Source organism: Paenarthrobacter aurescens (assembly GCF_025421775.1).
GTDB lineage: Bacteria > Actinomycetota > Actinomycetes > Actinomycetales > Micrococcaceae > Arthrobacter > Arthrobacter aurescens_B.
Window position 1 is genome coordinate 1 of the sequence record NZ_JAOEFX010000011.1, and the last position, 224,780, is coordinate 224,780.

198 protein-coding genes, 9 tRNA genes and 1 riboswitch are annotated in these 224,780 nt (G+C 62.6%); of the genes, 134 read left to right on the forward strand and 73 right to left on the reverse strand.

Features of this window, described 5'->3' with window-relative positions; all coding sequences use genetic code 11:
• Window positions 1-410: 410 nt before the first annotated feature.
• The 9 genes from N7568_RS20050 to xerD all read left to right on the forward strand — a co-directional run bounded on the left by N7568_RS20050 (window position 411) and on the right by xerD (window position 10,778).
• On the forward strand, window positions 411-2,330 hold the full coding sequence (locus N7568_RS20050) for a hypothetical protein (protein ID WP_261611533.1): 1,920 nt from the start codon (window positions 411-413) through the stop codon (window positions 2,328-2,330).
• Entirely contained in the window at window positions 2,323-3,309 is a 987-nt protein-coding gene (locus N7568_RS20055; protein WP_261611534.1) for an HAD-IIA family hydrolase, read from the forward strand. The genes N7568_RS20050 and N7568_RS20055 overlap by 8 nt, the downstream gene beginning before the upstream one ends.
• Before the next feature lie 9 nt (window positions 3,310-3,318).
• Window positions 3,319-3,630 (forward strand): hypothetical protein, encoded by a 312-nt coding sequence (locus tag N7568_RS20060; RefSeq protein WP_261611535.1) that lies wholly within the window; start codon window positions 3,319-3,321, stop codon window positions 3,628-3,630.
• Between the two features lie 3 nt (window positions 3,631-3,633).
• The gene (locus N7568_RS20065; protein WP_261611536.1) at window positions 3,634-4,446 is read left to right on the forward strand and encodes a TlyA family RNA methyltransferase; all 813 of its coding nucleotides are present in this window, start codon (window positions 3,634-3,636) and stop codon (window positions 4,444-4,446) included.
• A gap of 13 nt (window positions 4,447-4,459) precedes the next feature.
• Window positions 4,460-5,491, forward strand: coding sequence for an NAD kinase (locus N7568_RS20070; protein WP_261611537.1), 1,032 nt, complete (start codon window positions 4,460-4,462; stop codon window positions 5,489-5,491).
• A gap of 3 nt (window positions 5,492-5,494) precedes the next feature.
• Window positions 5,495-7,234 carry a DNA repair protein RecN gene (gene recN / locus N7568_RS20075; RefSeq protein WP_261611538.1) on the forward strand — a complete coding sequence of 580 codons (1,740 nt, stop codon included), beginning with the start codon at window positions 5,495-5,497 and terminating at the stop codon, window positions 7,232-7,234.
• A gap of 146 nt (window positions 7,235-7,380) precedes the next feature.
• Window positions 7,381-9,126 (forward strand): CTP synthase, encoded by a 1,746-nt coding sequence (locus N7568_RS20080; RefSeq protein ID WP_261611539.1) that lies wholly within the window; start codon window positions 7,381-7,383, stop codon window positions 9,124-9,126.
• 27 nt (window positions 9,127-9,153) lie between these two features.
• A complete protein-coding gene (locus N7568_RS20085) occupies window positions 9,154-9,816 on the forward strand; it encodes an NUDIX domain-containing protein (RefSeq protein WP_261611540.1) in 663 nt (220 codons plus the stop codon).
• Between the two features lie 2 nt (window positions 9,817-9,818).
• On the forward strand, window positions 9,819-10,778 hold the full coding sequence (gene xerD / locus N7568_RS20090; RefSeq protein WP_261611707.1) for a site-specific tyrosine recombinase XerD: 960 nt from the start codon (window positions 9,819-9,821) through the stop codon (window positions 10,776-10,778).
• 23 nt (window positions 10,779-10,801) lie between these two features.
• On the opposite strand, the gene N7568_RS20095 is transcribed toward xerD, so the two are convergent.
• Entirely contained in the window at window positions 10,802-11,572 is a 771-nt protein-coding gene (locus N7568_RS20095) for a hypothetical protein (protein ID WP_261611541.1), read from the reverse strand.
• 56 nt (window positions 11,573-11,628) lie between these two features.
• On the opposite strand from N7568_RS20095, the gene N7568_RS20100 reads away from it, so the two are divergent.
• Window positions 11,629-12,135 (forward strand): 8-oxo-dGTP diphosphatase, encoded by a 507-nt coding sequence (locus tag N7568_RS20100; protein ID WP_261611542.1) that lies wholly within the window; start codon window positions 11,629-11,631, stop codon window positions 12,133-12,135.
• A gap of 88 nt (window positions 12,136-12,223) precedes the next feature.
• Here N7568_RS20100 and N7568_RS20105 read toward each other — a convergent pair whose 3' ends face one another.
• The 6 genes from N7568_RS20105 to N7568_RS20130 form a co-directional block, all read right to left on the reverse strand.
• The gene (locus N7568_RS20105) at window positions 12,224-13,363 is read right to left on the reverse strand and encodes a bifunctional 2-methylcitrate synthase/citrate synthase (protein ID WP_261611543.1); all 1,140 of its coding nucleotides are present in this window, start codon (window positions 13,361-13,363) and stop codon (window positions 12,224-12,226) included.
• A gap of 77 nt (window positions 13,364-13,440) precedes the next feature.
• Entirely contained in the window at window positions 13,441-14,346 is a 906-nt protein-coding gene (prpB, locus tag N7568_RS20110) for a methylisocitrate lyase (RefSeq protein WP_261611544.1), read from the reverse strand.
• Complete coding sequence (locus N7568_RS20115; protein WP_261611545.1) at window positions 14,347-15,867, reverse strand: MmgE/PrpD family protein; 1,521 nt, start codon at window positions 15,865-15,867, stop codon at window positions 14,347-14,349. It lies immediately after the preceding gene.
• Between the two features lie 21 nt (window positions 15,868-15,888).
• Window positions 15,889-16,530 (reverse strand): GntR family transcriptional regulator, encoded by a 642-nt coding sequence (locus tag N7568_RS20120; protein WP_261611546.1) that lies wholly within the window; start codon window positions 16,528-16,530, stop codon window positions 15,889-15,891.
• Between the two features lie 73 nt (window positions 16,531-16,603).
• A complete protein-coding gene (locus tag N7568_RS20125) occupies window positions 16,604-17,317 on the reverse strand; it encodes a response regulator (protein WP_261611547.1) in 714 nt (237 codons plus the stop codon).
• Window positions 17,314-18,960 carry a sensor histidine kinase gene (locus N7568_RS20130; RefSeq protein ID WP_261611708.1) on the reverse strand — a complete coding sequence of 549 codons (1,647 nt, stop codon included), beginning with the start codon at window positions 18,958-18,960 and terminating at the stop codon, window positions 17,314-17,316. Before N7568_RS20130 ends, N7568_RS20125 begins: the two co-directional genes overlap by 4 nt.
• A gap of 137 nt (window positions 18,961-19,097) precedes the next feature.
• On the opposite strand from N7568_RS20130, the gene N7568_RS20135 reads away from it, so the two are divergent.
• The 10 genes from N7568_RS20135 (at window position 19,098) to N7568_RS20180 (ending at window position 28,866) form a co-directional block, all read left to right on the forward strand.
• Window positions 19,098-20,444: a cation:dicarboxylate symporter family transporter gene (locus tag N7568_RS20135; protein WP_261611548.1), complete on the forward strand. Its 1,347-nt coding sequence runs from the start codon at window positions 19,098-19,100 to the stop codon at window positions 20,442-20,444.
• A 252-nt stretch (window positions 20,445-20,696) separates the two neighbouring features.
• Window positions 20,697-21,596, forward strand: coding sequence for a ParA family protein (locus N7568_RS20140; protein ID WP_261611549.1), 900 nt, complete (start codon window positions 20,697-20,699; stop codon window positions 21,594-21,596).
• Window positions 21,597-21,602: 6 nt separating this feature from the next.
• On the forward strand, window positions 21,603-22,526 hold the full coding sequence (locus tag N7568_RS20145) for a segregation and condensation protein A (RefSeq protein WP_261611550.1): 924 nt from the start codon (window positions 21,603-21,605) through the stop codon (window positions 22,524-22,526).
• Window positions 22,519-23,175, forward strand: coding sequence for an SMC-Scp complex subunit ScpB (gene scpB, locus N7568_RS20150; RefSeq protein ID WP_261611551.1), 657 nt, complete (start codon window positions 22,519-22,521; stop codon window positions 23,173-23,175). The genes N7568_RS20145 and scpB overlap by 8 nt, the downstream gene beginning before the upstream one ends.
• A 153-nt stretch (window positions 23,176-23,328) precedes the next feature.
• Window positions 23,329-24,540, forward strand: coding sequence for a pseudouridine synthase (locus N7568_RS20155; protein ID WP_261611552.1), 1,212 nt, complete (start codon window positions 23,329-23,331; stop codon window positions 24,538-24,540).
• Window positions 24,541-24,543: 3 nt separating this feature from the next.
• A complete protein-coding gene (locus tag N7568_RS20160) occupies window positions 24,544-25,650 on the forward strand; it encodes a prephenate dehydrogenase (RefSeq protein WP_261611553.1) in 1,107 nt (368 codons plus the stop codon).
• Window positions 25,650-26,363, forward strand: a complete 714-nt coding sequence (gene cmk / locus N7568_RS20165) for a (d)CMP kinase (protein WP_261611554.1) — start codon at window positions 25,650-25,652, stop codon at window positions 26,361-26,363. The genes N7568_RS20160 and cmk overlap by 1 nt, the downstream gene beginning before the upstream one ends.
• Window positions 26,353-27,087 carry a lysophospholipid acyltransferase family protein gene (locus tag N7568_RS20170; RefSeq protein WP_261611555.1) on the forward strand — a complete coding sequence of 245 codons (735 nt, stop codon included), beginning with the start codon at window positions 26,353-26,355 and terminating at the stop codon, window positions 27,085-27,087. Before cmk ends, N7568_RS20170 begins: the two co-directional genes overlap by 11 nt.
• 10 nt (window positions 27,088-27,097) lie before the next feature.
• A complete protein-coding gene (gene der / locus N7568_RS20175; RefSeq protein WP_062067824.1) occupies window positions 27,098-28,648 on the forward strand; it encodes a ribosome biogenesis GTPase Der in 1,551 nt (516 codons plus the stop codon).
• A gap of 141 nt (window positions 28,649-28,789) precedes the next feature.
• Window positions 28,790-28,866: transfer RNA gene (locus N7568_RS20180), tRNA-Pro, on the forward strand.
• Between the two features lie 126 nt (window positions 28,867-28,992).
• On the opposite strand, the gene N7568_RS20185 is transcribed toward N7568_RS20180, so the two are convergent.
• Window positions 28,993-29,439 (reverse strand): MarR family winged helix-turn-helix transcriptional regulator, encoded by a 447-nt coding sequence (locus N7568_RS20185; RefSeq protein WP_261611709.1) that lies wholly within the window; start codon window positions 29,437-29,439, stop codon window positions 28,993-28,995.
• A 172-nt stretch (window positions 29,440-29,611) separates the two neighbouring features.
• On the opposite strand from N7568_RS20185, the gene N7568_RS20190 reads away from it, so the two are divergent.
• Window positions 29,612-30,820 (forward strand): MFS transporter, encoded by a 1,209-nt coding sequence (locus N7568_RS20190; protein WP_261611556.1) that lies wholly within the window; start codon window positions 29,612-29,614, stop codon window positions 30,818-30,820.
• A 61-nt stretch (window positions 30,821-30,881) separates the two neighbouring features.
• On the opposite strand, the gene N7568_RS20195 is transcribed toward N7568_RS20190, so the two are convergent.
• On the reverse strand, window positions 30,882-31,463 hold the full coding sequence (locus tag N7568_RS20195; protein WP_261611557.1) for a hypothetical protein: 582 nt from the start codon (window positions 31,461-31,463) through the stop codon (window positions 30,882-30,884).
• A gap of 117 nt (window positions 31,464-31,580) precedes the next feature.
• On the opposite strand from N7568_RS20195, the gene gcvH reads away from it, so the two are divergent.
• The 5 genes from gcvH (at window position 31,581) to N7568_RS20220 (ending at window position 34,648) form a co-directional block, all read left to right on the forward strand.
• On the forward strand, window positions 31,581-31,967 hold the full coding sequence (gene gcvH, locus N7568_RS20200; RefSeq protein ID WP_172322041.1) for a glycine cleavage system protein GcvH: 387 nt from the start codon (window positions 31,581-31,583) through the stop codon (window positions 31,965-31,967).
• Window positions 31,968-32,102: 135 nt separating this feature from the next.
• Window positions 32,103-32,579 carry an FHA domain-containing protein gene (locus N7568_RS20205; RefSeq protein ID WP_261611558.1) on the forward strand — a complete coding sequence of 159 codons (477 nt, stop codon included), beginning with the start codon at window positions 32,103-32,105 and terminating at the stop codon, window positions 32,577-32,579.
• Window positions 32,580-32,599: 20 nt separating this feature from the next.
• Entirely contained in the window at window positions 32,600-33,316 is a 717-nt protein-coding gene (gene ftsR, locus N7568_RS20210) for a transcriptional regulator FtsR (RefSeq protein ID WP_261611710.1), read from the forward strand.
• Window positions 33,316-33,819, forward strand: coding sequence for a bifunctional nuclease family protein (locus N7568_RS20215; RefSeq protein WP_026548570.1), 504 nt, complete (start codon window positions 33,316-33,318; stop codon window positions 33,817-33,819). Before ftsR ends, N7568_RS20215 begins: the two co-directional genes overlap by 1 nt.
• Before the next feature lie 235 nt (window positions 33,820-34,054).
• The gene (locus N7568_RS20220) at window positions 34,055-34,648 is read left to right on the forward strand and encodes a MerR family transcriptional regulator (protein ID WP_275965381.1); all 594 of its coding nucleotides are present in this window, start codon (window positions 34,055-34,057) and stop codon (window positions 34,646-34,648) included.
• A 107-nt stretch (window positions 34,649-34,755) separates the two neighbouring features.
• On the opposite strand, the gene N7568_RS20225 is transcribed toward N7568_RS20220, so the two are convergent.
• Window positions 34,756-35,565, reverse strand: a complete 810-nt coding sequence (locus N7568_RS20225) for a ParA family protein (RefSeq protein WP_261611559.1) — start codon at window positions 35,563-35,565, stop codon at window positions 34,756-34,758.
• Window positions 35,566-35,867: 302 nt separating this feature from the next.
• Between N7568_RS20225 and N7568_RS20230 the strand changes: the two genes are divergently transcribed.
• On the forward strand, window positions 35,868-39,263 hold the full coding sequence (locus tag N7568_RS20230; protein ID WP_261611560.1) for a pyruvate carboxylase: 3,396 nt from the start codon (window positions 35,868-35,870) through the stop codon (window positions 39,261-39,263).
• Window positions 39,264-39,367: 104 nt separating this feature from the next.
• Here the strand turns inward: N7568_RS20230 and N7568_RS20235 are convergent, their stop codons facing one another.
• A complete protein-coding gene (locus N7568_RS20235) occupies window positions 39,368-41,179 on the reverse strand; it encodes an AMP-dependent synthetase/ligase (RefSeq protein WP_261611561.1) in 1,812 nt (603 codons plus the stop codon).
• Between the two features lie 186 nt (window positions 41,180-41,365).
• Here N7568_RS20235 and N7568_RS20240 point away from each other — a divergent pair, with 186 nt between their 5' ends.
• Entirely contained in the window at window positions 41,366-42,424 is a 1,059-nt protein-coding gene (locus N7568_RS20240; protein ID WP_261611562.1) for an ROK family protein, read from the forward strand.
• 30 nt (window positions 42,425-42,454) lie between these two features.
• On the opposite strand, the gene N7568_RS20245 is transcribed toward N7568_RS20240, so the two are convergent.
• From N7568_RS20245 to N7568_RS20255, 3 genes are read right to left on the reverse strand one after another with little or no spacing between them, the layout of a single operon-like run.
• Complete coding sequence (locus N7568_RS20245) at window positions 42,455-43,012, reverse strand: hypothetical protein (protein ID WP_261611563.1); 558 nt, start codon at window positions 43,010-43,012, stop codon at window positions 42,455-42,457.
• Complete coding sequence (locus N7568_RS20250; protein ID WP_261611564.1) at window positions 42,999-43,802, reverse strand: alpha/beta hydrolase; 804 nt, start codon at window positions 43,800-43,802, stop codon at window positions 42,999-43,001. Before N7568_RS20250 ends, N7568_RS20245 begins: the two co-directional genes overlap by 14 nt.
• Complete coding sequence (locus tag N7568_RS20255; RefSeq protein WP_261611565.1) at window positions 43,799-44,587, reverse strand: alpha/beta hydrolase; 789 nt, start codon at window positions 44,585-44,587, stop codon at window positions 43,799-43,801. Before N7568_RS20255 ends, N7568_RS20250 begins: the two co-directional genes overlap by 4 nt.
• A gap of 109 nt (window positions 44,588-44,696) precedes the next feature.
• On the opposite strand from N7568_RS20255, the gene N7568_RS20260 reads away from it, so the two are divergent.
• Both N7568_RS20260 and N7568_RS20265 read left to right on the forward strand, forming a co-directional pair.
• Window positions 44,697-45,500, forward strand: coding sequence for a lysophospholipid acyltransferase family protein (locus tag N7568_RS20260; RefSeq protein WP_261611711.1), 804 nt, complete (start codon window positions 44,697-44,699; stop codon window positions 45,498-45,500).
• 66 nt (window positions 45,501-45,566) lie between these two features.
• A complete protein-coding gene (locus tag N7568_RS20265; RefSeq protein ID WP_261611566.1) occupies window positions 45,567-46,970 on the forward strand; it encodes a class II 3-deoxy-7-phosphoheptulonate synthase in 1,404 nt (467 codons plus the stop codon).
• 62 nt (window positions 46,971-47,032) lie between these two features.
• Here the strand turns inward: N7568_RS20265 and pknB are convergent, their stop codons facing one another.
• Together pknB and N7568_RS20275 are read right to left on the reverse strand one after the other, a co-directional pair.
• The gene (pknB, locus tag N7568_RS20270) at window positions 47,033-49,105 is read right to left on the reverse strand and encodes a Stk1 family PASTA domain-containing Ser/Thr kinase (protein ID WP_261611567.1); all 2,073 of its coding nucleotides are present in this window, start codon (window positions 49,103-49,105) and stop codon (window positions 47,033-47,035) included.
• Between the two features lie 74 nt (window positions 49,106-49,179).
• Window positions 49,180-50,520 carry a LysM peptidoglycan-binding domain-containing protein gene (locus tag N7568_RS20275; RefSeq protein ID WP_261611568.1) on the reverse strand — a complete coding sequence of 447 codons (1,341 nt, stop codon included), beginning with the start codon at window positions 50,518-50,520 and terminating at the stop codon, window positions 49,180-49,182.
• A 259-nt stretch (window positions 50,521-50,779) separates the two neighbouring features.
• Between N7568_RS20275 and N7568_RS20280 the strand changes: the two genes are divergently transcribed.
• Complete coding sequence (locus N7568_RS20280; RefSeq protein WP_261611569.1) at window positions 50,780-51,133, forward strand: Rv2175c family DNA-binding protein; 354 nt, start codon at window positions 50,780-50,782, stop codon at window positions 51,131-51,133.
• 111 nt (window positions 51,134-51,244) lie between these two features.
• Here N7568_RS20280 and N7568_RS20285 read toward each other — a convergent pair whose 3' ends face one another.
• Window positions 51,245-52,339, reverse strand: coding sequence for a polyprenyl synthetase family protein (locus N7568_RS20285; RefSeq protein ID WP_261611570.1), 1,095 nt, complete (start codon window positions 52,337-52,339; stop codon window positions 51,245-51,247).
• Window positions 52,336-52,899 (reverse strand): hypothetical protein, encoded by a 564-nt coding sequence (locus N7568_RS20290; RefSeq protein WP_261611571.1) that lies wholly within the window; start codon window positions 52,897-52,899, stop codon window positions 52,336-52,338. Before N7568_RS20290 ends, N7568_RS20285 begins: the two co-directional genes overlap by 4 nt.
• A 72-nt stretch (window positions 52,900-52,971) precedes the next feature.
• Between N7568_RS20290 and dinB the strand changes: the two genes are divergently transcribed.
• From dinB to dnaE, 23 genes are all read left to right on the forward strand, one after another.
• Entirely contained in the window at window positions 52,972-54,234 is a 1,263-nt protein-coding gene (gene dinB / locus N7568_RS20295; RefSeq protein WP_261611572.1) for a DNA polymerase IV, read from the forward strand.
• Between the two features lie 239 nt (window positions 54,235-54,473).
• On the forward strand, window positions 54,474-54,842 hold the full coding sequence (locus N7568_RS20300) for a DUF3040 domain-containing protein (RefSeq protein ID WP_261611573.1): 369 nt from the start codon (window positions 54,474-54,476) through the stop codon (window positions 54,840-54,842).
• 435 nt (window positions 54,843-55,277) lie between these two features.
• Window positions 55,278-55,709, forward strand: coding sequence for a division/cell wall cluster transcriptional repressor MraZ (mraZ, locus tag N7568_RS20305; protein WP_261611574.1), 432 nt, complete (start codon window positions 55,278-55,280; stop codon window positions 55,707-55,709).
• Between the two features lie 165 nt (window positions 55,710-55,874).
• A complete protein-coding gene (gene rsmH / locus N7568_RS20310; RefSeq protein ID WP_261611575.1) occupies window positions 55,875-56,873 on the forward strand; it encodes a 16S rRNA (cytosine(1402)-N(4))-methyltransferase RsmH in 999 nt (332 codons plus the stop codon).
• Window positions 56,870-57,517, forward strand: coding sequence for a hypothetical protein (locus N7568_RS20315; RefSeq protein WP_261611576.1), 648 nt, complete (start codon window positions 56,870-56,872; stop codon window positions 57,515-57,517). Before rsmH ends, N7568_RS20315 begins: the two co-directional genes overlap by 4 nt.
• A gap of 42 nt (window positions 57,518-57,559) precedes the next feature.
• Entirely contained in the window at window positions 57,560-59,356 is a 1,797-nt protein-coding gene (locus N7568_RS20320) for a peptidoglycan D,D-transpeptidase FtsI family protein (protein ID WP_261611577.1), read from the forward strand.
• Window positions 59,357-59,457: 101 nt separating this feature from the next.
• Window positions 59,458-61,089 carry a UDP-N-acetylmuramoyl-L-alanyl-D-glutamate--2,6-diaminopimelate ligase gene (locus tag N7568_RS20325; protein ID WP_261611578.1) on the forward strand — a complete coding sequence of 544 codons (1,632 nt, stop codon included), beginning with the start codon at window positions 59,458-59,460 and terminating at the stop codon, window positions 61,087-61,089.
• A gap of 6 nt (window positions 61,090-61,095) precedes the next feature.
• Window positions 61,096-62,586: a UDP-N-acetylmuramoyl-tripeptide--D-alanyl-D-alanine ligase gene (locus tag N7568_RS20330; RefSeq protein ID WP_261611579.1), complete on the forward strand. Its 1,491-nt coding sequence runs from the start codon at window positions 61,096-61,098 to the stop codon at window positions 62,584-62,586.
• Complete coding sequence (gene mraY / locus N7568_RS20335) at window positions 62,583-63,692, forward strand: phospho-N-acetylmuramoyl-pentapeptide-transferase (RefSeq protein ID WP_261611580.1); 1,110 nt, start codon at window positions 62,583-62,585, stop codon at window positions 63,690-63,692. Before N7568_RS20330 ends, mraY begins: the two co-directional genes overlap by 4 nt.
• The gene (gene murD, locus N7568_RS20340) at window positions 63,674-65,263 is read left to right on the forward strand and encodes a UDP-N-acetylmuramoyl-L-alanine--D-glutamate ligase (protein WP_261611581.1); all 1,590 of its coding nucleotides are present in this window, start codon (window positions 63,674-63,676) and stop codon (window positions 65,261-65,263) included. Before mraY ends, murD begins: the two co-directional genes overlap by 19 nt.
• 2 nt (window positions 65,264-65,265) lie before the next feature.
• Window positions 65,266-66,567: a putative lipid II flippase FtsW gene (ftsW, locus tag N7568_RS20345; protein ID WP_261611582.1), complete on the forward strand. Its 1,302-nt coding sequence runs from the start codon at window positions 65,266-65,268 to the stop codon at window positions 66,565-66,567.
• A 6-nt stretch (window positions 66,568-66,573) separates the two neighbouring features.
• The gene (gene murG / locus N7568_RS20350; RefSeq protein ID WP_261611583.1) at window positions 66,574-67,692 is read left to right on the forward strand and encodes an undecaprenyldiphospho-muramoylpentapeptide beta-N-acetylglucosaminyltransferase; all 1,119 of its coding nucleotides are present in this window, start codon (window positions 66,574-66,576) and stop codon (window positions 67,690-67,692) included.
• On the forward strand, window positions 67,689-69,059 hold the full coding sequence (murC, locus tag N7568_RS20355; protein ID WP_261611584.1) for a UDP-N-acetylmuramate--L-alanine ligase: 1,371 nt from the start codon (window positions 67,689-67,691) through the stop codon (window positions 69,057-69,059). Before murG ends, murC begins: the two co-directional genes overlap by 4 nt.
• On the forward strand, window positions 69,052-69,990 hold the full coding sequence (locus N7568_RS20360) for an FtsQ-type POTRA domain-containing protein (RefSeq protein WP_261611585.1): 939 nt from the start codon (window positions 69,052-69,054) through the stop codon (window positions 69,988-69,990). Before murC ends, N7568_RS20360 begins: the two co-directional genes overlap by 8 nt.
• A gap of 215 nt (window positions 69,991-70,205) precedes the next feature.
• Entirely contained in the window at window positions 70,206-71,426 is a 1,221-nt protein-coding gene (gene ftsZ, locus N7568_RS20365) for a cell division protein FtsZ (protein ID WP_011774419.1), read from the forward strand.
• 25 nt (window positions 71,427-71,451) lie between these two features.
• A complete protein-coding gene (locus N7568_RS20370; protein ID WP_261611586.1) occupies window positions 71,452-72,186 on the forward strand; it encodes a polyphenol oxidase family protein in 735 nt (244 codons plus the stop codon).
• Entirely contained in the window at window positions 72,179-72,928 is a 750-nt protein-coding gene (locus tag N7568_RS20375) for a YggS family pyridoxal phosphate-dependent enzyme (protein ID WP_261611587.1), read from the forward strand. Before N7568_RS20370 ends, N7568_RS20375 begins: the two co-directional genes overlap by 8 nt.
• A gap of 86 nt (window positions 72,929-73,014) precedes the next feature.
• Window positions 73,015-73,551, forward strand: coding sequence for a cell division protein SepF (locus tag N7568_RS20380; protein ID WP_261611588.1), 537 nt, complete (start codon window positions 73,015-73,017; stop codon window positions 73,549-73,551).
• Window positions 73,552-73,658: 107 nt separating this feature from the next.
• Window positions 73,659-73,946, forward strand: coding sequence for a YggT family protein (locus N7568_RS20385; protein WP_017200850.1), 288 nt, complete (start codon window positions 73,659-73,661; stop codon window positions 73,944-73,946).
• Window positions 73,947-74,102: 156 nt separating this feature from the next.
• Window positions 74,103-74,801: a DivIVA domain-containing protein gene (locus N7568_RS20390; RefSeq protein ID WP_261611589.1), complete on the forward strand. Its 699-nt coding sequence runs from the start codon at window positions 74,103-74,105 to the stop codon at window positions 74,799-74,801.
• Window positions 74,802-74,899: 98 nt separating this feature from the next.
• Window positions 74,900-75,508 (forward strand): signal peptidase II, encoded by a 609-nt coding sequence (lspA, locus tag N7568_RS20395; RefSeq protein ID WP_261611590.1) that lies wholly within the window; start codon window positions 74,900-74,902, stop codon window positions 75,506-75,508.
• Window positions 75,501-76,427: an RluA family pseudouridine synthase gene (locus tag N7568_RS20400; RefSeq protein WP_261611591.1), complete on the forward strand. Its 927-nt coding sequence runs from the start codon at window positions 75,501-75,503 to the stop codon at window positions 76,425-76,427. The genes lspA and N7568_RS20400 overlap by 8 nt, the downstream gene beginning before the upstream one ends.
• A gap of 61 nt (window positions 76,428-76,488) precedes the next feature.
• The gene (dnaE, locus tag N7568_RS20405; protein ID WP_261611592.1) at window positions 76,489-80,046 is read left to right on the forward strand and encodes a DNA polymerase III subunit alpha; all 3,558 of its coding nucleotides are present in this window, start codon (window positions 76,489-76,491) and stop codon (window positions 80,044-80,046) included.
• Between the two features lie 7 nt (window positions 80,047-80,053).
• Here the strand turns inward: dnaE and N7568_RS20410 are convergent, their stop codons facing one another.
• On the reverse strand, window positions 80,054-80,554 hold the full coding sequence (locus N7568_RS20410) for a flavin reductase family protein (RefSeq protein WP_368736527.1): 501 nt from the start codon (window positions 80,552-80,554) through the stop codon (window positions 80,054-80,056).
• A gap of 111 nt (window positions 80,555-80,665) precedes the next feature.
• Between N7568_RS20410 and N7568_RS20415 the strand changes: the two genes are divergently transcribed.
• The 3 genes from N7568_RS20415 to nrdR all read left to right on the forward strand — a co-directional run bounded on the left by N7568_RS20415 (window position 80,666) and on the right by nrdR (window position 83,243).
• On the forward strand, window positions 80,666-81,199 hold the full coding sequence (locus tag N7568_RS20415) for a hypothetical protein (RefSeq protein WP_261611593.1): 534 nt from the start codon (window positions 80,666-80,668) through the stop codon (window positions 81,197-81,199).
• Between the two features lie 4 nt (window positions 81,200-81,203).
• Window positions 81,204-82,565 (forward strand): histidinol dehydrogenase, encoded by a 1,362-nt coding sequence (gene hisD / locus N7568_RS20420; protein ID WP_261611594.1) that lies wholly within the window; start codon window positions 81,204-81,206, stop codon window positions 82,563-82,565.
• Between the two features lie 174 nt (window positions 82,566-82,739).
• Window positions 82,740-83,243 (forward strand): transcriptional regulator NrdR, encoded by a 504-nt coding sequence (gene nrdR / locus N7568_RS20425; RefSeq protein WP_261611595.1) that lies wholly within the window; start codon window positions 82,740-82,742, stop codon window positions 83,241-83,243.
• A gap of 55 nt (window positions 83,244-83,298) precedes the next feature.
• Here nrdR and N7568_RS20430 read toward each other — a convergent pair whose 3' ends face one another.
• From N7568_RS20430 to map, 3 genes are all read right to left on the reverse strand, one after another.
• Window positions 83,299-84,066, reverse strand: coding sequence for an SDR family oxidoreductase (locus tag N7568_RS20430; RefSeq protein WP_261611596.1), 768 nt, complete (start codon window positions 84,064-84,066; stop codon window positions 83,299-83,301).
• A 7-nt stretch (window positions 84,067-84,073) separates the two neighbouring features.
• On the reverse strand, window positions 84,074-84,877 hold the full coding sequence (ppgK, locus tag N7568_RS20435; RefSeq protein ID WP_306423119.1) for a polyphosphate--glucose phosphotransferase: 804 nt from the start codon (window positions 84,875-84,877) through the stop codon (window positions 84,074-84,076).
• Between the two features lie 72 nt (window positions 84,878-84,949).
• Window positions 84,950-85,828 (reverse strand): type I methionyl aminopeptidase, encoded by an 879-nt coding sequence (gene map / locus N7568_RS20440; RefSeq protein WP_261611598.1) that lies wholly within the window; start codon window positions 85,826-85,828, stop codon window positions 84,950-84,952.
• A gap of 108 nt (window positions 85,829-85,936) precedes the next feature.
• Here map and N7568_RS20445 point away from each other — a divergent pair, with 108 nt between their 5' ends.
• A complete protein-coding gene (locus tag N7568_RS20445) occupies window positions 85,937-86,101 on the forward strand; it encodes an SPOR domain-containing protein (protein ID WP_011774435.1) in 165 nt (54 codons plus the stop codon).
• On the opposite strand, the gene panB is transcribed toward N7568_RS20445, so the two are convergent.
• Window positions 86,098-87,003 carry a 3-methyl-2-oxobutanoate hydroxymethyltransferase gene (gene panB / locus N7568_RS20450; RefSeq protein WP_261611599.1) on the reverse strand — a complete coding sequence of 302 codons (906 nt, stop codon included), beginning with the start codon at window positions 87,001-87,003 and terminating at the stop codon, window positions 86,098-86,100. The genes N7568_RS20445 and panB overlap by 4 nt on opposite strands.
• A 190-nt stretch (window positions 87,004-87,193) precedes the next feature.
• On the opposite strand from panB, the gene N7568_RS20455 reads away from it, so the two are divergent.
• A complete protein-coding gene (locus tag N7568_RS20455) occupies window positions 87,194-88,534 on the forward strand; it encodes a glutamine synthetase family protein (protein ID WP_261611600.1) in 1,341 nt (446 codons plus the stop codon).
• A gap of 8 nt (window positions 88,535-88,542) precedes the next feature.
• Window positions 88,543-91,554, forward strand: a complete 3,012-nt coding sequence (locus N7568_RS20460; RefSeq protein WP_261611601.1) for a bifunctional [glutamine synthetase] adenylyltransferase/[glutamine synthetase]-adenylyl-L-tyrosine phosphorylase — start codon at window positions 88,543-88,545, stop codon at window positions 91,552-91,554.
• On the opposite strand, the gene N7568_RS20465 is transcribed toward N7568_RS20460, so the two are convergent.
• Window positions 91,551-93,038, reverse strand: coding sequence for an arylsulfatase (locus N7568_RS20465; RefSeq protein ID WP_261611602.1), 1,488 nt, complete (start codon window positions 93,036-93,038; stop codon window positions 91,551-91,553). The two genes, N7568_RS20460 and N7568_RS20465, sit on opposite strands and share 4 nt — an antisense overlap.
• Window positions 93,039-93,099: 61 nt before the next feature.
• Here N7568_RS20465 and N7568_RS20470 point away from each other — a divergent pair, with 61 nt between their 5' ends.
• Both N7568_RS20470 and N7568_RS20475 read left to right on the forward strand, forming a co-directional pair.
• Window positions 93,100-93,669: a GNAT family N-acetyltransferase gene (locus N7568_RS20470; RefSeq protein ID WP_261611603.1), complete on the forward strand. Its 570-nt coding sequence runs from the start codon at window positions 93,100-93,102 to the stop codon at window positions 93,667-93,669.
• A 645-nt stretch (window positions 93,670-94,314) separates the two neighbouring features.
• Entirely contained in the window at window positions 94,315-94,665 is a 351-nt protein-coding gene (locus N7568_RS20475; protein ID WP_261611604.1) for a hypothetical protein, read from the forward strand.
• Between the two features lie 582 nt (window positions 94,666-95,247).
• On the opposite strand, the gene N7568_RS25990 is transcribed toward N7568_RS20475, so the two are convergent.
• On the reverse strand, window positions 95,248-95,676 hold the full coding sequence (locus N7568_RS25990; protein WP_368736528.1) for a helix-turn-helix domain-containing protein: 429 nt from the start codon (window positions 95,674-95,676) through the stop codon (window positions 95,248-95,250).
• A gap of 192 nt (window positions 95,677-95,868) precedes the next feature.
• Between N7568_RS25990 and N7568_RS20480 the strand changes: the two genes are divergently transcribed.
• Both N7568_RS20480 and N7568_RS20485 read left to right on the forward strand, forming a co-directional pair.
• Complete coding sequence (locus tag N7568_RS20480) at window positions 95,869-96,423, forward strand: hypothetical protein (protein WP_261611605.1); 555 nt, start codon at window positions 95,869-95,871, stop codon at window positions 96,421-96,423.
• A 155-nt stretch (window positions 96,424-96,578) separates the two neighbouring features.
• Entirely contained in the window at window positions 96,579-97,103 is a 525-nt protein-coding gene (locus tag N7568_RS20485; protein ID WP_261611606.1) for a hypothetical protein, read from the forward strand.
• Between the two features lie 310 nt (window positions 97,104-97,413).
• On the opposite strand, the gene N7568_RS20490 is transcribed toward N7568_RS20485, so the two are convergent.
• The 3 genes from N7568_RS20490 to N7568_RS20500 form a co-directional block, all read right to left on the reverse strand.
• Entirely contained in the window at window positions 97,414-97,911 is a 498-nt protein-coding gene (locus tag N7568_RS20490; protein WP_261611607.1) for a hypothetical protein, read from the reverse strand.
• Window positions 97,912-98,042: 131 nt separating this feature from the next.
• On the reverse strand, window positions 98,043-100,103 hold the full coding sequence (locus tag N7568_RS20495) for an alpha/beta hydrolase family protein (protein ID WP_261611608.1): 2,061 nt from the start codon (window positions 100,101-100,103) through the stop codon (window positions 98,043-98,045).
• A gap of 25 nt (window positions 100,104-100,128) precedes the next feature.
• Window positions 100,129-100,293, reverse strand: coding sequence for a hypothetical protein (locus N7568_RS20500; protein ID WP_261611609.1), 165 nt, complete (start codon window positions 100,291-100,293; stop codon window positions 100,129-100,131).
• A gap of 176 nt (window positions 100,294-100,469) precedes the next feature.
• On the opposite strand from N7568_RS20500, the gene N7568_RS20505 reads away from it, so the two are divergent.
• Window positions 100,470-100,991 carry a tyrosine-type recombinase/integrase gene (locus N7568_RS20505; RefSeq protein WP_261611713.1) on the forward strand — a complete coding sequence of 174 codons (522 nt, stop codon included), beginning with the start codon at window positions 100,470-100,472 and terminating at the stop codon, window positions 100,989-100,991.
• 49 nt (window positions 100,992-101,040) lie between these two features.
• Here N7568_RS20505 and glnA read toward each other — a convergent pair whose 3' ends face one another.
• Complete coding sequence (glnA, locus tag N7568_RS20510) at window positions 101,041-102,465, reverse strand: type I glutamate--ammonia ligase (RefSeq protein WP_261611610.1); 1,425 nt, start codon at window positions 102,463-102,465, stop codon at window positions 101,041-101,043.
• Window positions 102,466-102,778: 313 nt separating this feature from the next.
• Between glnA and N7568_RS20515 the strand changes: the two genes are divergently transcribed.
• Entirely contained in the window at window positions 102,779-103,216 is a 438-nt protein-coding gene (locus tag N7568_RS20515) for an RDD family protein (RefSeq protein WP_261611611.1), read from the forward strand.
• A 92-nt stretch (window positions 103,217-103,308) separates the two neighbouring features.
• Here N7568_RS20515 and N7568_RS20520 read toward each other — a convergent pair whose 3' ends face one another.
• Window positions 103,309-104,070, reverse strand: coding sequence for a DUF4191 domain-containing protein (locus tag N7568_RS20520; protein ID WP_261611612.1), 762 nt, complete (start codon window positions 104,068-104,070; stop codon window positions 103,309-103,311).
• 302 nt (window positions 104,071-104,372) lie between these two features.
• Between N7568_RS20520 and N7568_RS20525 the strand changes: the two genes are divergently transcribed.
• From N7568_RS20525 to N7568_RS20535, 3 genes are read left to right on the forward strand one after another with little or no spacing between them, the layout of a single operon-like run.
• Complete coding sequence (locus tag N7568_RS20525; RefSeq protein WP_261611613.1) at window positions 104,373-106,397, forward strand: CDP-glycerol glycerophosphotransferase family protein; 2,025 nt, start codon at window positions 104,373-104,375, stop codon at window positions 106,395-106,397.
• On the forward strand, window positions 106,397-108,277 hold the full coding sequence (locus tag N7568_RS20530; RefSeq protein ID WP_261611614.1) for a hypothetical protein: 1,881 nt from the start codon (window positions 106,397-106,399) through the stop codon (window positions 108,275-108,277). The genes N7568_RS20525 and N7568_RS20530 overlap by 1 nt, the downstream gene beginning before the upstream one ends.
• Before the next feature lie 16 nt (window positions 108,278-108,293).
• Window positions 108,294-109,118, forward strand: a complete 825-nt coding sequence (locus N7568_RS20535; protein WP_261611615.1) for an acyltransferase — start codon at window positions 108,294-108,296, stop codon at window positions 109,116-109,118.
• A gap of 52 nt (window positions 109,119-109,170) precedes the next feature.
• On the opposite strand, the gene lipA is transcribed toward N7568_RS20535, so the two are convergent.
• Together lipA and lipB are read right to left on the reverse strand one after the other, a co-directional pair.
• On the reverse strand, window positions 109,171-110,178 hold the full coding sequence (gene lipA, locus N7568_RS20540) for a lipoyl synthase (RefSeq protein WP_261611616.1): 1,008 nt from the start codon (window positions 110,176-110,178) through the stop codon (window positions 109,171-109,173).
• Window positions 110,175-110,843 carry a lipoyl(octanoyl) transferase LipB gene (lipB, locus tag N7568_RS20545; RefSeq protein ID WP_089594526.1) on the reverse strand — a complete coding sequence of 223 codons (669 nt, stop codon included), beginning with the start codon at window positions 110,841-110,843 and terminating at the stop codon, window positions 110,175-110,177. The genes lipA and lipB overlap by 4 nt, the downstream gene beginning before the upstream one ends.
• A gap of 149 nt (window positions 110,844-110,992) precedes the next feature.
• Between lipB and N7568_RS20550 the strand changes: the two genes are divergently transcribed.
• Window positions 110,993-112,609 (forward strand): serine/threonine-protein kinase, encoded by a 1,617-nt coding sequence (locus tag N7568_RS20550; RefSeq protein WP_261611617.1) that lies wholly within the window; start codon window positions 110,993-110,995, stop codon window positions 112,607-112,609.
• A gap of 8 nt (window positions 112,610-112,617) precedes the next feature.
• Here the strand turns inward: N7568_RS20550 and N7568_RS20555 are convergent, their stop codons facing one another.
• The gene (locus tag N7568_RS20555) at window positions 112,618-113,517 is read right to left on the reverse strand and encodes a TIGR01777 family oxidoreductase (protein ID WP_261611618.1); all 900 of its coding nucleotides are present in this window, start codon (window positions 113,515-113,517) and stop codon (window positions 112,618-112,620) included.
• A gap of 85 nt (window positions 113,518-113,602) precedes the next feature.
• Here N7568_RS20555 and N7568_RS20560 point away from each other — a divergent pair, with 85 nt between their 5' ends.
• Window positions 113,603-117,091 (forward strand): S41 family peptidase, encoded by a 3,489-nt coding sequence (locus tag N7568_RS20560; protein ID WP_261611619.1) that lies wholly within the window; start codon window positions 113,603-113,605, stop codon window positions 117,089-117,091.
• Window positions 117,092-117,185: 94 nt separating this feature from the next.
• Here the strand turns inward: N7568_RS20560 and N7568_RS20565 are convergent, their stop codons facing one another.
• Window positions 117,186-117,614 (reverse strand): OsmC family protein, encoded by a 429-nt coding sequence (locus N7568_RS20565; RefSeq protein WP_024820504.1) that lies wholly within the window; start codon window positions 117,612-117,614, stop codon window positions 117,186-117,188.
• 133 nt (window positions 117,615-117,747) lie between these two features.
• Between N7568_RS20565 and N7568_RS20570 the strand changes: the two genes are divergently transcribed.
• The gene (locus tag N7568_RS20570) at window positions 117,748-118,131 is read left to right on the forward strand and encodes a VOC family protein (protein ID WP_261611620.1); all 384 of its coding nucleotides are present in this window, start codon (window positions 117,748-117,750) and stop codon (window positions 118,129-118,131) included.
• A gap of 93 nt (window positions 118,132-118,224) precedes the next feature.
• On the opposite strand, the gene N7568_RS20575 is transcribed toward N7568_RS20570, so the two are convergent.
• From N7568_RS20575 to N7568_RS20590, 4 genes are all read right to left on the reverse strand, one after another.
• On the reverse strand, window positions 118,225-118,578 hold the full coding sequence (locus N7568_RS20575; protein WP_261611621.1) for a hypothetical protein: 354 nt from the start codon (window positions 118,576-118,578) through the stop codon (window positions 118,225-118,227).
• Window positions 118,579-118,740: 162 nt separating this feature from the next.
• Window positions 118,741-120,498 (reverse strand): 2-oxoglutarate dehydrogenase, E2 component, dihydrolipoamide succinyltransferase, encoded by a 1,758-nt coding sequence (gene sucB / locus N7568_RS20580; protein WP_261611622.1) that lies wholly within the window; start codon window positions 120,496-120,498, stop codon window positions 118,741-118,743.
• Between the two features lie 111 nt (window positions 120,499-120,609).
• A complete protein-coding gene (gene lpdA / locus N7568_RS20585; protein ID WP_261611623.1) occupies window positions 120,610-121,992 on the reverse strand; it encodes a dihydrolipoyl dehydrogenase in 1,383 nt (460 codons plus the stop codon).
• 296 nt (window positions 121,993-122,288) lie between these two features.
• Window positions 122,289-123,812, reverse strand: coding sequence for a leucyl aminopeptidase (locus tag N7568_RS20590; RefSeq protein WP_261611624.1), 1,524 nt, complete (start codon window positions 123,810-123,812; stop codon window positions 122,289-122,291).
• Between the two features lie 334 nt (window positions 123,813-124,146).
• On the opposite strand from N7568_RS20590, the gene N7568_RS20595 reads away from it, so the two are divergent.
• The 4 genes from N7568_RS20595 to N7568_RS20610 all read left to right on the forward strand — a co-directional run bounded on the left by N7568_RS20595 (window position 124,147) and on the right by N7568_RS20610 (window position 129,378).
• On the forward strand, window positions 124,147-125,085 hold the full coding sequence (locus tag N7568_RS20595; protein WP_261611625.1) for a proteasome assembly chaperone family protein: 939 nt from the start codon (window positions 124,147-124,149) through the stop codon (window positions 125,083-125,085).
• 35 nt (window positions 125,086-125,120) lie between these two features.
• Window positions 125,121-126,485, forward strand: coding sequence for an MFS transporter (locus N7568_RS20600; RefSeq protein ID WP_261611626.1), 1,365 nt, complete (start codon window positions 125,121-125,123; stop codon window positions 126,483-126,485).
• Between the two features lie 80 nt (window positions 126,486-126,565).
• Window positions 126,566-127,825, forward strand: a complete 1,260-nt coding sequence (locus N7568_RS20605) for a DUF4192 domain-containing protein (RefSeq protein ID WP_261611627.1) — start codon at window positions 126,566-126,568, stop codon at window positions 127,823-127,825.
• Between the two features lie 245 nt (window positions 127,826-128,070).
• A complete protein-coding gene (locus N7568_RS20610; RefSeq protein ID WP_261611628.1) occupies window positions 128,071-129,378 on the forward strand; it encodes an RNA polymerase sigma factor in 1,308 nt (435 codons plus the stop codon).
• A 177-nt stretch (window positions 129,379-129,555) separates the two neighbouring features.
• Here N7568_RS20610 and N7568_RS20615 read toward each other — a convergent pair whose 3' ends face one another.
• The gene (locus N7568_RS20615) at window positions 129,556-129,777 is read right to left on the reverse strand and encodes a DUF7455 domain-containing protein (protein WP_261611629.1); all 222 of its coding nucleotides are present in this window, start codon (window positions 129,775-129,777) and stop codon (window positions 129,556-129,558) included.
• Window positions 129,778-130,033: 256 nt separating this feature from the next.
• On the opposite strand from N7568_RS20615, the gene N7568_RS20620 reads away from it, so the two are divergent.
• Complete coding sequence (locus N7568_RS20620) at window positions 130,034-132,142, forward strand: DNA gyrase/topoisomerase IV subunit B (RefSeq protein ID WP_261611630.1); 2,109 nt, start codon at window positions 130,034-130,036, stop codon at window positions 132,140-132,142.
• Here N7568_RS20620 and N7568_RS20625 read toward each other — a convergent pair.
• On the reverse strand, window positions 132,139-133,344 hold the full coding sequence (locus tag N7568_RS20625; protein WP_261611631.1) for an MFS transporter: 1,206 nt from the start codon (window positions 133,342-133,344) through the stop codon (window positions 132,139-132,141). The genes N7568_RS20620 and N7568_RS20625 overlap by 4 nt on opposite strands.
• Before the next feature lie 33 nt (window positions 133,345-133,377).
• On the opposite strand from N7568_RS20625, the gene N7568_RS20630 reads away from it, so the two are divergent.
• Window positions 133,378-133,905, forward strand: coding sequence for a Chromate resistance protein ChrB (locus N7568_RS20630; RefSeq protein ID WP_261611632.1), 528 nt, complete (start codon window positions 133,378-133,380; stop codon window positions 133,903-133,905).
• A gap of 29 nt (window positions 133,906-133,934) precedes the next feature.
• Here the strand turns inward: N7568_RS20630 and N7568_RS20635 are convergent, their stop codons facing one another.
• Window positions 133,935-134,921, reverse strand: a complete 987-nt coding sequence (locus N7568_RS20635; RefSeq protein WP_261611633.1) for a M56 family metallopeptidase — start codon at window positions 134,919-134,921, stop codon at window positions 133,935-133,937.
• A gap of 5 nt (window positions 134,922-134,926) precedes the next feature.
• Window positions 134,927-135,313, reverse strand: coding sequence for a BlaI/MecI/CopY family transcriptional regulator (locus tag N7568_RS20640; protein WP_011774471.1), 387 nt, complete (start codon window positions 135,311-135,313; stop codon window positions 134,927-134,929).
• 280 nt (window positions 135,314-135,593) lie between these two features.
• On the opposite strand from N7568_RS20640, the gene N7568_RS20645 reads away from it, so the two are divergent.
• Genes N7568_RS20645 through N7568_RS20660 form a run of 4 tightly spaced genes read left to right on the forward strand, consistent with a single transcriptional unit; the run spans window position 135,594 to window position 142,837 of the window.
• Complete coding sequence (locus N7568_RS20645) at window positions 135,594-137,192, forward strand: cytochrome ubiquinol oxidase subunit I (protein ID WP_261611634.1); 1,599 nt, start codon at window positions 135,594-135,596, stop codon at window positions 137,190-137,192.
• 19 nt (window positions 137,193-137,211) lie between these two features.
• Window positions 137,212-138,333, forward strand: a complete 1,122-nt coding sequence (cydB, locus tag N7568_RS20650; RefSeq protein ID WP_261611635.1) for a cytochrome d ubiquinol oxidase subunit II — start codon at window positions 137,212-137,214, stop codon at window positions 138,331-138,333.
• Window positions 138,334-138,340: 7 nt separating this feature from the next.
• Entirely contained in the window at window positions 138,341-141,736 is a 3,396-nt protein-coding gene (gene cydD, locus N7568_RS20655; RefSeq protein ID WP_261611636.1) for a thiol reductant ABC exporter subunit CydD, read from the forward strand.
• A gap of 9 nt (window positions 141,737-141,745) precedes the next feature.
• Entirely contained in the window at window positions 141,746-142,837 is a 1,092-nt protein-coding gene (locus tag N7568_RS20660; protein WP_261611637.1) for a GNAT family N-acetyltransferase, read from the forward strand.
• On the opposite strand, the gene N7568_RS20665 is transcribed toward N7568_RS20660, so the two are convergent.
• Window positions 142,767-143,285: a DinB family protein gene (locus tag N7568_RS20665; RefSeq protein ID WP_261611638.1), complete on the reverse strand. Its 519-nt coding sequence runs from the start codon at window positions 143,283-143,285 to the stop codon at window positions 142,767-142,769. The two genes, N7568_RS20660 and N7568_RS20665, sit on opposite strands and share 71 nt — an antisense overlap.
• A 129-nt stretch (window positions 143,286-143,414) precedes the next feature.
• Here N7568_RS20665 and N7568_RS20670 point away from each other — a divergent pair, with 129 nt between their 5' ends.
• Window positions 143,415-143,798, forward strand: a complete 384-nt coding sequence (locus N7568_RS20670; RefSeq protein WP_261611639.1) for a VOC family protein — start codon at window positions 143,415-143,417, stop codon at window positions 143,796-143,798.
• Between the two features lie 75 nt (window positions 143,799-143,873).
• Here N7568_RS20670 and N7568_RS20675 read toward each other — a convergent pair whose 3' ends face one another.
• Window positions 143,874-146,393 (reverse strand): DNA gyrase/topoisomerase IV subunit A, encoded by a 2,520-nt coding sequence (locus N7568_RS20675; RefSeq protein ID WP_261611640.1) that lies wholly within the window; start codon window positions 146,391-146,393, stop codon window positions 143,874-143,876.
• A 55-nt stretch (window positions 146,394-146,448) separates the two neighbouring features.
• On the opposite strand from N7568_RS20675, the gene N7568_RS20680 reads away from it, so the two are divergent.
• From N7568_RS20680 to N7568_RS20695, 4 genes are read left to right on the forward strand one after another with little or no spacing between them, the layout of a single operon-like run.
• A complete protein-coding gene (locus N7568_RS20680) occupies window positions 146,449-149,136 on the forward strand; it encodes a bifunctional acetate--CoA ligase family protein/GNAT family N-acetyltransferase (RefSeq protein ID WP_261611641.1) in 2,688 nt (895 codons plus the stop codon).
• Between the two features lie 57 nt (window positions 149,137-149,193).
• Window positions 149,194-149,919, forward strand: coding sequence for a DUF5998 family protein (locus N7568_RS20685; protein ID WP_261611642.1), 726 nt, complete (start codon window positions 149,194-149,196; stop codon window positions 149,917-149,919).
• Window positions 149,916-151,145, forward strand: a complete 1,230-nt coding sequence (locus tag N7568_RS20690) for an alkaline phosphatase family protein (protein WP_261611643.1) — start codon at window positions 149,916-149,918, stop codon at window positions 151,143-151,145. The genes N7568_RS20685 and N7568_RS20690 overlap by 4 nt, the downstream gene beginning before the upstream one ends.
• Window positions 151,138-151,860 (forward strand): thymidine kinase, encoded by a 723-nt coding sequence (locus N7568_RS20695; RefSeq protein WP_261611644.1) that lies wholly within the window; start codon window positions 151,138-151,140, stop codon window positions 151,858-151,860. The genes N7568_RS20690 and N7568_RS20695 overlap by 8 nt, the downstream gene beginning before the upstream one ends.
• A 9-nt stretch (window positions 151,861-151,869) precedes the next feature.
• On the opposite strand, the gene sepH is transcribed toward N7568_RS20695, so the two are convergent.
• Window positions 151,870-153,204: a septation protein SepH gene (gene sepH, locus N7568_RS20700; RefSeq protein WP_261611645.1), complete on the reverse strand. Its 1,335-nt coding sequence runs from the start codon at window positions 153,202-153,204 to the stop codon at window positions 151,870-151,872.
• Window positions 153,205-153,489: 285 nt separating this feature from the next.
• On the opposite strand from sepH, the gene N7568_RS20705 reads away from it, so the two are divergent.
• On the forward strand, window positions 153,490-153,789 hold the full coding sequence (locus N7568_RS20705; RefSeq protein ID WP_261611646.1) for a DUF4193 domain-containing protein: 300 nt from the start codon (window positions 153,490-153,492) through the stop codon (window positions 153,787-153,789).
• Window positions 153,790-153,829: 40 nt separating this feature from the next.
• On the opposite strand, the gene N7568_RS20710 is transcribed toward N7568_RS20705, so the two are convergent.
• The gene (locus N7568_RS20710) at window positions 153,830-154,327 is read right to left on the reverse strand and encodes a DUF3093 domain-containing protein (protein WP_261611647.1); all 498 of its coding nucleotides are present in this window, start codon (window positions 154,325-154,327) and stop codon (window positions 153,830-153,832) included.
• Between the two features lie 103 nt (window positions 154,328-154,430).
• Between N7568_RS20710 and dut the strand changes: the two genes are divergently transcribed.
• From dut to N7568_RS20730, 4 genes are all read left to right on the forward strand, one after another.
• Window positions 154,431-154,961 carry a dUTP diphosphatase gene (gene dut / locus N7568_RS20715; protein WP_261611648.1) on the forward strand — a complete coding sequence of 177 codons (531 nt, stop codon included), beginning with the start codon at window positions 154,431-154,433 and terminating at the stop codon, window positions 154,959-154,961.
• A gap of 126 nt (window positions 154,962-155,087) precedes the next feature.
• Window positions 155,088-155,831, forward strand: coding sequence for a DUF3710 domain-containing protein (locus tag N7568_RS20720; RefSeq protein ID WP_261611649.1), 744 nt, complete (start codon window positions 155,088-155,090; stop codon window positions 155,829-155,831).
• Entirely contained in the window at window positions 155,824-156,201 is a 378-nt protein-coding gene (locus N7568_RS20725) for a hypothetical protein (RefSeq protein WP_261611650.1), read from the forward strand. Before N7568_RS20720 ends, N7568_RS20725 begins: the two co-directional genes overlap by 8 nt.
• Window positions 156,198-156,977 carry a DUF3159 domain-containing protein gene (locus N7568_RS20730; RefSeq protein ID WP_261611651.1) on the forward strand — a complete coding sequence of 260 codons (780 nt, stop codon included), beginning with the start codon at window positions 156,198-156,200 and terminating at the stop codon, window positions 156,975-156,977. Before N7568_RS20725 ends, N7568_RS20730 begins: the two co-directional genes overlap by 4 nt.
• Here N7568_RS20730 and N7568_RS20735 read toward each other — a convergent pair.
• A complete protein-coding gene (locus tag N7568_RS20735; RefSeq protein ID WP_261611652.1) occupies window positions 156,944-157,681 on the reverse strand; it encodes a potassium channel family protein in 738 nt (245 codons plus the stop codon). The genes N7568_RS20730 and N7568_RS20735 overlap by 34 nt on opposite strands.
• Window positions 157,681-158,352 (reverse strand): potassium channel family protein, encoded by a 672-nt coding sequence (locus N7568_RS20740; protein ID WP_261611653.1) that lies wholly within the window; start codon window positions 158,350-158,352, stop codon window positions 157,681-157,683. Before N7568_RS20740 ends, N7568_RS20735 begins: the two co-directional genes overlap by 1 nt.
• Window positions 158,353-158,466: 114 nt before the next feature.
• Here N7568_RS20740 and N7568_RS20745 point away from each other — a divergent pair, with 114 nt between their 5' ends.
• The 8 genes from N7568_RS20745 to N7568_RS20780 all read left to right on the forward strand — a co-directional run bounded on the left by N7568_RS20745 (window position 158,467) and on the right by N7568_RS20780 (window position 169,420).
• Entirely contained in the window at window positions 158,467-160,440 is a 1,974-nt protein-coding gene (locus tag N7568_RS20745) for an APC family permease (protein WP_261611654.1), read from the forward strand.
• A complete protein-coding gene (locus tag N7568_RS20750) occupies window positions 160,441-161,814 on the forward strand; it encodes a class I SAM-dependent RNA methyltransferase (protein ID WP_261611655.1) in 1,374 nt (457 codons plus the stop codon).
• A gap of 233 nt (window positions 161,815-162,047) precedes the next feature.
• Window positions 162,048-164,855, forward strand: a complete 2,808-nt coding sequence (acnA, locus tag N7568_RS20755; protein WP_261611656.1) for an aconitate hydratase AcnA — start codon at window positions 162,048-162,050, stop codon at window positions 164,853-164,855.
• Between the two features lie 177 nt (window positions 164,856-165,032).
• Window positions 165,033-167,006 (forward strand): 1-deoxy-D-xylulose-5-phosphate synthase, encoded by a 1,974-nt coding sequence (gene dxs / locus N7568_RS20760; protein ID WP_261611657.1) that lies wholly within the window; start codon window positions 165,033-165,035, stop codon window positions 167,004-167,006.
• The gene (locus N7568_RS20765; protein ID WP_261611658.1) at window positions 167,003-167,572 is read left to right on the forward strand and encodes a DUF402 domain-containing protein; all 570 of its coding nucleotides are present in this window, start codon (window positions 167,003-167,005) and stop codon (window positions 167,570-167,572) included. The genes dxs and N7568_RS20765 overlap by 4 nt, the downstream gene beginning before the upstream one ends.
• Window positions 167,569-168,129 carry a hypothetical protein gene (locus N7568_RS20770; RefSeq protein ID WP_261611659.1) on the forward strand — a complete coding sequence of 187 codons (561 nt, stop codon included), beginning with the start codon at window positions 167,569-167,571 and terminating at the stop codon, window positions 168,127-168,129. The genes N7568_RS20765 and N7568_RS20770 overlap by 4 nt, the downstream gene beginning before the upstream one ends.
• Before the next feature lie 29 nt (window positions 168,130-168,158).
• The gene (locus N7568_RS20775; protein ID WP_261611660.1) at window positions 168,159-168,377 is read left to right on the forward strand and encodes a hypothetical protein; all 219 of its coding nucleotides are present in this window, start codon (window positions 168,159-168,161) and stop codon (window positions 168,375-168,377) included.
• 65 nt (window positions 168,378-168,442) lie between these two features.
• Complete coding sequence (locus N7568_RS20780) at window positions 168,443-169,420, forward strand: aldo/keto reductase (RefSeq protein WP_261611661.1); 978 nt, start codon at window positions 168,443-168,445, stop codon at window positions 169,418-169,420.
• A 76-nt stretch (window positions 169,421-169,496) separates the two neighbouring features.
• On the opposite strand, the gene N7568_RS20785 is transcribed toward N7568_RS20780, so the two are convergent.
• From N7568_RS20785 to N7568_RS20825, 9 genes are all read right to left on the reverse strand, one after another.
• Window positions 169,497-171,641 carry a 3-hydroxyacyl-CoA dehydrogenase NAD-binding domain-containing protein gene (locus tag N7568_RS20785; protein ID WP_261611662.1) on the reverse strand — a complete coding sequence of 715 codons (2,145 nt, stop codon included), beginning with the start codon at window positions 171,639-171,641 and terminating at the stop codon, window positions 169,497-169,499.
• Entirely contained in the window at window positions 171,638-172,909 is a 1,272-nt protein-coding gene (locus tag N7568_RS20790) for a thiolase family protein (protein ID WP_261611663.1), read from the reverse strand. Before N7568_RS20790 ends, N7568_RS20785 begins: the two co-directional genes overlap by 4 nt.
• A 192-nt stretch (window positions 172,910-173,101) precedes the next feature.
• Window positions 173,102-174,463 (reverse strand): HRDC domain-containing protein, encoded by a 1,362-nt coding sequence (locus N7568_RS20795; protein ID WP_261611664.1) that lies wholly within the window; start codon window positions 174,461-174,463, stop codon window positions 173,102-173,104.
• A gap of 80 nt (window positions 174,464-174,543) precedes the next feature.
• Window positions 174,544-175,200 (reverse strand): DUF3000 domain-containing protein, encoded by a 657-nt coding sequence (locus N7568_RS20800; RefSeq protein ID WP_261611665.1) that lies wholly within the window; start codon window positions 175,198-175,200, stop codon window positions 174,544-174,546.
• 62 nt (window positions 175,201-175,262) lie between these two features.
• Entirely contained in the window at window positions 175,263-176,369 is a 1,107-nt protein-coding gene (locus N7568_RS20805; protein ID WP_261611666.1) for a threonine aldolase family protein, read from the reverse strand.
• Between the two features lie 10 nt (window positions 176,370-176,379).
• Complete coding sequence (locus tag N7568_RS20810) at window positions 176,380-177,117, reverse strand: SDR family NAD(P)-dependent oxidoreductase (RefSeq protein ID WP_261611667.1); 738 nt, start codon at window positions 177,115-177,117, stop codon at window positions 176,380-176,382.
• The gene (locus tag N7568_RS20815) at window positions 177,117-178,484 is read right to left on the reverse strand and encodes a DUF6421 family protein (protein WP_261611668.1); all 1,368 of its coding nucleotides are present in this window, start codon (window positions 178,482-178,484) and stop codon (window positions 177,117-177,119) included. Before N7568_RS20815 ends, N7568_RS20810 begins: the two co-directional genes overlap by 1 nt.
• Window positions 178,485-178,696: 212 nt before the next feature.
• Entirely contained in the window at window positions 178,697-179,137 is a 441-nt protein-coding gene (msrB, locus tag N7568_RS20820) for a peptide-methionine (R)-S-oxide reductase MsrB (protein WP_261611669.1), read from the reverse strand.
• A 14-nt stretch (window positions 179,138-179,151) separates the two neighbouring features.
• The gene (locus N7568_RS20825; protein ID WP_261611670.1) at window positions 179,152-179,643 is read right to left on the reverse strand and encodes a hypothetical protein; all 492 of its coding nucleotides are present in this window, start codon (window positions 179,641-179,643) and stop codon (window positions 179,152-179,154) included.
• 122 nt (window positions 179,644-179,765) lie between these two features.
• On the opposite strand from N7568_RS20825, the gene N7568_RS20830 reads away from it, so the two are divergent.
• Complete coding sequence (locus tag N7568_RS20830) at window positions 179,766-181,037, forward strand: alpha/beta hydrolase family protein (RefSeq protein WP_261611671.1); 1,272 nt, start codon at window positions 179,766-179,768, stop codon at window positions 181,035-181,037.
• A 27-nt stretch (window positions 181,038-181,064) separates the two neighbouring features.
• On the opposite strand, the gene ybaK is transcribed toward N7568_RS20830, so the two are convergent.
• The 3 genes from ybaK to N7568_RS20845 form a co-directional block, all read right to left on the reverse strand.
• On the reverse strand, window positions 181,065-181,577 hold the full coding sequence (gene ybaK, locus N7568_RS20835) for a Cys-tRNA(Pro) deacylase (RefSeq protein ID WP_261611672.1): 513 nt from the start codon (window positions 181,575-181,577) through the stop codon (window positions 181,065-181,067).
• A 35-nt stretch (window positions 181,578-181,612) separates the two neighbouring features.
• Window positions 181,613-182,071 carry a SufE family protein gene (locus N7568_RS20840; protein ID WP_261611673.1) on the reverse strand — a complete coding sequence of 153 codons (459 nt, stop codon included), beginning with the start codon at window positions 182,069-182,071 and terminating at the stop codon, window positions 181,613-181,615.
• A gap of 75 nt (window positions 182,072-182,146) precedes the next feature.
• Window positions 182,147-183,073 carry a sulfurtransferase gene (locus N7568_RS20845; RefSeq protein ID WP_261611674.1) on the reverse strand — a complete coding sequence of 309 codons (927 nt, stop codon included), beginning with the start codon at window positions 183,071-183,073 and terminating at the stop codon, window positions 182,147-182,149.
• A 209-nt stretch (window positions 183,074-183,282) separates the two neighbouring features.
• On the opposite strand from N7568_RS20845, the gene zapE reads away from it, so the two are divergent.
• On the forward strand, window positions 183,283-184,323 hold the full coding sequence (gene zapE / locus N7568_RS20850) for a cell division protein ZapE (RefSeq protein WP_261611675.1): 1,041 nt from the start codon (window positions 183,283-183,285) through the stop codon (window positions 184,321-184,323).
• A gap of 1 nt (window position 184,324) precedes the next feature.
• Here the strand turns inward: zapE and N7568_RS20855 are convergent, their stop codons facing one another.
• The 9 genes from N7568_RS20855 to N7568_RS20895 all read right to left on the reverse strand — a co-directional run bounded on the left by N7568_RS20855 (window position 184,325) and on the right by N7568_RS20895 (window position 188,312).
• Window positions 184,325-185,542: a benzoate/H(+) symporter BenE family transporter gene (locus tag N7568_RS20855; protein ID WP_261611676.1), complete on the reverse strand. Its 1,218-nt coding sequence runs from the start codon at window positions 185,540-185,542 to the stop codon at window positions 184,325-184,327.
• A gap of 132 nt (window positions 185,543-185,674) precedes the next feature.
• Window positions 185,675-185,908, reverse strand: a complete 234-nt coding sequence (locus N7568_RS20860) for an antitoxin (RefSeq protein WP_089594572.1) — start codon at window positions 185,906-185,908, stop codon at window positions 185,675-185,677.
• A 95-nt stretch (window positions 185,909-186,003) separates the two neighbouring features.
• Window positions 186,004-187,458 (reverse strand): amino acid permease, encoded by a 1,455-nt coding sequence (locus N7568_RS20865; protein WP_261611677.1) that lies wholly within the window; start codon window positions 187,456-187,458, stop codon window positions 186,004-186,006.
• Between the two features lie 179 nt (window positions 187,459-187,637).
• Window positions 187,638-187,713: transfer RNA gene (locus N7568_RS20870), tRNA-Gly, on the reverse strand.
• A gap of 57 nt (window positions 187,714-187,770) precedes the next feature.
• Window positions 187,771-187,845 (reverse strand) — tRNA-Val (locus N7568_RS20875).
• Between the two features lie 33 nt (window positions 187,846-187,878).
• A tRNA-Gly gene (locus N7568_RS20880) sits at window positions 187,879-187,951 on the reverse strand.
• Between the two features lie 57 nt (window positions 187,952-188,008).
• Window positions 188,009-188,083 (reverse strand) — tRNA-Val (locus tag N7568_RS20885).
• A gap of 39 nt (window positions 188,084-188,122) precedes the next feature.
• Window positions 188,123-188,193, reverse strand: a tRNA-Cys gene (locus N7568_RS20890).
• 46 nt (window positions 188,194-188,239) lie between these two features.
• Window positions 188,240-188,312: transfer RNA gene (locus tag N7568_RS20895), tRNA-Gly, on the reverse strand.
• A gap of 249 nt (window positions 188,313-188,561) precedes the next feature.
• Between N7568_RS20895 and N7568_RS20900 the strand changes: the two genes are divergently transcribed.
• The 3 genes from N7568_RS20900 to N7568_RS20910 all read left to right on the forward strand — a co-directional run bounded on the left by N7568_RS20900 (window position 188,562) and on the right by N7568_RS20910 (window position 189,925).
• A tRNA-Val gene (locus N7568_RS20900) sits at window positions 188,562-188,636 on the forward strand.
• A 340-nt stretch (window positions 188,637-188,976) separates the two neighbouring features.
• Window positions 188,977-189,195, forward strand: coding sequence for a helix-turn-helix domain-containing protein (locus tag N7568_RS20905; protein WP_261611678.1), 219 nt, complete (start codon window positions 188,977-188,979; stop codon window positions 189,193-189,195).
• A 565-nt stretch (window positions 189,196-189,760) separates the two neighbouring features.
• Entirely contained in the window at window positions 189,761-189,925 is a 165-nt protein-coding gene (locus N7568_RS20910) for a hypothetical protein (RefSeq protein WP_261611679.1), read from the forward strand.
• 240 nt (window positions 189,926-190,165) lie between these two features.
• Here the strand turns inward: N7568_RS20910 and N7568_RS20915 are convergent, their stop codons facing one another.
• Both N7568_RS20915 and N7568_RS20920 read right to left on the reverse strand, forming a co-directional pair.
• Window positions 190,166-190,684 (reverse strand): hypothetical protein, encoded by a 519-nt coding sequence (locus N7568_RS20915; protein WP_261611680.1) that lies wholly within the window; start codon window positions 190,682-190,684, stop codon window positions 190,166-190,168.
• Entirely contained in the window at window positions 190,681-192,702 is a 2,022-nt protein-coding gene (locus N7568_RS20920) for an alpha/beta hydrolase family protein (protein WP_261611681.1), read from the reverse strand. The genes N7568_RS20915 and N7568_RS20920 overlap by 4 nt, the downstream gene beginning before the upstream one ends.
• Window positions 192,703-192,799: 97 nt before the next feature.
• Between N7568_RS20920 and N7568_RS20925 the strand changes: the two genes are divergently transcribed.
• From N7568_RS20925 to hisF, 15 genes are all read left to right on the forward strand, one after another.
• On the forward strand, window positions 192,800-193,057 hold the full coding sequence (locus N7568_RS20925) for a hypothetical protein (RefSeq protein ID WP_261611682.1): 258 nt from the start codon (window positions 192,800-192,802) through the stop codon (window positions 193,055-193,057).
• 312 nt (window positions 193,058-193,369) lie between these two features.
• The gene (locus N7568_RS20930; RefSeq protein ID WP_261611683.1) at window positions 193,370-194,272 is read left to right on the forward strand and encodes a cytochrome; all 903 of its coding nucleotides are present in this window, start codon (window positions 193,370-193,372) and stop codon (window positions 194,270-194,272) included.
• Window positions 194,273-194,322: 50 nt separating this feature from the next.
• Complete coding sequence (gene def, locus N7568_RS20935; protein WP_261611684.1) at window positions 194,323-194,895, forward strand: peptide deformylase; 573 nt, start codon at window positions 194,323-194,325, stop codon at window positions 194,893-194,895.
• Window positions 194,892-195,812 (forward strand): methionyl-tRNA formyltransferase, encoded by a 921-nt coding sequence (gene fmt, locus N7568_RS20940; RefSeq protein ID WP_261611685.1) that lies wholly within the window; start codon window positions 194,892-194,894, stop codon window positions 195,810-195,812. Before def ends, fmt begins: the two co-directional genes overlap by 4 nt.
• The gene (locus N7568_RS20945) at window positions 195,809-197,359 is read left to right on the forward strand and encodes an RsmB/NOP family class I SAM-dependent RNA methyltransferase (protein WP_261611686.1); all 1,551 of its coding nucleotides are present in this window, start codon (window positions 195,809-195,811) and stop codon (window positions 197,357-197,359) included. Before fmt ends, N7568_RS20945 begins: the two co-directional genes overlap by 4 nt.
• An 82-nt stretch (window positions 197,360-197,441) precedes the next feature.
• Window positions 197,442-198,116: a ribulose-phosphate 3-epimerase gene (gene rpe / locus N7568_RS20950; RefSeq protein ID WP_261611687.1), complete on the forward strand. Its 675-nt coding sequence runs from the start codon at window positions 197,442-197,444 to the stop codon at window positions 198,114-198,116.
• Window positions 198,117-198,194: 78 nt separating this feature from the next.
• Window positions 198,195-198,350, forward strand: a riboswitch (FMN riboswitch).
• Between the two features lie 89 nt (window positions 198,351-198,439).
• Window positions 198,440-199,147, forward strand: a complete 708-nt coding sequence (gene pnuC / locus N7568_RS20955) for a nicotinamide riboside transporter PnuC (RefSeq protein ID WP_261611688.1) — start codon at window positions 198,440-198,442, stop codon at window positions 199,145-199,147.
• Window positions 199,148-199,188: 41 nt separating this feature from the next.
• A complete protein-coding gene (gene ribD, locus N7568_RS20960; RefSeq protein ID WP_261611714.1) occupies window positions 199,189-200,280 on the forward strand; it encodes a bifunctional diaminohydroxyphosphoribosylaminopyrimidine deaminase/5-amino-6-(5-phosphoribosylamino)uracil reductase RibD in 1,092 nt (363 codons plus the stop codon).
• Window positions 200,280-200,909 carry a riboflavin synthase gene (locus N7568_RS20965; protein ID WP_261611689.1) on the forward strand — a complete coding sequence of 210 codons (630 nt, stop codon included), beginning with the start codon at window positions 200,280-200,282 and terminating at the stop codon, window positions 200,907-200,909. Before ribD ends, N7568_RS20965 begins: the two co-directional genes overlap by 1 nt.
• The gene (ribB, locus tag N7568_RS20970) at window positions 200,906-201,601 is read left to right on the forward strand and encodes a 3,4-dihydroxy-2-butanone-4-phosphate synthase (protein WP_261611690.1); all 696 of its coding nucleotides are present in this window, start codon (window positions 200,906-200,908) and stop codon (window positions 201,599-201,601) included. The genes N7568_RS20965 and ribB overlap by 4 nt, the downstream gene beginning before the upstream one ends.
• Complete coding sequence (gene ribA / locus N7568_RS20975) at window positions 201,598-202,302, forward strand: GTP cyclohydrolase II (protein WP_261611691.1); 705 nt, start codon at window positions 201,598-201,600, stop codon at window positions 202,300-202,302. Before ribB ends, ribA begins: the two co-directional genes overlap by 4 nt.
• Window positions 202,303-202,320: 18 nt before the next feature.
• Window positions 202,321-202,806, forward strand: coding sequence for a 6,7-dimethyl-8-ribityllumazine synthase (gene ribH, locus N7568_RS20980; protein WP_261611692.1), 486 nt, complete (start codon window positions 202,321-202,323; stop codon window positions 202,804-202,806).
• A gap of 106 nt (window positions 202,807-202,912) precedes the next feature.
• Window positions 202,913-203,176 (forward strand): phosphoribosyl-ATP diphosphatase, encoded by a 264-nt coding sequence (locus N7568_RS20985; RefSeq protein ID WP_018778638.1) that lies wholly within the window; start codon window positions 202,913-202,915, stop codon window positions 203,174-203,176.
• 84 nt (window positions 203,177-203,260) lie between these two features.
• Window positions 203,261-204,121: an ATP phosphoribosyltransferase gene (hisG, locus tag N7568_RS20990; protein ID WP_231338928.1), complete on the forward strand. Its 861-nt coding sequence runs from the start codon at window positions 203,261-203,263 to the stop codon at window positions 204,119-204,121.
• 61 nt (window positions 204,122-204,182) lie between these two features.
• Window positions 204,183-204,959 (forward strand): imidazole glycerol phosphate synthase subunit HisF, encoded by a 777-nt coding sequence (hisF, locus tag N7568_RS20995; protein ID WP_261611693.1) that lies wholly within the window; start codon window positions 204,183-204,185, stop codon window positions 204,957-204,959.
• A gap of 73 nt (window positions 204,960-205,032) precedes the next feature.
• On the opposite strand, the gene N7568_RS21000 is transcribed toward hisF, so the two are convergent.
• A complete protein-coding gene (locus N7568_RS21000) occupies window positions 205,033-205,677 on the reverse strand; it encodes a TIGR03085 family metal-binding protein (RefSeq protein WP_261611715.1) in 645 nt (214 codons plus the stop codon).
• 89 nt (window positions 205,678-205,766) lie between these two features.
• On the opposite strand from N7568_RS21000, the gene hisI reads away from it, so the two are divergent.
• The 11 genes from hisI (at window position 205,767) to pyk (ending at window position 221,003) form a co-directional block, all read left to right on the forward strand.
• On the forward strand, window positions 205,767-206,183 hold the full coding sequence (gene hisI, locus N7568_RS21005) for a phosphoribosyl-AMP cyclohydrolase (protein ID WP_261611694.1): 417 nt from the start codon (window positions 205,767-205,769) through the stop codon (window positions 206,181-206,183).
• Between the two features lie 58 nt (window positions 206,184-206,241).
• The gene (locus N7568_RS21010) at window positions 206,242-207,822 is read left to right on the forward strand and encodes an anthranilate synthase component I (RefSeq protein WP_261611695.1); all 1,581 of its coding nucleotides are present in this window, start codon (window positions 206,242-206,244) and stop codon (window positions 207,820-207,822) included.
• On the forward strand, window positions 207,822-208,427 hold the full coding sequence (locus N7568_RS21015) for a Trp biosynthesis-associated membrane protein (RefSeq protein ID WP_439899000.1): 606 nt from the start codon (window positions 207,822-207,824) through the stop codon (window positions 208,425-208,427). Before N7568_RS21010 ends, N7568_RS21015 begins: the two co-directional genes overlap by 1 nt.
• A gap of 132 nt (window positions 208,428-208,559) precedes the next feature.
• Window positions 208,560-208,832: an HGxxPAAW family protein gene (locus tag N7568_RS21020; protein WP_261611697.1), complete on the forward strand. Its 273-nt coding sequence runs from the start codon at window positions 208,560-208,562 to the stop codon at window positions 208,830-208,832.
• Between the two features lie 2 nt (window positions 208,833-208,834).
• On the forward strand, window positions 208,835-209,653 hold the full coding sequence (gene trpC, locus N7568_RS21025) for an indole-3-glycerol phosphate synthase TrpC (protein WP_261611698.1): 819 nt from the start codon (window positions 208,835-208,837) through the stop codon (window positions 209,651-209,653).
• Window positions 209,654-209,767: 114 nt separating this feature from the next.
• On the forward strand, window positions 209,768-211,144 hold the full coding sequence (trpB, locus tag N7568_RS21030) for a tryptophan synthase subunit beta (protein ID WP_261611699.1): 1,377 nt from the start codon (window positions 209,768-209,770) through the stop codon (window positions 211,142-211,144).
• Complete coding sequence (trpA, locus tag N7568_RS21035) at window positions 211,144-211,956, forward strand: tryptophan synthase subunit alpha (RefSeq protein ID WP_261611700.1); 813 nt, start codon at window positions 211,144-211,146, stop codon at window positions 211,954-211,956. The genes trpB and trpA overlap by 1 nt, the downstream gene beginning before the upstream one ends.
• A gap of 21 nt (window positions 211,957-211,977) precedes the next feature.
• A complete protein-coding gene (gene lgt, locus N7568_RS21040; protein ID WP_261611701.1) occupies window positions 211,978-213,132 on the forward strand; it encodes a prolipoprotein diacylglyceryl transferase in 1,155 nt (384 codons plus the stop codon).
• A 259-nt stretch (window positions 213,133-213,391) separates the two neighbouring features.
• Window positions 213,392-218,005: a glutamate synthase large subunit gene (gene gltB / locus N7568_RS21045; protein ID WP_261611702.1), complete on the forward strand. Its 4,614-nt coding sequence runs from the start codon at window positions 213,392-213,394 to the stop codon at window positions 218,003-218,005.
• Window positions 217,998-219,455 carry a glutamate synthase subunit beta gene (locus N7568_RS21050; protein WP_261611703.1) on the forward strand — a complete coding sequence of 486 codons (1,458 nt, stop codon included), beginning with the start codon at window positions 217,998-218,000 and terminating at the stop codon, window positions 219,453-219,455. The genes gltB and N7568_RS21050 overlap by 8 nt, the downstream gene beginning before the upstream one ends.
• A 54-nt stretch (window positions 219,456-219,509) precedes the next feature.
• Window positions 219,510-221,003 carry a pyruvate kinase gene (gene pyk / locus N7568_RS21055; protein ID WP_261611704.1) on the forward strand — a complete coding sequence of 498 codons (1,494 nt, stop codon included), beginning with the start codon at window positions 219,510-219,512 and terminating at the stop codon, window positions 221,001-221,003.
• Window positions 221,004-221,137: 134 nt separating this feature from the next.
• Here the strand turns inward: pyk and N7568_RS21060 are convergent, their stop codons facing one another.
• Entirely contained in the window at window positions 221,138-221,743 is a 606-nt protein-coding gene (locus tag N7568_RS21060; RefSeq protein ID WP_011774540.1) for an ANTAR domain-containing response regulator, read from the reverse strand.
• A gap of 188 nt (window positions 221,744-221,931) precedes the next feature.
• Here N7568_RS21060 and N7568_RS21065 point away from each other — a divergent pair.
• The 3 genes from N7568_RS21065 (at window position 221,932) to N7568_RS21075 (ending at window position 224,652) form a co-directional block, all read left to right on the forward strand.
• A tRNA-Leu gene (locus N7568_RS21065) sits at window positions 221,932-222,013 on the forward strand.
• Between the two features lie 773 nt (window positions 222,014-222,786).
• Window positions 222,787-224,289 carry an APC family permease gene (locus N7568_RS21070; protein WP_261611705.1) on the forward strand — a complete coding sequence of 501 codons (1,503 nt, stop codon included), beginning with the start codon at window positions 222,787-222,789 and terminating at the stop codon, window positions 224,287-224,289.
• A gap of 189 nt (window positions 224,290-224,478) precedes the next feature.
• A complete protein-coding gene (locus N7568_RS21075) occupies window positions 224,479-224,652 on the forward strand; it encodes a hypothetical protein (protein ID WP_261611706.1) in 174 nt (57 codons plus the stop codon).
• Window positions 224,653-224,780: the final 128 nt, after the last annotated feature.

Consider the following 224,780-nt stretch of genomic DNA (forward strand, 5'->3'; position numbering starts at 1 on the left):
GAAGCTAAGACCCACAGCGCCGATGGTACTGCACCCGGGAGGGTGTGGGAGAGTAGGACACCGCCGGACAACCATTAGGTCGAGACCCCCCAACCAGCACACGGTTGGGGGGTCTCCCACACCCACCGGAAGCCTCCGCCCAAGCGGAGGCTTCCGCCATTTAACCGCCTTGGAACAGCCTGGATTGGCGTCAAAGTGGTTTCGGACCTGGTAATTCACCGCGGCTGTGAGTCTTGCCACGGGACTGCCCCAATGGGCTCCAGACGTTCGGCGGCCGCGGCCGCGTCGAATAGAATTGCATAAGACATACGAGTCGGCAGCTGAGCGCTGCCGGCGGCGTGACAACGAAATAAGGGTTATGAGCGACTACGCACGCGCCAGTGGTCGGCTCGCAACAGGAGGAATCCACCATGGCTGAGCACAACGGCGGCAATCGCGGCGGCAATCGCGGAAACTTCGGCGGGAACCGTGACGACCGCGGCTCGTACCGCCCCAACAACAATTCGGGCGGCGACCCCCGCGGATTCCGTTCCAGGGAGAACCGGGACGGCAATGATCGTCCGGCTCGTGATGGTGAGCGTCGTCCGTTCAACAACGACCGCGGTGACCGTAAGCCTTTCGGCGACCGCAATGACCGTCCGGCACGTGACGGCGAGCGTCGTTCCTTCGGTGGCGACCGCGATCGCAAGCCTTTCGGCGACCGCAATGACCGTCCGGCTCGTGATGGTGAGCGTCGTCCGTTCAACAACGACCGCGGAGATCGCAAGCCTTTCGGCGACCGCAATGACCGTCCGGCACGTGACGGCGAGCGTCGTTCCTTCGGTGACGACCGCGATCGCAAGCCTTTCGGCGACCGCAATGACCGTCCGGCTCGTGACGGCGAGCGTCGTTCCTTCGGTGGCGACCGCGATCGCAAGCCTTTCGGCGACCGTCCCGAGCGTGGCCCACGGAACTTCGATGGTCCCCGTCGTGACAGCGATGACCGCCGCCCGTTCAACAACGACCGCGGAGATCGTAAGCCTTTCGGCGACCGTCCCGAGCGTGGCCCACGGAACTTTGACGGTCCCCGTCGTGACAGCGATGACCGCCGCCCGTTCAACAACGACCGCGGAGATCGTAAGCCTTTCGGCGACCGTCCCGAGCGTGGCCCACGGAACTTTGACGGTCCCCGTCGTGACAGCGATGACCGCCGCCCGTTCAACAACGACCGCGGTGACCGCAAGCCCTTTGGCGACCGCCCTGACCGCGGCGGCGAACGTCGCTCCTTCAGCAGCGACCGCGGAGACCGTGGCAACTCGTGGGAAGAACGTCCTGCCCGCGTTCCCAACGCCAAGGACATCCGCAGCGCCAACCGTCCTGACCGCGAGCGTTCTCCAGAAATCGATGAGGATGTCACTGGCAAGGAACTCGACCGCGCCACGGGTCACCAGATCAAGACCCTCGAAGAGCAGAGTGCCGGCTGGGTTGCCAAGCACCTGGTCATGGCCGGCCGCTTGATCGACATCGAACCCGAGCTGGCCTTCCAGCACGCACTCGCTGCCAGCCGCCGCGGTGGCCGCCTCTCGGCTGTCCGTGAAGCGGTGGGCCTGACTGCCTACGCTGCCGGTCACTACGGCGAAGCCCTGCGCGAATTCCGCACGTACCGTCGCATCAGTGGATCCAACGTACACCTGCCGGTGATGGCCGACTGCGAGCGTGGCCTTGGCCGCCCCGACCGTGCGCTGGACATGGTCCGCTCTCCCGAGGCCCAGGACCTGGATGCTCCGGGCAAGGTGGAGCTGGCGATTGTGGCGTCGGGTGCCCGTGCGGACCTGAAGCAACTGGACGCTGCCGTCAGCGAGCTGGAGATCCCCCAGTTGGACATCAACCGGGCGTTTTCCTACAGCCCTCGCCTGTTCCGTGCTTACGCTGAGGCATTGGGTGCCGTCGGCCGCACTGAGGAAGCTGACAAGTGGGCACGTCAGGCCTTGGTGGCTGAGAACGCCCTCGGCGTCGGTGACTTCGCTGAGCCGGAAATTCTTGACCTCGGCTGGGACGAGCAGGAAGAAGAAGCCGCCCGCAAGCCGCGCTTCCAGAAGACCGCCCCGGACGCGGACACCGCCCGGGACGCCGACGTCGTAAAGTCCGAAACTGAAACGGTCATCGCAGAAGCCGCAGCGGCCGATGTTGAACACGATGATGTTGAACTTGATGATGCCGAGTCCGACTACTTCGAATCCGATGATGCTGAATCCGACATCGATTCGGCGGAGGAGGACACGGAATCCAAGGACGAGGAAGCCAAGCACGAGGAAACCGACAACGAGGGCACCAACTCCCAGCATGGCTGATTCACTGATCTCATCATTTGATGCTGTCCTGTCCGATCTGGATGGAGTGGTCTACGCAGGACCGCATGCCATTCCTGGTGCCGTGGAGTCGTTGCAGCGTCTCGAAACCGTGGGCGTCGGCCTGGGGTATGTGACCAACAATGCCTCCAGGACGCCGGCCCAGGTCGCGGCGCACCTGCGTGAGCTGGGTGCGCCCGCGGAGGACCATCAAGTGGTCAGTTCCTCCCAGGCAGCAGGGGAGCTCCTTGCTTCCATGCTGCCTGCGGGGGCGCACGTCCTCATCACCGGCAGTGCAGCTTTGGCTCATGAGATCGAATTGGTGGGACTCAAGCCGGTGCACAGCGCCGCAGAGTCTCCCGTAGCCGTAGTCCAGGGATTCAACCCGGAGATCGGCTGGAAGGACCTCGCGGAGGCGTCGTATGTGGTGGCAGGCGGGGCCATGTGGTTTGCCACCAATACGGACATGTCCATCCCGCAGGCCCGAGGCATGGCACCGGGCAATGGAACGCTGGTGGCCGCTGTGGCGGCTGCCACGGGAAAGACTCCTTTGGTGGCCGGCAAGCCCGAAGCGCCACTGTTCCATGCGGCGGCGAAGCGGCTCAAGGCCGACCGCCCGCTGGTAGTTGGCGACCGCTTGGATACGGACATCCTGGGTGGCAACCGCGCAGGATTCGCGACGGCGGCCGTCCTCACCGGGGTTGACACCACGCACACCATCCTGGCCGCGCGGACTGACGAACGTCCCGACTACCTGCTGGCGGACCTGGAGGGCCTGTATGCTCCGTATCCCGAGGTTGTCAGCGACGCCGGCTCGTACCGTTGCGGCAAGGCCTCAGCTATCGCTGAGGACGGTAAGGTCATTGTGACCGGACATGAGGATGACCTCGACGCTTGGCGGGCGGCATGCGCAGCCTGGTGGGCGGCAGTTCCCAACACTGTGGTCGCGCAAGCGCCCAAGCTGGAATGGCGAACTCACTAGACTGGTGCGATGACCCAGCCCAACACCCACCCGGAGCCCGAGGCAGCGGACTACGAGGCAGCGAGCCGCGAGGCGAATGGCCCTGAGCCCGAAAGCCCGGAACCAGAAAGCCCCGAGGTTCAGTGGCCCGAGCTGACAAATCCTACGGGGGACCAGCTTGTGGACAGAGCCTTGGGCCTGCTGGGCAGCGTGCCGGGTTCACCGGTGTCAGAGCATGGCGAACTGTACGCCGGGATCCATGACTCCCTCTTGGAGGCTTTGGATGCGGAGCCGGGCCTCCCGGCCATACCCAAGCCCAATGGTTCGGAAGGCGATAGCTAACGCATGGCACGACTCGATCAGGAACTTGTCACCCGTGGGCTGGCGAGGTCGCGTACCCATGCCGCAAAGCTCATCAGCGACGGCAAGGTCAGCTCGGGCGGTACGGTCCTGGCCAAAGCCTCCCATCAGGTGGATCCGGAAACGGCGCTGCACGTCGAATCCCATCTGGAAGACATCTACGCCAGCCGGGCCGGGCATAAGTTGGCTGGTGCGCTGCAGGCGTTTCCCGCCGTCGTGGTTGCCGGGAAACGATGCCTCGACGCCGGTGCCTCCACTGGTGGTTTTACTGACGTTCTGCTTCGGCAGGGGGCGGCACGAGTGGTGGCGGTCGACGTCGGACACGGCCAGTTGGTGCCGCACCTCCGGGAGGACCCGCGGGTGGATGTCCACGAGGGCCTTAACGTTCGGTACATGACCCCCGACCAGCTTGGCGGACCTGCCGGGCTGACAGTTGCCGACCTGTCCTTTATCTCGCTTACCCTGGTGCTCCAACCCTTGGCAGAGTGCACTGAACCCGGCGGGGACCTGGTCCTTATGGTTAAGCCGCAGTTCGAAGTGGGCAAGGAGCGGCTGAGCCGGACGGGCGTGGTTTCGTCAGAGAATGAACGACGCCGGGCGGTGGCCCAGGTTGCCCGGGCAGCAGTTGATGCGGGGCTGGAACTTCATGATCTCGCGGCCAGTCCACTGCCTGGCCAGGACGGAAATGTTGAATACTTCCTGTGGATGAAGCGCAGGATGTCCGCGGCGTTGCCTAAGATCGAAGAGCGGGACGAGGACGTTGCTGCGTTGATTGAGAAACTCTGGCCAAACCACTAGAAAGCAGAACCCGATGAGCAGGCGTGTACTTGTCCTGGCCCACACAGGGCGGGAGGAATCGCTCCGCGCAGCGTGGGATGCCTGTACCCAGCTGCATGCCTCCGGCCTGGTTCCGGTCCTCCAGAAATCTGAACTTGCCGATATCGAACGTTTCTTCGGCGCCTTTGATACGCCCATCGAGATCCTTGACGATCACGTCAACCTGGAGGACGTGGAGTTGGTCATGGTCCTGGGCGGGGACGGCACCATCCTGCGGGCAGCGGAACTCGTTCGCGAGGTAGACGTCCCGCTGCTGGGCGTCAACTTGGGGCACGTGGGATTCCTCGCCGAAAGTGAACGCGCCGATCTCGCACAAACCGTGGAATGGATTGCGAGCCGCCAGTACACGGTGGAGGAACGCATGACCATTGATGTCCAGGTGTGGGTCAAAGGCCAGAAGATTTGGCACACGTGGGCGTTGAACGAGGCGGCCATTGAGAAAGCCAACCGGGAACGCATGCTGGAAGTGGTCACTGAGGTGGATGAGCGTCCTTTGACATCCTTCGGTTGTGATGGCGTTGTCCTGGCTACTCCTACCGGTTCAACGGCCTACGCCTTCTCTTCAGGCGGGCCGGTGGTGTGGCCGGAGGTTGAGGCGTTGGTGATCGTTCCGATCAGTGCCCACGCGCTTTTTGCCAAGCCCTTGGTGGTGTCTCCGCGCTCCAAGCTGGCCGTAGAAATCATGAACCGGACCGATGCCTTGGGCGTTCTCTGGTGCGATGGACGGCGCTCGGTGGACCTTCCCCCTGGAGCACGTGTTGAAGTGACGCGCTCGGCAACCCCGGTGCGGCTCGCCCGGACCCACAAAACTCCATTTTCCGCCCGGCTCGTCCGCAAGTTCGAGCTGCCCATCCACGGCTGGCGCGGCCCTGCTCCCCGGAGCGGCGAAGTCCACACCGGTCCTATCCCCGTCATCCGGACTCTTTCGCCGGCGCCCTTGCCCAGTCCGCGGGATGGTGAAAGTCCCCGGGCCGGTGAACCTTCCGACCCCACGAATGCGAAGTGAACCATGCTTGAAGAACTCCGAATCCGTGACCTCGGCGTCATCACTGACGCCGCCCTGCCGCTCGGCCCTGGCCTGAGCGTTGTCACCGGCGAAACCGGTGCCGGAAAGACCATGGTGGTGACCGCCGTCGGGCTTCTTCTGGGGGCCCGTTCCGATGCTGGGGCCGTTCGGAGCGGCGCCAAATCGGCGTCCGCTGAAGCGGTGTTGAAGCTCGATCCGGCGCACAGCGCTGTTGAGCGAGCCAAGGAGGCAGGGGGTGAGGCGGAAGAGTTCGACGGCGTGGCCGAGCTCCTTCTGGCCCGCACTGTTGGAGCCGATGGGCGCAGCCGGGCTTATGTTGGCGGGCGCGCAGCACCAGTGGGGGTGCTTGCCGAGCTGGGTGAGAGCCTGGTGGTGGTGCACGGCCAGTCCGACCAGATCAGGTTGAAGAGCGCCACCGCGCAGCGGCACGCCCTGGACAGGTTTGCCGGGGCACCCTTGGCCAAAACGCTGGGGGAGTACCAGGAGCTGTACAACCACTGGAAGGCCATCCAGTCCGAACTCGAAACGCTGCGCAGCGAGGCCCGTGAGCGTTTGCGTGAGGCCGAGTCCCTGGACGCTGCCCTCAAGGAAATTGACGAGGTGGATCCCCAGCCGGGTGAGGACGAGACGCTCAAGGCCGAGGCCGTGAAGCTGGCAAATGTCGAAGAACTAAGGCTGGCAGCGGCCGCGGCCCACGAATCCCTCATAGCGGAGGAGTTCGGTGACGCTGGGGATGCCACGTCCATGGTGGATGCTGCCAAGCGGACGCTGGAGCACGTGGCTGATCACGATGAGGAGTTGCGTTCGGCTGCGGCCCGGCTCGCTGAGGTGGGGTTCCTGCTCAACGACATCGCTGCGGAGCTTTCCAGCTACCAGGCTGCGTTGGACACTGAAGGGCCGGAACGGCTGTCGGAAATCGAGGAACGCCGGGCCGCCCTTGCCAAGCTGATCCGCAAGTACGCCCCAAGTATTGACGAAGTGCTGGAGTGGGCCGCTGCGGCCAGGACGCGCTTGGACGAGTTGCAGGACGACTCCAGCCGCATCGAGTCCTTGGACGCCGAGGTTGCTTCAGCGGAGGCTACCCTGCGCAAGCAGGCAGCGGCCATCAGCAAAGCCCGTCAGAAGGCTGCCAAGGACCTGTCAGCAAGGGTCAGCGCCGAGCTGAAGGCCCTGGCCATGGCTGACGCCACGCTGGTCATTGAGGTGGATGGCAGCGGATTGCTGGGCCCCTGGGGAACCGACGAGATTGCGTTCCTCCTCCAGCCGCACTCCGGGGCTCCCGCGAGGCCGTTGGGCAAGGGCGCATCGGGTGGTGAACTGTCAAGGGTCATGTTGGCCATCGAGGTAGTTCTCGCAGCGGTGGATCCTGTTCCGACGTTCGTCTTCGACGAAGTGGATGCCGGGGTGGGTGGCCGTGCCGCTGTCGAGATCGGGCGCCGCCTGGCGATGTTGGCCCGCCACGTACAAGTGCTGGTCGTGACGCACTTGCCGCAGGTAGCTGCATTCGCCGATCAACACATCCGCGTGACCAAAACATCCGTGCGCGGCGCTGACGGGAAGACAACCACCGGTTTCACCTCCAGCGATGTGCAGCTGCTCAGTGACGACGAACGTGTCAAGGAACTTGCCCGCATGCTGGCAGGACAGGAAGATTCCGAGTCGGCACAGGCCCACGCCCAGGAGCTGCTGGACGACGCGAAGCTATTGCCCCAACGGGCCTGATGCCAAAGGGCTGAAACGAAGCGGGGAGGAGTGCGAGCACAATCACATGAAGGCACTTCATCCCGCGTGGCCCTTGCTTGGATTGCAGTGGTGAGCAACCATTGACCATTTGGGGAATCCGAACAGACGCTTGGAAGGCGTAATTGATGATAAGCTCGAATTCCGTGGTGCAGCGATCAAATTCCCGTGTAAATTCCCGGTTCCCGGGCTCGTCCAAGACGACCAAACACATCTTCGTCACCGGTGGTGTGGCGTCCTCGCTCGGTAAGGGTCTGACGGCTTCCAGCCTCGGCCACCTGCTGCGGGCACGCGGTTTGTCTGTAACTATGCAGAAGCTCGATCCCTACCTGAACGTGGATCCGGGCACGATGAATCCCTTCCAGCACGGCGAAGTATTCGTGACGGATGACGGTGCCGAAACCGATCTCGACATCGGACACTATGAGCGCTTCCTCGATGAAAACCTTGAAGGTTCGGCCAACGTCACAACGGGCCAGATCTACTCAACCGTTATCGCCAAAGAGCGCCGCGGCGAATACCTCGGAGACACCGTTCAGGTCATTCCGCACATCACGGATGAAATCAAACGGCGTATGCGCCTGCCTGCCGAAGGCAAGCACGCTCCGGATGTCATCATCACCGAAATCGGTGGCACCGTGGGTGACATCGAGTCGCAGCCGTTCCTGGAATCGGCCCGCCAGGTCCGCCAGGATATTGGCCGCAACAACGTCTTCTTCCTGCACGTTTCGCTGGTCCCGTACATCGGTCCTTCCCAGGAACTGAAGACCAAGCCGACGCAGCACTCTGTGGCAGCCCTTCGCTCCATCGGCATCCAGCCTGAAGCAATCGTGATCCGTTCGGACCGTGAAGTGCCGGACGCCATGCGCGAGAAGATTGGCCGCATGTGCGACGTCGACATCGACGCCGTAGTCAACGCAGCTGATGCACCCAGCATCTACGACATCCCCAAGACGCTGCACTCCCAGGGCCTGGACTCCTACATCGTCCGCGCCCTGGACCTGCCGTTCAAGGACGTCGACTGGAGCAAGTGGGACAAGCTGCTCGAGGCTGTCCACAACCCCAAGCATGAGGTCGAAATCGCCCTGGTGGGCAAGTACATCGACCTCCCGGACGCGTACCTCTCGGTCACCGAGGCACTGCGCGCCGGTGGCTTCGCCAACGAGGCCAAGGTCAAGATCCGTTGGGTCCCCTCGGACGAGTGCGAAACCCTTGCCGGTGCCACCAAGTCCCTGGCCGGCGTGGACGCCATCTGCGTTCCGGGTGGGTTTGGTATCCGCGGCCTCGAAGGCAAGCTTGGCGCGTTGAAGTTCGCCCGTGAATCCAAGCTTCCGGTCCTGGGCCTCTGCCTCGGCCTGCAGTGCATGGTGATTGAGTACGCCCGCAACGTGGTTGGCCTTGAAGGTGCTTCCTCCAGCGAGTTCGAACCCGATTCCAAGTACCCGGTCATTGCCACCATGGAAGAGCAGTTGGACATCGTGGACGGCAAGGGAGACCTCGGCGGCACCATGCGCCTGGGCCTTTACGAAGCCAAGCTGGACGAGGGCTCGGTCATCGCCGAGACCTACGGGACCACCACGGTCAGCGAACGCCACCGCCACCGCTACGAGGTCAACAACAAGTACCGCGACCAGATCGCGGCCGAGGGCCTGGTGTTCTCGGGTACTTCTCCCGACGGCAAGCTGGTGGAGTACGTAGAGCTTCCCCGCGAAGTCCACCCGTACTACGTGGCAACGCAGGCGCACCCGGAGCTCAGCTCCCGCCCCACGCGCCCTCACCCGCTGTTCGCAGGTTTGGTCAAGGCCGCGCTGGAGCGTCGTGAAGGCGCACCGGTTGCCACCAAGACCGGCGCCCGCACGGTAGCTGCCAAGTAAACGCAAGTACTAACGAAGGACGGCGCGATGCCCGGTATTTCTGAAACCCCCCGCACATCAAGGCAGGTTTCGGATATGCCGAGCCCGCGCCGTCTTTTGTCTACCAGCAAGGTTTACGAAGGCCGCATTTGGGATGTGGTCAGCGACTCATTCCAGCTGGGCGAGGACACTGACACGTTGGTCCGCGATTACATCGACCATCCTGGCGCAGTAGCTGTACTTCCCATGAACGTGGACGGTGAGATCCTGCTGCTGAAGCAGTACCGCCACCCCGTAGGCATGGATCTCTGGGAGATTCCTGCCGGCCTGTTGGACGTGGAAGGCGAGGACTTCGTAGTTGGCGCGGCGCGGGAACTCGCGGAGGAAGCCGACCTCGTTGCGGCTACCTGGAACGTCCTTGTGGACTTCTTCAACTCGCCCGGCTCCTCCAGCGAGGCCGTACGAATCTATTTGGCCCGGGGCCTGAGTGACGTACCTGAGGCAGACCGTCATGTCCGTACCGATGAAGAAGCGGAGATCGAGCTCCATTGGGTGCCGCTGGACGACGCCGTGAAGGCCGTGATGGAGGGCCGGCTGCATAATCCGTCGGCGGTGTTGGGAATTCTGGCTGCCGCTGCCGCGAAGGCCGACGGATTCACCAGCCTGCGTCCTGCCAACGCTCCGTGGCCGGCTCACCCGAGCCAGCGCTGAGCATGGCCGAAGCCGCTACTCGAACCGCCAACGGAATTGACCGGGCGATAACCGACTACCTGCAACACGTCGGTGTGGAGCGCGGCTTGGCGGCGAACACCTTGGCCGCCTACCGCCGGGACCTGGCGCGGTATTCGAATTTCCTGGCGGCCCAGGGGGTAGAACGTCCCGGCAACATCACGCGGCATCACGTGACGGCCTTTGTGCAGGCATTGTCCGACGGTTCCGATGGCGCCGCTGTCCTGGGCGTTCGCTCTGCAGCGCGCACGGTGGTTGCCGTCCGTGGACTTCACAAGTTTTGGGCGTTGGAAGGAACCACGACGGCGGATCCCGCCAGCGATGTCCACCCGCCCATGCCGGGCAAGCGGCTTCCGAAAGCCATTAGCGTCGGTGAGGTCACGCGCATTCTGGAAGCTGCGGGTTCGGATACTGCCACCGGTCTCAGGGACCGCGCCCTGCTGGAATTCCTCTACTCCACGGGGGCCCGCATCAGCGAGGCCGTGGGACTCGACGTGGATGACGTATCCCTTGAGGACACCGGCGGCGATCCTGCCATCGTGAGGTTGTTCGGCAAAGGGTCCAAGGAGCGGCTGGTGCCGCTGGGCTCCTACGGTGCACGCGCCGTCGGAGCCTATGTTGTCCGCGGCAGGCCCTTGCTGGCTTCCAAAGGCAAAGGCACCCCGGCGCTGTTCCTGAACGCCCGTGGCGGCCGGATCAGCAGGCAGAGCGCATGGACCATCCTCAAGATGGCTGCTGAAAAGGCGAACATCACCAAGGACGTCTCGCCGCACACGCTGCGCCACTCTTTCGCTACGCACCTCCTTGAGGGTGGGGCGGATGTCAGGGTGGTGCAGGAGTTGCTGGGGCATGCGTCCGTGACCACCACGCAGGTATATACGTTGGTCACCGCAGATACGTTGCGTGAGGTGTACGCTGCAGCGCATCCCCGGGCGCTCGGCTAGGTCCCCGCGGGCTGGTTGTACAGCTAGTCCAGCACGTTCAGGGTCAGTTCCACAGCGTCCACGAACAGGGCCAATAAAGATGTCCCCAGTCCGGCTACCAGCAACAGGCCGGGGTGCGCGAGGCCTACCACCACACGCTTGAGTCTTGGGCGTCCCTTGAGGAACTTTTTGGGCACACGCGTCCGGACCGGTATCTGCCGCCAGCCACGCAGCCTCCGCAGGAACCACGCGCAGCGCACAATGAACGCCATCCAGAGGATCGATAGCACCAAGGGAACGGCGGCCAGCATGAGGTTGAAGCCCAGGGCAGTGACTTCCTTTTCGGAATCGCCGATGACCGATTGGACGGTGGTGGAGATGGAGGCGCTCATGACCACGGAGGCGGCCCACACCATGAAAGCTGCCACGAGCGCCAGGAACCGCACAAAGAAGTGGCCCAGGACGGTCGCGTCCACTGCCCTGAGGTGGCTCCGCGGCGTGGCATGCAGCACTACCAGCGTGGAGATCAAGGTGGGCAAGGCGGCCACAAGGACCAGCAGGTACCAGGTCCATCCGGCCAGGTCCACCACTTCGTCCAAAACGATGAGTCCTGCCCACACTACGGTCCATGCCCAACCCACGTAGAGAGGGTGTGCCACCAACCAGCGGGGGAGCCAGGAGTCCCGTTCAGGCTTGGCTTCGGAGACTGGGACCGCGGTGGTCCCATCCTGGGTGTTCCCCGCGTTGGACGGCGCCTCGGCAACCTCGTCGACGGCGGCCGCTTTGGCACGCGCGTCACCCCCACCTTCAGTCATGGGCTCACTGTAGCAATGGCAGCAGCGGCACGGGAGATCAGGTTAAGGTAGGCAGCATGACTGCTGCGCATGTGACCTTGTGCTTCCTTCTCCGCGACGGCGCGGAGGGCGAACACGTCCTGCTGGGGACCAAGAAGACCGGCTTCGGCCGGGGCAAGGTGGTGGGCGTTGGCGGGCACGTGGAATTGGGGGAGACCGCAGCTGAGGCGGCGTGCCGTGAGGTCATGGAGGAAATCAACGTGGTGGTCCGGTCTGAGGACCTCATCCCGGCGGGCACCGTTGACTTTGTGTTCCCTGCCAGGCCGGACTGGAACATGGCAACCACTGTGTTCCTGACCCGCGCTTGGGAGGGGGAGCCATCCGAAAGCGACGAGATCGCGCCGGCGTGGTTCCCGGTGGCGCATCTTCCCGTGGAACGTATGTGGGCAGACGCAGAGCACTGGCTCCCGGCCATGATTTCCGGGCAGCGCATCGCCGTGCGGGTGGACTTGGCGGCAGACAACGAAAACGTGGCCGACGTCCACACGGTGGACTGGGTGGACCTGGGGCAGCCGGGTGCGTAAGTGCGGACTGCCACCACCTACGACGACGGGCCGGTCGCCTCGTCGGTGACCGGCCCGTCGTCGTACGCCTGCATGACGACCGGAAGCGTTATGGGACCTGGCGCTCTTCGGGGCCGTTGTATTCGCTCAGTGGACGGATGAGGGAGTTCGAAGCTACCTGCTCCATGATGTGCGCGGTCCAGCCGGTGATGCGGCTGGCGACGAACAGCGGGGTGAACGTCTGGGTGTCGAAGCCCATGAGGTGGTAGGTCGGGCCGGCAGGGTAGTCGAGGTTGGGTTTGATCGCCTTTGCCTCATCCATGGCCTGCTCCAGGCCGTTGTAGAGACCCAGGAGTTCCGGCCGTCCGTAATGGGCGATCATCTTATCCAGGGCGGCTTTCATGGTGGGCACGCGGGAGTCACCGTGCTTGTAGACGCGGTGTCCGAAGCCCATGACCTTCTTCTTCCGGGCCAGGGCGTCTTCCATCCAGGCGCGGGCACGGGTGGCGGCTTCTTCCAGTGATTCCTCGCTGCGGATGCCGATCTCGTCGAACGTGTGCATCACTGCCTCGTTGGCGCCACCGTGCAACGGGCCCTTGAGGGCGCCGATGGCGGCAGTCACGGCTGAGTGCAGGTCCGAAAGCGTGGACGTGACCACACGGGCGGTGAACGTGGAGGCATTGAAGGAGTGCTCCGCGTACAGGATCATCGAGACGTTGAACGCCTCCACCACCTCCGGGACCTGCTCTTCGCCGAACGTCATCCAGAGGAAGTTGGCTGAGTAGTCCAGGTCCTCACGTGGTTCCACTGCTTCCTGGCCGTGGCGGCGGCGCTGGTCGTACGCCACGATGGCGGGCATGGCAGCCCAGAGGTCGATTGCCTTCTTCATGTTGGCTTCCGGAGAGGAATCCTCAGCCAACTCGTGCCGGGCACCCATAACCGAAGCCGCTGTGCGGCACACGTCCATTGGATGCGCCGTGGTGGGCAAGGAATCCACCACGGACTTGACTACGGGATCCAGCGCACGGCCCGCACGCTCACGGGCGGTGAATTCGGCGAGCTGTGTTTCGTTGGGCAGTTCGCCGTTCCACAGCAGGTACGCCACCTCTTCGAAGCTGCATTTGGCGGCGAGTTCCTGGACCGGGTACCCGCGGTATAGCAATGAGTTGGTGTCCGGGTTGACCTTCGAGACGGCGGTGTAGTCCACCACGACGCCGGCAAGGCCTTTTTTGATGTCTTCAGCAGCCATGCTGAACTCCTTCGTTCCTAGTGCAGGCGTGCCGGGGTTTTCCGGCATGCCTGCGTTCCCCTTGATGAATCCGGAACCTAGCGGACGCCAGGAACCTGGAAGTTGAAAACGCCGGTATCGAATTGGTTGTATGCCTCGTAGTCGACGAGTTCGTAGAGGCGCGCACGCGTGAGCATGTTTTCCACTTGCGCTTCTTGGGTCCCCGCAGCCTTAATCGATTCCAGAGTACGCTCTGCAGCGCCCATGGCAATGCGGAGCAAGGTCACCGGGTAGATGACCATGTTCACGCCCACTCCTTGGAGCTGGTCCACGGTGAAGAGCTCGCTTTTGCCGAACTCGGTCATGTTGGCCAGGATGGGCACATCCACCGCGTCGCGGATGGCCTGGAACTCGCCCAAATCACGCATTGCTTCGGGGAAGATGGCGTCTGCACCGGCGTCAACCAATGCCTTGGCCCGGTCCTGGGCCGCCTGGATTCCTTCGACGGCGCGGATGTCGGTGCGGGCCATGATGAGGAAGTTCGGGTCCCGGCGTGCGTCTGCCGCGGCGCGGATGCGTTTGGTGGCGGTGTTGATATCCACCACGTTCTTGCCGTCCAGGTGTCCGCAGCGTTTCGGGTTGAACTGGTCCTCGATGTGGCATCCGGCCAGACCCGCGTTTTCGAGTTCCTGGATGGTGCGGGCTACGTTCATGGGCTCACCGAAGCCGGTGTCTGCGTCCACCAGGGAAGGCAGGTCCGTCATCCGGGCGATCTGTCCGGCGCGGGTGGCTACCTCGGTGAGCGTGGTGAGGCCGATGTCCGGGAGGCCAAGATCGTTGGCCAGGACCGCGCCGGAGATGTAGACCCCGGCGAAGCCCTTTTCCTCGATCAGCCGTGCCGAGAGCGGGTTGAACGCTCCCGGGAATTGCTGCACAGTCCCTGAAGACAGCAATTCCCGCAGCTTCACCCGCTTCTGTTCGGGGGTGACTTTGGAGTACAGCATTTAGAACAGTCCCTTGGGCGCGTTGCTGAGGTCGATCACGCCGGGGGCGGCGGTGATGTTCAGCTGGTCCAGTTCGCCTTCGCCCAGTTCGGTGACGCGTTCGACGGCGGCCAGGAACCTTTCGATTTCGGCTTCTTCGACCAGTCCCGCAGCGAGGGTGCGGAACTTGTTGACGTACTGCTCACGGGCAAACGGCCGGGCGCCGAGCGGGTGGGCATCGGCTACGGCGATCTGATCTGTAATGACCGTGCCGTCGTTGAGGGTGATCTCCACGGAACCGCCGAAAGCTTTCTCGGCGATGTCCAACGAGTGGTACCGGCGGGTCCATTCCGGGTCTTCCACGGTGGTCACCTTGTGCCAGAGTTCCACGGTGTCCGGCCGTGCGGCGCGTTCGGGGGCGTAGGAATCCACGTGGTGCCAGGCACCGTCCTGCAGGGCAACCGTGAAGATGTACGGGATGGAGTGGTCCAGGGTTTCGCGGGACGCGGTGGGGGAGTACTTCTGGGGATCGTTCGCGCCGGAACCGATCACGTAGTGCGTGTGGTGGCTGGTCTTGATCAGCACGGACTTCACATTGGCCGGATCGGTGGTTTCCGGGTGCTCGCGGTTCAGTTTGCGGGCGAGGTCAATCCACGCCTGGGCCTGGTACTCGGCGGAGTGTTCCTTGGTGTAGGTGTCCAGGATGGCGCGCTTGGCTTCGCCGGACAGCGGCAGCGGAACCTCGTAGGAGGCGTCCGGGCCGTCCAGCATCCAGGCGATCACGCCGTCTTCGCCTTCGTAGATCGGGACCGGGGACGTCTGTCCGCGCATGGAGCGATCCACGGCTTCGACTGCCATCTTGCCCGCGAAAGCCGGGGCGTGGGCTTTCCAGGTGGAGATCTCGCCCTTGCGGGACTGCCGGGTGGCCGTAGTGGTGTGCAGGGCCTGGCCCACGGACTGGAAGATCGTCTCAACGTCCAAACCCAATAACGTGCCGATGCCTGCCGCGGCGGAGGGGCCGAGGTGGGCGACGTGGTCGATCTTGTGTTTGTGCAGGCAGATGGCCTTGACCAGGTTCACCTGGATCTCGTAGCCGGTGGCGATGGCACGGACCAAGTCAGCGCCATTGGAGCCGACGTGCTGGGCGACGGCCAGGATCGGCGGGATGTTATCTCCGGGGTGGGAGTAGTCCGCGGCCAGGAACGTGTCGTGGTAGTCGAGTTCGCGCACGGCCACGCCGTTGGCCCACGCGGCCCACTCGGGGGAGACCTGCTCGCTGATGCCAAACACGTGAGCGCCCTTGCCATTCGCGGACGGGGCGTGGGTGAGTGCCTGGGCGCGGGCGGCGACGATCGGTGCCCGGTTCAGCGAGGCGATGGCCACCGAGGCGTTGTCGATGATGCGGTTGATCACCATGTCGGTGACCTCCGGCGTGACTTCGACGGTGTCGGCGGCGACCACGGCGATCTTGTGCGCCAACTGCTCCTCCCGGGGGAGGTTCTCTTCGCTCTTGTAGACGCGGACGTGGTTGTTCTTGACCATGGTTCTCCTTCTAGTGAGACGCTAACGGGCCGAATGAGCGGCCTTGACGTGGGTGAGGCTGCGGTGCAGGTGAAGTGTGGTGGCGGCCTCGGCAAGCCGTGGGTTGCCGGCGGCGATGGCCTCGGCGATGGCCGCATGCTCTGCGGCTGCCGCATGAAGTCGGGCAGCATCGTCAGCTGCCAGGCGGCGGACCCGGACCAGGTGGACGCGCAGGCTGCGCATGGCATTGGCCAGGTACGAGTTGGAGATCGCGGCGTCGATGGCCTCGTCCAGGCGGCTCACCAAGGCGTAGTAGTCGTGCCTGGTGGGGTCGTTGTCACTGAGCAGCTCCGGCGCCAGCAGCAGCTGCCCATGCAGCTCGGCGAAGACGCCCGGTTCGCCACGCTCAGCGGCCAGGGCCGCGGCCCGCACCTCGAGGGTTTCACGTAATTCGAAGAGCTCGTCGATGCTGTCCAGCGAGATATCGGTGACGACGACGCCGCGGCCCCCTGCCGCCGTCGTCAATCCTTCTGCGGTGAGGCGGCTCAGCGCCTCCCGGACCGGCGTGCGGGAAACTCCGAGGCGTTCGGACTGCTCCACTTCCGCCAGGACCGTGCCTGGCCGAAGGCGCCATTCAATGATGTCTTCACGGAGGGCCGAGTAGGCCCGATCACTGGCGCGCATGCCTTCAGTGTATACATAAAGGCCGATATCGGCCAGCAATTCCGCGAATACTGCCGCCTATGTATACAGAGATCTAACTGCGGTTCCAGCCGTACTCATTCTCGGGACGGCCGGGCGTGCCGTACCGCGGCGCCCTGGTGACGGTCCCGGCGTCGGCCAAGTACTCCAGATACCTGCGGGCGGTGACGCGGGACATGCCCAGCGCGTCCATGACTTCGCTCGCCGAAACCGCATCCTGCCGCGCCCTCACCAGGTCCTTCACGGACTCCAGTGTGGACCCGGAGAGGCCCTTGGGAAGCGGCAGTTCCGTCGGGGCGCGGAGGCTCGCGAACGCCTGGTCCACGTCGCTCTGCGAGGCGCCTGCCTTGGAAATTCCGGACATCGAACCCGCCAACTGTTCGCGGAAGGCCCTGTAGCTGCCGAGCTTGTCGGCAAACGTCGCATAAGTGAACGGCTTGATGAGGTACTGCACCACACCAATGGACACAGCACTGCGGACGATGTTCAGCTCGCGGACGGCGGTGATGGCGATGATGTCCGCAAAGACTCCTGCAGAACGCATCCGGCGGGCGACATCCAGGCCGTGAAGGTCCGGCAGGTTCATGTCCAGCAGGACCAGGTCCACAGGGGAGCCCGACGCCGCGAACTCACCGAGGATGCGCAATGCCGACTGGCCGTCGGGTGCCGTTCCCACCAAAGTGAACCCGTCCAGCCTGCCGATGTAGACGGAGTGGGCATCCGAAGCTATCGGCTCGTCCTCCACCACCAGGACGCGGATGTCTGTCATGCCTTCTCTTCCTCGGGAACCGGCGCAGGCAGCACAACATGGAACTGTGCACCGCCCGGATTGCTGATGGTCATCGTACCGTTCAACCGCTGGACGGCCTGACGCACCAGCGCAAGCCCAACTCCGCGGCCATGGGCACCCCGCGGATTGCCTTCCGCGGACTTGGTGCTGAATCCGTACTGCAGCACGTCATCGATCGAGTCCGGATTGATGCCGCGTCCCGAATCCTTCACCAAAAATTCGACGGCGGCCGGACCCGCCTCCACGGAAAGCTCCACCTGCCGCGGGAACCCGCCAGCGGCCGCAGCATCGATCGCGTTGTCCAAAAGGTTGCCCAAAATGGTGACCAGGTCCTGGATTTCCAAGCCGCGGACGCCCGAACTGCCGGCGGTCCGCACCACCAGTTCCACCCCGCGCTCGTGGGCCTCCGCTGCTTTGCCCATCACCAGGGCACTCATCACAGGCTCATCCACGGACGCCACCATGTCATCGGTAAGTTGCTGGCTGAGTTCGAGGTCCTTGGTGGCAAAGTCCAAGGCCTGCGGAGTGCGGCCCAGTTCCAGCAAGGAGACGATCATATGCAGCCGGTTGGCATGTTCATGGGTCTGGGCACGCAACGCGTCCGAGAGGGTCTTCATGGTCTGCAGTTCCGTGCCCAGGGACTCGATCTCCGTGCGGTCACGGATGGTAGCTACGGTGCCGTAGACGGCGGGCTTCTGTCGGCTGCGCTCAGGCACCGGCCCCACGGCCGGAGCCTGGTTGACCACCAAAATCCGTGAACCCGTCAGATGAATCTCGTCGTGCGCTGGCCTGCCGGATTCGAACAGCGCCCGGAGGCTGCCGTCGAAGGGCAGCTCCGACAGTTTCGGGGCAGCGTCCGGTGACCGGTCTGCGTCGGATGGCTCCAGTCCCAGCAACTCCGCTGCCTGGTCGTTGTACATCACAGCTTTGCCGTGTGTATCGATCAGAATCACGCCTTCGCGGACCGAGTGCAGCACCGATTCGTAGTAGGCGAAGAGTTGCGCCAGCTGTTCCGGGCCCCAACCACGGGTAACCGAGCGGAGATATCGGCCCAGGAGCCAGGAAGCGAAGGAACCGAACGTCAACACCACCAGCGCGATGCCGCCGATCACGCCCAGGCGTTCGGCCGCATCGGTGTCCACCGTGCGGACCGTGACCCCCGCGGACACCAGCGCCTTAACAGTTCCGCCGGCATCTTTGACCGGGGCAATGGTGCGGACCGAAGGACCCAACGTTCCCGCGGTGACCTCAGTGAACGTCTCACCCCGCAGGGCTGGATCGATGGTGCCGATGTAGGGCTTGCCCAGTTCCTCGGGCCGGGGATGTGTCCAGCGGGTGCGGTCCGGGGCCATGATCGTGATGAAGTCGGCGTCGGCGTCGTCCATGACTTCGACGGCGTAGGGCTGCAGAACTGCTGAAGGGTCTGCCGTGCCTGCCGCTTCCAGGACAAGGGGGTTGTTGGCAATGGACGTGGCGAGGGCAAGCATCCGCCCGCCGGCGTTGTCATAGGCCCGGTCCCTGGCCTCCACCACGGAGAACGCCCCGAAGACCCCAGTCAACGCCACGACGAACAGCAGGTTCGCCACGAACAAGCGGCGGGCAATGCTCCAGCTGTGAAACACGTGGACCTCCATGACCAATATGACCGCAACGGTGATGTGTGTCACCAACGGCTCAATGATGGATATCACACAAGGGCAGCGGATTGGACATCAGTGCAGGACCGCAGCGCCTTACACAGTATCCAAAGGAGAATCCCATGACCTCTCAACGAGGAGAGTCGGCAGTAACTGCCAAAGCTGGACGCAAGGGGCTCGACAAGTCGCATTACTTGTACATCGCGGTCATCCTGGCCGTAGTGCTCGGCGCCGTGGTCGGCTTGGTGTTCCCCGAAGTTGGCAAGTCCCTCAAGCCACTCGGCGATGGCTTCATCAAGCTCATCAAGATGATGATCGCCCCGGTCATTTTCTGCACCATCGTTCTGGGCATCGGCTCCATCGCCAAGGCTGCCACCGTTGGCAAGGTGGGCGGCCTCGCCCTCGGTTACTTCGTGGCCATGTCAACCTTCGCCCTGGCCATCGGCCTCGTGGTGGGCAACCTCATCCACCCGGGTGAGGGCCTCAAGCTGACACCGTACGATCCCACCAAGAAGGCCGACACCAACAGCACTGTTGACTTCCTTCTGGGCATCATCCCGGGTGACATCCCGGTCCTGCCTACCCTGCTTGCCGCGATCCTGGTCGGGTTCGCCTTGCAGAAGATGGGCAAGCAAGGGACCCCGATCCTTACCGCCATCGGTCACGGTCAGCGCCTCGTCTTCCGCATCCTTATCATGATCATGTGGCTGGCTCCTGTTGGCGCGTTCGGTGCCATCGCCGCCGTCGTCGGTGCCACTGGCGCCCAGGCGATCCTCAGCATGTTCACCCTGATGCTGGCCTTCTACATCACCTGCGCATTGTTCATCGTGGTCATCCTGGGTACGCTGCTCCGCGCAGTGGCAGGCGTCAACATCTTCAAGCTCATGAAATACCTGGCCCGCGAGTACCTCCTGATTTTCTCCACTTCCTCCTCCGAAGCAGCGCTGCCCCGCCTGATCGCCAAGATGGAGCACCTGGGTGTTTCCAAGCCGGTGGTTGGCGTTACCGTTCCCACGGGATACTCCTTCAACCTTGACGGCACGGCGATCTACCTGACCATGGCTTCGCTCTTCGTCGCCAACGCCATGGGCACCCCGTTGGATCTTGGCGCCCAGGTCTCCTTGCTGGTCTTCATGATCATCGCCTCCAAGGGCGCTGCAGGCGTCACCGGTGCCGGACTGGCCACCCTGGCCGCAGGTCTCCAGGCACACAAGCCGGAACTGCTGGGTGGCGTGGGCATGATCGTCGGCATCGACCGCTTCATGTCCGAGGCCCGTGCCTTGACCAACTTCACCGGCAACGCGGTGGCAACTGTCCTGATCGGCACGTGGGTCAAGGAAATCGACAACGGCCAGGTAGAGCGCGTCCTCTCCGGCAGCGAGCCGTTCGACGAGCAGACCATGATCGCGCACGGTGGCGAAGAAGAGGCGGCACCTGAGGCTGAAACCCGCGAAAAGGCAACTGTCTAACGGAACGGGAACCAAACCATCGCATCATCCCGAAGGCCGGCACCTCCCAAGGTGCCGGCCTTCGGGATATTGCGGCCAAACAGCGCCAGGGAGCACAACCTTCTACCTCAGCTAGAGGGTCAAGGCTCACGAGGGGGACAAAGTCAAGTTCCCCGAATAACCGTGTCGGGCGCTGTAGCCTAGGTGGGTAGCAGCGCTGCAGCCGGGGGCGCAGCGGCAGGGAAGATCGTCGTCGAAAGAGTGGTTAGATACGTGAGCATCGAACGGGGTTCAGCAACGCTGGAAGGCACCGAGCTCGATCTGGAAGACGCCATCATGGGGCCAACAGGCCGCCCTTACCGCGAATTTCCGGAACCCGCTCCACTTGCCTCCCACGGCCCGGCGAGAGTCATCGCCATGGTCAACCAAAAAGGTGGCGTCGGCAAAACCACATCCACCATTAATCTTGCGGCTGCGCTCGCAGAGTACGGCCGGCGTGTCCTGCTGGTGGACTTCGATCCCCAGGGCGCGCTCTCTGCGGGTCTCGGCGCCAATCCGCACGAGCTTGACCTCACCGTTTACAACGTCTTGATGGATCGCAAAGTGAACATCCGTGATGCCATCCAGCAGACCGGCGTCGACGGCGTGGACCTCCTGCCCGCAAACATCGACCTCTCGGCCGCCGAAGTCCAACTCGTGAACGAGGTGGCCCGGGAGCAAGTCCTGGACCGCGCCCTCAAGAGTGTCGAAGACGACTACGACGTCGTTCTCATTGACTGCCAACCGTCCCTGGGCTTGCTGACCGTCAACGCCCTGACCGCCGCCCACGGCGTCATCATCCCGTTGATCTGCGAATTCTTTGCCTTGCGCGCCGTTGCGCTGTTGGTGGAGACCATCGAGAAAGTCCAGGACCGCCTCAACCCGCGCCTGCAGGTGGACGGCGTGCTCGCCACGATGTACGACGCACGGACCCTGCACAGCCGCGAAGTGATCTCGCGCCTGGTGGAGGCCTTCGGTGACAAAGTCTTCGAGACTGTTATTAAGCGTTCCATCAAATTCGCAGACGCCACCGTCGCCGCCGAGCCGATCACCAGCTACGCCGGCAACCACATTGGTGCGGATGCTTACCGCCGCCTTGCCAAGGAACTGATTTCGCGCGGCGGCGCGCCCTAGCGGACGGTGGGACCGTCACTCGCCCCGAGTACCGAGGCGGATTCCGCCGCCACTGCGGACACGCCCGACGCCGGCAACCCCGGGAGCCGCAAGGCCGGCTTCGAGGTACGGCTGGCCAACTTCACCGGCCCCTTCGATCTCCTGCTCGGCCTCATTTCCAAGCACAAGCTGGACATCACCGAGGTAGCACTCGCTACGGTCACCGATGAGTTCATCAAGTACATCCGCCGCCTCCAGGAGCTGGGGGAAGACTGGGCACTGGATGAAGCAAGCGAGTTCCTGGTGATCGCTGCGACGCTGCTTGACCTGAAAGCAGCGCGGCTGCTGCCTTCGGGTGAGGTGGAGGATGCCGAGGACATTGCGCTCCTGGAAGCCCGGGATCTCCTGTTCGCACGTCTTCTGCAGTACAAGGCCTTTAAGCAAATAGCCGGGATCATGGGCGAGACCTTGGAGCAGGAAGCCCGCCGGTACCCGCGTCAGGTGGCCCTGGAAGGCCATTTCGCCGCGTTGCTTCCGGAACTCGTGTGGCGGCACACTCCGGAGCAGTTCGCGGAGCTGGCGGCCAAGGCACTGAAGCCCAAAGACGCCGCACCGGCCGAGGTGGGACTGGACCACCTCCATGCACCGCCGGTCAGTGTTAAGGAACAGGCCGAAATCATGGGATACCGCCTCAAGTTGGGCGCACCCCTGTCCTTCCAGACTCTGATAGCAGATGCCGACACAACTTTGGTGGTGGTGGCACGTTTCCTTGCATTGCTGGAAATGTTCCGCGACCGCGTGATTGCCTTCGAGCAGCCCGGTCCTTTGGCGGAGCTGACGGTCCGGTGGACGGGCGCCGACGCCGACTGGGATAGTTCCAGTTTGAGTGAGGAATACGAGGCAGGGGCCGAATCCTACGGAACCGTAAGTGAGGAAAACGGCAGTGAGTGAACAGGAAACCGTTCAAGACGGCTTGGCCGAACTGGAAGCTTTGCCCGGCGGGGCAAGGGCAGCATTGGAAGCGGTCCTTATGGTGATCGACCAGCCGGCCACCTCCGAAGAGTTGGCCGCCGGGCTCAACGTAACGGTCGCCGTCGTCGAAGATTTGCTGCAGGACCTGCAGCGGGAGTATAGCGGCTATACTGTTAAAGCCCCGGACGTGGATGCTGTCGGCTTTGCCGATGCCAGCACTGCACCCCGGGGTTTTGAATTGCGGAACGTCGCCGGAGGGTGGCGGATCTACTCACGATCGGATTTTGCCGACATTGTGGGCAGGTTCGTCCTCGAGGGGCAGACCACCAGGTTGACTCAGGCAGCGCTTGAAACACTTGCGGTCATTGCTTACAGGCAACCGGTCTCCAGGGCCCGGGTTTCCGCCATTCGCGGCGTCAACGTCGATTCTGTAGTCCGGACCCTGACTCAAAGGGGTCTGATAGAGGACTCCGGAAACGACCCCGAATCGGGGGCTGTCCTATACCGGACAACCTCGTATTTCCTGGAACGGATGGGCATCGGCTCGGTGGCGGAACTGCCCCAGCTCTCGCCGCACCTTCCGGGTTTGGAAGGGATTGAAGAGTACTACGACGCCAGCCGGATGTAGCCACTGCTGCACCGGCACAGCACGAGAACTTAATACGGACAAAAAGGCACCATACGAACGGTGCCACAGCAACAAGGGGCAGACGATGTCTGCCCGGCTGGCTAGTGTTGATTTCAACACCTAATGCCGGCCATTACTACACTAGGACGGGTCATGACACAGGCGGGACGCCAGAGTTCACCACGTAACGGTTCGGGACGCAACAGTTCTGGACGCAATGAGGCCAAGGGCGGCACGGGCCGCTCCAACGCCGGCGGCTTCTCCGGCCGCGGCGGCAGCGCCGGCGCTGGAAAGCGCAACTTCTCCCAGGGCGAGGGCCGCCCCTTCAAGGCTTCCAAGCCTCGCGAAGCGGCACCCTTCGATCCCGACAACCCCACATCGGCCGGCGACTACGATCGCGGCCAGGCCGCCAGGCCAGCCAAGCCTTTCCGGAAGCCCGGCTCCAACAAGCCCGGCTTCGGCAAGGCCCCCGGCACTCCCGGCGCATTGAAGCCCAAGGCAAAGCCGGCCAAGCAGTACGGTTCCAAGGCTTTCGGCAGCGAACGCTTCGGCCAGAACCTTGGTCCCATCCGGAAGCCGGGCCGCAACCGGGGTCCGCGCCAGGAAGTTCCGCAGTCCGATCTTCACGATGTTGACGGCGTGCGCCTGCAGAAGGTCATGGCCCAGGCCGGCGTGGCTTCCCGTCGCGTGTGCGAGGAAATGATCCTCGAAGGCCGCGTCGAGGTCGATGGCGTCGTCACTACCGAGCTTGGAATGCGCGTGGACCCCACCTCCGCTGTCATCCACGTTGACGGCATCCGGATCCAGCTGGACGAAACCCTCGTGTACATGGTCTTCAACAAGCCCAAGGGCGTCGTCTCCACCATGGAGGACCCCGAGGGCCGTCCCTGCATCAGCGACTTCCTGAAGAACAACAAGAACAAGGGCGAACGCCTGTTCCACGTTGGCCGTCTCGACGTCGCCACTGAGGGGCTGCTGCTGCTGACCAACGACGGCGAACTCGCCAACCGCTTGACGCACCCTTCCTATGAGGTGCCCAAGACGTACCTGGTCCAGGTGCGTGGCCCGTTCCCGCAGGGCGTCGGTGCGAAGCTGAAGAACGGCGTCGAGCTTGAAGACGGCGTGGCTGCCGTGGACTCCTTCCGTTTGGTGGACTCCACTCCGGGCCACGTCCTGATCGAGGTTGTCCTGCACTCAGGGAAGAACCGTATTGTGCGCCGGATGTTCGACGCCGTTGGGTTCCCGGTGGAACGGCTTGTCCGCGTCAAGGTCGGTCCCATTGGCTTGGGTGACCAGCGCCAGGGAAGCATCCGCAACCTCGGCAGGCAGGAAGTCGGACACCTCCTGGCATCTGTAGGGCTCTAGGGCATGTCGGCATTCGGTACGCACGGCCGGGGCCATCTTGATGGCCCGGTCGTCGTTCTCGGTACAGGTTTGCTCGGCGCAAGCATTGGCCTCGGCCTGCGCGGACGCGGGGTTCCGGTCTTTCTTTCCGATCCATCGCCCACCAATCAAGCGGTAGCGGTTGATATCGGGGCGGGCCGGCCTTTGGCGGAGCTGGACGAACAGCCCCAGCTGATAGTTGTCGCAGCCCCGCCGGACGTTACTTCGGACGTCGTGGAGAAGGCCCTGGCGGACTACCCGTCCGCCGTCGTTGTCGACATCGCCAGCGTCAAGGCCTCCATCCAAACGCAGCTGCGGGAACGCGGCGTGGATCTTTCCCGCTACGTTGGGACGCACCCCATGGCCGGGCGTGAGAAGTCGGGTCCGGTTGCGGCCAGGGGAGAGCTCTTCACCTCCATGCCGTGGGTTGTCTGCCCGTCGGAGGAAACCGCAAGTGATGCCCTCCAAACGGCGCGGTCACTTGCCGGGGACCTGGGCGCGATCGTCTCCCAGTTCACCGCCGATGAGCACGATGAAGCTGTGGCGTTGGTATCGCATTTGCCGCAAATCATGTCTTCGTTGCTGGCAAGCCGGCTTCAGGGCACGCCTCTGCATGCCCTTTCCCTGGCGGGCAACGGACTTCGCGACACCACCCGCATCGCGGCCAGCGATCCCACCCTTTGGGTGCAGATCCTGGGCGGCAACGCTGAGAAGGTGGTTTCCATCCTTCACGGTGTTCGGGAAGACCTTAATCGCCTGATCGGCACCCTTGAAGAACCCCTGGCGCCCGGCGCCCGGTTGGATCTGGCACAGCTGATCAGCGAGGGCAACGCAGGGCAGGCCAGGATTCCGGGCAAGCACGGCGGACCACCCCAGGCGTACTCGTGGCTCACCATCCTGGTGGACGACAAGCCCGGGCAGATCGCGCACCTCCTCACGGAGATCGGCGAGATCGGCGTGAACCTCGAAGACCTTCGGCTCGACCATTCGTCGGGACAGAACGTGGGCATGGTGGAGCTTTCCGTGCTTCCCAGCAAGCACGACCTCCTTGTTGAAGCTTTGACTGACCGTGGATGGCGGGTACTCCAGTAATGACGCGTGAATTTTTTGGCCCGGAGACCGTCGCCCGCCCGGGCAAGCCGCTGGTGATTGCCATCGACGGCCCTTCGGGATCGGGCAAGTCCAGTGTCAGCAAGGAAGTTGCCCGGCGCTTGAAGCTGGCGTACCTCGATACCGGGGCGATGTACCGAGCCCTGACGTGGTACTGCCTCAAGACCGGCGTGGACCTTCAGGATGGCGCGGCAGTGGAACAGGCTTCCAAGGCCATGCCCTTGGAGATCAGCACCACCACGGCTACCGAATACGTGGCTGTGGACGGCACTGACATTACGGATGAGATCCGGGACCCTATGATCTCTTCGTCCGTGAGCGCGGTCGCCACCACTCTTGGCGCCCGAACCGAGTTGATCCGTCGCCAGCGCGAGCTGATCGACCAGCACCACCACCGCATGGTGGTGGAAGGACGCGACATCACCACCGTCGTCGTTCCCAATGCTGAGGTCCGCATGCTCCTGACGGCGAGTGAGGAAGCAAGGCTTCGGCGTCGTGGAATCCAATTGGGCGGCACGCAGAGTAAAGAGCAGCTCGCCGCCCAAGTCATCCAGCGCGACGCCAAAGACTCAACGGTGGTGAACTTCACCCAGGCAGCCGATGGTGTGGTGACACTCGATTCTTCGGACCTGAACTTTGAGGAAACCGTGGAGACCGCCTTGGCGATCGTGAGCAAGGTTATCTATGGCGACTAAGAATCAGCTTCCCGCTGAGTGGTCCCGTCTGTGGAGCCGCCCGGTCGGGTGGTTCCTGGACCACATGATCTACCGGACCGTGGTGACGGGCAAAAGCAATGTGCCCGCCGCAGGGCCCGTGGTTTTCGCTGCCAACCACATCAGCTTCCTGGACGGGCCGGTGATGTTCGGCGCTTCGCCGCGTCCCATGCACATCCTGGTCAAGAAAGAGATGTTCAAAGGATTCCTGGGCAAGGTCCTCCGCGGCTCGGGACAAATACCAGTGGACCGGACCGGTGACCGCCTCGCCCTCCATATCGGCAAGGAACTGCTCGACGCCGGCCGTTGCGTCGGGATTCTGCCGGAAGGTACGCGGGGGAGCGGCGCGGCCGATAGCATCAGCAACGGAGTTGCCTGGCTCGCCATCAACTCAGGTGCAACTGTCATACCGGTCGCGATCCTCGGAACCCGCCAGGGCCTCGAGCACCGCGACCATATCCCCAAACCACGCCGGAAGCTCCATGTCAGCTTCGGCGAACCCATCACGGTGAAGCGCCGGAAGGGCGAACCGGGGCGTGTTTCAATGGACAGGGCGGCTGCGGAAATCCGTGAAGCCCTGGCAGAACACGTCCAGGACGCCATCCGGACCACAGGCCAGGGCCTGCCCCTGGAACTTGCGTCCGGAGAACCCACTCCGCAGCACCGCCACACAGCAGTAGCCGGGACGCCGGCAGACCACCACTAAGGAAAGTGCAATGAGCGATACGACTCAAAAATCCGGCCTCCACGGAGCCGGCGACGACGAATACACGCCCACCGGCACCGACCAGGTGGCTGAAAACCTGGCTGCCCTGGACGATGACGAGGCCGAGCTCCGTGCGGCCACCCTCCGGGCGGGCCTGGACGATTACGATCTCGACGAAGAAGATGCGGCGCTCCTCAGCGGCGAGTACGGCGATGAAGGCGACGAAGGTCCCCTCAAGCTTGACCCTGTCCTGGCGATCATCGGCCGTCCGAACGTGGGCAAGTCAACCCTGGTGAACCGAATCCTGGGCCGCCGTGAGGCAGTAGTCGAGGACACGCCGGGCGTAACCCGCGACCGCGTCATGTACTCGGCCCGCTGGAATGGCCGCAACTTCACCCTGGTGGATACCGGGGGATGGGAGCACGATGCCAAGGGCATCCACGCCCGTGTGGCAGAGCAGGCTGAGATGGCCGTGGAACTTGCGGACGCTGTTCTCTTCGTAGTGGACTCCGCCGTTGGCGCGACCGCCACTGACGAAGGCGTCATGAAGATGCTCCGCAAGAGCAAGAAGCCGGTCATCATGGTGGCCAACAAGGTGGACGACTTCGCCCAAGAGGCCGACTCCGCAGCGCTGTGGGGCCTTGGCTTCGGCCAGCCTTACCCGGTTTCCGCCCTCCACGGACGTGGAGTTGCCGACCTCCTGGACCACGTCATGGACACCCTGCCGGAGTTCTCCTTGGTGGACGGTGTGGAGCGTTCAGGCGGTCCCCGCCGTATCGCCCTGATCGGTCGCCCGAACGTTGGCAAGTCGTCGTTGCTGAATAAGCTTGCAGGCTCCGAACGCGTTGTGGTGGATCCGCTGGCTGGGACTACCCGTGACCCGGTGGACGAGTTCATTGAACTCGGTGACCGCACGTGGCGCTTCGTGGACACCGCGGGTATCCGCCGCCGCCAGCACATGGCCCAGGGAGCCGACTTCTACGCATCCCTGCGTACGCAGGCCGCGCTCGAAAAGGCGGAGGTCGCCGTCGTGCTCCTTGCCGTCGATGAAGTCCTTAGTGAGCAGGATGTACGCATTCTGCAGCTCGCCATTGAATCCGGCCGCGCGCTGGTTCTCGCCTTCAACAAGTGGGACCTGTTGGATGACGAGCGCCGCCGTTACCTCGAGCGCGAAATCGAGCAAGACCTGGCGCACGTCGAATGGGCTCCCCGGGTGAATATTTCGGCTAAGACCGGCTGGCACAAGGACCGCCTTGTCCCGGCACTGGATATTGCGCTGGAGAGCTGGGACCGTCGCATCCCCACGGGTCGCCTCAACGCATTCCTTGGTGAACTGGTAGCAGCGCACCCCCACCCGGTCCGTGGCGGAAAGCAGCCGCGCATCCTCTTCGGCACCCAGGCATCCAGCCGGCCGCCGAAGTTCGTGCTGTTCACCACCGGCTTCCTGGACCCCGGATACCGTCGCTTCATCACGCGTCGCCTCCGCGAAACGTTCGGCTTCGAGGGCACGCCCATCGAGGTCAACATGCGCGTTCGCGAGAAGCGTGGCAAGAAGCGCTAAGTGAGACGGGCATCACAGTCGAGTTTGGCTGTGATGGCGTCTCCGACCTCCAACTTCGTGTAAGCTTTTGGAGGTGGTTCGGCCGGACTGCTTAGGTGGGACTCTTCGGAGGAAAACTTAGGCGGAGAACGGTAGGACCAGCGGGCTGTAGCGCAGCTTGGTAGCGCACTTGACTGGGGGTCAAGGGGTCGCAGGTTCAAATCCTGTCAGCCCGACCATAAAGGCCGGAATCGCGTGGAAACACGGGATTCCGGCCTTTGGTCGTTAACGGGCCAAGCGCGCCCGGGCTTGTTCGTTGTACGCGCCGTTAAGGGCCGGATACAACGAACGAGCCCGGGACCCGGCTAGACCTTCTGCAGGGCGCCCAGGGCCCGCACCAGCGGTTCAAGCTCCGGAACCTGTTCCGCCGACGCCAGCGCCGCCGCCAGCGTCTCGTCGTGGACGGGTTTGACCGCCTCGAGCAGCTTCTGGCCGGGCAGCGTCAGCTCGGTGTAAATGCCGCGTCGGTCATCCGCGCACAGGATGCGGGTGAGCAGCCCGCGGTCTTCGAGTCGGTTAACCAGTCGGGTGGTCGCGCTGCTGGAGAGGGCCGTAGCGCGGGCCAACTGCTGCATTCGCATGTGCCAGCCATCCTGGCGGCTTAACGCATCCAGCACCGTGTACTCCACCACCGACAGCTCGCTCGATGTCTGGAGTGCCTTCTCCAACTCGGCTTCGATGCTTCCGTGGAGGGCCGCAAGGGTGCGCCAGCCCTGTGCCCGTACTTCTACGGCGTCATCCTTGATGCCCATGTCTGCTGTGCTCCTGCCTTGATGTCGGGTGGTTCGCGACGCATCCGAAAGTAGTTGCTTGCGCAAGTATCTAGCGTGTGCAACTATATATAGAGCGTCTGCAACTATTATTCTACGGCTCCCGGCGGCGCAGTTCCACTTGCCGGGGAGCCACCCAATTAAGGAGTTCCACATGCCTGCAGGGTTGATTGCCCTTGCCCTCGGCGGATTTGGCATCGGGCTGACCGAGTTCGTGATCATGGGCCTGTTGCCGGAGGTTGCTGCCGACTTCGCAGTCAGCGAGGCGTCGGCTGGCTGGTTCATCTCCGGCTACGCCCTCAGCGTCACGGTCGGCGCCCTCTTGGTGACGGCTGCAGTCACCAGGCTGCCGCGCAAGCCCGTCCTCATCGGATTGCTGGTGTTGTTCATTGCCGGCAACTTCCTGTCTGCGATCGCCGACAGTTATACGGCCATGCTGATCGGCCGCATCGTGGCCGCACTGTGCCACGGCGCGTTCTTCGGCATTGGCTCCGTTGTGGCCGCGAGCCTCGTGCCCGCGCACAAGAAGGCCGGGGCCATCGCCATCATGTTCACGGGCCTCACCGCGGCCAATGTCCTGGGTGTTCCCTTCGGAACATTGCTGGGCCAGAACTTCGGCTGGCGATCAACGTTCTGGGCCATTACCGCGATTGGCGTTGTCGCGTTGCTTGGCATTGCACTGATGGTTCCCAAGGCCAGCACTGGGCCAACCAAAGGACTTCGCAGCGAACTGGGTGCCTTCAAGTCCGGTCAGGTGTGGCTGTCCCTCATCGTGACCATCCTCGGCTTTGGCGGCATGTTCGGCGCCTTTACCTACATTGCCTTCACCCTCACTGAAGTCTCAGGGTTTGAGTCCAGTGCCGTCCCGTGGCTCCTGGTGCTCTTCGGCGGCGGTCTGTTCGTTGGCAACTTCCTGGGAGGCAAAGCCGCCGACAAGGCCTTGGACAAGACCCTCATCGTCATCCTCGCCGGTCTTGTAGTGGTCCTCGTCTTCTTTGCGCTCACTGCAAGCAGCAGCATCGCCACGCTGATCTCATTGGCACTCATGGGTGGATTTGGCTTCGGTACTGTTCCCGGCCTCCAGATGCGCGTGATGCAGTTTGCCTCCTCAGCACCAACGCTGGCGTCCGGTGCAAACATCGGTGCTTTCAACCTTGGCAACGCCCTCGGTGCCTGGCTCGGCGGGGTGACCATTACCGCCGGCCTCGGGTACACCTCGCCCATCTGGGCGGGTGCCGGCATTACCGTCGCCGCACTGCTCGTCATGCTTGCCGCAGCCGCAGCAGCCAAGCGCGGGGGAGACACGGCACCCGCTGCAACTCCCGACGTCGAACGCGAACCGCACGAGGCGAGCGTCGCCTGACCCTGGACAACGGTCAAGAAGGAGCCCGCCGCGAATCATTGCGCGGCGGGCTTTTCGCGTCCTAGATGGTGGATGCGGGGTTCTGCTTTTCCGCTTCAGAGTTCTTCGCAGCCCTGGCGCGTTCGTTTTCTGCCTGCTTAAGCGCCTTCATTTGCTTGCCCCGCCGCCGCCACAACGCCCACAGGACGGTGACTCCAATGAAGACCACCACGGCGGCAATGGCAGAAACAGCGGTCCATGTTGTAAAGAACCCTGCATCCACGCTCAGCGTACGCTGGCCGGCGTGAGCTGACTCCGTCGTGCCGAAAGCAATGCCGGCGGTGAGCAGGTTGGGAGTAGCGATGGCGACGGCCACCAGGAGAATGACGATTTTCCAAGGCCACGTCACGGCTCTGCGAGTGGCCTGCCATGCCACCAGAAGTGGAATGAAAGTAAAGACAAAACCGTAGAACATGCCCACCAGGACGCTAGCGCCAAGATCGCGCCTGATCTGCCCGGCAATGACATCAGACCACCAGCGGGGAAGGATGGCACCCAAAATAAAGTAGGCGGCCACAGCGACAAGCAATACCACCAGGATCAGGATTATTTTCACGCCCCAGTTGCGCTTTTTCTGAGCTGGTACTTGTGCTTGTTCAGTCATGGGTCAATCATGGCAGAGACCCCCTCAGGTGCAGGGGAAATGTGCCTATACTTTCAGCGGTGGCCACCAGCACAGGCCGCCGTCGAGGTTCGTAAATGTCCCGATGAAAGGCCACCCGTGAGCAACATTCCTGAAGAACTTTCCTACACCGCAGAACACGAGTGGGTCACCGCTCCGGATGCTGACGGCGTCGTGCGGATTGGTATTACCGACTTTGCGCAGGACGCCCTGGGGGATGTCGTCTATGCCCAGATGCCTGAACCGGGGACAAAAGTCACTGGCAACGAAGTTGTTGGCGAAGTTGAGTCCACCAAAAGCGTCAGTGATATCTACGCCCCGGTGAGCGGCGAAGTCATCAATCGCAATGACGCACTGGATACCGATCCTGCCCTGATTAACTCTGACCCGTACGGCGAAGGTTGGCTCATTGAGGTAAAGCTCGCAGAAGCAGATGCAGTGGATTCCCTGCTCAGTGCATCGGAGTACGAACAACAGGTAGGCTAAAGTTATCTGGCCCGCCAGGCTGTTATTCCTTAGCGGGAAAGCGCCGGCGGGCCAGCAACCGATTTGCCCGGCGGTACCGGGATGCGGAAGTGGCTGGCAGGGTTTGGAACTGCCGGCGGATGAGGAGGAAATTCCATGGTTGGCGGCGAACAGAATCAAGCCAATGTCGGGAACGGCGCGGAGGAACAGCCTACGTCGGAGACCACCTCGATCAGCATCACGCCAACGTGGGACGAGCCGAGCATTGCCCCCAAGTTGGCTCCCGAAGAGCGTGCGTCCGTAGATGCACTGCCGCCGAACTCGGCTTTGCTCATTGCCCATAGTGGACCTAATGCCGGCGCCCGGTTCCTCCTGGACGCGGACACCACCACCGCTGGCCGGCACCCGGATGCCGATATCTTCCTGGACGACGTCACGGTGTCCCGGAAGCACGTCCAATTCCTCCGCTCAGCGTCGGGCTTTGAGCTCGTGGACATGGGCAGCCTCAACGGAACGTATGTCAACCACGATCGCGTGGACCGCGTGCAGCTGAAGAGCGGCAATGAGGTTCAGATCGGCAAGTTCCGGTTGACCTACTACCTGAGCCCTGTCCGCGCAGCAGGCCAAGTCTGACGGGGTATCTGCCTGTGGCTATTGCCCAGCCGGACCGCCGCGGACCGCAGGTCCTGAACATTGGGGAAGTCCTCGCCCAACTGGGCGACGACTTCCCTGGGATGACTGCATCCAAGATCCGCTTCCTTGAGGAAAAGGGGCTCATCAACCCGAAGAGAACCCCCGCCGGCTACAGGCAGTATGCGGACAGTGACGTCGAGCGTCTCCGATTCGTCCTTGCGCTGCAACGCGATCAATACCTGCCCTTGAAGGTCATCAAGGATTACCTCGATGCCATAGACCGCGGTGAGCGTCCGGAGAACCTTCCGCCCGGAGTCACTGTCTCACCCAGGGTGGTTTCGGCCGGTATGGCTGCTGAAGTGCAGGGGCGGGCGCGCGCGCTGACAGAAGAGCAGTTGCGTGCTGAGTCGGGCGCCAGTGTGCCCTTGCTGGAGTCCCTCCTGAGCTTTGGTTTGATCAGCCACGTGGGTGGCCGGTTTGATGAACACGCGCTCCAGGTAGCGCGCGCTTGTGTTCAATTGGAGGGTCACGGACTTGAGCCCCGGCACCTTCGTCCCTTTCAGGCTGCCGCCGAACGGGAATTCGGCCTCGTTGAACGTGCCGTTGCGCCGTTGACCTCCCGACGTGACGCCGCTTCACAGGCCCGCGCAGCGGAGGCCGCACGCGAGATCAGCGATCTCTGCCTCACTCTGCACAGGGCTCTCGTCCACGATCGCATCTCCCGGATGGACAGCTGATGATCGAAGTCGAAATCGTCGGCGTCCGGATCGAACTGCCGTCGAACCAGCCGTTGGTTCTCCTTCGGGAACTCAACGGTGAGAGGCACGTTCCCATCTGGATCGGCACTCCCGAAGCCAGTGCCATCGCGCTGGCCCAACAGGGGGTCGTCCCGCCGCGTCCGATGACCCACGACCTCTTGGTCGACGTCGTCGAATCTCTGGGGCACTCCATCATCAGCGTCAACATCGTTGCTGTTGAGGACAACATTTTCTACGGACAACTGCAGTTCGACGACGGCACCGTGGTCAGCTCGCGTGCTTCAGATGCGCTGGCGCTGGCTCTCCGGGCAAAGTGCCGCATTTGGTGTGCTGACGCCGTCATGGAAGAGGCGGGCGTCCGCATCACCGAGCACGATGAAGGCGAAGACTCGGAGCCGGATCCAAGCGTGGATGAGGAGCGCGAAATGCGGCGCTTCCGCGAGTTCCTGGACGACGTCGAACCCGAGGATTTCGAAGGCTGAATCACCCTAAGCCTAAAGTTGAGGGTGAAAGTTTCGACACGACTGGAATTTCGGGCCAAGGTCTTTGACCTCGGCCCCGGACGGGCCTAACGTCGAAGATATCAAGTTCCCGTTGCATACACTGCCTGCGCAAGTCACACTGGAAGGTGCGGACCTGCGGGAATTACACTGCTGCATTTCGGTGTTGTGTCAGGGTATGCACCGTCCCCAAGGGAACTGAGAACAAGGAGGTCACGTGAGTCCGAAAGGCGAAGCAGGCGAGCTGAAGCAGGCCTCGACCGGCATTGCTGCGCCCGCATCCGGCGCCCAAGGTTTGCTCTTCACAGAGGACCTTCCGGTGCTGGACGAGGACGCGGGCTACCGCGGTCCCACTGCATGCAAGGCCGCAGGCATCACGTACCGCCAACTCGACTACTGGGCACGTACAGGCCTGGTTGAACCCGCAGTGCGTGGCGCTGCCGGATCCGGGTCCCAGCGGCTCTATGGGTTCCGGGACATTCTGGTTCTCAAGGTGGTCAAACGCCTCCTGGATACGGGTGTTTCGTTGCAGCAGATCCGTACCGCCGTGGAGCACCTTCGTGAGCGCGGCGTTGAGGACCTTGCACAGATCACGCTGATGAGCGATGGCGCAAGTGTCTACGAATGTACGTCTGCCGATGAAGTCATCGACCTCGTCCAAGGCGGACAGGGTGTCTTTGGCATCGCCGTTGGGCGCGTATGGCGGGAAGTCGAGGGAAGCCTTGCCGCTCTTCCGAGTGAGCACGCCGCGGAGCAGTCCTTTCCGGACGACGAACTGAGCAAACGGCGCGTGGCACGCCGTATCGGCTAAGTGCCGGCACCCCGCAACGAAAACTTAAAGAGAAAAAGCCTCTTCCCTCGAGGGAAGGGGCTTTTCTGTTGGCGGAACTCCGCAGTTGTTCGGCCGCGCTGCTGCACTTAGCGCTGGCGGCGGTCCCGCAAAGATGGTTGTCCCGCCAGGAGGCTCTCCAGAAGCGCATCGAAAAGCTTGGCGGAATTTTTGGCAGAGTCTCCGGGCCAGTGGTGAACAGAGTGGGCGGCGCCTTGAATCTGCTGCCAGTTGGCCTGTTCCGGAATGTGGGGTGTCAACAGCAACTCGCCGAACATGGACTCCATCTCAGCCAAGCGGAACGTGTGCTCTGCCGATCCGGTCCGTACCCGGTTGGCAACGATGCCGGCTGGGGCAAGGTTGGGGGCGAACTCCTGCCGGAAGAGTTGAATGGCCCGCATGGTTCGTTCGGTGCCGGCAACGGAAAACAACCCTGGTTCGGCCACGAGGACCACGCGGTCGCTTGCGCTCCAGGCCATACGGGTCAGGCCATTGAGCGACGGGGGGCAGTCCACCAGAACGAGTTCGTAGTTGGTGGTGCCTGCCAGCACGGCGGACAGCCTGCGAAGGTCGCGGCGGCCCAGGTCCGGGCGGTCGTAGATGCCAGTGAAGGCGGAGCCCACTGCAACATCCAAGGTGCCGCTGCTGGAACCGTTGGTGACCCAGCCGCTGCCAGCCACATTTTCCTGGAGCCTTGCCTTTCGAGGGCTTTTCAGCATTCGCCCGATGTCGAGTTGCCCGCCCGGCTGGACGCCGAGGGCCGTGGTGGCATCGGCGTGGGGATCGAGGTCCACCACCAGAGTAGGGATTCCGGCCGCGAGGGCCGCTGACGCCAGGCCAGTGGTCACGGACGTCTTTCCCACTCCACCTTTGAGGCTGCTGATGCTGACTACTTGCACTTGAAAACCCAAAACCTAACGCCGGTTGCCGTATCGCGCTGATTCGGCTCCGGAAGCGCCGGAGCCGGGGCTTGCCGAAGCCCCCTCAACATCATATGGTGCATCGCGGTCGAATCCCGCTTTCTACGCGCCCGACCGCAGCGGAGATGGTTGGCAATAGCATGCCGCCGGATCGCGCGCACGCATATACAGCCCACATGACGATTCCTTTGTGATGGTTGCCACAAAGATTTGTGTTTGATGCTGGCGGCACTACACACTGTGACCACCGACCGATCCACCCGCAATGATGCAGGAGAAGTATGTTTTCGAAAATTCTGGTGGCCAATCGCGGCGAAATCGCGATCAGGGCGTTTCGCGCTGGTTATGAGCTGGGCGCCAAGACCGTAGCCGTCTTTCCGCACGAGGACCGTAACTCGATCCACCGGCAGAAGGCCGACGAAGCTTACCTGATCGGCGAGGTGGGCCATCCCGTCCGCGCCTACCTGGACGTGGAGGAGGTTGTCCGCGTCGCCAAGGAAGCCGGCGCAGACGCCATTTACCCCGGCTATGGCTTCCTCTCGGAGAACCCGGACCTCGCACGTGCTGCGAAAGCGGCGGGCATCACGTTCGTGGGCCCGCCCGCGGAGGTCCTGGAACTCGCAGGCAACAAGGTTGCCGCCCTGGAAGCCGCCCGCAAGGCAGGCGTACCTGTCCTCAAGTCCAGCAAGCCTTCCAAGGACCTGGACGAGCTCATTGCCGCTGCCGACGACATTGGGTTCCCCATCTTCGCCAAGGCTGTTGCCGGCGGTGGCGGACGTGGAATGCGTCGCGTCGAGACGCGCGAAGCCCTTCCGGAAGCATTGCAGTCCGCCATGCGCGAGGCTGACGCAGCCTTTGGCGACCCCACGATGTTCCTCGAGCAGGCAGTGCTGCGTCCCCGCCACATTGAAGTGCAGATTCTGGCTGATGCCGAGGGCAACGTCATGCACCTCTTTGAACGTGACTGTTCGCTGCAGCGCCGCCACCAGAAAGTCGTGGAAATTGCGCCGGCCCCAAACCTGGATGAGAACATCCGGCAGGCGCTCTACCGCGATGCCGTCGCTTTCGCCAAGGCCCTGAACTACGTCAACGCAGGAACCGTCGAGTTCCTGGTGGATACCGAGGGCGAACGCGCCGGCCAGCACGTCTTCATCGAAATGAACCCCCGTATCCAGGTTGAGCACACGGTGACCGAAGAGATCACGGATGTGGACCTCGTACAGGCCCAGATGCGCATTGCCTCGGGGGAGACCCTCGCGGACCTCGGCCTGAGCCAGGAGACAGTGTCCATCAAGGGCGCCGCGCTTCAGTGCCGCATCACCACAGAGGATCCTGCCAACGGTTTCCGTCCGGACGTCGGAAAGATCACCGGCTACCGCTCTGCCGGCGGCGCCGGTGTAAGGCTCGACGGCGGCACCGTTTACTCGGGTGCCGAGATCAGCCCGCACTTCGACTCCATGCTGGTGAAGCTGACGTGCCGTGGCCGTGACTACCCCGCAGCGGTTGCCCGCGCCCGCCGTGGCCTTGCCGAGTTCCGCATCCGCGGCGTGTCCACCAACATCCCCTTCCTGCAGGCCGTCCTCGCGGACCCGGATTTCAACGCAGGCAACGTGGCCACGGACTTCATTGACAAGCGTCCTGAACTGCTCAAGTCTCACATCTCCGCAGACCGCGGCACCAAACTGCTCACCTGGCTGGCCGAGGTCACCGTGAACAAGCCGAACGGCGAGCTCACGGTCCACTCTGATCCGGCCAGCAAGCTGCCCGTGATCGAGGGGTCGGTTCCCACCTCAGGTTCACGCCAGAAGCTGCAGGAGCTCGGGCCCGAGGGATTCGCCAAGGCGCTTCGCGAGCAGCAGGCCTTGGCCGTCACGGACACCACTTTCCGCGACGCCCACCAGTCGCTCCTGGCCACCCGTGTCCGTACCCGCGACCTCGTAGCAGCCGGCCCGGCAGTTACGGCACTGATGCCGGAGCTGTTTTCCGTGGAAGCCTGGGGCGGTGCCACCTACGATGTTGCCCTCCGTTTCCTCGGGGAGGACCCCTGGGACCGTTTGGCGGCGCTGCGCCAGGCATTGCCCAACACCTGCCTCCAGATGCTTCTCCGCGGACGCAACACAGTTGGTTACACGCCGTACCCGGAAGAAGTGACCGAAGCTTTCGTCAACGAGGCAGCAGCCACGGGCATCGACATCTTCCGCATCTTCGACGCCCTCAACGATGTCAACCAGATGGCGCCGGCTATCCGGGCCGTCCGCGCAACCGGCACCGCTGTCGCTGAGGTGGCACTGTGCTACACCGGCAACCTCCTGGACCCCAACGAGGACCTGTACACACTCGACTACTACCTGGACCTGGCCCAGAAAATCGTCGACGCCGGTGCACACATCCTGGCCATCAAGGACATGGCTGGCCTGCTTCGTCCGGCCGCGGCCGCCAAGTTGGTCACAGCCCTGCGTGAGCGCTTCGACCTGCCGGTGCACCTGCACACGCACGACACTGCAGGTGGCCAGCTCGCCACCCTTTTGGCAGCTGTCGACGCCGGTGTGGACGCGGTTGACGTCGCTGCGGCCTCCTTGGCCGGCACCACCAGCCAGCCTGCTGCTTCGGCACTCGTTGCGGCATTGGCCAACACTCCCCGCGACACGGGCCTCAGCCTGGAAAATGTCGGCGCCATGGAGCCTTACTGGGAAGCCGTTCGCCGTGTCTACGCACCCTTTGAGTCAGGCCTGCCAGGCCCGACAGGTCGCGTTTACCAGCACGAAATCCCGGGTGGCCAGCTGTCCAACCTTCGTCAGCAGGCAATTGCCTTGGGCCTGGGGGAGCAGTTCGAAGCCATTGAGGACATGTACACGGCAGCAGACCGGATCTTGGGCCGTCTGGTCAAGGTGACGCCGTCCTCCAAGGTGGTGGGCGATCTTGCCCTGCACCTCGTGGGACTGAACGCGGATCCTGCGGACTTCAATGAGAACCCGCAGAACTACGACATCCCGGACTCCGTCATCGGCTTCCTCTCAGGTGAACTGGGTGATCCTCCCGGAGGCTGGCCCGAGCCGTTCCGCACCAAGGCCCTTCAGGGGCGCAGCGTCAAGGTGCGCGATGTTGAGATCAGTGCAGAAGACAGCTCTGCGCTCAAGGCGGACTCCAAGACCCGCCAGCACACGCTGAACCGTCTGCTTTTCGCGGGTCCCACCAAGGACTACCTGAAGAGTGTGGACACCTACGGCAATATCTCAGTGCTGGACACGCGTGACTACCTGTACGGTTTCCAGCAGGGCTCGGAGCATGTGATCGAGCTGGAGAAGGGTGTCCGCCTCATTGCGCAGCTTGAGGCAGTGTCCGAAGCAGACGAAAAGGGTATGCGCACGGTGATGTGCACGCTCAACGGCCAGTCCCGTCCCGTGGTTGTCCGTGACCGTTCGGTGGTGAGCAACGTCAAGGCAGCCGAGAAGGCCGACACCGCCCAGCCCGGACAGGTTGCTGCCCCCTTCGCAGGTGCCGTGACCGTGACAGTCAAGGCCGGCGATGTGGTCAACGCTGGTGACACCGTTGCAACCATCGAGGCAATGAAGATGGAAGCGTCCATCACGACGCCGGTAGCCGGCACGGTCTCGCGCCTCGCCATCTCATCGGTGGAGCAGGTCCAGGGCGGCGACTTGCTGCTGGTGATCGGCTAGCGGTCCGCACGCAAAAGTACCCCGTCCGGATAATCCGGACGGGGTACTTTTTTGTTCAGTTAAGTTCAGTCATGTTCAATAACAGGTGTCCTGCTGTGCCGGATTCAGGATGCGCGGGGTGCCGAGTACATTTCCTCGATCACGGCGTCGAAGTCCTTCATGACCTGTGCTCGCTTGACCTTGAGGGAAGGAGTGAGATGACCCGAGGCTTCGGTGAAATCGGCTGGAACAATCCGGAAGGACTTGATGGCCTCAGCCTGGGACACGGTCTGGTTGGCCTTGGAAATGAGTTCCTGTACAGCGGCCTTCACCACTGCGTGTTCCGTGGCCTCGCCCAGTGTGGTGCCCGAGGGGAGTCCGTGGCGTTCAAGCCAGCCGGGGAGCGCTTCTTCATCCAGGGTGACGAGTGCGCCGATGAACGGCCGGTTGTCTCCCACCACCAGGACCTGGGAAACCAAGGCATCCGCCCGGATCTGATCCTCCAGCAACGCCGGAACCACGTTCTTTCCACCGGCGGTGACGATGATTTCCTTCTTGCGACCGGTGATCTTCAGGAAGCCGTTGCTGTCCAGCTCGCCAATGTCGCCAGTACGGAACCAGCCGTCAGCGAAGGTTTCTTCAGTGAGGTCCTCGCGCTTGTAATAGCCGCGCATGACGCAGACGCCCTTGGCGAGGATCTCGCCGTCGTCGGCGATCTTGACGGAGTTGCCCGGCAGGGGAGCGCCCACTGTGCCGATCCTGATCATGGAGGGCGTGTTGACGGAAATGGGTGCTGTGGTTTCGGTCAAGCCGTAACCCTCCAGGATCTGGAGGCCGATGCCTTGGAAGAAGTGGCCCAAGCGTTCGCCCAGAGGGCCGCCGCCGGAGACGGCGTGGGCGACGTGGCCGCCCATGGCGGCGCGAAGTTTTCCATAAACCAGTTTGTCGAATACTGCGTGCTTGATCTTCAGGCCGAGCCCCACGGAACCGGACTGGCGCGCCTTCGAGTAGGCAATTGCTGTGTCCACTGCCCGATGGAAGATGGCACCCTTGCCGCCGTCCTCGGCCTTGGTCAGCGCGGAGTTGTACACCTTCTCGAAAACGCGGGGTACGGCGAGGATGAAGGTTGGCTGGAAACTCTGGAGGTCGGGTAGCAGGTGCTTGATGTCCGGAGTGTGGGCAACCTGCACGCCGCCGGCCACGGCCAGGACCGAGATGAAGCGCGCAAAGACGTGGGCCAGCGGCAGGAACATGATGGTTTTGGCTGACTCGTTGACGACTTCCGGAAGTGCCACCCGGGCATTTTCGGAAAGTTCCACGAAGTTGCCATGGGTCAGTTCACACCCCTTCGGCCTGCCCGTGGTACCCGAGGTGTAAATGATGGTGGCGAGGTCGGCAAGGCCGGCCGAGGAACGGCGGGACTCCAGCTCGTCGTCCGGGACTCCGGCGCCGGCGGCGCGCAAGGCATCAAGTCCGGCGCCTTCAAGCTGCCAGACGTTGGCCACCGATGTGATGTCCTCTGCGGCCACGGCCTGGCGAATGACGTCCTCATGGTGCGATGCTTCGCCAAAGGCGGCCACGGCGCCTGAGTCACCCAGGTTCCATGCCACTTGCGAAGGGGACGACGTTTCGTAGATCGGGACCGAGACGGCTCCGGCAAACCAGATGGCGAAGTCCACCAAGGACCATTCGTACCGGGTGCGGGACATAATGCCCACGCGGTCGCCTACGCCAACGCCACTCGCAATGAGGCCTTTTGCCAAAGCCCTCACGTCTTTGAGGAAGTCCGTGGCGCGGATGTCCTGCCACTGTCCGCTGTTGTCCAGCTTTGCAAACAGTGCAGGGTTGGATGCCTTTTCCGCCTCCCGGATCACGAGGTCGGTGATGTTGGTTTCCGGGGCGATGTTCACGAGGGGAGGAACACTGATTTCACGCACGGTAGCTCCTTTGATATCCACGGGCCACGAGAGGGCTGCTTTCACTCTAGTATGCCCGCTCGCGGAGGTGTGTTCTATTTCACCTACTGGCGAGTAACTTTACGGATTCCCCCTCATTTCAAGCAACTTGGGACCATTCGAGGTGCTGTTTCCCGTTGGGCAGCGCGCGCGCAATAAGATGATGGGATGCCCGCACTACGGTCCACTTTTCGCGCCAGACCCAAGCCAACGGCCACAGCATGGAAAGACGTGCCGTGGGCCGCCCGCCGCAGCCATCTTGGCCGACGGGGATTGGCGATCGGCATCGACATTGGCGGGACGAAAGTGGCTGCCGGTGTGGTGGACGCCGAGGGCCGGGTCCTCGCTGAGGCACGGAGGTCGACTCCCGGTGCGGACCCCCGGGCAGTAGAGCAGACCATCGTGGAACTGGTGGACGAGCTCAGCGCCGATCACCGTGTGTCTTCCGTGGGTATCGGCGCCGCTGGATGGATGGACCTCGACGGCGGCACTGTGCTGTTCAGCCCCCATCTGGCTTGGCGCAACGAACCGCTCCGGGCGAGCCTGCAGAAGCTGCTGAGGCGTCCGGTCCTTCTGACGAACGACGCTGATGCCGCAGCCTGGGCGGAATGGCGCTTCGGTGCCGGCCAAGGTGAGAGCCGCCTGGTGTGCGTCACCTTGGGCACGGGCATTGGCGGTGCCATGGTGATGGATGGCCGGGTGGAACGGGGACGCTACGGGGTGGCAGGCGAGTTCGGGCACCAGATCATCTTTCCCGGCGGACACCGTTGCGAGTGCGGCAACCGTGGGTGCTGGGAGCAGTACGCCTCCGGTAATGCGCTGGGCCGTGAAGCCCGGCAGCTCGTGCGGACCAACTCCCCGGAGGGCCGTGCCCTTCTGAAGAAGGCGGGCGGGACCGCAGACAACCTCACCGGGGCCGCTGTGACGGCCTTGGCTCTTGAAGGCGATGCCACGTCGCGGGAACTCCTGGCGGACCAAGGCGGGTGGTTGGGGTTGGGATTGGCCAATCTCGCCGCAGCCCTGGACCCGGGCATGTTCGTGATCGGCGGCGGACTGTGCGATGCAGGGGAGCTCTTGGCTGGACCGGCCCGGGAATCGTTTGCGAAGAACCTGACCGGAAGAGGATTCCGACCCATGGCGGGCATCGAACTGGCGGCTCTTGGCCCCCGTGCCGGCATGATCGGCGCAGCGGACCTTTCACGGGTCAGCGGGAGGGCGCACGGCTAAGGTTCGCGGCGCCCCAGCCGGCGTCGGCACCTAGATGCGGGCGCCGTCGTCGTCCTCATTCTTTTCCTGCGGAAGCCTCATGATGAGGAAGACCACGGACGCAACAAAAGCGGCAACAATACCGAGGATCGCAACAAGGGGTGCTGACCGCCAGAACATTGCCGTGAAAAGCAAAGCAACGGGTCCCCCCACAGCACCCACCCACGCCAGCATGGTCAAGGGCTCTGTGCCCGCCAGGCTGGGGGGATCTTCAGGGACGAAGGCGTCGTCCTCGTCATCGACCTCGAAGTCGCGTGGTCCCAGCGGGCGGCCCGTTTCTTCATCGCCGGCAGGAACTGCCGTCACGTCAGCCGCTGGCTCCGCAGCCGGCGTGGACAATCCGAGTGGATCGAAATCCCTGAAGGTCTTGTTTGGTTCACGCTGTGACTGCCCGGCGCTGCCTGAAGCAGACTCTGCGTGATCGGACGCCGGCGGTTCCCCTTCCGGAGAGGACCCTGTGGCCTCTAGCCGGGCCACCAGATCCAGCCATACGGCGTCATCGTCTTTGTTGGCGCTCTGATCAGCGGAGTTGGGATCAGGCCTGTTCATGGGCTGTGTCCTTTTCGGCGGTCGGCCCGTGTCCGGCCAAGGCTGCGACGGTCTTTTGGATGAACTCCACAGTACCCTCGAAGATCTCCGGGGCATCGTTGTCGAGCGTGGCCACATGGTAGCTGTTGCCCAAATAGCTGATATCCACGGGTGCACCCACCCGGGACCGCAGGAATTCCAGGCTCGCATTCGAGATGACGTTGTCCACGGTGGATTTGTAGACCCGGACTGGAGAGCTGATGCGCGGCAGGATGGCCGCGGTGTCTTTGTACATCTTCTTCAATTGGTGTGCTGCCGCGACTGGAGTGCGGGCGTAGGCTCCCTCATCCTGGTCCGGTTTAAGGATGTCATTGGCGATGGCCGGAGTTGTCTTCACCACATACTTGAGCGCAGCGACAATGACAGCGCGCGGGTCATCAAGGACAAGCCCCGGATTGACCACCACAGTTCCTGCCACCGGACGGGTGGCCGCGATCCGCAACGCCAGAGTGCCTCCCATGGACAGGCCCGCGGTGAAGACATAGTCGCACTCCTTGGCCAACTCGAGGTAGGCGTCATCCACGGCCCGGTGCCACTCACGCCACGAGCGGGTGGACATGTCCTGCCAAGTGGTGCCATGACCGGGCAGCAACGGCAGCCTGACAGCGTATCCGGCCGCTGCCAGATGCTCAGCCCACGGCCTGACGCTGTGCGGGCTTCCTGTGAACCCGTGGGACATGACTACCCCGACGCGCGGTCCTGTCCCGTTCCAGCTGCTGAGGAACGGTGAGAAATCCGGAAGCATTTTCATGATGACTCTGAGGCTACTCTGTCGCTGGCGTGCTGACGGAAAAACGCTGCTGATTCTTCGAAAATGGTGGGGGCATCAACATCCATCGTGGCAACGTGGCCGCTGTGGGGGAGCGTGACGACTTTCAAGCGGGATGATGCGATGTGCCTCCTGATGGTGGCCACGGAGCTTGGCGGTATGACACCGTCCACTGATGACTTGAACACCAATGCGGGAGCCTTCACCCTGGGCAACCCGCGTGCCGCCGCGCGGAAGAGCTTCTTGAGTTCATGCACCGATTTCAGGGGCGTCTTGGAATAGTCCCCGGTCTCAGCCGTGGCCGGGGCTGGTGTGTCCTCCACGATGGGAGTGGTGGTGGGCATGACGTACTTCAGGGCGCCCACATACTTCACCCGGCGGTCATAGAAGCTGAGGCCGGGGTTGACCAGAACCAGCCCGGGAACATCGTGCTGCGAGGCCACCCGAAGGGCCACTGCGCCTCCCATGGATAGGCCTGCCACGAAACAGGTTTCTGTCTGCGCCGCAAGGTCCAGGTAGCTCTGTTCAAAGGTGCGGTACCAGTCCTGCCAACGGGTGGTTGCGAGATCCTGCCAACTGGTGCCGTGGCCGGGGAGGAGCGGCACGGAAACAGCAAATCCTTGGGAGGCCAAGTATTCGGCCCAGGGGAGCATGCTGAGCGGGCTGCCCGTGAAGCCGTGGCAAATAGCCACTCCGATACTGGCATTGGGCCCGTGTCCGGCATGGTGGAAGGCGAGCGGCGCGGCGGGTGTGTGGCGTTCCGTCATGGGTCCCATCGTGTCACTGTTCCGGAGAATTCTCACTGGAGTAGGGTTGCAGTTGAGTGCCGGCCGGGTTGCCGGAAGCATGCCAACCGTCGGCCGTGAGAGGACAAACGTGTTCTATTGGGTCATGAAGAGGATCTTTCTGGGTCCCATCCTTAAAATCCTGTTCCGGCCTTGGGTCAAGGGCCTGGACAATGTTCCTGAAAGCGGCGCGGCGATCCTGGCGTCCAACCATCTCTCTTTTTCGGACTCCATCTTCCTGCCCCTGATGGTCCACCGGCCGGTGATCTTCCTGGCCAAGTCCGAGTATTTCACCGGGAAAGGTGTGAAAGGTCGACTCACGGCGCTGTTTTTCCGGCTCAGCAACCAACTCCCCATGGACCGTTCGGGAGGCGCCGCGTCGGAGATGTCACTGCAGGCCGGCAAGGACGTCCTGACTGGCGGGGGCCTGCTCGGAATCTACCCGGAAGGCACGCGCAGCCCCGATGCCAGGCTCTACCGCGGCAAGGTGGGCGTCGCCAGGCTTGCACTGCAAACGCGGGTGCCCGTGGTGCCCGTGGCCATGATCGGGACGGAGAAAGTCCAGCCGATCGGCAAACGGCTGCCGAGTATCCGCCGGATTGGCATCATTGTGGGGCAGCCGTTGGACTTCAGCCGGTACTACGGCATGGAGGACGATCGGCTGATCCAGCGGGCAGTGACCGACGAAATCATGTATGAGTTGATGCGGCTCTCCGGCCAGGAGTACGTGGATGAGTACGCCGCTGTGGTCAAGGCCCGGCTGGCCGGCAAGGGGCCCGAGCCCGTCCACAAGGTAGAGGTTGCCGAGGACGCCGCTGATGACATCGCTGATGACATCGCGGAGAACATCAACGAACCCGGGCCTGATGGGGACGAATCACATCGGAAACTGTGACGCAGGCGGCAGCATCGGTTACGCCTCCGGTCCCGCAACCTTGCCGGAGGCTACTACTCTTGAAGGGTGACTGAGCTAACCGCGAACACCGCATCCTCCGTAGCAGATCCTCTCGCCAGCACCGCCCAGAGCGGGGCAGCGAACTATCCCGGGCTCGACGCCTGGCGGGACCTGCCGATCTCCCAGCAGCCCACATGGTCGGACGCTGACGTCTTCAAGGCCTCCGTCAAGGAGCTCTCCGTGGTGCCGCCCCTGGTTTTCGCCGGCGAAGTGGACGTTCTCCGGGAGCGCCTCGCCGCTGCAGCGCAGGGTAAAGCGTTCCTCCTGCAGGGTGGCGACTGCGCTGAGACTTTTGAGGCTGCCACTGCGGACAAGATCAGCGCCCGCGTCAAGACGATCCTGCAGATGGCCGTGGTGTTGACCTACGGCGCGGCCATGCCCGTCATCAAGATGGGGCGCATGGCCGGCCAGTTCGCCAAGCCGCGCTCGTCCAATGATGAGACCCGCGACGGTGTCACGCTTCCGGCCTACCGCGGCGACATCGTCAACGGCTACGATTTCACCCCGGAATCCCGCGCGCATGATGCCGGCAGGATGCTCAAGGCGTACCACACCTCCGCCTCCACGCTGAACCTCATCCGCGCCTTCACCCAGGGTGGTTTTGCGGATCTTCGCCTGGTCCACCAGTGGAACAAGGGCTTCACGGAAAATCCGGCGCACGCCCGCTACGAATCGCTGGCACGCGATATTGACCGTGCCATCAGCTTCATGGACTCCTGTGGCGCGGACTTCGAGGCACTCAAGCGGGTGGAGTTCTTCGCCAGCCACGAGGCACTGCTGCTGGACTATGAGCGTGCGCTGACCCGCATCGATTCACGGACCGGTCTGCCCTACGACACCTCCTCACACTTCCTGTGGATCGGCGAGCGTACCCGCGAACTCGACCATGCCCACGTGGACTTCCTGTCCCGCGTGCGGAACCCGATCGGCGTCAAGCTCGGACCCACCACCAGTGGTGATGACGCATTGCGCCTGATCGACAAGCTGGACCCCAACCGGGAACCGGGACGCCTGACGTTCATCACGCGCATGGGTGCCAAGAACATCCGCGAAAAGCTGCCGGCCGTCGTCGAGCGCGTCACTGCTTCCGGCGCCCAGGTGCTGTGGGTGACAGATCCGATGCACGGCAACACTGTCACCTCGCCGAACGGCTACAAGACCCGCAACTTCGATGACGTGATCGATGAAGTACGTGGCTTCTTCGAGGTCCACCACTCTTTGGGCACGGTACCCGGCGGTCTCCACGTCGAAATGACCGGTGACGACGTTGCTGAGTGCTTGGGCGGCGCTGACCCGGTCGACCAGGACGCATTCCTGGACCGCTATGAGTCAGTGTGCGATCCCCGCCTGAACCACATGCAGTCCCTTGAGATGGCCTTCCTGGTGGCTGGAGCCCTCTCCAAGCGATAAAAACGCACAACAAAGGCGCGGTCCGGATTCCCGGGCCGCGCCTTTTGTCTTTTGCGCCTGAACTAAACGACTGTCAGCGTTACGACCGATCCTTCGGGAACGTCCTTATCTACGGGATTCTGGTCCCGGACGGTGCCAAAGAATCCCCCCAGAATCTCATTGACCTTCACTTCGAAACCCAGGGCCTCCAGCTGCTGCCGGGCTTCCTTGGCTTGCTTGCCTACAAAGTTCGGAACCTTCACCATCTTGGGTCCCTTGGACACGGTCAGTGTCACCGCCTCGCCGCGGATGAGCGTGCCGTTGGCCGGAGCTTGCGAGACGACAGCGCCCTTGGGCACCGTCTTGTCATTGACGGTCTCCGGAGCCACAACGGCTTTCAGCCCGGCATCCTGAAGGGCCTTGACGGCAGCGTCCTGCGCCAAGCCGCGTACGTCCGGCACAGGAATGGGCTGAGGTCCCTTGGACACCACCAGAGCCACCGGAGTGCCGTGCCGCACCTCGATGCCCTTGGCCGGGTCCTGGGCAATCACGACGCCGGCAGGAACCTTCTCGTCGAACGCTTCAGTGACGTTGCCAAGGGCCATTTCGGCGGCGTTTAGCGCCGTTTTGGCTTCGGCAAGGCTGCCACCGGTCAAGCCGGGCAGCGCGAAAAGCTGGGCTCCTTTGGAGACAAAGAGGGTGATGGGCTGAAATTTCCGTACTTCTGCGCCGGATTCCGGTTCGGTTCCCACGGTTAGCCCGGCCAGTATGTCGTCGTCGAAGACGTCTCGTGGTTCCGACTGGAATCCTGCGGTGCGGAGGAGCTGCTGTGCTTCGGCCACTGTCTTGTTCTTGACGTCAGGCACTGTCCCCGGTGAGCCCGGTCCCATACCGAAGAACCATCCGGCGGATGCTGCAAGCATCGCAAGAATGACGATCACGACGGCCCAGATCACGCCACGTCGGCGGGGGTTGCCTTCGCGCAGCGGCCGAACCGGTGTGGCCGCTGCGCGGGCCCGGTCCTTGGTCTGCTGCCGTTCCAGCCTCTTGAGTTCCCGCTTACCGGGTTGGCGAAGGTCTTGGTCGATATCCGCACCAGACGTGGCTGCCCTGGAATGCTGAAGCGCGGAACCACCGGCGGCCATGATGGTGGTGGGGTTGCTCTGGTGGGATATGAATTCAGTGGGCGACGCCGTGGCGGGCAGCGACTCCGTAGGGTTCGCTGCCGCGCTGCCGAGGGTTGTGGTGGCGGCAGTGGGCGGAGGTGGGAACGGCGTGGGGACCGGACCCTGCCGGTGATCGAGTTCCTCGTCGGTAAGTGTGGTGCGGATGTGGCGGAGCTCGGTCAGCAAGGCAGATCCGTCCACCGGCCTGTTCTCGGCGTCGGCCGCGGTGCACCACTGAACCAATTCGTCCAGGTCCTCGGCCAGGCCGGGAGCGGCCTCGGAGGGGCGTCCGACCACTGCGTTGACGTGCTGGTAGGCGACTTGGATGGGGGAGTCGCCTGAATAGGGTTGCTGACCAGTCAACATCTCGTAAAGCATGATGCCTGCCGAGTAGATGTCGCTGCGGGCATCCGCGGGTTGTCCGAGGACCAGTTCGGGAGCCAGATACGCCACCGTTCCAATCAAGGCGCCCGTGCTGGTGTTGGCCGAGACTGCCCTTGCCAGGCCAAAGTCACCCACCTTGATGCGACCGTCATCGGCTATCAGTACGTTCTCGGGTTTGATGTCGCGGTGGATCAAGCCTGAACTGTGGGCCGCGGCGAGACCTTCGATGACAGGATCAATAAGAGCGAGGGCAAGCCGGGGCGGCAGGGCGCTTTGTTCGTTGAGAACGTCACGAAGAGTGTGTCCCTTGACGTACTCCATGACGAGGTAGGCGATGTGTCCGTCCTCGCCCTGGTCCAGTACCCCGACGATATGGGGATGCGAGAGGCTGGCGGCAGCTTTCGCTTCGCGGCTCAGGCGCTCCAGGAACGTGGGATCGTTGGCCAGGTGCGGGTGCAGGACTTTGAGGGCCACGTCGCGCTCCAGGCGCTGGTCCGTGGCCAGGTAAACAGTGGACATACCGCCCCTTGCAAGGCGGGAACGGACCATGTATCGCCCGTCCACGATGGTCCCAATGAGGTGGTCCTGCGTTGGTTCTTGCACCATACGATCCTAAACGAGGCAGGGAAGGGGCCCGAATCCACCTGGGATCCGGGCCCCTTCCGAGGTGCTGCGAAGGTCTAGCCGAAAGTGCGCTGGCGGGCCTTGATCGACTCGACGTAACGCTTGGTGTCGTCGTACATGCCGTACTTGCTGACCGAGTACTGGCCTTGGTAGTAACCGGCAATTGCCGTGTCCAGGTCCTTGCTCGTGGCGATCAGGGCCCGGATGATCGCGACACCAGCAGTGGCGTTGTCATACGGGTCCAGGAGGTTGAGCTTCCGGCCCACCAGATCGGAGGCCCACTGGCCCGAGGAAGGAATGACCTGCATGGTGCCGATGGCGTTGGCCGGCGAAACTGCCCGCTGGTCAAAGCCGGATTCCTGCTCGGCGAAGGCCAGCGCCAAGGATGGGCTGACCCCCATGCGCCGGGCTGTGTCCGCCACGATGCTCTTCATTTCAGCACGGCTTGGGACCGGGGAGGCGTTCAGCAGGGCCTTGTTTTCGTTCGCTGAGCTGACGACGGCCGGCGGGTACGTGAACCCCAGGAATGTGCTGGGGACCAGGGGTTTGGTTTCACCGGCGGGCTGGAGGCTGGCGCCGGGAATGGTGAGTTTTTGCCCGGGGTAGATAACGGTGGTGGCCGTCACCTTGTTGGCCGTCATCAGCGCACTCAGGGAAACCCCATGGCGGGATGCGATGGAGCTCAGCGTGTCGCCGGCTTTGATGGTGTAAGTGCCCGTGCCGGCCAAAGGAGCGGGAGCAGGAGCAGGAGCAGGCGTCGGGGCGGCGGGAGCCGAGGGAGCGGATCCGCCGCTGACCTTGATCTTCTGGCCTGGGTAGATGATGGAACTTCCGTTGAGGTTGTTCCAGCTGAAGATGCTGGACAGCGGCACACCATGCTTGGCGGCAATGGCGCCCAAGGTGTCGCCGGATACCACGGTGTAGACCGTTGCATTGTTGGGGGCGCTGGGAGCGGAAGGGGCGGCAGGTTGCGCCGGCGCCGGGGTGGCTGCACCCGTGAGTTTGATGCTCTGGCCCGGGTAGATCAGCGTGGTGGCGGTGAGCTTGTTCAGCTGGAGGAGCGCGTTGGTGTCCAGATTGAATCTGCGGGCAATTGCACTGATGGTGTCCCCGCGGACAATCGTGTAAGTGTCCGGGACAGTGGGAGCCATGGGGCGCAAGGCTGCCGGGAGGGTCGTCGCGACCGACTGGGCCGGGATAACGGTGCCGGCGTTGACGGCCTGTGCCTTCATGGCGGCAGCAAGCGTGGCGGGGACCTTGCGGGGCTGGGGTGCCGGTGCAGCCATGGATGGTTGGGCCAGGGCAAGCGAGGACAAAACCACGGCGGGAAGCGCAGCCGTGGTTGCCGCGATAACCGGCATGCTCATGGTTCGTTTCGGCGAGCGGGGCGTCGTCATGAAAAGTGTCCTCATCTCAACAGCGGGGGGTGAATGGTGGCGCTGTTGCCAGTGTTACCAATGTTACTGATGTTATCAATGGTGCAAGTGTGATCAGTGTGAATCTCTCACACTTAATGAATCGGCACAACAATTCCAGCCGTTCGGGATTATTCACTCCAATTTGTTGGCAATGGAAAGACGGCTTAACAACAGGCGGCCAAGGCCGGCGCAGGACTCCGGCTAGGCGCCGGGAGGGGCGGCGTGGCAACCTTGATTCGTGAGTAATGTAGAAAGCCTTGTTTCCGACTGGCTCCCGCTGCCGGATGTCGCCGAGCAGTTGGAAGTTTCCATCACCAAAGTCCACGGACTTCTGGATGAGCGTGCGCTTGTAGCCATCAGGCGGGGAGAACGGAATATCCGCTCAATCCCGGCCCTGTTTATCCAAGACGGGCATGTTGTAGACAGCTTGAAGGGAACCATTGCCGTTCTCAGCGATGCTGGCTATACCGACGAAGAGTTGATCGTTTGGCTTTTCACCCCGGACGAGTCACTTCGGGGGCGTCCTGTTGATGCCCTGCGCGAGGGACGTAAGACTGAGATCAGGCGCCGCGCCCAGTCTTTGGCCTGGTAGCAGCGCCACCGCGCCCTCACCGGCGCGAACCGAACAAAAAGCAGACGACGGCGGTTCCTACCGCCGTCGTCTGTCTCATGTCACGTTCGTGCCGGTAATGGAGCCGTCGTTTCAGGCGGCGCGGCTGACAGCGGCCTCGGCCAGTTGGCGCAGTGCCGTCAGCGGCACATCGTGGAGCGGCAAGCGTTCCAGCGCTTCAAAGGCTTGGTTGCTCAACTCCGAAATCAGGGATTCGGTGGCATCCAAAGCGCCGCATGCAACCATGATGTGACGGATTTCGGCTACTTCGTCTTCGCCGAGACTCGGCTTGCCGAGCATGCGGTCAAGGTAATCCGCTTCGGCTGCAGATGCCTGATTGATGGCAAAGCCAACCAGAACGGTGCGTTTGCCCTCGCGCAGATCGTCGCCTGCCGGTTTGCCAGTGGTTTCAGGGTCTCCGAAGACTCCCAGGACGTCGTCCCGCATTTGGAACGCCTCGCCAAGTGGCAATGAGAACTCGGAGTATTTCTTCAGAAGCCCGTCAGGGGCTCCGGCCAGCGCGCCCCCCAAAGCCAACGGATGTTCGGTGGAGTACTTAGCCGATTTGTACCGGATGATCGATTTTGCGCGGTCAACCGAGCTGCCCCGATCGCGGACAGGGCCAGCCACTTCCTCCAGGATGTCGAGGTATTGACCGGCCATGACCTCGGCCCTCATGACGTTGAAGATGCGTCGTGCAGGGGTTCCGGAAGCGGCCCGGGGACCAATGTCGGTGAAGGCTTCCTCGCTGTAGGACAGGCAGAGGTCGCCGGTCAAGATGGCCGCTGCGTCCCCAAACCGTCCACTGTCCAGAGCCCAGGCGTTCATTTCGTGGAGTTGGCCGAAGCGTTTGTGGACGCTGGGGCCACCCCGGCGCGTATCGGACCGGTCAATGATGTCGTCATGGATCAGTGCTGCTGCCTGGAAAAGTTCGAGTGCGCATCCGGCAGTAATGATGTCGGGGTCATCTGCGTGGCCGCCCGCCCCCCGCCAACCCCAGTAGCACATCAACGCCCGAAGGCGTTTGCCGCCAGTGACCAGATTGGCAATCGATCCGATGAGGGGAGCGACGTCCGCGGATACCGCAGCCATGACGTCCTGCTGCTCCGACAGGAATCCACTCAGTCTGTCGGCGACGCCGCTGATGAACTGCGACTGTTCGGATGCCACGTGGGTTAAGGCCGTCACTTGACGGACCCGGACGCCACGTTGGCGCCGATGGTGAACGTGGAAACGCCTTCCTTTTGCCGTATCGACACGTTTACGGTCTCACCGTCACCGCGGATGAAATCGAGGGAAGTTACATTGCCCACCGCTTCCGGACCGGGGACAAGCTTGAAGCCCTGCGCCTCCAGTGAGGTCTTGTAGTAGTCCACAACACCTTCCGGCGGGGCTTTCACCGTGCCAACGAGGGCCACTGTGGCCAGGGCAGCGCTCTTGTCGAAGCTGCTGGAACGGACGGACGTTTTGGGCATCACCGGAATGAGCTGCTCAGGGAACCCCGGAACCAGCGCATTCACCGTCGCCGTCGCACCTGGTGCAGGGGTGGCCGACTCCGTGGACGCGGTGGTTTCGGGTGCAGACGTGGAGCCGGAAGCGGCGGGGGCCGGTGTTGACGATGTGGAAACATCCGAGGGGGACGGGGCTGCCGTTCCGCCCGGTGACGGCGTGCATGCCGAGGCCGCCACTGCGACACTTACTGCGAGCAGGGCAAACCCTCGCGATTGAGGAGTTCCAAAGAGCTTCACAGGGTATCCTTCCGGGGGCTGAGCCTGACTGTGCCTCCAGTTTAGTCAGTGGCCGGGCATAGTATTGCCGATGTGAGGCAGGAAGCATTTGGTGGCGCCCCAGGCGCCGGCCAGGAGTCCGCCCGCAGTGCTGGTGATGCGCTGCGGGAACTGAGGCGAACCAGCATACTTCACGTTGATATGGACGCCTTCTTCGTCTCCGTCGAGCTCAGAAGCCGTCCCGATCTTCGGGGGAAACCGGTGATTGTGGGGTTCCCCGCGGAGCGGTCCGTGGTGCTGTCTGCTTCATACGAGGCCCGGGCTACGGGGGTCAAGTCCGCGATGCCGATGTCCATTGCCATGAGGCGTTGTCCCGCCGCGGTGATCATCAATCCCCGGCACGCGGTGTACTACGAGGTCTCCGCCCAACTTATGCAGATTTTCGCCTCCATAACGGAGCTGGTGGAACCACTGAGCGTTGATGAGGCCTTCCTGGACGTTGGAGGGGCAATCCGCCGGCTTGGGTCACCTTTGGACATCGGGCACCTCATCCGCCGCAGGGTGCAGTCCGAACTTGGCATCACAGCATCAGTTGGAATCGCAGGCACCAAGTTCGTGGCCAAGATCGCATCAACCAGGTGTAAACCTGACGGCATCCTGCAGATCGATGCCGAAGACACCATTCCGTATCTGCACAGCCTCCCGGTCAACGCCCTGTGGGGTGTCGGCGGGAAGACCGGAGAAGTGCTGGCGCGCCTTGGCATCCGCACTGTGGCGGATGTGGCAGCCACTCCCTTGGCGTCTTTGAAGAAAGTCCTCGGTGCCAGCGGTGAACACGTACACCGGCTATCCATGGGAATCGATCCGCGACCTGTGACCCCCACCCGGCTCGAGAAAAGCATCGGGGCAGAGGAGACGTTCACCATCGACACCGGTGACAATGCCCTGCTTCACAGGGAGTTGCTGCGTTTGTCGCACCGAACGGCCTCCCGTTTGCGGAGTGCCGGCATGCTGGCCAGGACCGTTGCCCTGAAACTGAGGTACTCGGACTTCTCCACCGTCACGCGCAGCCGGACCGTGCATGCGCCGGTGGACAGTGCGCAGCTGATCTACCAGGTGGCTGTGCAGCTCCTGGAATCGTTGGGATCCCGGCCCCAGAGCGTGCGGCTGGTGGGTGTGCGGGCAGAGCAATTGGAGCCAGCCGGTCAAACATCCATGCAGCTGAGCCTGGATCGCCGGGACGACAACTGGCGGGCCGCCGAGCAGGCTTTGGACCGGGTCTCCGAACGTTTCGGGTCCAAAACGCTGCTTCCAGCCCGGCTTTTGGAACCTGGGAAACCTCCAACAGGCACCTGATGCTTGTGAGGTTGGTCCCGCAGGGCTCCGTGCGTCTTTCAGAACGGCGTCGGACAAACTATCCTATTTATTACAGAGATTTAGATCGTCTGGACAAACTGTTTCCTGAACAGTCGGCCCTGGGATGCCCGCTGAACCAAGAGGGAATTCCGGGAACGATTTTCTTAGTCCGATCGTTTTGGGTAACAGACGCACAGGACGCGTTATGTCCCGACGCTGGCTGACTAAAGGAGGTCGCGATGCCCCTCTCGGAGCACGAACAGAAGCTGCTTGAGCAACTCGAAAAGCAACTTCATGAGGACGATCCGAAGTTCGCCAACACCATGGGTTCGGATCCCATCCGCAGTTGGTCTACCCGGCATGTGATCATCGGCGTCTTGGGCGCCATTGCCGGTATCCTCCTTCTGCTTGTCGGGGTCTCGATGCAGGCGATACCGGTAGGTGTCCTCGGCTTCGTTGTCATGGGTGCTGGAGTCTACTTCGCCACGTTGCGTGGGGCAGCCTTCGGCAAGGCCAATAAGGGAAAGCCCGGAAAGACCAAACCCAAGAGTTCGTTCATGAGCAGTCTGGAAGAACGCTGGGATGAACGCCGCCGCGACGACTCCTGATGGTCCGAGCCTGTGACATGGTCAACAGTTGAGGCCATCCTGATTCACCCACGCCCCTGACATTCTTGAGGGGATAACGAAAGACCCGCACTGCGGGTCTTTTCGCGTTTAAAGGCCAATTTCCAGGGATCCCCTCAACTTCCCACCCCCTGCTCCACTTTCCACCACCACGAGCTGATTTCGGCAAGGATTCCATGGCCGGCGGCCGTGATCTTGGGTGCGGTCTGACGTACCCGGACGCGGGGCAGGAATGCCCTCCACTTCCCGCCTGGCCCGAAAAGCCGCGCGGATTCAGCCCAAGCGAAACTCAAAGTGGTGGAGAAACGCCAGCGATTGCGTTGACTGTGGGGCATTGTGGAGTAAAGTGGAGCGCATAAGAGGGTAGTGGCAGTGTTGGGAATGAGCGGGCACCTTGAGTGAGGGGCGGTGGGGCCAGTGTTTCTGGGTACTCACTCGCCGCGTCTCGATGAAAAGGGCCGGATCATTCTTCCCGCAAAGTTCCGCGAGGAGCTTGCTGAGGGGCTGGTCCTCACCAGGGGCCAGGAGCGCTGCATCTACGTTTTCAGCCAGAAGGAATTCGAACGTATCCACGAATCGATGCGGGAGGCACCACTGTCTTCCAAACAGGCTCGTGACTACATCCGGGTCTTCCTGTCCGGAGCCTCTGATGAAGTACCTGACAAGCAGGGGCGCGTGACGATTCCGCCGGCGCTCCGTTCGTACGCCGGCCTTGGCCGGGAACTGGCGGTGATCGGCGCCGGGACCCGGGCGGAGATCTGGGATGCCGACGCTTGGAACGAGTACCTCAACGAGAAGGAAGCCGCCTTCTCGGAAACGGATGACGACAACCTGCCCGGGTTCATCTAACCGGTCGGGGCACTGCAGTACCGCTTCTTGAATGGGATCTCCAGCCGCCCATCGAACAGTCTTCCTGGCTCACCTTCCCCTGAGCCAGGCCGGCGGAACGATAGGCGCGGATGGGGATCCGATTCAAGAAACACAACGCAAGCGATTGAGGAAAGAGGAGGCAGCGTGGAAGAGCAGGACGCGGCAAAGCCCACATCGGAGCGCCACGTACCCGTCCTCAAAGACCGCTGCATCAACCTGCTTGCTCCCGGCTTCGAAGCGGCCAGGAAGCGCGGTGGGACTCCCGTAGCCATCGACGCAACCCTTGGTATGGGCGGTCACTCGGAAGCCATGTTGCAGCGCTTCCCCGACCTTCACCTCGTAGGCATAGACCGCGATGAGGAAGCCCTCGCCTTGGCGGGCGCCCGCTTGGAGCCCTTTTCCGACCGGACGGACCTGGTTCACGCGGTCTACGACGAGATCGAAGACGTTCTTGCAGACCTGGGGATACCCGAGGTCCATGGCATCCTGATGGACCTTGGTGTGTCGTCGCTGCAATTGGACGAACGCGAACGTGGGTTCGCCTACTCCTATGACGCTCCGCTGGATATGCGCATGGACACCAGCCGCGGGCAGACCGCGGCTGATGTGGTCAACCGCTACAGCGAAGACGAACTGGTGCGGATTATCCGTAAATGGGGCGAAGAAAAGTTCGCCGGACGGATCGCCAACCGGATCGTGAACGCCAGGGCTGAAAAGCCCTTCGCCACCACGGGGGAACTGGTGGAGCAGATCCGCAGTGTTGTCCCTGCCGCGGCAGCGAAGAGCGGTGGACACCCTGCCAAGCGGACGTTCCAGGCATTGCGGATTGAGGTCAACGAGGAACTCGACGTCCTGGAACGGGCAGTTCCGGCAGCCGTGGCCGCTACCGCCATGGGTGGGCGGATCGTGGTGATGTCCTACCACTCGCTGGAGGACAAGATCGTCAAGTCGGTTTTCCAGGCCGGATCCAAATCCTCGGCGCCCCTGGGCTTCCCCGTGGAGCTCGAAGAGCATAAACCCGAATTGAAGACCATCACCAAGGGCACCGAAGTGCCTACGGCAGCAGAAATCGCTGAAAACCCCCGCGCGGCGTCCGCCCGATTGAGGGCTGTGGAGCGCATCAAACCAAGGAGAGAAGCATGAGCAACGCCGCAGCGAAGACACTTCCCTCCGTGGTGGGCAATACAGCCCGTGCGCTCCCTGTTCCCGCCGGTAAGCCGGGACCAGGACGTAAGGCGCGGACCCCGCTTTCCATTGTGCGCAGCGCGCCCAAACGACGGACTCCTTTCGTTGTCCTGTGCTTCGTGGCGATGGCGGCTGCCCTCCTGACCGTTCTTGTGTTGAATATTTCGGTTTCCACTGCCCAGTACCAGTTGGTGCAGCTGAAAGCTGAGGCTGCCACCTTGAACAAGGAAAACCAGGACCTGACACAGAGGAAGCAGAACTTCGAAGCTCCCCAGAATCTGGCAGCGAAGGCTGCAGAATTGGGAATGGTTTCTTCCACTGTCAAAGGACAGATTGATCTGAACACCATGACCGTCACCGGAAAAGCAACGCCTGCTGTCAAGGGAGACACTCCCGCGGCCCAGCTGGCCCCTCCGGCGGTGGCCGGCATGCTGGATGTGGTTCCGTCGGTGACTACCAAGGATCCGTTGGAGAATCTCAAGCCAGTCACCCCTGAGGCGCCGGTCACGCCAGCGGCTCCGGTCTCACCGGCAGCGGCACCGCCGGTGGATCTAAATGGGGGATCAGTCCCGGCCCCCCAGCAAAAGGCACCCGGGCAGTAGTCCATCAGTCCACTGAAGCTAGGCCAGCAGCAAGGAATCAACGTGGCTCAGAACCCCGGCACATCGAAAAAAACGAAGACGCCGGCGGCAAGAAAGCGGTTGCGGGTTGGTCTTGGCATCATGCTGACCCTGCTGCTGGTGGTGGGCGGCAAGCTCTTCATGGTCCAGGGCCTTGACATGGGCGGTATGGCCGAAGCCGCGTTGGCGAACCGGCTCACCCCGCAGGTGCTGCCGGCCGAACGCGGGCAGATTGTGGATGCGAACGGCACGGTCCTGGCCAGCAGCGTAATTCGCTACAACCTGGTGGTGGACCAGGTGCTGAACACCAACACAGCCAGCTTCAAGCGGTACAACGAGAAGACCGAAGAAGTCGAGACGATCACCAGGGACCAGGGAATATCGGAGCTCGCCACCCTGCTGGGCTCTGATGTGGAAAAGATCCGCGAGGCACTGACCGGAGACAAGAAGTACTTCGTGGTTGCCAAGGACATCAAGCCTGAGCTTGAGGACCGGATCTCCAAGCTGAACATCCCGGGAGTCGTTCCTGAAGGTGTCAGCAAGCGGGTTTACCCCAACGGCAGTGTGGCCGGTGGGGTGGTGGGCTTCCTCCAGGACGGGACCACCGGGCAAGCCGGCATCGAGCAAACCCAGGACGAGATCCTCCGTGGCGTTGAGGGTAAGCGCGTCTTCGAGATTGGTGCTGATGGCCTGAGGATTCCGGTGGCCACTGATGAACTGACTCCGGCCGTGGACGGCAGCGACGTCAAGCTGACTATCAACACGGACATCCAGTATTTCGCGCAGCAGGCCATCCAAAGCCAAGTGAACAAGATGAATGCCGAATGGGGCTCCATCATCGTGATGGACGCCAAGACCGGCAATCTGATCGCCTTGGCGGACACCAACGCCCCGGATCCCAATGACCCCGGGAAAGTGGACGCCAAGGACCGCGGCGTGCGTTCAGTGACGGCTGCCTACGAGCCCGGCTCCGTGCAGAAGATGATTACTGCTGCAGCTGCGATCGAAGAAGGTAAGTCCTTCCCCCTGGATCACTTCACCATTCCGTCGTCCTACACCATTGACGGCCAAACCTTCACTGATGCTTTCGAGCACGGCACTGAGGAACGGACGCTGGCAGGCATCCTGGGCTGGTCCATGAACACCGGCACTGTCATGGTCGGCAGCCGGCTGAGCAAGGAGCAACGGTACGACTGGCTGAAGAAATTCGGCATTGGTGAACAGACCGACATCGGTCTGCCCGCCGAGGCTACCGGCATCCTGGCCAAGCCCGATCAGTGGGACGAACGCCAGCAATACACGGTGCTCTTCGGGCAGGGCGTTTCCCAGTCGACTCTGCAGACAGTCCGCGCCTTCCAAAGCATCGCCAATAACGGCGTCATGCTTCAGCCCAGGCTCATCGACAGCTACATCACTCCCGAGGGCGAGGAACAGAAGGTTGCGGCCAAGGATTCCCGCCAAGTGGTGTCCAAGGAAACAGCACAGCAGGTCCGGGACATCCTTGAGAGCGCTGTGACCGAGGGGCAGATCAAGGACGCTGCAATCGACGGCTACCGGGTCGGTGCGAAAACTGGAACATCCCAGGCGCCCCGCGAGGACGGTCTTCCCGGATTCGACGGGTACACAGCGTCCATGGTGGGAATGGCACCCATGGACGACCCCCGTTTCATCGTCGAGGTGGTCCTGCAACGACCCAAGGGAAACATCTACGGACTCACCAACGGGCCCGTGTTCCGTTCGGTGATGGCGCAAGTGCTGCGGACCTACAACGTGGCGCCGTCCACGGGAACTCCCGCGCGGTTGCCCCAGTTCGTCAAGTAAGCTTCTTGGGCGTCTGTTCGGCCAAAAATCGATCAACCACTAACGGCCCGGGCGCCGCTGGCCCCAGGCCGGTCGTTCCACGAGCACCAACGGAGAACCACGTGTCAGAGCACAATGAGGCAGCTAACAGCGCCACAACGCCGGATACCGGCCGGTCCGTCTTCCGCCCCGGGTCCGTGGCTGCGGTGCCCTTGGCCACCATTGCGGAGGCGCTGGGTATTTCCGCTCCCGAGGGCAGCCACGACGGGGGAGTGACAGGCATAACGCTCAACTCCAGGGCAGTCGAAGCCGGCGACCTTTACATGGCCTTGCCGGGCGCATCCCGCCACGGTGCCGACTTCGTGCCCCAGGCGGTTGCTGCCGGTGCTGTGGCTGTTGTCACCGACGACGCCGGGGCGCGCCAGCTTGCGTTGGCCGGCGAGCAGCCGGTTCCGGTGCTCGTCGTCGAGGAGCCGCGCACCGCCGTCGGGCCTCTGGCTGCACTGATCTACCGCAGCCAGCCTGCGGAAGGTGGGTTCCCGTCGCTGTATGGAGTCACCGGCACCAACGGAAAAACCACCACAACGTACTTCATCAACTCGCTGTTGCGCGCCCTCGGCAAGAAGCCCGGCTTGATTGGGACCATTGAGATCGTGGCAGGCGGCGATCCTATCCCGAGCCTCCTGACCACTCCGGAGTCCACAGACGTCCATGCGCTGTTGGCGTTGATGCGCGAGCGGGGCCTGGAGGCCGCGTCCATGGAAGTTTCGTCCCACGCGATCTCTTACCACCGCGTGGACGGTGTGATGTTCGACGTCGCTGGCTTTACCAACCTCACCCAGGACCACCTGGACCTGCACGGCAGTATGGAAGAGTACTTCAGGACCAAGGCAGATCTCTTCACCGCCAAGAGGACCCGGCACGCCGTCGTAACTGTTGACGACGACTGGGGGCGCAAGCTGGTTGAGTTGGCAGATGTCCCGGTCACGACACTCTCGGCGAAGCACACGGACGCTGACTGGCACGTAGCGGCAACCACTGCCCGCGGACTCGGCTCGGACTTCGAACTCAGGCACGCTGACGGACGGACTCTCCGCGTCCACACGGGCCTGCCCGGAGACTTCAACGTGGCAAATGCCGCCCTGGCCACCATCATGGTCCTGGCGTCAGGAGTTGATGGGAAAACCCTCCAAGCGGCCCTGGACGCCCATGATCCGTTCACCGTCGCTGTACCCGGGCGCATGCAGCTCGTCTCAACAGAACCTGCCGCCGTTGTTGATTTTGCCCACAATCCCGATGCCTTGGCCCGTGCTTTGGAGGCCGTACGTTCGCCCCAGGACGGGTCGCGGGTCATCGTGGTCTTCGGCGCAACGGGACAGCGTGACCAAGGCAAACGGCCCACCATGGGTGCCATTGCCGCGCGCCTGGCCGACGTCGTCATCGTCAGCGATGACGACCCCCATGACGAAGATGCCGCTGCCATTCGCGCCGAAGTCCTGCAGGGCGCCCATGCAGCCCGCGAATCGGAAGGGCTCGGCGGCGAAATTATTGAGTCGTATCCGCGGGATGCTGCGATCCGGCTGGCCGTTGAGATGGCGACCATCAAGGACACCATCCTCATCGCCGGACGCGGCCACGAGGTGTGGCAAGAGGTCAAGGGGGTAAACCTCGCCCTTGATGACAGGGTGGAATTGCGTGCCGCCTTGACATCCAAGGGATTCAGCGTTTCAACGGACCAGCGGATAGAGTCCTAAACCGAGATGATTGCACTTACTGCGGCGGAAATCGCCGACATCACCCATGGCCGATTGACCGGAAAAACGGACGTCGTGCCCACCTCCGTCGTCACTGATTCACGGGAAGCAACGCCCGGTTCGCTGTACGTGGCCAAGCCCGGCGAGCACGCCGACGGCCACGACTTTGTCGCGGCCGCATTCGAACGCGGGGCCGTCCTGGTGCTCGCGGAACGCGAAGTGACCGATGCGGGCGGGAGCCCGTATCCCGCCGTCGTCGTTGACGACGCTGTCCTGGCCATGGGCGCGTTGGCGGCGGAGTCTGTCCGCCGTGTCCGCGCCGCGCGCCGGCAGCGTGGTGAAGAGCTGACTGTCATCGGCATCACCGGGTCTGCAGGCAAGACCACTACCAAGGATCTCCTCGCCGGTGTGCTGTCCGGAGCCGGGAAGACCGTGGCACCGCAGGGTTCCTACAACGGTGAGGTGGGGGTCCCTTTGACGGTTTTCGCTGCTGACGCCGATACGCGCTTCCTGGTCATCGAGATGGGTGCCACGGGCCTGGGCCACATCAAATACCTCGCCGATATGGTGAAGCCGGACATCGGAGTTGTCCTGGTGGTTGGCACGGCGCATGCCGGTGAATTCGGCGGGGTTGAGAATATCGCCAAGACCAAGGGCGAACTCGTTGAAGCCCTCAGTGAGCACGGCACAGCGGTGATCAACCTTGATGATGGCCGTGTTGCTGCCATGCGAACCCGCACCAAAGCGAGGGTTCTGGGTTTCACGGCCTCACCGGCTACCACCGAAGAGGTCGAAGCCCGCAACGTCGTGGTCAACGCCCAAGGCTTCCCCGACTTTGATCTGGTACTGCCCGACGGCGGCCCGTCTGTTCAGGTGCGAAGCCGCCTGATCGGTGGTCATCACGTAACGAACCTGCTGGCCGCCGCGGCCGCCGCTTTCGCCGCAGGCATCCCCGCGGCCGACATCGCCTCCTCACTCAGTTCGCAGTCAGCGGCCAGCCGCTGGCGCATGGAGAGGATTGAACGCGAAGACGGCGTCACCATCATCAATGACGCCTACAACGCCAACCCCGAATCAATGCGTGCCGCATTGCGCACGCTTGCCGACCTTGGACAGGGCAGAAGGACCTGGGCTGTCCTCGGAGCCATGCTGGAGCTGGGGGAGGATTCCATCCGCGAGCACACGGCAGTGGGGACGCAGGTAGTCCGGCTGAACATCTCCAGGCTTGTGGTGGTGGGGCGTGAGGCACGCGCACTCTACGTCTCGGCCATCCAGGAAGGTTCCTGGGGCGACGAATGTTCGTTCGCCGAGACGGTGGAGGAAGCGTACGAGCTCCTCCAAAACGAACTCGAACCTGGTGACCTGGTGTTGTTCAAGTCCTCCAACGGCGTAGGGCTACGGCATTTGGGTGATCGGATAGCATTACCTCCACGGGCCGAGCCCACCGGAGACAACGCGGCTGAAGCTGCCGCAAGCGAAGGGAACGAGCTGCTGTGATTGCACTTTTGATCGGCGCCGGCGTCGCCCTTCTGGTGGCCCTGATCGGGACGCCCCTGTTCATCAGGTTCCTCGTGGCCAAGAGCTACGGGCAATTCATCCGCGACGACGGTCCGACGTCGCACCACACCAAGCGCGGTACACCCACCATGGGCGGAACCGTGGTGGTGGCGGCCGTCCTCATCAGTTACTTCGTGACGCACTTGATCATGTGGATGATGAACCCGAAGTCTCCGGGGCCGTCCGCGTCCGGGCTCTTGCTCCTGTTCCTCATGGTGGGCATGGGCTTTGTGGGCTTCCTCGACGACTACATCAAGATCTCCAATAAGCGCAGCCTGGGCCTGAACGCGCGCGCCAAGCTGATCCTGCAGGCTGCAGTGGGCATCATCTTCGCTGTTCTGGTCCTGCAATTCCCCAATGAGGACGGGCTTCGGCCTGCATCGACGCAGATCTCGCTGGTTCGGGACATCCCTTGGTTGGACCTCGCTTTTGGCGGAACTGTTCTCGGTGCGATCCTCTTTATTGTTTGGTCGAACCTGATCATCACGGCAGCCACGAACGGCGTGAACCTGACCGACGGCCTGGATGGTCTGGCGGCAGGCGCGTCCATCATGGTCTTTGGTGCCTACACCATCATGGGAATCTGGCAGAACAACCAGGCCTGCGGATCACCGCGGGAAGCCGGCAGCGGCTGCTACCAGGTTCGTGACCCCATGGACCTGGCACTGCTGGCAGCGATCCTCAGTGCAGCCCTTGTGGGCTTCCTGTGGTGGAATACTTCGCCGGCCAAGATCTTCATGGGTGACACCGGTTCCCTGGCGATCGGAGGCGCGGTTGCGGCCTTCGCCATCCTCTCGCGCACCGAACTCCTGCTGGCCTTCATCGGTGGCCTTTTTGTGCTGATCACCCTTTCAGTCATCATCCAGGTGGGCTTCTTCAAGCTCAGCGGCGGCAAACGTGTTTTCAAGATGGCGCCGCTTCAGCACCACTTTGAACTGAAGGGCTGGGCGGAAGTCACCGTGGTGGTCCGGTTCTGGATACTTGCCGGGCTCTTCGTGGCGGCCGGCCTTGGAATTTTCTACGCTGAATGGGTGGTACTGCTGTGAATGGAAGCCCGGAGACAACACCGTCGGCCTCTGACAGGCTTACGGAACTCACCAGCTGGGATGCTGACTGGAGTGGCCTGCGGGTGGTGGTAACGGGAATCGGCGTTTCCGGCTTCTCGGCCGCCGATACCCTGATCGAACTCGGTGCCAAGGTCATAGTGGTTGACGCTGCCACTACACCCAAGGCCAAGGCCCAAGCGGACACCCTGAAAATCGTAGGTGCCGTTGATGTGCTGTTGGGCGAAGAAGCCGTCACAGCCCTTCCCCTGATCGACGGCGCTATGCCCGAACTGGTGGTCACCTCGCCCGGCTGGCGGCCTGACCAGGCCCTGCTGGCTGCTGCCAAGCGTAAGCACATCCCGGTGTGGGGCGATGTGGAGCTTGCCTGGCGCCTCCGGGTCCGAAAGGGACGAAAGACCGCGGACTGGCTCACGATTACCGGCACCAACGGCAAGACCACCACTGTGGGCATGACCGAATCCATGTTGCAGGCAGCCGGGCTCAAGGCCATCGCGGTGGGCAACGTCGGAACGCCCATCCTTGACGCCCTTCGGGACCCCGTGGACTACGATGCGTTCGCCGTTGAGCTCTCCAGCTTCCAGTTGCATTGGAGCCAGTCTTTGTCACCCGTGGCAAGCGTCTGCCTCAATGTCGCTGAAGACCACGTCGACTGGCACGGGTCCTATGCCTCGTACCTTGCGGACAAGGCCAGGGTGTATGAGAACACCCAGAAGGCCGCCATCTACAACGCCGAACAGATCGAAACCGAACGCATGGTGGAGAACGCCGACGTCGTGGAAGGATGCCGTGCCATCGGGTTCACCACCAACACTCCGGCCGTCAGCATGGTGGGCGTGGTGGATGGACTGCTGGTTGACCGGGCCTTCATTGCTGAGCGTAAAGACTCCGCAGCGGAGCTCGCCGCGATGTCCGACCTTGGACCGGTGGCACCGCGCCACATGGTGGCCAACGCCCTGGCCGCCGCAGCATTGGTCCGCGCCTACGGGATTGAGCCAGCAGCGGTAAAGCAGGGCTTGGCGAACTACCTCCCGGGCGCCCACCGCATCCAGTTGGTGGCCAGCCATCATGACATCCTGTGGATCAATGACTCCAAAGCCACGAACCCGCACGCCGCATCTGCCGCGCTTTCGGCTTTCCAACAGGTTGTGTGGATCGCGGGCGGTCTCTCGAAGGGCGTCAACTATGACGACCTTGTCAAGGAACATGCACGCAGGCTGAAGGCTGTTGTGCTCATTGGCACCGACACTGAGTCGCTGGAAGGCTCGCTCCAGCGACACGCGCCGGATGTCCCCGTGATAGCGCAAGCCAAGGGCGACACTGAAAAGGTGCAGACCGGAGCCGGCAACGCCGCTTCGCCTATTTACGGCGAGGCCATCATGGCCCAGGCCGTGGCGTCCGCGGCCAAACTGGCAACCTCAGGCGACACCGTCCTGATGGCACCCGCGGCTGCATCCATGGATCAGTTCTCTTCCTATGCTCACCGTGGCGACGCTTTCGTCCAGGCAGTTCGCGAGCTTGTGGAAGGGCAGGCACCGACCACCGAGGAGTAACAATGGTCAGCACGCCCACCCGCACCCGCGGCAAAGAGCCGCGGGACGGGAAGCCCAAGGTTCCGGCGCCCGCGCGCAGGAAGCCTTCCGGGCTCCGTGGACACCTGCGCGGCTTCTGGGACAGCCTTGAAGGCAAGAGCAAGGCCCCCAACAGCTCCACGTATTACCTCATCCTTGGCTGTGCCCTCGCGTTGACCGCGATCGGCATCATGATGGTTCTCTCGGCCTCAAGTGTGGAAGCGATCTCCGAGGGCAAATCGCCGTACGCGGACGCTTTGAAGCAGGCGATGTTTGGCGTTGTCGGTCTGATTGGAATGTATGTCATTTCGCGGACCAACGTGAACTGGATGAAAAGCTTGTCCTGGTGGGCCCTCGGTGGGGTGGTGGTCCTTCTGGCCCTGGTCCAGGTCATGGGCAACACCGTCAACGGCAACAAGAACTGGATCGACATCGGAGGGATAACCCTCCAACCTTCCGAGATGGCCAAGCTGGTCCTCTGCATCTGGATCGCGGCTGTTCTTGCGCGCAAGCAGAAACTCCTTCACCGCTGGTGGCACGTCATCATTCCCGTAGTACCCGGAGCCGGCATGGTCATCGCCTTGGTGATGCTGGGCAACGACCTCGGGACTGTCATAGTCATCGCAGCCATCACGGCTGCGGGACTTTACTTTGCGGGTGTGCCCGGGCGGATGCTTGCCATCGCCGGCATCATTGGAGCTGTGGGTGCCGTGCTGGGGACGGTCAGCAGTACCAACAGAATCTGCCGCATCACCTCCTGGCTCGGAACGGCGTCCCAGACGTGTACCGACCAGTTCGACTTCGATTTCCAATCAACCAACGGCATGTACGGCCTGGCGCAGGGGAGTTGGACAGGGCTGGGCCTTGGCCAAAGCCGGCAGAAGTACAACTGGCTTCCGGAAGCCCATAACGACTTCATCTTCGCCATCATCGGGGAAGAGCTCGGTCTCGTTGGCACTTTGGTGGTTTTGGTATTGTTCGCCATTCTCGGCATCGCCATCTTCCGCGTGGTGGTCAGGCAGACAGACCCGTTCCAGCGAACGTTGGCAGGCGGCATCATGGTGTGGCTGCTTGGCCAGGCAAGCATGAACATGGCGGTCGTGACGCAGCTTCTCCCCGTCGTGGGTGTACCGCTTCCCTTCATCTCCTATGGTGGTTCGGCACTGATCATGTCGCTCTGCGGTATCGGCGTAGTCTTGTCATTGGCCAGGGGCCAATTGCCGCCCCAGCAGCGCCCCCGGTTCCTGCCGCGCCGTTCTCCGAAAACCGCACGAAAGCGTACTTAGCACTTCATGACTTCTGACTCCCGCAACGCGTCCAAGCCCTTGTCTGTCGTCCTTGCCGGCGGCGGTACAGCCGGGCACGTGAGCCCACTGCTGGCTATTGCCGATGCCATCAAGGACAAGCGGCCGGACGCTGCCATCCTGGCTGTAGGCACGCCGTCGGGCATGGAAACGCGTCTCATACCGGCGGCCGGATACCAGCTCGCCACTATTGATCGTGTTCCCTTTCCCCGCCGTCCGTCGGTTGACCTGGTCAAGCTTCCCGGCCGGTTGAGGGGAGCGGTCCGTCAGGCCCGCAGCATCCTTGAGGATGCGCAGGCTGATGTCCTGGTGGGTGTGGGGGGTTACGTCTGTACGCCGATGTACCTCGCCGCACGGAAACTCGGTATCCCCATTGTGATCCATGAGGCCAACATGAAGGCCGGCCTGGCCAATCGCGTCGGTGCCCGTTTCAGCAGTCATGTTGCGGTGGCGTTCGCCGGTACCCGGCTGCGGGGTGCGCGCCACGTTGGCATGCCCATGCGGCGCGCCATCTCGGGACTCCAGCGGGCAACGGCGGCTCCTGCTGCCAAAGCGTCCTTGGGCCTGGCTCCCGATCGCCCCGCGTTGATCGTCACCGGTGGCTCATCCGGCGCATTGAGCATCAATCGTTCAGTTACTGCTGCCTTGCCTGCACTGGCGGCCGCCGGGATCCAGACCCTGCACATCACGGGTACCGGCAAGGCGGTCCTTAACAACGACGGCGGCCTGCTTTCCGCCGATGGTTACCGACAGGTTGAGTACGTGGATGGGATGGAGAATGTCTACGCAGCTGCCGATGTCCTCCTTGCCCGCGCCGGCGCCGGAACGGTCAGCGAAGTGGCAGCGGTGGGACTGCCCGCTGTGTTTGTGCCCCTGCCCATCGGTAACGGCGAGCAGGCACTGAATGCTGCGCCGTTGGTCGATGCAGGTGGCGCAGTCCTGGTTGATGACAAGGACCTCAGCCCGGAGTGGATCGAGCAGGAGCTCATTCCGCTCCTGACGGACCAAGCCAGGCTCCTCGACATGGCCCGTAAGACCGAAGCCCTTGGTATCAGAAACGCCGATCAGCGCATGGCTGATCTTGTCTTGGAAGCGGTATCCGCATGACCACCAGCATCGCCCCCCTCGAGTCCCTCGGCCGCGTCCACTTCATCGGCATCGGCGGGGTTGGCATGTCCGCCGTGGCCCGCATTATGGTAGCCCGCGGTGTTCCTGTCAGCGGCAGTGACGCCAAGGACTTGCCTGTCATGCACGATCTCTCGTCCGCCGGGGCGCGCATCGCCGTGGGATATGACGCAGTGAACCTGGGCGACGCGCAGACGATCGTGGCCGGGTCGGCCATCCGCGCCGACAATCCGGAGCTGACGGCGGCGCGGACTGCCGGACTGCCCGTGCTGCACCGATCCGAAGCGTTGGCCGCCACCATGGCCAGCCACCGGGTGGTCACCGTTGCGGGGACGCACGGCAAGTCCACCACCACCTCGATGGTTGCTGTCCTGCTCAAGGAAGCCGGCTTGGATCCTTCCTTCGCCATTGGCGCGAATGTGCCGGCACTGGGCGTCAATGCAGCGCACGGGGAATCAGACATTTTCGTTGCCGAGGCCGATGAATCGGATGGTTCGTTCCTCAACTACAGGCCGCTGATCGCCGTCGTAACCAATGTCGAGGCCGACCACCTCGATCACTATGGGACGCCGGAGGCCGTCTTCGCCTCCTTCGATGACTTCGCGGCCCTGCTGCCGGCTGATGGCGTTTTGCTGGCTTGCGCCGATGACGCCGGCGCCCGTGCCCTGGCAAACCGTACTGCTTCCAAGGGAACCACCCGGGTACTGACGTATGGAACAGCGGACGACGCCGACATCCGGCTTCATGACGGCGGTCCAGGCGACGTCTCGGTGGCGATTGGCGCCGACGTCCACAGGGTGCAATTGCAGGTGCCTGGCCGGCACAATGCCCTGAACGCAGCAGCTGCGTTTGCGGTCGCCGTCGAGCTGGGCGTGGCACCGGCGGCTGCAGCGGCAGCCTTGGGCCACTTCACCGGCGCGTCAAGGCGCTTTGAGCTCAAAGGGCAGGGCAGGGGAGTGCGGGTCTATGACGACTACGCCCACCACCCCACGGAGGTCCGTGCGGCGCTGTCTGCAGCGCGCTCAGTGGCTGCCGGTAACAAGGTGCACGTTCTGTTCCAGCCGCACCTGTTTTCCCGGACACGTGAATTCGCCAGTGACTTTGCCGCGGCTTTGGACGCGGCGGACACGGCCTTGGTCCTGGACATCTACCCGGCACGCGAAGATCCGATTCCCGGCGTCACAAGCGCCCTGATCGCCGACCAGCTGTCCACTGGCAGACTTGTTTCGGCGGGCGAAGCCGTGGACGCTGTCCTTGCCGTGGCCGGCGAAGGGGATGTCGTCCTGACTGCCGGGGCGGGCGACGTCACTGCCTACGGGCCAGTGATCGTGGAGGCGTTGGGTGGCTAGCACCCGGAAGCCGACGTATAAACCGGGAACGGATGCCCGTCCGTCCGCTGCAGCGCGGGTGGCCGGAACGAAGGCAACGCCCGGCCCAGGCTCAGGCGGGGACGCTTCGGGCGTTATCAGCGCACAGCGGTCCATCGATCCTGAAGTGAATCGGATTTCCGCCACCACGCCGGATACGGCCAGGAAATCCGGAAAAGCCCCGGCAGCGGACAATGTCATCGTCTTTCCGGAACCGAAGGGCCGCCGCCGGCGCAGGGTAGTGGTGTGGACGCTTTCCGTTGTGGCCGCCTTGGTTGCGGCGCTGATGACAGGTGCGGTGTTCTCGCCGGTCCTGGCAGTCCGGACCATCACGGTGGACGGCACTTCCTTGTTGACTCCGGAGGCCGTGCAAGGGGCCCTGTCGGGCCTTGAAGGCAAGCCGCTGCCGCAGGTCAGTGAGCAGGAAATCAATGAGCTCCTGAAGCCGCTTGTCCAGGTCCGCTCGGCCACCATGGAGGCCCGGCCTCCGGCGGAGTTGCTGGTACATGTCAACGAACGTGTTCCTGTAGCGCTTTTGAAGCAGGGGGACGCGTACGTGATGGTCGATGTGGACGGCGTTCAGCTCGGGGTCACCAAGGACCAGTCCGCGGTCGCACTGCCATTGATCGACGCGGGCGCCGGGGCAACCAACACCGGGCTGTTCAAGGCCATCGCCGCCGTTCTGGATACCCTTCCCGCGGACGTCCTGGCCAGGATGTCCACCGCTTCGGCAGCGTCTGCGGACGCAGTGGAGCTGAAATTGGTGGATGGAAAGACGGTAGTGTGGGGCAATGCCGAGGACAGGGAGCTCAAGGCGAAGGCACTCGAAGCGCTGCTCAAGATGCCTGCGGACCCGAAGGTTCCCGTGAGCGTGTACGACGTCAGTGTTCCTCGGCACCCATTTACAAAGTAAGCAGCTTTAGAAAGTAACCTGCGGCCGGCGGTGGCCTTATTTCGGGACAATCACACGACACGCGCAAGCGGAGATTGCATGTGGGAACCATAGGAAATACCGTCGCAGTAGAGTTACTTGACATAACTATAACCTTCAACTAGAGGGTTAAGGTCCAAGAATTCAAGTTGGACTCGATCAGTTTCGCTATAGGACACAAGCAAGGGGCACGAAACGTGGCAGCACCGCAGAATTACTTGGCCGTCATCAAGGTCGTCGGCATCGGCGGCGGTGGCGTGAACGCAGTCAACCGCATGATCGAGGTCGGCCTTCGGGGCGTCGAGTTCATCGCCATCAATACTGACGCGCAAGCGCTGTTGATGAGCGACGCCGACGTCAAGCTTGACGTTGGTCGTGAACTCACGCGCGGCCTTGGCGCCGGCGCAAACCCCGAAGTCGGCAAGCAGGCCGCAGAAGATCACGCTGATGAGATCGAAGAAGTTCTCCGCGGTGCTGACATGGTCTTCGTCACGGCCGGCGAAGGCGGTGGCACCGGAACTGGCGGCGCCCCGGTAGTCGCGCGCATCGCCCGCTCCCTGGGTGCGCTCACCATTGGTGTGGTGACGCGTCCGTTCACCTTCGAGGGCCGTCGTCGTGCAGGATCAGCGGAGGCAGGCATCGACGCCCTCCGCGACGAAGTGGACACCCTGATCGTCATCCCCAACGATCGCCTCTTGTCCATCAGCGATCGCAACGTCTCCGTCCTGGACGCTTTCCGTTCCGCAGACCAGGTGCTTCTCTCGGGTGTCCAGGGCATCACGGACCTCATCACCACTCCCGGCCTGATCAACCTCGACTTTGCTGACGTTAAGTCCGTCATGCAAGGTGCGGGTTCGGCCCTGATGGGCATCGGGTCCGCCCGTGGCGAAGACCGCGCAGTCAAGGCCGCCGAACTGGCCATCGCCTCCCCGCTCCTGGAAGCTTCCATTGACGGTGCCCACGGCGTCCTGCTCTCCATTCAGGGTGGCTCGGATCTGGGCTTGTTCGAAATCAACGAGGCCGCCCGCCTGGTGCAGGAAGTGGCCCACCCCGAGGCAAACATCATCTTCGGTGCCGTCATTGACGATGCCTTGGGCGACGAAGCACGTGTGACAGTCATTGCCGCTGGATTCGACGACGTCAAGGCAACGTCGCCCTCCATGGACCAGTCGCGTCCGGCCCAGAACCCTGTGCCCTCGGATCGTCCGGCTGCGCCGAGCAGCGCACCGTCCAGTGCTGCTGCACCGCAGCACGCTACGGCCGGCATCGGTGCTGCAGGCCTGAGTAACTGGGGCCAGCAACGCCCGTCCGCCCTGCCCGCTGACTCCGGCTTCGACGTCGACCTCCCGGCGGTAGTGGAGCCCGATCTTTCGGGCAGCCGTTCGGACGACCTCGACGTCCCCGATTTCCTGAAGTAAGCCGCGTCAGGAGAGTCCGTACCTGGTGTTCTGGTGGCGCAATGAAGTTCGGCCCGGCGTTTCTGTAGCCTTCACGGATACAGGCGCCGGGAACCTGGCTCTCCATGTGGGGGACAATCCCGTTGACGTAATGGAGCGCCGTGTTCATTTGAGCCGTGTTCTTTTGAGTGGGGCAGCCGGGCTGGGTGCAGAGCAGTTCCAGTACATGGATCAGGTCCATGGCAACACTGTGGAGTTCATCCAAGCCCACGGTCCTGGCCCCACTGCTGACGCCATGGTTTCCGTTGCCTCGTCGGCGGGGCCGCGCGTAGCGCCACAGCCGCTTGCTGTCATGGTGGCGGATTGCGTGCCCGTGGTGCTCGTCGGGAACGACACCAACAATGACGCCGTTATCGCCGTTGCCCACGCCGGACGCCCTGGTGTCGTATCCGCCGTCGTCCCCGCCACTGTGGAGGCAATGCGGAGCCGCGGGGCCGTGGATATCCATGCCTGGCTGGGACCGTCCATCTGCGGCTCCTGCTATGAAGTGCCGGAGCAACTGCGGGCCGACGTCGCGGCGCAGGTTCCGGCAACGTGGTCCACCACCTCGTGGGAAACTCCAGCCCTTGACCTCCCGGCCGGTGTGCGGTCCCAATTGGAGGCCCTGGACGTCACCGTGGAGTACTCAGGGGAGTGCACTCTGGAGAACGATTCCCTTTTCTCATACCGGCGGAATTCCCGGACCGGTCGATTTGCAGGTTTGGTGTGGACGCATGATTAGCCTTGGAAATGACGATCAGCTGGATGGCGGAGACGCCCGCGCCGCTGAACTCGCTCAGCGTCTCGGGGTGGTCAGGCGCCGGATTGAGGCGGCCACGAGCGCTGCTGACCGCACCGATCAACCCCGGCTCATTGTGGTGACCAAGTTCCATCCTGCAGAGGACGTCCGTCGACTGGCTGCCCTGGGGGTAACCGACGTGGGTGAGAACCGCGACCAGGAAGCCGCATCGAAAAGTGCTGGGCTTGCAGGTGTTGATATCCGCTGGCACTTCATCGGGCAGCTTCAAAGCAACAAGGCAAAGTCGGTGGTCAAGTATGCTGCGTCGGTTCAGTCGATCGACCGCCTCCAGGTGGTTGATGCACTGGGCAAGGCAATCGCCCGCGAGCAGGATGCTACCGGCCGGAGTGACCTCGACTGCTTCATCCAAGTGAGTTTGGATAACGACGCCGGTGCACACCGCGGCGGGGCGGCTCCTGCCGACGTCGAGGTACTGGCGGAAAAGATAGAGTCGGCAGCCGGGCTGCAACTGTCGGGACTGATGGCCGTTGCGCCGCTGGGGGCCGACCCGGAAGCCGCGTTCGAGAAACTGGCCGGTATATCGGAGGCCCTCCGTGCCGTTCATCCGTCCGCGGCCGCGATATCTGCCGGGATGAGCCAGGACCTGGAAGCTGCAGTGAAGTTCGGGGCGACACACCTGAGAATTGGCTCCGATATTCTCGGTTCCCGTCCGGCCGTGGGGTAGCGTCGAAGTATTGGAATGACGGGCCGGGGTTCCAATAATGTCAAGTCATGGCGGCCCGCCTACTGCAGAAACGATAGGAGTGCACCATGGCTGGCGCTCTGCGCAAGACAATGATCTATCTTGGGCTCGCCGACGGCGATGAACACTACGAATCTGAGCAGGCCGTCGTCCCGCACCATGACGAAGAACGCCCCAAGGCACAGGAACGGGAAGAGCGCAGGGCGCCTGCTCCCGTCCGGGAAGTTGTCCGTGAAATGCCCACTGTTGACGCCGAAGAGGAATACCGCGCACCCGTGACACCCATCAAGCGTGCGGCCTCCAGCCGCGAAGATGCCTCGGGCCTGAGGCAGATCACCACCGTTCACCCCCGTTCTTACAACGATGCCAAGGTCATCGGGGAGAGCTTCCGGGATGGCATTCCGGTCATTATGAATGTCACCGACATGGGTGAAGCTGATGCCAAGCGGCTCGTGGACTTCTCCGCGGGCCTGGTCTTTGGCCTGCACGGCAGCATCGAGCGGGTGACCAACAAGGTCTTCCTGTTGTCGCCGTCGTACGTCGAGGTCATCGGAGACGACAAGAAGGCCAGCGAAACGCAGGCCAGCTTCTTCAACCAGAGCTGACAAGGATCTTTCGCGTGATGCCAGGCGGGTCAACCTGCCTGGCATCTGTGTTGCAATAGTAGGGACCGATCCGAATTCCGGAACAAGTGGGAGATCTGAGCTAACTCGTGGGCATTGTTTTCGGCCTTATCTATATTGTGTTGTTGCTGTTCTTCATTGCCCTGATCATCCGGCTCATCTTTGAATGGGTTCAGATGTTTGCCCGCCAGTGGCGGCCGAGGGGTGTGGCGTTGGTAACAGCGCATGTGGTCTACTCCGTTACGGATCCTCCGCTTGGGAGGCTCCGCAGGCTGATACCTCCACTCCAATTGGGTGGAATCTCCTTGGATCTGGGCTTCCTGATCCTGATTATTGCCGTCAGTATTGCCATGGCAGTAACCAGCAGCTTGGCCTAGCTGCTCCGCGGAACCTGGACCACCGACGGTTCACAGGCCGCAAATTCGCCAATTCAACACGATGGTGTTGAATTGGAGGAACAAGATGATATTTAGGTACCGTAGTTTTGAACGGCCGGAAGGCCTACTGACTAACTAGACCAACGAGGTGACCAGATGGCTTTGACGCCAGAAGACGTTGTCAACAAGCGCTTTCAGCCGACCAAGTTCCGCGAAGGCTACGACCAGGACGAGGTAGACGACTTCCTCGACGAGATCGTGGTGGAACTTCGCCGCTTGAACCAGGAGAATGACGAACTTCGCAAGAAGCTCGGCGAAGCCGGTTCGGCTGTGCCTGCTGCAACTGCTGCGGCTCCGGTCGTTGAGAAGGTTCCTGCCCCCGTCAAGGTCGATAAGGAAGCTGAAGCCAAGGCAGAAGCCGAGGCCAAGGCTGCTGAAGCTGCCAAGAAGAAGGAAGCAGAGCAGGCCGCAGCAACTGCCGCCGCCGCAAAGGCTCCCGCTGCAAACAACAGCGTCACCCCTTCCGCTGAGTCTGCCGCAGGTTTGCTTGCCATGGCCCAGCAGATGCACGACAAGCACGTTTCCGATGGTGCACAGCAGAAGGAAAAGATCATCGCTGAGGCGCAGATCGAGGCCTCCAGCCTCGTCAACGACGCCCAGGAGAAGTCCCGCAAGATCCTTGGCGCCCTGGAGCAGCAGCGCTCTGTACTTGAGCGCAAGGTTGAACAGCTCCGTGGCTTCGAGCGCGACTACCGCTCACGCCTGAAGGCCTACATCGAAGGCCAACTGCGTGACCTTGACGCCCGTGGTTCCGTTGCTGCCCCTGAGGTCGGCGAAGCAACCGCAGACGTTTAGCAAGTATTCTGAAAGCCGGTGGCTGAGGACTCCTCGGCCACCGGCTTTTGCTGTTTTAACCTGGCAGCAGCCCGCCACGCTTCCCGAATGAAAGCACAATGACCGACGACTTCACCGATGGTGCCCCGCAGCCTGCGCCCACCGCACGCCGTAAGTGGCGTCCGGCCATGCTCTGGCTCTTTGCCGGCTTCGCCGTGTTCGCCTATACCTTTGACCAGCTCACCAAACTGTGGGTGACCAGCACCATGACGGAGGGTGAGCGGATTCCCGTCCTGCCACCGTTGTTGCACTGGTATTACATACGGAACTCCGGGGCAGCTTTCTCCATTGGCGAGGACGTGACGTGGATCTTTACGATCGTCATGGCCGTTGTTTCCGTGGCGATACTCTTCCAGTTGCGCCGTCTGGGATCGGCGTGGTGGGCCTTGTCGCTGGGTCTGCTGCTGGGGGGTGCGTTGGGAAATTTGACAGATCGTTTGTTCCGGGAACCCTCCTTTGCCATGGGGCATGTGGTGGATTTCATCCAACTGCCGAATTTTGCCATCTTCAACATCGCAGACTCAGCGGTGGTGTCCGGCGTCGTCATTATCTGCCTCCTGACGCTGCGCGGTATTGGCATGGACGGGACGCGCCAGGTCGCCGCGCCCAAGGCGGCCAATGATGCCAGGCATTCCGGCGGATCCAGCGGGGAGCCTGCTGGTGAGTAAGTCCGTAGTTGTACCCGAAGAGCTGGCCGGGGTGCGGGCCGATGCCGGCTTGGCGCAATTGCTTGACGTCTCCCGGTCCGCGGCGGCGTTGCTGATCGCTGAAGGCAACGTGACCAGCGCCGGTGTTGTACTGGGTAAGTCGGCGAAGCTTGTTGCCGGCGCGGTGCTGGATGTCACGGTCCCCGAGCGGCCGGATCCCTTGGAAGTCGTGGAGGAAGTTGTGGAAGGCCTGAAGATCCTGCTGGATGATGAGGAATTCGTCGTCATCGACAAACCGGTGGGGGTTGCCGCGCATCCGTCTCCCGGTTGGGTTGGACCCACGGTGGTGGGAGGCCTCGCCGGTGCCGGGTACAGAATTTCCACTTCCGGGGCGCCGGAGCGGGCGGGCATCGTCCATAGACTCGATGTCGGGACGTCCGGCGTCATGGTGGTGGCCAAGACCGAGCATGCCTACACGGTCTTGAAGCGCGCCTTCAAGGAGCGCACTGTGGAGAAGGTCTATCACGCAGTTGTCCAGGGGCTGCCCGATCCGCTTCAAGGCACCATTGACGCCCCGATCGGTCGCCACCCGGGCCACGACTGGCGGTTCGCTGTCATCGAGGACGGCCGGCCCTCCGTGACGCATTATGAGGTCCTTGAAGCGTTCGGCAAGGCGACGCTGGTGGAAGTTCATCTGGAGACAGGCCGTACCCACCAGATCCGGGTCCACTTTTCCGCGTTGCGCCACCCTTGTGCCGGAGATCTCACCTATGGCGCGGACCCGCGGCTCGCGGCGAACCTCGGGCTGACCAGGCAGTGGTTGCATGCCCGCCAACTTGGTTTCACCCATCCCCGTACGGGTGAATGGGTGGAAGTCAGCAGCGAGTACCCGGCCGACCTCCAGTACGCCTTGGACTTGCTGGCCACCGGCTCCGCGTAGCCAAGGCAGGCTTCGCCGCCCGGGTCCATGTTCTCCCTGACCCGGACGGTAGACTGTCGTGGTGACTTCCAGCAATGATTCGTTCGTCCACCTGCACACCCATACCGAGTACTCCATGCTGGATGGAGCGGCCCGCCTGGGTGAACTGTTCGATGAAACCGAACGTCTCGGGATGCCCGCCCTGGCCACCACGGACCACGGCTACCTGTTCGGTGCGTTCGACTTCTGGCGCAAGGCCACGGACAAGGGCATCAAGCCCATCATCGGCGTCGAAGCCTACGTCACGCCCGGCACCGCCCGGGGCGATAAGGAACGCGTACGCTGGGGCGACGAAAGCCAGCGCAAGGATGACGTTTCCGGTGGTGGCTCCTACACCCACATGACGCTCCTGAGCTACAACAACGTGGGTATGAGGAACCTGTTCCGGGCCTCGTCCATTGCTTCCCTCGACTCCGTTTTTGGTAAGTGGCCCAGGCTGGACCGGGAACTGCTTAACACCTACTCCGAAGGTCTGATCGCCACCACGGGCTGCCCCTCCGGGGAAGTCCAGACCAAGCTGAGGCTTGGCCTTTACCGCGAAGCCGTTGAGGCCGCAGCGGAGTTCCGCGACATCTTCGGGGCAGAGAACTACTTCCTTGAGCTGATGGACCACGGCCTGGACATTGAACGTCGCGTCACTGGCGACCTCCTGCGCCTGGGCAAGGAGCTCAACCTCCCGCTGGTGGCCACCAACGACCTCCATTACACGCACGAGCACGATGCCAAAGCCCACGAGGCCCTGCTGGCAATCCAGTCCGGTTCCACGCTCCTGGAACCAACGTATGACAACGGCGGGTCCCGCTTCGCTTTCTCGGGCAGCGGCTACTACCTGAAGTCGCCGCAGGAAATGCGGGAACTGTTCCGCGACCATCCCGAGGCGTGCGACAACACGCTGCTCATCGCCGAGCGCTGCGAAGTTTCGTTCAACACGGGCGCCAACTACATGCCGCGTTTCCCTTGCCCGCCCGGCGAAGACGAGACCTCCTGGCTGGTCAAGGAAGTAGACACCGGCCTCAAGTACCGTTACCCCCAGGGCATTCCGGACAAGGTCCGCAAGCAAGCGGACTACGAGCTCGGCGTCATTACCTCCATGGGCTTCCCGGGCTACTTCCTGGTGGTTGCCGACTTCATCAACTGGGCCAAGAACAACGGGATCCGGGTGGGTCCTGGCCGTGGTTCCGGTGCAGGCTCCATGGTGGCTTACGCCATGCGCATCACCGACCTCGATCCTCTGCAGCACGGCCTGATCTTCGAACGCTTCCTGAACCCGGACCGCGTTTCCATGCCCGACTTCGACGTCGACTTCGATGATCGGCGCCGCTCCGAAGTGATTGACTACGTCACCAAGAAATACGGCGACGAGCGCGTGGCGATGATCGTCACCTACGGAACCATCAAGACCAAGCAGGCGCTCAAGGACTCCTCCCGCGTGCTGGGCTACCCCTTCAGCATGGGTGAGACCCTGACCAAGGCGCTTCCGCCTGCCGTCATGGCCAAGGACATCCCGCTCGCGGACATCCAGAACCCCGAGTCCAAGCGCTACAGCGAAGCGGGCGATTTCCGCCAACTCATCGCTACCGATCCGGAGGCCGCCAAGGTCTTTGAGACGGCCTTGGGCATCGAAGGCCTGAAGCGCCAGTGGGGTGTCCACGCTGCCGGCGTCATCATGTCCTCGGACCCCATCATCGACGTCATTCCGATCATGCGCCGTTTCCAGGACGGCCAGGTCATCACCCAGTTCGACTACCCCACGTCCGAAGGCCTCGGCCTGATCAAGATGGACTTCCTGGGCCTCCGAAATCTGACGATCATTTCGGATGCCCTGGAAAACATCAAGATGAACCGTGACGTCGAGTTGGACCTGGAAAACCTGGAACTCGACGACGCCGCTTCCTATGAACTCCTTGCCCGCGGTGACACCCTGGGCGTGTTCCAGCTTGACGGCGGACCCATGCGGTCCTTGCTCAAGCTGATGAAGCCCGACAACTTCGAAGACATCTCCGCCGTCCTGGCGCTGTACCGCCCGGGTCCCATGGGTGCCAACGCGCACACTGACTACGCGTTGCGCAAGAACGGGATCCAAGAGGTCATTCCGATCCACCCGGAGCTGGAAGAACCCCTCAAGGAAATCCTCGGCGGCACCTTCGGCCTGATTGTGTATCAGGAACAGGTTATGGCCGTGGCACAGAAGCTGGCCGGCTACTCGCTGGGCCAAGCTGACATTCTCCGCCGCGCCATGGGCAAGAAGAAGAAGTCCGAACTGGACAAGCAGTTTGCCGGTTTCTCGCAAGGCATGCAGGACAACGGCTATTCCATGGCCGCCGTGAAGACCCTCTGGGACATCCTTCTTCCGTTCTCCGATTACGCCTTCAACAAGGCCCACTCGGCTGCGTATGGCGTGATCTCCTACTGGACGGCTTACTTGAAGGCGCACTACGCGCCGGAATACATGGCTGCACTGCTGACCTCGGTGGGCGATGACAAGGACAAGTCGGCCATCTACCTCAACGAGTGCCGGCGCATGGGCATCACGGTCCTGCCGCCGGATGTCAACGAATCCTCGCTGAACTTCACGCCTGTGGGAACGGACATCCGTTTCGGCATGGGTGCCATCAGGAACGTCGGTGTGAACGTGGTGGACGCCATGGTCTCAACGCGAGCCACAGAGGGCAACTACACCTCGTTCAAGGATTTCCTCCTGAAGGTTCCGGCCGTGGTGTGCAACAAGCGCACCATCGAATCGCTGATCAAGGCCGGCGCTTTCGATTCGCTGGGGCACCACCGCCGCGCTTTGGCTATGATCCACGAAGAAGCCATCGATTCGGTGATCACCCTCAAACGCAACGAGGCGATTGGCCAGTTCGACCTCTTCGCCGGCTTCGAGGACCAGGAGCCCGAAGCGTCGCTCACCACGGAAATCCCTGACCTGCCCGAGTGGGAGAAGAAGGACAAGCTGTCCTTCGAACGGGACATGCTGGGACTTTACGTTTCAGATCATCCCCTGCAGGGGCTGGAGGGCGTTCTCAGCCAGCACGCGGAACAGTCCATTACCTCGATCATCGGTGAGGACGGACCGCACGACGGCGCAATTGTCACCATTGCGGGCATGATCACCTCGTTGAGCCGCAGGATCGCCAAGGCCAGCGGCAACGCCTACGCCCGGGCCGAAATCGAAGACCTCGGCGCTTCCATGGAGGTCATGTTCTTCGGCCAGGTCTACGGTCCCATCGCTTCGGTCCTGGCGGAGGACCTGATCGTGGTAGTCAAGGGCAGGCTGCAGCGCCGGGATGACGGGGCAGTAACACTGAACTGCATGGAACTCTCCGTTCCGGACCTCAGCGAAAGCGTGAATGGACCAGTGGTGATCACTATTCCCACTTTCAAAGCCACGGAGTCGGTGGTGACGGATCTGCGCGATGTCCTGAGGACGCACCGGGGCAACTCCGAGGTCCGGCTGAAACTGATGGGTGATACCAAGGTGGAGGTCATGGGCCTGCCCGTCCATATGCGGGTCAACCCCAGTCCATCGCTTTTTGGTGACTTGAAGGTCCTGCTGGGCCCGGCCTGCCTGGATAACTAGCGGCAGGTCAGATTTCGTAGTCCAGCGGCGCCGGCTTGCTGTAGCCGCCGCTGTGGTAGAGCAGGGGAGTCCCGCCCTCGCCGACCTGGCCATCGATGACCTCGACCACCACCACGGCGTTGTTTTCGAACGACAGGCGCATCTGGATCTTTCCCACGAGCCAGCCGCTGACATCCTTGAGGATCGGCACGTCGTGGGGGCCCGGCTCCCAGTGGTCGCCTTCGAATCGGTCCCGGGTCCGTGCAAACCGATCAGCGAGTGCTTGGTTCTCGAGACCCAACATGTGGACGCCGATGTAGTCCGCGCCGGCGACGGCCGGCCAGGAACTGGAGCTTCTGGCCATGTTGAAGGTGAACCGGGGTGGCTCGGCGGACAATGACGCCACGGACGTGGCGGTGAAGCCGAAGGGTTTCCCATTGAAGTTGACCGTGATGATGGCCACCCCGGCGGCGTGCCTGCGGAACATTTCCCGGAAAGTCTGTTCAAAGCCGGATGGTTCGCTTGCCACGTGGGTTTTTCTCCTGGGATTGGGGGGCTGCGTCTCCCTTCAGGGTATTCCTCCCGTGCTGTTGGCCCTTATTTTGTTGAGCCTGCATGAACCTTTGTTAATGTGAGGTGTATGACCGAGCCAACCGTGCACTTTCCAGCTGTCGCCGACCCGGCTCCGGCCTCTCGTCCCCGCCTTCCCAAGGAGGCCCTTTGGTTGGCTCTTCCGGCCGCTTCCGGGGTCCTTCTCGGTGTGTTCTGGTGGTTGCTTGCCCCGGGCGGACTCAACCTGGTCTCAGGCAACCCGGAGCTCGCGAATGCGGCCAACCCGGACTCCTGGCTTCCGCGGGACCTGGTCCTCGCAGCCTTGATGCTCTTGGCGGGGTGCTGTACGGGACTCGTGCTCGACGGAAAGTTGCAGGGACCCAGTGCCGGTCGTCGACTGGCGTTCGCTCTCCTTGGCGGCGCTGTGGGTGCCGTTCTCGCGTGGCTCGCCGGCTTGCTGGCCGCGCAATTGTTTGGGCCGGCTCCGGACCCTGCCCTTGGCCCTGGGTTCGGCTTTACACTCCGTTCCTATGCCGTGCTCGTCTTATGGCCAGCTGCCATCGCGTTCATCACTTTCGTTCTGGCGCTGTTCGGGGTTCTCTCCAGGAAGCCCGTAAAATAGCTGGGTGACCACTTCTTCGGATACCTCCGTCCCCACCGCCGCCCTCGATTTCCGGAGCATCGACTTCCGGGGCCGCCATCTTTCGTTGGCGGAACTGCGTGCCGCAGTGCCCAGGGCCCGTCATCAGACCATGGCCGATGCGGAGCAGAAGGTCCTGGACATCATCACCGCTGTACGGAGCAAGGGTTTTGCCGCATTATCCGAGTTGGCAAAGACCTTCGACGGCGTGGATCAGTCGCACCCGCGCGTTCCTGCGGAAGCACTCACCCGTGCCTTGGCCGAACTCGAACCTGAGGTCCGCGCGGCGCTGGAGGAGTCGATCAGCCGTGCCCGGCAATTTGCCGACCGGCAGCGGCCGGCAAACGTGGACGTCGCTTTGGCCGACGGCGCCGTGGTTAGCCAGAACTGGATTCCGGTGGGCCGTGTTGGGCTTTATGTTCCCGGCGGGCTTGCTCCGTTGGCATCTTCTGTGATCATGAACGTGGTACCAGCAGTGGCGGCCGGCGTGGAGTCCATCGCACTGGCTTCTCCTCCGCAGAAGAACTTCGGGGGCCTTCCACACCCCACCATCCTCGCGGCCGCAAAGCTTTTGGGCATCGACGAGGTTTACGCCATTGGTGGCGCGCAGGCCATTGTGTCCTTCGCCTATGGCATCCCTGGATCAGGGGAAGAACTGGCCATCGAACCAGTGGACGTTGTCACGGGTCCCGGCAACATCTTCGTGGCTACTGCCAAGAGGCTGGTGAAGGGCGTGGTGGGCATCGACTCGGAAGCCGGAACTACCGAGATCGCCATCCTCGCCGACTCCACGGCACAAGCTCCGCTCGTAGCAGCAGACCTCATCAGCCAGGCTGAGCATGATCCCAAAGCAGCTTCGGTCCTGGTGACGGACTCTGCTGACCTGGCTGACGCCGTCGTGGTTGAACTGGCGCGGCAAGCTGCCGCCACCAAGCACAGCGCCCGGGTTCTGGAGGCGTTGTCCGGTCCGCAGTCCGGCGTGGTGCTGGTGGATGACCTTGAGCAGGGCATCGCGGTCTGCAATGCCTACGCGGCGGAACACCTTGAGATCATGACGGCGGACGCAGCGGCCGTTGCGTCGCGGATCCGCAACGCCGGAGCGATCTTCGTGGGCGACTACAGCCCCGTCAGCCTTGGGGACTATTGCGCCGGTTCCAACCACGTTCTGCCCACCAGCGGGACGGCCGCCTTCTCATCGGGGCTGAACGTCACCACGTTCTTGCGTGCCGTGCAGGTCATCAACTACAACCGTGAGGCGCTGGAACAGGTCAGCGGCCACATCGTTAGTTTGTCGGGCGCCGAAGACCTCCCTGGCCATGGCGACGCGGTTCGGATCCGCTTCGCGTAGGAGAGTCAACCACTACATATAAGGGTGCCCACCACTACATGTAGTAATTACACGCTTGTCATTAGGGTGTGGAGAACCGTAAACTGGTGCCGGAAGTGAATCTTCCGGCACCTTTTGCGTATCCGGCGTCCTGCCGGGTGTGACTTATGCCGGCGTTGTCAGGGGAGGCCCAGCGTGTATTGTCCGTTCTGCCGGAATCCCGACTCTCGTGTCGTAGACAGCCGTATGGCCGATGACGGCTCGTCCATCCGTCGCCGCCGCCAGTGCCCCGAATGCGGACGGCGCTTTACCACGGTGGAAACCACCAGTCTTTCGGTTATCAAGCGCTCCGGTGTCGGGGAGCCGTTCAGCCGGATCAAGGTGATCAGCGGTGTTCGGAAGGCTTGCCAGGGGCGCCCGGTCACCGAGGACGATCTCGCCATGCTGGCCCAGGAAGTCGAAGAGAACATCCGTTCGTCGGGCGCAGCAGAAATCGATGCGCACGAGGTAGGCCTGGCTATTCTGGGTCCACTGCGGAAGCTCGATGAGGTGGCGTACCTTCGCTTTGCCAGTGTCTATCAGGCTTTCGAATCCCTGGAAGACTTCGAGTCGGCGATCTCGTTGCTTCGTCATGAGGCAGAGGCTCACGCGAAGGCCGGCACCACAGAGGCCAAGGGTTCAGAAAAGAGCCAACTTTAGCTCCGGTGGCGGCGGCGGAGGGGAAGCCGCAGCCGCCACCGGCACCACATCAGTTCTACCGTCCGCCGGAGACTGGGAGCACTGCCCCGGTGATGTAGCCGGCCTCACTCGACATCAACCACAACACCGCCGCCGCGACCTCTTCAGGTTCAGCTCCCCGCCCCATGGGGATGGTCGGGTTCAGTCTTTCCACACGGTCCGGCATACCTGCTGCCGCGTGGAGTCCGGTATTGGTGCTTCCCGGGGCCACCGCGTTGACCCTTATGCCCTGCTGTGCCACTTCTGCCGCCAAACCCACCGTGAGGACATCCACGGCTCCCTTGGTGGCAGCGTAATGGACCCAAGTCCCTGGAGAGCCGGCCTTGGTGGCGGTAGACGATATATTGACGATGGACCCACCGCTGCCGCCGTTCCCGGTTGAAAGACGGCGGGCAGCTTCCTGGCACATGAAAATCATTCCGGCCACATTGACGTCAACAACCCGTTGGACTGTCTCGGCCGGCACGTCCACCAGTGGGCCGATCAGGTTGCCGGTGATGGCCGCGTTGTTGACCACGGCGGTCAGGGGACCCCAGCCCGTGGATTCGTCGAACAAGCGCACGACGTCGTCGGGCCGGCTCACGTCGGCCTGCACAGCCCATGCCCGGCCACCTTGCGCCAGAATGTCACTGACTACTTTTTGGGCGCCCTCGGAGTCCGTGGAGTAGTTAACGACAACGCCGTAACCGGCGCGGGCAGCAGCGTAAGCCACGGCTGCACCTATTCCCCGGCTTGCTCCCGTGACAATCGCTGTTCCGGGGCCGGGGATCGTTCCCTCCGCCATCCGGGAGCTACTTCGCGAGTTTGTGGTGCAAGGCGACTTCAAGCGCGGCGCCAACAATACCGGCGTCGTTCTTCAGCTTGGCCGTCACGATCTTGGTGCGCAGCTTGAGGTGGGGGAAGTACTCATCGGATCGTTTCGAGATGCCGCCGCCCACAATGAAGAGCTCGGGTGAGAACAGGAACTCAACGTGCTGGAGGTAACGGTTGAGGAGGACGCCGTACTCGTCCCAGCTCAGTCCGTCTCGTTCCCGGGCTACAGCAGAAGCCTTGGTCTCGGCGTCGTGTCCGTCTACCTCAAGGTGGCCCAGTTCGGCGTTGGGTACCAACTGCCCGTTGAAGATAAACGCTGATCCAATGCCCGTCCCCAGCGTGATCACCAGGACGGTACCGTCAACGCCTTCACCGGCGCCGTAGCGGGCTTCCGCCAAGCCTGCGGCGTCGGCGTCGTTGATGACCTCGACAGGACGGCCAAGGCGCTTGGTGAACGTGGCGTCGATGTCCGTGCCGAGCCAGGACTTGTCAACGTTCGCTGCCGAGTTGACCACGCCGTGCTGGATAATTCCGGGGAAGGTCACGCCTACCGGCGAATCTGCCGCGGGTGCGTCCGGACGGCTGGTTAGTTCTTCGACGATCTGGGCCACGACTTCGGCCACGGCTTCCGGGGTTGCGGGCTGCGGGGTGGGGACGCGGAAGCGGTCGCCAATCAGCTTGCCCTTCTTCAGGTCGACAATGCCGCCCTTGATGCCGGTGCCACCGATGTCGATACCGATCAGCGGTGCGTTCTTATGAGTCTTCTCATCCTTCTTGGACAATGCATTTCCGATCATGGCAGGAGGGGATGGGCATGGCGCAGCCGCCCGGGCTGCATGTACCTTCCGAACAGCTCAGGGAAGGGTCAGGATTTCCGCGCCGGTCTCGGTGACCAGCAAGGTGTGTTCGAATTGGGCCGTGCGTTTGTGGTCCCTGGTGACGACTGTCCAGTCGTCGGACCACATATCCCATTCGATGGTGCCGAGGGTCAGCATGGGTTCAATGGTGAAGACCATGCCTGCCTCGATGACCGTGTTGTACGCCGGGGCTGCGTCGTAATGCGGAATGATGAGCCCTGTGTGGAAGGCCTCACCCACGCCGTGGCCAGTGAAGTCCCGCACCACGCCGTAGCCGAAGCGTTTGGCGTAGGACTGGATGGCACGGCCGATTACGTTGATTTCGCGGCCTGGGGCCACGGCCTTGATGGCCCGGTTGAGCGACTCCTGCGTACGCTCAACCAGCAGACGGGATTCTTCATCCACGTCGCCAACCAGGAAAGTGTAATTTGTGTCCCCATGCACGCCGCCGATGAAAGCGGTGATGTCGATGTTCAGGATGTCGCCGTCCTGCACCACGGTGGAGTCCGGGATGCCGTGGCAAATGACCTCGTTGAGGGAGGAACACAGGGACTTGGGAAAGCCCCTGTAGCCAAGAGTGGACGGGTATGCCTTGTGGTCCAGGAGGAACTCGTGCCCAACCTTGTCCAGTTGGTCCGTAGTGACTCCCGGCTGGATGTGCTTGCCGACCTCGACGATGGCCTGTGCCGCGATTTTGCCGGCAATCCGGATTTTCTCAATGGTCTCCGCGGACTTCACCTCTGAGCCGGTGAACTTGGCGGGTGCCTTCTTGCCGACGTACTCGGGCCGGGGGATCGACGCGGGGACGGCGCGTTCAGGGCTGATGGTTCCCGGGGTGAGGGCGCCAATGGGTGCGGTCGAAGCAAGAGAAGGCATAGATTGATCATATAAGGCGCACAAGAGACGTAAGTAACAAAGCGTGGCTGGGTTCCCGTGACCCCGCCAACGTTACGCGCCCAGTGGCCCGAGGACCGAGGAGGAGACGTGACGGAGTACTGGTACAACGTCAAGACGCACGAGATCGAAGAGGACGCCATGTCCGATTGGACCCAGCTGATTGGCCCCTATAAAACCAGGGAAGAAGCCGAGCACGCCTTGGAAAAGGTCAAAGCACGCAATGATGCCTGGGACGCCCAGGACGACGACTAGAAGGAGTGTTCCGGTCCGGGGAATTGCCCGGACCGGACATCCTCACCGTAGGCCGCCGCGGCATCACTCAGTGTGGCGCGAAGGTTTGCGTACTGCTTGACGAACTTGGCCATTTTGCCGCCCCGCAAACCGGCCATGTCCTGCCACACGAGCACTTGGCCCGTGGTGCTCTTGCCAGCCCCGATGCCTACGGTCGGGACGCGCAGGGCGGCGTCCACTGCAGCGGCCGTTTCTGCCGGAACCATTTCCATGAGGACGCTGAATGCCCCGGCGTCCTGCAGGGCGAGGGCATCGTCCACGAGTCGCTGGGCGTCATCGCCGCGACCTTGGACGCGGTACCCGCCCAGGGAGTGTTCGCTTTGCGGCGTGAACCCGATGTGGGCCATCACGGGGATGCCGGCTTGGACCATGGCGCGGACTGTGTCCGCGTAATACGCGGTGCCTTCGATCTTGACGGCATGCGCCAGTCCTTCTTTAAGGAACCTGACGCCGGTAGCTACTGCCTGGCCGGGAGAAACCTCGTAGCTGCCGAAAGGCAGATCCGCCACGATCAATGCACGTTTGGCTGCCCTGCTCACTGCCCGGGTCAGGGGAAGGAGTTCGTCCACGGTCACGGGAAGGCTTGTCTCGTTGCCAAACACGTTATTGGAAGCGGAGTCGCCCACCAGGAGGACTTCGATTCCGGCCTGGTCGAATATTTCCGCCGTGTACTGCTCGTAGGCAGTCAGCATCGCGAAGCGCCCGCCGTTGTCCTTGGCCTGCTGGAGGTGGTGGATCCTGACCCTGCTGATCGGCTTCCTGCCATCCGCCGGGGGCGCTGCGGCAGGTTCTGCGGGACCTGTGCCGTAGGGCGCGGGAACTTCGGCGGGCGTGGTGGAATCTGGAAGGTTGCTCGGGGCCATGGATAGAGCCTAAGCGGTGCCGACGACGCCTGCCACCAGTGTGCCCGGCGTCACGGAATGTAAACGCTGTGTTACGCGCAAGTACTGCTGCGGCATAAGCACCGATCTCTTAGTAGAGTGAAGGCTGAGCTGTCGTGGCTTCACACCATTGGAACCAGCGGCATGGACACTGAATCGGAAAAGAGGCCCTATGGACCGCCAGCAAGAGTTCGTTCTGCGGACGATCGAAGAGCGTGATGTGCGCTTCGTACGCTTGTGGTTCACCGACGTCGTAGGTTCCCTTAAATCGGTGGCGCTCGCGCCTGCTGAAGTTGAGGGTGCTTTCGAAGAAGGACTCGGCTTCGATGGCTCGGCCATCGAAGGCCTCGCCCGCGTGTTTGAGTCCGACATGCTGGCGCAGCCGGACCCGTCCACCTTCCAGATCCTGCCGTGGCGCGGTGAGACAGAGCAGACGTCACGGATGTTCTGCGATGTCCTGACTCCCGATGGTGAACCCTCCGCGGCAGATCCCCGCAACGTTCTGAAGCGGACGCTGGCCAAGGCTGCGGACATGGGCTTCACCTGCTACACCCACCCCGAAATCGAGTTCTACCTGCTCAAGTCCAAGGACCTCGGCACGGACGGCTCGCCCGTTCCCGTGGATGAAGGCGGCTACTTCGACCACGTTCCGGGCGGCGTGGCCCAGGACTTCCGCCGCACGGCCGTCACCATGCTTGAATCCGTAGGCATCTCCGTGGAGTTCAGCCACCACGAAGCCGGCCCGGGCCAGAACGAGATCGACCTCCGTTACGCGGATGCCCTGCAAACCGCGGACAACATCATGACGTTCCGCACGGTCATCAAGGAAGTTGCCCTTCAGCAGGGCACGTACGCCACGTTCATGCCCAAACCGTTCACCGACCACCCCGGTTCCGGCATGCATACCCACTTCTCCCTGTTCGAGGGCGACACCAACGCGTTCTTCGAAGCCGGTGCCGAGTTCCAGCTGTCCAAGACGGCACGCCAGTTCATCGCGGGAATCCTGAAGCACGCACCGGAGTTCACGGCGGTCACCAACCAGTTCGTGAACTCCTACAAGCGGCTCTGGGGCGGCGGGGAGGCTCCGAGCTACCTGAGCTGGGGCCACAACAACCGCTCTGCATTGGTCCGGGTTCCGCTTTACAAGCCCGGCAAGGGCCAGTCCGCACGCATCGAGTACCGTGGCATCGACTCAGCCACCAACCCGTACCTGGCGTACGCAGTCCTGCTGGGCGCCGGCCTGAAGGGCATCGAGGAAGGTTACGAGCTTCCTGCTGCGGCCGAAGATGACATCTGGTCGCTCACCACCGCGGAGCGCAAGGCCATGGGGCACGCCCCGTTGCCGGCGAGCCTCCACGACGCCATCCGTGCGATGGAGGAATCAGAACTCGTTGCCCAGATCCTGGGCGAGCAGGTATTCGAGCACTTCCTGCGCAACAAGCGTGCAGAGTGGCAGGACTACCGCCTCCAGGTCACACCGTATGAGTTGCAGCGCAACCTCGGCATTCTGTAGGCGGGCCAGTGAGCCTCGCACGTCGGCTCATCTCAGCCGGATTCAGCGATCTCGAAAAGGGCGAACGTTTCCTTGCTGCCCCCGAACTTGAGGGGATTGACGAGGAAGCGCTCTTTGCCGGGCTCTCCATGTCGGCGAGCCCGGACACAGCCCTCCAGTCATTGGTGCGGCTCCTTGAGAGAAATCCCGGGCTGAAGAAACTGGCCGCCGCGGAGCAAGATACCTGTGAGCCCATGTACCGCTTACTGGGAGCCTCCGAGGCACTGGGCGAGTTCCTCATGCGTCGGCCGGAGCATCTGGATGTCTTCGATGTCCGGGTCAGTCCTGAGCCCCTCCAGGCTTCCAGCGAAGAGCTTCGCGCCAAGCTGCTGCGCTCCGTGAAGGCCGAGCCCGGTGCCCAGCGCCCCGTTGCAGGCGTCACGGGGTTACCTGCTTATGCGGCCTTACGCACCGCCTACCGCCGGGGACTCACTGAACTAGCCATCAAGGACCTCTGTGCTGCCTCGCCCCAGGACTTCATGCCGGCCGTCGGGGCTGAGCTTGCCGATCTCGCTGGCGCTGCCATCGAGGCAGCCCTCGCGGTAGCCCGGGCAGAAGCGGCAGGTCAGTATGCAGCCGAAGAGATAGCCGACGTCGGGCTCGCCGTCATTGGCATGGGCAAGTGCGGTGCGCGCGAGCTGAACTACATTTCCGACGTCGATGTCATCTACGTCATCGAGGCAGGGGACTTGGAGGATGCCCGCGCGTCAACCATCGGCACAGCCCTTGCCTCAGGGATTTCCCGGGCAATCTCATCCTCAGCACCGGAACCGGGGCTGTGGGAAGTCGATGCCAACCTCCGTCCCGAGGGCAAGTCGGGGCCGTTGGTCCGTACGCTGCCCTCCCACCTCAGCTATTACGCGCGTTGGGCAGAAAGTTGGGAGTTCCAGGCACTGTTGAAGGCCCGGACCATTGCGGGTGACCGGGAACTGGGCCAACGCTACGAGAAAGCAGTGGAGCCTCTGGTGTGGGCTTCCGCGGGCCGCGACGGCTTTGTTGAGTCCGTGCAGGCAATGCGCCGCAGGGTGACCGATTACATCCCGGCGGCCGAGGAACAGCGCCAGATCAAGTTGGGCCGCGGCGGCCTTCGCGACGTCGAGTTCACGGTGCAGTTGCTCCAGTTGGTGCACGGCAAGTCTGATGAATCACTTCGATGCAGGGACACCACGTCCGCGATCGCGGCGCTTTCCGCCGGGGGTTACATCGGCCGAACGGATGCGGCCGCCTTCGACAATGCATACCGTTACCTGCGCCTGCTGGAACACCGGATCCAGCTGTTCCAGCTTCGACGAACCCACCTCATGCCTGTGACCGAGGACGCCCAGCGCTTTCTTGCCAAAGCCGTCCTGGGTCCTTTCTCCGTGGAGCGGCCACATCCCGATCAGTTGATGGCGACCTGGCAAAAAACGAAGAAGGCCGTGCGTGAACTGCACGAGCGGATCTTCTACCGGCCGTTGTTGAACACAGCAGCCAAACTGAGCAGCGAAGACGCCAAGCTCAGTCCGGAAGCGGCCCAGGGTCGTCTCGCAGCGCTGGGTTACCTGGACCCCCAAGGTGCGATGCGGCATATTGAGGCACTGACGGCCGGGGTCAGCCGGCGCGCTGCGCTGCAGCGACAACTTCTTCCGATCCTTCTGGGTTGGCTCGCCGAAGGCGTAGATCCCGACGCCGGATTGCTTGCCTTCCGCAGGGTCAGCGAGGCGCTTGGGACCACACACTGGTACCTGGGCTTGCTCCGGGATTCCCAAGCGGCTGCTGAGAGGCTATGCCAAGTGCTGGCAAACTCGCGGCTGATCTCGGATCTGTTGGAAGTCTCTCCGGAGTCCGTGGCGTGGCTGGGCAGTGACAAGGACTTGGCTCCTATCCGTTTTGAAGCCCAGTGGCAGGAAATCCAGTCCAAGCTGTCCCGTCACCCGGATCCTGAAAGCGCCATGAGGCTCATCCGGTTGATCAGGCGTCGCGAAATTCTGCGGACCGCAATTGCGGACAGTTCAGGTTTGCTCGACCAGGATGCCGTGGGACTTGCCCTGGCCGAGACCGACCGGGCAGCAGTCCTGGGAGCCTTACATGTGGCGGAAGCCGTCATTGCCTCCGATGGTCCGCTGAAGACTGATGTCCTGGTGGTTGCCATGGGCCGGCAGGGCGGACGCGAGATAGGGTACGGCTCGGACGCGGACGTCATCTACGTGCACAGGGCCCGGCCCGGCTTTGCTGACGCCGAGGCCCAGGAACAGGCGACGGCGATAGTCGCCAAAGTTTCAAGCTTCCTTACGCAGCCGCTCAAGCCGGCCATCATGGCTGAGCGGGTGCTCATGGTAGACGCCGATTTGAGGCCCGAGGGCAAGAACGGCGCGATGGTCCGCTCGCTGGAGTCTTACGCTGAGTACTACCGCCGTTGGTCGCTGATCTGGGAGGCGCAGGCGCTGCTGCGCGCACGGCCAATGGCCGGTTCGGACGAGTTGGCTGCCGACTTTGTGAAGCTTATCGACCCCATCAGGTACCCCGAAGAACTTACGGACCAGGATGTGCGGGAGGTCCGGCGCATCAAGGCACGGGTTGAGGCTGAACGGTTGCCGCGCGGCGCTGATCCGGCCCGGCACGTCAAGCTCGGCCGCGGTGGGCTGAGCGACGTTGAATGGCTGGTCCAGTTGATTCAGCTGCAACACGCTGGAAAACACCCGGAGCTCCGGACCAGTTCAACGCTTGAGGCGCTCTCTGCCGCGGAGAAGCTGGGCTTCATCGACGAAGACGACGCTGCGCTTCTGCGGGACGCCTGGCGGCTGGCCAGCCGTATCCGTTCCGCGAACGTGATCGTGACGGGACGGGCTTCGGACCTCCTGCCGTCGTCGAGGAAAGACCTTGAGGCCGCGGCGAGGTGGTGTGGATACGCTCCGGGAAATGCAGGCCAGTTCGAAGAGGACTACTTGCGGCTCAGTCGTCGTGCCAGGGGAGTCTTCGAAAAGATCTTCTACGGCACCTAGCCCTCGGACATGGCTGCCGCGGCTTTTTCCCGGGCATGTTTCAACATGGCAACCACCGGCGCTCCCGGCATGAGCTGTCCGTCAACCACGTAGCCTTCTTCGCGGTCCCGCAGTGTTTCCACCATCCGTTGCCGCCAGATTCGCAGGTCAGCGTGGCTGGCCGGGTCTTCGGCCAGGTTGGCGCATTCCTGGGGGTCGTTGTCGAGGTTGAAAAGCTCTTCCGTGCCCTTGCCGGATCCCCAGATGTATTTCTGGTGGCCGTCGGTCAACCAGTGCAGGTTCTGTCCCCAGTAGACGTGTTCGCCGTGGAGGACCTCCCGCACCGCTTCGGTGTTCTCGCCCCTCACGATCCCTGCCAGCGACTTGCCATCAACCGACTCAGGGATCGGAAGCCCCGCGAGGTCGAGCAAGGTGGGCATGATGTCCCTGAGTTCCACCACGTGGTCCACCACCGTTCCCCGCGCTGCATCCACCGCCGAGGGCGGGTTGGCAATGATGAAGGGTATGCGCGAGGATCCCTCATACGGCACAGCCTTACGGAACATGTGGTGGTCGCCCATCATCTCGCCATGGTCGCTCGTGAAGGCGATGACGGTGTTGTCGGCAAGGCCGAAGTCCGCCAGCGACTCCTTGATGCGATTGACCTGCAGGTCGATCTGCGCCATCAGTCCGTAGTATCCGGCCCTGGCACGGTGGACTACGTGGTCCGGCATTCTGCCGTAGCTTGCCTGGTAGTCTCCGTCCCTCCGGTGGTCGTCCCAGTGGTGCTCCCAATTGCCCTCCACGGCTTCAAAGGCCGGAATGTTGAGGTACTGGTCAAAAGCCCACGACGGCGGATCGTACGGCGGGTGGGGACGGTGGAAGGAGAGGTAGAGGAAGAATGGCTTCACGGGGTCGCGGCGGTGCATCCACTCGATGGCTTGAGTCCCAATCCAATGTGTCGGATGCAGGTTCTCCGCTTTGTCCCATGGGCGGGCCACAATCGAATTGCAGTTGACGCCGTGGTCGAAGTACTCGGCGTCCGGTCCCATGCCTGGTTGCCTCCGAAGCCAGGGGACGTAGTCGTCAAACATTGCGAAATGCTGTTGGTGTTCCCGTCGGGCGTGGTGGAGGTACCCATCATGGAGAATGACGTCGTCGAATCCGAGCCTTGAGCGTTCAGGCCACACGTGCATTTTTCCGATGGCCTGCGTGTGGTATCCGCCCTTTTTGAACTCGTCCTGTACCGTCACCGGGTGGACTGCGTGGAAAGGCACGCCATCGTTGTAACCGACCCGGCCATGCCGCTCCTGGGATTGCCCCGTGAACAATGCCACACGGGCGGGCACACATGATGGCGTAGCAGAATAGCCCTTGGAAAACCGGACGCCGTTCCTGGCCAGTTCGTCGAGGTGGGGTGTTTCCACGTAGGGGTGGCCGTCCGAGGACAAGCAGTCGCCCCGCCATTCATCGACACAGATCAGGATGACGTTCGGTTGGCTCATGGGAGTGGTTCCTTGGTGGTAGGGAACTGTTGAGATAACTCTAGTGGGAGGAATGCACAAAATGCTTGATAATGACGCTGGAGATCTCTTTTCGATCGCTAATGATCATCTAGATCGGGGCGATGTGTGGCTTATCCCGCTCAAACTCCTCGATGATGACTCGCGCGCCATTCAGCTTGGTGCCGTTGCGGAGCTGGCCGTAGCGGCGGCTCAGCGCACGTTCGTGGGCGACCCCCTACGCATGATGCTGATTGGACTGGCCGAAGAATCCCGGGTTCCGTACGTCATCGAGTCCGGGGGAGTGGCCGTTGGCGTCCTGACCCTGCAGTCCGGGGCGGCGCGATTGGCGGGCTGGCCCGACGATGATTCCGCCTGGCTTCTCAGGGGATTCCTCATCGACACGCGAAGTCAGGGGCGGGGGATTGGCTCGCGGGCAGCGCGCACCGCCGTGGATGAAGCGCGCAAACTGACCGCTAGGCTGGGCGGCGGCCAGGCCGGCGTCGTACTTTCCGTCAATGAACGTAACCCTGCCGGGCAGGCGGCCTATGCCAACGCCGGTTTCGTGGATAGGGGACGGTACTTGGGCGCCAGTTCAGGTCCACAACGAATCATGTACAGGGAGTTCGGCTAGCCACCACGTCGGCGGTGCACGAAAATACGGCACGCAGTAAAGAAGCATGGGGCCCGGGGCTGTTCCCGGCAGACGCGTATCGTCTAAGATTCTCGCGTGACAGTGATGCTGGATCCGGAAGGTGCCGCCTTTTCAGATGCGTGCTGCTTCCGATGCGAGCAGGCCGGGCCACACTGGTCCTCACGCCATGGCGGGGCAGGCATCTTTGCTTGCCGGCGGTGCTTCGCAACGTTCGCCGACCTGGAGTCCGGCGACTGTGAAAAGGGCGGACAGGTCCGAAGCCCGGGGGCCGCGGCGGGGGAGCTCGTTCTCGAATCCAAGTAGTCGTGACGGTCGTGCTACGAAAAAACGAGTACACACTACTCGTGCCCCAAAGCGCCGGCGGGGGCAGCATATTCGTTATGACAGCCTATGTGATTGAACCAGCGGCACTGCTTCACCGCTGCCAGTGCTGCGGTGAAGAAACCGACCGGGTGTTCTGCCCGGACTGCGCGGCGCCGGAACGGCCCGGAAAGACGCCCACAACCAAACACTGATTCTCCTGGAACCATGCCCATGGCCACGGCTGGTTCATGCGGGGATGCCTGATGCTAAGTATCCTTATAGACTTCTTCTGTATCTGATCTCAAGGCATAGGGGAAGTACATGGAATACAACGGAAGTCCGACCGAAAAGGCCTTTCCTGCGGGACAGCTGGATCGGCGCCACGTGGGCCAGTCTGTGAGCTTTCAGCCCAATGACTTCACTGTCGTCTTCGGTACGATTGCCGGCATCGCGCGGACCGAGGCTCTCGTCTATCTTTCCCTCGACGGAGTTTCGGGTGGTACTCATCTGAAGGATGAGTATGACCTCCCCGTTGATCAGGACGTCTACCTTCAGCTGGACCCGCTCGGCAGCGCAGAGAAGGGCCTCTCGGAAGCCGCCGGCTTTGTCAAAGACAAGCTGGATGAAATCACCAGGAACATCCGCGAACGCGAGCAGGGTAAGTCAGAGTAGTCCGCGGGCATAACGACGACCGGCCTCAGTAACTCCGGGGCTGGTCGTCGTTTTGTGTCCGCTATCGGGCGGTGGAAGCTCTTCTGCGACGAGTGTGTCTCCTCGTAGAGAGGTGTGTTTGCCGGCGCCCTGAAAAGCGGGTCGGGTGTCCAACGATTTTGTGCGCGAAGTGGCGGGATTTCTCCTTGGCAAGGCGCCGTTTTTGGTCGAGGGCAGTCAGCATCGTCAGGGTTACGCCAACCCACAACACTGCCGCCGCCAGGACGACGCCCATCAGCACCAAGGGCTGCATGCCTGAAGTGTAAGCCTTGGCGGTCCCATGAAGAAGGGGCGGAGAAGCTCGGGGAAAATCGTCAGGGGACCTGCCAAGAGCTCGTGCGGAAATGCCGAAAAAGAAGGGGCCACAGGCGTGATGCCTGTGGCCCCTTCCCGGGTTACCTGAGTTCTTGAGGACTCCGGTGCCCCATGGTGGCTAGACGCCGTAGTAGAGCTCGAACTCGCCATTGGGTATTGGTGAAGTACGAGGCCCGTTGATCTCCCCTAGAATCCGGGGATTTTAGGCTGGTGCGAGATGAGTGAATATTAGGCTTTGCGGACCTCTTGCGGACTTTCTGCGGACTGAGCTGCTACTCTCTCGGCCCCTTCCCGGCTGTTGCGTGACCGTGCGAGGGCTTGGCTGCGCTTCGTTCCTACCGATGGGCGTTTGGGTGGTGGGGTGGGGGATGGCTCCTGCTTTCGGTACAGGCGCTGAATGGCTTCGAGGTCTTCGGCGGTGAAACGGAATTCTGACCCGATTTGAAGGTGCGGCCAATGGTCCTGTTTGCGTCTGCGGTAGATGGTCGACCGCGACAGCTTTAGTAGTTCCCCGATTTCCTCCAAGGTGTATAACTCACCTGGTTGTTTGTTTTCTATCGTCATCCGCTGAGGGTAGACACGCGGTGTTACGGCAGCAACCTGTGGCGTAAGAAGCCCCGCATTCAGGGACATATATACCTGAGCATGCCCCAACATACTTGGACAAGCAGCAGAAAGGGTCCGCAGCCACCACAGCTACGGACCCTATAAAAGCTTCACCAACCACCAAGTTGATCTGCAATTAGATTAACAGAAATGCACACTAGTGCAAGTCCATCTGCAAAAATGTGCAGCCGAAGATATGGTGACAGCCTGTCCGTTGACGCCAGCCACGGATAGCGTGGGGCGATGGAGACTTCGGCTCGTTCTACTGAACTCAATGACCAGCTCAAAGCTCACAGCCTCTCGTGGGCAGGCGCCATCGACTCTTTAGGCTACGAGCCGCGCTTAGCTCCGATATTGGACGAGCCGACTGCCATCATTGGCGATGAAGTGCCGGCGCTGGCTAGTGGGTCGCTGAGCCACAACGTTGATCATGGCCAGCGAGAATTTGACGATTCAGGCGATCTGATCTTCCCCGATCAACCCAACCTTTACGACGTAATTGTTGTGACAGATCGCCTTTTCATTCTGACCTGGGGCCATCTGCGGAAAGGCTCAGCGTCCGCTGAGCGGGAACTGACAACAGTTAGAGCACGCAAGAACATCTCTCAAGTCACGATTGAAATCACTCCCGGTCAGGAACGTTACCCAGGCGGCATTGCCACTCATCATGACGTATCCCTGACCTTCGTCGATGGGTCTAAATTGAAAATCCCGAATGCGGAGGAGGATCTGACCCCGGCAGGTATAGCGGCGTTGTCTGCGCTCATTCCCGAGTTCTATGCGGACATGTCTGCCTGAGAGGGCAGGTACTCCGGGTCTGGTTCCCTGCCTTCATAGGGGCTGCGCACAACCACGCCGGAACGGTCCTCCGAGTTCAGTTCGGCCCTCATCTTCTGGAAACCATCACGGTCAAATGGTTTTAATTGGAGGTTGGTCCGGTTAATATTCGGAGCATGAGGAAAAATTGGGGGCCTATCTTGCTTGTATCTGTCGGTCTAACAGGATGTTCATCCGCCGGCAGTGAGCCCGCGCCGGTCACGTCTACGGCTGTCACGGCCGCACCAACCCCCACACCGACTCCCACCACTTCAGTCGAACAGTTCGCGAGCATCATCACCGAACGTGAAGAGGCGTGGCGTGAGTACGAAGACAACATTGTTGCCTGCGCCTTGGCATCGATAGGGGACACTGCGATTGATTTCGCCAAGCGGACCACTTGCGGCTACACGGTCAGCACGGTGGTGTTGACCGCCAAGCAAGCTGCTGTGCAAATCCGAAAGTTGCCAACCCCGCCTGCGGAGTTGCAGAGCCTTGTTGCTCGCACTCTTACCAATTTGGATGTCTTGGCTAAGAACCCAGCGCCGACCGCCTGCGAGGACAAAGAGAGCGAAGCGTGCGACGCCGCGATAACTCAGGCGAATGGGGAGATAAGGCCGCTCATCACCGTCCTTGACGCCTGGAAGCCCTACACGCGCTAATCGATAGCGGCCCGAAGCGACGGGCAGCTCCGACGGCAAGACACCCAGGAGACCCACCTGGCCAGGCCGTCAGCTTTCCGTGCACGTTCTCTCTGATCAGAGCCGATTCTGCGGTGCAGGTTCTCCGTTCCAAAAAAGGCGGTTTTCCGGATGACGCCGTGAACTATGCCGGTGACGAAGGTGAGAACTTCGTCATACGAACTGTCGTCTTCGGCCCCGAAAAATTCGTTATGGGACTCGCCACCGGCAAATATGAGATAAGCCTCGGAGGAAATACTCGTTGTGTTCCCGACTCGGAAAAGAAACGGCTCTACTTTGCGGTAGGAGAGGGGCTGGGGTTGGACGGGAGGCCGAAGTTTTCGGGATACAGCTCTTTGTAGATTGCGGTTTGGTCCCCGGCAACGCAGACGCTGTCCATCTCCAAGCCGGAGCCTTCGATGTTTGCGTAGTAGGAAACCAATTGTCCGCCGTTTTTGTCAGCGTAGAGGCGAATGAGACCTGGGTCCCGGGGGTTGGTTTCTGTGCGGGTGGTGAAGCCCTTGGATTCCCAGAACGTTTTGACCACTTTGACTGATGCTTGCAGATCGACGGGATCGGCAGTCTGGCTCAGGACGATGTAGTTCACGCCGTCTTTGCCGTCGCTTGTGTTGCAGGGACCGTTTCGGAGGCCCTCGTCGGCCCATTTTTGAGGTCCGATAGCTTTTTGGGTTTCCGTTTTGAAGGCGTGGAGGTCCGCGAGGGCCTGTTTGAGTTCTTCGACCTGGGCTTTGACGGTTGCGGGGTCGCTGGGATTGCTTGAGCCGGTCATGGTGTTCTCCGGGGTAGGGGGCGTGCAGGCGCTCAGTGCAATGGTCGCACAGACTAACGCGGCGAGTATGCGGCTGGTCTTTAGACGGGCTTTGGGTTCACGGGGCATGCGGTTCACTCTTCCTGAGTTGTTCAACGGCCCGCAAATCCGGCCGGTGGCGATACTGGTCGTGCGCCTGGCAGGATACGGTCTCCGTTGCCGGTTGTTGTCAGGGCCGCCTCGTACAGAGCCGTGGTTCCCTTATCCAGGTACCCGTAGCCGTCGCCGCCATTTTCATGTACCAGTGTGTTGTGTTCTGTGGTGCCTTGATACTGGGTCCCGTCGATCGTGACCTCTTCTGAAGAGAACACTTCCGCGCCGAAGGATTCCAGGCGCGGATCCTGGCGTTGGAAGCGGCCCATTTGGGCCAGTCCATCGCCTGCGGCGTGGGTGGCGTAAACCTGGCCGGCTGGGACGTGGAGGTCTCCGGTGTTTCGGATCTCTTTTTCTATGCCGGCGGAGCCGACCATCGTGAAGGAGGCGACGTCCAACTCCGCAGCGGCAAGGGCGTTGGATGTCACGGTGGTGCCGTAGGAATGGGCCAGTACGTGCAGGGTCTCCGGGGTCCTGTTGCCCAAACCCTCTCTGACGGCGTTGAACCCCTGAAGGTCTGCGACGAACCGGTCGGCACCGGCCCGGGCGGCATCGCCGCTGTTCACGGTCGGAACCGTGGGCGGTTCATAGTTGATCCACGCCACCACCGCGAAGGACTTCTTCCTCGAGATCAGCTTTTGTTGCGACTGGAGGTTCGCAGCGTTGAATGCCCAATCATTGAAGCCGCTTTGCGGTGTGATGAGCATGCCGGACACTGCGTAGGTAACGTTGTCGGCCGTATCGGGGTTGCCCGCAGAGACCTGTGCCTTCGGTGAGCCGTGGGTGAGGTCGAAGCCGAGCAGGACAGCTTCTCCTGACGCTCCCGCGTTGACGAGGGCTTGACCGATACCGTCAAGGGCTTTCTGCTGCGTTTGCAGCTGTATCCAGTGCGGGTTTGGAATGGACCGCCCCGTGCTGGTGAACAAGGACTCCGGCGTCCTGGCGAGTTCGGCGTTGATGCGTTCCTTCTCTGTGGCGAGGCGTAGCCGGTTGGCGAGGTTCCTGGCGGTCGCTGTGACGCCGTTCAGGTTCCCAATGACCCCCGGGAGGGCCTCGATCAGGAGCTTCTGACTGATGCCGGGTTCGATTGTTCCGTTCTTGGTGACGGTGTGGCCGAGCCCGGCCCACCACTTGGCTGTCACTACGGGGTCAAGCCCCGGTTGGCTGAGGAGTCCCTGAAGTCGGTCTTTGTTCGCAGGGGCGGCGAGCCAGGCTTTTAGTTGATCGGCGTTCAGGGCCCCGATGTCGTTCAAACTCACTTGCCCGGGTGATGCGTGCTGTATGAGGGCGCTGTTGAGCATGGTGTCGGCCATGGAACCGCTGCCTGCTGTTTCGAATGCCGCGGCGATCTGCTCAAGCCAAGCCGCATCATCGGCGTTCTCAGTCAGAAGCTGCTCGAAGCCGGACACGAACGTGACAATGCCCTTGTTCACCCAGGAACACGATGCGGTGAATGCGCTCCACGCGTTCCGGATTCGTCCCAGCTCCGCGTCCAGGACGTTCGAGGAGGCGCGGGACTGGGACGCGAACCCGCGCAGCTTTCCGGGGTCGGCCGAGCTTGTTCCGCCTCCCGATCCACCGGCGAACCGGGCCCGGTCGCGCGCGGAGAACACCGCTGAAATCGTTGGTGGCGCAACCCGCGTTTCCTCGGGTTTCGGATCATTCAGCGTGCTCAGCAGGGCCGCCGACTGGCGGGCTGGATCGAGGGACGCCAGTTCCCGTTCACGGGCATCGGCGCGTTGCCGCCAGGCGGTGAGTTTCTTTAGCCGGGACTTCTCCTCCTGCGCTTTGAGCTTTGCTTGCCGGACGTCCTCAGCCAACGCTGCGAGAACCCCGGCAAGCCTGGCGCGGTCATCAGCCCTGATGGCACAAGCCTGGGTGAACAGCTGCGCGTATCCGCCTTTGAAGTCCACCACGGCATGATCCATGGTCCCGTCCAGGAACCCACCCTCGCCACGCAGAACCTGATCCGCTGAATCAGCAGCACTGATCACAGCGTCGGCAGCGCCATCATCAAAGACGATCCCGACGGCAGCGCTGTCATTAAAAATAAAACTCATGCCCGTCCGCCGCAACGTTGGCCCGCTAGTGACGCATGAAGCCTGAGAGCCGGCGCTCGTTGACCAACTGGACCGCGTAGACTGCCCGCATGATCCGCGCCGCCGAAGCAACCCCTGACCCTGCAATCCAAGTATGGACACTCGTCGTTGCTGCCGTAGCCGCCGTTGCTGCGGTGATCGCTGGCATCATCGCAGCAGTTTCAGCCTCTAAGAGAGACCGGGCCTCCTGGCTGCGCCAAGAGCAGACGGCCGCATACGAAGCATTCGCAAATGCTGCGTGGGTCGCTCTCGATGAGTTCAGCACCGGCGCGGTTGGACGTGCACTGAAAGACCCTTACTTCAAGGGGGGTTTCGGACGTGGATTTCATGCGAGGCATCATCACCCCAGCAATCCAGTATCCAGGCGTCGAACTTAAGACTGAGGAATCGAAGAACCCGATCCCCATACCGCAAAACATGTGCCTTGAGCTGTCAGTGAATCATGCACGTTGGGGGAGTGAAACGCTGGTGACGAACGAATGGGGGCGCGCCATGTCGCCGCATCGCTTAGAGCACTACTTCCGCGAGGCTCGAAATGCGGTCAAGGGGCTTCCGGAAGGGTTCCGCTTCCATGACCTCAGGCACTACTTTGCATCACTTCTTATCGCTCAAGGGCTTGATGTGAAGGTTGTTCAGAAAAGCCTTAGGCATTCGTCAGCAAAAACAACGTTGGACACCTACGGGCACATGTGGCCTGACAAGGAAGCACGGCACGGGCCGCTGTTGCTGGCGTCCTTGCGGAACGGCTCAATTCGCGGGCGGAGAAGGACGCATGAGCGCCTAGCAATTAAAGGCGAAAAGGCCGGCCCTCAGGTGGTGAAACCTGGGGCCGGCCTTTCTGTGTCTTGATTCTTGCGGACTGCCTGCGGACTATGCCCGCTTCTGCCGCATGATCTAGCTAGACGCCGTAGTAGAGCTCGAACTCGTACGGGTTCGGGCGCAGCGACAGCGGGCGGATCTCATTCTCGTACTTGTAGTCGATCCAGGTATCGATGAGGTCCTGGGTGAAGACGCCGCCGGCCTGCAGGAACTCGTTGTCCTCGCGAAGGGCCTCAAGGGCCTCTTCCAGGGAGCCCGGAGCCTTCGGGATGTCCTTGGCTTCCTCGGCGGGCAGCTCGTAGAGGTCCTTGTCGATCGGAGCCGGGGGTTCGATGCGGTTGCGGATGCCGTCAATGCCGGCCATCAGCTGGGCAGCGAACGCCAGGTACGGGTTGGAGGAGGGGTCCGGAGCGCGGAATTCGATGCGCTTGGCCTTCGGGTTGGTGCCCGTGATCGGGATGCGGATACCGGCGGAGCGGTTGCCCTGGGAGTAAACCATGTTCACGGGGGCTTCGAAGCCCTTGACCAGGCGGCGGTAGGAGTTCACCGTCGGGTTGGTGAAAGCAAGCACTGCGGAGGAGTGCTTCAGCAGGCCGCCGATGTACCAGCGGGCAGTGTCGGAGAGGCCAGCGTAGCCCTTCTCGTCATAGAACAGCGGGTCGCCGTTGCTCCACAGCGACTGGTGGCAGTGCATGCCCGAGCCGTTGTCGCCGAAGACAGGCTTCGGCATGAAGGTGACGGACTTGCCCCACGCATCGGCGGTGTTCTTGATGATGTACTTGAACTTCTGCAGGTCATCGGCAGCCGCGGTCAGTGTGGTGAACTTGTAGTTGATCTCAGCCTGGCCGGCGGATCCAACTTCGTGGTGGGAGCGCTCAACCTCAAGGCCGGCCTTGTCCAGCTCGATACACATGGCGTCGCGAAGGTCGGCTTGCTTGTCGGTGGGGGAGACCGGGAAGTAGCCGCCCTTGACCGGGGTCTTGTAACCGAGGTTGCCGCCCTCTTCCTTGCGACCGGTGTTCCAGTGAGCTTCTTCGGAGTCGATCTTGTAGAAGCTGCCCTGCGGGGAGGACTCGTACTGGATGTTGTCGAAGACGAAGAATTCAGCTTCGGGAGCGAAGAACGCGGTGTCGGCGATACCGGTGGAGGCCAGGTAGGCTTCAGCCTTCTCAGCCACGCCACGGGGGTCGCGGTGGTAGGGGTCACCGGTGCGGGGGTTCACGATGGAGAAGTTCAGTGCAAGCGTCTTCTCGATGCGGAATGTGTCGATGAAGGCCGAGGTCACATCCGGGATGAGCTGCATGTCGGACTCAGCGATGCCCTGGAAGCCGCGGATGGACGATCCATCGAAAAGCTGACCGTTGACGAAGAAATCGAGGTCTACGCTCTTGGCGGGCACATTGAAGTGCTGCTGGACACCAGGAAGGTCGGTGAAGCGGATATCGACGAATTTGACGTCTTCGTCTTTGATGAACTTGAGGACTTCGTCCGCAGTCTTGAACATCTATGCTCCTTATGCATATCAAGTAACAGGCCCGGAAGGCCGCGTGGTGCAGCCCAGGCCACAGCTCTGGAGACACAAAAAGATCCCCTTGCCATGGTGGCTGGCAACTCATACCACCTTAGGGAGATGGGATTTCCCGGGGGTGTCAGTATTGTTTCCGGCAGGTTACAGAATCATCTGTCATGTAAACGGTAGTCGGCTTTCCGGTGTCGGGTCCACGCAGGTCCGCTGGGCGAACACGGATCCGAGAGGTTGCGCTCCCGGCAGTTGAGGTGAGGCGGACACCGCGCTTGCCAGCCGTTAGGCTTGAGGTGTGGTTGATCGAAAAGACATTGGCTCCTGGTTGAGCGGTCCGGATACTTCCGGAATCTCCAAGTATCCCGGCGAAAGGCTCGGGTTGCCTGAGTCCGGTCCCGGGTCCATCGCACGCGCCGGACGCCGCATACTGGGCATCGTGGTGGACTGGACGATCGCGCTGGTCATCAGCAATTTTGCGTTCGGTGGAAACCAGTGGGCTACCTTGGCCATTTTCGCCGTAGAACAGATTCTCTTGATTGGCACCCTGGGCTACAGCATCGGGCACCGGATCGCCGGTATCCATGTGGTCCGATTGGGCGGCGGCCCGGCCGGTCCGATGGCTGCTGTGGTGCGGACTTTGCTCCTGTGCCTGGTCATTCCGGCAGTCGTGTTCGACCCCGACCAGCGGGGCCTTCACGACAAAGCCATGAACACGATCCTCATCCGGATGTAGCGGCTGGCTCTATCTCCTGTTAAAACTAACGGCGCAAACAAAAAACCGCCCCTCTTCTCCGTGAGAAGAGGGGCGGTTTTTCGATAAGTGGCTCAGCGTCCGCGGGCGGCTTTGCGGTCCGGGCGGGCCTTGTACGGGTCAATGCCCTTGGGGATCGGCAGGCGGTTTCCCAAGGAGTTGATGCGCTTGCTGACGGCGTTGACCTCAATCTTGGTCAGCTCGTTCTTGAGCTTGCCCATCGTCTTGGCCAGCTTGTTCAGTGGTACCTGCCCCTCGCCGCGACCGGATTCGAGGACATGGATGGTGACATTCGGGAGGATCCGGGCAAGGCGCTTGCGTTCGGCGTCCACGAGGGGCTTGACCCGGTGTGAGGGGCCTTCGCTGACCAGGACGACGCCGGGACGGCCAATGGCCATGAACACGGCGTCCTGCGTGCGGGGGTTGACGGCGACAGGCTGGTCCTGTGTGACCCAGCCGCGACGAAGGGTGCCCAGCGCTGCACCTGAGGCGCCGGGCTGGTTCTCGATCTGCGCGAACGCTGCTTTTTCAGCCCGGCGGGAAAGAATAAACACCGCGGCGAGAAGACCCAGCGGAATACCTATGATCAGGCCGGTGACCCAATTCTCCAGAAGGAAGCCTACAAGGAAGGCCACAGCCACCACGGCAAGGAAAGCCAGCACCATGATCCATACAACCTGGGGATCGTTCCGCCGGGTCATTTTGAAGACTTCAGCGATCTGCTTCAGCTGGCTAGGCTTCTTTGCCTTTGCTTCCTTGGGCTTGCGCTGGAACAGCCCACGCTTGGGTGCGTCGGCCGAGGGGGTCGATTTGCTGGAATCAGGGGAGTTCGCCATAGTGCGTTAATTCTACGTGATGTACGCCCAGACGCTGGACGCGTTGCGGAACGGGACGCCGGATGAAGGGCGCGGCGCGAATGCACCAGTTGGTGGCCGGGCTTCCCACCCATGGGGATTCTTTTTTGATTTCTCCGTCATGATTCACCGCGAAGCGGCACTTGTCCATAGTGAGTCCCAGCTGCGGAGTGCCTCGACGCTAATGCCACGGAGTGCTCTTGCAATGCGTACTGATGACGAGGAACCCCTGGGGTCCTCGTCATCAGCGCGCCCTCTACACGTTCGACCCCCATAGGAACCAAATGCCCGATCTGCCGCCACTGCTTACCATTGTCCTTGAGGAAACGGGACGGCTTGACCGTGAGTCAGCCATGTACCGACGCCTGCTGGCCGCGCGCCTTCGCCTGGAGTCGCAATTCGCCATCCTCCACGTTGAGGAGCCATTGACGACGGCCAGCATCTCACGGCTTTGTCAGGAGATCGAGAGCAAGTACGTCATCTTCATGCGTACCTCCCATCTCCTGTCCGCGAACTACGTGAGTACCATTTTCGAGTATTTGCGGACACGCACTGTCTATCTCGCCGAACCGGTTATCTACACCGGAACCATCGCCAAGAACGTGGCCGGCACCAAGATTGACGAGGCCTACCACTACTCCCGTGACACTGACGTCTTTGGCGTTGCGTTCAATACCAGGCGGTTGGCCGACGCGCTGGAGGCGCTGGGCGATGTGGACCGATCCGCCATCTATGTCAGCTACCGGATGTACTGGTCCATTGCGAAGGTTAAGCCGCTGAACACGGGCTTCTCGATGGCATCGGACACAAAGGCAGCGATAGGGCTTCACATCACTGGAGAAGCAAGCCGTCTGGCTCCGGTGATCCCGACTTCAGCCAAGGAAGTCAGACTGCACCTCTTGCGCTATGTTGCACTGTTCCTGCGGGGAATGCGGGGACAAAAGGCAACATCGATCAGCTTGAGCCATCTACGTGACCTGATTCGCGGCTTCGATCTGATCGACCTGCTCGCGTTGGTTGAACCGCTGCAGCCTTTCGAGGCGGCCTGGATCCGATGGCTGGACGATCCGGCCGCCAACAAGCAGTTCTATAAGCAACTGAGCGATAGGGACGCGTATTTGGTCTTCCGCGATAAAGCGGGCAGTAATGAAAACGCGTTGCCGCTGTACGAGCTGCTCTTCCATGAAGAGATTCTGACCATCGAGAGGTGCTACCTGGCGCGAAACCTCAGGTCCGGCCACGCCAGGCCGGGGAGCTACAACTTCTACAACCGGCCTATCGGCCCGTCCTCCACGATTTTGTTCTTCGATCGGCCGCTGCAAGCGGACGATAACGCTGAGCACCTCTACGAGTACTTCACGCAGAATCATCCGGAGTTCAGCCAGACATACTTCGCGCTCAACCCTAAGTCCCCTGACTGGGAGCGTCTGGAAAGCAAGGGGTTCAAACTGATCCCCATCTTCACGAAGGAGTTCTACGAGAAGTTCCTGGTGTCCGATCTTGTGGTCTCATCCCAGATTTACAGCATCAGGTACAGAGGCAAGTCGTTCGCAAACTCGCGCTTTGTTTATCTCCAGCACGGTATCCAGCTCAATGACATGTCCGATTGGGTGCTCTCCAAGTACTTTGACGTTTTCGTAGCCACAGGCCGGATCGAAGCGGACTACATGAGCAAACTCGCCCCGGTCGAGACCCTCAACTCCGGGCTGCCCCGCTACGAGTCCTTGGCGCGCAACGACCACGGGCAGCAGCATCTCCTCTTTATGCCCACATGGCGTTTCAACCTGCACCAGTCGTCAACGGAACACTTCGCTCAATCGGCGTACTTCCGCGCCATCGACAAGCTGCTTTCGGACCCCGCGCTGCTGGAGTTCCTCGAGGAAACGGACCGCGTAATGCACGTAAAACTGCACCCCAATGTGGAAAAACGCGCCGGGCAGTTCAGGTTCTCTGAACGCGTCGTGCAGTCTGATTTGAGCTACCGCGAGGCTATCCGCTCGGCCGAAATGGTGCTGACTGACTACAGCTCTGCCGCCCTTGACGCTGCCTTCATTGGCACTCCAATTGTGTATTACCACTGGGACGCTGCGGATTTCTTCCGGGATCAGCCCTATGAAAGTCGATTGGACTACGTCGACGACGGACTGGGACCGGTGTTCAGTGAGCACGCCGAGGTCGTGGAGCACATCATCCAGGAAGGCTTCGCGGATACGGATCCCAAGTTCATCCAGCGTCGCGAACGTTTCTTCGAAGGCGTGGATCCGGCGCGCATCAACGAGAAAATAGTGGAAAGGATGTTGAGTCTCTGATGACGTTGATTCATGGCTTCAAACGGAGCATCACCGAGGTCGGCAGGGCAGCTGCGTACTCGCCGGCAGGCTTGGAGTTCGCCCGGGCACTCCTGGCATCCCGCGCTGATTCGCCGGTGCGGCGGATCATCAAGGCCAAAGGCTTGGAGGGCAGAATCCGCCGCATAGCCTCTGAAAGCCTTCCCCAAGGCATCTACTTTGCCAAGCTGACGATTAGCGGCTGGGAGTCCTGGAAGGGCAAACCGTTCCGACTCTTTCAGGACGGGAAAGTGGTTTATGGAAACATGGTTGAGCCACCAGCCCGCGGCTTTCCACTTGAGTACCGGAACATCATGGTCACCTCGGACGAAATCTCGCGCTTCACCCTTGATATTGACGCTCCCTATGAGTTGAAGATTGGGCGGGGAGCCTTCACTACCCCGCAGCAGCTGAAATACGATGACCAGTACGGTGTGGAGCAGCATGGTGATGTCTTCTACTCCCTTCGCGGCAACACAACCAACCCGAAGAAGATGCTGATCACATTTCCGGGTTTCGGCCCCTCAACTACCCGGATCTCCTACGCCGTGAGTTACCTCAAGGACCTCACGGATGTCGATCTGAAAGACACCCTGATGGTGTGCTTTCAAGACCGCTATCTGGTGGCAGGCTCGTACATGATGGTCGATAACGCAGGCAGGCCGCTCGACCACCGTGTTCGGAATGCGATTGAAGGCCTGCGAAGCCGGTTTCACATTGATCAAGCCGGAATGCTGTTCTTCGGCGCCTCCAAAGGCGGCACTATCGCCATCCACTATGCCAGGGACTTTCCCAGTGCCAATCTGCTGCTCGCAGTCCCGCAGATGAACCTTCCGTACTACTTCAGCAAGCCCTTCTTCAAGGACAATCTCTTCCGAAACACTGCCTTGCGTGACACCGATCAACCGGAAGACCGCCTCCGGCAATACTTCGCAGAGGGCCGCAAAATTGACTACTTCTATACAAATTCGGATGAGTTGAGCAATCACTCGCTTATCGAGCTGATAACCGATGTTCCAAACCTTGCCAAGTACCGCATCGACGGCCAACACTCTGACGTTGCCCGCGCTGCACTGCCTGCCATGTTGGGCATCATCCGGAGATTCCTGAGGGGCCCTGTTGACCAACAGTTCGGCTGCGAAGAGTTGCGTACCTTCCGGCACGGACACACCGTCCAGGTTCAAGTTCGGGTTGACCCCGCGGCGTCTGGGGTAACTGGAGCAAACTGGTTCATTGAGGGCTGGAACGGCAGGACGCGGTTCCTGCAGTTGATGACGGAACACTCGTACAACTTCGTGAAGTACACGTCGATGGAGCAAAGCCTCTTCCCGGCTTACGACTCGATCGATCACATCAGATCGGTGGTCGCCATGGAGGCCAACGGGACCACATGGACAGGGTCCTTGCCTGGCCCGGTGAAGCCCGGAACGAGAATCTCAAAGCTCACGTTGAGTTCCCAAGCGCTGACTCTTCACGCCGAATCAGCGCGTGAGTACGTCGTCCTCGACGGTGATGCATTTGCCCGCTACCTCTATCGCTGCCACCGCCTCGCCGCTGACGGCGACACGATGGAAATCCACTTCGTTTCCGATGCCGAATCAGAGGTTACTGAAGCCCTTTCCGGGGATACCAGCAGGCGGATCGCCTACAAGGCAGTCATCCAACCGCTGGATGGGTGGTCCATGGCAGACCTCGTAGCTTTGAGATTTGTCATTGCCGCCGGAGTTCGGCGCTTACTCATCGTGGTCCACGGAGACGAGTACGTCCAGGCGTCGGAGGTCCTGTCCGCAGTTGATTGGGATGACACTTGCCTTCTGACCCGCGAGTCCGAGGCGGTGCTGGCCGGTGCCGGGCAGCAGTGACTCGGGCGGCAATGGCATGGCGCGGAAAAACCAGGTAATCCACTCCTACGCGGACGTTTCCAAGGTCAGGGATAACGTGGTGCATCTCAAGGACACCCCCGGTTCCGAATTCACCGCATCGACAGTGGAATTTGCCGGAACTGGAAATGTCTTGTTCGTCGAGGACGGTGCCCGCCTACGAAATACGAGGCTCCGTTTCCTGGGAAACGATGCCGTCATTCATCTGCGAAAGTCCCATGGTTTCCTCAAGGTGATTGCCACCGTATTTGAAGAGTCCGTGTTCTATCTGGGACCCGGGGCAACCTTCACGGCAGAAGCTCGCGTACTTCCCACCGAGCGCAAGCACGTCATCGTTGGCAGGGACGCAATGTTCTCGTCCCGTGTTGCGTTCAGGACGGCTGATCCTCACTTGATCTATTCCGTGGAACATCACCAGCGCGTCAACCCAAGTGAGTCCATCTGGGTAGGGGATCACGTGTGGTTGGGGGAGGACACGCTTCTCCTCAAAGGTGCCAAAGTCGGATCGGGCAGCATTCTTGCGGCCCGGGCCCTGATTACCAAGAAAGTCCCGTCCAACGCGACAGCCGCCGGGGTGCCTGCCCGGATTGTCGGCAAGGGGATTTTCTGGACGAGACCTTCAGTCCATGGCTACACCACCGCCCAGACCGAGCTAAGCCATGACCATGCGGGAGACGAATTCATCTTTACTGCCGACGAACAGCTCGCTGACATCCAGAGCCTTGAGCGCGAATTGGATGCCGCCACGTCCGGAATCGGAAGGGCAGCCTGGTGCTTCCAATTGGATCAGATGAGCGGCAAGAACAGGTTTTTCATCGATTGAGCCAACTCAGCCGCGCCGCTTGAGTGCTAGCGGCGCGGCTGGGAAGTAATGCCTACTTGTGGGCGGCGAGGATGGTGGAGGCTTCCTGGCGGGTGGTTCCGGAGGACTCGATGTGGGCCAGTGCGGCAGGGATTTCCCAGCCCTTCTTGCGCATCGCGGTGGCCCACAAACGCCCGGCCCGGTACGAGGAACGCACCAACGGGCCCGACATGACGCCGAGGAACCCGATCTCCTGGGCTTCTTCCTGGAGGTCAACGAACTCCTGCGGTTTGACCCACCGGTCCACCGGCAGGTGCCGCTCGGACGGTCGCAGGTACTGGGTGATCGTGATCAGGTCACACCCGGCAGCGTGCAGGTCCCGGAGGGCTTCGGAGATTTCCTCGCGGGTCTCGCCCATGCCCAGGATCAGGTTGGACTTGGTCACCATGCCCAGGTCACGGCCCTGCGTGATGACATCCAGGGACCGCTCGTACCGGAACGCCGGACGGATCCGCTTGAAAATCCTCGGCACGGTCTCCACGTTGTGCGCGAACACCTCGGGCTTGGAATCACAGATCGCCGCGATGTGCTCGGGCTTTCCGGAGAAGTCCGGGATCAGCAGCTCCACCCCGGTGCCCGGGTTCAGTTCGTGGATCTTCCGGACCGTTTCGGCGTACAACCACACACCCTCATCGGCCAGGTCATCACGGGCCACCCCGGTCACGGTCGCGTAGCGCAACTGCATGGCCTGGACGCTGCGGGCGACCTTGGTGGGTTCGAACATGTCCACCGGGGACGGTTTTCCGGTATCGATCTGGCAGAAATCACAGCGCCGGGTGCATTCGGACCCGCCGATCAGGAACGTCGCTTCCTTGTCTTCCCAGCACTCGAAAATGTTCGGGCAGCCGGCCTCTTCACAGACCGTGTGCAGGCCTTCCTTCTTCACCAGGTTCTTGAGCTGGACGAACTCGGGCCCCATCTGGACCTTGGCCTTGATCCACTCGGGCTTGCGTTCAACCGGGACCGCCGAGTTACGCTGCTCAACGCGCAGCAACTTACGGCCTTCAGGTGCCAAGGTCACTGGAGTGCTCCTTCGTGGGTGGAAATGAGTGCTTCTTCATGCTTGCGGAATTCTTCCACGAAGCGGTCAACGATGTCGGCCGGGTTGATGGTCCGGCCGGCTTCCAGCGACATGGTGGTGACACTGGCGTCGGTAATTCCACAGGCAATGATCTGCGCGTAAGGCGCCAGGTCATTGCTGCAGTTGATGGCGACACCGTGCATGGTGACGCCGTCCAGGACGCGGATACCGATAGCGGCAATTTTGCGGTCCGGACCTTTGTCATCGGCAAGCATCCAGACGCCGGCCCGGCCTTTCACAGTCACGGCGTTGATGCCGTAGTCCGACATCACGGCGATCATGATGGCTTCGAGCCGTTCCACGTAGTCTCGGATACCAGCGCGGTTCTTGAGTTTGAGGATGGGATAAGCGATGAGCTGTCCGGGACCATGCCAGGTCAACTTCCCGCCGCGGTCCACGGGAACGACGGGTGTCCCGTCAAAGGGTCGCTCGTGATCTTCCGTGAGTTTGCCGGCCGTATAGACGGCAGCGTGCTCCAGGAGCAAGACGGTGCTGTTCTTCTCGCCCGCAACAACTTTGTTGTGGATCTCGCGCTGCAGGTCCCAGCCCTGCATGTAATCAACGAAATCGGGGGCAAGACCCAGTTGTGAAAACTCAAGAGTCATGGGTTCAAGCTTAGACCCAGCCGGAGACTGGCCATGATTTTGTGGCGAACCTCTCAGTCGCATCGCGTGCTGATGGTGCCAGGGAGCGACCTGGGTGCAGCCTGTGGATAACTTCTGCGGAAAATCCCTTATTCCGGTAGATCTTGTTTATGGAAACTCTGGATACGCCCGCCGCCGTCACACCGTCCATCCCGGGCTATGAGACATCCCGCATCTTGGGCCAAGGCAGCAGTTCGACTGTCTGGCTTGCCACGAGGAACAAGGATGGGGCTCGGTTCGCGGTGAAATGTGCCGTGGGTGCGGCCGGTGGCGGCGGGGCATTTACAGGAACCCCGGCTCTTGAGGTCGCATCACGCGAGGCAAGGCTCCTTTCCGGCTTCAAGCACCAGCACCTTGTCAGCGTTTACGAAGTCCTTCTGCTGGGCGGCACGGGTTCGGAGAGCCTGGGGATCGTGATGGATTACGCTGCGGGAGGCTCGCTCGGCAACCTGCTGGCCAGTCGGCGAAGCCTCCGGGTGGGAGAAGCGGTGACCATCCTGACGCCCATCGCCCAGGCCCTGGAGTATCTGCATGGCCGCGGTACGGTGCATGGGGATGTGTCGCCGGGAAACGTGTTGTTTACTGCTGAAGGAATGCCACTCCTGGCAGACTTCGGTGTAGCGGCTGTGGTGGGCGGAGACCAGCAGGAGCTGGATGTTGGGACCCCGGGTTTCATGGACCCCGCCGGCCCCGGCCCGGGGCGCGGAGAGGTTGCCCATAACGGGCTTCAGCCGCAGCGCGATGTCTATTCGCTGGCCGCCGTTGGTTGGTATTGCCTGACCGGCTCCGCTCCCCAGCCAGCAGAGCTCCGTCCGCCGCTTTCCCTCGTCGTGCCGGATGTGCCCAAGTCCCTGGTAGCCGCCCTGGAAGCCGGACTGGACCCGGATCCGCAGGTGCGGCCGTCAGCCCGGGAACTCGGAACAGCGATTTTCAGGAGCGCTGCACCGGAGCCGCTGGACTTGTCGGGAGCTGTGCATTCCTCCGTTATTCCAGAGCTGCTGACTCGGAGGCAGGCGTTGGGACGGGCACCAGGCAGGACAGCCCGATGGATGAGATCATGGCGGAAATTCCTGCCTCCCAAGCAAATGTCAGCGCTACGGCCTCAGGGCGGCTTGCGCCGTCGTCGAGGCCGTCGCCTCAAGGGCGGTGCAGCACTTCTGGCTGCGTCCGTGATCCTGCTCGGCATAGTGGGATGGTCCGTTTGGCAGCACAACCCGTTATTTGCCGTACGGCAGCCCGAAGCAGTGGAAGTCAGCACAGCTACTCCTGGGCCTGGAGTTGGCCCCACAGATTCGCCGGACCTTCCGGAAGGACTCGCGCAAGGGCTTCGATCCGAGGACCCCGCAGTTGCGTTATCGGCATTGTCATCCCTGCGTGACATCGCCTTGGCGGAGGGGCGCCTCGAGTTGCTGGCCTCGGTCAACGCGCCAGGGTCGCCCGCTGAAGCGGCGGATCGTCAGCTGGCGGATCACTTGCGGGAAGCCGGGACTGTATTTGCCGGCTTCCATATGACGCTGTCCGACGTCGCCACCAAAGGGTCTTCAGAGGCCGACAACGTGTTGGTAGGGGTGACAGCTATGGCGTCCAACTATGAGGAACGCCATCCAACGGGTGCAGTAGTCCGAACCCAGGCGGCGGGCACGCCGCAGGAACTCCGCTTACGCCTGGTTCGCTCCGAAGGGCGTTGGTGGATTTCGGAAATCCTTGCGCCCGGCACCGCAGGCTAAGGAGTGGTTCAGCGTGCCCTTTCCTTGCTCAACCAGTCCATGGCGTCAGACAGGGACGGATGCTGCCATTGGTAGCCCGCTTCCGACAACCTGGCAGGCTCCATCCGCTGGTTGGTCAAAACCAGTTCATCTGCCAGGCCGCCGAGGACCAAACGCAGGGCGGGCCTTGGCACACGCAAAAAGGCCGGCCTGTGGAAAGCCTCGGCCAGTCCCGCGACGATGGCGTTGACGTCTGCGCTTTCGGGGGCACAAACATTCACCGGCCCCTCAATCTCGGATGTGAGGAGGTATGCCAGGGCGCGGGCCTCATCAAACAAAGTGATCCACGGCCAGAACTGGCGTCCGTTCCCAAAGGGTCCACCCAGTCCGAGTTTCAGCAGGGGAAGCAGCGGCCCGAGCGCCCCGCCGGAGGTGCTCAGCACCACGCCGGTCCTGGGCGTCACTACGCGTACGCCGGATGGTGCTGTCGTGGCGGCGCGCTCCCAGTCAACGCACAAAGGGCCCAATACACCACCGCCGGGCCCAGCATCCTCTCGAAGAACCCCGTCGCGTGAGGCGCCGTAGTAGCCGGATGCGGACTGGCTGATAAAGGTCGCGGGCGGTTGACCGAGTCGCCGCATGGCTGCGGTCAGGGTGTGAGTGGCTTGCAGCCGTGATTCCCGGAGAACCTGGATCCGGCGTTTTGTCCAGGGGCGGTCTCCGATGCCGGCGCCGGAGAGATTGACCACGGCGTCAGTGCCCGCCAGGACTGCCTCGTCGAGCTGTCCGGTGGCCGGATCCCACGTCCATTCCCTGGCATCCGTGGCGGCTCGCCGCACCAATCGAACGACTTCATGGCCTTGGCCGGCCAGATGCTCCGACAACGCCGTCCCAATCATTCCCGAAGCTCCGGACATCACGATTCGCATGACCCATCTCACCATGGCGAAGGCGTGTGGGAGAAACGCCTGCCGGTGCGGCTGACGGTGGGCGGCTCTTGACTATGATCGAACAATGACCTCCTCCAGCTACCTCCGTTTCCCGCATGTGCACGGCGATCAGGTCACTTTCGTGGCCGAAGACGACATCTGGATCGCACCCCTCTCCGGCGGCCGTGCCTGGCGCGTCTCCTCCCAGCAATTGCCGGCCAGGAACCCCCGGTTCACCCCGGACGGAAAGCGGCTCGTGTGGACGGTGGTTGTCGGTACGGCACCGGAGGTCGTAACAGCAAACGTCGACGGCGGCGGGTACAGGCAGCTCAGCTACTTCGGGCACAGCACCACTAAAGTCAAAGGCTTCACCGCGGCAGGAAATGTTGTGGTCACCAGCGCCTTCCAACAGGCGGAAAGCCGCCACACACACGCTTACAGCCTCCCGCTGGACGGCGGTGCCGCCGTCGAGCTTCCGTTCGGACCCGTCGAGGCAGTAGCCTTCGGACCCGAAATCGGTGATGAGAAGCCCGTGGTCCTTGCAACCGTTCTTTCGCGGGAGCCCGCCTGGTGGAAACGCTACAGGGGCGGCACGGCCGGGAAGCTTTGGATCGACGCCGATGGAAACGGCGAGTTCGAGCGGTTGGTCCCGGAGATCGACGGCAACGTGACCGATCCCCTCTGGGTCAAGGGGCGGATCGCCTTCCTTTCGGACCATGAGGGCTACGGAAACCTCTACTCTGTGCTTCCCGATGGTTCGGGGCTGCGTCGCCATACGGACCACGAGGACTTCTACGTCCGGCACGCCAGCACTGACGGCAAGAGGGTTATCTTCGAATCCGCCGGAGAGCTGTGGATATTGCCATCACTTGATGCTGACGCGGCAGCGACCAAACTGGAGATCAGCCTGGGCTCTGCCTCTCCGGCGCGCCGCCCCGCGCCCCTCAAGGCATCTGCGCATCTCGGGGACGTCGTTCCGAACCTCGCGGGCACTGCAAGCGCCGTGGAGTCGCACGGTACCCTCCATTGGCTCCGTCACAAGGATGGACCCTCACGTGTGGTTGAAGCTACACCCGGTGTTCGTGCCCGTCTGCCGCGCCCGTTGACTGACGGCCGGATCGCTTACGTGGCCGACCACGGGGGAGTGGAGGCCTTGTACATCAAGCGCATAGCCTCGCGTCTTTCGGCAGCGGTAGAGGTGCCCAAGCCCGTTGTTGAACCGGCGTCGCCGGTCGATGACGCCGATCCTCTTCCCAAACCCGTCTCGGTGTCAAACGTGGTGGGGCAGGGGGTGGCCCCTGCTGCGAGCACACAGCCCCCGGCCAGTGATGAGGCAGCCAATGCCGAACCGTCCGCAGACACCACTGGCGCCTCGGATGCAGCCGAAGCTGCCCCACCTGCCGGGGAAGCGACCGATCTCCGTCTGGAATTTCCGTCTCCGACCCGCACAAGTGCTTTGGAGGCCAGCCCGGACGGCCGCTGGCTCGCCGTCGGCACATCCTTCGGTGACGTCTTTGTCGCCGATACGTCGGCCGGGACGCTTTCACGGCTTGTCAGCGTTGGTGAGGGCAGCATTGATCAACTGGCGTGGTCCAGTGATTCACAGTGGCTGGCCTGGTCCGAGCCAGTAACGTCCTTCGGATCGCGCAGCAAGCTCCGGATCACCCGGCCATCTGAAGCCGGATCGGGCATCATCGATGTCACCGATGGCCGTTTCTGCGACGAATCGCCGCGCTTCACCCCGGACGGGAAGTTCCTTGCTTTCTTGTCCAACAGGAGCTTCGACCCCGTCTATGACGGTCACTCGTTCGACCTGTCCTTCCCGAGCCCCATCAAGCCGTACATGGTTGCCCTGGCGGCGGACACGCCGTCGCCGTTTGGTCCCTCCGTTGACCCCCTGGAGGATGAGCCGCTCACCGAGGCAAAGTCCGACGACGGCGATGTCCCGGTTGTGCGCGTAGACGCGGAAGGTCTTGCCCACAGGGTTATTACGGTTCCCGTGCCCCAAGGGAACTACTCCAACCTGGCTGTTGGAGATGGTGCGCTTTTGTGGCTGGGCACCGAACTTTCGGGTGTCACCGGCGAGGGCAAGGGCACGGTTCAGGACAAGAAGACTGCTCCATCCTTGGTTCGTTATGACCTGGCCAAGCGCAAGCAGACCACCGTGGTATCGGCAGTTGACAGCTACCGTCTCTCCGGTGACCTCAGCCGGATCATCTACGTTCTCGACAAGCAGGTAACGTCCGTTCCCGCCGACAGCAAGGTGGATGAGGACTCCGCTGAGCTTGTGAAGGTGGAACTCAACAGGATCAGGGTCATCCTCGACCCAGTAGCTGCGTGGGGGCAGGCGTTCGAAGAAGCTTGGCGGTTGCAGCGGGACTTCTTCTGGACCGCTGACATGGCCGGCCAGGACTGGGACTCCGTTTACAAGCGGTACCGCCCGATTGTTGACCGGCTTGGCTCCCACGACGACCTCGTCGACCTGTTGTGGGAAATCCATGGTGAGCTGGGAACATCGCATGCCTACGTAAGGCCTGCGGCTGTTACCGAGTCCGGCCGTAACGGCCAGGGCCGGCTTGGTGCCGAACTGACACTCGGCAGCAATGGCTGGGAAATCACGCGGATTCTGGCCGGGGAGTCATCCGACCCATTGGCTACGTCGCCCTTGACGCGTCCAGGTGCGGACGCCAAGGTGGGCGACGTACTCCTGGCGGTAGACGGCGTCGAGCTTTCCGCTGCCTTGACGCCGGCCATGCAGCTGGTAGGTGCGGCAGGCCGGACGGTCGAGCTGACCCTCTTGAACGGAGCCGGGCATGGCGACGCCGCCGGAACCCAGCGACGGGTGGCCGTCGTGCCCGTCCGTGACGAGGAACGGCTGCGTTATCAGGACTGGGTCCGGGCAAACCGGCGCACGGTCCGCGAGGCATCGGATGGCAAGTTCGGCTACTTGCATGTCCCCGACATGATGGCCAATGGCTGGGCGCAGCTCCACCGCGACCTTGACACTGAAACGGCGCTGGATGGACTGATCGTGGATGTCCGTCGCAACCGCGGTGGGCACACATCACAACTGGTTGCCGAGCTCATCGGTCGCAAGGTGACCGGGTGGAGCATGCCACGTGGTGAGAAGCCGCGGACGTATCCCCACCATGCACCGCGGGGCCCCGTGATTATCCTTGCCGACGAATTTGCCGGATCCGACGGTGACATCATCACCCAGGTATCAAAGTTGAGGGGTATTGGACCTGTGATCGGTACCCGGACCTGGGGTGGCGTGGTGGGCATCGACAACCGCTTCGCCTTGGCCGACGGTACCGGCGTCACGCAGCCGCGCTACGCCACGTGGTTCAGCGGCGGCATCGGGTGGGACGTCGAAAACCGGGGTGTCGAGCCAGACATCGAAGTACTCTTCCCGCCGCACGCCTACGCCGCCGGCATGGATCCCCAGCTGGAGTATGGCATCGGCGCACTCAAGGAGATGATCCAGGAGCTGCCTACCGACCGGCCTCCGCTCCGCGAAGGCTACCGGAAGGTGCGCCCGGCGCCGTTGCCCTCCCGGCCACATCAGGGCTAAATCGAAGTGTAGGCACGGAAGAGCCCCGCGGCTTCCCCTGGTGGGGAGGCGGCGGGGCTTTTCCGTGTACAGCAGTTATGGTGCCGGGCAGCGACTACGCTGCGAGAGTGGCGTCCAGCGTGATCTCGATGCTGGCCAGTGCGCCGGAAACGGGGCAGCCGGTCTTTGCGTCCTCGGAGATGCGGCGGAAGTCCTCTTCGGAGAGACCCGGAACCTTTGCGGTCATGGTCAGGTGGCTGCCGGTGATGCCGGTGCCGGGAACGAAAGTGACGTCAGCCTTGGTGTTCACTTCTTCAGCGGTAAAGCCTTCACCGGCAAGTGCGTGGCTGAAAGCCATGGAGAAGCAGGCGGAGTGGGCAGCAGCGATCAGTTCTTCGGGGCTGGTCTTTCCACCGGACTGCTCGGTACGGGCCTTCCAAGTGACGTCGAACGTGCCCAGGCCGGAGCTGTCCAGCGTGGTGTTTCCGGCGCCCTCAATGAGGTTGCCGTTCCAAACCGTGTGTGCGGTGCGTGTTGCTGCCATGTCCACTCCTTAGGGTCGTTGTGAGTCGGCACCCGGCCTTTGGCAGGTGCCACCGGGATCAATCCTAGGGACTTGGCATACGGACTGCACGGCCATTCCGCTGTCAGTGGATTGTGACCCCTAAACTGGCGAAATGGATACCGAAGAACACGCACCCACCGTGCAACGCCGCGGCCCAAGAATCGCATCCATCATGGTCAATGCCGTGGATGCAGCCCACCTGTCTGCCTTCTGGTCTGAACTGCTGGACATGCCGGTTGCAGCGGAGCACGAAGGGTTCATCTGGTTGCGGCCGGCCGAACCGGGCCTTCCGCAACTGGCTTTCCAGCAGGTGGACCAACCGACAGAGGGCCGGCGCCGCCTTCACCTGGACCTGCACGACGCCGACGCCGCAGCGCTGAGGCGCAAGGCCGAGTCGCTGGGCGCTACTTTCGTTGAAGGTCACGATATTGAGGATTTCCACTGGGACGTCATGCAGGATCCGGAGGGCAATGAGTTCTGCATCGCCCAGGAGTAACAGCGCCATATAAGTGGAGGCCGCCCTATCGTGCTGCTTGCACGACAGGACGGCCTCCTACTTCAGGTTGCTACCCCGGTGTGGCGCCCGGACTCAGTTCCAGAGGGTAGCGATGGCGATGTTCACCAAAGCAAGTCCGCCCACGCTGTGAGCCAGTCCTGTGGAGACGGCCTGGCCATTCTTGACCTTGCGGGAGCCGATCACTGCGAGCACGGCTACAGCCACAGCGATGGCAAACTTGATGCCGAGTTTGAAGTAATTCGGATCTGCGTCCGGCATCATCGGGATGACGCCCATCATGGCGATGCCGGTGAGGAGCTGCAGGAAGGCGCCATCGCGCTGCCGGGGGTGAACAGTGGGTTCCTTGATGGTGGCGATCCAGTAGCCCACGATCATGGCTGCGCCGACGATGTGCACGAACACCAGAATGCTGAAGAGAATACTCATGGGACCAGCTTATCCAGTGGGTTCTACATCCCGTAGCAAAGCCACGCGCGGGGATTCTGCGCCGGACCTACAAGACGCTGGACCAACAGGAAAGGGCAGGCTGCCGGAATTCCGGCAGCCTGCCCTTAGGTGCCTCTGGCTGGTTCCCAGAGGTGTAACTGTTTAGAGACCGAGGTCCGCTTCGAACGCACCTTCCTCAAGGCGGGCCTTGAGGGTCTGCAGGAAGCGACCGGCGTCCGCGCCGTCCACCAAGCGGTGGTCGTACGTCAGCGACAGGTACATCATGGAGCGGATGGCGATCGAGTCGTCGCCGTTTTCGTCGGCAACCACGACGGCGCGCTTGACGATCGCGCCGGTGCCCAGGATACCCACCTGAGGCTGGTTGATGATCGGGGTGTCGAACAGTGCACCAACGGAGCCAATGTTGGTGATGCTGAACGTCCCGCCGGACAGTTCGTCCGGACCGATCTTGCCGTCGCGGGTACGGCCTGCCACGTCAGCGATCTTGCCGGCCAAGCCTGCAAGGTTCAGGTTGCCGGCGTCGGAGATGACGGGGACCAGGAGGCCCTTGTCGGTGTCCACGGCGATCGCCAGGTGCTCGGCGTTGTGGTAGGTGATTTCCTGCTTGGATTCGTCGTATGCAGCGTTCAGCTTGGGGTGCTGCTTCAGCGCCTCGGCCACAGCCTTGGCAATGAACGGCAGGAAGGTCAGCTTGACACCGTTCTGGGCCAGGAAGGAGTTCTTGGCCTTGAGACGCAGCTTGGCGATCTTGGTCATATCGACCTCGTGCACCTGGGTCAGCTGGGTGGAGACCTCAAGGGACTCGCGCATGCGGCGGGCGATGACCTGACGGATACGCGGAGCCTTCTCGGTGGTGCCACGGAGGGATGATGCGACCACCGGGGCAGCAGCCTTGGCAGCGGGAGCCGCGGCTGCGGGAGCCGCGGCTGCGGGAGCTGCTGCGGCCTGCTTGGCTTCGGCAGCGGCCAGGACATCCTGCTTGCGGATGCGGCCACCGACGCCGGTGCCGGAAACAGCAGCGATGTCCACGCCGTGCTGGTTGGCAAGCTTGCGAACCAGGGGAGTGACGTAGCCGGACTCCGAAGAAGCAGCTTCCGCGGCCGGAGCAGCAGGTGCTGCAGCGGGTGCAGGCGCTGCTGCGGGGGCGGGTGCTGCGGCAGGAGCAGGTGCGGCGGGGGCCGAAGCAGCGGGGGCCGGAGCTGCGGCAGGTGCTGCTGCCGGGGCGGGAGCCGAAGCAGGAGCTGCTGCCGGGGCGGGAGCCGAAGCAGGAGCTGCGGCGCCGGAACCGATCACGGCCAGGACGGAACCAACCTCAGCAGTTTCGTCCTCGTTGACGCGGATTTCCTGCAGGGTGCCGGCAACGGGGGACGGGATCTCGGTGTCCACCTTGTCGGTGGAAACTTCAAGAAGCGGCTCGTCGACCTCAACCGTGTCGCCTACGGCCTTGAGCCAGCGGGTGACCGTACCTTCGGTGACGCTCTCGCCGAGGGCGGGGAGGGTAACTTCGTGGCCTTCGCCGCCGGAAGCAGCGGGGGCCTCAGCAGCCGGTGCCTCTTCAGCTGCGGCGGCAGGAGCCTCTTCCGCCGGTGCAGCCTGCTCGGACGGAGCAGCGGGTGCTTCCTCAGCCGGTGCAGCCTCGGCAGCCGGCGCGGCGGAGCCGGAGCCATCGCCGATGCGGACCAAGGGGGCGCCGACTTCAGCCGTCTCGTCTTCAGCGACGAGGATTTCTTCGATGACGCCTGAGATCGGAGAAGGGATTTCGGTGTCTACTTTGTCGGTTGAAACCTCGAGCAACGGCTCGTCGATCTCCACCCGGTCACCAACCTGCTTGAGCCAGCGGGTGACGGTTCCTTCGGTGACACTCTCACCGAGGGCGGGCAAGTTAACGGATTCAGACATGTCGTCCCCGTTCTCCTTATTGATCTTTGTGCGGATGAATTCTGCTGGTCCGGTTCAGGTGCATGCGGCATAGTGCGCCGCATGCACTTGAACCGTGGGTCTTGGTAAGACTTAGCCGTGGAGAGCTTTGCCCGCAAGGGCAAGGTGGGCTTCGCCCAAAGCTTCGTTCTGGGTTGGGTGGGCGTGGACCAGCTGGGCCACGTCCTCCGGGTAGGCTTCCCAGTTCACGATCAGCTGGGCTTCACCGATCTGCTCACCGATGCGGGAGCCGATCATGTGGATGCCAACTACGGGGCCATCCTTCTGGCGTACGAGCTTGACGATGCCGCCGGTACCGAGGATGGAGCTCTTGCCGTTGCCGGCAAGGTTGTATTCCTGGGTCTGCACCTGGTCGTCGCCGAACTTCTCTTTGGCGGCCTTTTCGGTGTAGCCGACCGTGGCGATTTCGGGCTCGCAGTAGGTGACCTTGGGGATGTTGATGTCTTCGACGATGGCCGGGTTGAGGCCGGCGATCTCCTCGGCGACAAAGATGCCCTGCTGGTAGCCGCGGTGTGCGAGCTGGACGCCGGGGACGATGTCGCCCACTGCGTAGATGTTGCCTACGCCGGTGTGGAGGCGCTCGTTGGTGATGACGAAGCCGCGGTCGATGGTGATGCCGGCTTCTTCGTAGCCCAGGTTGGCGGTCACAGGACCGCGGCCAACTGCTACGAGCAGGAGGTCGGCTTCGAAAGTCTGGCCGTCAACCAAGGTGACCTTGACGCCGTCGTCATTCTGCTCAACGCCCTGGAAGAAGATCCCGGTGGTGAACTTGATGCCGCGCTTCTTGAAGGCACGCTCGAGGTTCTTGACGATCGAGGCGTCCTCGTTGGGGACCAGGGAGGGCAGGCCTTCGATAATGGTGACGTCCACGCCGAAGGACTTCCAAACGGAAGCGAACTCGACGCCGATGACGCCGCCACCAAGGACGATGGCGCTCTTGGGGATGTAGTCCATGGTCAGGGCCTGGTCTGAAGTGATAACCTTGCCGCCGATTTCCAGGCCGGGGAGGGACCGCGAGTAGGAGCCCGTTGCCAGGACGATGTTCTTGCCCGTGTAAGGGGTGCCGTTGACAACAACCGTGTTGTTGCCCTGGAGCTTGCCTTCACCCTCGATGACGGTGATGCCCTTGGACTTGATGAGTCCTTGGAGGCCCTTGTACTTACCGGCGATGATGCCGTCCTTGTACGCGTTCACGGCCGGCATGTCGATGCTGTCCAGCGTGACGTTCACGCCATACTTGGCGGAATCGCGTGCATGGTCGGCCAGTTCAGCCGAGTGCAGGAGTGCCTTGGTGGGGATACAACCGTTGTGCAGGCAGGTTCCGCCGAGCTTTGCCTTTTCCACAAGGCCAACGGTGAACCCAAGCTGTACGGCCCGCAGGGCAGTGGCGTAGCCGCCGCTGCCGCCACCGAGTACCAGGATGTCGAATTCTTGCGCAGTTGCCTGATCGGCCACTAAAACGCTCCCTCGCGTGAATGATGACACGGGACTGCGTGCCATCTGGTCTTTGGAACTTGTTCTGCCGTGATTATGCCAGCACCTAAGTTCTCTTGCATTTGTGACTATCGAGTTCACCTTAGCGAACCACCTACCCATGCTCCACCCTCTGTGGGCGTTTTGTGGAGCGCTTGTGTCGAGACTCACGTTCACTTGTGACACAGCGCTACACGCCGCATAATTCCGGGGTTGCGCGGCCCTTGCAGGGTGTCCGGCAAGGGCCGCCGCAGCCCGGGTGGGCGGGGGCGTGCCGCCTAGGCGGAAACTGCGAGGAGATCCTCGGCGTAGGCAACCAGGGTGCGGACGGTGCATCCGGTTCCCTGCTTGGGGGTGTAGCCGTACGGGCTGCCGTTGTTGAACGACGGACCCGCAATGTCGACGTGTGCCCAGGGGATCTGCTGGCCGTCGCCGTTCTTGCCGACGAATTCCCGCAGGAAAACGGCTGCGGTCATCATGCCGCCGTTACGCTCACCAATGTTGGCAAGGTCCGCCACCTGGGAATCCAGGCTTGGGCGCAGTTCTTCCGGCAGCGGCATCGGCCAGACCAGCTCGCCTGCCCGGTCTGCCGCTGACTTCAGGGCAGCGGTGACGGAATCGGAACCCATGACGCCAGCCGTACGCAGTCCAAGGGCGATCAGCTGGGCGCCGGTCAGCGTAGCGACGTCAATGATGGCGTCCGGCTTTTCCAGGCTGGCAGCGACGAGGCCGTCGGCCATGACCAGGCGCCCTTCGGCGTCGGTGTTGAGGACCTCGACGGTCTTCCCGCCGTAGATGGTAAAGACGTCGGCAGGCCGTGCCGCAGCACCCGAGGGCATGTTCTCCGCAATGCAGAGCCACGCGGTCGCCTTGATGTTCAGGCCAAGCGAAGCGATGGCCAGGACGGTATTAAGAACGACGGCGGCGCCCGCCATATCGCTCTTCATGTCGCCCATGCCGAGGGCCGGCTTAATGGAGATGCCGCCGGTGTCGAAGGTGATGCCCTTGCCCACGAGGGCTATCTTCCGGGTGGCCTTCGCCGGAGCGTATTCAACCTTGACCAGGCGCGGCTGGCGGGTGGAACCCTTGCCGACGCCGAGAATCCCTCCGAAGCCTTCCTTTTCCAGGCGCTTTTCGTCCCAGACCGTGATCTTGACCGGGAGGCCCTTGGCGAGTTCCTTGGCGGACTCGGCGAATGACTCGGGGTAGAGGTGGCTGGGGGGTTGGTTAACCAGGGTCCGGGTGGCGTTCACGGCGCGGGCCAGGACGATGGCCCGGTCCAGCACTGGCTGGGCGGCCCGGGCGTCTACGTCCGAGAAGATCAGTGCCTTCGCCACGGGGGCCTTCAGGCCATCCTTGCTGGAGCGGTGTTCCGTGTAGGAGTAGGCGCCCATGGCGGCACCTTCAGCGACGGCTGCGACGTCGTCGACGGTCGGCGTCGGGTACGCAAGGGTCACTGAAGTGACACCGGCAAGCTGCCGGACGGCGGACCCGGCGGCGCGACGCAAGGCCTCTTCGGTGAGGTTGCCGGCGTCGGACAGCTTGCCCACGCCGGCAAGGACCAAAATTCCCGAGCCCGTCTCCGGCAGCCCGGGAAGCCGGTGTACCTGATCGGCGGCACCGGTGATCCCCAGGAGCTGGAGGGAGCCGGCAACGGACTCGGCGGCCTTTGCACTCAACGGATTCGGGAGCAGCACCGGCCCGTCCGTGCCTTGCGCAACTCCAATCACAAGTGCGTCGCTGGGGGACTTTTTCAGGTCCTTGGCGATGATGCCCAGGATGATGTCAGTAGTCTTGACCACGAGGATGTTTCCTCACTTCTCTCTGCATTGCATGGCGGGGCCGCATGTTTGGCGGCCTGCCCCGGTACGCGCCCGACGTCCTCTTACGACGGCGGCCTTGGTCTTCTGGGCCAGCGTCGCAAACGGGCGCCGGCCCGTTTCGATCGTAGTCTCTCGAGCCCTGCGGACAGCAATTAAATGAGAGCTGCGGCACATCCGGGGCAGGAATGCCCCATGGTCGTGCAGCGTTGTAGGAAGTAGCAGTCTCCCGCAGCCAAGCCGTGGCGCCCTATGGTGCCTTGCGCCGGTGCTCCTGGAACGTCCCCCCGCTTTGTCATTGCGAAAGGAACACGCCGTGTTTGAACGGATATCCGGCTCCCTCCTGGACCCTGAATCGCTGTACGCGAGAAACATAGAGACCTTCTACAGCCCCGAGCTCCGCGGGCTCAACATGGTGATGGGATTCACGGGCTTCGCCGATGCCGGTCATGTGGTCCGGCAGATCAACGCTGAACTGTTGGACGAACTGGACGCCGAGGTTGTGGCAATGTTCGATGCCGACCAGCTCATCGACTACCGCTCCCGCCGGCCCCACATCAGCTTCGTCGAAGACCATCTACAGGACTACCAGGCGCCAAAGCTCGGCTTGTACAAGCTGAACGACGGGCTCGGCCAGCCGTTCCTGCTGTTGGCCGGCTTCGAGCCCGACCTGCAGTGGGAGCGTTTCTCGCGGGCCGTCGTCGGGATTGTGGAAACACTCGACGTCAACCTGGTGACGTGGATCCATTCCATCCCCATGCCTGTGCCGCACACGCGGCCCGTTGGCGTCACGGTTCACGGCAACCAGCCCGACCTCATCGAGGGCATTTCCAGTTGGAAGCCCACGGTGGATGTTCCAGCGGCCATTGGTCACATCCTTGAACTCCGGCTCACGGAAGCCGAACGCAACGTTGCCGGCTATGTCATCCATGTACCGCACTACCTCTCAGAAGCCGAATACCCCACGGCGGCCGTTGCGGGCCTGGAGTACCTGGGTGCGGCGACGTCCCTCATGCTGCCCACGGACAGGCTTCGCGAAGCGGGGCGTGAGGTAGGCCGGCAAATCGCCGAGCAGATCGAGGCCTCGGAAGAAGTGCAGGCAGTGGTCACGAATCTTGAGACGCGCTATGACGAGAAGTCCGAGGGCGTTGTCCGCCGCTCGCTGCTCGCCGACGAGAATGATGAACTGCCCAACGCAGAGGACATAGGTGCAGCCGTTGAGGCCTATTTGGCTCGTAAAGACTCGCCTCAATAAATCATCTTTGAGGCGCCTGCAGGCATAATTAGGGGGTGAATGCTCCCCGCGCCTGGCTCATCTGGACGATCGGCGTGTTCGCCTACCTGGTTGCGGTGGCGCAGCGGACCTCCTTTGGTGTCGCGGGCCTGGAAGCCACGGAACGCTTCCACGCCAGCGCGTCGGCCATCTCCTTCTTTACGGTGCTTCAGCTGCTGGTATATGCCGGGCTGCAGATTCCGGTCGGCGTACTGGTGGACAGATTCGGCTCACGCGCGATGGTGGCCGGTGGCGCCATATTGATGGGGCTGGGCCAGTTGCAGCTGGCCTTTGCGGACAGTGTTCCCGGAGGCGTGTTGGGCCGTGTCCTTGTTGGTGCCGGCGATGCAATGACCTTCATCTCGGTCATCCGGCTGGTCCCGTTGTGGTTCGCGCCGGCCAAGGTCCCGCTGGTCACACAGCTCACCGGAATGTGTGGCCAACTGGGGCAACTCTTCAGTGTGGTCCCGTTTGCACTTCTTCTTCACGCCGCCGGATGGACTCCGGCGTTCCTGACGTTGGCTGCCATGTCCGTGTTGGCCGTCGTCGTGGTCCTGGCGCTCCTGCGGGACGCGCCTCCGGGCCATCCGCCCAAGGAAACAGGCCAGGGCCTGAGGGCTACGGGCGTCTCTCTCTCGCGCGCCTGGAAACAACCCGGAACCCGTTTGGGGCTTTGGAGCCACTTCACCGTGCAGTTCAGCGGAAACCTCTTCGCCATGACCTGGGGTTACCCGTTCCTGCTCTCTGCGCAGGGCCTGGATGCCGGGACCGTCTCGGCGTTGATGGCATTGTTCGTGGCGACCGCCATCGTCGCCGGTCCTGGTTTTGGCCGCTTCGTATCCAAGCACCCCATGCGAAGATCTGCGATGGTTCTCCTGATCACCCTGGCCACCGCCTTGGCATGGGCCGCGGTGCTCCTTCTTCCCGAACGTGCACCGCTGTGGTTGCTGGTGATCCTTGTTGTGGTGCTGGCTGTGGGTGGACCCGGGTCAATGATCGGCTTCGATTTCGCCCGGACGTTCAATCCGTCGCACCGGATCGGCACGGCGACCGGCATAGTCAATGTCGGCGGCTTCATTGCGGCACTCGTTGCCATCTATCTCATTGGCCTTGTGTTGGACCTTCTGAACGCCAGTGGTTTCTCCGGTGGTGACTTGTACGGCCTTGCACCATTCCGCATTGCCCTGAGCGTTCAGTTCGTGCTCCTTGGCCTCGGCACGGTCCTCATCCTCGTGACGCGGCGTAAAGTCCGCAGGCAGATGGCCGCGCAGGGGATCCACGTGGCGCCTTTGGTGGCGACCCTCGCCAAGCAGCGCCGTGAGCGGATCGAGCGGCGCCGCGCTGCGCGGTCTGATGCCGCGGGCGACCACCTCAACAGTTAGTCCCGGAGTAGTCCCGGAGCTTTTCCACATAGCCATGATGGTCCCTGTTACGGTTGCCCGGCCTTGCGCAGGCTGTAACCATGAATTCCAACAGAACGCTGAGCATCCACCAACCCGAAGACTTCCTTGGATACATCCCACACATGCTGGGCTATTGGCCCGAAGACAGCCTCGTCGCCATCACTCTGCAAGGCAAGGTTCTGGGTGCGACCCTTCGCGTGGACCTTCCGGCCGGGGGATCACAGCAGGCGCTTGACGCTTTCGCGGACCATGTCCGCAGCTATTTGATCGCCGATGAAGACGCCAATGGCGTGGTCCTTGCCGTCTACACTGATGCCGGCTGGACTGACGGCTCAGTAGTGCGGCAAACAATTCCCCTGTTGGAAGCCCTTGAACAAAGCCTGGATCAGGTTGACCTGTCGGTTCGGGACGCATGGCTGGTCGGGTCCGAGTACTGGCGCGGGGCTTACTGTTCGGATGAAGAGTGTTGCCCGGATCCGGGTCTCCCGGTTGACCGCATCAAAGACAGTCGCTTGAGCGCTGAGATGGTGTACCAAGGGAGCAGCATCGGGCCATCGCCGGCCAGCGGCTTCGGAAGACGGCGTCCGGCCATGCCTGCTGTGCTTGATTCCTCGGTACAAGAAGCGGAGTCCCGCTACGAGGGACGCCTTCTTGGCGGGTGGCGAAGTGAAGTGTGCCTGGATGCCGTCCTGGCTGTGTGGCAGCACGTGCTGGACAGCGGCGGACAACCTGCCGCCAAGCGGCCCGGAGCCGCCGCGGACGTCACGGGGTTCCTCAGGGCTACATTGAAGGTGCCGGCATGGCGGGATGCTGTGGCGGTCATGGCGGCCGCGGGCATTGAGTCCGCGAAGTCCGGCGCAGAAGCCTTTGGACTATTCACCGGAGATGAGTCGGACAATCCGCCCTTCGACCCCCGCGAACTCGGCGTGCCAACGCCCGGAATTCCCACTCCAGCCATGGCGCCGACTGGTTCACCAGGGCCGGCGGATGCTTTTACCTATGGCGATGTGTTGTTGGGCATGCAGCCGGAGATGCCGCATTGGAGCCACCTTGATGTCCTGCATCATGTGCTGGCCGGGTTATGCGTTGATGACGAGCCGGGGGAAGTGGCTGCAGCGGCGTGGACTCTCCGAGGCTGGATTTCCTGGTGCAAGGGGAGCGGTTCCATTGCCCACGCTTGCCTTACCCGGGCTGAGCTTGCCAATCCGGGCTACCGCTTGGCGGAACTCCTGAGTGAAATCCTGGGACAAGGAACCATTTGCGCCTGGGCCCGTCGCCCCGGCTCTGCTTGGCGCGGGTCCAGGAATGCGATCGTGTAGCTCCCCGGGGATCCATCAGGCGTGGGATTCGCAAAACCGTGAGACAATGGATGCCGAGACCCGGTTGGGTCCGCGTTCGAATGCCTGAATTGGCCCGGAAACCGGGAACAATACAGTGTCGTCGGGAGTTCTACATAGTGACTCTGCAGACGGCGATCGCATTTGGAATTGATCGCGGACTTGACAGGGTCATAGTGGTGTTGCCCGTATGGCGATTCCACAGACCGCCGCTAGAAAGGTTTTCTGTGACCCCGTCTTCCGTCGAGAAGGAACCCGCCGCCGATCTGTCCGCTGAGGAAAAGAAGGCGGCCACATCGGCAAAGCGCGCAGCGACACGTGCTGCCAACAAGGCCTCAGAGGGTGACTCTGACAAGCCGGCACCCAAGAAGCGTGGACCCAAGCCCGGCGCGAAGGCCGCCGCTGAAGCCGCCAACAAGTCTTCTGGCTCTGACACCGAGGAAGCCAGTGCAGAGGACGAAGACTTTGATCCCGCTGCAGCTGAAGAAGTCGAAGTCGGAGAAGATGACGCCGAGGACGGCGCAGCTGCCGCCAAGGACAAGCCTGCGCCTTCCGGCTCTGGTTTTGTGTACTCGGATGCTGATGACGACGACGCCCCTGTTCAGCAGGTCATGTCGGCGGGTGCTACAGCCGACCCCGTCAAGGACTACCTGAAGCAGATCGGTAAGGTTGCCCTGCTGAACGCTGAGCAGGAAGTCGATCTGGCGCTTCGTATTGAAGCAGGCCTCTTTGCAGAAGAAAAGATCAACGCCGACGACGGATCCATGGATCCCAAGCTCAAGCGTGAGCTTGAGTTCGTCATCCATGATGGAAAGCGCGCCAAGAACCACCTGCTCGAAGCCAACCTGCGCCTTGTCGTTTCGCTGGCCAAGCGTTACACAGGCCGTGGCATGCTCTTCCTGGACTTGATCCAGGAAGGCAACCTGGGCCTTATCCGTGCGGTGGAGAAGTTCGACTACACCAAGGGCTTCAAGTTCTCCACGTACGCTACGTGGTGGATCCGCCAGGCCATCACCCGCGCCATGGCCGATCAGGCCCGCACCATCCGTATTCCGGTGCACATGGTGGAAGTCATCAACAAGCTGGCTCGCGTTCAGCGGCAGATGCTTCAGGACCTCGGCCGCGAACCTACGCCGGAAGAACTGGCGTTGGAGCTCGACATGACGCCCGAGAAGGTCGTTGAGGTCCAGAAGTACGGCCGTGAGCCGATTTCGCTCCACACCCCGCTTGGCGAGGACGGCGACTCTGAGTTCGGCGACTTGATCGAGGATTCAGAAGCTGTCGTTCCGGCCGACGCCGTCAGCTTCACGCTCCTGCAGGAGCAGCTGCATTCCGTCCTGGATACTCTGTCCGAGCGCGAGGCTGGTGTTGTAGCCATGCGTTTCGGCCTGACCGATGGACAGCCGAAGACTTTAGACGAAATCGGCAAGGTCTACGGAGTCACGCGTGAGCGTATCCGCCAGATCGAATCAAAGACCATGTCCAAGCTGCGGCACCCGTCCCGCTCCCAGGTCCTGCGGGACTACCTGGACTAAACGTTCACAGCATGTACTGAAGCGGCCCAGTCGGATGATCTCCGGCTGGGCCGCTTTTGGCTGGAGTCGCCAGGTAGACGTTGGGGCCGTGAACAAACGAAACAAGGCTCCTCCCGATGGGGAGGAGCCTTGCTACTTGTTCAAAAGGGGTTTCCGGACCTTGCCGGGTTGCCCTGCCTAGTCGACGGGGACGGTTGCCCTCTCGTTGAGGCGCTCGGTCTCATCGTGCCAGTCGGAAGTCATGGGCCGAAGCGTAGCTTCAACTGCACGTGCGTGGTGGCCACAGAAAAGCAGCTCACCGCCGGAGGACTCGAGTACAACGCGGACGTACGCCTGGGCTCCGCAACGGTCACAGCGGTCAGCTGCGTTCAGCGTGCGGTCTGCAACTGCTGTTGTCATGTCGGCCTCCTTAGTAGTTCTGTACATCCATATAACCAGCATTCGACGCAGATCCATGGCAAGGATGGGTCACTTTCGCTGTCCGCGTATCACATGTGCGTAACGTAACTTTGCTGGTTGCGTCCGTCAGGGTGTGGCAACCGCTGCCCACCGGCCTTCGCGGCTAGCCTAGTATGGGCAGTGTTTGCCTTGAATTACCAGCGAAATTACGGCTGGGAAACACCCCTGAGATATACCCCGAAGGAGCACACCGCGAGTGGCACCGAGTTCTGAATACAACGCCCGGCACCTGTCTGTACTTGAGGGCCTGGAAGCCGTCCGCAAGCGCCCGGGCATGTACATCGGCTCCACGGACTCCCGCGGCCTCATGCACTGCTTGTGGGAAATCATCGACAACGCCGTTGATGAAGCTTTGGCGGGCTTCGGCCACGACATCAAAGTGATCCTGCACGCTGACAACTCAGTGGAAATTCATGACGACGGACGCGGAATACCCGTGGACGTGGAGCCCAAGACGGGACTCTCCGGCGTCGAAGTCGTCTTCACCAAGCTCCATGCGGGCGGCAAGTTCGGCGGAGGCTCCTACACGGCGTCGGGTGGCCTGCACGGTGTTGGTGCGTCCGTGGTCAACGCTCTTTCCAGCCGTCTTGACGTGCAGGTGGATCGCGGAAGCAAGACCTACCAAATGTCGTTCCGTCGCGGCGAACCTGGTCGGTTCGTGGATTCGGGATCAAAGCCCGGACCGGACGCACCGTTTGAGCCGTTTGTTGAGAATTCGGTGTTGGACGTGGTGGGCAAGGCGAAGCGTGGCGTCACCGGAACCCGCGTTCGTTACTGGGCGGACCGGCAGATTTTCACGCCTGATGCGAAATTCTCCTATGACGATCTGGCTGCACGCGCGCGCCAGACGTCATTCCTTGTGCCGGGCCTGAAGATTACGGTTCGCGATGAGCGCAAGCTGGCCGGTACGCCAGGGGAGGGCGGTGCCCACGAGGAAGTGTTCCACCATGACGGCGGCATCTCGGAGTTCGTTGAATTCCTGGCTGCAGACGCCGGCGTGACGGACGTTTGGCGTCTTCACGGTTCCGGGAAATTCAAGGAAACCGTTCCGGTCCTCGATGAGAACGGGCATAGCAAGATCGCTGAAGTCGAACGCGATTGCGAGGTGGATATTGCCCTGCGTTGGGGCATTGGCTACGAGACCACCATGCGCAGCTTCGTTAACATCATCGCTACGCCCAAGGGTGGCACGCACCAGTCCGGCTTTGAGGCCGCCCTGTTGAAGACCTTCCGTAAGGCCGTGGAAACAAATGCCCGCAAGTTGAAGGCCGGCAACGACAAGATTGAGAAGGACGATATCCTCGCCGGCTTGACCGCCGTGCTGACTGTCCGGCTTGCGGAGCCGCAATTCGAGGGGCAGACCAAGGAAATCCTGGGCACCTCGGCGGTCCGGGCCATTGTTGCGAAGGTGGTTGAAAAGGAAATCACCGGGAGACTGAATTCAGCCAACCGTAACGACAAGGCCCAATCAGCGCTGCTTCTGGAAAAGATGGTCAGCGAAATGAAGTCGCGCATCTCGGCGCGCGTCCATAAGGAAACCCAGCGCCGCAAGAACGCGTTGGAAACGTCGTCAATGCCAACCAAGCTTGCAGACTGCCGCACCGACGACGTTGCACGATCAGAACTGTTCATTGTGGAGGGCGACTCGGCGCTCGGTACCGCAAAGCTTGCCCGTTCCTCCGACTTCCAGGCCCTGCTGCCCATTCGCGGAAAGATCCTGAACGTGCAAAAGGCTTCGGTGGGGGACATGCTCTCCAACGCTGAGTGCGCCGCTTTGATCCAAGTGGTCGGGGCAGGTTCTGGCCGGAGTTTCGACATAGACGCTGCCCGATACGGCAAGGTCATCCTCATGACCGACGCCGACGTCGATGGCGCGCACATCCGTACCCTGCTGTTGACGCTGTTCTTCCGCTATATGCGGCCCATGGTCGAGGCCGGCCGTGTCTTTGCGGCCGTTCCGCCCTTGCACCGCGTGGAAGTTATCAACCCGGGCCAAAAGGCCAACGAGATGATCTACACCTACTCAGAGGCTGAACTCCACGTGCTTCTCGGCAACCTTGCCAAGGAAGGCAAGCGCTATAAAGAACCCATCCAGCGGTACAAAGGCCTGGGCGAAATGGACGCCCAGCAACTGGCTGAGACCACCATGGATCCACGGCACAGGACCCTGCGGAAGGTGGGCATTGAAAGCGCACAGCGTGCGGAGGAAGTGTTCGACCTTCTGATGGGTTCGGATGTGGCACCGCGCAAGGAATTCATCATTGCAGGTGCGGCCACCCTGGACCGGGAGCGCATCGACGCTTAGCGCTGGGGTGGCGCCGGGGCCTGCTTTGAGGGCGTGGCGTTGGCCGCGGGGGCGGCGAATGCCGCCGCTCCCACCACTGCTGCCAAGGCGCCGAGTCCCCAGGGCAGGCCCGCGGCGAGGGCAACTCCGCCCACCAGCAAAGGGCCCCCGGCATCACCGAGTTCGCGTCCGAGTTCTGCGGAGCCCATGGTTCGCCCCAGTCGATCTGCTGGTGTTGAGTCCGCCAGGTGGGCAAACGCAAGGGGCGTAGCCACCCCTATTCCCAGGCCGATGAGGATGGCGGCGATGTAGATCCAGCCGGCACCCGGCAAGACGCCGGCCATGAGGCTTCCGAGTGCGATGGCGATCAAACCGGCCACCATGCCAGGCCTGTCGGCAAGCACGCCACGATCAAGTAGCGTACCGATGCGGGGCTGTACCAGGGAAGAAGCCACGGCCAGCACAGTCACAACTGCTACGCTCCCGGCTGTGCCGAGGCCTTCCCGGGCTGCCAAGGCCGGAAGGAATCCAACCGCTGCCCCAAGCGCTCCTGTGGCAGCGGCCAGCACCGTTGTGGGTCCAAGGAACGACCTTTCGGTGCTTTGCCGCCAGACGTCCAGGATGGTGTACCTCGGGCGGGGGAGTGGATGCAGGTGCGGTACGGAAGCAGCAGCCCAGGCAGCAACCGCCACGCCTAAGGCAGCCAGGATCCCGAACAGAAGTTCGAAGCCACCAGCCAGGATCGCCAGGGCTCCCAGCAGCGGGCCGATCGCGTAGCCCAGGCCCTTCCACGAGCCGTAGCGTCCGAAGTAGTGGCCGGTCTTCTTGCCCGCGAGTCGAGCCACGCTGGCGGAGGACGCCGGAGAAAATGCCGAGGCTGCCATCCCTTGGCCCAGGCGCGCTGCGGCGAGCATCGCGGGCTGATCGGCCCAAAGACCAATGAGCGAGGCGGCTGAGAAGCCCAGGAGACCGCCCACGATAACCGGCTTCGGCCCGATGCGGTCGCTCAGGGCGCCGAACACGGGTTTGAGGAACACCTCGGCAATGTCGTACAGCGCCAACAGGATGCCCAGCCCGAGGAGGCTCAGTCCAATGTCGGCACTCTCTGCTCCGAGCCCCGCTGCGACAGCGTGGGCGCCAAAGGCCGTGGTGAAACCCGCAGCGTAGAGTGGCCAACGCTGACGGGCGGGAAATGAAGAGGATCTGGCTTCTGTGGCTTTCACGCTCACAATGTAACAGCTGCTACATTCAAGATTGTGATTGAGTGGTTATTGGTTCTGGTTCAGGTTCCCGCACAGCCATCCAGGTACCGGGTGGCGGTTTGGCGCGAGCTCCGGCGGATCGGCGCGGTTCCGTTGTCGCCCGGAACCTGGGTGCTTCCTTCGCATCCCGCATTCGAGGAAGGACTGGCCCGGGCTGAGGAGCTCGTAGCCAAGGGCAGGGGGTCCTGGACGCTTGTCGATGCCGCCCCGAGGAACCTGGGGGCGGATACTTTCAGGAGCGCCTATGAAGCTGCCCGTCTGGAGGAATGGGCCGAGTTCATGGCTGACTGCGGAAAGTTTGAGCAGGAAATTGCCAAGGAGATCTCACGGGAAAAGTTCACTTTCGCTGAACTCGAGGAAGAGGAGCAGAGCCTGGAACGCCTCAGGCGATGGTTCCGGGAGCTGAAATCGCGGGACGTCCTGCACCTTCCGCAGGCGGGGGAGGCCTCTGACCAGCTGGCAGGCTGCACGGCCGCGTTGGAGGGCTACGCAGCCATGGTCTATGACGTGACGCTGCCCTAATAGATCGCCGGGTCGGCTGGATCGCCGGGTTAGCCGAGCAGTCCCGGCACGATGAGCAGCGCGGTCGGCACTGCAAGCAGCATCGCTGATACCACCAGGACCATGACCCGCAGACCTTTGGTGAGCGGCGGCTGGGGCGAGAGAAGCCGGCTGACGCGTGACGCCGTCGTGCGCGGTGAGTCAGCACCGCCGGTGGCGCTGACGCCGTTACCTTCGACGACGGCCCCGCCCGCGTTGAGTGCCGGCGCGCCGATAGCGGGCTGCGAGTTTCCGCTGGCGACGATCGCGATGGCCTTGATGAGTGTCCCCTTGCTCTCGGTGCGGAGCGCAACGTCGTCGGCCAACATCTCAATCAGGGAGTTCACGGCCGTTTGGGCCAGCCGGGTGGTGGGGAACCAAGGCAGCGCCTGCCGCCAGGCGGCGAAGGCCCAGAGCAGGAGGTCGTGACGCTGGGAAAGATGGGCGTTTTCGTGGATGAGGACAGCCCTGAGTTCGGCCGGTTCGAGGGCTGCCATGAGGCCGTCGGAGAGTACTGTCACGGATCGCGCGCCGCCCGGCAGGCAATACGCCACGGGGGAGTCGTGGTTGATCACCACGGTGCCGGGTCCGTCGTCTGAGGGTGATGCGAGCAGGGCCAGCAGTTCGCGGTGCCGCCTCCGCTGGCGTTCAATTTTGTAGTAGGTCAGGAGCAGTGTGAAGACCAGGTGCGCGGTCAGCAGGGCCGCTGCGGAGAGCGCAAAGAGGTGCCAGAACCCCAGTGCGGTGGTGGGTTCGTTGTTGAAGACCATGCCGGCCAGGCCCTTGAGTCCCGCAATGAGGTTGTCCCCAATGGGCTCGAGGCCGTAGACCAGCATGGCGCCAATCATGGATAAGCCACCGGCGAGGGCGATCGCCTGCCATAGCACCATGGCCGTGAAGGGAGAACGTGCCGGCCATTGTGCGCGCGAGAGCAGGACGGGCACCGGCCACGCCAGAATCAATGCCAGGACCGCAAGCAGGTATGAGGTCCAGAACATAGTGGCTAATTGTAGCCGAGCAGTTTGCGCAGGGTAGCGGCTTCACTTTCGGTGACGGAACCAATGAAGCGGGCCAGGACGGCCTCGCGGTCCGGAGCTGAGCCCAGGACTTCATGCATGAGTTCGGCGGTGTGGTCCGCGCGGCTGGAAACGGCTTGGTAGCGGTGCGGACGCGTTCCGCGTTCCCGCTCTACCAGGCCCTTTTTCTCCAGGCGCGAAAGCACGGTGAGGACCGTGGTCACTGCCAGGTCCTTGCCTTGATGACCCGCGGTGCCGTCGCCGGCCTCGGAGTCCTGCGCCAGAAGATCGCGCAGTGTGTTGGCAGTTGCAGCCTCCTGGCCTGCCCAGAGCAGATCCATCACTGCCCGTTCCAGTTCCCCAAGACTTGCCATCGATACGTCCCTACCTTCCGCTTTCCGGTGCAGGGTGACTGCTCCCGGAAGCGATGATCCAACATTCCACCATAAATCTACCGCTTTTCAGGCCTTCATTCTACGTGAGGTAGAACTATCGGCGCGCCGTGCGTGAAAGGGAGCCCTTGCGCGTGGCTGACGCCACTTGAAGAATGGATTTCGTCGCCCGCCATTTGTTCTACACTGTGTAGAAGAGAAGTTTTCTACGCTACGTAGAAGTAACGTCATCGTACTCCGGTCCGCCGTACAAAGGACAGCCATGGACGCCTTGGAAATCGCACGCTGGCAATTCGGTATCACTACCGTCTACCACTTCATGATGGTGCCGCTCACTATCGGCCTCGGCCTGGTGGTGGCCATCATCCAGACCATTTGGTACCGCACGGGCAAGCCCGAGTACCTGCGGATGACCAAGTTCTGGGGAAAGCTCTTCCTCATCAACTTCATCATGGGCGTAGCCACGGGAATTGTGCAGGAATTCCAGTTCGGCATGGCATGGAGCGAGTACAGCCGGTTCGTCGGCGATGTCTTCGGCGCACCGCTGGCCCTCGAAGCCCTGCTGGCATTCTTCGTGGAATCCACATTCCTGGGACTGTGGATCTTCGGCTGGAAGCAGCTCAAGCGCGGCGTCCACCTGGCCTGCCTGTGGATCGCCGTCATCGGCTCCGTCTTCTCCGCCTACTTCATCATCGTGGCCAACTCCTGGATGCAGCACCCCGTGGGCGTGGAAATGGTGGACGGCAGGCCCGTGATGACGGACGCCTGGGCAGTATTTACCAACAACACTGCGTTGGTGGCCGTGCCGCACACCCTCTTCGGTGCACTTGCTGTTGCCGGAGCCTTCCTGCTGGGCATCGCCTGGTACCACCTGTGGCGCCGCCGCCACGACGGCATTGACGTGGTAGGCGCGGACGGCAAACTGATTCCCGGCGAAGCAGCCATCCCGGGCCGCGACAAGGCCGACTACACGGTGTGGATGAAGTCTCTCAGGATCGGTGCAGTAGTGGCCATGATCTCCTTCGCGGGAACTGCCATCACGGGTGACCTCCAGGGCAAACTTATGTTCGAGCAACAGCCCATGAAGATGGCTGCCGCTGAAGCTGCTTGCCACGACGGCACGGGTTTCTCGGTCCTGAGCGTGGGCAACCTGGGCGCAACGAACTGCGACGACATTGTGGCGGTCATCGAAGTCCCCGGCATTCTTTCCTTCCTCGCCAAGGGTGACTTCACCACCGAGGTGAAGGGCGTCAACAGCCTGCTGGGCGAGTACAAGGAAAAGTACGGAACCCACCTCCCGGACAACCCGCTGTACGGCGACCGCGCGGGACAGGAAATCCAGTACGTGCCCGTAATGGAAGTGACCTACTGGGGCTTCCGAATGATGATCGGCTTCGGCGGGATCGCCGCGTTTGCGGCCCTGCTGGCTCTGTGGGTGACCCGCAAGGGCGTAGTGCCGCAATCGAAGTGGCTCATGCGCCTCGCTGTCTTTGGCATCCTCGCACCCTTCGGCGCCAACGCCGCGGGCTGGATCTTCACTGAAATGGGCCGGCAACCGTTCGTGGTGGCGCCCAATCCGGACATGAACGGCATCGATCAAGTGTTCATGTTCACTGCTGCCGCCGTGTCACCGGGGGTCAGCGCTGGTGAGCTCATGACTTCGCTGGTGGTCCTCACCGCCATCTATGCCGTGCTGTTGGTGGTTGAGGTGAAGCTCCTGGTCAAGTACGTCCGCGGTGGCGTCGCTTCGGCGATGCCGGAGCTTGCCCATGCCAAGGACTCCGACGACCAACGCGACAAGAATGACGACGGCACCGGCCCGGACAAGTCCGGCGACGACGTCCTGGCATTCGCCTACTAGAAGCCAAGGGAAACTGACAATGGAACTGTTGCCAACCATCTGGTTCGTGGCCATCGCGGTGTTGTGGACCGGTTATCTCTTCCTGGAAGGTTTTGACCTCGGCGTCGGCATGCTCATGAAGCTGTTCGCCAGGAACAACACTGACCGCCGGGTGCTGCTGAACACCATCGGCCCTGTTTGGGATGGCAATGAGGTGTGGTTGCTCACCGCGGCCGGAGCCACCTTCGCTGCCTTCCCCCTCTGGTACGCCTCGCTGTTCTCGGCGCTCTACCTCCCGCTCCTGGCAGTCCTGGCAGCGTTGATCTTCAGGGCAGTCGCCTTCGAATACCGCGGCAAGGTGGACTCCGAGCGCTGGCGTAACCGCTGGGATTGGGCGATCGCCATCGGGTCATTCGGTGCAGCCTTCGGGATCGGCGCCGCCCTGGCCCTGACAACCACCGGTCTGCCCCTTAACGCCAACGGTGACCGCAGCGGCGGCCCGATGTCCTGGTTCAGCGGCTATGCACTCCTTGGTGGCTTCGGTGTGGTGGCGTTCGCGCTGGTTCACGCCTTGGCGTTCCTTGCCTTGAAGACCGACGGCGACGTGCGGCACCGTGCCCGCAGCTGGTTCGTGCGGTTGGTTCCTGTTGCCGTGTTGCCGATGTTCGGCTGGATGGTGGCTGTCCAGTTCCTCAGCGGGAAACCGTGGACGTGGGCCCTGGTGGCTGCCGCCGTTGTGGCCGTCGTCCTGGCATGGACCCTGGCCCGGGCAGGGTCGGAGGGTCGCGCCTTTGGTGCCCTCGGTGCATTCATCGTCTGCGCCACGGCCTCGATTTTCGGCGCCGCCTTCCCAGTGGTCATCCCTTCCACCATCGACCCAGCCTTCAACCTGACCGTCAGCAACGCCTCATCCTCGGACTACACGCTGGGACTGATGAGCATCGTTGCCGCAGTGGGGCTTCCGCTGGTGATCGCCTACCAGTCCTGGACGTACTGGGTCTTCCGGCGGCGTGTCAGCGCGGCCCATATCCCTGAAGCCCATGGCTTCCTTCCAGCGATCGCAGCCAAGGTTCTGATTTCCAAAGACAGCCAGGTATCCAAAGACAGCCCGGTATCCAAGGGCAGCCCGGAGAAAACCGCCTCAAACCCATCGGGAGACTAGCCGCCTCATGAAACCCGTCTTCCCCTCCGGTCCGGCCACACGATCGGCACTTTATTCCATCGGCCTGCTGTCCGCGCTCAAAGCCCTGTCGCTGGTACTCATGGCCCAGGCGGTCGCGGGGATGCTTGCAGGGCTCGCCTCTGGATCCGGAGACTGGGACAGCGGGCTCGTCTGGGGTGCCGTGGGCGCAGTCCTGAGGTCCTTGACGGTATGGGGCCAAGGCATCGCTTCGAGACGGGCAGCCCTCGGCGTCAAAGAGGAGTTGCGGGCGCAGCTGATGCGGCGCTCGCTTGCTGACGGCTCGTCGCCGGTGGAGGGAATGAACGACGGCGGCCTGGCGATCCTCGCGACGCGCGGCCTCGACGCGCTGGACGACTACTACACCCAATATCTGCCCGCCTTGGTGAACTGCGTTACGGTGCCGCTGTTGATCGGTGCCCGCATCCTTTTCGCCGACTGGGTCAGTGCAGTGGTGATCGTCCTGACTGTTCCGTTGGTGCCACTGTTCATGGTCTTGATTGGCCGGCACACCGAGGACAGTGTCAGGGACGCACAAACCACGCTCCGGAAACTGTCCGGCCATATCCTCGAACTGGCCAAAGGCCTGCCTGTCCTGGTGGGGCTGGGCCGCGCCAGCGAACAACGCGCAGCCTTGGAGGACATTTCAGAGCAATACCGGGTCCGGACCATGGGCACCCTCCGTACGGCGTTCCTGTCAGCTCTTGCACTCGAACTCATTGCAACCATCTCAGTGGCCGTGGTGGCCGTATTCATCGGGGTCCGGCTTGTAGCAGGGGATATGGCCCTGGAAGCCGGCCTCCTGGCGCTCATCCTTGCCCCTGACTGCTACCTGCCCCTGAGGGAACTCGGCACCGCACACCACGCCAGCGACGACGGCCGGGCCGCCCTCGAAACCACCAACGCCGTGCTGGACGCCCCCACGCAGCAGCGGGTGACCAGTGCAAAGGCCGGCACGGGCCCTACCGACGTAGTGGTGACAAATCTGTCGGTGACTTACCAAGGAAGGTCCGCGCCCGCCGTCGGGCCTCTCGACTTCATTGCGCCGCAAGGAAGCATCACAGCCCTGGACGGCGACAGCGGCGCCGGCAAGAGTACTGTCCTTGGGGTTCTCACGGGACTTATCAAGCAGGGGCCCGGGGCCAATATCACGGGGACGGTGGCCGGAGTGGCGCCCGGGACCGTGGCCTGGGTGCCGCAGCACCCGGTCATGGTCGCCGACACCGTGCGACAGGAGATTGAGCTGTATCTGGAAGGCCTTGGAGGCGACGTCCCCGCGGCCATGGAGCGCGTCCTCCGCAAGGCCTCTGCGGGTCACCTGGCAGCCAAGCATCCCGCCGAACTTAGTCCAGGCGAACTGCGTCGCGTCGCTCTTGCCCGTGGCCTTGCCCGGCTGGAAGTGGGCGCCACGCTGTTGCTGCTTGACGAGCCCACCGCTCACCTGGACCAGCACTCCGCCAGCGTGGTGCGTCACGCCATCGAATCCCTCCGCGGTTCGACCACTGTGATCCTGGTGGCCCATGACGCCGCCACCAGGGCGCTCGCCGACCACATTGTGCCTGTGGGCGACAAGCGTCACCAAAGCGCGCCCACCCCGGTGCGGGCGAGCGTCGGGCGCGTGCTGGGAGTGGCGGACACAGAGTCGGCCGCGGTGGAGTCCGTCAAGACCGCCATCAACACACCTGATGGCAACAGCAGCCGGAAACGACTGCTGGGTGTACTGAAACCCGTCCGCTGGAAGTTTGCCGCTGCCGGCGTGGTGGCTGTCCTTGCCGCGCTGTTCGCTGTGGCACTCTCCGGACTGTCCGGCTGGCTCATCATCAGGGCCAGCGAACAGCCGCCCATCCTCTATCTGCTGGGTGCGATCGTAGGCGTCAGGTTCTTTGGCATAGGCAGGGCAGTTCTCCGCTATTGCGAGCGTCTCTTGACCCACGACGCAGTGTTTGCCGCCATGACCCGCCTTCGTGGCGCACTGTGGGCAACATTGAGCCGCAGGGCGCTGTCCCTCCGCCGCCTGCTGCAGGGCGGTAACGTCCTGGGTTCCATCGTGGACGACGTCGACACACTCCGCGACCTGCTGCCGCGGGTCGCCCTTCCCCCTGTGACCGCAGTGGGGGTTGGCGGGGCGGCGATCATTGCCACCGCCATCGTTTTGCCCGCAGCGCTGCCCGCCGTGGTGATGGCATCCGTGCTTGGCCTGGCAGCCGCTCCGCTGCTTGCCGTCATGGCAGACCGGAACGCCGCCAGGGCCGAACAGCAAATGCGTTCGGTGGTGCTCCGGGGAGTCGCTGCGGCGCTGGACGCCCGGGCTGAACTCAGTGCCAACGGGGTGGGTGAACCCGTCCTTGAGTCACTGCGGACGAAAGACCGCGCGGCCACTCTCTCTGCCCAGCGCTCGGCGTGGGCGGAGGGTCTCGGCCAAGCGGTGATCGTCCTGGGCTGCGCCGTGGCAGCGCTGTGGGCCGGTGTCCTCGGCGCTGCCTCCGTACTCGACGGTTCTGTTGCCCCGGAGCTGGTAGCTGTGATCGTCCTGATGAACCTTGCCTTGGTTGAGGCCTTCGGCGGCATCGTGTCCGCGGTGCGCCAGGCCCCGGCGCTCGCAGCGGTCCTTGGCAGGGTGGCAGCGTCAGGAGCGTTGGACGCTCCCGTTGCGGCGGACCACGGGGAAGACGTCGACGGCGGCACGTTGCCGCTCCCTGACCGTCCCGGCAAAGCGGGGCTGGAGTTGAGCGGTGCGGCGGCTGCCTGGCCAGGGGGACCCAATGTCTTCGCCGGGCTCACGGCCGAAGCCGAACCTGGCCGCTGGCTTGCCGTGACAGGACCTTCCGGTGCTGGCAAGTCCACGCTCCTTTCCGTGCTGCTGGGCTTCCTGCCCCTCACGGAAGGAACGGCGAAACTAACGGGCACGGCAGCTTGGTGCCCGCAGGAGGCCCACCTGTTCGACTCGACCATCCGGGGAAACCTCCTGTTGAGCCGGCCCGCGTCAGGGAAGCCCAGCGAGGACGACATGCACAAGGCGCTGGCCGACGTCGGCCTTGACACGTTGGTGAAGGCTTTGCCCGGCGGACTGGACGCACGCATCGGTCCCGGCGGTTCCTTCCTCAGCGGCGGTGAGCGGCAGCGGCTCGCCATGGCCCGAACGTTGCTGACCGGAGCCTCCGTGTTGTTGCTGGATGAGCCAACAGCGCACCTTGACACCGGCGCAGCCCGGGAGATGATGGCGATTCTCCGAAAAGGGCTCAAGGACGTGACGGTTGTCCTCGTCACCCACAATCCAGAGGACATCGATCCCGCCGATGCCCGGCTCGAGCTGCCCGCGGCCCACTCGGCTGCGAGGCAAAGTGCGGGTGCGGCGGAGCTGGTGGGAAGGCCTACTCCTCAGTAGCCTGTTGGCATGCCTTTCGACGCCGCAAGCCAAGCCCTGCCCGACGCCACTGTGACCGGCCTTCAGTGGCGGCCGGCCACAACGGACGACCTCGACAACTGGGCCGCGCTGATAGCCAGGACTGCCGCCGTCGAACAACCTGCCTGGTATGAGAAGCGCGGAGATCTGGTCCACATCCTGGAATCCACCAAGAACCCACCGCAGACGAGCACGCTGCTGGGGCTGGATGGCAGCGGTGTGGCGCGCGCCTACGGTCGGATCTCCAAGAACCCCCAGGGCGACAAGGCCACGGGCATGGCGTGTGTTGACCCGGAATGGCAACAACGCGGCATCGGCTCCGCTGTCCTTGTGTGGCAGGAAGAGCAGGTGCGCCGGCGGTTCCAGTCCGATGAAGCCGCGGGGCACACGACGGCACCGCCCCGCCTCCGGATCCAGACCGAAGAGCAGCACGAGCACCAGGCCACACTGCTGAGGGGACATGGTTACGGTGCGGTCCGCTGGTTCAACGAAATGCATCGGCCGCTGACAACGGAGCTGCCTGATGCCCCGCTCGCCGCGGGCCTCCAACTCAGGACGTTGGAGCCATCACTGTTCGAACCCGTGCGCCACGCTCACAACGATGCTTTCAGGGACCACTGGGGGAGCGAGCCCAGGGACGAAGAGTCGTGGCGCTTCACTATCGAGGAACCCACTGCGCGGCATGATCTCAGTGCGGTAGTCATCGACGACGCCACGGGGGACATCGCCGCATACCAGCTGACCAGCTTCGATCCCGATTCTGCTGCCGACCGCGGTTTCAAGGAGGGCTACACGGAGCTCCTGGGCGTGCGGCGTGCCTACCGGGGACGGGGAATTGCCCAAGCGTTGCTGGCCGACGCCATGCGCCGATACATCGCCGCAGGGATGGATGTGGCGTCACTGGACGTGGACTCCGCCAACCCCACCGGGGCGCTGGAGCTGTACCTTGGCATGGGCTACACGCCGGTGAACCGCAGCACGACCTGGGAGAAGATGCTCCAGGACAGCCGTCCTAGCCGTCCACGTCGTGCAGGTGGTGGACAACATCGTGCAGGAAGTACTGGGAGAACGTCAGCACGGTAAACGAGGATCCGTTGCTCCGCGTTCCGGTGCGCTGCCAGTCATCCTCCACCACACGGGCGAACGATTCGGCAATCTCCTTGCCCTCGGCCTCCACTTCGTCCGCCACCGTTCGTGGATCAGCGGATCCGTACTCGCCGTCGATCGCGGCCTGGTCCTGGTCCCAGTTGGCGAACCGGGCGTCATCTTCGGTAAGCATCAGGTTCAGGCGCTGGTCGAACAGGCTGAAAACATCGCGAACGTGGCATGCGTATTCCAGATTGGACCACGTGTGGTCGTTGGGACGTGTGGCAACGTCCTCCCGCCGCAGGACGGCCCGCCACCGGGGAAGCATGTTCAAAACGGTGCCCGGCACGGTGGAAGGAGTGACCGTTGCGGGGTCGAAACCACATTCGGGGCAGGGCTGGGAGAGCACCCAGGTCCAGTCTTTTTCGTCAGGGATGATCGGCATGCGGCCAGTCTAAGCTCATCCGTTCCATAGCCCGTTGCAGGCCATGAAATATGCTGCCGGTTTCCGGTTACTTCCCAACGGGCCCAAGAGTAAAGTTCGTTCCGGGGGGAGAGCCGGAAAGAGAAAACAATGCTCAAGGATCAGCAGGTTGGTGCCGTCCTACCGGCACAGGACATGGCCCGGGCCCGCGCGTACTACAGCGAAAAGCTTGGGCTGGAACCCGAAAATCCGGACGACGACGACAACCTCCAATACAGGTGCGGCGATGGGACCGGATTCTTCCTGTATCAAACACCCAATGCGGGAACTGCCAAGAATACGCAGATGGGTTGGATGGTCAGCGATGTCGCCGCCACGGTGGCGGAATTGCGGGAAAAGGGAGTCACGTTCGAAGACTATGATTTCCCCGGGCTGAAGACAGAAAACGGCGTCGCCACGATGCCCGACGGGAGCGCCGCAGCATGGTTCCTTGATACTGAAGGAAACATTCTGAGCCTCAACCAAACCGGCTAGCCCATTCAGTGGCCCACAGGCCACCACGACAGCAAAGGCCGGAGGATGTACCCCCGGCCTTTACTGTGCCTTGCGCTATTGTTCTGCGGGTTCAGCCCACGCCATGCTCGGACCGATCGCTTCCACGGGCTGGGACAACGGCACGCCGGAGCCGTCCCTGCGGCCATGCTCGTGCGGGAGTGCCCTCGCGACACCGGCCGCGGATGACGCCTTGGCGGGACCGTGTCCGGCCCATGCCATCAGCAGGGTGTCTTCGCCCTTGAGGAAACGGTGTACCCGCACGCCACCGGTGGCACGGCCCTTGGCTGGATACTCTTCGAAGGCCGTCACCTTCGCAGTTCCGGGTGCGGTCCCCGGCAGGGCGCCGTTGGTGCCTGCAATGGTCACCACGACGGCGGCAGGATCGTTGGCGCGCACGGTGCCGAAGTGGATGACTTCGTCGCCGGCGGCAAGCTTGATGCCGGCCATGCCGCCCGCCGTCCGCCCCTGCGGACGGACGTTGGACGCACTGAACCGCAGCAACTGGGCTTGCCTCGTCACGAAGACAAGATCGACGTCGTCCTCCTGGGCCGGTTCCACGGCGAGAACCGAATCCTTGTCCTTGAGGGCGATGATCTCCCAGTCCTCGCGGTTCAGCGGGTACTCGGGCTGGACCCGCTTGACGACGCCCTGGACCGTGCCGATGGCCAGGACCGCATCCAGGGGAACGAAGGCTACCAAGGTCTCACCCTTGACCAAGGTGATGAAGTCCTTCGCCGGCACGCCGCCTGCCAGGTTCGGAAGACATGAAACGGGTGGCAGGACGGGCATGTCCATCACCTGCAGCCGGAGCATCCGACCCTGCGAGGTCACGGCGCCGATTTCTCCCCGGGCGGTGGTCTTCACCACGGACCGGAAAACATCGTGCTTGGTGCGTGGTCCAGCCTCCGCCAGTGGCTCCTGGTTGGAGGTCCGGGCGATCTGGCCGGAAACGCTCAGCAAGGCCCAGCAGGGATCGTCCGGGATCTCCAGCGGGAGGGCGGCGGTCTTTCCCTTGGGCCCCGGGGCCGCGGACGCCAAGGCAGCGGCAACAGTGGGGGAGACAGCTTCCGATTCCAACAGCACCGTGCGCCGGGGTGTGCCGTACTTCTCGGCGATCACGGCCAGCTCGCCGGAGACGAGGTCACGGAGCAGTTGGTCCGATGCCAGGATGGCCTCCAGCGCCTCGATTTCGCGGCGGAGCTCGTCCTGTTCCTTCTCCAGCTCAAGGCGGGAATATTTGGTCAGCTGCCGCAGGCGCAGTTCCAGGATGTAGTTGGCCTGGATCTCGGTGAGGTCGTAAATGGACATCAACCGCTCACGCGCGGCCGAGGCCTCGTCGGAGGAACGGATGATTTGGATGACCTCGTCGATGTCCACGATCGCGATCAACAGACCCTCCACCAGGTGGAGGCGGTCCTTCTTCTTGCCCAAGCGGAAGGAAGTACGGCGGCGCACCACATTCAGCCGGTGCTCTACGTAGACCTGCAGCAACTGCAGGAGTCCCAGGGTTTGGGGCTGTCCGTCCACCAGGGTGACGTTGTTGATGCCGAAGGAATCTTCCATGGGCGAATAGCGGTACAGCTGCTGGAGAACTGCGTTGGGGTTGAAACCGTTCTTCAGTTCGATGACCAGGCGCAAGCCGTGGTTGCGGTCCGTCAGGTCAACGACGTCGCTGATGCCGGTCAACTTCTTGGCATTGACGGCGTCCTTGATCTTCTCGATGACCTTTTCCGGACCCACCATGTAGGGGAGTTCGGTGACCACCAGGCCGGTACGGCGGGCGGACAGCTGTTCCACCTCAACTTTGGCGCGGGTCTTGAACGAACCGCGGCCAGTGGCGTAAGCGTCACGGATGCCATCCAAGCCCACGATGCGGCCACCAGTGGGGAGGTCCGGCCCGGGGACGAACCGCATGATCTCGTCCAGGGTGGCTTCCGGGTTGGCGATCAGGTGCCGGGCGGCAGCTATGACCTCCACGAGGTTGTGGGGGGCCATGTTCGTGGCCATGCCCACGGCGATCCCGGTGGTGCCGTTGACCAGGAGATTCGGGAATGCGGCTGGAAGGACGTCCGGCTGCGTCAGCTGGTTGTCGTAGTTGGGGACGAAGTCCACCACGTCTTCGTCGAGGTGGTCTGTCATGGACAGTGCAGCGGCAGCCAGCCGGGCCTCGGTGTAACGCGGTGCTGCAGGGCCGTCGTCGAGTGAGCCAAAGTTGCCGTGCCCATCGATCAACGGCAGGCGGAGGGAGAAGTCCTGCGCCATGCGCACCATTGCGTCATAGATCGCGGCGTCGCCGTGCGGGTGGAGCTTACCCATGACCTCGCCCACTACACGGGCGCTCTTGACGTGTCCACGGTCAGGCCGCAGGCCCATGTCGGACATCATGTACAGGATGCGCCGTTGGACAGGCTTCAGGCCATCACGTGCGTCCGGAAGGGCGCGCGAATAGATCACCGAATAGGCGTACTCCAGGAAGGAGCCTTCCATCTCGGACGTGACATCGATATCGACGATGTTCTCGGTGAAATCGCCGAGAGGTTCGGCTTTGCGTGCGGAAGATTGGCTGCGGGCCATGGGGTCGGTGAATCCTTGAAAGTTGTACTGCGGATGTTTTAGCTAGGCTAAGCCTATGGTGGATCAGCCCGGCGTCGGCATTTATCCGGAATATTGGGAGGCCGATGTCGTGCTGCGCGACGGCGGGACCGCCCACCTTCGTCCGATACGACCCGAGGACGCCGATGCTTTGCAGGCGTTCCATGCCGGACAATCGCAAGCCTCGATCTACATGAGGTTCTTCTCGTTCAAGCCAAAACTTTCAGGTAAGGAAGTGCGGCGCTTCACGGAAGTGGACCACATCAACCGGGTGGCGTTCGTCATCACCATCGGTGGCGAGATCATGGGCATTGGCCGCTACGACCGGCTGGACGACCCCACCGAGGCCGAGGTTGCCTTCAACATTTCGGACGCCCACCAAGGCCGCGGGATCGGCTCCATCCTCCTGGAGCATCTGGCCGTGGCTGCCCGCGAAAACGGCATCCGGCGCTTCACCGCCGAAGTCCTTCCGGACAACCGGAAGATGCTGATGGTGTTTGCCGATGCCGGCTACGACCTCAAGCGCCAATTCGACGACGGCGTGGTGAGCGTCGAATTCAACATTGATCCCACGGAGAAATCACGGGCCGTCATGGAGTCCCGTGAACACCGCGCCGAGGCCCGCAGCGTACGCGACTTGTTGTCGCCGTCGTCGGTGGCTGTGATCGGTGCCAGCCGTAAATGGGGCACGGTGGGCTACCAATTGCTGGAGCACATCATCGAAGGCGGTTTCAAGGGCCCGGTCTATGCCGTCAATCCCGAAGCATTCGAACTCGCGGGCATGATTTCCTTCGGGAAATTGTCGGAGATCCCGGGACCCGTGCAGTTGGCCATCATCGCTGTTCCCTACGACGAAGTGCCCAAGGTAGTGGACGACTGCGCCGCGGCAGGCGTGAAGGGCATCGTGGTGGCTACCGCGGGATTCGCGGACGACGGCGAACGTGGATTGGCGCGCCAACATGAGCTGGTGCGACGTGCCAGGGCCAACGGAATGCGCGTTATTGGCCCGGAGTCCCTGGGGATCCTGAACACCCACCCTGATGTGTCCTTGAACGCTTCCATGGCCCCCACCATGCCGCCCAGGGGAAGCCTGGGCCTGTTCAGCCAGTCGGCGGCCGTGGGTGTGGCCGTTTACGCGGCCGCCAGCCGCCGCCGTCTCGGCTTGTCGTCGTTCCTTTCCGCGGGAAACCGCGCCGACGTTTCCGGAAACGACGCCATGCAGTATTGGGAGGACGACTCCGATACGTCCGCGGTGGGCCTCTACTTGGAGTCCATTGGCAATCCCCGTAAGTTCTCCCGCTTGGCGCGCCGATTGTCCCGCAGCAAGCCCGTGATCGTTGCCAAGTCAGATGTGACGGGCCTCAGTTTGCCCCCCGGACACGAAGTACGCACCACCCAGGCGCCGCCCGCGGCAGTCGATGCCATGATGCGACAGGCCGGCGTTATCCGCGTTGACACCATCGAACAACTCATGGACATCGCCCAGATCGTGTCCTCACAATCGCTGCCCAAGGGGCCGGGCCTTGCTGTGTACTCCAATTCGGTCGCCCTGGGCAAAGTCGTGGCTGACAGCGCCGGCCCCCTCGGGCTGGATGTGAACCGCCTCGTGACGGACGTGGACCTCGACGCCGGAATGTCCCTGGCCTTGCCCGCCCTCCGTGCAAGCCTCAAGGAGAGCCTGGCCGACGACTCCATCCACGCTGTGGTCGCGGCGCTGCTTCCTGCCCGCGGGCTCACGGTGGAGTCCTTGGCCGCCGTGTTGGCTGAATGCGCGGCGGAGGCAGGCAAGCCCGTTGTTGCCGCGTTCACCGGAATCCTGGATCCCTCCATGCACGTGGAAGGCATGGTGGGGGCTGCCGGCAAGCCCGTGCTTCCCTGCTACTCCAATGCGGGGGCGGCCGTGGCCGCGTTGGCATCCATCGTTCGCTATGCCCAATGGCGCGACCGCGACCAAGGGCTGTTCGTCGAACCTGTTGGCTGCGACGTCGATGGCACGCGGGAAACACTCACGGCGATGCTTGCCGGCGTCACTGGCGAGAAAATCAGAAAGCTCGACGCCGGTGCTGCCGCGGCCCTGCTTGCAGGCTACGGCATCCACGTGGTGCCCACGCTCGGGTTCGGGACACCGGACGAAGCCGTACAGGCGGCGGATTCCGTGGGGTGGCCGGTGGTCCTGAAGACCACCGATCCTGCACTGCGGCACCGGCTCGACCTGGGCGGCGTGCGCCTGGACATCCAGGACGCCGGGTCCTTGCGGCAGAATATCGCCCAGATGCGGCGGGCACTGGAACCCTACGGATCACCGTCCCTTGAAGTGCAGGCAATGGCTCCTGTGGGACAAGCCTGCACCTTCCGGGCCATGGAGGACCCCCTGCTGGGTCCGGTCCTGTCGTTCGGGCTGGCCGGCGATGCCGTAAACCTGCTGGACGACTGGGCCCATCGGGTGCCACCCCTGTCCGCTGCAGACCTGCACGATGTCATCCGTTCACCGCGGGCTTCCCGGAAACTCTTCGGCTACCAAGGATTGCCGGCTGTGGACGTAGCGGCCCTCGAGGACATTGCGGCCCGCCTTGCCCGGCTCAAAGATGACCACCCTGGCATCGCGTTGGTCGAATTCAACCCAGTCCTGGCGGGTCCCTCAGGCGCCACGATCCTGGGAGCGGATGTCTGGATCGGCAACGCAGCGCAGCGTACGGACAGTGCCCGCCGCGCGATGCGAAGTTAGCCACAGGGGCGGAGCGCGCGGTTAGGAAGTCACCAAGCGATCTGTGAAAATGGGGGAATGAGCACCCAGTCTCCGACGCCTCAATCCCGCCCGTCCAATACCGGGCACCACACCGCGCATAACCACAGCTCGCAGGGGCAAAGCCTGGACCAGGCGCTGCAGCAGGCGGGTTTCTACCCGCGATTGGTGGCCGATGTGGTGGATGACGCACTGGATGGCCGGGAGTGCCTGTCCCACCTGGTGCACCTGGAGACGCACTTTGACCGTGCCGAGGTCCGCAGGCACATCACGGTGCTGGTGCTGACCGAAGACATGCTGGTGATCACCCACGTTGACGACCAACAGTTGGACGAAGCGGGCGAGCAGATCGTCGCCCAGATCTCCACTGAGTCGGTTCCGGTAGCGCAGATCCGCTCGGTGGTCCTCAGCTACATGTACTCCCAACCCCAGGACTACAAGCCCTCTGATCCCGTTCGGGAGCTGACTGTATCCATTGCGTGGTCCGGCGGACAGCGCCTGGACATGGGGCCGGCGAGTTGCGGGGACCCGCAGTGCGAGGCCGATCACGGCTATAGCGGAACCATCGCCCAGGAAGACATTGTGCTGCGCATCAGTGCCGAGGCGGACGGGTTGCAAGCGGTCCAGGACGCGAAGCTCTTTGCCCGTGCACTGCGGGCTGTCAACACCGGCAACCCTGCCCCGGTCCAGCACCCCAGCATCCCCGCTCCCAGACCGCGTTCGGGCGTCTTCAGCAACCGCCTGAGCCGCGGACACCAGCGTTGAGGGAGAGCGCACAGGACCACAGTGGCTTGCCGTCCGGGACGCACCCCACAGCCGATGTACCTTCGGCACCGCTTTTCGGCAGCAAATCGATCGCTGAGGTTTTCACGAGTTCCGCCGCAGCCCTCGGCGTACCCGGCTACACCAACCATCTTCAGCTGCCGCCCGCGCAGCGTGTCTGTGTCGTCCTCGCCGATGGCTTGGGCCGGAACCTGCTGAAGCAGAAGGTCTCCCACACCCCCTTCCTCCGTTCAGTACTTGCCGACGGACAGCGAAACGTCCCGAAATGGATCGACTCCGCCTTCCCCAGTACTACAGCAGCGTCCCTCGCGAGCCTTGGCACCGGTTTGCCTGCCGGACAGCATGGAATGGTGGGTTACGACGTCCTTGACCCGGCGCAGGACAAGGTAGTGAACCTTCTGGGCAACTGGGATCCGCAGGTGGACCCAGCACAGTGGCAACCCCACGCAACCGTCTTTGAACACCTGGCTGCGGAGCTGGATGTCGTGACCGTCAGCCTGCCGCAGTTCGGCAATTCCCCGATGACACAGGCAGCCCTCAGGGGGAGCCGGTTCGTTGGCGGAACCACCCTGCATGCGCGTACAGCCGCAGCCGCGGAGGCGATGTCCGGTGGTGGTCGCTCGTTGATGTACTTCTACGTCAACGAACTCGATAAAGCAGGCCACCGCTACGGCTGCCAGTCGGACCGTTGGGAGCACCAGCTTGAGGAGCTCGACTCCACCGTCAAGAGGCTCTCCGCAACACTGCCGGCCGGGACCACCATTCTGCTGACTGGTGACCACGGCATGTTGGATGTTCCCGAATCCCAGCGGATTGACTACTCCACTGATGAATCGTTGGTGGCCGGCGTTCGGCACACGGCAGGGGAGCCGCGGATGGTGCACCTCTACCTTGAGCCGGACACCACCGAGGTGCACCGCGATGCCCTCATTGCTGCCTGGCGTCGCCGTTTTGGTGAACGGATCTGGGCATTCACCCGGGACCAGGCCGTGGACGCAGGGTTGTTCGGTGAGGTCCGTCCCGAGGTGGCTCCCCGCATCGGCGACGTCATGATCGCCGCTCGCGACACCCTTGCCCTTTATGACACCCGCCGTGCCCGCCCTGCCTCACTGGAGGTGGTGGGCCAGCATGGCTCGCTGACCAAAGCCGAGCGGGAAGTACCGCTGTTGTGCTTCGCCGCCGCTGGCAGGAAGGGCAAACGTGGCTGAGCTGGTCTTTTTCTCAGGGACCATGGACTGTGGCAAATCCACCCTTGCCCTCCAGATGGACCACAACCACCGCGCCCGTGGCCGTGGGGGCGTCCGCTTCAGTTGTAATGACCGTGCCGGGGACTCAACAATCTCCAGCAGGCTCGGCCTCCGAACGGACGCCGTGGAGGTGGAAGCCGGCACCGATTTCTGGGACGAAGTTGTGGTCCGGCGGACCAGCGGACTCCGCGTGGACTACCTCATATGTGATGAAGCCCAGTTCTATACGCCGTCGCAAGTGGAGCAGCTGGCCCGCGTCGTGGACGAGATGGACGTGGACGTCTTCGCTTTCGGCATCACGTCCGACTTCCGCACCCGGCTGTTTCCCGGCTCCCAGCGGCTCATTGAGCTCGCCGATAAGGTGCAGGTGCTGCAGGTGGAAGCTTTGTGCTGGTGCGGCCGCCGCGCAACCCAGAACGCCCGTACATTGAACGGCATCATGGTGGTGGAAGGCGAACAGGTGATGGTGGGTGACGTAGCCGCCAGCACCAGTGGCGATGACACGGCTGATGCAAGCACTGCGGGCGTGGTGGGCTACGAGACCCTGTGCCGGCGCCACTACATGCGGCGGGTCACGGCCCACGGAGCCAACCTGATGGCAGGCGCAGACCAGCCGCTGCCCTTCGACATCGATGCCTGCCTGTGGCCAGGTGCAGGGGAACTTCAGCGCAGGTAGGCTGCGGACCTAGTCCCCGCGTGCACCAAAGACAATCTCGTCCCAGCTGGGGATGCTGGACCTCTTGGGCCGCGACGGCTGGCGTTCAGCTGGGGCATCAACGTCCCGGTGCGCCTCGGCGTCCTTGGAACCGTCAGCCGGGGTGTCTTCCTTGTGGCTTTCCGGCGCAGCTTCTTCCCGGGGTGATCCGGTGTCTGCCCGCGGAGTGCTGCTTCCACCCAGAAGTTCGTCGAGGCCTGCGGGCTTACGGCCCGTCAAGGACGTGACAGGCCGAAGCGGGCTGGCTACCACCGTGATCTCGCGTGTCTCCGTGCTGACGCCGTTGTGAAGCTTCAGTGCGTCATCGTCTTCATCGTTGGACTCGAAATGCCGGGGTGCCAGGCTCAGCCGTGACAGCATCGAGGGCCGCCCGTCCTTGCGTGCCGGTTCGTCGGCGGCAGGAGAGGCAGGCTCGGCAGCGGGGAGGGCGGGTTCTTCAGGGTCTTCGTCCGGTTCCTCACCGGGCCGCGGGTGGGCTGCGGGAACGTTGCTCAGCAGCACAGCCAAGGCATCGTCGCCGTCCTCGTCCACTCCCAGGCGCTGGCCACGACGTGACCGGAGCATCTCCAGAAGGCTGTCCGATTCCTTCGCGGAGGCACGGGCGGCCGTTTCGGCGTCGGTCTCAAAATCGAAGGGCCGGTCCGAGACGGCAGCAAGCCTTCGGGCCGGGACCGGCCCGTCCATCGGTTCGAGTTCACTGAGCTGCTGGGCCCAGCGGTTGGCGTTCTGCAATGACTTGCGCTGGGGGCTGAAGGTCCACATCGCGGGAGGTTCCTCGCCGATGCTGCCGTGGGTGCCCGGCACCGTTTCGAAGCGTGCGACGACGGTCCAGGAACCGTCCGGACGGCGCCACGAGTCCCACTCGACGGTGGAGGAATCGATGCCGTGGGCCGCGAGCCTGTGGTCGACCATCTCACCCAGCGTTGCCGGGTTGTCGCCGAAAGCGGAGCGGTAGATGTCGTGGCCGGGAGCTGGAGAGGCAACCTCGATGTTCCGGGCCTGCCTGGCCACGTACTCCCGCTCGGCGAGGACGGGGCCCTCGTAGCGCTGCACATTGGCCAAAGGGAGGCCGGAAAGCTCCGCCACTTCTGCTGCGGTGGCGCCGCTGCGGATCCGGGACTGGATGTCCCTGGGCGACATGGCGATGGGTGTGTTGGAGGCGCGGGCCGCCACCTGGGCAGGGGTCCGGCTCGCCGCGGCCCTCAAGGCCTCGTCGATCGGAAGCTGGAACATCGCACCGCCGGGCCCGCTCAAGAGCAGATGCCCGCCGTCGTCGTGGACGCCTACCAGTCGTAGATCCTGCATAACACCCTCCACCACATGGCATAACTGACATTCGAAACTCTGCCACCCGGCGCCGCCTTTTCCTACTATGAGCAAGGGCGTGCCGTGATATTCCGGCGAAACCGGCCTGATCCGGTGTCCTTTCGCGCCAAGTCGGCGTCTATGGACTTTCACGGACCGGGGGAGGACAATCTGGCCGATATCGGGCACAAATCCCGGGCGCACGGCGTTGCACCCTTACACCGGCGGCGGATGATCCCGTCAGGCCGGGCCACCCGCAGCACGTATGGAGGATGAAGAAGGATCATGGCCACCGATTACGATGCCCCTCGAAAGACCGAGGAAGACGTCAGTGAGGATTCCCTGGAGGAACTCAAGACGCGCCAGTCGGGGAAGCAATCCTCCGCGGTGGACGTCGATGAGACCGACCTTGCCGACGGCTTTGAGTTGCCCGGAGCGGATCTTTCCGGAGAAGAGCTCCTGATTCAGGTCATGCCACCGCAGGCTGACGAATTCACCTGTTTCAACTGTTTCCTGGTCAAGCACAGGTCCCAGATCGCCGCGCAGAGGGACGGCCACCTTTATTGCACGGAATGCGAGAGCTAGGCGCATCAGTGGTCAGGCGGGGAATTCCCGCCCAAGGCACCTAACTGCGGGGAGCGGTCAAGGCTGAAACAAGCTCGTCCGGCCTCCGGGACGATGCCAGCCAGTAGGGAGTCCGGTCTGCCGGGTCAGTGATCTCAATCTTGACCACGGGGTCGATCCAGCCACGGAAGCACATGTATGCCAGTCCGTTGAGGCGGGGGCCACGTTCAGCCGTGGCCTCCGCTTTCTTGAAAGCCTGTACGGAACCCACGAATTTGCGGTCGATACTCGCACGGCCCACCCGAACAGTGTCCGGTGTGACGGTGATCGTGGGAGTGGACAGCACCAACATGATGGTCATGATGGCCAGCAGGACCAAGGCGGCGATGATGCCGGTGGCCGCGCTGATGGGACCAAACATCAGGACGCCTGCACCGGACAGGCCAACAACCACAATCCATATCCACACTGACGGCCAAAGCTTCTCGGTGTACAGGACCTCGGAAGGCGAGGGGGTGTTCCGGGCAGGCACAGGGGAGGACTGGTCAGGCGTAGGCATGCCTCCAGCTTATCGGGCGTTGGACTGCCGGTTGGCCCATGTGGACCATGGAGGTGGCTGTCCCCGGGCCGGCACGCAGCGGCTCCCCGTAGAATGGACCACTGTGAGCAACGAGACCGCAGTATTCAGTACAGACGCCACCCCTGCAGCCGCGGACGATGGTGACACTCCCGCCTACGGCGCCCCCACCTTGGTGGTGCAGCTGAAAATGCTCGACGCCGGGTTGGAAGCGCCGTCCTACGCGCACCCGGGCGATGCCGGCGCTGACCTCCGCGCCCGTGAGGATGTGCACCTCGCCCCAGGCGAGCGGAGACTCGTTCCCACTGGCGTCTCCATTGCACTCCCGAACGGATTCGTGGCGCTGATCCACCCGCGCTCCGGCCTGGCCACCAAGCACGGACTCACTGTGGTGAACGCACCGGGCACCGTGGACGCGGGATACCGTGGTGAAATCGCCGTTACGCTGCTGAACACCGACCAAAACCATGCCATTGACCTCAAGCGCGGCGATAGAATTGCACAAATGGTGATTCAGCGCGTTGAATACGCGCGGTTCGTGACCGTTGACCAACTGTCCGATTCTGTCCGGGGAACCGGCGGCTTCGGGTCTACCGGCGGCTTCAACGCCCCGTAGGCCTCATCAAACCACTGAACCTGGCGTGGCATCGGAGACCTGCGTCTGACGTATTGACGTGGTTTTACGTGGTTCAACGTGGTTGCGGTTTACTTGGGGATAGACCACTACTAAGGAGAAAACCCAATGCTTTTTGGGCGCGGCAAGAAGTCCAAGGACGAGCAGTCGGAAACCGCCGGCACCGTGGAGGAGTCCGGTGCTGAGGCGCCAGGTTCTGCACAGGACCATGCCGGTGCACCCGGCGATTTCCGTCTTGGCAAAGGCCCTTTGGATATAGATGAAATCGAGGACCGTGACGGCTATGTTGACCTCGGTGCTCTCCTGATCGCTCCGGCCGAAGGTCTCCAGCTGAGGCTCGAGGTGGAAGAAGCCACGCAGCGCGTAGTAGCCGTGACCATGGACCTGAACGGTTCCAGCCTCCAACTGCAGGCATTCGCAGCTCCCCGTTCCGAAGGCTTGTGGGACGAGATCCGGGAGCAGATCAACCAGTCCGTGGCGAGCCAGGGCGGGGAAACCGAAGAGGTTTCCGGAGCCTTCGGTACGGAGCTGGTCGCGAAGCTGCCAGCTGAGGCGGCTGACGGCAGTCGCGGCTTCCGGGCAGCCCGGTTCATGGGCGTCGACGGTCCCCGGTGGTTCCTCCGTGGCGTCCTCGGTGGGCAGGCCGCGTTGGAGCGTGAAGCCGCAGCAGGACTGGAAGAACTCTTCCGCCGGGTGGTGGTGGTCCGCGGCGACAACCCGATGCCTCCCCGTGAACTGCTGCAGCTGCGCTTGCCCAAGGATGCCGCGGTGCCCGGACAGGCCGGCGTCCCGCAGGAAGCCTCCGCTATGCAGCAGCCGGAGCGAGGGCCGGAGATCACCCAGATTGGCTGACTCTTCGGGTCACAGCGGAGTGGCCGGCCAACGGCCCCCAGGGCACGGAATTCGTGATCTTCCTGCCCGGGGCAGGGCGGTATGCACCGGATTCATCGAATCGGTCACTCACCAGCCGCCCAGCGAACAGCCGTTCTTCTCTGCTGTGGTGGTCGATACCCTGCTTCCCGGGACGCAGTCGACCGCCAGTGCCGGCGGCCTCAGGAAGCCCTACGATCGACTCCGCGTGATTTGGCTCGGCCGGACGCGCGTTCCTGGCATCGAAGCCGGGGTGCAACTTCGCCTCAACGGCATGGTGACCCAACTCGACGGCCTCCCGGCCATGTTCAATCCACGCTACGAAATACTTTCCCGTCAGGAGCATCTATGACCGTGGCCAACGGACCGGAACCGAAGGACACTGGGCGCGCTGCGCCCCACGACACCGAAGCGACGGTGGATGCGCCAAAACCTGGTGTGGAAGGTCCCAGCATGTCGGATCTCGCAGCCGGATACGCCGAAAAGGCAGGCCTCCACCGGAACAGCGCGGGGCACGTGGACATGCTGAAGTCAGCGGGCGGATGGCAAGGCATCGCCGAGAGTATCCTTCCGGGCCTGGTATTCCTGGTGGCGTTCACCGTCACGCGTGACCTGACGCCCGCCCTGGTCGCGGCTCTGGCTGCTGCAGCCATCTTCACAGTTGTCCGCCTGATTCAACGGCGGCCGTTAACCCAGGCCCTGGCCGGTGTGGTGGGAGTCGGGATCTCTGCCTGGCTGGCAAACACCACGGGGAAGGCCGAGGACTTCTACGTACTGGGCTTCTTCACCAACCTCGCCTACATTGCCGCCATGGTGTTGTCCATCGCACTCAAGTGGCCCATAGCCGGCCTGCTCTTCGGCTTCGTCCGCAACGAGGGACTTGAGTGGCGGAAGGATCCGGAAAGACTCCGGGCTTACAAACTGGGCACGTGGATCGTGGTGGCGGTGCTGGCATTGCGCCTGGTGGTGCAGGTGCCGTTGTACTTCATGGGTGAGCCAGGCCTGACAGCGTTGGCGACCACCAGGCTCCTGATGGGCGCCCCGCTGTACATCCTGGGCCTCTGGGTGGCCTGGTTGGTGACCAAGCCCGCATCTCAGCCGTCGAAGCCGTCGTCTTCAGCGGAATGATCGGCGGCATCCGGCGCCCCCTCACGAGGTTCCTGGCCGTCGTCGGAAGCCGGTGACAGCAGGGCCCTCAGTCCGTCCTCGGCCGCGATGGTGGTGACGAAGAAGAGTTCGTCACCGCCGTCCAGGACGTCGTCGCGGGTGGGGGTGATGGGGGCCTGGTCCCGCAAGATGGCAACCAAGGTGGCGTCCTCCGGCCAGTCGATCCCGCCCACCGTGCTTCCAATGACATGTGAATCATGTGGGACGGTGAACTCCACGATCGATGCCACGCCGGTCTGCAGGGTCAGCAGACGGACGATGTCACCGATCTCAACGGCTTCTTCCACCAGTGCCGTCATCAGTTGCGGGGTGTTGACCGCGACGTCGACGCCCCAGGAATCATTGAACATCCAGTCGTTCTTGGGGTTGTTGACGCGCCCGACAGTGCGCCCCACGCCAAATTCCGTCTTGGCAAGCAAGGACACCACCAGATTGACCTTGTCGTCTCCAGTGGCGGAAACCACGACGTCGGCGTCCTCCAGTTTTGCGTCCTGCAGGGTACTGAGTTCGCAGGCGTCACCCACCAGCCAGCGGGCACCTCGAAGACCGCTGCGGCCGATGACCTCAGGCTTCAGATCAATGAGCAGGATTTGGTGTTTGTGGGCCAGGAGCTCACGCGCAATGGATGAGCCGACGCTGCCTGCGCCAACGATAACAACTTTCACTAAGACTCCTTGGCGGGTGCTTTGGCGAGGATCCGGCTGATCTCGGACGTTCGATCCAGGCTCAACATCGCATGAACCGTGTCGCCCTCCTGGTAGGCCGTTCCGGACTGGGGCAGCAAGCCCTCACCGAAGCGGGTGAGGAAGGCGATGCGGATTCCGGAGGCGGCCTCGATGGAATCAAGGCTGTGTCCGATCCAGTCCTCGTGCAGGTCCACTTCGGCCAGCACCAGGCGGCCGGAGGGCTCGCGGTAGTCACCGGCCAGGTGCTGTTCGGGAAGAATGCGGCGGAGGACCTGGTCAGCGCTCCAGCGTACTGCTGCCACTGTGGGGATACCGAGCCGCTGATAGATTTCGGCGCGGCCGGGATCGTAGATCCGCGCCACCACATGGGATACATGGAACGTCTCGCGGGCCACGCGGGTGGCCAGGATGTTCGAGTTGTCGCCGCTGGAGACAGCGGCGAAGGCGTATGCCTCTTCCACGCCGGCCTGCTTGAGAGTGTCCCGATCGAAGCCGACTCCGGTGACTTTGCGTCCCGTGAACGTGTTGCGCAACCGGCGGAAGGCCCGTTCGTCCTGGTCGATGATGGCGACCGAGTGGCCCGCATCCTCCAAAGTGTGTGCCAAGGTTGCGCCAACACGGCCGCAACCCATGATCACGAAGTGAGCCACCGTGTCTCCTTATGTGTGTAGTCCGTCCCGCTCGGTATGACTTTACCGTTGCAGTGCGGCCAAGCCCGCGACAACCGTCATGACATCGCTGGGGATTCAGAGTAGCTTTGCGGAGTGCTGACAATTTTGAATGCCGCGAAGCGGGTGTTGGTGGGCCGTCCAGTCCGGAATGACCGCCTGTCCCACACCTTGTTGCCCAAACGCATCGCTTTGCCGATCTTCGCCTCGGACGCCCTGTCTTCTGTGGCCTATGCTCCTGACGAAATCCTGCTGACACTGGCTCTCGCCGGTGTCAGCGCTGTGGCGTTTTCACCGCTTGTAGGCCTGGCTGTCATGGTGGTTTTGCTCACAGTGGTGGCGTCCTACCGGCAGAATGTCCACGCCTATCCGTCCGGCGGTGGCGACTATGAGATTGCAAACGTCAACCTCGGCAAATACGCCGGACTCACGGTGGCTTCTGCCCTGCTGGTGGACTACGTGCTCACGGTTGCTGTGTCCATGTCATCGGCCGCCACGTATCTCACTACAGCCATCCCGTCGTTGCATGGCCAGCAGGCACTGATCGCCACCGTGGGTGTCATCATCCTCGCGCTGGTAAACCTTCGGGGCGTCAAGGAAGCCGGGACGGTCTTCGCCATTCCGACGTATATCTTCATGGCCTCGATCCTCGGCATGACCGCGGTGGGCATCTTCCAGGCCGCCACGGGAACCTTGGGGGAGGCGCCGTCCGCCAATTTCACCATCGTCCCGGAGCCCGGATTTGATGAAGGCCTGGTGGGGCTCGCTGGGGCATTCCTGCTCCTCCGGGCCTTTTCCTCAGGGGCCGCCGCACTGACTGGTGTTGAAGCAATCAGTAACGGCGTGCCCAATTTCAAGAAGCCGAAGAGCAAGAATGCGGCCACTACTTTGCTGCTGCTTGGTGTTATTGCCGCCTCCATGTTGGCGGGAATCCTCTACTTGGCCAACGCCACCAAAGTGCACATCGTCCTGGACCCCGCCCGGGAGTTCCTGGTAGACGGCAAGCCCCTTCCGGAGGGGTATATCCAGACTCCAGCCATCAGTCAGATTGCCGACACAATCTTCGGGTCCGGCTCCATCCTTTTCTACGTCGTGGTTGCTGCCACGGGCGTCATCCTGGTGTTCGCTTCCAATACGGCCTTCAACGGTTTCCCGGTCCTGGGTTCCATCCTCGCCCAGGATGGCTACCTTCCCCGTCAACTCCGTACCCGCGGCGACCGGCTCGCTTTCAGCAACGGCGTCCTGGCACTGGCCGCCGGCGCCCTTGTCCTGATCCTCGCGTTCAACGCAGACGTGACCAAGCTGATCCAGCTCTACATCGTGGGCGTCTTTATTTCGTTCACGGCCAGCCAGCTCGGCATGATCCGGCACTGGGGACGCGAACTGAAACTGGCCAGGGACAAGACTGTCCGCCGCCGGATCATCAAGTCGCGCACCATCAATATGCTGGGTTTCGGGATGACCGCCCTGGTCCTCGTTATCGTCCTTGTCACCAAGTTTGAGCAGGGAGCCTGGATAGCCCTGCTGGCCATGTTCGTGCTCTTCCTCATTATGTGGAGCATCCGGGCCCACTATGACAACGTGGCCAAGGAGCTTGCCGTGGATGAGGACTCCTCTCCGCGTGCACTCCCCACCAGGGTCCATGCGGTTCTGCTGGTGTCACATGTACGCAAGCCGGTCCTGCGGGCACTGGCATATGCGCGGGCATCGCGGCCTTCACGCCTGGATGCAGTGACCGTGGACATCAGTTCCGAAGAGACAGCCCAGACCGTCCACGATTGGGAGAAACTGGAGATTCCCGTTCCCCTGACCGTGTTGGCCAGCCCCTACCGCGAGACCGTAACCCCCATCATGGACTACATCAAGAACATGCGCCGTGACTCACCCCGTGACCTCATCGTGGTCTACATCCCCGAATACGTGGTGGGCAAATGGTGGGAACAGCTGGTCCATAACCAGACAGCACTCAGAATCAAGACGAGGCTCCACTTTGAACCTGGAGTCATGGTTGCCAGCGTTCCGTGGCAGCTGAAATCGTCCGAAGAAGCAAAGGCACTGCAGGATACCTAAATGACCACCCACAGCAATTCCCCCCAAGCCGGACTCCCTGCCAGCGAAAACCAAGGTGGAGCCGGTACTGAACTTGTCGTGGACATTGGGCCCATCGCGCACGGCGGGCACTTCGTCACGCGGCACGAAGGGCGCGTCATCTTCGTCCGTCACGCCATCCCGGGGGAGAAAGCCCGCATCCGGTTGACCGACTCCGGTGACTCGTCGCGCTTCTGGCGCGCCGACGTCGTCGAGGTCCTTGAAGCCTCGCCTGACCGCGTTCCGCACTTTTGGAAGCCGGCGGACTCGTTGGCCGCCTGGGGCCGCGGCGGACCGCCCGTTGGCGGTGCGGAGCTGGGGCACATTTCGCTGCAGCGCCAACGCGCGCTGAAGGGGGAGGTGCTGACCGAACAGCTCAAGCGGCTTGCGGGCCTGGACCTCACCACTGAGGTCGAAGCCGTGGGGGACAACCACGACGGCGGCCTCGGCTGGCGCACGCGCGCCGGCTTCGCCGTCACCACCAAGGGGCGCTTGGGCATGCATGCCCACCGTTCCGACGTCGTGCTTCCCATCAAGGAGATGCCGCTGGCGCTTCCGGGCGTCAACGGGCTGAAGCTGTGGGACCTGGACCTGTCCGGCATCGCACGCGTGGAGGTCGCCGTGCCTGCCAACGGCTCCCGGCCCCTGATTCTGCTGGCCCCGGAAGAGTCCACAAGTCCGAAGAGACTGCACAGTATCCTTTCGCAGTTGCCCCACGACGTCTCGGTAGCGAGCTTTGATCCCAGCAAGGGCGAGGTCTTGCAGCTGCGGGGGAGGACCTGGGTCCAGGAAAGCGCGGCCGGCCATGAATACCGCGTGACAGGTGAGGGCTTCTGGCAAATCCACAAGGATGCTCCGGACACGCTGGTTGGCGCTGTAACGGACTATCTTTCAGGCGGCGGGTACTTGCAACCCGGCGCCGCAGTTGCCGATCTCTACGCTGGCGCCGGGCTGTTTACGGCACCGTTGGCGGACGCCGTCGGAGTGACTGGCTCGGTGCTTTCGGTGGAGGGGGCGCCAGGCACCAGCCGCGACGCCCGCAAAAACCTGCATGGCCAACCGCAGGTGGAAATTGTCCAAGGGCGGGTGGAACGCGTACTTCACCAACGCGCCCGGAGTTTTGATTCCGTGGTGCTGGATCCGCCGCGCGCCGGAGCCGGCAAGGCCGTGGTCAAGCAATTGATGGCCACTGGTCCCCGGGCAATCGCCTATGTGTCCTGCGATCCCGCATCATTTGCGCGTGATCTGGGTTACTTCCATCAGGGCGGCTGGCGGCTGGAGTCGCTGCGTGCTTTCGATCTTTACCCCAACACCCACCACCTTGAAACCGTGGGCCTCATCGTCCCTTCCGCTTAGCCACGGGTGCTGCCCGCCCGCTGTGGGGCGGCGGGCAGCACTGGCTTTGGGCGGCAGCGTGCCACTCTTGGGATGTATGCCACTACGATGGGCGTAGTAGCCCCGCTCCGCAGGAATCAACCCCTCGGACCGGGGTGACCAAGAGAGATGCCGCCCGGCTAAGTAAGGTGCGCCTAACTGGCTAGCGGCCAACCACGCGACAAAGATGAAACTGTTGCGAGAGGAGTCCTGCCATGAGCACTGTGGACAGCTTCGGTTCCAAAGGCGTACTGAATGTAGCCGGCACCGATTATGAAATTTTCCGGTTGAACTCCGTAGAGGGCGCAGACAGCCTTCCGTTCAGCCTTAAGGTATTGCTTGAAAACCTCCTGCGGACTGAGGATGGCGCCAATATTACGGCGGACCATGTCCGCGCCCTGGCCGGTTGGGATCCCAACGCGGAACCCGACACGGAAATCCAGTTCACCCCGGCGCGAGTCATCATGCAGGACTTCACTGGTGTTCCCTGCGTCGTTGACCTCGCCACCATGCGTGAAGCCGTCAAGGAACTCGGTGGCGACCCCAAGCGCGTCAACCCGTTGGCACCTGCGGAAATGGTCATCGACCACTCCGTCCAGATCGACGCCTTCGGTAACTCCGGCGCGCTGGAGCGCAACATGGAGATCGAATACCAGCGCAATGGTGAGCGCTACCAGTTCCTTCGCTGGGGCCAGACCGCGTTCGACGACTTCAAGGTTGTCCCCCCGGGCACCGGCATCGTTCACCAGGTCAACATTGAGTACTTGGCACGCACCGTCATGACCCGTGAGGTAGACGGCGTTCTGCGTGCCTACCCCGACACCTGTGTTGGCACCGACTCGCACACCACCATGGTCAACGGCCTGGGCATCCTGGGTTGGGGCGTTGGCGGAATCGAAGCCGAGGCAGCCATGCTCGGCCAGCCCGTCTCCATGCTGATTCCCCGCGTTGTTGGCTTCAAGCTCAGCGGCAGCATCCCGGCCGGCGCCACCGCCACCGACGTGGTCCTGACCATCACCGAAATGCTGCGCAAGCACGGTGTTGTTGGCAAGTTCGTTGAGTTCTACGGTGAAGGCGTCGCTGCCGTGCCGCTGGCCAACCGCGCCACCATCGGCAACATGAGCCCGGAATTCGGTTCCACGGCTGCCATGTTCCCGATCGACGACGTGACCCTGGACTACCTGCGCCTGACCGGCCGTTCCCAGGAGAACGTGGCGTTGGTCGAGGCATACAGCAAGGAACAGGGCCTCTGGCACGATCCTTCCCGTGAACTGCGGTTCTCCGAGTTCCTTGAGCTGGACCTGTCCACGGTTGTTCCGTCCATTTCCGGCCCGAAGCGTCCGCAGGACCGCATCGAGCTCACGGATGCGAAGGAACAGTTCCGCAAGGACATCCACAACTACGTCTCCATTGAAGACGGCAGCGTGGACGAGGCCTTGGACGAGTCGTTCCCTGCTTCTGATTCGCCGTCCTTCACGCACGCCGACTCGCACACCACGGAGACCGCACGCGCTGCGTCGGCCGCCAACGGTGCGTACGGCCGCCCGTCGTCGCCGGTGCAGGTCAAGACCGCCGACGGCCGCGAATTCGAGTTGGACCACGGCGCAGTGTCGATCGCATCGATCACGTCCTGCACCAACACGTCCAACCCCTCCGTCATGCTGGCTGCCGCCCTCCTGGCACGCAACGCCGTCGACAAGGGCCTCACCTCCAAGCCGTGGGTCAAGACTTCCGTAGCCCCCGGCTCCAAGGTCGTCACGGACTACTACGAAAAGTCCGGCCTGACCCCGTACCTGGAGAAGCTCGGCTTCTACATTGTGGGTTACGGTTGCGCCACCTGCATCGGCAACTCCGGCCCGCTTGAGCCGGAAATTTCCGAGGCAATCCAGGCCAACGACCTCTCCGTGACGGCAGTCCTCTCGGGCAACCGCAACTTCGAAGGCCGTATCAACCCGGACGTGAAGATGAACTACCTGGCGTCACCGCCCCTGGTCATCGCTTACGCCCTGGCAGGCACCATGGACTTCGACTTCGACGCCGACGCCCTGGGCACCGACTCCGAAGGCAACGAGGTCTTCCTCAAGGACATCTGGCCGAACCCCATCGAGGTGCAGGAAGTCATTGACTCCTCCATCGATGAGGCCATGTTCGCCAAGGGCTACGAAGGCGTCTTCGACGGCGACGACCGCTGGAAGGCTCTCGACACGCCCGCCGGTGACACCTTCGCCTGGGCCGAGGATTCCACGTACGTCCGGAAGCCCCCATACTTCGAGGGCATGAAGGCACAGCCGGATCCCGTCAAGGACATCTCCGGAGCCCGCGTGCTCCTGAAGCTTGGCGATTCCGTCACCACGGACCACATCTCTCCGGCCGGTTCCTTCAAATCGGACACTCCTGCAGGCCAGTACCTCCTGGCCAACGGCGTGGAGCGCAAGGACTTCAACTCCTACGGTTCGCGCCGTGGCAACCACGAAGTCATGATCCGCGGTACCTTCGCCAACATCCGCATCAAGAACCAGCTCCTGGACGGAGTCGAAGGTGGCTTCACCCGCGACTTCAGCCAGGAAGGTGCACCGCAGGCGTACGTCTACGACGCCGCCCAGAACTACCACGCCGCGGGAACGCCGCTGGTTGTCCTGGCGGGCAAGGAATACGGTTCCGGTTCGTCCCGTGACTGGGCAGCCAAGGGCACTGCACTTTTGGGTGTCAAGGCCGTCGTCGCCGAAAGCTACGAGCGTATCCACCGCTCCAACCTGATTGGCATGGGCGTCCTCCCGCTGCAGTACCCCGCGGGTGAGTCGGCAGCAACCCTGGGCCTGACCGGTACGGAAACGTTCGCAGTTGAAGGCGTCACCGAGCTGAACAACGGCACCACGCCGAAGACGCTCAAGGTGACGGCTACGGCAGAGGACGGTACCGTCAAGTCCTTCGACGCGGTTCTGCGCATCGATACCCCGGGTGAAGCGGACTACTACCGCAACGGTGGCATCCTGCAGTACGTTCTGCGCCAGATCTCCGCATAGCCAATCAGCCGGTTTCCGGTTGATTCAGATGCCAGACAGCCCCGGCTGGTCGCCTGACCAGCCGGGGCTGTTGGCGTCCCGGGTCCCGCCGCGATGTGGATCATCGCGGTGGGAAACGCGCAGGCCCCGGGCACGCGCTAAAGTTAACGAGCACGTCATTCACCCTAAGGAGGGCCGTTGGGACTTTTGGAAACCGTCAAGGATCCACGGGACCTGGCCAAACTGTCCGGCACGGAGCTGGAACAACTGGCTGGAGAAATCAGGGAATTCCTGATCACCAACGTAGCTGCAACGGGTGGACACCTGGGCCCGAACCTGGGCGTCGTTGAACTCACGCTGGCTGTCCATCGGATCTTTGAGTCCCCGCAGGACAGCATCGTCTTCGATACCGGGCACCAGTCCTATGTCCACAAGCTCCTCACGGGCCGCCAGGACTTCAGCACGCTTCGCCAGCAAGGGGGGCTCTCGGGATATCCGGATCGTGCTGAGTCCGCCCACGACATTGTGGAGAGCTCGCACGCGTCCTCCTCCTTGTCCTGGGCCGATGGAATTTCCCGTGCACGCCAGCTGACCGGCGAGGGGGACCGGTTCGTCGTCGCCGTCGTTGGCGATGGCGCGCTGACAGGTGGCATGACGTGGGAAGCCATCAATAACATTGCCGCTGACAAGCGGCGCCGTGTGGTCATTGTCGTCAATGACAACGGGCGATCCTACGCACCAACGGTGGGCGGTTTCGCCGACTATCTTGCCTCGCTGCGGCCCACCATCGACTCGCTGCGTACCGCCCCTGCCTACGAGGGCATGTTGGACTGGTGGAAGAAGAAGCTGCAGAACGGCGGCCCTGCCGGTCAGTTCACGTATAAGAGCCTGCACGCCATGAAAAAGGGCATCAAGGACTGGTGGGCCCCGCAGGGCATGTTCGAGGACCTCGGCATGAAGTACATCGGTCCCGTGGACGGACACAGCCTCCAAGCCATGGAAAATGCGCTGAACACCGCCAAAGCGTACGGCGGTCCGGTGATTGTGCACGCCATGACGGAGAAGGGCCACGGCTATGCTCCGGCCCTCGCCAATGAGGCGGACCAATTCCATGCGGTAGGAATCATCGACCCCGAAACGGGTGAGTCCACCGAAATGCCGGGGGCCAGGTCCTGGACCTCCGTGTTCGCGGAGGAGATCGCGGACATTGCCGATGAGCGGCCGGACATCGTGGGCATCACTGGCGCCATGCTCATCCCCGTAGGCTTGCACAAGTTTGCCGAACGGCACCCGGAACGCGTCATCGATGTCGGAATCGCAGAGCAGCACGCCCTGACGTCCGCTGCGGGCATGGCCTTCGGCGGACTGCACCCCGTCGTCGCGGTGTACGCGACGTTCCTGAACCGGGCCTTTGACCAGCTCCTCATGGACGTGGCGCTGCATAAGGCGGGCGTCACCATAGTCCTGGACCGCGCGGGTGTGACCGGGCCTGATGGCCCCAGCCACCATGGCATGTGGGACATGGCCATGGTCCAGATCGTGCCGGGCCTTCACTTGGCGGCCCCCCGCGATGCCACCAGGCTCCGTGAGGAACTGCGGGAGGCAGTCGCCATCAATGATGCACCCACGGTGGTGAGGTTCTCCAAAGGCAGCGTCGGTTCTGAGGTGGACGCCATCGAGCGGCTCCACGACGGGGTGGATATCCTGGCGCGGCGCCCGGAAGGTTCCACCGAGAATGACGTCCTCATCGTCAGCGTCGGCGCAATGTCGGAACTCGCACTCGATGTGGCCGGCCGCTTGGGTGCCCAAGGCATCAGCTCCACGGTGGTGGATCCCCGTTGGGTGCTTCCCGTCCGGAAGTCGATCATCGCCCTTGCTGCCCGCCACCGCTTGGTGATCTGCATTGAGGACGGTGTGCGGGCAGGTGGCGTCGGATCCCGCATCCGGCAGGAGATGCGTGCCGCAGGTGTGGACACCGCCCTGAACGAGGTCGGTTTGCCCGTGGAGTTCCTGGTGCACGGCTCCCGAAGCCAGGTCCTGGAACGCGTGGGTCTTACTGCCCAGAAAATAACGCACGACGTCGTAGCGCAGGTTTTGGGGACAAAGGTCCCGTTCGCGAGGCCCCTCCCGGGCCAGGATCACCCCACCACCGGCAGTCTGCCCACGTTGTGAGGAATCTCCGCGGGCCGGGCTCACTGCAGCCCGGCGACCTCGTCGTGTCGAGGAACAGGAAATGGGACGGCAAAGCCCATTGGGTGGTGCCAGGACGCTACCTTGGCGAAGACATCCACGGCTGGTGGATTTTCCAGGGTGCTGGGGAGTTTTGCTCCCGTCCGGGAGCGGCCTTCTACACTGCCTCGGATGCAATCCTGCTGGTTCCGCGAACCGGCGAGTTCGTGGCCACGTTCTACGACGACAGTTACCCCGGGGACTTCCGTATCTACGTTGACCTCGCCACCGACCATGGGTGGAGCCCCATCAAGCCGGGCGTTATGGAGTTCCATATGATCGATATGGACTTGGATGTGATCCGCTCCACCAAGCATGGCGTCTTCGTGGACGATGAAGACGAGTTTGAGCAGCACCGGGTTGCCATGGGCTACCCGGACGAGACAGTGGACGCTATGCGCACAGAATGCGCGGCCCTTTTTGAGGCAGTAGTGGCCATGGAAGCACCATTCGACGTCACCGGCGCCAACAGCACCAGTGCCGAATGGTTCAGGAAAGGACGAGCATGAGCGGCATTATTCGCACGTACAAGCGGGACGAAGAGGGAGTCCTCCACTTCCGGGAAGCCTGGTACGACGACGAGGACCAGCAGTTCGTGATCAACCACGGCGTTGTGGGCCACCAGAGCAAGACGGATGAGACAGACGTCGACGACGACTCCTCGGTAGAGGGGTTGATGGCGGCCTTTGCTGCGCAATGCGAAGAGGACGGGTACGCCGAAATTTCCGAGTCCGAGCAGTTTTGGGTGGTTGCCCAGATTGCGCTGAAGACCAAGGACGGCACCGAACGTGACCGGCACCTTGAACGGAAAGCGAAGGCAGCGCTCACCGGTGAGTTGGCCTGGCGTGGACTTGGCATTGTGGATCGGTCGGAAATCGGCAACGGGCATTTGAATATCTTCTGCCTCTGCCCGGACGTCAACAAGGCCGTCAATGCCATCAAGATCTGTGTTCGTGGTGAGGACCTCGACTTCACCAAGCTCACTATTGCTGCAGCGCCGCACGGCGATCCCACCGCATTCCGGGTGAAGCACTCGCCCAAGCAGGGTGTGGGCTTTACTCTCTAAGTAGCACCCAACGCACCAGGAGGTATCCCATGCCGTCCAAGAGTAATTGGCCCGGACACACGCCCCTGCCCAAGGGTCTCGCCGCACCGGCGAGACGTGCCTTGGCGCATGAGGGGATTGAGACGCTGGAGCAGTTGGCGGAGTTCGGCGAGGTGGAAATCTCAAAGCTCCACGGCATGGGCCCCGTGGCCATCGCCCAACTCGAGGACGCCATGGAAGAATCGGGAATCGCGTACGGCGGTCGCTGACGGATGGCGCGGGCCTTGTTGCCCGAGGTTACTATCCGTGCCGCAGCCCGATATAGGGTGAATTCATGACTGAATACCGACGCCTTGGCCATTCCGGACTGACCGTCTCAGCTGTAGGGCTGGGCTGCAACAACCTGGGCCGTGCCAACACACCCACAGAGTCACAGGAGGGCACGGACGCTGTTGTCCACGCCGCGCTTGACGCCGGAGTGACCTTCTTCGACGTTGCCGATATTTATGGTCGCGAGCCGGGCCTCAGCGAGGCAATGCTGGGCAAAGCCCTGAAGGGCCGCCGCGACGACGTCGTCATCGGTACCAAGTTTGGCATGGACATGCACGGCGTCAACGGCAACGACTTCGGTGCCCGCGGTTCGCGCCGATACATCGTGAAAGCCGTAGAAGCATCGCTCCGGCGCTTGGATACTGAATGGATCGATCTCTACCAGTTCCATACCCCGGACCCCCTGACACCCATCGAGGAGACCCTCTCCGCCCTGGATGACCTCGTGACCAGTGGCAAGGTTCGCTACATCGGACACTCCAACTTCGCCGGCTGGCAGATCGCCGAGGCTGAGTATGTCGGCCGCCATGCCGGGGGTGCCCGATTCATCTCGACGCAGAACCATTACAATCTGCTGGACCGCCGGGCGGAGCTCGAAGTACTGCCAGCAGCGGGGGCCTTCTCCTTGGGCGTGCTCCCTTACTTCCCCCTGGCCAACGGACTGCTCACCGGTAAGTACTCCGAAGGCAAGGCCCCGCAAGGATCGCGGCTGAGCCACACCCGTACCAATCTGGTGCATGACGCCGACTGGGAGCAGCTGGGCCGCTTCGGCCAGTTCGCCAAGGAGCGGGACATCAGTGAGCTGCAGTTGGCCTTCTCCTGGCTGGCCGCCCAGCCCGGTGTCGGCAGCGTCATCGCCGGTGCCACGCGTCCGGAGCAGATCCGCGAGAATGCTGAAGCTGTGTGCTGGGTTCCGACGCAGGAAGACCGGGCAGAACTGGACGACATCTTCCCCCGGGCACCGAAGGTCGCACTCTTCTAGTCTGTGCACGCAAGAAAGGCCGTGGAGGGGAGCGGTTGCTCCGGCCACGGCCTTTCTTTGGTGACGTTGCTGAGGCTTAGGCGGGTGCCGAGGCGATTCCCGGCGCCAGGAACCGTTTGCCGTTGACGCGCTCGGAAGCCCCCACCCTGTCCAGGTACGGCGTGATGCCCCCGAGGAACATCGGCCAGCCGGCGCCCATGATGACACACAGGTCGATGTCTTCAGGGCCGGCTACGACGCCTTCTTCCAGCATCAGGCCGATTTCTTCTGCCAAGGCGTCCTGGGTACGACGAAGGACCTCCTCACCCGTGGAGGGGGTGCTGCCAAAGGACATGATGGCCAGCGTCTCGGCGGGAATGACGGGCTTTCCCTCCGGGCCAGTGACCCAAAGGGACTTCACTCCGTTGTCGATGAGCTTCTGCAGGTTCTGCGAGACCGGGAACCGGTCGCCGAAGGCAGCGTGCAGGGATTCCTGGACGTGCTGGGCAACCGGCAGCCCCACCATGGCGCTCAGCGTGAAGGGGGACATTGGCAGCCCCATGGGGCGCAGGGCGGTGTCAGCGACCTCAGCCGGTGTTCCTTCGTCGAATGCTGCGATGACCTCGCCCATCAGGCGAAGCAGGATGCGGTTCACCACGAAGGCAGCAGCATCCTTGACCAGCACTGCGGTCTTCTTGAGTCCCTTGGCGAGTTCGAAGGCGGTGGCCAGGACGGCGTCGTCTGTCCTGGGTGCCCGGACGATCTCCAGGAGCGGCATGACAGCCACCGGATTGAAGAAGTGGAAGCCCACCAGGCGTTCGGGGTGCTTCAAGTCTTCGGCCATGGCCGTGACGGACAGGGACGACGTGTTGGTGGCCAGGATGCACTCGGGGGAGACGATGGCTTCGACTTCGGCGAAGACCTGCTTCTTGACGTGAAGTTCTTCGAAGACAGCTTCTATGACAAAGTCGGCGTCGGCAAAGGCTTCCTTGGATACGGAGCCGGTAATAAGGGCCTTCGTCCTGTTGGCGGCGTCAGGCTTGATGCGCTTCTTGGCCAGCATCTTGTCCACTTCGGCGTGAACGTAGGCAACGCCCTTCTCCACCCGTTCCTGGTCGATGTCCGTCATCACTACGGGGACCTTGAGCTGTCGGGCGAACAGGAGCGCCAGTTGGCTGGCCATCAGGCCGGCGCCGACCACACCAATCTTGGTTACAGGGCGGGCCAGCTTACGGTCCGGTGCGCCTGCCGGACGCTTGGAGCGCTTTTGGACGAGGTCCAGGAAGGCGTACACGGTTGAGCGGAACTCGTCGGTTTGCATAAGGCCTGCGAGGGTCTCGCACTCAAGTTCAGCCGATGCTGCCTGGGTCATGGTGCGGTTGGCTTCCATGACGTCCAGAACCTTGGCCGGGGCGGGGGAGGCGTTGGAGGTCTTGGACTCCACGAAGGCCCGTCCTGCCGTCACCGCGGCTGCCCAGCGCTCCGCGACGGCATCTTCCGCGGCATCGACGGCGTTCTTTCGCTCCGGTGTCACGTCGCCGGAGATGACCTGTGCCGCCCACGCCAGCGACTGCTCCACGAAATCGGCCGGTTCGAAGAGGGCGTCGGCTACGCCCAGCTGGTAGGCCTCCGGTCCGCTGAGGGTCTTGTTGTTGCTCAGGGGGTTCTCGATCATCACCTTGACGGCGTTCTCGGGGCCAATAAGGCGCGGCAGGATGTAAACGCCGCCCCAGCCGGGCACAAGGCCGATGAAGGCCTCGGGCAGGGCGAGCGCCCCGGCACCCGTGGAGACTGTCCGGTACGTCGACTGCAAAGCGATCTCCAACCCGCCGCCCAGGGCGAGGCCGTTGATGAAGGCGAAGCTCGGTACTCCCAAATCTGCCAAGGTGCTGTAGACGGCGTGGCCAAGCTGGGCCATCCACAAACCGTGTTCGCGTTCCTTGAGGGTCTTCACCGCCGAAAGGTCGGCGCCGGCCACCAGGAAGTAAGGTTTGCCGGTGACGCCGACGCCCACGATCTCGCCCCGCGACGCGCGCTCCCTAAGCTTCTCCAGGACGCCGCCGAGTTCTACCAGCGTATTCGGACCAAGGGTGGTGGGCTTGGAATGGTCCAGCCCGTTATCCAAGGTGATCAGTGCGAACGTCCCAGCGCCGCCCGGGAGCTGAATGTCCTGGACGTAGGAATGCGTGACGACTTCATCGGGGAACAGGGCGGCGAGCTTCTGGAAATCGGCGGCGCTCATGCGGCGGCTCCTTCGGTGGTGGCAGTGATGGCGGTGTCAGCGGTGGAGGATGCGTAGTCGGGGTGGTGCGGGTTCTCCCAGATCACTGTGGCCCCCATGCCCAGCCCAATGCACATGGTGGTGATTCCGTAGCGAACTGAGGGATCTTCTTCGAACTGGCGAGCGAGTTGGTTCATGAGACGAACGCCTGAAGAGGCCAGGGGATGTCCGACGGCGATAGCCCCACCGTAGCGGTTGACCCGGGGGTCGTCATCGGCGATGCCGAAGTGGTCGAGGAAGCTGAGGACCTGGACTGCGAAGGCTTCGTTGATCTCGAACAAGCCAATGTCCTCGATCGCCAAGCCGGCGTTCTTGAGGGCCTTCTCAGTGGCCGGGACGGGCCCAATGCCCATGACCTCCGGTTCAACGCCGGCGAAGGCATAGGAGACCAAGCGCATCTTGACGGACAGGCCGAGTTCTTCAGCGGCCTCGGCCGAAGCCAGGACCGCAGCCGTGGCGCCGTCGTTCAATCCGGCGGCATTGCCGGCAGTGACGCGGCCGTGGGCGCGGAAAGGTGTCCGCAATTCGGCGAGGTCCGCCACAGTGGTGCCGGGACGCGGGGGTTCGTCCGTTGTGTGCAGGGCCCAGCCCTGGCCGGGCTTCATGGTGGCAACGGGAACCAGGTCGTGCTGGATCTGCTCGCTGGAGTAGGCTGCGGCGAGTTTGGCCTGGGATGCGGCCGCGTAGGCGTCCGTGCGGTCCTTGGTAATCGCGGGGAAACGGTCATGCAGGTTCTCGGCCGTGTTGCCCATGTTCAGTGCGGCCGGGTCGACCAGGCGCTCGGACATGAACCGCGGGTTGGGGTCGGCGCCGGAACCCATGGGGTGGTTGCCCATATGTTCCACGCCGCCGGCAATGACCACATCGTAAGCACCGAAGCCGATGCCGCTTGCCGTCGTCGTGACTGCCGTCATGGCACCTGCGCACATGCGGTCGATCGCGAAGCCGGGAACCGTTCGTGGGAGCCCGGCCAGCAAGGCAGCTGTCCGCCCGATGGTGAGGCCCTGGTCTCCGGTTTGCGTGGTGGCAGCGATGGCGACCTCGTCAATGCGGTCCGCAGGCAACGACGGGTTGCGCCGCATCAGTTCACGGATGCACTTCACCACGAGGTCATCGGCCCGGGTACCCGCGTAAATGCCCTTCTCGCCGGCTTTTCCGAAGGGGGTTCGTACACCGTCCACGAAGACGACGTCGCGGACATTCCTCTGAGCACTGCGTGATGGACTCATGTATTAACTCCTCGTTGAGACATGGTGCCGGACCCGCGTTGCGGGTACTCCGGTTGGCATTAATGCAATGTTACTCGCGGGTAACTTAGCTTGCAAGGGCCACAGCATGAAGGTCGTCCGCATCCAGGAGACGCAAAAGGCCCGCCACCGCGAACCGTGGTTCGGGTGACGGGCCTGGAAATAAGCGCCGGCTCAGTCTGCTGCCTTGGGTTGCGGCGATTCCCTGGCCTGCTGGCTTTCCTTGGACTTGGACTCCTTGGCCGGAAGCGGCTTGGGATTCAAGCATGCTTCGGTGAGGATTGGTGCGGCGAAGGATATTTGCCACTCGCGGGCACCGAGGGCCCGCAATTCGGCGGCAACGGTGTCCAACGAAACGTCCGTCGGGGGCCGCCACGTGACACGCCGCAGGAAGTCCGGCGTCAGCAGGTTCTCAACAGGCAGGTTAAGCTCGTCGGCCTTTGCCTGCAGCGCAGGCCGGGCGGTTCCCAGTCGTGCTGCGGCTTCCGGGTCCCGGTCCACCCACACCCGTGGCGGCGGTGGAGCGTTGGTAGGCAGGTGCAGGGGCGGCAGGTCGGTCAGTGTGCGGGCGTTGGTGATGCAGCGCAGCCAACGCGGGGCTTCACGTTGGGCCGACCGGCCATGGAAGCCCTTCGTGGCCAGGAGCTGGGGAACGGTGGTGGGCATGGCTTTGGCGGCGGCGACGAGGGCGGAGTCGGGAATGAGGCGGCCTGGTGCTACGTCGCGTTTGCGGGCCAGTTGATCGCGTTCATGCCAGAGTTCCCGAACGGCTGCCAATTGCCGCCGGTCGCGGATCTGGTGGAGGCCGGACGTCTTCCGCCATGGATCTACGCGCGGCGGGGAGATGCCGGCGGCCAGGATTCCGGAGAATTCCTGTTCCGCGTACTGCAGTTTGCCGTCCGCCTCGAGCAGCTCGATGAGTTCCTCACGGAGTTCGGCCAGCACCTCGACATCGAGGGCCGCGTAGCGGAGCCACGGCTCCGGCAACGGCCTGGTGGACCAGTCCGCGGCGGAGTGCTCCTTGGCGAGGCCGAATCCAAGCAGCTGCTCGATGACGGCGGCAAGGCCCACCCGGGGGAGCCCGGCAAGGCGTGCGGCAAGTTCAGTGTCGAAGAGCTTGTCCGGCCACATGCCCAGCTCGGACAGGCAGGGAAGGTCCTGCGTGGCTGCGTGGAGGATCCACTCGACGCCGCGGAGGGAGTCGTTGATGATGTCCAGGTTCTCGAAGGGCTCGGGATCGATCAGCCACGTCCCGGCGCCTTCGCGTCGGATCTGCACCAGGAAGGCGCGCTGCCCATAGCGGAATCCGGAGGCACGCTCCGCGTCCACTCCGGCAGGTCCTGTTCCCGCAGCGATGGCCGCGGCGCACCGCTCCAGCCCTGCCGGGGTATCGATGACCAACGGCACGCCTTCGCGCGGGGTATCGAGATCGATTACTTCAGGGACATGGCTGTCGAAGCCGTCAACCTTGATGTGGGTGGTGGGATCAGCAACCGGATCGCCGGCTGTGGTTTTATCCAGGTTTTCAGGGGTCATGGTGGCTTAAGCTTACCGATTCCCGCCGGGGCACGGTGTTGGCGGGAGAAAGGGGGCGCCTGTCGGCGCGTGGTCAACGGTCAATTGAGTCTCCTGTTGGGTAATCCCGTAACGCCCGGGGGAAGCGGTGGAAGTCCAGCGAACGTGCAGACCATGTCGGACCAGGCTTCCAGGTGGGCTTGGACGTCCGAGCTGGAGGGGGTCCAGGAGGCGCGGAGTTCGATGTCAATGGTGTCTGGTCGTTCGGCGAGCGTTCCGAAGCTCTCGGAGAGGATTCTCGTTGCCGTGCCACCGGCGGCGCGGTACGGGGCCGCATGGTTCTCCAGGGCGTCCACGAGCCACGTCCAGGCAACGGAGCCCAGCATGCTGTCGTTGCCCATCTCCGCGTCCATTTGGGCGCGGATGTAGGTGACGATCCGGAACTCACCTTCCCACACGGCGGATCCGTCGGGGTCGTACAGGAGGATGAAACGGCCTGTTGCCAGTTCGTCGTCCTCTTCGCTTGCCGGATTGGAGCCTTGGCTCGCGGCGAAGGCCTTGGCTGCCGGCCCGTGCACGGGAACCTGCCTGGTGGCGGCCGTGGGGCTGAACACCTCGGCTCCCAGGGCCACTGCATAGGGGGCCAGGCGTGCCGGTGCGGGGATCTCGTCAAGCCGCAGTTCGCTGCGGCATTGGGCTTTTCGTAGCGTTCCCAAGGCGACGAGGAAGTCCGAGGGAACGTGTGCGAGGGCGTTCACCCTCGCAGGTTATGCGTCCGGGGCGGCGATTCTGTGCAGGCTCGCCGCCCCGGATGGCACGGTTATACGGAGCCGAGCTCCTGCTTAATCCCCGCAACAAAGGCGTCGATGTCTTCCTCGGTGGTGTCGAAGGAGCACATCCACCGGACCTCGCGTCGGGCAGCGTCCCAATCGTAGAAGGCGAAGGACTGTCGGAGACGGTCTGCAACACCGGGAGGAAGGATGGCGAAGACGCCGTTGGACTGCGTCGCCTGGGTGGGCTCCACGCCGTCGATCGCTTCTGCGGCCGCGCGCAGCCGGGCCGCCATGGCGTTGGCGTGGGCGGCCGAACGCAACCAGAGACCGTCTTCCAGCAAAGCAATGAACTGGGCGGAGATGAAGCGCATCTTTGAAGCGAGCTGCATGTTCATCTTGCGCAGGAACTTCAGGCCATGGGCGGCTTCGGGGTTCAACGCCACCACGACTTCACCGAAAAGCAGGCCGTTTTTTGTGCCACCGAAGGACAGGATGTCCACTCCGGCGTCACGGGTGAACGCACGCAGGGGAACGCCCAGGTAGGCTGCGGCATTGGCCAAGCGGGCACCGTCCATGTGCAGCTTCATGCCCTTTGCGTGGACGTGGTCGGCGATCGCGCGCACTTCCTCCGGCGTGTAGCAGGTACCGAGTTCGGTGGTCTGGGTGATGGAGACAGCCAAGGGCTGGGCCCGGTGCTCGTCTCCCCAGCCCCAGGCTTCCCGATCGATCAGCTCAGGGGTGAGCTTGCCGTCGTCGGTGGGTACTTGCAGGAGCTTGATCCCGCCGATGCGCTCCGGTGCGCCGTTCTCGTCCATGTTGATGTGCGCGGTGGATGCGCAGATCACTGCTCCCCAGCGCGGCAGGAGTGATTGCAGCGACAGGACGTTGGCGCCGGTGCCGTTGAACACCGGGAAGCACTCAATGCCTTGGCCAAACTGTTGCTCCATGACTGACTGGAGCCGGGCGGTGTACACGTCCTCGCCATAGGAAACCTGATGTCCACCGTTGGCCGTGGCCAGTGCCGACAGGATCTCGGGATGGACGCCGGAGTAGTTGTCCGATGCGAAACCCCGGACCGAAGGGTCATGCAGTTGCCCGGATGCTGCCGTTCCGCTGTGGATTGCCTCTGTTGTGCTCGTCACTTGTTCATTCACGCTTTCAAGTCTATTTCGCCAGCACGATGCGCTGACCGTTCAGGGTGGCGGCTGGTTCGTCAAAGAGCCCGACGGCGGCTGCCGCCAGTTCTTCGACGTCGGTGTATCCGGGGAATCGCCTCTCGGGGTGGGCGCGACGCATGGCTGGGTCCACCAGGGCTTTCACCACGAAGATGACCGCGGCACTGTGCTGGGCCGGGGTGGCGTCCTGGCTGTTCGGGTTCCCGGACTGGTCCCGGCGGAATCCGTCAGCTACTGCCAGCGTCCACGCTTCAGCCGCTGCCTTGGCTGCTGCGTAGCTGGCCGCAGCGGCGGTGGGTGCCGAAGCTGTGGTTGATGAGACCATGGCGAGCCTGCCATGCGGAGATGCCTCGAGTTGGTTGTAAAAGACACGGGAGACGTTGCGGAGGGTAGTCAGCGCGCCCCGCTCCAGGGAATCCCAGTCCTCATCGGACTGGTCGACGATGCCTTTCGCACCACGCCAGCCGCCGACAAGATGGATGACGCCATCAACGCCTTCCACGCCGCGGCTGTGGAGATCAGCGGCGAGGTCACGCACAGACCCGTAGTCCGCGAGATCGCATACCAGTGGCGTCACTCCGTTGCCGGCCTCACCCGCGGCCGCCTTGATCCGGATTTCCTCAGAACCAACGGTAAAAACCCTGTGACCGGCGGCCCCCAATGCGCGCGCCGCGGCGATGCCGGACGCGCTGCTACCGCCGGTCACAAGGATCGTCAGTGTGGTCATCAGGCCGCCGTCGAACCGGTGATGCCGGTGGTGGATTCGATGATGGGGCGCATCTTCTTCTCCAGTGCTTCGTAGAACATGGACAGCGGGAATTCATCGTCAAGGACTTGGTCGGTCAGTCCACGGGGCGGGCCATCCAAGGGCAGGGCGTCCGGACCTTTGGCCCAGACGGATGCGGGGTGCGGAGTCACGGTGCTTGAGATCAGCTCGTAGGCCGCCAGCCAATGCGCAGCTTTCGGACGGTCGATGGAACGCCAGTAGAGTTCTTCGATCTTTGCGCCGAGTTCCACTACTACCGCGGCGGCGTCGTCCCAGTCGATGGACAACTTGCTGTCCGTCCAGTGGAGCACGTGGTGCTGGTGCATCCATGCGAACAGGAGTTGTCCACCCAGGCCGTCGTAATTGCGGACACGGCTACCGGTGATGGCAAAGCGGAAGATGCGGTCAAAAATCACCGCGTACTGGACCAGCTTTGCGTGCTTGCGGGCATCGGGATCGGCTTCTTCGTCCTTCTCGATGCGAACGGACTCACGGAAGGCTGTGAGGTCGCACCGCAGTTCCTCCAGGGAGTACAGGAAGAACGGCATGCGTTGCTTGATCATGAACGGATCAAAAGGAAGGTCGCCACGCATATGGGTGCGGTCGTGGATGAGGTCCCACATCACGAACGTGCGCTGGGTGAGTTCCTGGTCCTCGATCAGTTGTGCTGCGTCCTCCGGCAGCTCGAGCGAAGTGGTGGCCGCGGCTGCTTTGAGGACGCGTCGGAAACGGGCTGCCTCGCGGTCGGCAAAGATGGCCCCCCATGTGAACGTGGGCGTCTCGCGGACGGCGACAGTCTCGGGGAAGAGCACGGCAGAGTTGGTGTCGTAGCCGGGGGTGAAGTCAATGAAGCGAATGGGGACGAAAAGCTTGTTGGAGTAGTCGCCCGCTTCCAGTCCACCAATGAACTCGGGCCAAATCACCTCGATGAGGACTGCTTCGACCAGCCTGCTGGTACTGCCGTTCTGCGTGTACATGGGGAAAACCACCAGGTGCTGGAGGCCGTCAACCCGCTGTTCCTGTGGCTGGAACGCCTGAAGGGAATCCAGGAAGTCCGGCACTCCGAAGCCACCCTGCACCCACCGGCCAAAGTCCTCCACCAGGAGCGCCAGATAGCGGGCGTCGTGGGGGAACTGCGGAGCCAGGGCCTTTATGGCCTGGCAGATGGTTGCTACGAGCCCTGCTGCGTCACTGTGGACGGCGGGATCGGCGATGGATCCGTCCTGTTCCTGATGGGTTTGAAGGGCGGTGGCAGCGGCCTTGAGGGAAACCCAATCAGCGTTGTCAGCGGTGACACGCGGGAGGGTGGCGATGGCGATGGAGGTCATGGTGCTCGGCCCTTTCCGAAGTAGTTATTGCTTCTGGGCCGAGCGTAGCAAGGGAAAAGCATCGCTAATCCAAGAATGAGCCGAGCATAAGAAACTCTTGTCATTGAGCTGCGAAGTAGTGGCTTGAGATCCAGCGTAAGGGACGGAATGGTGCAAGACCTGGCCCCCGGACCGGACGGACCCCGTCATCGACGGTGATCCGTCCGGAGCTTCTAGCTCTCCTCCGGGTTCACCAAACGAAGGGAGATCGAGTTGATGCAGAACCGCTGGTCTGTAGGCGTACCGTAACCCTCGCCTTCGAAAACGTGCCCCAGATGCGAATCACAGTTGGCGCAACGGACTTCCACCCGGTCCATCCCCATGGTCCGGTCGTGGAGGTACCGGACAGTGCCCTCAGCCAGGGGGGCCCAGAAGGACGGCCAACCGCAGTGGGAATCAAACTTCTCCCGGCTGGTGAACAGTTGGCTGCCGCAGGCCCGGCATTGGTAAACCCCTTCAGTGTGCGTGTCCCAGTACTCGCCCGTGTAGGGGCGCTCCGTCCCCGCCTGCCTCAGGACGCGGTATTCCTCCGGGGTCAGCTCTTCGCGCCACTGGGCGTCGCTTTTCTCCACGGGCGCGGAAGTCGTCTTGCTGGTGTTGTCAGGAGTGTTCATGTCTTCTCCAACGCTCACGAGTCGCCGATAAATCCCGAACCCGCATACAGGTGGAGGACCGGAAGACCCAGCTGGTCCTGCGCCTTGTTGGCCCAATCAGTATGGAACGTGTCCGCTATGGCATGGGGACGGGTCACCACCACGGCCTGGGCGGCATCCAGTGCCCGGACCTTCGCCACCAAACCAGCCACGGCATCGCCGTCGACGACCTCGCCCGTGACGCCACCGCCCAACCCTGCCAAAGCCGCCAGCGAGGCAGCCAGGGTCTCTGAAGCCTCCGCCCGCTCCGCCTCAGGATCCGGGGATTGCGCTGTGAGTTCGCGGAATGCCTTGGCGATATCAAGCAACGAAAGATTCTCCAGGAAATCCACCAGGAGATGGCGCTCGGTATTGGAGGGGACCAGCACAACAAGTGGCGCGTCGCCGCCGTCGATCAGTTTTGCGATGTTAACGCGGTCGTCAGGGCCAAGGGGTTCTTCAGTCAGGATGACTATGGGATCACTCATGGCTACAGCGTAGTCCCGGGGAACCGGAGTCCGCAGGCTTTAGCAGCCAATTCCGGCGTGCGAGTACGCCGCGCGGTCCGCGCCTGCACCGGGCAACGCCGGGGAACGGCAACAATGGAACCATGGCATCGAATACCCGGTCAGCGAGAGACGCTGCAGAGAACAAACTGTCCGTCCGCACCAAATGGGCCATCGCAGGATTCGTGGCAGGCGGCTCCCTCGCCGGTCTCGTGGCGGCCGGATCCTCTGCGCTCGCCGTCTACTTTGCCCGCCGTGTCATCACTCCCGCAGCCCGCCACGAGGACCAGGAAGTTCTCGCAGTCATCCGTGGCGACAAAGGCTTGCAGGTCATCCTCGCCGCTACCCCGGACTCGACCATCGATGGCGTCTTCAGCCTCTTTTTCGCCGGTGGACAAGGACACGCGAGAATTGGCCGGATCGTGTCATATTCGCCTGCCGAACAAACGGTGCTCCGCGAGGTTGAGGAGGTCTACAGTGGCAATCTCCCAGAGGCCCGCCGGGCCTGGTGGAGCGGCGCTACCTACCCGGACCCTGCCGCCATCGGCCTTGCGGCCGAGGACGTGGACATAGACGTCGACGGCGGTAAGGCGCCGGCGTGGTTGGTCCGCGCCGAAGCGTCGTCGCCTGCCACGGTCTGGGCCATCATGGTGCACGGGCGCGGTGCGACCCGGCTGGAGGGCCTCCGGGCTGTCCGGACTGCCCGGGACCTGGGCTTGGACAGCCTTTTGATCTCCTACCGCAACGACGGCCTGGCCCCCTCTGCCCTGGACGGGCGTTACGGACTGGGATCCACAGAATGGCGCGACGTGGAGGCTGCCATCGAATACGCACTGGATCATGGCGCGGGGGAGATAGTTCTTTTCGGATGGTCCATGGGTGGGGCGATCAGCCTGCAGACCGCCGATCTCTCCAAGTACCGGCATGTCATCCGGGCCTTGGTTCTGGACGCCCCGGTCATCAATTGGGTGAATGTCATGGCCCACCATGCCGAAATGAACAGAATTCCGTACACAGTGGGGCGCTATGGGCAGCTGATGCTGGGGCACCCGCTGGGGCGCAGGCTGACCGGTTTGTCCGCGCCGGTGGACCTGAAGGCCATGGACTGGGAGGCCCGCGCCGTGGAATTGCGCACCCCCACCCTGCTGATCCATAGCGTCGACGACGACTACGTGCCGTTTGGGCCTTCCGCCAGCCTCGCAGAGAAGAACCCGGAGATGGTCACCTTTGAGCCGTTTAACGGTGCGCGGCACACCAAGGAATGGAACGTGGACCCGGAACGGTGGGAGCGCGTGGTTCACGCTTGGTTGCAACGACAATTGGCTCCGCGGAACAACCCGGGCCAGACAGGTGTCGCAGGTCAGGCGGGTGTCTAAGGTCAGGCGGGTTTCAGGACCTGCCGGCTAGAGCCTGCCCTTGGCAGCCGGCGATGTGCCGATGGGCGCAACAGAGGCCTTGGTGAGCCTGATGAGGTCCGCCGGGGCAAGCTCAATGTCCAGTCCTCGGCGGCCTCCGGAGACCAGGATTGCTTCAAATGCCAGGGCGGATTCGTCCAGGACCGTGGGGGAGGACTGGCGTTGTCCCAGCGGAGATATCCCACCCAGCACATATCCAGTGCGGCGTTCAGCCGCCTTGGGATCGGCCATGGCTGCTTTCTTGGCACCGAGTGCCGCAGCGACGGACTTTAGGTCGAGGTTGCCGGACACGGGGACAATGGCTACCGCCAGGCTGCCTTCAACGTCAACCATCAGTGTCTTGAAGACCCTCGCGGGTTCGATGCCCAGGACTTCGGCGGCCTCAAGGCCGTAACTGGCAGCCGCTGGGTCATGGGAATACGGGTGCAGCACGAAGGGAACGCCGGCCGCAGCAAGTGCTGCAGTAGCCGGCGTTCCCTGTGAAGCCATCTTTTTGGCCATACCGTGTGGGTGTGCCTTTCAGTGTTCCAGTCGGCTCAGTGTTCCAGCCGGCTTGCGGCTGCAACTTTGCGCTTGATGCGGCCGAGCATGGCAGTCATTCCGCGCATACGAAGGGGAGTGATGGCCCGCGTCAGGCCCAGCAGTTCGGGCATGTCGTCCGGAACAGCAAGGATTTCTTCGGCGGTGAGTCCGTCGAGGCCCTCGTGCAGGACGCCGGCAAAGCCGCGGGTGGTCGGCGCCTCCTGGGGAGCCTTGAAGAAGAGCCGGTAGGCGCGCGCACCGTCAGGATTCTTCTCCGACTCGATCGTGAGGAACAGCGGGGACTGGCATTCCACAACCTGCTCCAGCAACTCAGGGTGGTCCTTCAGGCGCTCCGGAAGCTCCGGAAGGCCCCTGGAGAACTCCAGCAGGAGCTGCAGACGGTCAGGCTCCGTCAGTGCCTGGAAGTCATCGACGATTTCCGCCAGCGCGGTGGGCAAAGTGTACGTACTCATCTCTTCCAGCTTACGCACTACGGCGTCGAATGCATCTTGTGTGCAGGAACACTACGAGGGGCCCGAACGACCGAACTAGTTGCTTGCGAAGGCAGCTGGAACGGAACCGCGCTCGGCACCCTTGACGATGGGAACGCGCACGGCGTTGCCCCACTCGGTCCAGGATCCGTCGTAGTTGCGGACGGTGTCGAAGCCCAGGAGGTACTTCAGGGCGAACCAGGTGTGGCTGGAGCGTTCGCCGATCCGGCAGTAGGCCACGACGTCATCGCCGGCTGCGAGCCCGGCCTCACCCAGGTACAGGGCTTCGAGTTCCTCGCGGCTGCGGTAGGTACCGTCTTCTGCAGCTGCGCGGGCCCACGGAATGGATGCGGCCGTGGGGATGTGGCCGCCACGGAGTGCGCCCTCTTCGGGGTAGGCAGGCATGTGGGTACGCTGTCCCGTGTATTCCTCGGGGGAGCGGACATCGATCAGGGGGTTTCCCAGGTGCGCCAGGACATCTTCCTTGAACGCACGGATGGGAGCGTCGTTGCGCTCTACTTCCGGGTACTCGGCGGCTGTGGGCTTCGATACCTCGGTGGTCAGCTCGCGGCCTTCGGCGATCCACTTGTCGCGGCCGCCGTCCAGGAGACGGACGTCCTCGTGGCCGAAGAGAGTAAAGACCCAGAGGGCGTAGGCAGCCCACCAGTTGGACTTGTCACCGTAAATCACCACGGTGCTGTCACGGGAGATGCCCTTGGAGGCGGCGAGGGCGGCGAATGCTGCGCCATCCACGTAGTCGCGGGTGACTTCGTCATTCAGGTCGGTGTGCCAGTCGATCTTGACGGCGCCCGGGATGTGGCCGGTCTCGTAGAGGAGGACGTCTTCATCGGACTCCACGACAACCAGCTTGCCGTCGGCAATGGCGCCGTCTGCAAGTGCTGCCGCGAGCCATTCGGTGGACACGAGGCGTTCAGGGTTCGCGTACGAAGCGAACTTTTCGTTCTGTTCAACGGGGTAGGACATGGTGATGGCCTTTCACTGACAACGGACGGAGCCAGGCCGTGGAGGATGGTGCAGGTGCCAGCCCGGCGTGCTCCCAACACTAACCACGGGTCGCCAGGAATGCTTCCCTGTGGTCATACGGTGAAATATGGGCTTGGTCACGTGTCCGTTCCGTGCCCTCCGATGCCGGTATTCTTGCTGGGGACCTAATACCGAAGGAACGGACCACCGTGGTACAGATCGAACAACTGGCTGCCCGCACACCGGCAGTCTCCGTGGAGGAACTCCTCAAGGGTTTCTACCCGTCTCCGCGATTCGGAGAGGTATCGTTCGACAGCTACCGGCCCGATCCTACGCAGCCCAGCCAAGCCAATGCTGTGAAGCTCCTGTCTGCCTTTGCCGATGGTGTGGGCTCCGATGACGGCGGCGGAATCTTCAAGAAGCTGTTTGCCAAGAAGGCGCCCGCCACGAGGGCAGGAATATACCTTGACGGCGGCTTTGGTGTGGGCAAAACCCACCTCCTGGCCTCGTTGTGGCACAGGTCGCCAGGGCCAAAGGCTTTCGGCACATTCGTTGAATACACCAACCTCGTTGGGGCGCTGTCATTCCGTAAAACCGTGGAGGCTCTCAGCAGCTACAAACTGGTGTGCATCGACGAATTCGAACTGGACGATCCCGGCGACACCGTGCTGATGTCCCGCCTCATGCGTGAATTGGCCGACGCCGGCGTCAAGCTCGCTGCCACGTCCAACACGTTGCCCGGCTCGCTGGGTGAAGGGCGTTTTGCGGCCGTCGACTTCCAGCGCGAGATCCAGGTCCTGGCCGACCAGTTCGATGTCGTGAGGATCGACGGTGAGGACTTCCGCCACCGTGGCTTGCCGGCTGCCCCGGCACCCCTCAAAACCGAAGAGCTCAAGCACCGCATGAAGGCAGAATTCGACGGCAAGACGGTGGCTGTGGATGATTTCGGCACGCTCGTCAACCACTTGGCCGCCGTCCACCCCAGCCGTTACCGGCAGCTCATCTCGGGTGTGGAAGCAGTGGTGTGGAGCGACGTGGAAACCATTACCGAACAGGCGGTCGCCCTCCGCTTCGTGGTGTTGGCCGACAGGCTTTACGACAAGGACGTGCCCATCCTGGCCAGCGGCGTCCCTTTCGATAAGCTCTTTACCGAAGAAATGATGACCGGCGGCTATACGAAGAAGTACTTCCGCGCTGTGTCCAGGCTGACCGCACTGGCCCGCGAGGCCCAAAACCACGAACCTGCCTGATTCAGGCCTTCTGAAGGGGCTCCCTGCTCTTCAGCATCCAGCGAACCAGGATACCTCCAGCCAGAGCCCAGAAAGCAGCGCCTACACCGGCGAAGCTGAGTCCCGATGCTGCCAGCAGGAATGTGATGCACGCCGGAATACGTTCTTCGGTGACGGCCAGCGCGGAGGATATTGACGCGGCTAAGGTCCCCAGGAGTGCGAGACCGGCCACGGCCTCAAGAAGTCCGGGCGGGGCCGCAGCTACCAAGGTAACAAGCGCGGCGGAGGCGGCTGCAAGGAGCAGGTAGGCGAAGCCGGAGACGAAAGCTGCGATCCAGCGCCTGCCATGGTCCTTGCCCGCCTCCTCACCCGCGGCCAGCGCCGCGCTGAGTGCGGCCAGGTTGATTGCATGGCCTCCGAAGGGTGCGCCGACTATGGTTCCCGCGCCAGTGACCAGCATGGATGACCGCCATGGCGTGGTGTACCCAAATGACTTCAATACTGCGACGCCGGGAATGTTCTGCGACGCCATGGTGACGATGAACAAGGGCAGGGCAAGGCCTATGGCGGCTTCCATGGAGAACGCAGGCGTGGTCCATTCCAGCCTGGGCAGAAGGCTCTGGCCAGGCACGTGAACGCCGTTGGACACAATGTGGATGCCGATGACGGCCAACGCGACCAGCAGTGACGCCGGAACCGACCAGCGTGGTGCGAATTTCATCAGGACCACCCAGCACAACACCACTGGTGCGATGAACAGGGGAGCCGAGCCCAGCGACTTGAAGGGCGCCAGGCACAGGGGGAGCAGTACCCCGGCAAGCATTGCTTGCGCCAGTGCGGTGGGGATCATCGCCATGAGCCGGCCCAGGACGGGAAGCAGGCCAGTCAGGACGATCAGCACGCCGACGATCAGAAACGCACCCACCGCGGCCGGCCAGCCGCCGTCGACCATTCCAGCGGAGGCGAGCAGTGCCGCGCCGGGCGTTGACCACGCAAGGGTGACTGGCATCCTGGACCGCCACGACAGCCACAGGATGCCCAGGCCAAAGGTGAGGGTCAGCACCAGCAAGCCACTGGATGCTTGTGCCTGATTTGCCCCCACAGACTGCAAACCTGCAAGGACAACAGCGAACGACGATGTGAAGCCGACCAAGGCGGTGACAATTCCTGCTGTGATCGGTGGTCCCAGCGTCTCCCGGGTGGCACGGCTTTGGGTGGCTGGCGGAGAGACGGAAGGCATGGGATCCAAAATACCCGACCCAGGGGCGGAACCTTGCGACCGGTGCCGTCCCGTTAAACGCCAAGGGCACCGGTGGCGCCTCTCGGCGGGACCGGTGCCCCCTTGACGTATCTGGTACGGCGGCTCAGGCAGCTATGGCTGCTTCGGCTCATCCGTGACGGGAGCCTGTCCAGGCTGGCCGTCGTTCTTGGCCACGAAGTCGGAAGCGGCATTCTGGACCTTGTCGACGTGGCCGGCATACTTGCCGCCCGTCTTGTTGTCCACAAAATCCCCGGCTTTTTCGATGCCATTCTTGATGGCTTCTTCGTTGCCTTGAATGAGACCCTGAGCCTTGCCCTTCAGGTCGTCAATTAAACCCACGGGCACCTCCCTTCCATCGCGGAGCCAGTTCGCTCCTCCGCGTCCGACCCTAACACCAGATGTTATGGGTGCCAAGGGTTCGGGGCGGGGCTGTGAACAAACTACGCCAATGGCTTACTTTCCACCTTATGGCGCGGGCTGTCCGGGTTCATCAGCGAGTGCCTTCGGCCGTAGGCGAAGTAGATCACCAGCCCGATGACCAGCCACACTCCGAAACGCAACCAGGTTTCCCAGTGCAGTTGGAACATGAGGAATGCCGAAGCAAGGACGCCGAAGGCGGGAACCACCGGCATGAGCGGCAGGCGGAAGGTACGCGGAGCGTTGGGCTTGGTGTAGCGGAAGACAATCACGGAAACACAAACCACCACGAAAGCAGCCAGGATGCCGATGTTGGTCAGGTCGGCCACTTCCTTGATGGGGAAGACTCCGGCAAGGAACGCCGAGGCAACGCCGGCGATCCATGTGACGCGCTGTGGCGTGCCGTGCCGGTCCGTCTTGGCGAACCAACCGGGCAGCAGGCCGTCGCGGCTCATGGAGAACCACACGCGCGTGACGCCCAACAGGAAGGTCAGCATGACGGTCAGGATGGAAAGCACCGCGAACACCGAGATGATGGTGGCAATGACGGGCAGTCCAACCCCCTGGAACGCCGACGCGAAGCCAGCCGTGGGGTTGATGTCCTTGTAGTTCTGCATGCCGGTCAAGACCAGCGTGGCAGCTACGTACAGGAGCATGGCGATGATCAAGGACAGGATGATGGCCTTGGGCATGTGCTTCTTGCCGTCCTTCGCTTCTTCGGCCGCTGTGCTCATGGCGTCATAGCCGAAGACTGCGAAGAAGACGGTTGCGGCGCCGGCGATGACCGGACCGAAACCGCTGGGCATGAACGGGTTGTAGTTCTCGGCGTTGACGTAGAAAATGCCGAGTCCGATGATGAACAGGATCAGAATGACCTTGATGGCCACCGCTACAAGTTCGAACCGGCCGAATGCCTTTGTGCCCCGGCTGAGGATCCAAGTGACCAGGAGGCAGACGAGGATGGCGGGGAGGTTGATGATGCCGCCCTTGCCCTCATCTGCGGTGGAGGTCATCCATGTGGGCATATGGATTCCGATGCCCGAGAGGAACGCGTCGAAGTAGCCGGAGATGCCGATGGCAACCACAGCCACGATGGCGATGTACTCAAGCAGGAGATCCCAGCCAATGAACCAGCCAATGATCTCGCCGAGGGCGACGTAGCCGTAGGTGTAGGCCGAGCCGGCACGGGGGATCATGCCGGCGAATTCGGCATAGGAAAGTGCCGCAGCGCCGGAGGCCAGGCCGGCGATCAGGAAGGAAATGAGCACGGCAGGGCCTACGCCCGGGGTCCCCTCACTGCCGTGGGCTACGAGGCCCGCCAGCGAAAAGATTCCGACGCCGATAATTCCGCCGACGCCTATGGCGGTCAGCTGCCACAGGCCCAGACTCTTGAAGAGTCCGCTGTGCTTGTTTTCTTCCTCGATATCGTCGATGGGCTTGCGCCTCAGGACGGACTTGGAAGCCGTCTGTTGGTTCATGGGGGTACTCCTGCCAGTTGGCGTGGAACGGTGATGAGCTCGCAGTACATTATGCGAGCCGAATCACATTAGATAAAGCGAATTCTTCTGAGGGGTATCAGTTACTTCAATTGATGAATGGAGTATTAGCTGCATGCGGGCATAAAAAAAGCAGCTCCGAGGAGCTGCTTTCTTTAATCTGGAGCGGACGACGAGATTCGAACTCGCGACATCCACCTTGGCAAGGTGGTGCTCTACCAGCTGAGCTACGTCCGCACATGCTGTCTGCCGGGCTGATGCCTGGCGGTCAACAACAAACAAGTTGCCTTGTTCTGGTGGGCGATACTGGGATCGAACCAGTGACCTCTTCCGTGTCAGGGAAGCGCGCTACCGCTGCGCCAATCGCCCGTTTCCGGGTCCTTCTATGTCCTTCAAAAGGAGAGCGGACGACGAGATTCGAACTCGCGACATCCACCTTGGCAAGGTGGTGCTCTACCAGCTGAGCTACGTCCGCACATGCTGTCTGCCGGGCTGATGCCTGGCGGTCAACAACAAACAAGTTGCCTTGTTCTGGTGGGCGATACTGGGATCGAACCAGTGACCTCTTCCGTGTCAGGGAAGCGCGCTACCGCTGCGCCAATCGCCCATGCATCCAGCCAACTGCTGGAAGACATGGTTTTCACCGAGGTGGGTACGGGATTCGAACCCGTGTATACGGCTTTGCAGGCCGCTGCCTCGCCTCTCGGCCAACCCACCGTGTAAGCAGGATTCCGAGGAATTCTTGCCTTGACAGTGCCTTGCGAGCGGACGACGAGATTCGAACTCGCGACATCCACCTTGGCAAGGTGGTGCTCTACCAGCTGAGCTACGTCCGCAGTGTGGTTTTGACGGCCAGCCCTGCAGGCTTTCCGTCGCTTTCCGACGAGTAAAAACTCTATAGGAGGTTGTTGCAAACTCCAAATCGACGGTGGGGATTTGGTTTCGGAGGCCGCTGGATCCTTGTCATTACGCGGTCTGCGGCGAGTTTCACTGTTGTAATTCCATTGCTGTAGTTCCATGCGGTCATGGCGGTGCTGACCGGTTTTGCAATCAGGCCGGGGTCGGTTAGTGTTTTCTATGCACCCGGGCGATTGGCGCAGTGGTAGCGCGCTTCGTTCACACCGAAGAGGTCACTGGTTCGAACCCAGTATCGCCCACCAAGAGAAACCCCCGAAATTCCGGGGGTTTCTGGGTTTCTGAGGCATTTCCTCCACTCCGGTACCTGCGTGGGACTCGCGAACGAGGTCCTTGAATCCTGCTCGGCAGGATGATGCCTACCTATTGGTCCCAATACCACGGGGACACCACTCCGGTACTACGGTGGGTACCACGACGAATACGTTTGTGTCAGGAGATGACACTGGGTACTTTAAGGACATACAAGAGAGCCCTCGGGATCCACTGAGCATCGAATCTCAGAATCGTAAGGTCCCGATAGGAAGCCGTGAAGCGCAGATGAGTCGCAGGGTGCGGGTGGCTTCTGCTGCCTGGGAATTTTTCTTGTCGACCAAAACCATTTCTCGTCCTGCACGTGCCGATGATGTTCTCCGCGCTTATTCCCTTCCCGATGTTGCTGAACGCCTGTGCGTCAGCCTGAAGACCGTCCGCCGGATGGTGGATTCCGGTGAGCTAGAGACCTTCCACCCCTACCGTAAGGGCCGGACCGTTCGCGTAAGCGAGCAGACGCTCCGCGATCTCTTTGCTGCTGGTGATACGTAGTCTGATGGCACAGGCGTGCGGAAGAACTTATTGGGTCTGAAAAGTTAGGGGGCTGCCATTTGTGGCCGTCGATGAGACCTCCACACAGATTGGTTTCGGAAACGCTGATTGCTGGGACTCCATGAGGAAAGCCATACCTCCTGCATTGTTATGTTGACCGCTTTGATGGGCTAGAGGCGCATAGCTCATAGCTCCTCTGTGTCGTCTGCCGAAGAAACATGGAGCCTCTCGATCGCGAGCGTCAGCGTCATTGGCGGTGGAACTTCACCAAGGGGCAGGCTGCACTGTCTTTCGACGTCGGTAGGACCCGTCTCAGCTCAGAAGATGGTGGCCGTGTTGTGGGGGATCTCGGCACTTCTAAAGCGTACCCAGCCCGAGTGCCGGCCAAGAGCCAGTCCAGTCTTTCGGGGGACCACCCCCAGCGTTCCATCAACCCAATGGCCGTCTGCGAGCCGTTCCTGACAAAAGTCCATGCGCACCTACTCCAGCAGTGGGGCAGTCCCCCGTTGGTCATGATGAGCTTGTTTGTGGTCGTTGATTGATCGAAGGTCTTCACGCTGTACCCATGGGATACATAAAACTGCTGGACTCTTTGCCTGAGTGTCTCGCGCTCGGTGGTGCTGAGGGGTCCCATGGTCCGCGCACCAGCGAACGATTTGCCGTTTCCGGTTCCCTGGTAGTTGCAGTAGCCACCGGCCGGTACGTCCTCGATCACCCAGTCGCCTGGTGACAAGGCCTGGATCTCATCGAGGAGTCCGAAGAACTCCGTTCTGGCTGCTTCCGGGGTCGTGGTGACGCCCTTCCCGTCATCGGGAAGCATGTTGCTCGCTGCGGTTTGAGAGGGTGATGGGGCTGTTACAGCACTCCTACCCGAAGACCCAGCGGCGCATCCGGACACAAGCAGCAGCAAGACGGTACCCGTAGAAAGTACGCGCCAGTACCGGCGGCGGTGCAGGGTCGTCATCGTTTCCTACCGGAATTTGCCTTCCGGGTCGGAAAAACAACGGGTGTTCCCTCCGAGGGCGATGCCGTATTTGCCTGTGGTGAGTCCCATGACGAACTTTTCGGGGCCGAACACGTCGGTTCTTCTGACAAAGTTCTCGCCTCCGTCGGTGTGTTGCTTGACGGTGAACCCTGTGGTTTCGAACTCAGCCTTGACCTTGTCGTGGAGAGCGTCCATTTCTTCCCGGCTCAGCGGGCTTCGGGTGGCATCGAAAGAGACTTGGGTGCCTTCAGTGCCGAGAGGGCCATCACAGACCCCTCCGGGTTTGTCTGGCGTGACCTTTGACCAGTCGCCCGGGGCGTGGGCTTGAATCTTGGTGAAGAGGTCGAGATATTCCTTGCGGGCTTGTTCTGATCCCATGGTCTGCTCCGCAGTGCTGGTAGGAGGATTGGTGGTCGTCGTGGTCCCGCACCCTGCAAGGGTGAGAAGAATGATGGCTGCGGCGGGAAGGACACGTCTGTAAACGGGGTGGAGTTTGGTGGTCATCGTTTCGCATTCGTGAGTTGATCGTGCAGACCGAGAGAGATCTTGGCTTGGTTAATGCTTGACTCGGTTCTCCTGTCGAAGTATCCGTAGATGCCGTTCTCGCCTCCAGTTTGTCCATCATGGGTCTTCGTGGGGTGCTCGATGGTGCCATCCGGTGCTGTGGAGCCGTCCGTGCCGAAGGTGACGGCCCCGAACCCTGGGTCGGTGGTGTATTTGCGGTACGAGCCAGCACCATGCCCGATCACTGCTGTGTAGTCCACGGTGTAGGTTCCCCGGTAAACGGTGCCGCCGGGGTTCAGGTGGAGATCTTTCACGGAGGTCACGTTATCAGGGGCCCCAACGTCCCCGACGAGAACGAGGTTATCGACCGGTAGCCCCGGGTTTGCTGCCTCCATGGCCCCGAGGGAACCCATGGAGTGCCCAACGGCTGTTGTCATGGCTGCGTTGCCGAGGCTGTCATGAACAGCGTTGAACCCAGTCACGTCGTTGCGAAGGGCAGCCCCCACGACTTTTGCCTGATCGTTGCTGAACACACCGAGGTCCTTGGCTGGTTCAACGCCAATCCAGGCAACGACAGCAAGACGGTCCGGGTCAATTCCATGAGGGACAGCAAGTTCACGTTGATCGACTCTTTGATCCTTGGCCTGCTTGGTTTTGGAGGACATGTCATGGCCAACGGTGGTATTCAACCCGGGGACCTGGTAGGTGACGTTCTTGGCGGCGTCGAGGTCCCCGACGGAAATCGACGCGCCATATCCGGTCTCTGATCCTTGCCGCAGTCCAAAGGGAACGAAGCTTACGAGTTGAAAAGCCGATGACTCGTCATCGACGTCGGCAACTTTGGGGTCGCCATTGGTGTCGTAGAGCGTGTCCCAGATTTTGTTGACCATGCCTTCCTGGGAGCCTTCATCAACTTCTCCGCCGTGCTCGTCGCGGTACTTCTTCAAGTAGTCGTGCATCTGCAGCAACTTTTTGCGGTTGGCAAGGTCCCGGGCGGACGCGGTGACACCGTTCAGGTTCCCAATAACGTCCGGAAGTGCATCGATCAGAAGGTGCTGTTCTTCACCGACGGTGACTTTCCCGGTGGCAGGCTCGACGGTGTGGCCGAGGCCAGACCACCACGTGGCTGTGGCTACGGGGTCCAGTCCTGGTTGGGTCAGGAGTTCCCGCAGCCGGGCGGTGCCACCATTACCGAGCCAAACCTTCAGTTGCGCTGCACTCATGGTTCCGATGTCGTTCAAACCCACTTGGTTTGGTGCTGCGTACTGGATGAAGAGCCCGTTGAGCATGCTGTCCGCCACGGCGCCGCTGCCGGCTGTTTCGAATGCGGTGGCGACCTGCTCTATCCAATCGGCGTCTGCTGCGTTGGCGGCGAGCAACCGCTCAAAACCAGCAACAAACGATTCAGTCTCGATGTTCACCCAGGAACAGGATGCTGTGAAGCCGCTCCAGGCGTTCCGGACTGCGACAAAGTGTGAGTTCAAGGTGTTCGTGGCCGTCCGGGACATCGACGCGAAGCCGCGCAGCTTGCCCGGGTCAGCCGAGGTGGTTCCGGTTCCTGGTCCGCCGGCGAACCGGGGCCGGTCCCGCGGCGAAAACACCGCTGAAATAGCCGGTGCAGGGACCGGCGTGCTCTCGGGCATCGGGTCCAGGACCATGGTGGCGACGGTTGCGGATGCTTCGGCGATGTTCCCGGAGAGCAGGTGCTGTTTGCGGATGTTGTCGCGTTGCTGCCAGGCTTCCATGTTCTTTTGCCGGGCTTTCTCTTGCCGGGCCCTGTGCTTGGCCTCGCCGACGTCCTCGGCCAGAACCGCGAGGACACCTGCCAGCTTGCCGCGATCATCGGACCTGATGCCGCAGGCGTCCTTGAACAGGCGCCCGTGGCCGCCGTTGAAGTCCTGCACTGCCTGTTCCACGGCCCCATGCAGGAAGCCTCCCTCGGCACGCAGGAGTTCGTCGGCGGAGTTCGCGGCACTGATCAGCGCGTCGGCTGCGCCGTCATCAAAAGCAATTCCCATGCCTGCCCCCAAACCCAGAACAATAAATCCAGCGATTAGCATAACCAGTGTTTTTGCGGTTGGGAGTTCATTACGCCGGCCGACTTTAGTATGGTGTATGGCGCGAGGTACCGGTTTGGCTGTGGCGTCCAAATTCTCACTCATAGCTACGAGTCTTGTGATGGTGCTTGAAGGCATGGTGCGGTTCACTGCCATTGGCTGCAGCGATGCTCCTGGTCCTGTGAGCCCACACATGTACTGGAGCAGCGGCGCCGGGTATGAGCAACTGACCTCGGTGTCTGAGGACGGAAAATTGTCGATCCGCGTCGGCCCGGCGTTTCAGGCCGTGCTGGAAGCAGTGATGTCCGGCGACTGAGCCTTTCACCGTCCCGTTCACCTGAGTGTCGATTGCGGATAGGGCGCATGGCGGGGCAGCAATTGCACGGCATTCGACAACCCCGATGGGTATTTCGCGTCACGAAACGCTTCATCGGAGCACTTTCTCCACATGCGTGAAGATGATGAAGCTGATGTGCCTTGGAGCGCTCTTGACCCTGGGCTGCCCTCTGGGGAGCTGGAGGTGACGGCTCCAATCCTTGCGGCGAAGCTGGCCAGACTGTCCCCGGAGCAACTCGCAATGATCTTCCCGCCGGAGAATTCTGTCGGCCCTGTATGACAAAGTCTTTATATGACTGCTCCACTGCTTGCCCACGCTACTGAATACGGCCGGATGTACGCCCGCTCCACCACAGAGCAATTTTCCGTGCCATCCATCACCACGGTGATCGGTCAACAGGCTCACGCCTTGGACGGTTGGTTCAGTTACATGGGCGCGAGCAGCCTGGCGGCGGATCCAGACCTGCCTGCCATCCTTGGAAGCCCGGCAAAAACCCGCCAGGCAATCAACAAAGCCTCCAAAGCCGCAGAAGTCTATAGAGATGCGGCGGCAGCGCGAGGCGACCGCGTGCACACTTACTGCGAGCAGGTTGCCTTGCGTGCCTTGGGGCGTCCGCATCGCCTGCAGGAATGCCGGGACGACCTCGCGGCCAATGGCGAGCAGGCTTTTGCCGCCCGTTTTGACGAATGGTGGGAGCTCTACCGTGTAGAGCCGCTGGCGCCGGAGATCACTGTCTGGAACAAGACAGTGGGCTACGCCGGGACCCTGGACCTCGTGGCCCGGATCAATGGGCGTATCTGCTTGATTGACTACAAGACCAAAGGAACCACGCGGGACGGCACCGTCAAGGCGCTGGACGACAAAGTGGTCATGCAGTTGGCGGCTGGAATGAAGGCCGAGGAAAGCCTGGTGGATCCCATCGCCGGCGAATGGGAACCCTGGAAGTACGGGGACAACCCCATGCTGCTGGCTGTGGCCATCGGTGAGACGGAAGTCCGTCCACAGCGTGCCAACCCGGAGATCCTTAAGCATCACTGGTGGAAGTTCTGCGCTCTGAGGCGGGTTTGGGAAATGTCGGCTGACGTCACCGCAGCGGGACAAGCACTGCTGCCGGTTGCCCCGCCCGTGTTCGCTTCAGCCGGTGCTGCACCCTCGAACAGCGGCAGTGCCATGACCTCAACTAAACTGGCTTAGGCTCCGCAACACCCGGATCCGAGGTTGACGATCGTGAGGACTGACAGCACATGGCAATTTTGAGTATCCGAATCATCGGGGATCCGGTGTTACGCACCGTAGCTGACCCCGTCACCGATTTCGGTCCGGAGCTCGCCAAGCTGGTAGCCGACATGACGGAAACAATGGAGGACGTGGAGGGTGCTGGCCTCGCCGCGCCGCAAGTGGGCGTTAGCCAGCGCGTCTTCACCTACCGCATCGGGGGAGTTGAAGGCCACATCATCAACCCGGTCCTGGAAAACAGTGAGGACTTCCAGCCCGACGAAGTAGAGGGATGCCTCTCCATTCCCGGGTTGGGCTTCCCCGTGCGCCGCTACCGGACCACCCGGGCAACCGGCGTGGACCTGAACGGCAACCCGGTCTCAGTCGAGGCCGAGGGCATGCTCGCCCGGTGTTTCCAGCACGAGACAGATCACCTCGACGGTGTCTTGTACACGGACAGGCTGGAAGGTGATGACCGCAAAGCCGCACTTCGCGCCATCCGAAACGCCAACTACCACGCCATTACTGAGCAGACCACGTCCAAGCGTGCCAACACCGTAGGATCAAGCTTCGGTGGCGGCAGCTTCGGAGCTCCGGAGTGAGGGTACTCTTCGCGGGAACCCCGGCTGTAGCAGTGCCGTCGTTGGACGCTTTGGTCAAGGCAGGCTTCGACATCGTGGCCGTCCTCACCCGGCCGGACGCACCGCTGGGCCGCAAACGCATCCTGACACCTTCGCCTGTGGCTGCCCGGGCGATGGAACTCGGTATTGACGTTATTCGCGCTGCAAAGGTCGACGCCGACACCACAGCAAGAATCGCGGAGTTCGCTCCCGACGTCGCCGCCATTGTTGCCTACGGAGGCATTGTTCCCAAAGCTGCTTTGGGTGTCCCGAAGCACGGTTGGGTCAATCTGCACTTCTCGCTGCTCCCGGCATGGCGCGGCGCCGCCCCCGTGCAGCGTTCCATCATTGCGGGTGACGACATCACCGGGGCCGCAACCTTCCAGCTTGAGGAAGGCCTCGACACCGGGCCTGTGTTCGGAACCCTTACTGAGACAGTTCGTCCCGAGGACACTGCCGGCGACCTGCTGGAACGGCTCTCCATCAGCGGGGCGGTACTGCTGAGCCAGACCCTTTCCGCGATCGACGCCGGTCAAGCGTCACCCCAACCGCAGGCCGGGGAAGTGACCTTGGCTCCCAAGCTGACCCTCGAGGACGGGCGTCTGGACTGGCAACAGCCAGCGCTGGCCGTGAACCGCCGGGCCCGCGGCGTTACCCCTGAACCCGGGGCATGGACCACTCTGGATGGCCAGAGAATCAAACTGGAACCTGTAGAGCTGAGGCCAGAGGTCAAGGATCTGGCGCCGGGATCCATCCGTGTGGATGGCAAATCCGTCCTGGTGGGGACCGGGTCACATGCACTGGAGCTGGGCCGGGTTCAGCCAGCCGGCAAAAAGATGATGTCGTCGGCTGACTGGGCCCGCGGCTTGGCAGCACCCGAGAGAGTGGTATTCGAATGAGCGAGTCCGGCCGCCGAGGCCCCAACAACAGCGGGAGCCGGGATGGCGGCGGGCAAGGAAATCGCGGTCCCCGCGGTGAGAGCAAACGCAACGCCCAGGGCAGGGAGCGAAACAGGGGACCCCAGCGGGGCTTCACCAACAACGCGCCCTCGCAGCGTACGCGTCGGGCGGACCCCGCACGGTTGGTCGCCTTCGAGGTACTCCGTGCCGTAGCTTCCGAAGATGCCTACGCCAACCTTGTCCTTCCAGCCCGCATCCGTGAACACCGCCTCGACCGGCGGGACGCAGGGTTCGCCACCGAGCTGAGCTACGGTGCGTTGCGCGGACAGGGCACCTACGACGCCATCCTGGCCCGTTGCGTGGACCGTCCACTCGAACAATTGGATCCCGCAATCCTGGATGCCCTGCGAATTGGCGCCCACCAACTGCTGTCCATGCGCGTTCCGGCGCATGCCGCGCTGGACCAAACCGTTGGCCTGGCACGCGCAGTCATCGGGGCTGGCCCGTCAGCACTCATCAACGCCGTGCTCCGCAAAGTCACCGCCCACAGCATGGACGAGTGGTTGGAAATCTTGCTGGATCAGGAAACGGACGAGACCAAGATCGCCGCTCTGCGCCATGCCCACCCGGAATGGATCGTCCGCGCGTTACGGCAATCGCTGGTGAACCACGGGCGGCCGAAAAACGAAATCGACGCCCTGCTGGAAGCCGACAACGCGGCGCCCGTGGTCAACCTGGTGGCCTTGCCCGGTTTGGGGGACCTTGACGAGGCCTTCGACAATGGCGCTACCGCAGGTGAGTTGGTGGAGGATTCAGCCCTCTCTGCTGGCGGGGACCTCGGCCGCTTTGAATCGGTGCGGCGCGGCACTACCCGCGTACAAGACGTGGGCTCGCAGCTTGTTGCCCGTGCCTTGGCCGGCGTCGAGCTGGGGGAGTCTCCCGCCCAGGGGGAACGGTGGTTGGACCTGTGCGCCGGTCCCGGCGGCAAAGCGGCACTCTTGGCTGCCTTGGCGTACCGCGACGGGGCCACCCTCTTGGCCAACGAGCCTGCACCGCACCGGGCCAAGCTGGTTCAGCAAGCGCTCTCGGCTGTTCCCGGTGAGGCCTGGAAGGTGCGGACAGGCGACGGTCGTGACGTCGGGGCCGAGCAGCCGGAGTCCTTTGACCGTGTCCTGGTGGACGTCCCTTGCAGTGGTCTTGGAGCCTTGCGCAGGCGTCCGGAATCGCGGTGGCGTCGCTCTCCCAAGGACATTGGCGACCTCGGCCCGCTTCAGCGGGACCTGCTGAAGTCGGCTCTGGACGCCGTCAAGCCCGGCGGTGTGGTGGCTTACGTGACCTGTTCGCCGCACCCGGCCGAAACCACAGCCGTTGTAACTGACGTGCTTGCCAAGCGCGGGGACCTGGAGCTGCTTGACGCCGGAGAAGCGCTTGACCACGTCAGCCTCACCGGCAGCCTTGGCGCCGGTCACGAGCTCACTGCCCAGCTGTGGCCGCACGTCCACCAGACGGACGCCATGTTCATGGCGATCATCCGCAAGAAGCCGTAGCCACCATTGTCGGGCCGCAGCGAGGGTGGTTCTCCGCCCGCTGCGGCCCTCTCTTGACCACCACCGACCCGAAGGGGCTGCCTTGTCTCAGTGCTGCATCAACCCGAGCATCCTGTCCGCGGATTTCGTCAACCTGGAGGCGGAACTGCAACGGATCAGCAATGCTGATGCCGTCCATGTGGATGTCATGGACAACCATTTTGTTCCGAACCTGACCCTCGGTTTGCCCGTGGTGCAGCGGATCCAAGCTGTCAGTCCAGTTCCGCTGGACGCGCACCTGATGATCACCGACGCCGACCGGTGGGCACCTGCCTACGCTGATGCGGGCGTCGCTTCGGTAACGTTCCATGCTGAAGCCGCGATGGCGCCGGTCAAGCTGGCCCGCGAACTGCGGGCCCGTGGATCCAAGGCCGGCATGGCCTTGCGCCCGGCCACTCCGGTGGAGCCCTACCTGGACATGCTCAGCGAGCTGGACATGCTGTTGATCATGACCGTTGAGCCAGGTTTTGGCGGCCAGTCGTTCCTGGACATTACCTTGCCCAAGATCCGGCGTGCTCGTGCGGCAATCGAGGGTTCGGGCATTGGCGTTGCCATCCAGGTGGATGGCGGCATCACCGAGGAGACCATCATCCGTGCTGCTGAGGCGGGTGCGAACGTTTTCGTGGCAGGCTCGGCGGTCTATGGGCACCAGGACCCCGCAGCGGCGATTGATCGGCTCCGTGCCGCGGGCCAGGCAGTAACGGCGACGTTCGCCTGACGACCGTCACCACATGTTACGAAGATGGCCCGGGAATAGCCGGGACATCTTGGTAGTTGTGGCACAATAACAACACACATACGTGCTCCGGGGTCGGTGTAAGTCCGAACCGGCGGTTATAGTCCGCGACCCGCGAGCCATCGGATTCCAAGTGATTGGATCTCCGATGGCAGACGGTTGAACTGGTGAAATTCCGGTACCGACAGTTAAAGTCTGGATGGGAGAAGCACGTACAGTCATGCCGTGGGCGTTCCTTTAGCGACGCCCGGCATTGCGCTGTCGTACACCCCCGGAGTCATCGCGGCTTACTGGGAAGGAACGGCATGGACTTTCTGCGATGGCTCTTCGAAGCACAGATCCCCGTTGGAGGATCTGCTCTTGTCTTACGCGAAGTGCTTGGAAACATCTTTGGGCTCCTCAGCGCCCTCGGCGGTATGCGCCGCAAAGTCTGGGCCTGGCCGATCGGCATAGTCGGCAACATCCTCCTGCTCACGGTCTTCCTGGGCAACGTCTTTGGTGCAGCAGCGCCAGCCACGCTATGGGGGCAGGCTGCCCGGCAGATCATGTTCATCGCTGTCGCAATATACGGCTGGTACCGGTGGCAGCAGGGACGTCAATCGAGTGCCCAAGGGCGCGCAATCGTCCCAGGTTGGGCCAGCAACAAAGTTCGTATTGCGCTGATCGGCGCCATGGTTGCCGGCACGGCAGCCCTGACGCCTTTGTTTGACTCCCTCGGCTCCTACCCGCCCGTCTGGGCTGACGCCTGGACGTTCACGGGATCTCTGCTGGCAACCTACGGCATGGCGCGTGGATGGACTGAGTTTTGGCTGATCTGGGTGGCCGTCGACATCGTGGGAGTGCCGCTGCTGTTCAGCGCCGGCTACTACGCAAGTGCGGTCATGTACCTGTTCTACGGTTTCTTCACCCTCACCGGATTCTTCGTGTGGTGGCGGGCAGAGAAACGTGAACGGGCCAGTCGGGAGAGCGGCAGTCCGGTCGTCGTTGCCGCATCCGCGGGGGTTGCCCGGTGAGCGCGGATACCACTGTTTACACCCCGGCCGAGAGCGCGGCCATGGTTGCCGCCCTGACAGCTGCCCTTGCCGGTCCCCGCGGAGCGAATCCCTTGGTCGGTGCAGTGATCCTCAGCCCGGAAGGCGAGCAACTTGCCACCGGCTACCATCGTGGCGCGGGAACGGCGCATGCAGAGGCCGATGCCATTTCCGAAGCGCGTCAGCGCGGCGTCGACATCGTGGGAACAACCATGGTTGTCACGCTCGAACCCTGTAACCACATAGGCCGCACCGGACCCTGTGCCCAGGCGATCATTGCCGCGGGAATCGCCAAGGTGATTTACGCCGTCGACGATCCGCATGACCCCGCCGCCGGCGGTGCACGGACGCTCCGTGCGGCCGGTGTTGAGGTGCGGTCCGGTCTGGCGCTTGCCGAGTCGCTGGACCTCAACCGCGAATGGTTCGACGCCGTTGCCGCCAAACGTCCTTTCGTCACCTTGCACATCGCACAGACCTTGGACAGCCGCATCGCTGCTGCGGACGGCACGAGCCAGTGGATCTCCAGTCCTGAGTCGCTCGCCGACAACCACAGCCTGCGGGGGCTTATCGACGCGATCCTGGTGGGAACCGGTACGGTCCTGATTGACAACCCCCGGCTGACGGCCCGAACCCCGGACGGCCGGCTTTCGGAACGCCAGCCGCTGCGCGCCGTCATGGGTCTGAGGGAAGTCCCTCAAGATGCTGCTGTCCGCGGAACGGACGGGCGTTTTGTCCACCTGCCGACACGCGTTCCGGCCGAAGCGTTGAGCACTCTGTTCGATCAAGGCGTCAGGCACGTCATGGTGGAAGGCGGCTCCAGCATTTTGAGCACGTTCCTGGCCGCTGATTTGGTGGATGAGTTGATCGTCTACCTGGCACCCACGCTGTTGGGCTCCGGAACTCCGGCCCTGAACGACCTCGGAATCACCACGCTGGCCGACGCCCAGCACTGGTCCTGGGACGAAGCCGACGGCGGTGCGGTCCGCGTCCTGGGCAATGACCTTCGGCTGCATTTGCGGTCCACAAGGGCCGCCAACACCAACAAGAATTCGATTCCGCAGGAGAGTTTGGCTTCACACAGTGAAGCTGCGGAATATGTCACAGGAGGACACTGATGTTTACCGGAATCGTTGCAGAACAAGGCACTGTGCTGGGCATTGAGCACGACGGCGATGCCAGCGCCACCTTGCGCTTGAAGGCACCGACCACCACCGGCGACCTGGCCCTGGGCGGATCCATTGCCGTCAACGGAGTGTGCCTGACGGCTACGCGCATCGACGGTCAGGATTTCAGCGTTGATGTCATGGGCGAAACCCTCATCCGCACCACCATCGGGGATCTGGCGCCAGGTGATGCCGTGAACCTGGAACGCTGTGTTCCAGCCGGCGGACGCCTGGACGGCCATGTAGTGCAGGGCCATGTTGACGGCGTCGGTGAGCTGTTGGAACGCGAAGCGCTGGGTAACTGGGATCGCCTGCGGTTTGGAATCCCGGCCCCGCTGGCACGGTACATCGCAGAGAAGGGCTCGATCGCCGTCGACGGTGTCTCGCTGACCGTGACCGCTGTCAGTCCCGCGGCCGAAACGGCTCCGTGGTTTGAGGTGGGACTGATCCCCACCACACTGGAGGAAACCGGTCTGGGCGCCAAGCCTGTAGGTGGACGCGTCAACCTCGAAGTGGATGTGCTGGCCAAATACACCGAGCGCCTTTTGTCCTTCGCACCGCAGCAGGGGAGCACCCGATGAGCGCCCCCGCAAAGACATCGCCTGCGGGCTCGCCCCGTACCGGACTGGATCCTGTTGAAGCCGCCATCGCAGCAATGGCGGCGGGCCAGGCCGTGATCGTGGTGGACAACGAGGACCGCGAAAATGAAGGTGACATCATCTTCGCCGCCGAGCACGCCACGCCGGCGCTTATGGGATGGACCATCCGCTATTCATCCGGGGTCATTTGCGTCCCCCTGGACGGCGACCGCGCGGACGCCCTCATCCTTCCGCCCATGGTGGAGATCAACGAGGACGCCAAGGGAACCGCCTACACCGTCTCCTGCGACGCCGCGATTGGAGTCAGCACCGGGATCTCAGCCACGGACCGCGCGCTGACGGCCCGGATTCTGGCAGATCCGAGCAGCACGCCGGCATCGATCACGCGTCCCGGGCATATTTTCCCGTTGCGTGCGGTTAACGGTGGAGTGCGTGAACGTCCAGGACACACGGAAGCTGCCGTGGACCTGTGTCGTCTTGCCGGGCTTGCCCCGGTGGGTGTGATCGCAGAGTTGGTACATGACGACGGTGAAATGATGCGCCTGGACAGCCTGCGTGATTTCGCCGCCGAACATGGATGCCCCCTCATCTCCATCGAGGACCTGGTGTCGTATGTTGAGGCGGTAGAGTCCCAGACGGCACGTGTTTCACAGGAGGACGAGGAGAAGCGATGACCGCATCGACCACACGCAGCAGCGACCACACCGGCCCCGCGCCACACTCTGTGACCGGCGGGCCGATCGTCCAGCTGCCCACAGCCTTCGGTGACTTCGTGGCACAAGCCTGGACGGACAATGAGACCGGCCACGAGCACCTTGCCGTGAGTTCACCCAACCCTCCCCAAGGCGGACGCGCGCCGCTGGTACGCCTCCATTCCGAGTGCCTTACCGGCGACGTGTTCGGTTCCTACCGCTGCGATTGCGGAGAGCAGCTGGCTTTCGCGCTGGAGCTCATTCACGCAGAGGGCGGAACCCTGCTCTACCTGCGCGGACAGGAGGGCCGCGGCATCGGGCTGGCCAACAAGATTAAGGCTTATGCGCTGCAGGAAGCCGGCTTCGACACGGTTGAAGCCAACGAGCAGCTGGGTTTGCCGGTTGATGCGCGTTCATACGCCGCGGCAGGTCAGATCCTCGCCGAGATGGGTCTTCACGAAGTCCGGCTGCTGAGCAACAACCCGGACAAGCAGCATCGCCTGGACAAGGCCGGAGTGAATGTTGTGGAAATGGTGCCCACTGAGGTGCCGTCCCGCGAACAGAACCTGCGCTACCTGCAGACCAAGAAGGACCGGATGGACCATCGGTTAACACTCGATGTTGAGCCGGTCAGCAATGGCAAGACACCTTCAACGCACACCTTTGACAACAACCAAGACTGAACGGATCCACACCACACCATGAGCGGACACGGCGCGCCCACCATCGACCTCACCACCCTCAGCCCTGAGGAAACCTCGCAGCTCAAGCTCGCCATCGTGGCGGCAAGCTGGCATACGCAGATCATGGACGGATTGGTAGACGGCGCCCTTCGCGCCGCCAAGGAAGCCGGCATTTCCGAGCCCACGCTGCTGCGGGTTCCGGGCAGTTTTGAGCTTCCGGTTGCTGCTGCCAGGCTGGCGCCGCACTTTGACGCCGTCGTAGCACTTGGTGTTGTCATCCGCGGCGGAACGCCGCACTTTGATTACGTCTGCCAGGCCGCGACGTCGGGACTCACCGATGTCAGTGTCCGCACCGGCGTACCGGTTGGCTTCGGTGTCCTCACCTGCGATACCGAGCAGCAGGGCCTGGACCGCGCCGGCCTCCCCGGCTCCAAGGAAGACAAGGGGCACGAAGCGGTAACCGCTGCCCTCGCCACGGCGGTAACTCTCAAGCAGTACAGCTAGGACCATTGCTGTTGAAGGGGATGTGCGTGTGTCTTCACTCACATCCCCTTCGTCATGCAACGCCCCAACACGCGGTGGCCGCCCCAGAGGAAGTAGTCTGGAGGGCGTGAAGAATTTCGAGACGCTGTTCGCAGAACTGAGTGAGAAAGCAGCGACCCGCCCGGCAGGCTCGCGCACGGTTGCCGAACTGGACTCCGGAATCCACGGCATCGGCAAGAAGGTGGTCGAAGAGGCCGCTGAAGTCTGGATGGCCGCGGAGTACGAATCAGACGAAGCCGCCGCTGAGGAAATCTCCCAGTTGCTGTACCACCTGCAGGTCCTCATGCTCGCCAAGGGCCTCAGCCTGGAAGACGTTTACAAGCATCTCTAGCCACGCCACTCCGCGTGCCTGTTGCGGAGCCCCCTGCGTGGCCAAGGTGCCTGAAAACCTCCATTCCAAAAAGAAAGTCTCCCAATGCTCCGTGTAGCAGTCCCCAACAAGGGATCCCTGTCCGAAGCCGCCTCGGCAATGCTGTCCGAGGCCGGTTACCGCCAACGCCGCGACACCCGCGAACTGGTGATGGTGGATCCCGACAATGACATTGAATTCTTCTTCCTCCGGCCCCGCGACATCGCTGTCTACGTCGGTCAGGGAACCCTGGACGTCGGCATCACCGGCAGGGACCTCCTGCTCGACGCGAAGGTCGAAGCCGAGGAAATACTTCCATTGGGCTTTGCACCGTCAACTTTCCGTTTCGCGGGTCCCGTTGGCGATTTTGCCGGCGTCGAACAGCTTGAAGGCAAGCGCCTCGCGACCAGCTACGACGGCCTCCTGCGCGACTACCTCGCCGAGCGCGGCGTCAATGCCAAGGTTGTCCGCCTGGACGGTGCCGTGGAATCCTCAGTACGTTTGGGCGTCGCGGATGCTATTGCCGACGTCGTGGAAACCGGGAATACCCTCAAGGCTGCCGGTATGGAAATCTTTGGCGATCCCATCCTGAAGTCAGAAGCCGTGCTGATCCGCCGATCGGGGTCCGGTGGGGCTGCCAATGGAACTGCCAAGGAAATCGACATCCTTATCCGGCGTCTCCAGGGCGTCCTCGTGGCACGCCAGTATGTGCTCATGGACTACGACATCCGCAAGGACCTGGTGGAAGACGCCGCGGCACTCACCCCTGGCCTTGAATCGCCGACTGTTTCGCCGTTGCGCGATTCCGAGTGGGTTGCAGTGCGGTCCATGGTCCCCAAGAAGGAAACCAACCGCATCATGGACGAGCTCTACGACCTCGGCGCCCGCGCCATCCTGGTCAGCAGCATCCACGCCTGCCGGATCTGACCCCCGGGTCGGTCGAGCCGAGCATCAAACAGCAGAGCCCAGCAGAATCTAGGAGCAGCACATGGCTGTAGCCGTACGCGTCATTCCCTGCCTGGACGTCGACGCCGGTCGCGTCGTCAAGGGGGTCAATTTCGAAGGCCTTCGCGATGCCGGTGATCCGGTGGAACTCGCGCATAGATATGACAATGGCGGGGCCGACGAACTCACGTTCCTCGACGTCACGGCGTCATCGGGCAACCGTGAAACCACATTCGACGTGGTCCGCCGCACCGCAGAAGAAGTGTTCATACCCCTGACCGTTGGCGGCGGCGTCCGTGGCGTGGCGGAGGTGGACAAGCTCCTGCGTTTCGGCGCGGACAAGGCATCCATCAACACCGCTGCCGTGGCGCGGCCCGACGTCATCGACGAAATCACCCGTCATTTCGGTTCTCAGGTGCTGGTGCTCTCCGTCGATGCGCGCCGGACCCGTGAAGGTGACGTCCCGACGTCGTCCGGTTTTGAAGTGACCACCCACGGTGGCCGGACCGGCACAGGAATCGACGCCATTGCCTGGGCCAAGGAAGCCGCAGACCGGGGTGTGGGAGAAATCCTGCTTAACTCGATCGACGCGGACGGCACCAAGGACGGCTTCGACCTCGAACTGATCCGCTTGGTCCGCGCTGCGGTAAACATTCCGATCATTGCCTCGGGTGGCGCTGGGGTGCCTGCGCACTTCCCGCCTGCCGTTGAAGCCGGCGCAGACGCTGTGCTGGCTGCCTCGGTATTCCACTTTGGACCTGACGACATGATCGCCCAGGTCAAGACCGCTATTCGCGGGGCCGGCTTCGAGGTCCGCTAGTTTTTATGGCTTGAACAACAATGGAGGGTCACCTGCAAGGTGACCCTCCATTGTTGTTCAAGCCTGTTGGCGGTTAGAGGCCGATGTCCGCTGACTGCAAAAGCGCGACAGCGTCCGGCTGGCCTTCGAAAGTGACGAGTGCCTGGCTGGTACGGCCGTGCGCATGCATGAGCAATTCGCCCGGTTCGCCAACAATCGCGACCGAAACGGGGGCGCGCTTGGCGACATGCCGTGGCCCGGTGGGTCGTACCAGCACGATGCCGAGGTCCACGCCGCGGTACAGGAAGGCGGCCCGTTTGATGAGGTCGTCCCAGAGGGCATCCGAGTATGCTTCATCGAGTGCCCGGGGCGCCCAACGGTCGCCGGCGCGGCGGACGTCCTCGGTGTGGACAAAGTACTCAATAAGGTTGGACGTCTCATCCAGGGCTTTGATCTTCAAGGGGGAGAGGGCCGGAGGGCCGGCGCGGAACGTCTTGATGAGGTCCGCGTAGGCGTCCGGGCTCTTGAGCTTGGCTGCAAGTTTGGAGGTGGCCTTTTCCGAGGCCTTGCCCAAACTGGGAATCAGAAGGCCCAAACCCACTGCAATCTTCCGTTCGCGCAGATACAAATGCGCAGCAAGATCCCGGGTCAGCCACCCTTCGCAGAGCGTGGGGGAGTCAGGCCCGGCCGCCAGCAGGGTTTCGGCCAGTACTTCTCGGGAAGGATCGACGAAATGCATCACTTGTGAAACTAGCACGATCGGGGCGCTCTTGCGCAGTGGAACCGCCGCAGAATGCGGCTCCCGTCGAAGGCACTAGACTTGATCTGATGTCAGAGCAGTCCGCCCCCAGCCCAACTCCTGCCGCGGAGCCTTCCAGCGACCCTGCGGGTCCCTTGCCGCAGGAGATCGCCAGTGCCCTCAAACGTGATGCGTCCGGCTTGGTAGCCGCCATTGTGCAGCAGCACGACACCAATGAGGTCCTCATGCTCGGCTGGATGGATGACGAGGCTCTCCACCGCACTATGACGTCCGGTCGCGTGACGTTCTATTCGCGCTCCCGCCAGGAGTACTGGCGCAAGGGCGACACCTCCGGACACGTACAGTTCGTGAAGTCTGTCGCCCTTGACTGCGACGGCGACGCCCTCCTGATCCGTGTGGACCAGGTCGGCGCGGCCTGCCACACCGGAACCCGCACCTGCTTCGACGGGCGCGACTTCACAGTCGTTACGGGCAACCGCGACTAAGGCACCCCCTACTTTCCACTGACGCACCACCTCAGACCATAAGGCGGAGAACATAGCAATGCAGGACCTTGGAATCATTAGCCCGGGCCTGGAAGAGTTCCGCGAACTCGCCGTCCACAGCCGTGTCATCCCTGTCCGACTCAAGGTCCTGGCGGACGCCGAGACCCCCATCGGCCTGTACCGGAAGCTCGCCAAGGGACAGCCCGGAACGTTCCTCTTGGAATCCGCAGCGGTGGGGGGAGCCTGGTCTCGCTACTCCTTCATTGGTTCCAAGTCGCGGGCCACTCTGACTACCAAAGACGGCCAGGCCCATTGGATCGGCGAGCCACCCGTTGGCGTGCCAGTCTCCGGCAACCCCGTGGAAGCAGTGCGCGATACCATTGCCGCCCTGCAAACCGACCGCTTTGAAGGACTGCCGCCGTTCACTTCAGGACTGGTTGGCTTCCTCGGCTGGGAAGCCGTGCGCCACTGGGAACGGCTGACGTCCCCGCCCGAGGATGACCTGCAGCTGCCCGAGATGGCACTGAACCTGGTCACCGACATGGCAGTACATGACAACGTGGATGGAACCGTCCTCCTCATCGCCAACGCCATCAACTTTGATGACAGTACAGAGCGGGTGGATGACGCCTGGCATGACGCCGTTGCCCGGGTAAAGGCCCTGCTGGATCAGATCAGCACACCTGTTGCCCAGCCGGTCTCGGTCTTGGAAACCGCAGCACTGGACTTCGCGTCCAGCGTGCAGGAGCGGTGGGACGAGGCCAAGTACCTGGAAGCCATTGACCGCGGCAAGGAAGCCATTGTTGACGGCGAAGTCTTCCAGGTGGTGATTTCCCGGCGATTCGAAATGGAGTGCGCTGCTGATCCCCTGGATGTCTACCGCGTCCTGCGCAATACCAATCCGAGCCCGTACATGTATCTCTTCAGCCTTGAGGATGCGGACGGCCGCGAGTACTCGATCGTGGGTTCGTCACCGGAAGCTTTGGTTACGGTGACCGGGGAGGAAGTCATTACCCACCCCATCGCCGGTTCCCGCCCACGGGGGAAGACCGTTGAGGCCGACAAAGCCCTCGCCACGGAACTGCTGGCCGACCAGAAGGAACGGGCCGAGCACCTGATGCTGGTGGACCTCTCGCGCAACGACCTTTCCAAGGTGTGTGTGGCAGGCACCGTGGACGTTACCCAGTTCATGGAAGTTGAGCGGTTCAGCCACATCATGCACCTCGTGTCCACCGTGGTGGGGGAGCTTGCGCCCCATGCCAAGGCGTACGACGTCCTCAAGGCAACGTTCCCGGCAGGGACCCTGTCCGGAGCGCCAAAGCCCCGCGCGCTTCGCCTGCTGGATGAACTCGAACCCCACCGGCGCGGGATCTACGGTGGCGTGGTTGGCTACCTCGACTTTGCAGGCGACATGGACATGGCCATCGCCATCCGCTCCGCCCTGCTCCGTGAGGGCCGCGCCTATGTGCAGGCCGGCGGTGGAATCGTGGCAGATTCGCACAAGCCTTCAGAGGCGTTGGAGACCGTGAACAAGGCCGCGGCGCCCCTGCGGGCCGTGCACACAGCAGGTTCGCTGCAGAACATTTCCGCTGAAACGGTGCGGAAGGCCGAAGTTCTCGACGACGGGACGTCCGCCTGATGAGCATGGCATCCCCACTGCCCCCTGTCCGCAAGCCTCCGCGTTGGGCCCGCAAATCCACGCTGGTCCTTGCCACCGTAATCCTGGCGCTGGCAGTCTTCGGGGCTACGACACAGACCTGGATCGAGGTGCAGTTGGACCCCACCGGGGCGTCCAACAGCGACCTCCATGTCCAAGGGAGCAAAGCGGCCACCGCGGTAACGGCGTTGGCCGTTGTCGCTTTGGCGGGCGGGCTGGCAGCGTCCATTGCCGGGAAGATCGCCCGCTGGATCATCGCGGCCCTCGTCGTGTTGTCCGCTGCGGGGATCATCATGGCCGCCATCACGGTTCTGTTGGACCCACTGGGTGCCGCGCAGGGGTCCATTGCTGCTGCCACGGGTGTTTCCGGCGGGCAGGCCAACGCAACCGCAACCGCGTTCCCGATCGTGGCCATCGTTGCAGGCTCCCTCCTTGCTGTCTGCGCCGTCGTCTTGCCCGTGGCCGGGCGGCACTGGGCGTCGCGAACCAAGTACGACGCCGGAAGACGGGGCAAGCAAAGCGGCAACGGGCCCGTGGACGAGATCGACAGCTGGGACAGCCTGACACGCGGGGAAGACCCCACGTAAGCAGCCGTATCGGGCTTTCGGGCGGGTCAAGCGCAACAAAAGCGCCGACGCCGGTCCTGACGTCGGACGATGTCCCGGCCGCCGTCAATAAATGGCAGAATGTAAGCAGTATTCATCCTGAGGAGATTTCACATGAGCAAAACCACAGTGTCCGCAAACCAAGCTCAATCCACCATGGCAAGCCACGCTGATGCCATTGGTCACGGAAACAGCCCGGCTGCATGGACCTGCGTACTTGTGATGCTGGTCGGTGCCCTGATTTCCTCCATCGCCTTCGTGATCGCCAGCACTCCGATCTTCGTTGGTGGCTTGGTCGTCATGGTCATCGGCCTCATCGTGGGCGGCGTCATGCGCAAGGCGGGCTACGGAGTAGGCGGCAGCAAGCTGCAGAACAACGGCCACTAATCGTGACCGTTCTTGATGACATCATCGTTGGCGTCAAGGAGGAGATGGAGGCGCGTAGCCGCCTCGTATCCCTCGCGGAGCTGAAGGACCGCGCCGCAAGTGCTGCTCCGGCCCGTGATGCGTGGGCAGCCCTGGGCGGTCCCTCATCCAGCCGCAACGATCTCAAGGTCATCGCAGAGATCAAGCGCCGCAGCCCGTCGAAGGGCGACCTCGCACCTATCGCGGATCCAGCGTCGCTAGCAGTCCAGTACGCCGACGGCGGAGCTTCCGTCATCAGCGTGCTGACCGAACAGCGCCGTTTCGGCGGTTCGCTGGCTGACCTCGATGCCGTGCGTGCCGCCGTCGAGACGCCGTTGCTCCGCAAGGACTTCACGGTGGACGAGTACCAGATTTGGGAGGCCCGTGCGCACGGTGCCGACCTCATCCTCCTTATTGTCGCGGCACTGTCTGACGCGGAGCTTGTCGAATTCAGTGCGCTGAGCCACGAGCTCGGCATGAACGTGCTGGTTGAGACGCACACCGAGGAAGAAATTGAGCGCGCTGTTGCGGCGCAGGCAAAGATCATCGGCATCAATGTCCGCAACCTCAAGACGCTCGACGTCGACCGCTCGGTTTTCGGGTCACTGGCCGGACTGATTCCGGCTGAGGCCGTCATCGTGGCGGAATCGGGCGTCAGGGGAGCCGACGACGTATCGCATTACGCAGCGGGTGGTGCCAACGCCATCCTGGTAGGGGAGGCGCTGGTCAGCGACTCCACTCCGCGCGAACGAATCACCGAATTCAAGGCAGCTGGAGCTGCCGCCATCGCCGTCAGGAACTGAGGCAGTAACTGAATCACGGCGAACAGTCGCAAGGCAGCCCGGGCTTAGGCCTGCGGCTGCCTTGTGGCAAGTGGAACTACCCAATGAACTAACTGGAACAGGACGGTGAGACTGATGGTCGACGCGCCAACAGCCGGCTCAGAAGAGAATGCGGCTGACGCATTCCTGCAAGGTGGCCCTTCGCTGCGCAACGCCTCAGGGCCCTACTTCGGCAACTATGGCGGACGCTGGATGCCCGAATCCCTCATCGCCGCCCTTGACGAAGTCCAGGACACGTTTGAGAAAGCCAAGGCTGACCCCGAGTTCATCGCGCAGCTGAAGGACCTCAACAAGAACTACTCCGGCAGGCCTTCCCTGCTCACCGAAGCCAAGCGCTTCTCCGAGCACGCTGGCGGAGCACGCATCTTCCTCAAGCGCGAGGACCTTAACCACACCGGGTCCCACAAGATCAACAACGTCCTGGGCCAGGCACTCCTTGCCAAGCGCATGGGCAAGACCCGCGTCATCGCAGAGACCGGCGCTGGACAGCACGGCGTTGCAAGCGCCACCGCCGCAGCGCTGTTGGGACTCGAGTGCGTGGTGTACATGGGTGCCGAGGATTGCCGGCGCCAGGCTTTGAACGTTGCCCGCATGCAGCTGCTCGGTGCAACTGTTGTGCCCGTAACCAACGGGTCCCAGACGCTGAAGGATGCCATCAACGATGCCCTGCGCGACTGGGTTTCGAACGTGGAGCACACCCACTACCTTCTGGGTACCGCAGCTGGAGCACACCCGTTCCCTGCCATGGTCCGCTATTTCCACGAAGTCATCGGCGAAGAAGCCCGCAGCCAGATCCTGGAGCAGACCGGCAAACTCCCCGACGCAATTGCCGCATGTATCGGTGGCGGCTCCAACGCGATCGGATTGTTCCACGCTTTCCTTGACGACGCATCCGTGAAGATCTATGGCTTTGAAGCCGGCGGAGAAGGCGTCGAAACCGGCCGCCACGCTGCCGCCATCTCCCTGGGCCGTCCCGGCGTCCTCCACGGCGCACGGTCCTACCTCATGCAGGACGAAGACGGACAGACCATCGAGTCGCACTCCATCTCGGCGGGCCTGGACTACCCCAGCGTGGGTCCGGAGCACTCGTACTTGGCCGACATTGGGCGCGTCACGTACGAGGCCGTCACCGACACCGAAGCCATGGACGCGTTCAGCCTCCTCTGCCGGACCGAAGGCATCATCCCCGCGATCGAGTCTTCCCACGCTTTGGCCGGAGCCATCAAGATCGGCAAACGGCTCACCGAGGGCAAGGAAACTCCTTCCGAGGTCACTGTGATTGTCAACTTGTCCGGACGTGGAGACAAGGATGTGGAGACTGCCGCAGCCTGGTTCAACATGTTGGACGAGGAAGGTCACGTGAAGGGCACTACGCTGTCCACTCGAAAGCCCAAAGGGCCGGCAGAACGCGTGTCCGAAGCAGCCATGGATGTCAACGAGGACCAGAACTGATGACTGAAGAATTCGCCAGCAAATCCGCTGCCGCCATTGACCGGGCCAAGTCTGACGGCCGTGCTGCCTTGGTGGGCTACTTGCCGGCCGGCTACCCGACCGTCCAGGAGAGCATCGAGGCGGGCATTGCCCTTGCCCGCAATGGCGCCGACCTCATCGAGATCGGCATCCCGTACTCCGATCCCGTGATGGACGGCCCGGTCATCCAGGCCGCCACCACCGAGGCGATCGCCAACGGATTCAGGGTCAGCAATGTTTTTGACGTTGTTGCCGGCATCACCGCCGCTACGGATGCGGCCGTGCTGGTCATGACCTACTGGAACCCCGTCATGCGCATGGGCGTTGACGAGTTCTCCCGTCGCTTGGCCGAAGCCGGGGGAGCGGGACTCATCACCCCCGACTTGGTCCCTGACGAGGCTCATGAGTGGCTTGAAGCCTCGGACAAGTACGGATTGGACCGGGTCTTCCTCGTGGCGCCTTCCTCCACTCCGGAACGCCTCGACATGACCGTCAAAGCCAGCCGTGGATTTGTCTACGCGGTCTCGATCATGGGTGTCACCGGAACCCGGACTTCCGTCAGCAGCAGTGCGGAAGACGTCGTCGCGCGCGCCCATGCGGCCGGTGCCGAGCGTGTGTGCGTCGGTTTGGGCGTATCCAACCCGGATCATGTTCGCGAAATTGCCGCCTACGCCGATGGCGTGATCGTGGGCACCGCCCTGGTGGCAGCGCTCCGCGACGGCGGCGTGGACGCCGTCGGGCAACTCACCAAGAACCTCAGCGCCGGCTTGGGCCGCGCCGCTGCAGAAGCCTAAGAAAAAGGAAACAGCGAGCGAATGCAGACCGTCCTCCACGCAGCGGCAATGGTCCCCTTGAGTATCCCGAGCCCTTCGTGGTCCGGTTTCGACATTCCGCTGCCGTGGGGGACGTTGCGTATCCACGCCTACGCCCTCTGCATCCTGGCGGGCATCATCGTCGGCCTGTGGCTGACCTCCGCCCGTTGGAAGCGCCGGGGTGCTCCGGAAGGCAGCCTGTGGGACATTGCCATCTGGGCGATTCCGTTCGGCATTATCGGCGGCCGTCTCTACCACGTGTTCTCCTCGCCTGACGCATACTTCGGTCCGGGCTTTGACGGGACCGGGGACCTCTCGCTTATTCCGCAGATCCAGCGTGGTGGGCTGGGCATCTGGGGTGCCGTCATCCTCGGCGCAGTGGGTGCGTGGATTGGCTGCCGTCGCGCCGGTGTCAGGCTGACAGCCTTCCTGGATGCAGCGGCTCCCGGACTCCTCCTGGCCCAGGCAATTGGCCGCTTGGGAAACTGGTTCAACCAGGAACTCTTCGGTGCGCCGACCACCCTGCCGTGGGGACTCGAAATTGATCCCGCAAACGCTAATTTTCCGGCGGATATGGCTGCCGATACCCTGTTCCACCCCACGTTCCTCTACGAGATGCTGTGGAACCTGGCAGGCGTAGCCATCCTCCTGTTGCTGGACAAGAAGTTCCATTTCCGCTGGGGACGGCTCTTCTGGCTGTACGCCGTGTACTACACCCTGGGCCGCGTGTGGATTGAGGCGCTGCGCATCGACGATGCCGAGCAGATCACCCTCTTTGGCATTACCACCAGGCTCAATGTGTGGACAAGCATCTTTGTCTTCATTGCGGCGCTGGCCATCTTCTTTGTCCTTGGTCGACGCGGCCGGCCGGTGCCAGACACCCCTTATTTGCCGGGCCGTGAGCCGGAAGTGAAGGCGGAAGGGGACCCTGCTGCGGTGACGAGCGTCACCAGTCATGATGTGGACGCATCTGTCTCAGATACTGGTTCGCGTGGTAATCTCCCTGATAACCAAAGCGATCCGGGCCACGTTGACGAGCCGCAGGACACAGCAGGGAAACCGGCAAAGGACACCACGTCCTCCACGGATTCCACAGCTGCTGCAACTGCCGCAAGGAAGGCCCCCGGATCCACGCCGGATGCAGACGACACCAAGTAGTCGTATCCGGTAAAGGGGCAACAGAGTCACCGCTCGTAGGGCCCAGTCCACAGCGTCGTGGCACCCCGGAAACCGGACCGCAGCATACCGATGTTTACTGGTCAAGCCGGGGCCAGAGGTCTGCGTAACTGTTCGTTGCGCTGGATCGGCTGGCCTACAATTCCAATTACTAGCGCTTTGTTGTGCCCGTCACAGGGCAGGCAAGGTGGGGCCAACGTTGTCCCTTCCATACGCACGATCTCGAGGAAGGACGTCTCCCATGACCCATCTTCATAACCCCGGTTGGTCCGAAAATATCGAACCTCAGGGTGCCATGTCTCCGTTCAAGCGCTTCGCTGCGCTCCCGGAGGCCCAGGGTCTTTACAACCCTGATAAGGAGAAGGACGCCTGCGGCCTGGCTATTATTGCCACGCTCCGCGGGGAACCGGGATACGACATCGTGGAAGCGGCACTGACCGCCCTCCGCAATCTCGAACACCGCGGCGCCGTGGGCGCCGACGAAGGTACAGGCGACGGTGCGGGGCTGCTCATGCAGGTTCCGGACGAGTTCTTCCGTGCCGTCACCGAATTCGAACTGCCTGCTCCCGGCCAGTACGTGGTGGGAACAGCCTTCCTCCCCGCCGAATCCCGCGAAGCAGAAACCGCGAAAGCCGGCATTGAAGCCCTTGCAGCCGATGAGGGCCTGATGGTCCTCGGCTGGCGTGAGGTTCCCGTGGTCGCCGACCTCGTTGGCGCCATGGCACGGGCATGTATGCCGTACTTCTCGCAGCCGTTCTTTGCCTCCGCTGCCGGCGAGCAGCTTGAGCACAATGAGCTGGACTCCCGCGCCTGGCGTATCCGCAAGCGTGCCCAGAACAAATTCGGCGTGTACTTCCCGTCGCTGTCCTCGCGCACCATCGTCTACAAGGGCATGCTGACCACCGCCCAACTTGAGCCGTTCTACCCGGACCTCTCGGACCAGCGCTTCAAGACCAAGCTTGCGATCGTCCACTCGCGCTTCTCCACCAATACGTTCCCGTCATGGCCGTTGGCACAGCCCTTCCGAACCATCGCCCACAACGGTGAGATCAACACAGTCAAGGGCAACCGCAACTGGATGCGTGCACGCCAGTCGCAGTTGGCCAGCCCGCTGCTGGGCTCCGTCCCCGAAGAGCTGTACCCGATCTGCACCCCCGGTGCCTCGGACTCGGCGTCCTTCGATGAAGTGGCTGAACTCCTGTGGCTGTCCGGTCGCCCCATCACGCACTCCATCATGATGATGATCCCGGAAGCATGGGAGAACCATGCCACCATGGATCCCGCACGCCGTGCTTTCTACGAATACCACTCCCTGCTCATGGAGCCGTGGGACGGCCCCGCTGCAGTTTCCTTCACCGACGGCAGCCTCGTGGGCGCAACGCTGGACCGCAATGGCCTGCGCCCGGGACGCTACTGGATCACAGAAGACGGCCTCATCATCTTCGCCTCCGAAGTTGGCGTGATTGAGGTTGAACCGTCCAACGTGGTCAAGAAGGGCCGCGTCGCACCCGGCAAGATGTTCCTGGTGGACACCGAAGCCGGCCGCATCATTGACGACGCCGAGGTCAAGGCAGAAGTAGCTGCTGCAAACCCGTGGGCCGAGTGGCTCAAGGACAACCTGATCGATATCAACGAGCTTCCTGAGCGCGAGCACGTGGTCCACACCGCTGCTTCGGTCAACATCCGCCAGCGGACCTTCGGTTACACCACCGAAGAGCTGAAGATCCTGCTCGGACCCATGTCCCGCACTGGTGCCGAGCCCCTGGGCGCCATGGGTTCGGACACGCCCGTTGCTGTGCTCTCCAAACGCCCGCGCCTGCTGTTCGACTACTTCGTGCAGTCCTTCGCGCAGGTTACCAACCCGCCGCTGGATGCCATCCGCGAAGAGCTGGTTACCTCACTGAAGTGCGCCATCGGTCCGAACGGCAATCTCCTGGATGGCAAGCAGGTCCGCCAGCCGCAGATTTCCCTGCCGTTCCCCGTGATCAACAACGATCAACTCGCCAAGATCGCCAACATTGAAACGCCCGACGGCGACCGCATCGCCATGAAGGTCCGTGGCCTTTACCGTCCCGAGGGTGGAGAAGCGGCACTGCGTGCACGCTTGACCGAGATCTGCGAGCAGGTTTCCGGTGCCATCAACCGGGGTGTTCAGTACGTTGTGCTGTCCGACCGTGACTCGAACGCCCAGTGGGCGCCGATTCCTTCGCTGCTGTTGGTCAGCGCCGTGCACCACCACCTGCTCCGCAGCGCCAACCGCACCAAGACCGCGTTGGTGGTTGAAGCCGGCGACGTTCGCGAGACGCACCACGTGGCAGTACTCATCGGCTACGGTGCATCTGCCGTCAACCCGTACCTGGCCATGGAATCAGTGGAACAGCTGATCTCCAACGGCGATGTCACAGGTGTGACTGCCGAAGACGGCGTCTACAACCTCATCAAGGGCCTCGGCAAGGGTGTCCTGAAGATCATGTCCAAGATGGGCATCTCCACCGTGGCTTCCTACACGGGCGCCCAGACCTTCGAGGCACTGGGCCTTTCCCAGGAACTCGTGGACGAATTCTTCTCCGGCACGCACTCCCAGTTGGGTGGCGTTGGCCTGGACGTCATCGCTGCCGAAGTTTCGGCGCGCCACCAAATGGCTTACCCCGAGGGCGGCATCGAGCACCCGCACCAGCCGCTTCTGGGCGGCGGCGAATACCAGTGGCGCCGCGACGGCGAACCCCACCTCTTCAACCCGGAGACGGTGTTCCGCCTGCAGCACGCCACTCGCGAACGCCGCTACGACATCTTCAAGTCCTACACCAAGGGCATTGACGACCAGTCCGAGAACCTGATGACGCTGCGCGGCCTCCTCAAGTTCAAGGATGGCGTGCGTCCGGCCGTTCCGCTTGAGGAAGTGGAGCCCGTCTCCAGCATCGTCAAGCGTTTCTCCACCGGTGCCATGAGCTACGGTTCCATTTCCAAGGAAGCGCACGAGACCCTCGCAATCGCCATGAACCGCTTGGGCGCCAAGTCCAACACCGGTGAGGGTGGCGAGGACGTCGACCGTTTGCTGGACCCGGAGCGTCGCTCTGCCATCAAGCAGATTGCCTCCGGCCGGTTCGGTGTCACCAGCCTCTACCTGACGAACGCTGACGACATCCAGATCAAGATGGCGCAGGGCGCCAAGCCTGGCGAAGGTGGCCAGCTGATGGCCCAGAAGGTCTACCCCTGGGTAGCCCGGACACGTCACTCGACCCCCGGCGTCGGACTTATTTCGCCGCCCCCGCACCACGACATCTACTCGATCGAAGACCTTGCGCAGCTGATCTACGATGCCAAGCGCGCCAACCCGTCTGCCCGGGTCCACGTGAAGCTGGTTTCGGAAGTCGGGATCGGCACGGTGGCGTCCGGCGTCACCAAGGCGAAGGCCGACGTCGTGCTTGTTTCAGGACACGACGGCGGTACCGGCGCCTCGCCGCTGAACTCGCTCAAGCACGCGGGTGTGCCATGGGAACTCGGGCTTGCCGAGACCCAGCAGACCCTGATGCTCAACGGTCTCCGCGACCGCGTGGTGGTTCAGGTTGATGGCCAGCTCAAGACCGGCCGCGACGTCGTCATTGCTGCCCTGCTTGGTGGGGAAGAGTACGGCTTCGCGACAGCTCCGCTGGTGGTTTCCGGTTGCATCATGATGCGCGTCTGCCACCTCGACACGTGCCCCGTTGGCGTTGCCACGCAGAACCCTGAACTCCGTTCCCGGTTCAACGGCAAGCCCGAGTTCGTGGTCAACTTCTTCGAGTTCCTCGCAGAAGAAGTCCGCGAAATCCTTGCAGAGCTCGGTTTCCGCAGCCTGGAAGAGGCCATCGGCCACGCCGAGGTGCTGGACACCCGCGAAGCGATCAACCACTGGAAGGCCGAAGGGCTGGACCTCGATCCCATCCTGCACGGGCTGGAGTTCGACGACGACGTGCCGCTGCGCAACATGACCGGCCAGAACCACGAGCTGGACAAGCACTTCGACCAGCGGCTCATCACCATGGCCCAGGAAGCGCTCAGCGACCGCATGCCGGTCAAGATCACCCTGGACGTCATCAACACGGACCGTTCCGTGGGCACGATGCTCGGCCATGTGGTGACCAAGACCTTCGGCATCGATGTCCTGGCGACCGACACCATTGACGTCACGCTCAACGGCACCGCGGGCCAGTCCCTCGGCGCGTTCCTGCCTGCCGGCATCACGCTGCGCATGTTCGGCGATTCCAATGACTACGTAGGCAAGGGCCTTTCCGGTGGACGCATCATCGTCCGTCCGGACCGCACCAACGTGTTCCAGGCTGAACGCAACGTCATTGCCGGCAACGTGATCGGCTACGGTGCCACCAGCGGCGAAATGTTCCTGCGTGGCCAGGTGGGCGAACGGTTCCTGGTCCGCAACTCCGGTGCGACCGCCGTCGTCGAAGGCATTGGCGACCACGGTTGCGAGTACATGACCGGTGGGCAGACCCTGATCATTGGCCGCACCGGCCGCAACTTCGGTGCCGGCATGTCCGGTGGCACCGCCTACGTGCTGGACCTCCAGCCTGAGCGCGTCAACAAGATGGCCCTCGATACCGGCGAACTCCAGCTCCTGGAACTCGACGCCGAGGACCGCGACATCGTCCACGGCTTGCTGACCAAGCACGTTGAGGAAACCGAATCCGTCCTGGCCGGCCGTCTGCTCGAAAACTTCGACGACACCGCCGCCCGCATCACCAAAGTACTGCCGCGCGACTACGCCGCAGTCCTGCAAACCCGTCTCGACGCCATCGAAGAGGGCCTTGACCCCGATGGCGAAGAAGTATGGTCTCGAATCCTGGAGGTAACCGGTGGCTGATCCACGCGGATTTCTGAAAGTCCGGCAGCGCGAAACGCAGCCACGCCGTCCCGTTCCAGTCCGCATCATGGACTGGAAGGAAGTGTACGAAGCCCAGGAAAAGGGCGTCCTGAAGAGCCAGGCCGGCCGCTGCATGGACTGCGGCGTTCCCTTCTGCCACCAAGGCTGCCCCTTGGGCAACCTCATTCCCGAGTGGAATGACCTGGTGTGGCGGGACAAGGGTGAAGAAGCGATTGAACGCCTCCACGCCACGAACAACTTCCCGGAGTTCACGGGCCGGTTGTGCCCTGCACCTTGCGAAGCGTCCTGCGTGCTGGGCATCAACCAGCCCGCAGTGACCATCAAGCAGGTTGAGGTTTCGATCATTGACCAGGCGTTCGATAACGACTGGGTGCAGCCGCTCCCGCCTACGCGCCTCACCGGCAAGACGGTGGCCGTGGTGGGTTCCGGTCCTGCAGGTCTGGCCGTTGCGCAGCAGCTGACCCGTGTTGGCCACACCGTTGCTGTCTACGAACGCGACGACAAGATTGGCGGCCTGCTCCGCTACGGCATCCCCGACTTCAAGATGGAGAAGGAACAGGTTGACCGCCGCCTGGAGCAGATGAAGGCCGAAGGTACCCGCTTCCGGACCGGCGTCGCCGTCGGTACGGACGTCACGTGGGAGCAGCTGCGCCGCCGTTACGACGCCGTCGTAGTCGCCACCGGCGCTACCGTGCCGCGTGACCTGCCCATCCCGGGCCGCGACCTCGAGGGTGTCCATTTCGCCATGGATTACCTGGTTCCTTCGAACCGTATGGTGGCAGGGGAGAACCCCGAAAACCACATCGATGCCCGCGGCAAGCACGTTGTCATCCTCGGTGGTGGCGATACCGGTGCTGACTGCATCGGCACCGCCCACCGCCACCAGGCCGCTTCGGTGACCACGCTCGCGATCGGCAAGCAGCCGCCCGCCGAACGTGCCATCCACCAGCCGTGGCCGACGTTCCCCACCCTGTTCGAGGTCGCCAGCGCCCACGAAGAAGGCGGCGAGCGTACCTACCTTGCATCCACCGTTGAGTTCGTTGGAGAAAACGGCAAACTCACCGGCGTCAAAGTTGCTGAAACCGAGTTCGTGGACGGCAAACGCCTGCCCAAGGCCGGTACAGAACGGATCATCCCAGCTGACCTTGTCTTCCTGAGCCTTGGCTTTACCGGTGCTGAGCCGGCAGGAATCACGGAGCAGGTCAGCGCAGAGTTCGACGGTCGGGGCAACGTTGCCCGCGACGGCTACTACATGACGAACACCGAGGGCGTGTTTGTTGCCGGCGATGCCGGACGTGGCCAGTCACTGATTGTGTGGGCCATTGCGGAAGGCCGTGCATGTGCGGCCGCAGTGGACAAGTTCCTGATGGGAAGCACCATTCTCCCGGCACCGGTCGCCCCCACCGACCGGGCGATAGCGGTCTTATAGCGCCGGCAGGAACAACCTTTTACTCAATCAGCATGAACTACTTAGGGTAGGTATATGAGACGCGCAAAAATCGTGGCAACTTTCGGCCCGGCTATCTCCAGCTTCGACAACACCCTCGCGGTGCTGGAGGCCGGCGTCGACGTTGCTCGCATGAACATGAGCCACGGCGACTACTCCGTGCATGACATCACCTACGAGAACGTCCGCAAGGCTGCGGCGCAGCTGGGCAAGCCTGTTGCCATCATGGCTGACCTCCAGGGACCCAAGATCCGTCTTGGCCGTTTTGTTGACGGACCCCACGAGCTGGCCGTCGGCGACACCTTCACCATCACCACCGAAGACGTCCCCGGCACCAAGGACATCTGCTCCACCACGCTCAAGAGCCTCACCGAAGACGTCAACGTGGGCGACGCCCTGCTCATTGACGATGGCAAGGTGGCACTGCGGGCCGTAGAAGTAGACGACGTCAAGGTTGTTACTGTCGTGACCGTCGGCGGCAAGGTATCCAACAACAAGGGCATCAACCTGCCCGGTGTTGCCGTCAACGTCCCCGCTTTGAGCGAAAAGGACGAGGACGACCTCCGTTGGGCCCTCAAGCGTGGTGCTGACCTCATCGCCCTCTCGTTCGTGCGTGATGCCTCAGACATCAAGCGCGTCCACGAGATCATGGACGAAGAAGGCCGCCGTGTTCCGGTGATCGCCAAGATCGAAAAGCCGCAGGCAGTGGAGCAGCTCCACGAAATCATCGACGCCTTCGATGCCATCATGGTCGCCCGTGGCGACCTCGGCGTCGAGCTGCCGCTCGAAGAGGTGCCGATCGTCCAGAAGCGCGCCATTGAACTGGCACGTCGGTGGGCCAAGCCGGTCATCGTGGCTACCCAGGTCCTGGAATCCATGATCGACAACCCGCGTCCCACACGCGCCGAGGCTTCCGACTGCGCCAACGCAGTCCTCGACGGCGCCGACGCGGTCATGCTCTCCGGCGAAACTTCCGTGGGCCAGTACCCCATCGAAACCGTCAAGGTCATGGCACGGATCATCGAGTCCACCGAAGTACACGGCCTTGAGCGCGTCCCCCCGCTGGGCACCAAGCCCAAGACCCGCGGTGGCGCCATCACCCGTGCCGCCGTCGAAATCGCGGATCAGCTGGATGCCAAGTACATCTGTACTTTCACCCAGTCCGGCGACTCGGCACGACGCCTCTCGCGTCTTCGCCCCGTCAAGCCGGTCTTCGCGTTCACGCCTGTTGAACACGTCTGGAACCAGCTCGCCCTGACCTGGGGCATCCAGCCGGTTCTGGTCCCCTCCGTGGGACACACCGACGAGATGACCGCACAGGTGGACAAGAGCCTGCTGGAAATGGACCTCGTGGAGGAAGGCGACCTCGTTGTCATCGCGGCCGGTTCCCCTCCCGGACAGGCCGGTTCCACCAACTCGCTGAAGGTCCACAAGGTTGGCGACCTCGCCGACACGTCCAAGACCGACGAAGGTTCGCGCAAGGAACCCGTTGGCCCGTGGCCCGAAAAGAAGTCCAAAGCCAAGGCATAGTTCCTCGGTTTGCAAGGTGAAGTGGGTCCCGCCGTTAAGGCGGGGCCCACTTTTGTTTTTGCTTTGCAGGGGGATACGACGGCGGCCGCGAACCTCGTGCGAGGTGCGCGGCCGTCGTCGTGCGTTTCTTTTTGCTAGTTGACCTGGTTGATGATGGTCTCGGCAACCTCGCGCATGCTGAGGCGACGGTCCATGGAGGTCTTCTGGATCCAACGGAACGCTTCCGGCTCCGTCAGGCCCATCTTGGTGGTCAGGAGGCTCTTGGCGCGCTCTACAAGCTTGCGCGTGGCAAACTGCTCCTGAAGGTCCGAAACCTCATTCTCAAGCGCCTTGATTTCCTCGTGGCGGGAAAGAGCGATCTCAATGGCAGGTATAAGGTCCGCGGGGGAGAACGGCTTGACGACATAGGCCATGGCACCGGCGTCGCGTGCCCGCTCCACCAATTCCTTCTGGCTGAAAGCGGTCAGCAGCACAACAGGTGCAATGCGTGCCTTGACGATCTTCTCAGCCGCCGAAATGCCATCCATGACGGGCATCTTGACGTCCATGAGGACAAGGTCAGGCTTGAGTTCTTCGGCAAGCTGCACAGCTTTCTCGCCATTGTCTGCCTCGCCGACGACGTCGTACCCTTCGCCCTTCAGGATCTCAATAATGTCCAGGCGGATGAGGGTCTCATCCTCGGCTACGACAACGCGTCGGGCCGGCTGGGCTGTGGACGTGGACTCCGTCTGTTCGGTCACGGGATCTCCTTGAAAAGGTTCGGCGGGTTCATGTCCATCTTAGTGTGGACTCTCTGATGGCTGGTTTTTGTTGCATCAGCGCGCCCGGTTCTTTGAATCAGCCTATCTGCATGTAGAGTAGTTTCGCGTGCTGGGAAAGGATCGCGTTGCTCACAGAAATGAGAGCAGCTGACTTCCCAGTATTCCGGGCCCGAGTGGCGGAATTGGCAGACGCGCTGCACTCAAAATGCAGTATCGAAAGGTGTGTGGGTTCGAGTCCCACCTCGGGCACGGCATACCCCCTCGTCAGAGGGGGTTTTTGCTTTAACGTGTGTACATTCTGGATGGTCAGGTCCCTCTGACACGGGCCGCGGGGTGTGCCTGGCGCCGCGGGTCGCCTGTTTGGTTGTGGGGGAGCGGGGTCAAAGCCCTGGCTGGTTGGCCCTCAGCGTGCTGTGAACTGGGGTTATGGGGTCCTTTCTTGGTTCGTTCGTTAGGTCGTGGTTGGCCTACACCTCTTCATGGGTAGGGATGCTGGGCGCGACATGACTTCGCGGGCATCAGTCGAGACCACCTTGATTCCACTCGTTCCTGGCGCGGGCGGAGAACGGGCCGACCGCTGCCTTGTCAGGCTAAGGGCCGTGTGGCTCATCCAAACATTCTCTGACACCTCAGGATCGGTGCGTTGGAGTCGGCCACGGAGACGGGTTGTTCCGGATTCGGGGGCGAGCAAAGCCTGTCCAGAGTGATGCCGGGGGGCGAGGGTCAGGGGTGCCGCCAACACCAGTGAATGCATGAGGTTTTGAGGGGTAGAATCCGGCGATCGGAGTTTCCATCAAGCGCCTATCCGTTCGTCTGCGCAGCATGCTTCTGCTCACGACGACTGTAAGACGAAGGTGTTCGTAATGTATATTTCAGTATCGCCATTGACTGGCTCTTTGTAATGAACTTTACTTAGTCGTGCCGGTGACGAAGAACTCCCGGTGCGGCCTATCGGCTCGCAGGCGACAGCTTGCATGCCCCTGTGCTTCTGCAAGGCCGCAACTTGAGCAAAGAGGACAACGATGTCTGATAGCGGTATTCGGGGCAGGAAATTGAAGTCATGGGAAGCCGCGGCTCTCTCCATTGGCTTCATGGGCCCACTCATGGCGGTTTCCCTCAATGGGATCGGCGTTTCGCAACTAGTAGGCAAGGCCGTCCCCCTGGTATTCGCCTTGGGATTCGTCGGCGTTTGCCTTGTGGCCTACGGGTTCGTGCGACTGACCGGTAGATTCAACCATGCCGGATCCGTCTACGCCCTGGCGGGGCTGACGATCGGGCCTAGGGCCGGATTCATCGGCGGATTTGCACTTCTCGGCACCTACTTACTGTTCGCCGCATGCACTCTTACCGCCTGTTCGGTGTTCTTCCAGGCGTGGATCGTCGAGGCAGGATGGTCATTCGAAGCATCATGGATCCTGCTGCCAATAGCTGCAGCTGCACTGACGATCGTCTGCAATCTCAAGGAATCCCGCTTCACAACACACTTGCTGACCTACATTGGCGGAGCCGGCGTGGTGCTCATGCTCGTGCTGGGTGCGGTCATCATCTTCAAGGTCTCCACGGGGCAGGCGCCGGTTGAATCAACCGTCGACCTCAGTGTCTTCAGCTTCGAAGGCACTTCGATCGATTCCCTGATGGCAGCTACCGTGTTCGCTTTCCTTTGCTGGGCCGGATTCGAGTCTTGCGCCTCTTTAGGCGAGGAAACCGACAATCCCAAGAAGGCTATACCGATGGCACTTGGGGGAGCGGTGGTGCTGTGTGGGGCGATTTTCGTCTTCATGATGTTCGCTCAAACACTCGGTTTCGGCACATCTGATACAGGTATAGCCCTCTTTGCGGGTTCCGAATCAGCCATTACGGAGCTGGCTGGGATGTACATCGGCAAGGAATACGCACTGATCCTTGCGTTCGCTGCTGCTGCCGTTGCCTTCGCATCGACAATCAGCTCAACGGCGGCTGCGTCCCGGCTTCTGTTCGCCCTTTCGCGGGACGGCTTCGGGCCGGCAGCACTTTCCCGCGTCGACCAAAAAACGGGGGTCCCCCGCCCGGCGGTGATCGTTGCCACCATCCTCAGTCTGGCGATAGCCGTGGGCTACTGGCTTGGTGGCGTGTCAGCTTTTGACACGTTCTACTGGACAGCCACCATAGCGGTGCTGTGCCTGCTGGTTGCGTACGCCACAACGACGATCGGCGTCGGCGCCTACATTATCTCCGGTCGTGGTGGCATTCCCAAATGGGAGATGATTGTGCCCCTGCTTGGCCTCGGCTATCTCGGCTACGTCTACTTCGTGCAGGCCGTTGGCCAGGAGGCCCCATTTAGCTACTTCCCGTGGATCGCTGGAGCGTGGTGCCTGATCGGGGCAGGCATTGCCATCTTCGCCCCCAAGCTCGCCCGCCGCATCGGCCACAGGCTGGTTCAGCAGGATTCCCAGCAGCAGGACGACGCGGGACACGACTCCGGGGCTTTGCTCGGGGTGACCTCGGGAACAAACGGTAAGTTCGGCACTGAATGCGACAAGGCTTGAGCGCCGTGCCGCTTTACGACTTGGATCAACAAGTGCTGGCGGTCTGCGGCCAATTGCGGTTCTCCCCGCTGGCGATTGAATCAGCTCACGGAAGTTCCATCGTTGACTCCGAAGAGAGGGTATTGATCGACTTTTCCGCCGGCGGCGACTGCAACCCCTCAGGCCCTTTACCGGGCGTGGGAGCTCGGGGTGACTGCCATCAGCGTGGGACCAGAACGAAACGTCATAGAACTCACCCCGCCACTGATCATCACCGATGAGGAACTGTGGGAAGGTTTCGACCGGCTGGGCAGCGCATTGGCAGACGTTGCTGCAGGCAAACTGGATGACCAGGACCTCGAACGGTTTGCCGGTTGGTGCTGATTCCTAGTTCATGAGGACGAAGCGGGGGGGGGGGGCAGGTAGTTCCGGGGCCCCCCCCGATTTTGGGGTAAAAAAAAAAATAAAAAAAACCCGGGATATTGATGGGAAAAGGATTTGGGTAGGCCCCC

Bases quoted from the DNA above. Each gene is read 5' to 3' on its own strand.
- N7568_RS20215 (WP_026548570.1), top strand. From the start codon at position 33,316: ATGATCGAAGTCGAAATCGTCGGCGTCCGGATCGAACTGCCGTCGAAC.
- N7568_RS20750 (WP_261611655.1), top strand. From the start codon at position 160,441: ATGACCACCCACAGCAATTCCCCCCAAGCCGGACTCCCTGCCAGCGAA.
- N7568_RS20505 (WP_261611713.1), top strand. From the start codon at position 100,470: ATGCGAGGCATCATCACCCCAGCAATCCAGTATCCAGGCGTCGAACTT.
- N7568_RS20660 (WP_261611637.1), top strand. From the start codon at position 141,746: ATGCCTTTCGACGCCGCAAGCCAAGCCCTGCCCGACGCCACTGTGACC.
- murG (WP_261611583.1), top strand. From the start codon at position 66,574: ATGACTTCTGACTCCCGCAACGCGTCCAAGCCCTTGTCTGTCGTCCTT.
- cydB (WP_261611635.1), top strand. From the start codon at position 137,212: ATGGAACTGTTGCCAACCATCTGGTTCGTGGCCATCGCGGTGTTGTGG.
- N7568_RS20470 (WP_261611603.1), top strand. From the start codon at position 93,100: ATGCTTGATAATGACGCTGGAGATCTCTTTTCGATCGCTAATGATCAT.
- N7568_RS20675 (WP_261611640.1), bottom strand. From the start codon at position 146,393: ATGGCCCGCAGCCAATCTTCCGCACGCAAAGCCGAACCTCTCGGCGAT.
- N7568_RS20125 (WP_261611547.1), bottom strand. From the start codon at position 17,317: ATGACAGACATCCGCGTCCTGGTGGTGGAGGACGAGCCGATAGCTTCG.
- N7568_RS20840 (WP_261611673.1), bottom strand. From the start codon at position 182,071: ATGAGTACGTACACTTTGCCCACCGCGCTGGCGGAAATCGTCGATGAC.
- sepH (WP_261611645.1), bottom strand. From the start codon at position 153,204: ATGCAGGATCTACGACTGGTAGGCGTCCACGACGACGGCGGGCATCTG.
- N7568_RS20250 (WP_261611564.1), bottom strand. From the start codon at position 43,802: ATGAAAATGCTTCCGGATTTCTCACCGTTCCTCAGCAGCTGGAACGGG.
- N7568_RS20160 (WP_261611553.1), top strand. From the start codon at position 24,544: ATGTCGGCATTCGGTACGCACGGCCGGGGCCATCTTGATGGCCCGGTC.
- N7568_RS21020 (WP_261611697.1), top strand. From the start codon at position 208,560: ATGAGCAAAACCACAGTGTCCGCAAACCAAGCTCAATCCACCATGGCA.
- N7568_RS20780 (WP_261611661.1), top strand. From the start codon at position 168,443: ATGACTGAATACCGACGCCTTGGCCATTCCGGACTGACCGTCTCAGCT.
- hisF (WP_261611693.1), top strand. From the start codon at position 204,183: ATGGCTGTAGCCGTACGCGTCATTCCCTGCCTGGACGTCGACGCCGGT.
- cydD (WP_261611636.1), top strand. From the start codon at position 138,341: ATGAAACCCGTCTTCCCCTCCGGTCCGGCCACACGATCGGCACTTTAT.
- N7568_RS20170 (WP_261611555.1), top strand. From the start codon at position 26,353: ATGGCGACTAAGAATCAGCTTCCCGCTGAGTGGTCCCGTCTGTGGAGC.
- N7568_RS20730 (WP_261611651.1), top strand. From the start codon at position 156,198: ATGACCGTGGCCAACGGACCGGAACCGAAGGACACTGGGCGCGCTGCG.
- pnuC (WP_261611688.1), top strand. From the start codon at position 198,440: ATGGACTTTCTGCGATGGCTCTTCGAAGCACAGATCCCCGTTGGAGGA.
- acnA (WP_261611656.1), top strand. From the start codon at position 162,048: ATGAGCACTGTGGACAGCTTCGGTTCCAAAGGCGTACTGAATGTAGCC.
- N7568_RS20100 (WP_261611542.1), top strand. From the start codon at position 11,629: ATGACTGCTGCGCATGTGACCTTGTGCTTCCTTCTCCGCGACGGCGCG.
- N7568_RS20915 (WP_261611680.1), bottom strand. From the start codon at position 190,684: ATGACCACCAAACTCCACCCCGTTTACAGACGTGTCCTTCCCGCCGCA.
- N7568_RS20050 (WP_261611533.1), top strand. From the start codon at position 411: ATGGCTGAGCACAACGGCGGCAATCGCGGCGGCAATCGCGGAAACTTC.
- N7568_RS20115 (WP_261611545.1), bottom strand. From the start codon at position 15,867: ATGGTCAAGAACAACCACGTCCGCGTCTACAAGAGCGAAGAGAACCTC.
- N7568_RS20230 (WP_261611560.1), top strand. From the start codon at position 35,868: ATGTTTTCGAAAATTCTGGTGGCCAATCGCGGCGAAATCGCGATCAGG.
- N7568_RS20795 (WP_261611664.1), bottom strand. From the start codon at position 174,463: ATGACCCCTGAAAACCTGGATAAAACCACAGCCGGCGATCCGGTTGCT.
- N7568_RS20605 (WP_261611627.1), top strand. From the start codon at position 126,566: ATGAATTCCAACAGAACGCTGAGCATCCACCAACCCGAAGACTTCCTT.
- pknB (WP_261611567.1), bottom strand. From the start codon at position 49,105: ATGGTGCAAGAACCAACGCAGGACCACCTCATTGGGACCATCGTGGAC.
- N7568_RS20300 (WP_261611573.1), top strand. From the start codon at position 54,474: ATGCCCCTCTCGGAGCACGAACAGAAGCTGCTTGAGCAACTCGAAAAG.
- N7568_RS20275 (WP_261611568.1), bottom strand. From the start codon at position 50,520: ATGACGACGCCCCGCTCGCCGAAACGAACCATGAGCATGCCGGTTATC.
- N7568_RS20555 (WP_261611618.1), bottom strand. From the start codon at position 113,517: ATGCGAATCGTGATGTCCGGAGCTTCGGGAATGATTGGGACGGCGTTG.
- N7568_RS20930 (WP_261611683.1), top strand. From the start codon at position 193,370: ATGACTGCTCCACTGCTTGCCCACGCTACTGAATACGGCCGGATGTAC.
- N7568_RS20575 (WP_261611621.1), bottom strand. From the start codon at position 118,578: ATGAGTATTCTCTTCAGCATTCTGGTGTTCGTGCACATCGTCGGCGCA.
- N7568_RS20615 (WP_261611629.1), bottom strand. From the start codon at position 129,777: ATGACAACAGCAGTTGCAGACCGCACGCTGAACGCAGCTGACCGCTGT.
- ybaK (WP_261611672.1), bottom strand. From the start codon at position 181,577: ATGGCCAAAAAGATGGCTTCACAGGGAACGCCGGCTACTGCAGCACTT.
- N7568_RS20095 (WP_261611541.1), bottom strand. From the start codon at position 11,572: ATGACTGAAGGTGGGGGTGACGCGCGTGCCAAAGCGGCCGCCGTCGAC.
- N7568_RS20070 (WP_261611537.1), top strand. From the start codon at position 4,460: ATGAGCAGGCGTGTACTTGTCCTGGCCCACACAGGGCGGGAGGAATCG.
- N7568_RS20710 (WP_261611647.1), bottom strand. From the start codon at position 154,327: ATGCCTACGCCTGACCAGTCCTCCCCTGTGCCTGCCCGGAACACCCCC.
- N7568_RS20815 (WP_261611668.1), bottom strand. From the start codon at position 178,484: ATGACCTCCATCGCCATCGCCACCCTCCCGCGTGTCACCGCTGACAAC.
- N7568_RS20465 (WP_261611602.1), bottom strand. From the start codon at position 93,038: ATGAGCCAACCGAACGTCATCCTGATCTGTGTCGATGAATGGCGGGGC.
- N7568_RS20560 (WP_261611619.1), top strand. From the start codon at position 113,603: ATGACCTCCTCCAGCTACCTCCGTTTCCCGCATGTGCACGGCGATCAG.
- N7568_RS20565 (WP_024820504.1), bottom strand. From the start codon at position 117,614: ATGGCAGCAACACGCACCGCACACACGGTTTGGAACGGCAACCTCATT.
- N7568_RS20060 (WP_261611535.1), top strand. From the start codon at position 3,319: ATGACCCAGCCCAACACCCACCCGGAGCCCGAGGCAGCGGACTACGAG.
- N7568_RS20485 (WP_261611606.1), top strand. From the start codon at position 96,579: ATGAGGAAAAATTGGGGGCCTATCTTGCTTGTATCTGTCGGTCTAACA.
- N7568_RS20705 (WP_261611646.1), top strand. From the start codon at position 153,490: ATGGCCACCGATTACGATGCCCCTCGAAAGACCGAGGAAGACGTCAGT.
- N7568_RS20105 (WP_261611543.1), bottom strand. From the start codon at position 13,363: ATGGCTGCTGAAGACATCAAAAAAGGCCTTGCCGGCGTCGTGGTGGAC.
- ribD (WP_261611714.1), top strand. From the start codon at position 199,189: ATGGTTGCCGCCCTGACAGCTGCCCTTGCCGGTCCCCGCGGAGCGAAT.
- N7568_RS20055 (WP_261611534.1), top strand. From the start codon at position 2,323: ATGGCTGATTCACTGATCTCATCATTTGATGCTGTCCTGTCCGATCTG.
- N7568_RS20080 (WP_261611539.1), top strand. From the start codon at position 7,381: ATGATAAGCTCGAATTCCGTGGTGCAGCGATCAAATTCCCGTGTAAAT.
- N7568_RS20910 (WP_261611679.1), top strand. From the start codon at position 189,761: ATGGGATACATAAAACTGCTGGACTCTTTGCCTGAGTGTCTCGCGCTC.
- msrB (WP_261611669.1), bottom strand. From the start codon at position 179,137: ATGAACACTCCTGACAACACCAGCAAGACGACTTCCGCGCCCGTGGAG.
- N7568_RS20965 (WP_261611689.1), top strand. From the start codon at position 200,280: ATGTTTACCGGAATCGTTGCAGAACAAGGCACTGTGCTGGGCATTGAG.
- N7568_RS20855 (WP_261611676.1), bottom strand. From the start codon at position 185,542: ATGCCTTCCGTCTCTCCGCCAGCCACCCAAAGCCGTGCCACCCGGGAG.
- N7568_RS20315 (WP_261611576.1), top strand. From the start codon at position 56,870: ATGAGCAACGCCGCAGCGAAGACACTTCCCTCCGTGGTGGGCAATACA.
- gltB (WP_261611702.1), top strand. From the start codon at position 213,392: ATGACCCATCTTCATAACCCCGGTTGGTCCGAAAATATCGAACCTCAG.
- N7568_RS20845 (WP_261611674.1), bottom strand. From the start codon at position 183,073: ATGTCCTACCCCGTTGAACAGAACGAAAAGTTCGCTTCGTACGCGAAC.
- N7568_RS20185 (WP_261611709.1), bottom strand. From the start codon at position 29,439: ATGGGCATCAAGGATGACGCCGTAGAAGTACGGGCACAGGGCTGGCGC.
- ribA (WP_261611691.1), top strand. From the start codon at position 201,598: ATGACCGCATCGACCACACGCAGCAGCGACCACACCGGCCCCGCGCCA.
- panB (WP_261611599.1), bottom strand. From the start codon at position 87,003: ATGGCCCCGAGCAACCTTCCAGATTCCACCACGCCCGCCGAAGTTCCC.
- N7568_RS20065 (WP_261611536.1), top strand. From the start codon at position 3,634: ATGGCACGACTCGATCAGGAACTTGTCACCCGTGGGCTGGCGAGGTCG.
- N7568_RS20530 (WP_261611614.1), top strand. From the start codon at position 106,397: ATGACGTTGATTCATGGCTTCAAACGGAGCATCACCGAGGTCGGCAGG.
- ribH (WP_261611692.1), top strand. From the start codon at position 202,321: ATGAGCGGACACGGCGCGCCCACCATCGACCTCACCACCCTCAGCCCT.
- N7568_RS20205 (WP_261611558.1), top strand. From the start codon at position 32,103: ATGGTTGGCGGCGAACAGAATCAAGCCAATGTCGGGAACGGCGCGGAG.
- N7568_RS20520 (WP_261611612.1), bottom strand. From the start codon at position 104,070: ATGGCGAACTCCCCTGATTCCAGCAAATCGACCCCCTCGGCCGACGCA.
- trpA (WP_261611700.1), top strand. From the start codon at position 211,144: ATGACTGAAGAATTCGCCAGCAAATCCGCTGCCGCCATTGACCGGGCC.
- N7568_RS20195 (WP_261611557.1), bottom strand. From the start codon at position 31,463: ATGACTGAACAAGCACAAGTACCAGCTCAGAAAAAGCGCAACTGGGGC.
- hisG (WP_231338928.1), top strand. From the start codon at position 203,261: ATGCTCCGTGTAGCAGTCCCCAACAAGGGATCCCTGTCCGAAGCCGCC.
- N7568_RS20455 (WP_261611600.1), top strand. From the start codon at position 87,194: ATGGACCGCCAGCAAGAGTTCGTTCTGCGGACGATCGAAGAGCGTGAT.
- N7568_RS20785 (WP_261611662.1), bottom strand. From the start codon at position 171,641: ATGAGCGCCGCCGATTTCCAGAAGCTCGCCGCCCTGTTCCCCGATGAA.
- N7568_RS20415 (WP_261611593.1), top strand. From the start codon at position 80,666: ATGACCGAGCCAACCGTGCACTTTCCAGCTGTCGCCGACCCGGCTCCG.
- cmk (WP_261611554.1), top strand. From the start codon at position 25,650: ATGACGCGTGAATTTTTTGGCCCGGAGACCGTCGCCCGCCCGGGCAAG.
- trpB (WP_261611699.1), top strand. From the start codon at position 209,768: ATGGTCGACGCGCCAACAGCCGGCTCAGAAGAGAATGCGGCTGACGCA.
- lipB (WP_089594526.1), bottom strand. From the start codon at position 110,843: ATGACTCTTGAGTTTTCACAACTGGGTCTTGCCCCCGATTTCGTTGAT.
- N7568_RS20135 (WP_261611548.1), top strand. From the start codon at position 19,098: ATGACCTCTCAACGAGGAGAGTCGGCAGTAACTGCCAAAGCTGGACGC.
- N7568_RS20550 (WP_261611617.1), top strand. From the start codon at position 110,993: ATGGAAACTCTGGATACGCCCGCCGCCGTCACACCGTCCATCCCGGGC.
- N7568_RS20830 (WP_261611671.1), top strand. From the start codon at position 179,766: ATGGCATCGAATACCCGGTCAGCGAGAGACGCTGCAGAGAACAAACTG.
- N7568_RS20085 (WP_261611540.1), top strand. From the start codon at position 9,154: ATGCCCGGTATTTCTGAAACCCCCCGCACATCAAGGCAGGTTTCGGAT.
- N7568_RS20570 (WP_261611620.1), top strand. From the start codon at position 117,748: ATGGATACCGAAGAACACGCACCCACCGTGCAACGCCGCGGCCCAAGA.
- N7568_RS20790 (WP_261611663.1), bottom strand. From the start codon at position 172,909: ATGAGTCCATCACGCAGTGCTCAGAGGAATGTCCGCGACGTCGTCTTC.
- N7568_RS20665 (WP_261611638.1), bottom strand. From the start codon at position 143,285: ATGCCGATCATCCCTGACGAAAAAGACTGGACCTGGGTGCTCTCCCAG.
- N7568_RS20925 (WP_261611682.1), top strand. From the start codon at position 192,800: ATGGCGCGAGGTACCGGTTTGGCTGTGGCGTCCAAATTCTCACTCATA.
- N7568_RS20535 (WP_261611615.1), top strand. From the start codon at position 108,294: ATGGCGCGGAAAAACCAGGTAATCCACTCCTACGCGGACGTTTCCAAG.
- der (WP_062067824.1), top strand. From the start codon at position 27,098: ATGAGCGATACGACTCAAAAATCCGGCCTCCACGGAGCCGGCGACGAC.
- ftsW (WP_261611582.1), top strand. From the start codon at position 65,266: ATGGTCAGCACGCCCACCCGCACCCGCGGCAAAGAGCCGCGGGACGGG.
- N7568_RS20865 (WP_261611677.1), bottom strand. From the start codon at position 187,458: ATGAACCAACAGACGGCTTCCAAGTCCGTCCTGAGGCGCAAGCCCATC.
- N7568_RS20640 (WP_011774471.1), bottom strand. From the start codon at position 135,313: ATGGCAAGTCTTGGGGAACTGGAACGGGCAGTGATGGATCTGCTCTGG.
- N7568_RS20490 (WP_261611607.1), bottom strand. From the start codon at position 97,911: ATGACCGGCTCAAGCAATCCCAGCGACCCCGCAACCGTCAAAGCCCAG.
- map (WP_261611598.1), bottom strand. From the start codon at position 85,828: ATGCCTTCTCTTGCTTCGACCGCACCCATTGGCGCCCTCACCCCGGGA.
- N7568_RS20525 (WP_261611613.1), top strand. From the start codon at position 104,373: ATGCCCGATCTGCCGCCACTGCTTACCATTGTCCTTGAGGAAACGGGA.
- N7568_RS21015 (WP_439899000.1), top strand. From the start codon at position 207,822: ATGAGCATGGCATCCCCACTGCCCCCTGTCCGCAAGCCTCCGCGTTGG.
- N7568_RS20255 (WP_261611565.1), bottom strand. From the start codon at position 44,587: ATGACGGAACGCCACACACCCGCCGCGCCGCTCGCCTTCCACCATGCC.
- N7568_RS20825 (WP_261611670.1), bottom strand. From the start codon at position 179,643: ATGAGTGATCCCATAGTCATCCTGACTGAAGAACCCCTTGGCCCTGAC.
- sucB (WP_261611622.1), bottom strand. From the start codon at position 120,498: ATGTCTGAATCCGTTAACTTGCCCGCCCTCGGTGAGAGTGTCACCGAA.
- lspA (WP_261611590.1), top strand. From the start codon at position 74,900: ATGACCGACGACTTCACCGATGGTGCCCCGCAGCCTGCGCCCACCGCA.
- lgt (WP_261611701.1), top strand. From the start codon at position 211,978: ATGCAGACCGTCCTCCACGCAGCGGCAATGGTCCCCTTGAGTATCCCG.
- N7568_RS20775 (WP_261611660.1), top strand. From the start codon at position 168,159: ATGCCGTCCAAGAGTAATTGGCCCGGACACACGCCCCTGCCCAAGGGT.
- N7568_RS20190 (WP_261611556.1), top strand. From the start codon at position 29,612: ATGCCTGCAGGGTTGATTGCCCTTGCCCTCGGCGGATTTGGCATCGGG.
- N7568_RS20430 (WP_261611596.1), bottom strand. From the start codon at position 84,066: ATGGCGGAGGGAACGATCCCCGGCCCCGGAACAGCGATTGTCACGGGA.
- N7568_RS20380 (WP_261611588.1), top strand. From the start codon at position 73,015: ATGGCTGGCGCTCTGCGCAAGACAATGATCTATCTTGGGCTCGCCGAC.
- N7568_RS20920 (WP_261611681.1), bottom strand. From the start codon at position 192,702: ATGGGAATTGCTTTTGATGACGGCGCAGCCGACGCGCTGATCAGTGCC.
- N7568_RS20240 (WP_261611562.1), top strand. From the start codon at position 41,366: ATGCCCGCACTACGGTCCACTTTTCGCGCCAGACCCAAGCCAACGGCC.
- N7568_RS20475 (WP_261611604.1), top strand. From the start codon at position 94,315: ATGGAATACAACGGAAGTCCGACCGAAAAGGCCTTTCCTGCGGGACAG.
- N7568_RS20670 (WP_261611639.1), top strand. From the start codon at position 143,415: ATGCTCAAGGATCAGCAGGTTGGTGCCGTCCTACCGGCACAGGACATG.
- glnA (WP_261611610.1), bottom strand. From the start codon at position 102,465: ATGTTCAAGACTGCGGACGAAGTCCTCAAGTTCATCAAAGACGAAGAC.
- def (WP_261611684.1), top strand. From the start codon at position 194,323: ATGGCAATTTTGAGTATCCGAATCATCGGGGATCCGGTGTTACGCACC.
- N7568_RS20635 (WP_261611633.1), bottom strand. From the start codon at position 134,921: ATGTTCTGGACCTCATACCTGCTTGCGGTCCTGGCATTGATTCTGGCG.
- xerD (WP_261611707.1), top strand. From the start codon at position 9,819: ATGGCCGAAGCCGCTACTCGAACCGCCAACGGAATTGACCGGGCGATA.
- N7568_RS25990 (WP_368736528.1), bottom strand. From the start codon at position 95,676: ATGTTGGGGCATGCTCAGGTATATATGTCCCTGAATGCGGGGCTTCTT.
- prpB (WP_261611544.1), bottom strand. From the start codon at position 14,346: ATGCTGTACTCCAAAGTCACCCCCGAACAGAAGCGGGTGAAGCTGCGG.
- hisI (WP_261611694.1), top strand. From the start codon at position 205,767: ATGTCAGAGCAGTCCGCCCCCAGCCCAACTCCTGCCGCGGAGCCTTCC.
- N7568_RS20155 (WP_261611552.1), top strand. From the start codon at position 23,329: ATGACACAGGCGGGACGCCAGAGTTCACCACGTAACGGTTCGGGACGC.
- ribB (WP_261611690.1), top strand. From the start codon at position 200,906: ATGAGCGCCCCCGCAAAGACATCGCCTGCGGGCTCGCCCCGTACCGGA.
- N7568_RS20685 (WP_261611642.1), top strand. From the start codon at position 149,194: ATGAGCACCCAGTCTCCGACGCCTCAATCCCGCCCGTCCAATACCGGG.
- murC (WP_261611584.1), top strand. From the start codon at position 67,689: ATGACCACCAGCATCGCCCCCCTCGAGTCCCTCGGCCGCGTCCACTTC.
- N7568_RS20770 (WP_261611659.1), top strand. From the start codon at position 167,569: ATGAGCGGCATTATTCGCACGTACAAGCGGGACGAAGAGGGAGTCCTC.
- N7568_RS20330 (WP_261611579.1), top strand. From the start codon at position 61,096: ATGATTGCACTTACTGCGGCGGAAATCGCCGACATCACCCATGGCCGA.
- N7568_RS21070 (WP_261611705.1), top strand. From the start codon at position 222,787: ATGTCTGATAGCGGTATTCGGGGCAGGAAATTGAAGTCATGGGAAGCC.
- N7568_RS20120 (WP_261611546.1), bottom strand. From the start codon at position 16,530: ATGCGCGCCAGTGATCGGGCCTACTCGGCCCTCCGTGAAGACATCATT.
- N7568_RS20375 (WP_261611587.1), top strand. From the start codon at position 72,179: ATGATTAGCCTTGGAAATGACGATCAGCTGGATGGCGGAGACGCCCGC.
- murD (WP_261611581.1), top strand. From the start codon at position 63,674: ATGGGTGGTACTGCTGTGAATGGAAGCCCGGAGACAACACCGTCGGCC.
- N7568_RS20645 (WP_261611634.1), top strand. From the start codon at position 135,594: ATGGACGCCTTGGAAATCGCACGCTGGCAATTCGGTATCACTACCGTC.
- N7568_RS20720 (WP_261611649.1), top strand. From the start codon at position 155,088: ATGCTTTTTGGGCGCGGCAAGAAGTCCAAGGACGAGCAGTCGGAAACC.
- N7568_RS20390 (WP_261611589.1), top strand. From the start codon at position 74,103: ATGGCTTTGACGCCAGAAGACGTTGTCAACAAGCGCTTTCAGCCGACC.
- N7568_RS20945 (WP_261611686.1), top strand. From the start codon at position 195,809: ATGAGCGAGTCCGGCCGCCGAGGCCCCAACAACAGCGGGAGCCGGGAT.
- N7568_RS21010 (WP_261611695.1), top strand. From the start codon at position 206,242: ATGCAGGACCTTGGAATCATTAGCCCGGGCCTGGAAGAGTTCCGCGAA.
- N7568_RS20810 (WP_261611667.1), bottom strand. From the start codon at position 177,117: ATGACCACACTGACGATCCTTGTGACCGGCGGTAGCAGCGCGTCCGGC.
- N7568_RS20500 (WP_261611609.1), bottom strand. From the start codon at position 100,293: ATGATGCCAGCGATCACCGCAGCAACGGCGGCTACGGCAGCAACGACG.
- N7568_RS20480 (WP_261611605.1), top strand. From the start codon at position 95,869: ATGGAGACTTCGGCTCGTTCTACTGAACTCAATGACCAGCTCAAAGCT.
- N7568_RS21000 (WP_261611715.1), bottom strand. From the start codon at position 205,677: ATGCATTTCGTCGATCCTTCCCGAGAAGTACTGGCCGAAACCCTGCTG.
- pyk (WP_261611704.1), top strand. From the start codon at position 219,510: ATGAGACGCGCAAAAATCGTGGCAACTTTCGGCCCGGCTATCTCCAGC.
- N7568_RS20245 (WP_261611563.1), bottom strand. From the start codon at position 43,012: ATGAACAGGCCTGATCCCAACTCCGCTGATCAGAGCGCCAACAAAGAC.
- N7568_RS20680 (WP_261611641.1), top strand. From the start codon at position 146,449: ATGGTGGATCAGCCCGGCGTCGGCATTTATCCGGAATATTGGGAGGCC.
- recN (WP_261611538.1), top strand. From the start codon at position 5,495: ATGCTTGAAGAACTCCGAATCCGTGACCTCGGCGTCATCACTGACGCC.
- N7568_RS20495 (WP_261611608.1), bottom strand. From the start codon at position 100,103: ATGAGTTTTATTTTTAATGACAGCGCTGCCGTCGGGATCGTCTTTGAT.